Origin of the sequence: Gordonia sp. IEGM753, from assembly GCF_050321825.1 — a bacterium.
Lineage (GTDB): Bacteria > Pseudomonadota > Gammaproteobacteria > Pseudomonadales > Pseudomonadaceae > Aquipseudomonas.
In genome coordinates, this window is sequence record NZ_JBNQGB010000004.1 from 76521 (window position 1) to 307206 (window position 230686).

The following is a 230686-nucleotide window of genomic DNA, read 5'->3' on the forward strand; positions in this document are numbered from 1 at the left end:
GTAGGAAACCGGCTTGCCGGTGATGGCGTTCTCCAAATCGCCATCGCTGGCAAGCCAGACTCCTACGGATTGGTGGTGATGTCTGGGTTGATGCCCGAACACAAACCCGTAGGAAACCGGCTTGCCGGTGATGGCGATTCCGAAATCGCCATCGCTGGCAAGCCAGACTCCTACGGATCGGTGGTGATGTCTGGGTTGATGCCCGAATACAAACCTGTAGGAAACCGGCTGGCCGGTGATGGCGCTCTCCAAATCGCCATCGCTGGCAAGCCAGACTCCTACGGATCGGTGGTGATGTCTGGGTTGATGCCCGAATAAAACCTGTAGGAAACCGGCTTGCCGGTGATGGCGTTCTCGAAATCGCCTTCGTTGGCACGCCGGAGTTTCTAGAGGTTAGGGTCACCCACGCATCGGTCAGTTCAGCTGCAACGTCGAGTTGAACTGACTGATCGCGTCTACCACATGCCGTGATCCTTGTTGGATCTCCAGGATGACCTCGCCCGCCTCGTTCGCCAGTTCAACGCCCAGACCGGTTCGACTCAAACTCGACTGCATGCTCGACACCGCGCTCAACGACAAATCGTGGTTCTTGCGCACCACTTCAACAATCTCCAGCGTCGCCTGACTGGTACGCGCCGCAAGGCTGCGCACCTCATCGGCCACCACTGCGAATCCGCGCCCGTGCTCCCCGGCCCGCGCCGCTTCAATTGCCGCATTAAGGGCCAGCAAATTGGTTTGATCCGCGATGCCGCGAATGGTCTGGACGATGGTGCCGATGATGTCGGACTGCTTGCTGACCGCATCGATGCTCAGCGCCGCTTCGTTCAGGTCTTTGGAAATGTCCTGGATGATCTGCACGGTTTGCTGAACCACTTGCGAGCCTTTCTGAGCGCAGGCGTCATTTTGCACTGAAGTACTGTGCGCCGACTCCGCAGCGGACTGCAGCGTGGTGACTTGTTGGGTGATGTCGCTGGCAAACTTCACCACTTTGTACAGCCGCCCTTTGGCATCGAACAAGGGGTTGTAGGACGCTTCCAGAAATACCGTATGCCCGTATTTGTCTTTGCGTTCGAAGCGATGAGAGTGATATTCGCCGCGATTAAGTGAGGCCCAGAACGCTCTGTATTCTTGCGAATCAGCTTCGGCACGGTGACAAAACATGCTGTGGTGCTGGCCAACGATTTCGTTGAGCGAGTAGTGCATGGTTTTCAGGAAGTTCTCGTTGGCGGTAATCACTTTGCCGTCAGGAGTGAACTCGATCACCGCCATCGAGCGGCCGATTGCTGCCAACAGGCTTTCGTTTTCATGTTCCTTGTACATGCGACAAGACACATCGGAGGCGACCTTGATCACACTTTTTACCTGGCGATCGGCGCTGTACACCGGCATGTAACTGGCTTCGAGCCAGATCTCCTTGCCGCTTTTGTTCAAGCGTAAAAATGTTCCACTGAGCGGTTCACCGCGGGCCAGGTCCCGCCACAAACGGGCGTAATCTTCGCTGCGGTAATACGACTCTTCGCAGAAGATCCGGTGATGTTTGCCACGCACCTCTTCGGCGGTGTAGCCCATGGTGCTGCAAAAATTTTCGTTGGCATCGATAACGGTGCCGTCAGGCGTGAACTCGATCATTGCCATCGAACGGCTGACAGCCGCCAACTTGGCATTGGCTTCGGTCAACGCACAGCTGAATCGTTCGATTTCCAGCAAGTCAGCCTTGTGATGTAGGTTAAACATGTTTGTATCACCCTAAGCGCGGTCATTTGATTGATGAAAGCTCTGTGTTCTTTCAACGTATCCACCACAACGTTCCATGGAACAGGCACACGCAGCCCTTCACAAGAAGGGATTAGTCAGGTGATAAATGATGTTTAATCGGAGAGTCCATGTAGCAACGCTCTTATCAAGACATCCTTCTCTTGATAGCCCGGGACCGGGCCAACCCTGATGTATCCATAAGTAATTCCTTTTACCGTACAGCTCCATGTTGTTTGGCATCGGCGCCTTGGTTTGCGCACTCTTGCTGTTCTAACTTCACATTGCGTCCGACATAGTTAGTTACAGAGCAGCATAGCCAGCCGTAATAGGTAAGCAAGGCCACTAGTCGGCCAGTAGTCAGTACAAAATCGGTTCAGCTATCACGTTGAACAACGCTTTAACGGGGCCTGACAATTCTTTGTCCGCATTGGCAACCCAGACACACTCACGGTTGATTTGAGTGATTGGCCGGCATTGGCACGGTTTCAGGCGAGGATGGCGTTACGCCCGGCCGTGAAGGCGGCGTTGGCAGGAGAGTTGGCGTAAGCCTGAAGAACATCGCGAGCAGGCTCGCTCCCACAGGATTTGGTGTTTTTGGCAAAGAACCAATGTGGGGGCGAGCCGGCTCGCGATGACTATGTTGATGCGGGCATCAATGACCGAACACATCCACCTTCTTGGCCTTCTTGTCCGCGCGTTTCTCATCGGCAGTTTTCGCCGGTTTTTTCTTCGCTGCTTTCTTTGAATCCATGCCTTTGGCCATGATACGTACTCCACTCATACGGGATGTGAGATCAGGTATACACCTATCGCCGCGCGCGTGTTCTTTTATAATCGAGTGCTTTGCACACCGACAGTCGATGACCATGCCCCACACTCAATACACGTTGCTTGCCGAGCCTTTGTGGCCGTTGATGAACAAGTTTTATCGCGCCCATAAATCGTCGATGAAAGCGGTGCGCGACGCCCAATTGTGGGTCGCGCGACGCGATGAAATCGTCGCTGCGTTGTGCCTGCGCCCGGTAGCGGACGGGCACTGGCTGACGGGTTTGTTTGTCGATCCCGATTGCCGCGAACAGGGAATTGCCGCCACGTTGATCGCACAATCGGTGAAAGACCTTCCAGGCCCGGTATGGTTGTTTTGCCATCCGGACTTGCGTGAGTTTTACGAACGACGCGGGTTCACTTTCGACCCGGCGCTGCCCTATTCGATGGCTGAACGCCTGGCTCGTTATGCACGCAGCAAACCGATGATCGCCATGGGCTTAGAACCGTTTGCGAGGTCGTCCAACGATAAAGTGTGATCGAGCGATGATTGCTGCGTGCTAGCCTCGGGATCGACTTCGACTCTGCTCAGGACGTTCCATGAAACCCGCCCTTCTCGCTTTGACGCTTGCCGCCCTGCTTGTTCCCGCGGTGAGCCAGGCCGCCGAGCCCTCCCCTGTAACTGCAGAACAATACGCCAACGTGCTCAAAGGCACTTGGCGCGCGCCGGAAAATGCGGCACGCGATGGCTATCGTCATCCGCAACAAAGCTTGCAGTTCTTTGGCTTGAACCCAAAGCAGACGGTGATTGAAATCACTCCCGGCAACGGCTGGTACAGCGAGTTGCTGGCGCCGTTGCTCAAGGAGCACGGGCAATACATTGCCGCTGTTCAAGCACCGACCGTCAGCGACTCTGCGCGCAAGAGTGAGGAAAAGCTCAAGGGCAAATTCAGCGCTGCCCCTGCCCAATATGCCAAGGCGCATGTGCTGGAGTTTGACCCTAAAGCCCCCTCATTCGGCGCACCCGGATCGGCGGACACGGTGCTGACCTTTCGTAATGTTCACAATTGGGTAATGGCCGATACCGCTCCGCGGATGTTCGAAGCGTTTTTCAGCGTGCTGAAACCGGGCGGCGTGTTGGGTGTAGTTGATCATCGGGCCAAGGACGGCGCTTCGCTGGAAGACATCAAGCACAGCGGCTACCTGACCACCGATTACGTGATCAAACTGGCCACCGATGCCGGGTTCAAGCTTGAGGGGCAGAGCGAGATCAATGCGAACCCCAAAGACACCAAAGACTATGCCGAAGGTGTCTGGACCTTGCCGCCGACACTGACGTTGGGCGACAAGGACAAGGCGAAATACCTGGCGATTGGCGAGTCCGACCGAATGACGCTGCGGTTTGTTAAACCGGCCAAGTAAACAGCCAGGTTCAGTCGTCGGCGTTTGGGTCAAGGTCCGGGAACATGACTTCGGTAAAACCAAATTTACTGAAGTCAGTGATGCGCGAAGGGTACAACCGGCCGATCAAGTGATCGCATTCATGCTGCACCACCCGGGCGTGAAACCCTGAAGCGATGCGCACGATCGGCTGTCCCTTGGGATCGATGCCCTCGTAGCGTATCTGTTGGTAGCGATCCACCGCACCACGCAAACCGGGCACCGACAGGCACCCCTCGAAGCCTTCCTCGAGGATCGGACTCAACGGCGTAATCAAGGGATTGATCAAAATTGTCTGCGGCACCGCTTCGGCGTCTGGATAGCGCTCGCTGTGTTCAAAGCCGAAGATCACCAACTGCAGGTCAACACCGATCTGCGGCGCTGCCAGGCCTACGCCACCGACGCTTTCCATGGTCTGGAACATATCGTCTATCAGTTGCCACAGCTCAGGGCTGTCAAACATTTCTGCCGGTACCGGCGGGGCAATGCGCAGTAGGCGCTCATCACCCATTTTCAGAATTTCACGGATCATGTTCAAACTTCGTCAGCGTTCGGTTTGAGCGAATGATCCCTGCCCAATCCCGAAACATTATGGTTGTGGTCCTGTTCGTGCTCGCCCGGGACTTTCTCGCCGGGGTCTTTGCCTTCGCTCGACATGTGCTCGATTACCGCATTCATTTCGGCCCCGAGCAACAGCACGGCCGAGGAAATATAAAAATACAACAACAGCACAATGATCGCGCCGATGCTGCCATACATCGCGTTGTAATTGGCGAAGGTCTTGACGTAAAACGCGAAGCCCAATGACGCGATAATCCACACCACGACGGCCAGCACCGAGCCCGGCGTGATGAAACGAAATTCCTGTTTGACGTCCGGCATCACGTAATAAATCAGTGCCACGGCCACCATCATCAAAATCACGATGACCGGCCACCGCGCGATGGTCCAGACCGTGACGATAAAGTCTTCAAGACCCACCTGCGCCGCGATCCAGCCCATGACCTGCGGCCCCAAAACCATCAACGCTGCCGCGACCAGCAACATCCCGGCGATACCAATCGTGTAGAAAATCGACAACGGAAAGCGCTTCCACAGCGGCCGGCCTTCTACCACGTCATACGCCGCGTTCATCGCGCTCATCATCAAGCGCACGCCAGCCGAGGCGGTATACAGCGCGATAACGATACCGATGGAAAGCAACCCGCCCTTCGACTGCTGCAGCTGATCAATCACCGGGTTCACCTGCTCCAGCGCCTGTGGCGGCAACACCAGTTCCGATTGCAGACGCAACCAGGAAAAGAAGTCCGGCAGGTGCAGGAAACCGATCAGTGCGATCAGAAACAGAATGAAAGGAAACAGTGAGAACAGCATCTGATAGGCGAGTGCCGATGCATAAGTCGACATCTCATCGTCGACGAATTCGGTCACGGTGCGCACCATCACGCGATGGATGGGCAAACCTTTCATGTCCGGGAAAATCATTAGCGTCTCCTTTCGCCGCAAAATGGGTTGATGTCGAGGCGACTCAGGGGCCGTATTTCTAGATCAAAGTAGCCTACTTGGCGACTTTGAAACAAATTCCTTGCTCAAGTTCAGACTGACACAAAAACGGCCATCCGCGGATGGCCGTTCTTTAAACACCTCAAAGGCCCAATCAAGCCTTATCGACGCCTTTCTTGACTGCGTCCTTGGCTTTGCCCACTGCTTGCTGAGCTTCGCCTTTCTTTTCCTGAATTTTGCCTTCAGCTTGCAGCTTGGTGTTGTCAGTTGCTTTGCCAACACCTTGCTTGACGTTGCCGACAGCTTCGTTTGCCATGCCTTTTACTTTATCGCCAGTGCTGCTCATGGTGTTTCTCCGGTGAACAAATCAATGAGTAAAGTCGTTACACAAAGATTGACCGGAGACATTTGCGTGGAGTTTCATTTATTTTCAGTGGGGCATTTCATTGATCGCAGCAGGTTGGGCTTTATGTTTGTCGGCCAACCCACGAGAATGCGCAACGTATTCAGGCCGTGGCGCTGAAGATCCAATCCCGTAGGAATGTTATGAAACTCGATAAAAAGCAGGCCATTGCCCGCAGAAACCAGGAACTCGGCGGTGCTGTGCTTGGCGTCAACAACTGCCATTTCACCGAATTGAACCGTAACCGCAATATTTGGTGGTTCGATATTCCGGTGGCGCGTTTGGCCATTGGTCAGTACGAGTGGGTTCACCTGCTGATGCACACACCGGACACCGACGAACTGCTGCACCTGAAAGTGCCGACAGTGTTTCTGCGCGAGAAGCTCGAAGGGCTGGTGGTGCGCAACGAAGGCAAGCGCAAAGCGGCGCTGAGCCTGGAGCTGAGCGCGGACAAGGATTCGTATTTGCAAGACATGCGCCCGGCGGGCACCAACGTTAACTTCGCGCAGTTCCGCCTGTAGACCCCCAAAAAAAACTTCGTAAACAGGCTCGCCCCCACAACGGAATGTATTTCATTGTGGGGGCGAGCCTGTTTGCGATGGTCTCAAGAGCGCGGCGTTTGTTCAGGAAACAATCGTTATCGTTAGCGTCCATCGCGAGCAAGCTCGCGCCTACAGTGGCAGGCGCTTTTTGGCCGGTTAGGCGCTGACTTTTTTTGCGGCTAACTTCTTCAGCTCTTCGTCGCGCAGTTCGCGGCGCAGGATCTTGCCGACGTTGGTGGTCGGCAGCGCATCACGGAACTCAACGGAACGCGGCACTTTGTAGCCCGTAACGTTTGCACGCATGTGCTCCATCACCTGCTCCTTGGTCAGCGTTACGCCAGGCTTTGCGACGATGAAGATCTTGATTGCTTCCCCCGACTTCTCGTCCGGTACGCCAATGGCGGCGCATTGCAGCACACCCGGCAGGGCCGCGAGCACGTCTTCCAGTTCATTCGGGTAAACGTTGAAACCGGACACCAGAATCATGTCTTTCTTGCGATCAACGATGCGCATGTAGCCATCGGGCTGGATCAGCGCGATGTCACCGGTTTTCAACCAGCCTTCGCTGTCGAGCATTTCATCGGTCGCTTCCTGACGCTGCCAGTAGCCCTTCATCACTTGAGGGCCCTTGACGCACAATTCGCCGATTTCGCCCAACGGTTGTTCAACGCCAGCGTCATCGATGACTTTGCACAACGTCGACGGCACCGGAATGCCAATGGTCCCGAGCTGGATGTTCTGGATCGGATTCACCGTTGCCACGGGGCTGGTTTCGGTCATGCCGTAGCCTTCGCAGATGGAACAGCCGGTAACCGCTTTCCAGCGTTCGGCAGCTGCCAGTTGCAGGGCCATGCCGCCCGACAAGGTGACTTTGAGGCCTGAGAAGTCCAGTTTGCGGAAGCCTTCGTTGTTGCAGAGCGCGACAAACAAAGTGTTCAGGCCGACAAAACCGCTGAACTTCCACTTCGACAGTTCCTTGACCATCGCCGGCAAGTCGCGCGGGTTGCTGATCAGGATGTTGTGGTTGCCGATCAACATCATCGCCATGCAATGAAAGGTGAACGCATAGATGTGGTACAGCGGCAGCGGCGTGATCAGGATCTCGCAGCCTTCGTTGAGATTGGAGCCCATCAATGCCTTGCACTGCAGCATGTTGGCCACGAGGTTGCGATGGGTCAGCATCGCGCCCTTGGCCACGCCAGTGGTACCACCGGTGTACTGCAAAACAGCAACGTCGCCGCTGGCCGGGCAGGCTTCAGCCACTGGCTGGCCGTGACCTTTGCTCAGCACGTCATTGAACTTGACGGCTTTGGGCAAGTGATACGCCGGCACCATTTTCTTCACGTACTTGATAACGCTGTTGATCAACAGGCGCTTGAGCGGTGGCAGCAGGTCGGCCACTTCAGTGACGATCACGTGCCGGACGCCGGTTTTTGGCACGACGGCTTCAGCCAGATGCGCCATGTTGGCCAGGCACACAAGGGCTTTGGCGCCGGAGTCGTTGAATTGGTGTTCCATCTCCCGCGCGGTGTACAGCGGGTTGGTGTTGACCACGATCAGGCCGGCGCGGATAGCCCCGAACACGGCGACCGGGTACTGCAACACGTTGGGCAATTGCACGGCAATTCGATCGCCCGGCTGCAAGTCGGTATGCTGTTGCAGGTAAGCTGCAAAGGCGCCGGACAATTCATACAGCTCACCGTAGGTGATTGTCTTGCCCAGGTTGCTGAATGCCGGTTTGTCGGCAAAGCGTTGGCAGGACTGCTTCAACACCGCCTGAATATTCGGATACTCGTCAGGATTGATGTCGGCAGCAATCCCAGCTGGGTACTTATCCTTCCAAAAGTCTTCAATCATGGAAGCCCACTCCTCAGCAACGCGAATTCATCACCGCATTTGATGCGATTATTATTGGTGTATGTTTTTAGGTGAATCTGGCTGTTTTACCCAAGCCTAGAAGTCACAAAGCGCGCCGAGAGTAGCAGCTTTGCCAAGGGCCGACTAGAGCCAAAAGCGGCCTCTACGGTCACATTTATGACTCAAGAACGTTAAATAGTCAGTTTTAGAGCAAAAAATCTATAACGTCGTTAGAGCCCCTGAATGCGGGGGTTTGATGCAAAAAAAATCGCGAGCAAGCTTTGTTCCCCAAGGCCATCGGTGACGCTGGGGAGCACAAAGCTTGCCCGCGAACGAGCGAAGCGTCACTTATTGATCGTTACGCGATATCTCGCAGCTCCCGGCGTAGTATTTTGCCCACCGGCGTCATCGGCAACGACTCGCGCAGGACAATGTGCTTGGGGACTTTGTAAGCCGTGAAATTTTCCTTGCAGTAGGCCTTCAACTCTTCAAGGCTGACGCCCGATTCGCGAGCCACCACAAACAGCTTCACCGCCTCTCCCGAACGCTCGTCCGGCACGCCGATCACCGCACAATTGGCGACTTTTGGATGCGCCATCACCACGTCTTCGATTTCGTTCGGGTACACGTTGAAACCCGAAACGATGATCATGTCTTTCTTGCGATCGACGATCCGAACAAAGCCGTCCGGGTCGATCACGGCGATGTCACCGGACTTGAACCAGCCATCGGCGTCCAGCACATCGGCAGTTGCCTCGGGCTGCTGCCAATAACCCTTCATGATCTGCGGACCCTTGATGCACAGTTCGCCACGCTCACCCATCGGTTGCTCTACGCCTTCATCGTTGATGATTTTGAGCGTAGTGCCCGGAACAGGCAGGCCGACGGTGCCGATACGCGACTTGTCACCGTATGGATTGGAGCACGCCACCGGCGAGGTTTCGGTCAGGCCGTAGCCTTCGGTGATGCGACAACCGGTGAGCGTCTCCCAGCGCTCGGCAGTGGCTTTCACCAGCGCGGTACCCCCTGAATTGGTGAGCTTGAGGCTGGAGAAATCCAGGGTCTTGAAATCCGGGTGGTCCATCAGTGCGACAAATAATGTGTTCAACCCCAACAAGGCCGAAAACCGCCAGTTTTTCAGCTCCTTGATGAAGCCTTTGATGTCCCGCGGATTGGTGATCAGCACGTTATGGTTGCCCGTGACCATCATGCACATGCAGTTCGCGGTGAAAGCATAGATATGATAAAGCGGCAGCGGAGCAATCATGACCTCCTGCCCTTCGCGCAGCAGCGGCTGGCCGTCATCAGCAAATTGGCCCAGGCAAGCGCGCGCCTGCTGCATGTTCGCCACCAGGTTACCGTGGGTCAGCATTGCACCTTTGGCCAGGCCTGTAGTGCCGCCGGTGTATTGCAGCACGGCGACATCACCGAGGGTGACACTCAGCGGTTTGATGCCCAGGCCACGCCCCAGACGCAGCGCACTTTTGAAAGAAATAGCCTGCGGCAGAGAATAGGTCGGGACCATTTTCTTGACCTTGTCCACCACCGTATTGATCAACCAGCCTTTGGCGGTGGGCATCATGTCGCCCATCTTCGCTTCGATCAGGTACTGGATATCGGTGTCGGGCAGCACTTCCTGCACTTTCTGGCCGAACATATTCAGGTAAACCAGCGCCCGCGCCCCGGAGTCCTTGAACTGATGGCGCATCTCGCGCGCGGTGTAGAGCGGATTGGTGTTGACCACGATCAGCCCAGCGCGCAAGGCGCCGAACACGGCAATCGGGTAATGCAGAATGTTGGGCATTTGTACCGCGATGCGATCACCCGGCACCAGGTCAGTGTGCGCTTGCAGGTAGCCGGCGAAGGCTGCGCTGTATCGTTCCAGTTCGGCATAGGTCAGGGTGACGCCCATATTGCTGAAGGCGGGGCGGTCGGCAAACTTTTTACAAGAACGCTCGAACACCTCTATCACCGACTTGTAAGCCCCAAGTTCGATGTCCGGTGGCACTCCGGCCGGGCGCTTGTCATTCCAGAAATCAGGTTGCATTGTTCTTATCCTCTTTACCTGAACCTATCCGGGGCCGCTTCCCTGTCGTTTTTAAAAACAAAAAGCGAAAAGCGGAGCTTCACGGACACTAGCAGTAATGGCGAATCAGGCAAATACAGGCAATACCGTCATTGATCGTGTGAATCTTCCCGCCGTGGCGTGGGCTGATCAGACGGCGAGTGTGGGATGCGCTATACAATGCAGCAACGACGCCCATGCCACATGCAGCCCATGCAAAGGAATCGCCATGACCCACGACTCATTCTGGCTGACCGCGAGTGACCGCAGCCGCCTCTTCGTCAACCAGTGGCTGCCGCCTGTGCCTTTAAGAGGCGTGATTTTGCTCGCGCACGGCATGGCAGAACACAGTGGTCGGTATACCCGCCTGGCGCAAAAGTTCTGCGAACAGGGTTACGGCGTTTACGCACCCGACCTGCGCGGACATGGCAAAACTGCTGAAAACGGCACCCTCGGCCATTTCGCCGATGATGACGGTTGGTGCAAAGTCGTGGGCGACCTGGCGAGCCTCAACCAGCACATCGGACAGCAGCATCCCGATGTACCGATTGTGCTGCTGGGCCACAGCATGGGCAGCTACATTGCGCAGGCTTACTTACTGCACCACAGCGCCAGCCTTCATGGCGCAGTGCTCAGCGGTTCGAACTTCCAGCCAGTGGCGCTTTACCGCGCGGCGCGGCAGATAGCCCGCCTCGAACGATTACGCCAAGGCCCGAAGGGGCGCAGCGCACTGATCGAGTGGCTGTCGTTCGGCTCATTCAATAAACAGTTCAAACCGGCGCGCACACGCTTCGACTGGCTAAGCCGCGACCCGGCGGAGGTCGACCTGTACGTCAACGACCCGCTGTGCGGCTTTCGCTGCACCAATCAGCTATGGATCGATTTACTGGGCGGCTTGCAGCAAATCAGCAAAGCGTCCAATCTCGCCCAGATCGATCCGGGCCTGCCGTTGCTGGTAATGGGTGGTGAATGTGATCCGGTGAGCCAGGGCAAACGTCTGAAAGAACTGGCCAATGCACTGCGCGAGGCCGGGTGCCAGAACCTGCAACTGAGTATCTACCCGCAGGCACGGCACGAATTGTTTAACGAGAGCAATCGCGATGAAGTGACCACCGATCTGCTGCACTGGATCGATCAGGCGCTTAGCCATCGCCGGCCACACCGCTCAGAATAGTTTTTTTGTGAATTTTATCGTTCGTCACAGGAATTGAGACACATGACCCAGGTTACCAACACCCCTTACGAAGCCCTCGAAGTCGGCCAGACGGCCAGCTACAGCAAGACAGTCGAAGAGCGCGACATTCAGCTGTTCGCCGCCATGTCGGGGGACCACAACCCGGTGCACCTGGACGCCGAGTTCGCAGCCGGAACCATGTTCAAGGAACGCATCGCACACGGTATGTTCAGTGGCGCGCTGATCAGTGCCGCCGTTGCCTGCGAATTGCCTGGGCCGGGCACTATTTATATCGGCCAGCAAATGAGCTTTCAGAAACCGGTAAAGATTGGCGACACCTTGACCGTACGCCTGGAAATTCTCGAGAAGCTGCCGAAGTTTCGCGTGCGCATCGCCACCCGCGTGTTCAACCAGCGTGATGAATTAGTAGTCGATGGCGAGGCCGAGATTCTTGCGCCACGTAAACAGCAGACTGTCACCCTGCCAACATTGCCGGCCATCAGCATCGGTTGAATTGCGGCCATAAAAAAACGCCAGACTGGCTGGCGTTTTTTTTACAGGCTAAGCGCGCTTACGAGCGTGCACGAGCCTGGTTGCGCAGGGCTTTGACCTGATCGTGATTGCGTTGTACGCCGTGATACTGACGCTCAACCAGGTCACGAATGCCGACCAGGTTATGTTTGTTGATTTTTTCGATGGCTTCTTTATAAGCCTTCAATGCGTGGTCTTCACCGCGCTCGGCTTCGTTCAATACCGCTTCTTCATCCTTGCCGGTGAACATCGCCTTCACGTCTACCCAGCGACGGTGCAAGTCACCGCTGACGCTGGTTGATGTTTCCGGATCGCCGCCCATCGAACGTACAGCGCTCTGCAGTTCAGCAGCTGCAGTGGCGCAGTCAGCGGAACGGGTAACGAACAGCGACTTCAATTCAGGATGCTTGATGTCTTCAGCGCAAGTCTTGAACCCTTCCTGACCGTCTTTGCAAGTTTCAATCAGGTCGTTGAGTACAGAGATCGCTTCTTTATTCATGTCGGTCATTTTTCAATTCCTTGCGGGGTTGATGAAAGATGTAATAGCTATTGCACCCGTCATGCCAGCTTTGAACCGATAACTTATTCCTTATATTTCAAACACTTACTATTTACTGAAAAATCTGTATCCGCTTTTTTTGCATGAACTGTCATTTGGCCTGCATGCAGAATGCCTGTATTTTCCAAACTGACTGAATCAAGACGACTGACTGATGAACCCTGAAAAACTGGAATTGCTGATAACTCGCGAAATGCCTTTCGGCAAGTACAAGGGTCGAATCATTGCCGACCTGCCCGGCCAGTACCTGAACTGGTTCGCTCGAGAGGGTTTTCCGCATGGCGAACTTGGCGGCTTGCTGGCGCTGATGCAGGAAATAGATCACAACGGTTTGTCCGAACTGCTCGACCCGTTACGCGCCAAACACGGCAAACCCGCCCCGCGCCATTGAAATCCCCAAACCTGACAGACTTCTGAATCGAGTAGACCCATGCCAGACAACACCCGCCGTGCCCGTGATGAAGCATTCTGGCAAACGTTTGCCGATCGCTATGCCGTAGAGCCCGGCCCGATCAATTTGGAAAATGGATATTTCGGGCGCATGTCGCGCACGGTGGTCGAGGAATATCAGCACAACATCGAACTGATAAACCGGAGTAACTCGGTGCATGTGCGTCAGCGTTTCGAACAGGGTCAGAGCGTGGAAATACGTGCGCAACTCGCTGATCTGGTCGGTGTGCCTGCTGAATCGGTAGCATTCACCCGCAACGCGACTGAAGGTTTGCAGTCGCTGATTCGCAACTACAATCGGCTTCAGCCGGGCGACCAAATACTGATCTGCGACCTGGAGTACGACACGGTAAAAGGCGCAATGCGTTGGCTGGCCGGCGTTCGTGGTGTAGAGGTGATAGAGATCGATCACCAACACCCCGCCACTTTCGAAGGCTTGCTGAGCACTTATCGCGAGGCGTTCGAGCGTTATCCAAAACTCAAATTGATGGCGCTGACCCACGTTACACATCGCACGGGTCTGGTCATGCCAGTACAAGCCATCGCTGCGGCAGCCAGGGAATATGGGATTGACGTGATCCTGGACGGTGCCCACGCGCTAGGCCAGATCGAATTTGATCTGGAGGAACTGGGCATTGCCTTCGCCGGATTCAATTTGCACAAATGGATCGGCGCGCCACTGACACTTGGTTTCATCTACATCGCCCCCGAGCGCTTGACTGACATCGACCCGGACATGGGTGAGATGCACTTTCCGATCACCGATATCCGCGCGCGTACTTCCTATAGCACCCCCAATATTCCCGCGTTACTGACATTGCCATTGGTGTTCAAGGAACATCAGGACATGGGCGGTGCCGCCGCCAAGGGCAGCCGACTTAACTATTTGCGCAACCTGTGGGTTAAAGCAGCCCGCGATTTACCGGGCATTGACGTCATGACACCGGATGATCCGCGACTGTATTGCGGCATCACCTCAATGCGGTTTACCCGTCACGCCGATCAGCAAGTCATGGTTGAACGCCTGCTCAACGAGTACAACCTGTTCACTGTGATTCGCAGCGGCGCCGCAAGTGGCCCCTCTATTCGCATAACGCCCGGGCTGACAACGACTGCGGCGCAAATAGCGTTGTTGAGCCGAGCCCTCAACGAATTACGCTGAGGTCACACGGTATATTTGTCGAAGTCCTCGGGTTTGATCTGCGATGAAACCGCGAACGTGTCGACGCCGATGGTCATGTGCCCGAAAAAGCCATCTTCTTTCGAATGTCGACCGAGGGTATAGACACTCAATGTCGAGGCATCGCCGCCCTTGTGCGTGCAGTGGACGTCTTCTTTGTTGCTCAATGGCAATACCGAGCGGCCGCTGTAGCAGGAGTCGTTGAGCCTCGACCTCGACGCAACTGGCGGCAAGTAGAGTTGGCCAACCCAGGCAACATGCCGTTCGAGGAGGTAGTTGTTGCCCGCCGCGATACGTACGGCAACATGAATGTGCGACGCCCGCCCGGCGTAGTACTCAGGGTAAAGAGTGGTGAAGCGCACAATGCCCTGTTTGTCGGTGAATTGTCCGCCGCGTAGATAGGTGTCGTCATCGGTGCGGGGTATTGCTTTGATATCGGCCGATTCCGCTTCTTTGTCGGGGTTGATGTTGCTGCAGGCTGAATAAGCACCGTGCGAATAGCGGTGCCAGATATCGACAATCGCATCGGTGACTGGCTGACCGGTCATGGCATCGACAATCGACAACCGCAGCACCAAGGGCAGGCCATCGAGGCCTTCGCTGATATTGCGCCTGATCAGTTTAGGGTTTCGACAATAGGGGCCGGCAACCTGCTCAGGTGTCAGCAGGTAAGTTGCCGGGGCTGATGTAACCGAAGTATTGGCGTCCATGACGTTCTCGCATCCATAAGAAGAACCGAGGTTAGGACTGGCTGCTGGCGAAAGTGCGGTAGATAGTTATCGTTTTACAAGCTTTCTTTCAGGCAAAAAAAAACGGTGCACCGACCAAGCGCACCGTAAAGCCGTAGAACACACAACGACGTGTCTGGTAAGTCGGTCAGTCCAGCAGCGCCAATGCCTCGGCGGTGCATTCCTGAATGCGGGCCCAGTCGCCGTTCTTGATCCACTCAGGATCAAGCATCCAGCTACCGCCCACGCACATCACGTTTTTCAACGCCATGTAACTCTTGATATTGGCCGGGCTGACGCCGCCAGTCGGGCAGAATTTGACTTCGCCGAACGGGCCGCCCAAGGCTTTGATCGCCGCGACGCCACCACTCACTTCGGCCGGGAACAGCTTGAAGCGGCGATAGCCCAAGCCATAGCCTTCCATGATGCCCGATGCGTTGCTGATGCCTGGCAACAGCGGAATCGGGCTGTCGACGCTGGCTTCGAGCAAGTCACGGGTAATGCCCGGTGTGACGATGAACTGCGAACCAGCGGCTTCGGCTGCGGCCAGCATGTTGCGGTCCAGGACGGTGCCCGCACCGGTTACCAGCTCTGGGCGTTGCTCGCGCAGAATCTGGATAGCCTTGAGACCAAACTGCGAGCGCAGTGTCACTTCGAGAGCGGTCAGACCACCGGCCGCGAGCGCATCGGCCAACGGCAGCACATCTTGCTCACGAGCGATGGTGATCACCGGCAGAATCCGCGCCTTGGCGCAGAGGCTGTCGATCAGGGCAACTTTATCCGCCATGGAAACGGTCGGGGATGTATTTTTCATAGCGGCTGATCCTTGGCTCATGGGCACCAGTAAATCTCTAACGTAGGTTGCAGAAACGCACGAATCGGCATTGCGGCGACATCGTCACCGGCCAGTGCGGCACTCAGGGTGGTCAGTTTGGACTGACCGGATATGGATAAAACGGTAGTTTTCGCAGAGGCCAGCAACGCGCGACTCATGGTCAGACGCTGATGCGGAACCGTCGGCGCCAGCATTGGCCAGCAGCGACGGCTGCCGTCGACCTTCAAGGCATCGGCCAGGTTCGGGCTGTTCGCAAACAGCGACGCCGTGTGACCGTCGTCGCCCATGCCCAACACCAGCACATCGATAGCAGGCAATTCAGCGAGCAACTGATCAGCGTTCTGCGCGGCCTCTTCGAGGGTGGCCGAGGCGCTATAAAGGCTTAAGAATTTTGCCTTCGCCGCCGGACCTTGCAGCAGGTAACGCTTGAGCAAACCGGCGTTGCTGTCGGCGTGCTCCACTGGAACCCAGCGTTCGTCAGCCAGCGTGACAACCACCTTGGACCAGTCCAGGGGTTGTTTGGCCAAGTGCTGGAAAAACGCCACCGGGCTGCGTCCGCCGGAAACCACCAGCGTTGCAGTACCCGAGGCCTTGATCGCATTGCTGAGTTGCTCAGCGACATTCAGCGCCAGGCCCTCAGCGAGCAGCGCCGGACTTTTGAACGCATGAGTGTTAACGCCCTGAGGCAGTTTCAAATCAGATATCGCCATACCACGACCTCCCGTCCCGCGTGATCAGTGCAATGGAACTCATGGGGCCCCAGGACCCGGCCGCGTACGGCTTGGGCGCATCACCGGATTTTTTCCACCCGGCAATCAACTGGTCACACCACTTCCACGCGGCTTCGATTTCATCTTTACGGACAAACAGGTTCTGATTGCCACGCATCACTTCCAGCAACAACCGCTCGTAGGCATCGGGAATCCGTGCGCTGCGATAGGTGTCGGAAAAATTCAGCTGCAACGGACCGCTACGCAATTGCATGCCTTTATCCAGGCCTTGCTCTTTGGTCATCACGCGCAAGGAAATACCTTCATCCGGTTGCAGGCGAATAATCAGCTTGTTGCTGATTTGCAGACGCTGCTCGGGGGCGAAGATGTAGTGGGACGGTTCCTTGAAGTGAATAACGATTTGCGACAGCTTTTGCGGCATGCGTTTGCCGGTGCGCAGGTAAAACGGTACGCCGGCCCACCGCCAGTTACGAATATCGGCGCGCAGTGCAACAAAAGTCTCGGTGTCGCTTTGAGTATTGGAATTAGGTTCTTCGAGGTAACCGGGAACGGATTTACCTTCGCTGTAACCCGCGATGTATTGGCCGCGTACCACTTGAGTCGTCAGGCCTTCCGGGCTGATAGGCGCCAGAGCCTTGAGCACCTTCACCTTCTCGTCTCGAATACTGTCGGCGGATAAATCCGCAGGAGGATCCATGGCGATCAAGCAAAGCAGTTGCAAAAGGTGATTCTGGATCATGTCGCGCAACTGACCCGCCTTGTCGAAGTAGCCCCAACGGCCTTCGATGCCGACCTTCTCGGCCACGGTAATTTCCACGTGCGAGATGTAGTTCTGGTTCCACTGGGTTTCGAACAGGCTGTTGGCAAACCGCAGGGCGATCAGGTTTTGAACGGTTTCCTTGCCCAGGTAATGGTCGATGCGGTAAGTGCGGTTCTCCGGGAAGAACTGCGCCACGGCGTCGTTTACCTTGCGCGAAGATTCAAGGTCCGAGCCGATTGGTTTTTCCAGGACGACGCGCGTGTTTTCGGCCAGGCCCACCTTCGACAGGTTCTCGCAGATCGCGCCGTAAACAGCGGCCGGCGTCGCAAAATAGGCAATTACACGTTGCGCAGTGCCAGCCTTTTCGGCCAGCGCCACATAGTCTTCGGACTTAAGAAAGTCGACGTGCAGATAGCTCAGGCGCGCCAGGAAACGTTCGAGCACCGCTTCGTCCAGCTCTTTGGCCCCGACGTAGCGGCGCAGCTCGGATGTGATTAAGGCCAGGTGTTCTTGCTCGCTGCCCGGCTCACGAGCCAGCGCGATGACCCGCGTGTCGTCGTGCAGCAGGCCTGCGCCATCGAGTTGATAAAGGGCAGGAAACAGCTTGCGCAAGGCCAGATCGCCGAGGGCGCCGAACAAGGCAAAGGTGCACGGTTCAACCGTAATCGAAGGCATGATGTTTGTTCTTTTATCAAGTTAAGCTACAAATACCTTTTTTCAAGGCATCGCTCAAGAGAAAATGTAGTAATAACCACAACATTTTCGCAAAATACACATTGCAAGTGGTGGTCAATCAGAGCCATCAGTAGGATAGGCCACCGTTATGGGCCGCATCAAAGGCCCTTTTGGCATAGCCAAACTCTAATTTGCGCTGCTGACCCAAGGAACCTATATGGACCGCGTGCGAAATTTACTGGAACAGATCCAGAATCGCCTTGAAGACCTGAACAAGGCAGAACGCAAAGTTGCCGAGGTGATCCTGCTCAATCCACAGCAGGCCACCCGTTTCAGTATCGCTGCCCTCGCCCAGGCCTCAAAAGTCAGCGAGCCGACAGTGAACCGTTTTTGCCGCTCGTTTGGCGTCAGCGGCTACCCGGAACTCAAGCTTCAACTGGCTCAGAGCCTGGCCAGCGGCGCAGCTTACGTCAGCCGCGCCGTTGAGGCTGACGACAATCCAGAGGCCTACACCAAGAAGATTTTCGGCAGCGCTATCGCATCGCTGGACAGTGCTTTGCAGGCGCTGGACCCGAACCTGATCAGCCGTGCCGTCGACCTGTTGATACAAGCGCGGCAGATTCACTTTTTTGGCCTCGGCGCTTCGGCACCGGTGGCGCTGGATGCGCAGCACAAGTTCTTCCGTTTCAACCTGGCCGTCACTGCCCATGCGGACGTGCTGATGCAGCGGATGATTGCTTCGGTGGCGCACACCGGAGAGCTGTTCGTGATCATTTCCTACACCGGCCGCACCCGGGAACTGGTGGAAGTGGCGCGCATCGCTCGCGAAAATGGCGCTTCGGTATTAGGACTGACAGCCGAAGGTTCGCCATTGGCCAAGGCCAGCACGTTGAGCCTGAACATCCCGCTGCCGGAAGACACCGACATCTATATGCCAATGACCTCGCGAATTATTCAGCTGACGGTATTGGACGTACTGGCGACCGGCATGACATTGCGTCGAGGCGTGGATTTCCAGCCACATTTGCGCAAGATCAAGGAAAGCTTGAACGCCAGCCGGTATCCGGTGGGGGATGAGTTTAATTAGATCTCTAATGCCTGATCGGCCCCATCGCGAGCAGGCTCGCTCCCACAGTGGATCTCTATCGGTCGCACTATTTGTGATCAACACAAACCCACTGTGGGAGATCTCTAATGCCTGATCGGCCCCATCGCGAGCAGGCTCGCTCCCACCGTGGATCTCTATTGATCGCACTATTTGTGATTAACACAAACCCACTGTGGGAGATCTCTAACGCCTGATCGGCCCCATCGCGAGCAGGCTCGCTCCCACAGTGGATCTCTATCGGTCGCACTATTTGTGATCAACACAAACCCACTGTGGGAGCGAGCCTGCTCGCGATGGGGCCAGCCGCAGCACCGCAAGCCTTCAACTAAAGCCCAACTCGCGCCTGTAAACTCAAATGAGCTTTCTGCCCCGGCGCCAAACTTAGGCTATCGGTGCCACCGCTCGCCGCTTCAACGCAGACAAACGCCAGCACCTCGTCCCAACTCACACCCAACAATGGCCGGGATCCCGGGTGCCAGACCACCGTGTCGGCATCGTCACCGGTATCGATGCACAGCTCGCGCTGCCAGGCGTGATCCTTGAGCTGCAATTCGCCCTCGTGCTGGAACACCCGCTGACAACCGCCCTCAACCCGCAACTCACCTTCCTGCTGGCAAACCTGGCGATTCAACTGGTCGTAACCGTGCGCCCCATCGAGGCCAGACAGCGCTACCTCACCGACGTCACCGATACGCCAATAGGCGTGCAACGCTTGACTCAACTGGCACGGCAGGCTGTCCTGATGCTCGGTGCTCAGGCGCAGATCCATGCGTTCGCCAAGGTGAGCATGAAGGTCCACTTGCCAGTCACATAACTGAAGCTGCCAGTGCAAGCGCACGCCTTCCTCGTCATGACTGCTGTCGAGCAACTTCCAGTCGATCAGCCGTGCCCAACCATGCGATGGCCATGCGTTTTCGCTCGGATGACGGCCGTACCACGGCCAACAAACCGGCACGCCACCGCGAATAGCACCAACCTGCGGCCACTTCGCCGCACACCAAAGCCAAGGCTTCTGACCTTTCGGCTGGAAGTGCAACAACTGCGCGCCCTGACGACTGAAAACTGCCTGGCACAGCGGATGGTCAATCACCAGCACGTCGCGCATCTGATAGCGCTCCCACGCAAACACCGGGCGTTCGCGCAAGGATTTGAAGAAGCGTTGTAGCGGATGCTCATGCATGTGCCACTGTCCTGAAAATCATGGGGTGCACTCATATCTCTGTGTTCATGGAGCCATTGTGGCGAGGGGATTTATCCCCGATAGGCTGTGAAGCAGCCCCCAAGTCTTGACACAACGGTGTGCCATGCACACCGCATGCAATGGTTTACGCCTGCTGCGCAGCCGAACGGGGATAAATCCCCTCGCCACAGTTGTGCTTTCGCCTACCACACAAAAAAAAGCGGACAGCCTTGGCTGTCCGCGAAATGCGCACATAGAGAGGAGCTTATCGCAACAGCGTTAGAACACCGACTGAATTTTCAGGCCGGCAACCAGCGCGTTATCAACTTCATCAACACCACCCGGGTGAGTGATGTACTGCAGGTTGGGACGCACGGTGAGCCAGTTTGTAACGTGGAAACCGTAGTTGATTTCGTAGTTGTATTCGGTGCTGCGCAGTGGCGCGTACAGTGGATTGTCGTAGTCGGTAACGCCGTTAGAGGCGTTGACCAACTCGGCGTTGTTTTTCACGTCATCGTTAACGTGGATACGGGCGAAACCGATACCGACGTCGTCTTTTGGACGTGCATCAAACGGACCTTTGTAGACAAACATCAGCGACTGGTAATTGTCGACGACGTTGGTGTCCTTGTCGTGGAAGGTGGCGTTGGCTGCAACGTTCAGACCGCGAGAAGCGTCGCCGTTGTGGGTGGTCAGTTGCTGCTGAATAACGCCCCAGTAGCCGTGCTTGCTGTCGTGAACCCGATAGGCATCACCGGTGGTCGCAGCGTCATTGCCGTTGATGTCTTCGCGAACGTCATTGGCGCTGGCCGTGCTCTTGTAGTAACCCACACGGTATTCGCCCGGCAGGCCGTTGACCTTCGGCGACCAGACCAGTTCGACCGGCAACACGGTGCCCTGGGTACCACTGCCGCTGAGTTTGAAGCCGTTACCGTGCTCAAGCTGCGATGGGTTTTGGTTGTAGGCGCCGATCTGTGCGTACAACTCAGGCGTGATGTTGTATTTCACGCGCAGTGCGGCCTGGCTGACGGGCCAGTTGTACCAGATGTTGGTGGCCCAGTTACCCACTTGGGAACCGCAGAACGCCAGGTTCTGGAACTCGCAAGGGAAGGTGTTGAAATCTTCGCCTTCACCGAAGTAACCGGCCTTGACGTCCAGTTTGCCGTCGAGGAACTGGTGCTGAACCCACAACTGGGTCAGACGAACCATGTGGCCACGACCGTACACTTCCTGCGAGGAGCTCAAGGTGCCGGCACGCGGATCGCCGACGCGGTCGTTGGAGATGTTTTGACCGTTACGATTGGTGAGCTGGATCTTGGCTTGGGTGTTATCCCAGCCCAGTAATTTTTGCAGGTCGAACGCAACGCCCAAACCGAACTGGTCGGAGTAACGCGCGGTCTTGTCGTTGTTGTAGCCGCCGTGGAGGTTGCCACCGACTTCACCGACATAATCGGCCTTGATGTCGATACCTTGCTCAATCAGCTTGGTTCGCTCGCCACCCCAGTCACCAGTCATCCATTTCGAGTCCTGGCTGAACGCGTCAGCCGCGTGCACGTTAGCTGCCATCGTCATGACCGCAATCGCTGACAATTGGCAGATAAGCTGAGCGTTGTTCTTCATCTTCATCCCTACATCCTCGTTTTATTGTTATTAACTGTTATCTAACGCGGTTACATCACGTGCGTTGGATGTCCCCATCCACCGCGGATTTCCCCTTGTGGGAGCGGACTTGCTCGCGAAGAGGCCGGCACATCCGGCAACTAAGCTGACTGACACCCCGCTTTTGCGAGCACGCCCGCTCCCACACTTGATCTTCATCGACCTTTGAATTGCGCGACATTGCCAACCGGCGCCTCGGCTGTTGGCACGCCGGCCACGCCCAGGCGCTCACCGGTCTTGGCATCGAACAGCAGCACTTTCGAGGGGTCGAATTGCAGTGTCAGCGTCTCGCCAACATTCGGCGCGACGTCCGGTGCCAGGCGGCAGCAAACCTTGGTCTCGTTCAATTGCACGAACACCAGCGTGTCGGGGCCGGTCGGTTCAGTGACCTGCACCTCGGCACGGATGGTCGGCAAACCGTTCGCTTCGCTGGCCGCCAGCACGATCTGCTCCGGGCGCATGCCAAGAATCACTTCGCGATCCTCAAGCCCCGCATCCTGCATGCCCAGCGGCAACTCGCAACGCGCCTGACCGCTGTCGAGCAACGCCAGCAGACGACCGTCCTTGCGCTGCAGGCGCAATGGAATGAAGTTCATCGGCGGCGAACCGATGAAGCTCGCGACAAACAGGTTGGCCGGGTTGTTGTAGATATCTTTTGGCGTACCGAACTGCTGGATGATTCCATCCTTCATGACCGCAACCTTGTCGCCCAGTGTCATCGCTTCGATCTGGTCGTGGGTCACGTAGACCGTGGTGGTCTTCAGGCGTTGGTGCATCAGTTTCATTTCGGTACGCATCTCGACCCGCAGCTTGGCGTCGAGGTTGGACAGCGGTTCGTCGAACAGGTAGATCTTCGGCCGACGAGCCAGCGCACGCCCCATCGCCACACGCTGTTGCTGACCACCCGAGAGCTGGCCGGGTTTGCGATTAAGCAGGTGTTCGATCTGCAGCAGCTTGGCCACACGCGCCACTTCCGCTTCAATATCGGCAGCGGGCATCTTGCGGATCTTCAAGCCGAAGGCGATGTTCTCGCGCACGCTCATGGTCGGATACAGCGCGTAGGACTGGAACACCATAGCGATGTCACGATCCTTGGGGCTCATACCGCTGACGTCTTGATCACCAATCATGATCGCGCCGCCGGTGATGGTTTCAAGACCGGCGATGCAGTTCATCAGGGTCGACTTGCCGCAACCCGAAGGTCCGACCAGGATCAGGAACTCACCGTCTTTGATCGACAGTTCGATGTTCTTGAGGGTATCCGGCAGGCCGGGACCGTAAGTCTTGTTTACATTGCGAAGTTCGAGCGTTGCCATGATTACCCCTTGACTGCGCCGGCCGTCAGCCCGCGCACGAAATACTTGCCTGCTACCACATAGACCAGCAGGGTCGGCAGCCCGGCGATCATCGCGGCGGCCATATCAACGTTGTATTCCTTGGCCCCGGTACTGGTGTTGACCAAGTTGTTGAGCGCTACCGTGATCGGTTGCGAATCGCCGCTGGAGAACACCACGCCGAACAGAAAGTCGTTCCAGATCTGAGTGAACTGCCAGATCAGGCAGACCATGATGATCGGGGTGGACATCGGCAGGATGATCAAGCGGAAAATGGTGAAGAAACCCGCGCCATCGAGGCGCGCCGCCTTCACCAGCGCATCAGGAATGCTGACGTAGTAGTTACGGAAAAACAGCGTGGTGAACGCCAGGCCGTAGACCACGTGCACGAACACCAAACCTGTGGTGGTACTGGCCAGGCCCATTTTGCCCAGCGTGAAAGAGGCCGGCAGCAGAACAGTCTGGAACGGCAGGAAGCAACCGAACAACAACAGGCCGAAGAACAATTGCGAGCCACGAAACCGCCACATCGACAGCACATAGCCGTTCAATGCACCGATGGCCGTGGAGATCAGCACCGCCGGGACGGTGATCTTGATCGAGTTCCAGAAGTACCCGTCGACCGTGCCCCAGGCCTTGATCCAGCCGATGCCGGTGACCACGGTCGGCCAGCTCAGCAAGTTGCCGGTATTGATGTCTTCCGGCGTCTTGAAACTGGTCAACAGCATGACCACCAGCGGTATCAGGTACAGGAACACCGCGAGAATCAGCACGGCATAGATAGCGATGCGGCTCAGGCTGATGGAAGGTTTGGCTGCGAAACTAGTCATGACGCTTGGTCCTCAGCTCGGAGTACAGGTAAGGCACGATGATTGCGAGAATCGCACCGAGCATCAGAATCGCACTGGCCGAGCCCATGCCCATCTGGCCGCGACTGAACGTGAAGGAGTACATGAACATGGCAGGCAAGTCGGAGGAGTAACCCGGGCCACCGGCGGTCATTGCCGCCACCAGGTCGAAACTCTTGATCGCAATGTGCGCCAGGATCATCACCGCACTGAAGAACACCGGACGCAGGCTCGGCAGCACCACTTTGAGGTAGATGCGCGGCATGCTCGCGCCATCGATCTGGGCGGCACGGATGATCGATTGATCAACCCCACGCAGACCCGCGAGGAACATCGCCATGATAAAACCCGATGCTTGCCAGACCGCGGCGATTACCAGGCAATAGACCACGCGATCCGGGTCAATCAGCCAGTCCAGGCGAAAGCCTTCCCAACCCCAGTCGCGCAACAATTTGTCCAGGCCCATGCCCGGGTTGAGCAGCCACTTCCACGCCGTACCGGTGACGATCATCGAGAGCGCCATCGGGTACAGGTAAATAGTGCGGATGAAACCTTCGCGACGAATGCGCTGGTCAAGAAATACCGCCAGCAGCACGCCAATCACCAAGGTGATACCGATGAACATGCCGCCGAATACCGCCAGGTTTTTGCTCGCAACCCACCAACGATCGTTATCGAACAGCCGCTGATATTGCGCCAGGCCCGCCCACTTGTACGTCGGCAGAAAAGTCGACGTGGTGAACGACAGGACAAATGTCCACAGGATATAGCCATAAAAGCCCACCAGGACGATGAACATGCTGGGCGCCAGCACCAGTTTGGGGAGCCAGCGCTGCAGAGCATCGAACGGTGAGGCCTTGCTGAACACAGCAACAGAACTCATGGGAAAATCCAGTACGTAGAAAAAATTACAGTGACATCCCTTGTGGGAGCGAGCCTGCTCGCGAAGGCGTTGTGTCAGGTATTACACCTGTGCCTGACACTCCGCTTTCGCGAGCAAGCTCGCTCCCACAGGGATTGCGTTGCTAAGGCTTACTTGGCCGACTTGATCGCGGTGCCGAGTTGCTTGGCGGTTGCCGCTGGATCAGCTTTCGGGTCGTTGATGAAGTTGGTCACGACATCAAAGAACGCGCCCTGCACTGCCAGCGTGGTCGCCATGTTGTGCGCCATGCTCGGCTGCAGGCCGCCGGTCTTGGCGTCTGCCAGGAAGTCCTTGGCCGCAGTCTGGGCACAGGAGTCAAAACCGTACTTGCCCATGTCGCTCAGCATGTCGATTCGAACCGGGATCGAGCCCTTGTTGATGCTGAAGACTTTCTGGAAGTTTTCACCCAGCACGATCTTGGCAATATCCTGCTGAGCGGCAGCAGTGCCTTTGTCTTTCTGTTTGAACACCGCCAGGGAGTCGATGTTGTAGGTGAACGCCTTGTCGGTGCCTGGGAACGCTACGCACTCGTAGTCTTTGCCGGCGATTTTCTTGGCCGCTGTCCATTCGCTCTTGGCCCAGTCACCCATGATCTGCATGCCGGCCTTGCCGTTGATGACTTTGGCCGCTTCCAGGTTCCAGTCCTGGCCTTTGCCGTCGACGTCCATGTAGGTCGCGACTTTCTTCAGCTCAGTCAGTGCCTTGACCATTTCCGGACCGGTCAGTGTCGCGTTGTCGAGGTCGACCAGGGCTTTCTTGTAGCCGTCGACGCCCATGACAGAAAGAACCACCGCTTCGAACACGGTGCTGTCCTGCCAAGGCTGGCCGCCGTGGGCAAGCGCAATGAAGCCTGCAGCCTTGAGCTTGTCGCCGGCTGCGTAGAATTCTTCGAGGGTGGTTGGCGCTTTTTCGATGCCGGCTTTCTTGAAGACTTCCGGGTTGATCCACAGCCAGTTGACGCGGTGAATGTTCACCGGCACTGCCACGTAATCACCGTTGTACTTCACGGTATCAGAGACTTTCTTGTCGAGCAGGCTGTCCCACTTCTCGGACTTGGCAACGTCTTTCAAGACGTCGGTGTCGAGCAGGCCGGTAGACGCCCACTCCTGGATGTCCGGACCTTTGATCTGTGCGACACCCGGCGGATTACCTGCCACGGCGCGGCTTTTCAGTACGGTCATGGCAGTAGCACCGCCGCCACCGGCAACTGCGCCGTCCTTCCAGGTGAAACCGTCTTTTTCGACTTGGGCCTTGAGTACATCGACAGCAGCTTTTTCGCCACCGGATGTCCACCAGTGAACGACTTCTACCGAACCTTTGGAATCGGCGGCAAGGGCACTCAGCGGGAACGCGGAAACAGGGAGCAAAGAGGCGAGAGAAATGACAGTAGCGAGGCGAGAAATCGCATTCATCTAGTAGTACCTTTCTTGTTGTTATGCATGCAAGTCTGGTGCTTGCGCTGCAGGGGATTTTAGACAGGAGTTATCCCTTCGCAGGTAACGAAGGGACGCGTGAATGTCACCACATGGTTACACAGGACTGCTCTGGGATAACTGCGCCAGAGCCGTCGCCATACTTGGCGCGAGCGGCAAGCGCGGAATCAATACTGCTTGCCAGGCGTGATAGAGGTCGGGTTTGCCCGCCCAGATATCGGCACTCGGGCGGTTTTGCGGATCTAGCTCGTGGTGCCAACTGCCATCGCAGCGGTCGATGAAATGGTTGTCACAAAATTCCCAGAACAGTCGATACCACTGTTCGTATTGCGCATCTGCGGTGCGTTTGAGCAATGCGCTGGCGGCGGCGCTGGCCTCGCAATGCGTCCAGTGCAAACGATGGCGTACCACCGCACGATTGTCCCAGTCGAGGGTGTAGACAATGCCCGGAACACCATCAACGTCCCAGCCGTGACGGCAGTTATGCTCGAACAGTTTTTGCGCATCGGTGGCCAGCCAGCCCGGCGTCAGCATGCCAGCCTGTACCCGCGCGGCTTCAAGGTGCAGCAACAGCCGCGCCCATTCGAAACCATGGCCAGGCGTGGTGCCGTAGGGGCGAAAACCATCGGCCGGGTTGTCCTGGTTGTAGTCACGCAACGGCTGCCACTTGCGGTCGAAATGCTCCACCACCAGGTAATCGTTGGCGGCGGCGTGCCCGTGAATCACCCGCTCGACAATGCGCTGGGCGCGGCATAACCAACGGTTTTCTTGCGTGACATCGGCCAAGGCGAGAAAGGCTTCGGTGGCGTGCATGTTGCTGTTGGCGCCACGATAAGCCTCTTCGTTGCTGAAGTCGCGATTGAAGGACTCGCGCATGGCGCCCTCCTCCTCGCTCCAGAAATACGTATCGATGATGCGCACCGCTTCCGTCAGTAACGCTTCAGCGCCGGGGCGTTGGGCGACTACCGCCGAACTCGCCGCCAAGGCAACAAAAGCGTGCAGATAAGCCGCTTTTCCGGTATTAGCGTCGCGGTGATCGGCCACGGCAAACCAACCGCCATGTTCGTGGTCGCGCAGTGGCCCGCTGAGCGCCTTAATGCCGTGATCGACCAGTTCGGCAAAACCCGGCAAGCCCTGAATGTGGGCCATGGCGAAGCTGTGCGTCATACGCGCGGTGTTCATGGTTTCGGCATGGGTGTTGGCCGGGAGGCGGCCCTTTTCATCGAGATTGCCAAAGCCATCGGCAAGCTTCGAAGCTTTGGCGAACGCCAGCAGACGCAGGCCCTCGGCCGCGAGCCATTGCTGGTGGGCAGGCGCGTTCAGCCAACTGCTGAATGCAGGCTGGAAGGTGTCCATTGCTGACCTTTTTGTTGTTATGACTGACAGGCAGTCTAAACAACGGTTGAGGCGCGACAGGTAACGAAAGGGGCGAGTTATGTCACTGACTTGTGACATTTACCCTGAACATTTGTTGAATGTCTGACGCCATCGCGAGCAGGCTCGCTCCCACATTGGATTTGCGAACGACACAGAACACCTGTGGGAGCGAGCCTGCTCGCGATGAACGATAACGCGGTTTCTATTCAGCACTGCGAGGCAACTGCAGCGTCACGCGCAACCCGCCCTCACGCAAGTTTTGCAGGCTGACTTCGCCGCCATGGCTGTGTGCAATGTTTCGCGCAATTCCCAGGCCCAGGCCATAACCCTGTTGCTGCCCGGCCAAACGGAAGTGCGGCTCGAACACTTGCTCCATGCGTTGCTGCGGAACACCCGGGCCCTCATCGTCGACGTGCAGAATGAATGCGCTGTCGTCATCATCGATGTGCAGATGAGCATTCTGGCCGTACTTCAAGGCGTTATCGATCAGGTTGCCGATGCAGCGTTTGAGCGCCAACGGTTTACCGGGATAAGCAGCCAGCGCCCGGCCTTGTTGGGTCACCCGACCATTACCGTTGGGGGCCAGATAAGGCTCCACCAGACAATCGAGCACGTGATTGAGGTCCACCGGTTCTATGTTTTCGTGGATATCGGTGTCTTTCACGCATTGCAACGCGCCTTTGACCAGCAGCTCCAGCTCATCCAGATCACGGCCGAACTTGGCTTGCAGCTTTTCGTCTTCCAGCAATTCCACGCGCAAACGCAATCGGGTAATTGGCGTGCGCAGGTCATGGGAAATCGCGCTGAACAGTTGGCTGCGTTCAGTCAGGTAGCGGCTGATGCGCTCGCGCATGGCGTTGAACGCACGGCCGACTTCGATGACTTCACTGCCGCCGCGCTCGGCCACAGGCAGCACGTCTGCCCCCAGCGACATATCGCGCGCCGCCCGGGCCAGGCGTTTGAGCGGGCGGCTCTGCCAGTGCACCAACAGGCCAATGAACAACAGCAAAAAACCGCTGGTGAGCACGATGAACCACACCTGTTGCGCCGGCAGGCCTTCTTCTTCAAGACTGGTGTAGGGCTCGGGCAGCAGCGATGCGATGTACAGCCATTCCCCTGGTGCCATCTGAATTTGCGTCACCAGTACTGGCGGGTTCACCGGTTCCAGAGTGAGCGCGTAATGGGCCCAGGAGCGTGGCAACTCATCGAGTTTCAGTCCGCTGTTGAAAATCCGCAGGTCCTCGGGGCTGACGAAGGTCACCGAAATATCGGTGTCACGGCCCAGGGAATCGCGCAAAACCTGGTCCACCGCCTTAAGCACCGCTTCTTTGCGCGGGGTAATCGGCAACACCGCCATGCCCAACGGCTTGTCATTGAGCGTCACCACGAAACGCGTGCCACCCATGCTGCGCAACTGGTCCAGCACCAGCGGTCGAAACGCTACCGGCAACGAGCGGAAGTAACTGACGCTGGCGGTCATCGAGTGAGCGAGGCTGCGCGCACTGGTGACCAGGCCTTCAAGTTGGGTGGCACGCAGTTGCGAAACCCAGATCACGCTCGACAGTGCCTGGGCAAACAACACCGCCAGCAGCGTCAGCAGTAGCATCCGGCCCAGCAATGAACGAGGCACCGGCACTCGCGAGGCAAGTTTGCGCAAAAACTCAGTGACCATTGCTGGCAACCACATTGGCTGCCAATTGGTAGCCACTGCCACGCACCGTACGAATCAGTCTTGGTGGTTTTTCGGTATCGCGCAGACGTTGGCGCAAGCGGCTGACGGCCATGTCGACGATTCGATCCAGCGGCATCAGATCACGGCCGCGGGTGGCATTGCCGATGGTGTCGCGGTCGAGGATTTCCTGAGGGTGATCGAGGAACAGCTTCAGCAGAGCGAAATCGGCGCCGGAGAGAATGACTTCTTCACCGTCGATGTGAAACAGCCGATGACTGACCATGTCCAACCGCCAGTCGTCGAATGCCAACACCTCACCGCCCGAACGGTCCTGGCCGAATTGCGCGCGGCGCAACAGGGCTTTGATCCTCGCCTGTAGCTCGCGTGGGCTGAAGGGTTTGCCAAGGTAATCGTCTGCGCCCAGTTCCAGACCGATAACCCGGTCGGCCTCGTCGGAGCTGGCAGTCAGCATGATAATCGGCACTTGAGACTGGCGTGGGTGTTGGCGAATCCAGCGGCAAAGACTGAAACCGTCTTCGTCAGGCAGCATGACATCAAGAATCACCAGGTCGCTGGGAGCGTTATTCATGGCGTGGCGGAAACCGGCGCCGTCGGGCGTGGTACGCACCTGAAAACCGGCCCGAGTCAGGTAGGTGTCCAGCAACTCGCGTATCTCTTGATCGTCATCGACCAACAAAATCGACTTGTTGACTGAGCTCACGGGGCGGCGTCCTTGTTGTTTGAATGGGCGGATTATGCCTTAAGCACCGATTTCACAAACACCACAGAAAAAACTGTGGGCAGACCAATGTGTGAGTGAGCCTCCTCGCGATAGCGGTTTTACATTCAACGCATTGGTTGACTGACACTTCGCTATCGCGAGCAGGCTCGCTCCCACGATTTGATCGCATTTCAGGCCAGGATGGATTGATCCAACGCCACACCCGCGCCCATCAATCCGGAATACGGTGCTGTGACCAGCCAGACTGGAATGCCTTTGAAGTAATCGCTCATGCAGCCCTTGTCGGCGAAGCACCGCGCAAAACCGCTTTCAACGAAGAAATCGGCGAACCGTGGAATCACACCGCCAACGATGTACACACCACCGCGTCCACCCGTGGTCAGCACGTTGTTGCCGGCCACACGTCCGAGCCAGCAGCAGAACTGTTCCAGCACTTCGAGGGCAATCGGATCGCCCGCCAAACCCGCCGCTGTAATCGATTCGGGGGTATCCAGTACCGGCTCATGGCCGTCCACTGCACAAATCGCCCGGTAAACGCGCGGCAAGCCACCACCACTCAGCGCCGTTTCCGCGCTGACATGCCCGATTTCACTGTAGATGTGCTGCCACAACTGAGTTTCACGCGGACTGCTCAATGGCAAATCGACGTGACCGCCCTCACCCGGCAATGCAGCAAAACGACCTTCGCCCAGATTCAGCAGTGTTCCCACCCCAAGGCCAGTGCCAGGGCCTATCACCACGGCTGGCCGCAACGGCTCCGGCGTGCCCTCGCACACCACGCGAAACTCATCCGGTTGCAAACGGGTCATGCCCAGTGCCATGGCGGAAAAATCGTTGACCAGCAACAGCTGATCGACCTGCAAGGCCTCGCAAAAGGCCTTGCGGCTGAGTCGCCAGTGGTTGTTGGTGAACTTGAACTCATCACCGCTCACGGGGCCTGCCACCGACAGGCATACCGAACCGACCGCTCCAGGCTTGAGCCCCAAACCGGTCATGTAAACGCCAATGGCTTCCTCCGGGCTGGTGTGCTCCGCTGTCGGCAGCACCTGGATCGATTCCAGCTTCTGATTCTTCCACAACGCAAAACGTGCGTTGGTCCCACCGATGTCACCGACTACAGCCAGTTTCAATTAAGCGTCTCCAGGGCAGAAGTAAAGGCGCTGGCGCCCTGCTCTGCCGAGCTGAAAGCCATGCGCATGAAACCAAACAGTTCGCGACCGCTGCCAATATTATTGCCCAGCAGGCCTTTGGCAGGTTCGCGCGCTGCAAACTCTTCAGGGTCTACCTTAAGCTGCAGAGTGCCTTTGACGCCATCGACGCGGATAATGTCGCCCTCTTGCACCCGCGCCAAAGCACCGCCAACAAACGCTTCGGGGCTGACATGAATCGCCGCCGGGATTTTGCCCGAAGCACCGGACATACGCCCATCGGTAACCAATGCCACCTTGAAACCACGGTCCTGCAGCACACCCAGGAACGGCGTCATCTTGTGCAGTTCCGGCATGCCATTGGAGCGCGGGCCCTGGAAGCGCATGACCGCGACAAAGTCCTTCTCCAGCAAACCGGCCTTGAATGCATCTGCCAGATCCTGCTGGTCCTGAAACACCATGGCCGGCGCTTCAACGATCTGGTTTTCCAACGCCACGGCAGACACTTTCATCACACCACGACCGAGGTTACCTTCCATCACCCGCAAACCGCCCTCTTGCGAGAAGGCGCGGGCGACGGGGCGCAAAATGGTTTCATCAAGACTTTCGATCGGACCTTCGCGCCACACCAGCTCACCGTTATCGAGGAAAGGTTCCACGGTATAACGGCTCAGGCCATGGCCGAGCACGGTGTTGACGTTCTCGTGCAACAACCCGGCCTCAAGCAATTCGCGGATCAGGAACGACATGCCGCCCGCCGCCTGGAAATGGTTGATGTCGGCCTTACCGTTTGGATAAACGTGACTCAGGGTCGGCACCACCTCGGAAAGGTCGGCCATGTCCTGCCAGGTCAACTGGATGCCTGCTGCCATCGCAATCGCAGGCATGTGCAAGGTGTGGTTAGTCGAGCCGCCGGTGGCGTGCAGGGCCACGATGGAGTTGACCAGCGAACGCTCGTCGACGATTTCGCCAATCGGCATGAAGTCGCCATTTTGCTTGGTCAGACGGGTGACCTGATGCGCCGCTTCGCGAGTGAGGGCATCACGCAACGGGGTGTTCGGGTTGACGAAAGAGGCGCCCGGCAAGTGCAGGCCCATGACTTCCATGAGCAATTGGTTGGTGTTGGCGGTGCCGTAAAAAGTGCAGGTGCCCGGACTGTGGTAGGAATTCATTTCTGATTCCAGCAACTCTTCACGGCTGGCCTTGCCTTCGGCATAGCGCTGACGCACGTCGGCTTTCTGCTTGTTGGAAATGCCCGACACCATCGGGCCGCCCGGTACGAAGATTGTCGGCAGATGACCGAAACGCAAAGCCCCCATCATCAAGCCCGGAACGATTTTGTCGCAAATGCCAAGCATCAGCGCGCCATCGAACATGTTGTGGGACAGCGCCACGGCTGTAGACATCGCGATCACTTCGCGGCTCGGCAAACTCAGTTCCATGCCTGGCTCGCCTTGCGTGACGCCATCACACATGGCCGGGGTGCCGCCGGCGAACTGGCCGACCGAGCCAATCTCGCGCAACGCCTTTTTGATTTGCTCTGGAAAGACTTCGTAAGGCTGATGCGCCGAGAGCATGTCGTTATAAGACGAAACAATCGCAATGTTGGCGGAGTTCATCATCCGCAGGCTGTTCTTGTCTTCAGTGCCGCAGCCGGCAACGCCGTGGGCAAAGTTGGCGCATTGCAGCTTGCCGCGCATCGGACCGTCGCTGGCAGCACCGCGAATGAGCGCAAGGTATGCCTCACGGGTTGCACGGCTGCGGGCGATAAGCCGTTCGGTGACCTCAAGGACGCGGGGATGCATGTGTAGAACTCCAGGCTAACGGATGTGGCGACCTGATTGTCTATGCTGAGCAAGCACCGTTGTTGTTGGGATGACAGACGGTTTCTTGATCAATTGGACCAGTTGATTCAGGTCACTCGTTGTAGATTGAACAAAATATTGCCACTAAAAAGGCTTGTTTTCTATTTTTATGCGAATAATCTTGTAATTCCAACAACAAATCGACGGCGGCCCAGTTAAATGACTCTTCGAATTGCAATCAATGGTTTTGGCCGTATCGGCCGCAACGTCCTGCGCGCACTGTATACCCAAGGCTATCGCCAGGATTTGCAGATCGTCGCCATCAACGACTTGGGTGATAGCTCGATAAACGCTCATTTACTGAAGTACGATACCGTTCACGGCATGTTCGACGCCGATGTTCAGCATGATGACGAGAGTCTGACTGTCAACGGTGATCGCATTGCCGTCAGCGCCATCCGCAACCCTGCCGAATTGCCTTGGGACGCAGAAAACATCGACGTTGTGTTCGAGTGCACCGGTTTGTTCACCGACCGGGCTAAAGCCGCGGCCCATATTACGGCCGGCGCACGCAAAGTCATTATCTCGGCGCCGGCCAAAGGCGCCGACGCGACGGTGGTTTATGGTGTAAACCACGACATTTTGCGCCAGTCGCACCAGATCATTTCCAACGCGTCGTGCACCACTAACTGCCTGGCGCCGGTGGCACAAGTGCTGCACCGTGAACTGGGGATCGAGAACGGCCTGATGACCACCATCCACGCCTACACCAACGATCAAAACCTGACCGACGTTTATCACACCGATCCCTACCGCGCCCGTTCGGCTACCCAGAATATGATCCCGAGCAAAACCGGGGCCGCAGAAGCGGTCGGCCTGGTACTGCCAGAACTGGCGGGCAAACTGACCGGCATGGCGGTGCGTGTCCCGGTGATCAACGTGTCGCTGGTCGACCTGACCGTTCAACTGAAACGCGAGGCGTCGGCCGATGAAGTCAACGCGCTGATGAAAGAAGCCAGCCTGCATTCGAAAATCCTCGGCTACAACACGCTGCCGCTGGTATCCAGTGACTTCAATCACAACCCGCTGTCGTCGATCTTCGACGCCAACCACACCAAATCCAGCGGCAAATTGCTGAAGGTTTTGGCCTGGTACGACAACGAATGGGGCTTCTCCAACCGCATGCTCGATAACTGCCTGGCGTTATGTAACGCAGAATAAATCGCCCCTCGCAGGGTAGAACGCAGTTCTTCACAATTGAGCACTTGACCACTCGAGCGGATGATAAGCATTATCATTCGCTCGAAATGGATCAGGTCTTCCCGTGAGTCAATCGCGCTTCAATCACGTCTTCATCGCTCAGCGAGTTTCGCTGCTGCGCACTTTGGAGCGGATGGTCAATAATCACAGCACCGCCGAAGACCTCTTGCAGGAAACCTACCTGCGAGTCACCCGAGCGCTCAGTGAGCGTGCCATCGATCACATCGAACCCTTCGTTTTCCAGACTGCGCGCAACCTGGCGCTGGACCACTTGCGTGCGCGACGCATCCAGTCCCGCACCATGCTCGATGACGTGCCGCTGGAGCTGGTGCATAGCATTGCCGCTCCCGCGAGCAGTGCAGAGGATGCCGCCCATGCCGAACAGTTGCTGGAGCGTCTGAACGTGAGCCTCAACCAACTCAGCGCCCGCCAGCAGCAGATTTTTATCCTCAGCCGGCTGCACGGCCACAGTTACCTGGAAATCGCGGAAAAACTCGACGTGTCGTTGAGCACCGTCCAGAAAGAGCTGAAATTGATCATGGCGATCTGCATCGGCGTCGCCGAGCGCTTAAATGGCGACTGAGCCAGCAGGGCTTTGCTACCCTTGCCACACTTTCTTCAAGCTGCACAAATAAAACAGCCGTGCACAGACACTGCCGAGGAAACACCGTGACGGACACCCACCGCTCCCCTTCGCCCTCCCAGGCGCAGGACGCCGCAAGCGCGATGGACCAGGCTTTGGACTGGTTGATTGTGTTGGGCAGTCCGAGCGAAGAACACACCCGACATTTCCACGAATGGTTGGCGGCCAGCCCTCTGCATGCCGAAGCCTTTGCCAAGGCCCAGGCGATATGGGATGGCCCGCAAATCGTGCAGTGCGCACAAAGCCTGGCCGCCGTACCGCCTAAGGTCAGCGTTCTAGCGCGCCTGCGCCCGCACTGGAAACCGTTGGCAACCGCCGCCGTGCTGATGCTCGGATTGTTCAGTTTCAGCAACCTGCCGATGCGCATTCAGGCCGATCACCTGACCGTGGTCGGCGAACGCCAGCGCCTGCAGCTGGAGGACGGTTCGAAGGTGCTGCTGAACACCAATTCTGCATTCTCCAGCACCATCAACGATCAACAGCGTGTGGCCCGTTTGTATCAGGGCGAGGCTTTTTTCGAGGTGCCGGCCAATCGCGGTCAGCCACTGGAAATCGACGCCGGCCCGGTCAAGGCCAGCGTCCGCGACACCGCGTTTGCCGTGCGGTACCTCGACGGCATTGCCCAGGTTCAGGTGCAGCGCGGCGATGTAGACCTCAGAGCAACACGTGACGATGCGCGGGTAAGATTGTCCGCTGGGGAAAGCATTCGCATCGGCCCCAACGGTTTTGATCGTCCAGCCAAGCTTGATGCGGCCACCGACCTGGCGTGGGTCCAGGGTCGACTGGTGTTCGAAAACTGCCCGCTGAGCGAGGTTTTGGCAGAGCTACGTCGCTATTACCCCGGGTGGATCATCAACAACAACGAGCAACTGGCCGATGTCGCAGTGACCGGAAATTATCGCCTCGATCAGCCGTTGGACGTTGTTCGCTCCCTGGCTCACATCACCTCCGCTCGACTCTCGGAATACCCGAAGCTGGTGATCCTGAACTAAATGAGAATTATTTTTACTCGATAGCCGAAGCTGGTACGTCTCGTTATAGCCAATGCAATTGATTCGCATCTCTACATGCAAATCAGCACCTATAAGATTCGTGCGACACGGAGCGCTATCGATGTCCTCTCGCCTTACCCGCCAGTCCTCTTCACCCTCTCGCGTACTGTCATTGCTGACCGCCGCCATTCTCATGGCAGGCGTTGCACCTTCAATGGCCGCTAATGCCCCCGAGCAACCCACACGCAACATGGGCGACTACGCATTCGCCATCCCCCAGCAATCTCTGGTTTCAGCACTCAATGCCTTCAGCGCGGTAACAGGCTGGCAAGTCGGCTTGCCGGCCGAACTCGCTCAGGGTGTTGCCTCGCCAGGCGTGCGGGGCTCGCTGCCACCGGAAAAAGCCCTTGATCGCCTGTTGGTGGGGACCAACCTGAGCTATCGCAAACTGGGCAATAACAACATCGTGCTGGAGAAGCGCATCAACGGCGGTGCACTCAACCTGCAACAGATGACCATCAGCGCTACTCGCCAGGAACAAAGCGTGGAAAGTGTGCCGGGTACAGTCACCGTTCATGCGCGCGAAGATCTGGACCGCAACAACGTCAACACCATCAAGGATCTGGTGCGCTACGAACCAGGCGTCTCAGTCGGCGGCACCGGCCAGCGTGGTGGGATCAGTGGCTATAACATCCGGGGCATCGACGGTGACCGGATTCTGACCCAGGTAGATGGCGTCGAAGTACCCAACGGTTTCTTCAACGGTCCTTACGCCAAAACCCAACGCAATTACGTCGACCCTGAAATCATCAAGCGCGTCGAAATTCTGCGGGGCCCGGCATCCGTCCTGTACGGCAGCAACGCGATTGGTGGCGCGGTGAGTTACTTTACCCTCGACCCGGACGACATCATCAAGCCTGGTCAGGACGTGGGGGCTCGGCTGAAAACCGGGTACAGCTCTGCCGACGATAGCTGGCTCAAATCCGCGACCGTCGCTGGTCGCGCCGACCAGTTCGACGGCTTGCTGCACTACAGCCAGCGCGACGGTCACGAAACACAATCCTATGGCAACAATAACGGCACCGGCCTGGCGCGCACCGCCGCCAACCCGGAGGACGCCCGCACCTACAATGTGCTGGCCAAGATCGGTTGGAACTACAACGAAGATTCGCGCCTCGGCCTGACCTATGAAAAATTCAAGGACGACCGTGACACCGATCAAAAAAGCGCCTATGGCGGACCTTACGATAAGGGCAAGCCGGCCATTCCAAACAGCATTTTGCCTGGCGGCATGTATCAGTGGCGAACCGGCAACGACACAATTACCCGAGAACGTTTCGGCGTAGAACACAGCTTCGCCCTCGACAGCCTGCTGGCTGACAACGTCAAGTGGAGCCTGAACCACCAGGTTGCAAAAACGGACCAGAGCACCGAAGAGTTCTACTTCCCGGTGACCCGCAAGGTTCTGCGCACCCGCGATACAATTTACGAAGAAAAACAATGGGTGCTGGACGCACAACTGGATAAAGCCTTCAGCATCGGTGATACCGAACATCTGCTGACTTACGGCACCACGATCAAGCAGCAGAAAGTCACCGGCTCGCGCAGCGGTAACGGCACGTGCCTGGCAGTCGGTCGCGGCTGCACTGCGATAGGCGCCATCAGCCCTGGTGATGTGCTGAAAAAATCCAGCGATTTCCCGGACCCGACCGTCAACACCTACAGCCTGTTCGTCCAGGATCAGATCAGTTGGGATAAGTGGACCTTCCTCCCGGGCCTGCGCTACGACTACACCCAACTCAAGCCGCACATCACCCAGGAATTCCTCAACACCGTAGCCGCAGATGGCAAAGGCACCGTCAGCGACGAGAACAAGACCTGGCACCGGGTGTCGCCAAAATTCGGGCTGACTTATGCCCTGACAGATCAATACACGTGGTACGGCCAGTACGCAGAAGGTTTCCGTACGCCGACTGCCAAAGCGTTGTACGGTCGCTTCGAAAACACCACCACCGGGTATCGTGTAGAGCCAAACCCGAATCTTGAGCCAGAAACCAGTAAAGGCATTGAAACCGGGCTACGCGGCAACTTCGAGTCCGGCTCATTCGATGTGGCAGTGTTCTACAACAAATACCGCGATTTTATCAACGAAGACGCAGTCAGCCCCGGTTACAATGAGCTGACCTTCCAGAGCGCAAACATCAAAAACGCCACCATCAAGGGCGCAGAGATCAAGGGTCGTCTTAATCTGGACGCGTTCGGCGCACCACAAGGTCTCTACACCCAAGGTTCGGTTGCTTACGCTTATGGTCGTAACAACGACAACGGTGAACCGCTGAACAGCGTCAACCCGCTGACCGGTGTGTTCGGCCTCGGTTATGACCAGAATAACTATGGTGGTTTGCTCAGCTGGACGCTGGTGAAGAAGAAGGATCGTGTTGACGACACCAACTTCAAATCCCCGGACGGCGTCAGCAGTCAGTTCAAGTCCCCGGGCTTTGGTGTGCTCGACCTGAGCGGCTTCTACAAGGTAACCGACGAGGTGACTGTCAGCGCGGGCCTTTACAACCTGACCGACAAAAAGTACTGGTTGTGGGATGACGTGCGAGGTTACGACGGTGTGGGTGAGGCCTCGGTTATCAGTCCGGCCAACCTTGACCGCCTGACTCAACCGGGCCGTAACTTTGCAATCAATCTGGTCTGGGACATCTGATCCTGCCCGCCTCATTGCGCTGCGGTGTCAACGCAGCGCAGTGAGAATTTTTACGCTTTGGCGCCTTTTCATTCGTCTAGTTACCAAGCGCCTCTCTTCTTCAAGGATTCTCATGACTACTCAGGAAACCACTGCACGTCCGGCCCTGCGTTCGCAACGCTTGAACCAGATCACCAACGAGCCGCACACCAAACTCGATGCGCTGGTCAAAGCCCACGCGCCGTTTGAAACCCAGGCCAACTTCGCGCGTTTCGTGGTGGCGCAATATTTGTTCCAGTCCGAACTGGTGTCGCTGTACAACGACGCCGAACTGACCGCCATCGTTACGGACTTACCCGCTCGCTGCAGGGCCGACGCTGCCAAAGCCGATCTGGCAGATCTTGAGACCGAAGTGCCAGAGCCATTTACAGGCGCTGTGCATAACCCCACCAAAGCCGAAGCGTTGGGCTGGCTGTTTGTGTCCGAAGGCTCGAAGCTGGGTGCGGCATTTCTGATCAAGCGTGCGGTAGGACTTGGACTGAGCGAAACCTTCGGGGCTCGCCATCTAGCTGAACCGGCCGGCGGCCGCGCAGATGGCTGGAAAAACTTCGTCAAAACACTTGATGGGCTTGAGCTCAACGCACAGGAAGAAACTGAACTGGATAAAGGCGCAATCAACGCGTTTAATCGCTTCACGGTTCTGTTGGAACAGGCCTACGCGACAGAACTCGCCTGATCACTTACCCCTGTAGGATCGCTGCACCGCTCGATCCTACAGGGTATGAATGTCGACCTTATGACCCGTAAACAACTCGCCTCATCCAAGATTTCACGAATCCTTTTCGGCTTACTGGCCTATGTCAGCCTCGGCATAGGCCTGATCGCCATCGTCGTGCCTGGTTTGCCGACCACAGAGTTCATTTTGCTGGCCGCATGGGCCGCCACCAAAAGCTCACCGCGCCTGAGTGCCTGGCTGGAGAACCACCGGCTGTTCGGCCCCATCCTGAGTAACTGGCGTAATGGCAGAATCATTGCGCGCCGGGCGAAAATCAGCGCCACTGTCAGCATGTTGCTCTGTGCCGGGCTGATGTTATTCATGCTGGATCACGGCTGGCCTGTTTACCTGGCTATTGCTGGCATGAGCCTGGGCAACCTATGGATCTGGTCGCGCCCCGAATCACTTACAGTCCCCTCCTGAACCCCGCAAACGTTTACGCCGACCGCTCATCGGCTTTTGCTCATGCAACCTTCACTCACGCCGATGGTTCAGGAATGACGCTGAATGGACTCGGCGAATTGGGTCGACGCCGACTCATAGCCAACACCTCATCCATTCGCGAGTTCGCCCTATGTTCGACTCTCTTTCTATTCGCCTGAAAATCGTCCTGTTGTCCGGTCTTTGCCTTTTGGGCGTGGTCGCGCTGATTGTTGGTATGAACCTTTACCAGACCAATCAAAACGACGAACTGGTTAGCGCCTCCAGCAGCAAAATGCTCACCAACAGTGTGCAAAACCTGCTTCAGGCCAAGGCCGCCGAGCAAGCCGTGCGAGTACAAAAGACCTTTGGCGAAACCCTGCTGGTGGTGACCGCTCTCGCTGATCAGATCAAGGACATGCGCAACATGGCGGCCAAGCGTTCACTGGACGCTGGCGCTGTGCGCGAAGAGTTGAATCAGAGTTTGAAAACCGCGTTCGAACGCAATAGCAAGGTGCTGGGCGTCTGGCTGGCGTTCGAGCCCAATGGGCTGGATGGCAAGGACAATGAATTCACCAACGACGCTGCCCGACAGTCTAACGAAGCAGGACGTTTCGCCAGCTATTGGAGTCGTGCCGGTGGTGAGGCATTGAATACGATCATGGTCGAAGACGACATGACCAAGACCACTCAAAATATCAGCGGTATTCCTTACAACAGTTGGTACACCTGCCCGCGCGACAGCAAACGCACCTGCTTGCTGGATCCGTACGCCGATACCGTCGGCGGTAAGGAAATGCTGATGACGACCATTTCCGTACCGTTGCTGGTGGACGGCAAATCGATTGGCGTGGTCGGCGTGGACATCGCCCTCGATGCGTTGCAAGCCGCCGCCGTCGACTCACAACGCGAGTTGTTCAACAGCGCCGGGCACATGCTGATTGTCTCCGGCAGCGGCGTTCTTGCCGGTTACAGTGTTGACGCCAGTAAAGTCGGCAAAAATATCGGCGACACCCTGGGCGCGGACGGCAAGGACGTTCTGCAATTGCTCAGCAGCGGCGCACCGAAAATCCTCGAGCAAGGTGATCTGATCCGCGCGGTATACCCGGTCAGTCCGATCAGCGATTCCAAACCCTGGGGCGTCGTCATCGACCTGCCGAAACAAGTGCTGCTCGCCGACTCTGTGAAGCTGCAAGCGGTGCTTGATGCAGCCCAAAGAAGCGGTACGCTTAAAGCCGTGCTGGTTGCAGCGATTGCCGGTCTTATCGGCTTGCTGCTGATATGGCTCACCGCTTCCGGCGTGACCCGTCCGATCAACAGCGTTGCGCAAATGCTCAAGGAAATTGCCAGTGGCGACGGCGACCTGACGCAGCGTTTGCACTACCACAAGAAAGACGAATTGGGTGAACTGGTGGGTTGGTTCAACCGCTTTCTCGACAAGTTGCAACCTACCATCGCGCAGATCAAACAAAGCATTACCGACGCTCGTGGCACAGCGGATCAGTCATCGGAAATCGCCCGGCAGACCAGCGAAGGCATGTTGGTGCAGTTCCGTGAAATCGACCAGGTGGCCACCGCCTCCAACGAAATGAGCGCCACTGCGCATGACGTTGCCAACAGCGCGTCAAACGCAGCCAATGCCGCCAAAGGGGCCGATCAATCGGCTCGCGATGGCATGTCCATCATCGAGCGCAGCACCCGCGATATTAATCAGCTTGCCGATGAAGTCAGCAAAGCCGTGACCGAAGTCGAAGCCCTGGCGGTGAACAGTGAGCAGATCGGTTCGGTGCTGGAAGTGATCCGCAGTATCGCCGAACAAACCAACCTGCTGGCCCTTAACGCCGCCATCGAAGCAGCCCGCGCCGGGGAAAGTGGTCGAGGCTTCGCGGTGGTCGCCGATGAAGTTCGCAACCTGGCCAAGCGCACCCAAGACTCGGTAGAGGAAATCCGCTTGGTGATCGAGCGCATCCAGACCGGCACTCGCGGCGTGGTCGCCACCATGCATTCGAGCCAGACCCAGGCGCATAGCAATGCCGGTCAGATCCAGCAAGCGGTGCAGGCCCTGAGCAAAATCAGTGACGCGGTCACCGTGATCAGCGACATGAACCTGCAAATCGCCAGCGCCGCCGAACAGCAAAGCGCCGTCGCCGAAGAGGTCAACCGCAACGTCTCGGCGATCCGTACCGTTACCGAAACCCTGACCGGCCAAGCCACCGAATCGGCGCAGATCAGCAACCAACTCAACAACCTGACCACCCACCAAATGAAATTGATGGATCAGTTCCGGGTGTAAGCCACTGATCGTTCCCCCATTCGGCGTGGGAACGATCATTCATCCAGCCTGACAATTTTTTGATCTATCATCGAACCCTCGTTCCGGAGGGCCTTCGATGACTGATTTACTCACGTCCATTCAAGCCGCACTCGGCTTGCCGCACACCCCGATCCCGTTTACGTCGAGCGGCGCCCTGCCCTCGGCGTTCGCTGTCACCGACCTGGCCAGCACCAGCATCGCCGCCGCTGGCCAGGCCGTCAGCGAATTGTTGCAGCAGCAAACCGGCCGTCTGCCCAGCCTTGAAGTCGACCGCCGCCTCGCCTCGTTCTGGTTCGCCACCTCGATTCGTCCCGTCGGCTGGAGCGTCCCGCCGTTATGGGATCCGGTCGCCGGCGACTACCCGACCCAGGACGGCTGGATTCGCCTGCACACCAACGCCCCTCATCACCGCGCCGCCGCGGAAAAGGTGCTGGGTGCCTGTACCGACCGAGCGGCAATGGCGAGCAAGGTTGCGCAGTGGCGTAAAACCGATCTGGAACACGCAGTGGTCGACGCCGGAGGCTGTGCAGCCGAAATGCGCAGCTGGGCGCAGTGGCAGGCCCATCCTCAAGGGCAAGCAGTCAACGCTGAACCACTGATTCATTTCGCACCGGGCAGCCATCTAGCAAAAACGTGGCAAGGTTCCGTTGCGCAACCCTTGGCAGGCATCAAGGTATTGGACCTGACCCGAGTACTGGCGGGCCCTGTTGCGAGTCGCTTCCTCGCGGGGCTCGGCGCCAATGTTCTGCGCATAGACCCGCCCACCTGGAATGAACCCGGCGTCGTACCGGAAGTTACTTTAGGCAAACGTTGCGCACGACTTGACCTGCACGACGCTGCGGATCGTGCAGTCTTCAAAAACCTGCTGAAGGACGCTGATGTTTTGCTCCACGGTTACCGCGCTGACGCACTTGAGCACTTGGGCTACGGCGTCGCCGAGCGAGAGCAATGGGCGCCTGGCCTGGTCGATGTCTGCCTCAATGCCTACGGCTGGAGCGGCCCGTTGCAAAACCGCCGCGGTTTCGACAGCTTGGTGCAGATGAGCAGCGGGATTGCTGAAGCGGGCATGCATTGGAAACATGCAGACAAACCAATCCCGCTACCCTTGCAAGCGCTCGATCACGCGACCGGTTACCTGATGGCGGCCAGTGCAATTTGCTTGCTGGGCCGAGGGGGTTCGGCACGTTTGTCACTGGCCAGAACCGCGAAGCTGTTGATCGAACAAGGCCCCGGCACCCACGAGCCACTACGCGCGGAGGATGTCAACGATCAGGGCCTGTTGCTGGAGCAGACGCCTTGGGGGCCGGCGCATCGGCTGCAGGTACCTCTGAAAATAACCGGCACACCGTTGCAGTGGGCGCTTCCAGCCGCAGAGTTGGGCTCGCACCGCGCGCAGTGGTAGTAATGCTCAGTCAGCCCGCGCCAGTGAGGCCCACAAATGCTGCGCCGCATGCCCTCGATGAGGGCGCCAGGCTTGCGCGCGCAGCAGCAACTGTGAAGACGTGACCGGCGCGCCTTCCAACGCCGCCAGCGCATTGATCAACCCTACATCGCCGGATGGAAAAGCGTCCGGATCGCGCAACTGCCGCAAGGCAATGTATTGCGCGGTCCAGTCGCCAATCCCGTGCAATGCCAACAGCCGTGCAACCCCACCCGCGCGTTGTGGATCAAACAACAACGGGTCATCGAGTAATGCCTGCGCTACACCTGATAACGTCCGGCCACGACTTTTTGGCATGCCCAGCGTCGCCAGTTCCGCCGCCGCCAATACCGCTGCTTCAGGAAACACGTGAGTCAGTCCTCGCTGCGCGCAATCGAGCGCCTCGCCATATTGCCCCACCAGTTTCCCCGCCAGTTTGATCGCCGCAACCACCGTTATCTGCTGCCCCAACACCGCACGAATCGCCAATTCCAACCCGTCCCACGCCCCCGGCACCCGCAGCCCCGGACGTTCGGCAATCAACCGCGCCATCAACGGATCCGTCGCCAGTTGCCGGTGAATACTGGCCAGGTCCGCGTCCAGATCAAACATTCGCCGCAGGCGTGCAACGATCTCGGGGACGGCGTCAGCGTCTGGAAAGTCCAGTGACAGCTCAAGAAAATTCGCGGCCGCCGGCCTTATCGAAAAAGTACCGTGAACGCCGTTCAGACTGATACTGCGCGAATAAGCCCCCTCAGCTACGACTTCCATCCCGACGATCGCCCGCGTCGACAAGAAGCTCAGCATCGCCGGCCAGTCGTAAGGCGCTTGATGCTCCAGCAACACGTTCATATCAGCTCCCGCTCACCCTGAGTCCATGACCACGCCACCTTTTGATTGGCGCCAGTGCAAAAGCAAACTAACGTCTGATGTCCATAATTGAAACGTTATTCAGGGCGCGGGGTCTGCCCTTATTCAAGACCTTTTTTAAAGGAGAGACGCCAATGGCTACGTTCGAGCCCGGTCATCTACACATTGAGCGCCACGCGTTGAACAAGGACGATTACAGCTACAACCTGTGTATCGACTATGAAGTCAGCCAGGACCCCAAGGAAGGCGAAGGCATGCTATTCAAAATGCATGGCACGGTTGAGGGCAAGGAATTGAACGAAACGTTTTTCCTGCCCAAGGACCAAGCCTTCGACTTTGCCCGCCATGCCACACGCATTGCGCAAAATTACGGCATGCCCAAGGAAGCCAGTATCGGTTCGGTACACAAGGAATATGACTTGATGTTTGAGGATGTAAGGGCGCAGTTGCACGTTAAATCCGGTGATCCGGTGAAGCCCGAACACCTTGAATAATTAACAGTTGCCTGTGCGTGCGGGCCTGCCCGCGCCTGCATGGGACCCGCGCCAGATTTCACCTAACCCCTCCACCAAGGCATACTTGCCACCCTTCGCACGCCAGAACCAAAATCGCCTCATGCGTATCCACGTCAGCTTCATCGACCGCGTCGGTATTACCCAGGAAGTCCTGGCCTTGCTCGGTGGGCGCAATCTCAACCTGGATGCGGTGGAAATGGTCCCGCCTAACGTCTATATCGACGCGCCAACGCTCAGCCCGCAGGTTCTCGATGAACTGCGCGATGCATTATTGAGCGTGCGCGGCGTGCAAGCGATGACCGTGGTCGACATTCTTCCTGGCCAGCGTCGGCACTTGCAACTGGATGCGTTGTTGGCGGCCATGACTGATCCGGTGCTGGCCCTCGACAGCGCCGGCAAAGTGTTGCTGGCCAACCCGGCACTGATCGCTCTGTATGGACGCGAACCTGCCGGCGAAAGCATCGCCGATCTGTTCGCGGACCCGGCATTGCTCGATGCCTTGCTGGAAAACGGTTTTCGCCTGCCCCTGCGCGAGATCACCGTCAACGGCCAGACCTTGCTACTGGACGCGACGCCGATCACTGACGCAGGTGCGTTGCTGACGCTGTATCAGCCAAACCGCATCGGCGAACGGCTCTCGGCACTGCACCACGACCATGCCGAGGGCTTTGATGCGTTGCTGGGTGAGTCACCGGCGATTCGGACGTTGAAGGCCCGCGCGCAACGCGTCGCAGCCCTCGATGCGCCGTTACTTATCCAGGGCGAGACGGGCACCGGTAAAGAGTTGGTCGCCCGAGCCTGTCACGCCATCAGTGCTCGGCACAGTTCACCCTTTCTGGCTTTGAATTGCGCGGCATTGCCGGAGAACCTCGCCGAAAGCGAACTGTTCGGCTATGCACCTGGCGCCTTCACCGGCGCGCAACGGGGCGGCAAGCCTGGGCTGATGGAACTGGCCAATCAGGGCACGGTGTTTCTCGATGAAATCGGCGAAATGTCGCCGTACTTGCAGGCCAAATTACTGCGCTTTCTCAACGACGGCAGCTTCCGTCGGGTCGGCGGTGATCGTGAGGTCAAGGTCAATGTGCGGATCCTCAGCGCAACCCACCGCGACCTGGAAAAAATGGTCAGCGAAGGCACCTTCCGCGAAGACCTGTTCTATCGCCTCAACGTGCTCAATGTCGAAGTTCCGCCACTGCGCGAACGTGGTCAGGATATTTTGTTGCTGGCGCGCTATTTCATGCAGCAAGCCTGTGCGCAAATTCAGCGACCGGTCTGTCGATTGGCGCCCGGCACCTACCCGGCGCTGCTCGGCAATCGCTGGCCGGGAAATGTGCGGCAATTACAGAACGTGATCTTCCGCGCTGCGGCGATATGTGAAAGCAGCCTGGTGGACATCGGCGACCTCGATATCGCCGGCACCTCGGTGGCGCGCCAGAACGACAATGATGTCGATAGCCTGGAACAAGCGATGGAAGCGTTCGAGAAAACCCTCCTGGAAAAACTCTACGCCAGCTATCCCTCCACCCGTCAACTGGCCAACCGATTGCAAACCTCGCACACCGCTATCGCCCATCGATTGCGAAAGTACGGCATTCCCAACAAGCCGTAAGTCCCCACACACCTCCTGTGTTCAAGGTCGTTGTTTAAAAACGACCTCCAACTGTACTGAAAGCGCTACAGCGGAACGATATCGATACACACGTCCTTTCACGCGATTCTGCAAGGCTTTGATCCGGCTGAGCTTTTTTAGCCGCCAACAGCTGTAGCGATTTCGTTACAGCCTTTTGTTATTCGACTATTCCAAAACTAGCTAACTCATTGTTTTATAACAATAAAACTACTTTGGCCGTGATCTTGCTTAGTAACCGATTATAAAACCGGGCACTGCCCGAATATTTAATCGCGTCCATCAGACGAGTCTGGCCCCTTTAGGAGTTTCCATGAGCGAGTTGCGTTTTACTGAAGATCACGAATGGCTGCGCACCGAAGCTGACGGCAGCGTCACGGTAGGTATTACCGCTTTCGCGCAGAACGCCTTGGGCGACGTGGTTTTCGTACAACTGCCAGAGCTGCAGTCCTACGACAAAGGTGCAGAAGCTGCCACCGTTGAATCGGTAAAAGCGGCGAGCAGCGTTTACATGCCGCTCGATGGCCAGGTGCTGGAAGTGAACCCGGCCCTCGACAGCAGCCCTGAGCTGGTCAACGAAGATCCGCTGGGCGCAGGCTGGTTCTTCCGCTTCCAGCCATCCGATGCTTCAGCGGTTGCCAGATTGCTGAATCAGGACGCTTACGACCGTCTGATCAAAGCCAACGCCGAAGCCTGAGGAGCGCCGACATGACCCAAGTAAACCTCACGACCGCCAACGAATTCATCGCCCGACACATCGGCCCGCGCGCAGGCGACGAGCAAGCGATGCTCAACAGCCTCGGTTTTGACTCCCTGGAAGCCTTGAGCGCCAGCGTTATCCCGGACAGCATCAAAGGCACCAGCGTCCTCGGCCTCGAAGATGGCCTGAGCGAAGCCGATGCGTTGGCGTTGATCAAAACCATCGCCAGCAAAAACCAGCTGTTCAAGACGTATATCGGCCAGGGCTACTACGGCACCCACACGCCGTCGCCGATTCTGCGCAACCTGTTGGAAAACCCGGCCTGGTACACCGCTTACACCCCGTACCAGCCGGAAATTTCCCAAGGTCGTCTGGAAGCGCTGTTGAACTTCCAAACGCTGATCAGCGACCTGACCGGCCTGCCAATTGCCAACGCTTCGCTGCTGGATGAAGCCACCGCTGCCGCCGAAGCCATGACCTTCTGCAAACGCCTGAGCAAGAACAAGGGCAGCCACGCTTTCTTCGCCTCGGTGCATTGCCACCCGCAAACCCTCGACGTGCTGCGCACCCGCGCCGAGCCGTTGGGCATCGACGTTATCGTCGGCGACGAGCTCGAACTGACCGATGTGACGCCGTTCTTCGGCGCGTTGCTGCAATACCCGGCCAGCAACGGTGACGTGTTCGATTACCGCGAACTGACCGAACGCTTCCACGCAGCTAACGCGTTGGTGGCCGTGGCCGCTGACCTGCTGGCCCTGACCGTGCTAACTCCACCGGGCGAATTCGGTGCCGACGTGGCCATCGGCAGCGCCCAACGCTTCGGCGTGCCGCTGGGCTTCGGTGGTCCGCACGCGGCATATTTCTCCACTAAAGATGCGTTCAAGCGCGACATGCCTGGCCGTCTGGTCGGTGTCTCCGTGGACCGTTTCGGCAAGCCGGCCCTGCGCCTGGCGATGCAGACCCGCGAGCAACATATCCGCCGCGAGAAAGCCACCAGCAACATCTGCACCGCACAGGTATTGTTGGCCAACATCGCCAGCATGTACGCCGTGTACCACGGCCCTAAAGGACTGACGCAGATTGCCAACCGCATTCACCACCTGACCGCGATTCTGGCCAAGGGCTTGAACGCTTTGGGTCTGAGCGTTGAGCAGGAAAGCTTCTTCGATACGCTGACGCTGAACACTGGCGCCAACACCGCCACGCTGCACGACAAGGCTCACGCCCAACAGATCAACCTGCGCGTCGTTGATGGCGAGCGCCTTGGCCTGTCCCTGGACGAAACGACCTCGCAAGCCGACATCGAAACCCTGTGGGCACTCTTGGCCGACGGTCAAGCGCTGCCAGATTTCGCGGCATTGGCTGCAAGCGTTCAAAGCACCCTCCCGGCCGCATTGGTTCGTCAATCGCCAATCCTCAGCCACCCGGTATTCAACCGTTACCATTCGGAAACCGAGCTGATGCGCTACCTGCGCAAGCTCGCCGACAAGGACCTGGCCCTGGATCGCACCATGATCCCGCTGGGTTCCTGCACCATGAAGCTCAACGCCGCCAGCGAAATGATCCCGGTCACCTGGGCCGAATTCGGTGCCCTGCACCCATTCGCTCCGGCCGAGCAAAGCGCCGGCTACCAGCGGTTGACCGACGAACTGGAAGCGATGCTCTGCGCCGCTACCGGTTACGACGCGATTTCGCTGCAACCGAACGCCGGTTCCCAGGGTGAATATGCCGGTTTGCTGGCCATTCGCGCCTACCACCAGAGCCGTGGCGATGACCGTCGCGACATCTGCCTGATCCCCTCATCCGCCCACGGCACGAACCCGGCCACCGCCAACATGGCCGGCATGCGCGTTGTCGTCACCGCGTGCGATGCCCGTGGCAACGTCGACATCGAAGACCTGCGCGCCAAAGCCATCGAGCACCGCGAACACCTCGCCGCGCTGATGATCACTTACCCGTCGACCCACGGTGTGTTCGAAGAAGGCATCCGCGAAATCTGCGGGATCATTCATGACCACGGCGGCCAGGTGTACATCGATGGCGCCAACATGAACGCGATGGTCGGCCTCTGCGCACCCGGCAAGTTCGGCGGCGACGTGTCTCACCTTAACTTGCACAAAACCTTCTGCATCCCCCACGGCGGTGGCGGCCCGGGCGTCGGCCCGATTGGCGTGAAGTCGCACCTCACGCCATTCCTGCCAGGGCACGGCACCATGGAGCGCAAGGAAGGTGCCGTTTGCGCAGCACCGTTCGGCAGCGCGAGCATCTTGCCGATCACCTGGATGTACATTCGGATGATGGGCGGCGCGGGCCTCAAGCGCGCGTCGCAACTGGCAATCTTGAACGCCAACTACATTTCCCGTCGCCTCGAAGAGCACTATCCGGTGCTGTACACCGGCAGCAACGGTTTGGTTGCGCACGAATGCATTCTTGATCTGCGCCCATTGAAAGACAGCAGCGGTATCAGCGTCGATGACGTGGCCAAGCGTCTGATCGATTTTGGCTTCCATGCGCCGACCATGTCGTTCCCGGTGGCCGGCACGTTGATGATCGAGCCGACAGAAAGTGAGTCCAAAGAAGAGCTGGACCGCTTCTGCGACGCCATGATCCGCATCCGCGAAGAGATTCGTGCAGTGGAAAACGGCACGCTGGACAAGGACGACAACCCGCTGAAAAACGCCCCGCACACGGCTCAGGAAATCGTTGGCGAGTGGACTCACCCGTATAGCCGTGAGCAAGCGGTGTATCCGGTTGCGTCGCTGATCGAAGGCAAGTACTGGCCACCGGTCGGTCGCGTCGACAACGTGTTTGGCGATCGCAACCTGGTCTGCGCCTGCCCGTCGATCGAAAGCTACGCTTAAACCTGCGTGGGGCGGTTAATCGCGCCCCACTCTCAAGAACACCACATAACCTTGTGGGAGCGAGCCTGCTCGCGATAGCGGACTGACATTCACCATAACGTCGACTGAAAGACTGCTATCGCGAGCCGGCTCGTTCCAACAGGGATTTGCGAGCTTCAGATTCCCCCACTCCTATAACAAGAAACCGGAGAACAACTATGTCGTTAAGCGTGTTCGACCTGTTCAAGATTGGCATCGGACCTTCCAGCTCCCACACCGTTGGCCCAATGCGCGCGGCGGCACGTTTCGTCGAAGGTCTGCGCCGTGAAGGACTACTGGCAGCAACCACCTGCGTCAAAATCGAGCTGTATGGATCTCTCGGCGCCACCGGCAAAGGACACGGCAGCGATAAAGCGGTGTTGCTTGGCCTGGAAGGCGAACACCCCGACACCGTGAACACCGAAACCGTCGCCACCCGACTGCAAGAGATTCGTGGCAACGGCCGATTGAACCTCCTCGGTGAGCACAGCATTGCGTTCAACGAAAAAGAACATTTGGCGATGATTCGAAAACCGTTGACTTATCACCCCAACGGCATGATTTTTCGCGCCTTCGATGCGGCAGGCCTGCAAATCCGTAGCCGCGAATATTATTCGGTAGGCGGCGGTTTTGTGGTCGATGAAGATGCGGCTGGCGCCGACCGTATTGTCGAAGACGCCACGCCACTGACTTTCCCCTTCAAAAGCGCGAAAGACCTGCTAGGGCACTGCGCCACCTACGGCTTGTCGATCAGCCAGGTGATGCTGACCAACGAAAGCGCCTGGCGCCCGGAAGCGGAAACCCGCGCCGGCCTGCTTAAAATCTGGCAAGTGATGCAGGACTGCGTCGACGCTGGCTGCCGTAACGAAGGCATTTTGCCGGGAGGCTTGAAGGTCAAGCGGCGTGCAGCAGCGCTGCATCGTCAATTGTGCAAACACCCGGAATCCGCATTGCGCGATCCATTGTCGGTGCTCGACTGGGTCAATCTCTACGCGTTGGCAGTCAACGAAGAAAACGCCAACGGTGGACGTGTGGTCACTGCGCCCACTAACGGTGCAGCCGGAATAGTGCCAGCGGTGTTGCACTACTACATGCGTTTCATACCCGGCGCCACCGAAGATGGCGTTGTGCGCTTTCTGCTGACGGCGGCTGCGATCGGCATTCTGTACAAAGAGAACGCCTCGATTTCCGGCGCCGAAGTCGGGTGTCAGGGCGAGGTCGGTGTTGCCTGCTCCATGGCCGCCGGGGCCCTGTGCGAGGTGCTTGGCGGCAGCGTCCAGCAAGTGGAAAACGCCGCCGAGATCGGCATGGAACACAACCTCGGCCTGACCTGCGACCCCATCGGCGGTCTGGTGCAGGTGCCTTGCATCGAGCGCAACGCCATGGGCTCGGTCAAGGCAATCAACGCAGTACGCATAGCGCTGCGCGGGGATGGCCAGCATTTTGTGTCGCTCGACAAGGTCATCCGCACCATGCGCCAAACCGGCGCCGACATGAAAAGCAAATACAAGGAAACCGCCCGCGGCGGTTTGGCGGTCAACATTATCGAGTGCTGATGTGCGCTCATCTGCATTCTTTCCAGGAGCTGAATATGTCCACTGAACACCTGTTGAAAACCCCGTTGCACGCACTGCACATCGAACTCGGCGCCCGTATGGTGCCCTTTGCCGGTTACGACATGCCGGTGCAATACCCATTGGGCGTGATGAAAGAACATCAACACACCCGTGATCAGGCCGGGTTATTCGATGTCTCGCACATGGGCCAGATCCGCCTCACGGGCGCCAATGCCGCAAAAGCGCTGGAAAGCCTGGTGCCAGTGGACATCATCGACCTGCCCGTGGGCATGCAGCGCTACGCGATGTTCACCAACGACACCGGCGGCATTCTCGATGACCTGATGGTTGCCAACCTCGGCAACGACGAACTGTTCCTGGTGGTCAACGCAGCGTGCAAGGACCAGGACCTGGCCCACCTGCGCCAGCACATCGGTGATCAATGCAGCATCGAACCGCTGTTTGAAGAACGCGCGCTGCTGGCATTGCAGGGTCCGGCCGCTGTCACCGTGCTCGCGCGCCTGGCGCCAGAAGTGGCAAAGATGACGTTCATGCAGTTCGCCCGCATCAAATTGCTGGGCGTCGACTGCTTTGTCAGCCGCTCGGGTTACACCGGCGAAGACGGCTTCGAAATCTCCGTGCCCACAGCGAATACTGAAACGCTGGCCCGCGCGCTGCTGGCCGAACCCGAAGTCGAAGCCATTGGCCTCGGCGCACGCGATTCGTTGCGCCTGGAAGCTGGGTTGTGCCTCTACGGCCATGACATGAACACGCAGACCACTCCGATTGAAGCGAGCCTGTTGTGGGCCATTTCCAAACCACGACGTGCCGATGGTGCGCGGGCCGGTGGGTTCCCTGGGGCTCAAACTGTCTTTGAGCAACAGCAGGCGGGCGTCAACCGTAAACGGGTAGGCCTGCTGCCCCAAGAGCGGACTCCAGTGCGTGAAGGCGCAGAAATCGTCAACGAAGCAGGTGAAATCATCGGCGCGGTTTGCAGCGGTGGCTTTGGCCCGACCTTGGGAGCTCCCTTGGCCATGGGTTATCTGGACAGCGCTTACAGTGCAATCGACACACCCGTATGGGCGATTGTTCGTGGCAAAAAGGTACCGTTGCTTGTAAGCAAAATGCCATTTGTTCCACAACGCTACTATCGTGGTTGATTGACTGTTTCTATACGTAACGCGGTTGCGTTAAGAGTGCACTAATCTGTAACGCAACCGCCATAAAACAGTGCATGTTTTCGATTATGAACTTGCCTTATAACGATCGAAAACAATTGAACACCTCTATCGTCTAAGCCGCTACTAGTGGACCGACTAACTGCCAAAACCTGAGCAAAACCGGGCCCCTGACAGGGGCTTGTTTTTTATCTGGTAGTTGGCGTAGAGTTTGTTCACTGTGTTTGCATGGGTCGCTTGGAATCGTGACCTGGGCAGTAGCCTACATGTTAGCTACATCCCGTTCGACGTCCTCTTACTTTCCTGCAACCAGCCCCAGTACTCTTTCATGAGAAGGAGACTGTCATTAATTATTGCGTCAAAGGAAATAAGAAATGTCCCAACGTCAGAGCGGTACCGTCAAGTGGTTTAACGACGAGAAAGGTTTTGGTTTTATCACTCCAGAAAGCGGTCCGGATCTGTTCGTGCATTTCCGCGCCATTCAGGGCAACGGCTTCAAAAGCCTGAAAGAAGGCCAAAAAGTGACCTTCATCGCAGTGCAGGGCCAAAAAGGCATGCAGGCTGACGAAGTTCAAGCAGAAGCTTAATCTTCTGTAACGAAAAAGCCCCTGATGCTGACATCAGGGGCTTTTTTGTGCGCGTAAATCCGTAAAATGGCTTCTTTTTTCGCCGAGAGCCCTGCCATGTCGAAACATCTGCTCAAACCTCAGGGCGACTTCCCCGCCGCGACCCTGGGTCGTCGTCTGGCAGCGATGTTTTATGATTTCCTGCTGTGTACCGCACTGTTGATCGTCACCGCAGGCATCTACAAGATGATTCAGATGGCAATCGTTGGCGAAGAGAGGATGCGCACGCTGACCGAAGCGGGGGCGCTCGACGGCGATCCACTGCTGTCCACCGTTCTATTTTTTGTGCTGTTTGGTTTCTTTGCCAAGTTCTGGACCTGGTCCGGGCAAACCCTTGGCATGCAGGTGTGGTGCATCCGGGTGCAAAACCCCGATGGATCATCGATCAGCCTGTGGCAGGCATTGTTGCGCTTTGTGGTGTCGATTGCCTCCTGGCTGTGCATGGGCCTGGGCTTTATCTGGCCGCTGTTCGACAAACAAAAACGCAGCTGGCATGACATGTACTCCAACACTCAGCTCGTTCGTATTCCAAAGAAGAGCAAGTAATTGCCGATTGCACAAATCAATGTGGGAGCGAGCCTGCTCGCGAAAGCGGTGTATCAAACAACATCAATGTCGGCTGATACACGGTCTTCGCGAGCAGGCTCGCTCCCACAGTTTTTGTGACTTATCTGACAGAACTCAGGCGTTACCCGCCAACTTCATCCGCGCAGCCTGAGTAAAATCGAGCATCCGCTTTAACGGCCTGATCGCCTGCGGAATCAACGCCGGATCAACGAAAATCTCGTTTGCGCCTTCCTTCAAGCTCTTCAGCGTGCGCTCCAGGGTGTTCATCGCCATCCACGGGCAATGTGCGCAACTACGGCACGCTGCGCCGTTACCGGCCGTAGGAGCTTCAATGAACACTTTATCCGGGCACAGCTGCTGCATCTTGTAGAAGATGCCTCGGTCTGTCGCGACGATAAACGTCTTGTTTGGCAGACTCTGCGCCGCAGCGATCAATTGACTGGTAGAACCGACGGCATCTGCCAGTTCGATCACCGAGGTGGGCGACTCCGGGTGCACCAGAATCGCCGCGTCCGGATACAGAGCCTTCATGTCTTCCAGCTGCTTGGACTTGAACTCCTCGTGAACGATGCAGGCACCGTCCCATAGCAGCATGTCGGCGCCGGTCTTGCGCTGGATGTAAGTGCCCAAATGCTTGTCCGGGCCCCAGATGATGGTTTCACCGTTGTCCATCAGGCTTTCGACGATCTCCAGTGCACAGCTGGAAGTCACCACCCAGTCCGCCCGGGCTTTAACCGCAGCAGAAGTGTTGGCATACACCACCACCGTGCGCTCGGGATGCTGATCGCAGAAAGCAGAGAACTCATCCACCGGGCAACCGAGGTCCAACGAGCAGGTCGCTTCCAGCGTCGGCATCAGCACACGCTTTTCAGGGTTGAGGATTTTGGCGGTTTCGCCCATGAACTTCACACCCGCGACCACCACAGTCTTGGCTGGGTGAGCGTTGCCAAAACGTGCCATCTCAAGCGAATCGGACACGCAACCACCGGTTTCTTCGGCCAAGGCCTGAATGACCGGATCACAATAGAAGTGGGCAACCAGCACCGCGTCTTGAGCTTTTAGCTCTGCTGCGATGGCGGCACGGTAATAAGCCTCTTCCTCAACCGTCAGCGGCTTGGGCTGTTTGGCGTCGAGGTGAGCTTGAACCAGAAGGCGTTCAGAAATCTGCGTCATGTTCGCAAGACCTGCAAGCGCTTAAGCGCGAAAGTCGAGTATACACCCGGCTCCGGACCCCTTCAGGGCACCGCCGGGAAAGTGAGTATTCATCAGGCACGGATAACATTGAAGCTGCGCAAGGCTACAGAATATCCAATGGATGCAAAAGATGATTCTGACCTGGGTTGTGCGCTGTAGCCCAGTGTGTGAGCCAGACCTAAATCGCGGGCAAAAAAAAATCCGGAAATCCTCACTTGCGTGGGCCTTCCAGACTTTTAAAACTGCTACAAAAATGGTGGGTCGTGTGGGATTCGAACCTACGACCAATTGGTTAAAAGCCAACTGCTCTACCAACTGAGCTAACGACCCGCTGTGTGGTGGCGCGTATAATACTGATTTCTAAGGACTATTCAACACTTAATTTGAAATAAATCAAAAATAAGGGGTTGGATCGGTTATTCCAGCGGCCGCGAAGCCTTCTGAACGCAGACGACAGCTGTCGCATTTGCCGCACGCAAAGCCTTTATCGTCGGCCTGGTAGCAGGAAACCGTCAGCCCATAATTAACGCCCAACTTCACACCAACCTCAATGATTTGTGCCTTGCTGAGGTTTTGCAGTGGCGCCTGAATGCGGAAGCCATTGCCTTCCACTCCGGCTTTCGTTGCCAGATTGGCCATGCGCTCGAAAGCCTCGATGAACTCAGGACGGCAGTCCGGGTAACCCGAATAGTCGACAGCGTTTACGCCGATAAAGATATCGCGCGCACCGAGCACCTCGGCCCAGCCGAGAGCAAGGGACAGGAACACGGTGTTACGTGCAGGCACGTAGGTCACCGGGATACCTTCGCCTGGCGTTTCCGGGACGTCGATACTGCTATCGGTCAGTGCCGACCCGCCCATGCCGTTCAGATCAAGGCCGATCACCTTGTGCTCGACCACGCCCAGGTCATGGGCAACACGTTTGGCAGCATGCAGCTCGGCAAGGGAACGCTGACCATAGTTGAAGCTCATGGTGTAGCAGCTATAGCCTTCAGCGCGCGCCATAGCCACGACCGTTGCCGAATCCAGGCCACCCGACAGCAGGATAACCGCACGTTTTTCAGCAGTGTTCAGTTGTTCAGTCATATCAGCGCCCCGGCTCGTCGTTCCAAAGATATTTATGCAGCTGCAATTGCAGGCGCACCGGCAGATTGTCCGCCACCACCCAATCCGCCAGGTCCCGAGCGTTCAGGTCATGGTGACTTGGCGAAAACAGCACTTCACCCGCACGCCGGTCCAGACCGTACTGGATGAGTTTGGAGACAGCCCAGTCATAGTCTTCGCGCGAGCAAATGACAAACTTCACTTGGTCGTTCGGCGTGAGCAGTTCGATGTTCTCGTAGCGATTGCGATGCGCCTCCTTCGAACCCGGGGTTTTCAGGTCGACCACACGACTGACGCGTGAATCCACTGCCGAGATATCGAGGGCACCACTGGTTTCCAGTGAGACTTCGTAACCGGCATCACACAACTGCTTGAGCAATGGGATGGCGTTGGGTTGCGCCAACGGCTCGCCGCCGGTGACGCAAACGTAGCGCGGACGGAAACCGGCTACTTGCTCGAGTATATCGTCGAGCTCGCGAACGGTACCGCCGCTGAACGCGTAGGCGCTGTCGCAGTATTGGCAACGCAAAGGGCAACCTGTCAGGCGCACAAAAACGGTGGGCAGCCCGGCGGTGCGCGTTTCACCCTGCAAAGAGTAAAAAACTTCGGTGATTCTCAATGTGTCTTGCATAGTCGCCACGGGCGTAACAGCTAAACAGGCTGTCCGCCTCCGTCAGGCACTTAAAGGAACCCCGCCAACGCGCAGATCCCAAAAAGCGGTGTTTCAGAAAAAGGGCGTGAATTCTAACGAAAAAACCCGCAACAAGTGCGGGTTTCTTCTAATTGGGTCAAACACGTTTACATGCGTTGCAAATCGCGTTGGGCCAACTGAGCTGCGGAAGTGCCAGGATATTGCGACACAACCTGTTGCAAAATGCCTTTCACCTTGTCGGTATGACCAAGGCGACGCTCTACATCAGCCAGCTTGTACAGCGAGTCAGGCACTTTGGCGTGCTTGGGGTACAACTGCGAAACCTTGGCAAAAGCCTGACCTGCACCCTGCAGATCGCCTTTGGCCAAATTGACTTCGCCCAACCAGTACTGGGCATTGCCCGCGTATTGGCTGTTCGGGTATTTGCGCAGGAAAGCGGTAAAAGCCTGGCTGGCTTTGTCGAAATCCTTGGCCTTGATCAGGTCGAAGGCTGCATCGTAGTACAGTTTTTCCTTCGCCGGATCAGCCGGTTCGCTACCCGCTGCGGGGGCTTGAGCAGCTGCTGCTCCCGCACCTGCTGCTGCACCGGGGGCGTTCAAATCGCCACCGGTGGAAGAATTATCAGGAGTCGCGGCTGGTGCAACGCCGGTTCCTATGCGCCGATCAAGATCCTGGTATCGCTCCAGGTTTTCCTGCTTCATGCGCGCAACATCATTTTGCAAAACTTCTATCACGCCTTGCTGGCGCGAGATCTGCTCTTGCATCGATTGCAGTTGGTTGAACAGCTCGCCCTGTGCCGAGACAGGGGCCGAAACCCCTCCCCCGGCATAGGCGCCGTTCGTACCGTAACCCGCAGGCGGATAACTGCTCCCGCTATTGTTATAGCCGGAGTCATTATCGACCACAGGAACCGCAGCCCACACCGCAAGCGGTGCGAGGCTGAGAGCCAAAACAGTTACAGCACGACGGCACGTTCGCATGACGAATTACTTACGCAGTTCGACGCGACGGTTTTGAGCCCAGGACTGCTCGTCGTTGCCGGTAGCAACTGGACGCTCTTCGCCGTAGGAAACCAGTTCCAGCTGAGCTGGGGAAACACCTTGCAGTACCAGGTAACGCTGAACGGCTTTCGCACGACGCTCGCCCAGTGCCATGTTGTACTCACGAGTACCACGTTCGTCGGTGTTGCCTTCCAGAACAACGCGAGCGCCGTTTGCTTTCAGGTCTTTAGCGTGAACATCCAGAGCGCGCATGGCTTCTGGCTTCAGGTCCGAGCTGTCGTATTCGAAGTAGAAGGTGGTGATTGCGCGCAGAGCAGCTTCTTCGCTCAGGGAGCCATCAACAGCACCAGTGTTAGCGCCGTAACCAGCGTTTGGATCGACAGCGCCTTCACCGGCATTGTCGCCGCCTTTGGACGAGCAACCTACAGCTACAGCCATGGCCAGAGCCAGCGCAGCAAATTTACCAAACTTCAGCATTTCCATCGTGAAACTCCTAATGAACCCCAGTGTGTTAAGTAAAACGTATAGCGCCGCGTCAGTTCAGGTAAGGGGACCAGGAAGGTTCTCTGACTTCGCCTTGTGCGGTAGGAAGCGGGAGCCTTACGCGTCCATTAATGGACACGAGCATCAAGACTCCCCGGCCCTGCTGGCGGGTGGCGTAGATTACCATGGTGCCGTTGGGCGCAACAGTAGGCGACTCGTCCAGAGTGCTATCAGTGAGGATTTTTACGCTTCCGCGCTGCAAATCCTGGGCCGCCACCTTGAAATTAGTGAAGCCATCCTGGCGGTGAATCATCACCAGGGTCTTTTCATCAGCCGAAAGTTTAGGGTTAGCGTTGTAGTTACCGATGAAGGTCACACGTTCCGCACCGCCACCACTGACGCTGGTTTTGTAGATTTGAGGCTTGCCGCCACGGTCCGAGGTGAAGTAGATGGTTGAACCATCCTTGCCCCAGAACGGTTCGGTGTTGATGCCAGGGCCATTGGTGACGCGAGAGATCTGGCGCGAACCAAGGTTCATGACATAGATATCAGGGTTACCGTCTTTCGACAGCACGAACGCCAGACGCTGACCATCCGGTGACCATGCAGGCGCGCCATTCAGGCCTTCGAAGTTGGTGATCTGCTCACGGCGACCGGTATCGATGTTCTGCATGAAAATGCGCGGACGCTTCTGCTCGAACGAAACGTAGGCAATGCGCTTGCCGTCCGGTGCGAAACGCGGCGAAAGAATCGGCTCACGCGACTGCAGCAGTGTGACAGCGCGGGCACCGTCATAGTCCGAACGTTGCAGCGTGTAACGAGTATTCTTCTCGGAGAATCGCTCGGCTGTCACGTACAGCAGACGAGTCGAGAACGCACCTTTGATGCCGGTGAGCTTTTCGAACGACTGATCGGAGATGTAGTGCGCCATGTCGCGCAGCTGATCGACGCTGCCCGATACGCTACCGGTCAGCACTTGCTGCTCGGTGGCGACATTGAACAGAGCGTACTGAACCTGCAGGCGGCCGCCCGCTGGCACAATGCTGCCGACCATGACGTACTGGGCACCCAGTGCCTTGAAGTCACGGTAGATGATTTCGCTGGCCTGGCTTGGCTGGCTGATCATGTTCTGTTTTGGAATCGGCGAGTAGTAACCCGAGTTGCGCAGGTCGTTACCGATGATTTCGGCCATATCATCCGGCAGCACGGTACCGCCCTGGAAACCGAACGGAACGACTGCGATCGGGGTAGCCCTATCGCTGCCGCTGGTGACCAGAATGTTTTTTTCGTCTGCTACCGCCATCCCTGCCAGGCAGCAGATAACGACAAGCATTCCTCGAAGAAGGTTTCTCACAAGGCTAGATCCTCAGGTGTGAATGTCATCTTGAATGAACGATACGGAGCAAAATCGCTCGGCTTCATTCCCTGCATTTCTGTCAAACGTCCAATATTCTTCACTGCCGCAACTGCCGACGCATCAAACGGCCCGTCACCACTGGACTTGGACACGTTGACCGAAGTCACCGTACCGTCCGGCAACATGCCGATTTGCAGCACGACCGTCATGCCTTTACGCGCCGAAGGTGGACGAGCCCAGCCTTCCGCTGCACGAGCACGAATCAGATCGTCGAAACTACCCGCGACTTCGTCACCCTGCTCATCCGCCAAGGCCTGCTGACGCTGCGGCGTATCGGAAAGCAAATCTGCCAAGGCCTGAGCCTTTTTATCTTCGGTAGATTTACGCGCCGCATCCTGCGATTTTTTCTTCGCAGCATCGGCAGCAGCTTTCTTCTTCGCATCTTCGGCGACTTTCTTCTTCGCCTCGTCCGCTTCAGCTTTCTTCTTGGCGTCGTCCGCGGCTTTCTTCTTCGCGTCTTCGACTATCTTTTTCTTGGCTTCTTCAGCGGCCGCTTTCTTGGCCTCTTCTTCAGCAGCCTTCTTGGCTTCTTCTTCAGATTTCTTCTTGGCTATATCAGCCAATTGTTTCTCTTCAGCCTTCTTGGCTTCGGCGGTCTTCTTCGCTTCGTCGGCTTTCTTGGCTTCATCAGCCTTTTTAGCCTCGTCTGCTTTCTTCGACTCGTCGGCCTTCTTGGCTTCCTCGGCCTTTTGAGCCGCTTCTTCTTTCTTTTGTTCCGCAGCCTTCACCGCTTCCTGCTCGACCTTCTTCTGTTCCATCTGTTCGACTTCGGTTTGACGCGCGGCAGACTTCACCGCTTCACCCGCAATCTTCTGATTGGTCTGGGTAGTCGCCCGACTTTTCGATTTCAGCTGGTACAAGGTTGCCTGGACAATCGGCTTGGCCGGCGGCAATTCCGGTGTGAAGGCGAAACTGACGAACAGCATGCCGAACACCAGCACGTGCAGGACAACCGCCCAGACACTAGGCCAGAAGTAGCTTTCCGAGGCTGTTGGCTCTCGCTGTTGCTGCATCAGGGCGCCTCGGTAATCAAGCCAACGTTACCGACTCCGGCTTTCTGCAGTCCGCCCATCGCACCCATCACGGCGCCGTAATCGACAGTCTTGTCGCCACGAATGAAGACCTGGGTATGCTTGCCACCTTCGTTGCCGGCACGAATGATCTTGGTCACCGCGTCAGTCATCTGCGGCAACGTCATCGCCTTGTCTTGCTGCTTTTCTGTATCGACTTCGCTGCCAAGGTTCCAGTAATAGGTCTTGTCAGCCTTGATCGAAATGGTCAGGACCTGGGTGTTGTTGTCCTGCGGCAAGGCTTCGCTGGAAACCTTGGGCAGATCAACTTTCACGCCCTGATTGAGCATCGGAGCGGTCACCATGAAAATGACCAGCAGCACCAACATCACGTCGATGTAAGGCACCACGTTCATCTCGGCGACCGGCTTGCGCTTTTTGCGAGCTCGAGCGATTAAAGCCATTGGAAATTACCTGCTTATTCTTCGCTGGTGTGCACTTTGCGGTGCAGGATCGCCTGGAATTCATCGGCGAAGGTGTAGTAACGGCTGATCAGCGTTTCGCTGCGAGCGGCAAAACGGTTGTAAGCGATAACGGCTGGAATGGCTGCGAACAGGCCGATTGCGGTAGCAACCAGTGCTTCTGCAATACCTGGCGCGACGGTCGCCAGTGTTGCTTGCTGGGCAGTTGCCAGGCCACGGAAGGAGTTCATGATGCCCCACACCGTGCCGAACAGACCGATATACGGGCTGACGGAACCGACAGTTGCGAGGAACGGCAAGCTCTGCTCGAGCTTCTCTTCTTCACGGGAAATAGCCACGCGCATCGCACGGGCCACGCCTTCCATGACCGCTTCCGGGTCAACGCCTGGCTGCTGGCGCAGACGGGAGAACTCCTTGAAGCCGGCACGGAAGATCTGCTCGACCCCGGAATCCGGGTCAGGATTGCTGCCAGCCTGACGGTAGAGTTTGGACAGGTCGATACCGGACCAGAAGCGCTCCTCAAAGCTCTCCAGGGCACGTCGACCGGCGCGCAGCAGGTTGCTGCGCTGAAAGATCATGATCCATGAGGTCACCGATGCGGCTACCAGAATCAGCATTACCAACTGAACCACGACGCTGGCATTGCTGACCAAGCTCCACATGGAGGAATGGTCGACGACGTTAGCTTCCACGCTTTATCTCCTGCTTTGAGTGTGTACCCGCGCCGCTCACGTCGGCAAAGGCCGCACGTAGAGCTTCGGGAATGGCCCGGGGTTTCAAACTGTTAGTGCGCACACAGGCCACCAAAAACTGCCCTTCGCAGAGCAGCGCGTTATCCGTAGCCCGCCTGACCTGCTGTTTAAAGCGCAGGCTGACACGGTTCAATTCGATTACTTCAGCGCTTACCAGCAATTCGTCGTCCAGTCGCGCCGGCGCGTGGTAACGCGCTTCGCTGGAATGCACGACGAACAACAAGTCCTCCCCTGCCAGCTGGGATTGGGCAAAGCCCAGCTCCCGTAGCCGCTCGGTTCGAGCCCGTTCCATAAACTTGAGGTAATTAACGTAATACACGATGCCGCCCGCATCGGTGTCCTCGTAATAAACGCGACAACGATGTGCGAAAGGCTCAAGCCCGTTTTGCGCGCGCATACTCTAGTGGTTACTCCTCAGGTTGCCAATCCGGCCAGGCAACTGTTTTTCATTGTTCTGCGGCTTTCTTGCAAAAGTACGGTCCTAGGACAGCACAATCCCCGAATAAATCAGCCCGCAAAAGTTATTTAATCGTCCACGGCATCGAGGAATTCGTCTACCACTGGCATTTCGCCCAATCGTGACGGGATGTTTAAACCGAAATGCAGATACGCATGCCGGGTCACCACTCGCCCACGCGGTGTACGCATGATGTAGCCCTGCTGGATAAGGTATGGCTCCAGCACATCCTCAATGGTGTGACGCTCTTCGCTGATTGCTGCTGCAAGACTGTCGACACCAACGGGGCCGCCATCGAACTTCTCGATCATGGTTAACAACAGACGCCGATCCTGGTGATCAAAACCACGTTCATCGACATCCAGCAGGTTCAATGCCAGGTCGGCAATTGGCTTGGTGATGTGCCCTTTGGCGCGAACTTCGGCGAAATCACGCACGCGGCGCAGCAGACGATTGGCGATTCGCGGAGTACCTCGGGCACGACGGGCGATTTCAAATGCGCCTTCCGGGTCCAGCGGCAAACCCAGAATGGCCGCCGAACGGCTGACAATCGTCGCCAGGTCGGCAGTGTTGTAGAACTCAAGGCGCTGGACGATCCCGAATCGGTCGCGCAACGGATTGGTGAGCATGCCGGCCCGCGTGGTCGCACCGACCAAGGTGAAGGGTGGCAGGTCAAGCTTGATCGAACGCGCAGCCGGACCTTCGCCGATCATGATGTCGAGCTGGAAATCTTCCATGGCCGGATACAGTACTTCTTCGACGATCGGCGACAGCCTGTGGATTTCGTCGATGAATAGCACATCGTGCGGTTCAAGGTTGGTCAGCAACGCAGCCAGATCGCCCGGCCGCTCAAGGACAGGCCCCGACGTGCTTTTGATCGACACGCCCATTTCCTGGGCAATGATGTTGGCCAGCGTGGTCTTGCCCAACCCCGGCGGACCGAAGATAAGCGTGTGGTCCAGGGACTCGTTACGCCCGCGAGCAGCCTGGATAAACAGCTCCATTTGTTCGCGAACGGTCGGCTGGCCGATGTATTCGGCCAAGCTGACGGGGCGAATTGCCCGGTCCTGAACCTCCTCGCGATCACGAGGGCCTGGCGCGGCGGTAATCAGACGATCAGCTTCAATCACTTAGATCATTCCCTTCAGGGCACGACGAATCATGTCTTCACTGCTCAAACCCTTCTCCTTGATCGAAGAAATTGCCTTGCTGGCTTCCTGAGGTTTGTAGCCCAGGGAAATCAGCGCGCTAACGGCATCATTTTCGGCCGTGGCCACCGGAGTTGACGCGTCCGGACCACCCGGCTGGTTGGGAACCAGGGCAAACATCGCCGGCACAGTTTCCCAGGCCTTGAAGCGATCCTTGAGCTCGACCAACAAACGCTCCGCGGTTTTTTTGCCGACACCCGGCACCTTGGTCAACGCCGAGGTGTCCTGGGACTGCACGCAACGCACCAGTTCATCTACCTCCAGACTCGACATCAGGGCCAGGGCCAATTTCGGCCCCACGCCATTGAGACGGATCAACTCCCTGAAAAAGTCTCGCTCACGCTTGCTGGCGAAACCATAGAGTAACTGCGCGTCTTCGCGTACGACCAAATGGGTGTGCAAGGTCAGCGGCTCACCGACCGACGGCAAGCGATAGAGCGTCGTCATGGGCACCTCCAGCTCATACCCCAGACCGTTTACATCCAGAATCAGGTGCGGCGGCTGTTTTTCAGCGAGGGTGCCGCGCAAGCGTCCAATCACGTTTCAGATCCTTGAGCGTTGGCCAGGTCAATGACCGGCGACTGACAGAACAAGGGTTTTGCGCCGGCAACACAGGCGCAAAACCCTCATTCACTAAAAATGTTTGCTGATGCTATCAGAGACGCAGGCGACCGCCACGACTGCGTGCAGTCCCAAGGCCATGAGGCAATAGGCTGGAACGGGTGTGAGCATGACAAATGGCAATGGCCAGGGCGTCAGAAGCGTCGATCTGCGGCTTGCTGGTGAGTTTTAGCATGTGCATGACCATCATCTGCACCTGCTCTTTATTGGCGGCACCTGTGCCCGTCACCGCTTGTTTGACTTGGGTTGCGGTGTACTCGGCAATTTCCAGGCTCTCTTCGGCACCGGCGACTATAGCGGCGCCCCTTGCTTGACCGAGTTTTAGCGCGGAGTCGGCGTTGCGCGCCATGAATACTTTTTCGATACCCATGGTCACCGGACCGTAGGTCTGGATGACCTCACGTACACCGCGATAAACAATTTGCAGACGCTCATGCAACTCGCCAGTCCCGGTACGAATACAACCGGAGGCCACGTAGACACAACCACGCCCGGTATCGCGAACCACGCCATAACCGGTAATACGCGAACCGGGGTCGATACCAAGAATTAAAGTCATAACGCCTGCGGATTAGGTAAGAGCACTATTTCAATACAACGATTAACACATGTGGGAGCTGGCTTGCCCGCGAAGGCGTGCGCAACATCAAGCACTGATGGCGCCTGACACGCCGCTTTGACAGGCAAGCCAGCACCCACATTGACTCTTGGCCCCTTAACCGAGCTGTTCGGCAACCGATTCCGGGATATCGGCATTGGAGTAGACGTTTTGTACGTCGTCCAGGTCTTCCAGCATATCGATCAACTTCAGCACCTTCTCGGCGCCTTCCAGATCCAGTTCCGCACTGGTCGTCGGCAGCATCACGATCTCGGCGTCATCACCTTTGAAACCGGCCGCCTCCAAAGCGTTGCGAACCGAGTAGAAGCCGGCAAACGAGGTAAACACATCGATTGAGCCGTCCTCGTGGGCGACCACGTCATCCGCATCGGCTTCCATGGCCGCTTCCATCAAGGCGTCTTCATCGACGCCCGGCGCGAAGGAAATCTGCCCCTTGCGTTCGAACAGATAAGCCACCGAACCGTCGGTGCCGAGGTTACCGCCACATTTGCTGAACGCGTGGCGAACAGCGGCTGCGGTGCGATTACGATTATCGGTCATGCACTCGACCATCACGGCGACGCCACCGGGACCGTAGCCTTCGTAGGTCAACTCGACCATGTCGTCGGTATCGGCAGCGCCAGCACCGCGCGCGACCGCGCGATCAATGATGTCGCGACTCATGTTCGCGCCGAGGGCTTTGTCCAGCGCCAGGCGCAAGCGCGGATTGGAACCCGGATCAGCGCCACCCTGGCGAGCCGCAACAGTCAGTTCACGGATCCACTTGGTGAAAATCTTGCCCTTTTTGGCATCTTGACGTTCTTTGCGGTGCTTGATGTTCGCCCACTTGGAATGACCCGCCATAACTCGCTCCGATTCACTTTGAAACATTGCCCGCCTTGCACGAATGCAGGCCAGCAAACAAAAAATCTCGACCTAAAAGAAAAGGCGCATCCCGGAAGGATGCGCCTTTGTGGCCAGCCTTACTCAGCCTTCGGCGTTTCGCGCAGACGAATGTGCAATTCGCGCAATGCCTTGGCATCTACAGCGCCAGGCGCTTGCGTCATGACGTCGGCAGCACTCTGGGTTTTCGGGAAGGCGATCACTTCACGGATCGACTGGGCACCGGTCATCAGCATTACCAGACGGTCAAGGCCGAAGGCCAGGCCACCGTGAGGCGGTGCACCGTATTTCAGGGCGTCGAGCAGGAAGCCGAATTTCTCTTCCTGTTCCGCTTCTTCAATACCCAACAGACGGAACACTGTCTGTTGCATTTCCTTGCGGTGAATACGGATCGAACCGCCACCCAGCTCGGTGCCGTTCAGCACCATGTCGTAGGCGCGCGACAGTGCGGTGGCCGGGTTGGCCTCCAGCTCTTGCGGGGTGCATTTGGGCGCGGTGAACGGGTGGTGCAAGGCGCTGAAGCTGCCGTCGTCGTTTTCTTCGAACATCGGGAAATCGACGACCCACATTGGCGCCCACTTGCAGGTCAGCAAGTTCAGGTCGTTGCCGACCTTGATCCGCAGCGCACCCAATGCTTCGCTCACGATCTTCGACTTATCGGCGCCGAAGAACACGATGTCACCATCAACCGCACCCACACGATCAAGGATCACGTTGAGGTTGGCTTCAGGGATGTTCTTGACGATAGGCGATTGCAGGCCTTCGACGCCTTTGGCGCGCTCGTTGACCTTGATGTACGCCAGGCCCTTGGCACCGTAGATGCTGACGAACTTGGTGTAGTCGTCGATCTGCTTGCGCGGCATGCTTGCGGCGCCAGGAACGCGCAACGCTGCAATGCGGCATTTCGGATCGTTGGCCGGGCCGCTGAACACCTTGAAATCAACTTCTTTCAGTTGGTCGGCAACGTCCACCAGTTCCAGCGGGTTACGCAGGTCTGGCTTGTCGGAACCGTAACGGCGCATGGCTTCTTCGAAGGTCATGTGCGGGAAATCACCGAACTCCAGGTCCAGCACTTCCTTGAACAGGGTGCGGATCATGCCTTCAGTGAGGCCCATGATGTCTTTTTCATCGAGGAAACTGGTCTCGATGTCGATCTGGGTGAATTCCGGCTGACGGTCGGCACGCAGGTCTTCGTCACGGAAGCACTTGGCGATCTGGTAGTAGCGATCGAAGCCGGCGACCATCAGCAGTTGCTTGAACAGCTGCGGCGATTGCGGCAGGGCAAAGAACGAACCGGCGTGAGTGCGGCTTGGCACCAGGTAATCGCGGGCACCTTCCGGGGTGGCGCGAGTAAGAATCGGCGTTTCGACGTCGAGGAAGCCGTTCTCGTCCAGGTAACGACGGATGCTGGTGGTCATGCGCGAACGCAGGCGCAGCTTCTCGAGCATTTCCGGACGACGCAGGTCAAGGAAGCGATAGCGCAGGCGGGTTTCTTCGCCCACGTCGGAGAACTCGTTGAGCGGGAACGGCGGGGTTTCCGACTCGTTCAGCACTTCCAGCTCATAGCCCAGCACTTCGATCATGCCCGACGCCATGTTGGCGTTAGTGGCACCGGCCGGACGCAGACGCACCTTGCCGGTGACCTTGACTACATACTCACTGCGCACACGATCGGCGGCGGCGAAGGTTTCAGCGCGATCCGGATCGAACACTACCTGAGCCAGGCCATCACGATCACGGATATCGAGGAAAATCACCCCACCGTGGTCACGGCGACGGTGGACCCATCCGCAAAGGGTAATTTCCTGGCCTTCCAGGCTTTCGTTCAGTTGGCCGCAATAATGGCTGCGCATCATGGTAGTAGTTTCACTTCTCGTCATTCGAAATTCGGTTGGAGGCCTTGCGCACATCCAGTGCCGGATGATGCAAGAGCTCGCACGTGTCGTTCAACCCGGTGGCTAAAACCTAGTCAGCTTTGTCGCCGCCGGCCAGATTCTTTTTGGAACCGGTCTTGAAGTCAGTTTCGTACCAGCCGGTGCCACTGAGGCGAAAGCCTGGCATGGACAGCATCTTTTTAAGCTCTGGCGCCTGGCAGGCAGGGCAGTCGACCAGCGGCGCTGCGCTGATCTTTTGAATGGCTTCCAACTGATGACCGCAGGAAGCACATTGATAGTCGTACATCGGCATGGGGGTTGTCTCGGCGATCAGATTGCTACCGCATAAGCAGGGTTTTGCGGCAAAGAGCGGGATTATATCCATTAAATGCAGCCTGTGCAGCCGTAACGCTGCACAGACCGACACTCTGCGGTTTGTGTTGCCGCGACTACCCCAATACGGCGCAGCCACTCTCCTTCTGACTGTGCACAACACAGACGACACGTACCAGCCCGCTGAAATTCTTGACCCCACCGTGGCGCAAATGTACTTCGCGATCAACGTGGGACAACAACGCGCTGACGGAGCAGCAGTTGACCTTGGCCATTTCGCCCAAAATATTCCAATACACCTGCTCTAGCCGCAGGCAGGTTGCAAATCCATTTAAACGGACAGATCGGGAAGTAGGCTGGGCCAGCCCCATGTCGAACTCACTGACAAACGGATCAAGCCTTATGTCCCTGAGTGAACCGCTTCGACCTTCATTACTTCTGCTGACATAATCCATACCGTTGACACTCCTTTGCCATCCCTGGTGCTTACAAGAGCAATGTTTCGCTCTTAATAAAAGCGCAGGGGCAAAGTTATATCCAGACGACTTTATGACCGCCAACGTAGGATAAGCCAACAACTCGGTGGCGATCATGGAGAGTGTCCTACACCGGACAACATCCTACGTATCCCGGTGCAAAATCAGCCAGCGAAAACGGCAATTGACGACAGCGCGCGAACAACACTTGATAGCGTCACCCGCGCACCGGAGTCGTTACTGGTCCAGCAATGAGCGCAGCATCCACGCCGTCTTTTCGTGAACCTGCATGCGCTGGGTCAGGAGGTCAGCCGTTGGCTCGTCGCTAACCTTTTCCAGCAACGGGAAGATCCCGCGAGCGGTGCGCGTGACCGCTTCCTGGCCGTCGACAAGTTGTTTGATCATTTCTTCGGCAGTGGGCACACCTGCCTCTTCCTTGATGGAAGACAACTTTGCATAAATGGAATAAGCACCCGGCGCCGGGAACCCGAGCGCACGAATTCGTTCGGCAATCGAGTCTACTGCCAGTGCCAACTCGTTATATTGCTCCTCGAACATCAAGTGCAAGGTCCGAAACATGGGACCGGTGACGTTCCAGTGAAAGTTATGGGTTTTCAAATAAAGAACATAAGTGTCCGACAGCAGGCGCGAGAGCCCGTCAACGATGGACTTGCGATCTTCTTCACTAATACCGATATCTATTGCCATGCTTTTCCCCTAAAGGTGATGAAATTCATCCAACAGGTGCAGGACCACTCTAGCAAGCCTGTTGCGATGTCGCAGCCCCGGATTGCCCCCGCACCTGCGACAAATCGCCCGCGACCCACCGCTGGACTGCCTGATTTGAGTAGCTACAAGCTTTGCTGTTAAATAGCAGCGTGTCGCTAGCGCTTATTTTTCCGGGCGCTGCGCATAGGCTGATACCGGACACGTGCCCAACGCCTCTTATTGTTCCGAAGCGAACCGTGCCCCATCAGCTCTTCCTTGTGATCCGTCTTAACGTGAGTTAATCAAAATGTTGAAAATCGTCCACCTGCTAATGGGCGCAGCGGCTCTGCTGCTGTCCTTCATCCCTAGCCTGCGATCCGAAGCGGTACCTTACCTGCAACAACCAGATGCACTGTACCTGGCCTTTTTCGGCCTTCTCAACCTCACTCTCGCGCCTGTTATCCCGTACTGGAACAAAGGCCCGCGTCATCAATTGCAAAACCTGGTCAGTGCCCTGCTGGTACTGGCTGTTGTCTTGCAAACCCTGACGCTGATCGCTCCGATGCCCGTCATCGCCGGTCAACCAGCCGTTCTGTTCAGTCTGGTTGCTGCACTGATAGCCGTTCTTCTGCACCTGGCCATCAGCTTCTACAGATCTTCACCGGCCGCTGCTTCGGCCAGCTACGACATGACCAACCGCGATACTGGCACCGTGAAGTGGTTTAACACCTCAAAAGGCTTCGGCTTCATATCCCGCGATTCCGGCGACGATATTTTCGTGCACTTCCGGGCCATCCGCGGCGAAGGTCACCGCGTTCTGGTCGAAGGCCAGCGCGTGGAGTTCTCGGTCATGAATCGTGACAAGGGCCTGCAAGCCGAAGACGTCATCGCTGCATTGCCGCGACGCTGATCCAAGGCTAAAAAAAACCGCGAGCAGCCAAGCTGTTCGCGGTTTTTTTATTGCCTGCTGCCTCAGTAGTGCGGCGGCGGGGCTTCTTCTTCGGAAGACTCGAACTGGCCGACCATCTCTTCCTGACGTCGCAGCAAGGCAGCCATCTGCAATTGCAAGCGCTCAACCACTTTCTGCTGAGCCACCAGCACGTCGTTCAACGCCTGAATAGTGTCGTCCTGAAACGCCTGACGGCTTTCCAGATCGTTAACGCGCTCTTCAAGGCTCATGTATCAACCCTCCAGAAACGTGAAGTCATCGGTCAATACCAGACGCAGACGCTCACGGATAGCGGCGATCTGATCGGCACTGTAAGGCTTGGCCGGGTGCTTGCCCCAGACCGGTGCCGGCCATGCGGCGTCTTCACGTTTGCGCACAATTACATGCATGTGCAACTGGCTGACAACGTTACCCAACGCAGCAACATTTAACTTGTCGGCGTCAAACGAGTCCTTGAGCATTTCGGCCAGTGCGGTTGTTTCCTGCCATAACTGCTGTTGTTCGGCGAAACCCAATTGAAATATCTCGCTGATATCCTCGCGGCGAGGCACAAGGATGAACCAGGGATAGTTTGAATCATTGGACAACAGCAAACGGCATAGCGGGAAATCCCCGATCGATAATGTGTCTTGTTGAAGTCGTGGATCTAAAGCGAACACGTTGCGCACTCCCGCCTGGTCATCAATTTTTTCAGCTTGGCGCTCATCTCAAGAGGCAACACCAAGCGACAGGTTGGCAGCATACCCGCGAATGGCACCTGCTTCACGACGGACCCTCCTCAAATCAGCCGAGAAAATCACCAACGGTCGACGGCGCGCCCCGACATGACACAATTTTCACAAAGACGCACCATTTCAGCACCCAATTCCTCACAATGATCACCGAAATGACTGATTACCAAGGATGTGTTCGAATTCACGACTTGTTCACACTGTGCTGCTTCAACCCAACGAATTATTTTTTTGCACCAAAATCGCACAGTGCGGCTACGCTGAATGCATCAGACAGGTGCCTTTTACTCAACCGAGGGGTGAACCGGTAACGTTTTTTGATGTCTCGCGTGCGAGCACAAGGCTGAGGCACGTCGCAAACCATGGCGTCAAGTCCGAACGGAGGCCGCTTGAACCCCCGATTCCATGGGGTTTTTATCGCGTTTTTCAGTGGCTGGAAAAAAAACCGTTACGAATTGATGATTTGAGCACGCTTGTTGCATTCACACCCACATCGCTTTTAAAGCGTTCGCTGGAAGCGGGGACTTTAAAAGCAAATAAAAACAGTGGCAGGGTTGCCCGACGGAGATTCAAGAGGTACACGAAGGACTCTTTTAACGATGATCAAGCCTCGACAAACAACGCTTAAGTTGTCCGTCCGCTTGCATCGAGGCTATAAATTTGCGACATCTACCACGCTATTTGCGACAGGGCCGTAAAGAACCTGAAAGGTTAGATTAGCAAGTATCGCCAACATGGTCGGCGTGATATAAGTTTGCGCCGACACAAAAAGAAAGAGCCGCCCAGATAATAAAACAGGTGGGACGGCAGTACTCTTCCTAAAAACCAAAGGAGCAAATCACGATGCGCGTGATGAAGTGGAGCATGATCGCACTGGCTGTTTCGGCAGTTACCTCGCAGTTCGCGATGGCGTCGTCCCAGGACGATTCGAAAGGCTTTCTGGAAGACCAGAGCCTGAAGCTGAAAACTCGTATGGAGTACATGAACCGCGATTACAAAAACGGTGCAGGTAACGTTGCGAAGAAAGACGGCTCCCCTGGTTTTGAAAGCGGCTATCGTCAAGATACCGGTATCAGCCAACTGCTGACCTACGAATCGGGCTTCACTCAGGGCACTGTTGGCGTTGGCGTTGACGCCATGGCAATGGGCTCGGTCAAACTGGACGGCGGTTCAGGTCGTCGCGGTAACGGCCTGTTCGCAATCGACAGCGACGGCAACGAAGAGAAATCCCAAGGCAAGGTTGGTGGTGCAGTCAAGTTCCGCATCTCTGACACTGTTCTGAAATACGGTCAGCAATTTGTTGCCAGCCCGGTATTCGCTACCGATGACAGCCGTATTCTGCCAGAAGTTGCTACCGGTACTTTGATCACCTCTAAAGAGATCAAAGGTCTGGAAGTGAGCGCAGGTCGCTTCACCGCACTGAGCAAACAAACCGGTATGGGTCGCGACAGCATCGGTGGTTTGGCTGACGAAGACGGCATGGGCGGTAAAGGCCTGAAAAGCATCGATATCTTTGGTGCCAGCTACGCCTTCACCGACAACTTCACCGCAGCTATCGCCGCGTCGAACGTTGAAGATGCATTCAAGAAGTACTACATCAACGCGAACTACACCCTGCCTATCAACGATAGCCAGTCGCTGAACTTCGACTTGAACGCGTACAAAACCAAAGGCGACAGCCGTGGTGATCTGGTTGACGCCATCGGCGACGGCCATCTGGGTGTGGACAACAACCTGTGGTCCCTGGCAGCTGCTTACAGCCTCGGCGCTCACAAGTTCACCCTTGCCTACCAGCAGTCGAGCGGCGATAACGCTTACTACTACGGCATCGACGGTAACAGCACCATCTTCGTTTCCAACTCCATTCAGATCTCTGACTTTGTGGGCCGCGAAGAGAAGTCCTACCAAGCTCGTTACGACCTGAACATGAAAGAGTACGGCGTACCTGGCCTGAGCTTCATGACCCGTTACGTAATGGGTAACAACATCGAGACCAACGGTCTGGGTGAAGGTAAGGAAAACGAGTGGAACGCCGAGTCCAAATACGTCTTCCAGGAAGGTCCAGCCAAAGACCTGTCCCTGCGTCTGCGTTATGCCATGTACCGCTCGAACGGCGCTTACAGCGGCTACTCGTCTGACAACAACGATCTGCGTCTGATCGTTGAGTACCCGCTGAGCATCCTGTAACTCGGATGTAAACCAGCCGTACTGTAGAGCCTCGCTCTAACAAACCGCTCACCTGCTTCAGGTGGGCGGTTTTTTTTGGACTGATTAATAGCAAGCTAACAACTTTCGACTCGACTTTATTGCGCGTAATAAAAAACCCAAGAGCATCCAATCTCTTGGGTTTGATACACAGCGACCTGACCCGTAAGCCAAGTAAGCAATATTTACTGTGGTGTCGTTTCCTGAACCAGACGAATAGTTCGTTGAGGGAACGGAATATCAATACCGGCTGTTTTCAAACGATCACGGGCTTGTTCATTGAACATGAACATCACATCCCAGTAATCCGCAGTCTTGACCCACACCCGCAGGGAAACGGTTATCGAACTGTCGCCCAAAATCGAAATGACAGCTTGGGGTGCAGGTTCAGCCAGGACCCGCTCATCCTTGGCCAGCTCCAGCAGCACTTCACGAGCCTTCTGCAGATCAGCCTGGTAATCCACGCCTACATCAAACACAACCTTGCGAGTAGGCTGCCGGTTGGTGTTGGTGATGATGCCATTCGACAGGTTACCGTTCGGCACAATAATGGTTTTGTTGTCGCCGGTACGCAGCACGGTGTGAAAGATCTGAATGCTGTCGACCGTACCGGAAACACCTTGGGCTTCGATCCAGTCACCGATACGGAACGGGCGGAACAACAGAATCAGCACGCCGCCAGCAAAATTCGCCAGGCTGCCTTGCAGCGCCAAACCGATTGCGAGGCCAGCGGCACCGATCGCGGCAACGAATGAAGTGGTTTCGACACCGATCATCGACGCGACACTGACGATCAGCAGCACTTTGAGAATGATGTTCGCCAAGCTGCTGATAAAACCCTGCAGCGCCAGGTCGGCATTGCGCAGCGCCAGCAGGCCGCCCAGTTTGTGCGTGACTTTATTGATCAGCCACCAGCCGATAGCCAGGGTGATGACCGCCAGCAGCACGCGGCTGCCGTATTCCATGATCATTGGAATCCAGGCTTGGGATGCCTTGACCAGGTTATCTACTTCGGTATTCAAATCCATCTACTTTCTCCTGATTTCAGCCACCCGGCACGCGAAAAAACAGCGGCAGATAATTCAGTGGGGTGAGCACAATCCAGTGTGGGAGCGGGCTTGCTCGCGAAGAGGCCATGCAGGCCCCTTCATTGCTGAATGACCCAGCGCTTTGGGGAGCACGCCCTTCTCCACGGGTTTTCGCGCCAGATTCAGTCGCGAAAGTTGTTGAACTGCAGCGGCATATCAAACGTCTTGGCGCGCAGGGCGGCGATAGCTTCCTGCAAATCATCACGTTTTTTGCCGGTAATGCGCACTTGCTCGCCCTGAATGGCGGCCTGCACTTTGAGCTTGGCATCCTTGATGTGCGCGACAATTTTCTTCGCCAGCTCTTTGTCGATACCTTCCTTGAGCACGGCTTCCTGCTTCATCAGTTTGCCCGACGCGTAAGAATCCTTGACCTCAAGGCACTGCACGTCGATCTTGCGCTTGACCAGCGAGAGCTTGAGGATCTCAATCATCGCTTCGAGCTGATAATCGGCTTCTGCGGTCAGGTTGACGGTCAGGTCCTTTTCCTTGAATTCGAAGGTACCTTTGCCTTTCAGGTCATAACGACGATCGAGTTCCTTGACGGCGTTCTCGACCGCGTTGGTGAGTTCGTGTTTGTCCAGTTCGGATACCACGTCGAACGACGGCATGTAATCTCTCCAATAAAGGGCGTGCTCGATACGATGGAGCACACCTGGCTTGCGGTTAAAATCCGCGCTGATTATAACGGGTCTTTCCTATCATTCACTGCGAGCCTCCCATGCGCGCCTCAAACAGAGCAAAAAGCTGATGTCCACCACCTGGCATGTACTGGGTGCTGGCAGCCTTGGCACTTTATGGGCGACACGCCTGGCACGCGCCGGGTTACCGGTACGCCTGATCCTGAGGGACGCTTCGCGTTTGCGCGAGTATGAAGCAGCCGGCGGATTGACACTTGTGGAGCATGGCGCCGCAACCACTTACGCCATCACCGGCGAAACAGTTGATAGCAGCGAGCCCATCCACCGTCTGCTGGTGGCGTGCAAGGCTTACGACGCGCAACAAGCTGTAGCCCGCCTGGCCTCGCGCTTGGCCCCGGGTGCCGAACTGATTCTGTTGCAGAACGGTCTTGGCAGTCAGGATGCGGTGGCTGCACAAGTGCCAATGGCGCGCTGTATTTGTGCATCAAGCACTGAAGGTGCGTTTCGTGAGGGTGACTGGCGCGTGATATTCGCCGGTCACGGCTACACCTGGCTCGGCGATGCCGGCCATCCAGTGGCACCGATCTGGCTGGACGACCTTAACGCGGCGGGTATTCCCCATGAATGGAACACCGACATTCTTACCCGGCTGTGGCGCAAACTGGCACTGAACTGCGCGATCAATCCGCTGACCGTGCTGCATGACTGTCGAAACGGCGGCCTGCAGGAACATCATTGCGAAGTCGCCACCCTCTGCGTCGAACTGACCGAATTGCTGGAACGCTGCGGCCAGCCCGCAGCAGCCGAAAACCTGCAACAGGAAGTCGAGCGGGTTATCCACGCGACCGCGGCCAATTACTCGTCTATGTTCCAGGACGTCAGCAACCGGCGCCGAACCGAAATCAGCTACCTCTTGGGCTACGCGTGCAAAGTGGCCGCTCGCCATCAATTAAACCTGCCACACCTCAATCAATTGCAGCAGCGGCTGATCAACCATCTGGATAGCCTTGGATTGCCCAGCGACTGAGCAGCGGCTACGCTGGCCACTTGTTCCTATTCAGCGACGAACCTGATGCCATTGCGCCAGCGCCTTGAAAACCTTCCGGTCGGCCAGAAACTACTGGCTGCCCTGCTGGTGCTGTTGACCACCGTTCTGCTGGTCGCCAACCTGACCTTTATCAGCGCCGCTTACTACATTTCCCAGGAAAGCATGGCGCCTCAGGCCCTGCAAACCATTGGCCGACTGGTGTCCAACCCAAGCCTGGTCTCCGAGGCATTGCAGTCGCCGGAAAGCGCCGAGCGTTTGTTGAAGGAACTCAACAGCTATTCGCCGCTGCGTGCCGCTGCCTTGTATAACGGCAAAGGCGAACGACTGGCACAGTTACAGCATGGCGACAAACTCAAGCTGCCCGAGCGCTATCGGCACATCGAAGCCTGGCAAGCCACCGAGTTTCGCAGCAATCAGATCATTACGCTGCCGCGCCCCGGTACCGATCCCGGCCACTTGTTACTGGTCGCCAGCAGCGAATTGCCAATGGCTTTCTACACCGGAACATTGACGGCCAGCCTGGGGATCCTGATTTTCTCGGTGCTGCTGTGGTTGGTCATCGCCCGGCAGATAAAACGACTGATTACCCGCCCCATTCATCAACTTGAAGAATTGTCCCGGCAAGTGACCCGAGAAGAGAACTACGCCCTGCGCGCCTCTCGCGGCAACCACGATGAAATCGGCAGTCTGGCTGAAGCCTTCAACACCATGCTCTCGCGCATCGAAGCCCGCGAGCAACAACTTAAACGGGCACGGGACGACTCTCAGGCAGCGTACGACCAGGCACAGGGTTTGGCTGAAGAAACACGCCATACCAACCGCAAGCTGGAGCTTGAAGTGCAAGTGCGCAGCAAGATCGAGAAGAAGCTCACCGGGTTCCAGAACTACCTGAACAGCATCATCGACTCCATGCCGTCGGCGCTGATTGCCCTGGATGAACAGTTGTACGTAACGCAGTGGAACCAGGAGGCCAGCGCCCTCTCCGGCACACGCCTGGACGAAGCGCTGAACCAGCCTATTTTCCTCGCCTTCGAACCGCTCAAGCCGTTTCTGCCGCAGCTCAAGCAGACTGTCGAGCAACACACGGTCGCGAAAATCGAACGCGTGACCTGGTTCAAGGACGAAGAACCCAAACATTACGCCCTGACCTTTTATCCATTGATGGGCGGTGCCGGACGCGGCGTGGTGATCCGGATCGATGACATTACCCAACGCCTTTCGCTTGAAGAAATGATGGTGCAGTCGGAGAAAATGCTGTCGGTTGGCGGCCTCGCCGCAGGCATGGCCCACGAGATCAATAATCCGCTGGGCGCCATCCTGCACAACGTGCAGAACATTCGCCGACGCCTGTCACCCGAGCTGCCAAAAAATCTTGAGCAAGCCGAGCACGTAGGCATAGAACTGGAAACGGTCAATTCCTACCTGCAAGCACGTGAAGTACCGCAGTTGCTGGACGGCATCCAGCAGGCTGGTGCCCGCGCCGCGAAAATCGTGACGCACATGCTCAGCTTCAGCCGTCGCAGCAATCGGCAAATGGCTCCCTGCGACTTGCCGGCATTAATCGATCAAGCAGTGGATATCGCCGGTAACGACTTCGACCTGGCGATTGGTTTCGACTTCAAAGGCCAGGCGATCATTCGTCAATTCGACCCTCAGCTCGGGCCTGTACCCGGCACTGCCAACGAACTGGAGCAGGTGTTGTTGAACCTGCTGAAAAACGCCGCTCAGGCCATTCACCAGCGTGAAGACGACCGCGAGCCCGGACGCATCATTTTGCGCACCCGGCTCAATCCGCCGTGGGCGGAAATACAGGTGGAAGACAACGGTATCGGCATGAGTGAGAACGTGCGAAAGCGAACGTTCGAACCGTTTTTTACCACCAAGGAAATCGGCCAGGGCACTGGCCTCGGCCTCTCGGTTTCGTATTTCATCATCACCAATAACCATAAGGGTCAGATGGAAGTGCAATCGACCCTGGGCCAAGGCACGTGCTTCACCTTGCGTCTGCCATTGACGAGCACCCCGCTCGTCTCTCAAGAACTCAATCTGCTATCGAGGTAACCCATGGGCTTTCGCTTGTCGAAGATTTACACCCGCACCGGCGACAAAGGCGAAACCGGACTGGGCGACGGCCGCCGTGTGCCCAAGGACCATCCGCGCATCGAGGCGATTGGCGAAGTCGATGCGTTAAACAGCCAGGTGGGCGTGCTGCTGGCCGGTTTGGCAGCGCAAAGCGTCGAATATCCGGGCCTCAATGAAGTGATCGACGTATTGGCACCGTGCCAGCATCGGCTGTTCGATTTAGGCGGTGAACTGGCGATGCCGGAGTATCAGGCGCTCAACACTGCGGAAATAGACAGGTTGGAAGCGGCGATTGACGTCTGGAATGAAGAGCTTGGGCCGCTGGAAAATTTCATTTTGCCGGGCGGCTCGGCATTGATTGCTCACGCCCACGTCTGTCGTTGCCTGGCCCGCAGCGCCGAGCGGCGTTGCCAGCACTTGAATGCAGTGGAGCCGTTGGCTGGGGTTGGCCTGGCGTACATCAACAGGTTGTCAGACCTGCTGTTTGTCGCGGCGCGGTTGATCGCCAAGCGCCAGAGGATTGCCGAGATTTTGTGGCAGCCGGCAGCTAAACCTGAGGTTTAGTCGGTGCTCGCGAAAACGCATTCGCGAGCAAGCGCGCTCCCACAGGGATCAACGCCGAACACAAAACTCGTGATCACCACTGAACCTGTGAGAGCCGGCCTGCTGATGGTGTGGTGATCGCTACACCGAAGCGTCCGGCCAGAACGCTCGAATCCCCGCCACGCCCTGCGCGCCTGCTTCCCAGGCTTTCTGCCGTTCGGCAGGACCGACGCCACCGAGCAGGAATACAGGTTTGCTGAACCCTTCGATCAAGGTCGATGCTTGCTCCCAACCCAAGGGTTGAGCGTCTGGATGCGTTTGCGTCGGTTGCACCGGTGACAAGGTCACAAAGTCCACCCCCATCTGCTCGGCCAGCGCCAGCTCTTCTGCGTTATGGCAGGAAGCCGCCAACCAACGTGATTCGGGCAACGGTCGTCCCGCTGCCGCGTACTTGCGCAGTTGGGCGGCCGTGATATGCCAGCCGGCCGACGGAAAGTCACCCAGCCACTCGAAGGGCCCTTTGATCATCAACTGCGCCTTGCCCGCGCACAGTCCCGCAGCGTCTACCGCCAGATCGCGATACTTCGGATCGTAGCCGTTGGGTGCTCGCAGTTGAATCAACTTGATGCCGCCGGCGATGGCTTTCTGGATGCCGCGAAGCAGTGCCGGCGTTTCCAGCTCATCGGGAGTAATCAGGTATTCAGCGGGCAAACGTGCGGCGGCAACGATCGGCTGATTGGCCGCCGGGAACTGGTAATTCAGCAGGTCCCGAGGAGCCACCCATTCCAGTGGTTGGCCTTCGGCACCGTGAGGCTCACCGGCAAAGTCCGATACCTCCCACACATCCAGCAGCACCTGTTTGTCCGGGTAATCGTGTTGCACCTTGATCAACGGACGCGCCGCATTGACCACTATGCCGAGTTCTTCGTGAAGTTCGCGCGCCAAGGCCGTTTCGACCGATTCGTCGGCTTCTACCTTGCCGCCGGGGAATTCCCAGAGCCCGCCCTGGTGCTGGGTGTCGGCACGGCGAGCGATGAGAATCTTGCCACTGGCATCACGAATGACGGCAGCCGCTACGTGTACTCGTTTCACTGCCCTATCTCCTCCAGACCAGCCTTTTGCCAGGCCTTGAACGCGGGCCATTGGTAGAGGGTTTCAATGTACGCCTCGTCCACCGCCGACAATTTCACTTGATAAGTGCGCAAGCGCACGGCAATCGGGGCAAAGAATGCATCCGCCAGGGTTACACCGCCAAACAGGAACGGACCGGTCTCGGTTGCAGCGGCACGGCACTCGGCCCACAACGCCGACATGCGCTCGATATCAGCCTGAACATCGGCTGGCAACGGCGACAACGGTGCGTCGCGACTCAGGTCGAACGGCATATTGCCGCGCATGGCGAAAAAACCGGCATGCATCTGTGCGCAGGCTGATCGCGCTTGAGCACGCGCCGCCACGTCTTTAGGCCAAAGGCCAGCGTCGGGAAACTGTTCGGCCAGGTACTCGGCAATTGCCAATGAGTCGGCGATGGTACCGTGCACGGTTTTCAGCAGCGGAACCTTGCCAGTCGGCGAGTGCTTGAGCAGACGCTCACGGGTGTCTGGCTGATTGAGCTTGATCAGTTCCTCGGTATAGGCAGCGCCGGCCAGTTCTAAGGCCAACATGCCGCGCAGCGACCAGGAAGAATAGAGTTTGTCGCCGATGATCAGGTGCAGGCTCATGTTCGGGACCTTTTGATGAGGAGGGACAGGCCAGGGCTTCTGGCGTCCGGACTTGCGTCATCGCAAGCAGGCTAGCTTCCACAATGGATCGGGCTACAGGTGGGAGCGGGCCTGCTGTCGATGGCGACTCGGTCTTACGTACGGTACTCAGCGTTGATTTTCACGTATTCGTGCGACAGGTCGGTGGTCCAGATGGTTTCACTGCAATCGCCGCGACCGAGTTCGATGCGGATGGTGATTTCTTCCTGCTGCATCACTGCCGAACCCTGGGCTTCGGTGTAAGTGGACGCGCGCGCGCCACGGCTGGCGATGCACACTTCGCCAAGGAATACGTCGATCTTGCTCACGTCCAGGTTCGGTACGCCGGCACGCCCCACAGCGGCCAGGATACGGCCCCAGTTCGGGTCCGAGGCAAACAGCGCGGTTTTGATCAGCGGTGAATGAGCCACGGTGTAACCAACGTCCAGGCATTCCTGATGATTGCCGCCGCCGTTGACTTCAACAGTCACAAACTTGGTCGCCCCTTCGCCATCGCGAACAATGGCCTGGGCGACGTCCATGCAGACTTCGAACACGGCTTGCTTCAGCTTGGAGAACAACTCACCGCTTGCTGAGGTGATTTCCGGCAATGCGGCCTGACCGGTGGCGATCAGCATGCAGCAGTCGTTGGTCGACGTATCACCATCAATGGTGATGCGGTTGAAGGACTTGTTGGCGCCATCGAGCAGCAGATTTTGCAGCACCTCGCGAGACACTTTGGCGTCGGTGGCAATGTAGCCGAGCATGGTCGCCATGTTCGGACGAATCATGCCGGCACCTTTACTGATGCCAGTGACGGTGATGGTCACGCCGTCATGCTGGAATTGGCGGCTGGCACCCTTTGGCAAGGTGTCGGTGGTCATGATGCCGGTGGCGGCAGCCTCCCAATTGTTCACAGACAGGTCATCGAGAGCGGCTTGCAGCGCGCCTTCGATTTTCTCGACCGGCAGCGGCTCGCCAATCACGCCGGTGGAGTACGGCAGCACCAGGCTCGCATCGACGCCCGTCAGCTGCGCAAGCTTCGCGCATGTACGCTCGGCGGCAGCAAGGCCGGGCTCACCGGTGCCGGCATTGGCGTTGCCGGTATTGGTCAGCAGATAACGCACCGGACCTTGCACGCGCTGCTTCGCCAGGATTACCGGCGCGGCGCAAAACGCATTCAACGTGAACACGCCCGCCACAGTGGAGCCTTCAGCACAGCGCATGACCACGACATCCTTGCGCCCCGGGCGCTTAATGCCGGCCGAGGCGATACCGAGTTCAAAACCGGCAACCGGGTGCAACGTTGGCAAAGGACCAAGACCAACAGCCATGAATGCGCTCCTTAAATAAAGATTGTCTGCACCGCTTGCAGGAAGAACGGTGGTTTAAATGGCAAAACGCCGCGACGGCTGATGCCGGTCGCGGCGCGGGTATTTCAGCGTATGTAACGGGTTTTACTGGATCTGCCCGTGGCAATGCTTGAATTTCTTGCCCGAACCGCAGTAGCACAGTTCGTTACGACCCAGCTTCTGCTCATTGCGAACCGGTGCGGTGGCGAGGGCAACATCAACCTCTTCACCGAGCAATTCCGGTTGTTCAAGACCAGGCGCTTCGTCGTGCTGGAACTGCATGCGAGCGGCCAGTGCTTCGGCTTCCTGGCGCAGGCGCTGCTCTTCTTCGATCGGATCTTCGCGGCGAACCTGAACGTGCGACAGCACACGAATCGAGTCGCGCTTGATCGAATCCAACAGCTCGGAGAACAGCGTGTACGATTCGCGCTTGTACTCTTGCTTCGGGTTCTTCTGCGCATAACCACGCAAGTGAATGCCGTGACGCAGGTGATCCATGGTCGACAGGTGGTCTTTCCACAGGTCGTCCAACACGCGCAGAACGATTTGCTTCTCGAAGGTGCGCAACGCCTCGGCGCTCGCCTGCTCTTCTTTTTCGTTGTACGCGGCCAGCAGCTCGGTCATGAGCTTCTCGCGCAGGGTTTCTTCGTACAGGTGATCGTCTTCGTCGAGCCATTTCTGGATCGGCAACGCCACGCCGAAATCGCTCTGCAAGGCCGCTTCCAGACCGGCTACGTCCCACTGCTCAGGCAGCGATTGCGGTGGAATGTGAGCACTGACCGTTGCGTTGAGCACGTCCTGGCGGAAGTCGGCGATGGTTTCGCCAATGTTGTCTGCGGCCAACAAACTGTTACGCATGTGATAAATCACTTTACGCTGTTCGTTGTTGACGTCATCGAACTCGAGCAATTGCTTACGAATGTCGAAGTTGCGGCCTTCAACCTTGCGCTGCGCCTTTTCGATGGCGTTGGTCACCATACGGTGCTCAATCGCTTCGCCTGGCTGCATGCCCAAGGCTTTCATGAAGTTCTTCACCCGGTCAGAGGCAAAGATACGCATCAGGCTGTCTTCCAGCGACAGGTAGAAACGGCTGGAACCAGCGTCACCCTGACGACCGGCACGACCACGCAACTGGTTGTCGATACGGCGTGATTCGTGACGCTCGGACGCGATCACCTGCAAACCGCCCGACTCGAGCACTTGCTGGTGACGCTTCTGCCAGTCGGCCTTGATCTGGGCAATTTGCTCAGGCGTCGGGTCTTCCAGCGAAGCCACTTCAACTTCCCAGTTACCGCCCAACAGGATGTCGGTACCACGACCGGCCATGTTGGTGGCGATGGTCAGCGCGCCCGGACGACCGGCCTGAGCAATGATTTCAGCTTCTTTTTCGTGGAACTTGGCGTTCAGAACCTTGTGCTCGATACCTTCCTTCACCAGCAAGCTGGACATGTGCTCGGAAGTTTCGATGGTGGCAGTACCCACCAACACTGGACGGCCCTGAGTCATGCATTCCTTGATATCGGCGACGATAGCCGCGTACTTCTCGTCGGCGGTCAGGAATACCAGGTCGTTGTAGTCCTTGCGCGCCAGCGGTTTGTTCGGCGGGATAACCATCACCGACAGACCGTAGATCTGGTGGAATTCGAACGCTTCGGTGTCCGCAGTACCGGTCATGCCGGACAGCTTGTTGTACAAACGGAAGTAGTTCTGGAACGTGGTCGACGCCAATGTCTGGCTTTCGGCCTGGATGTTCAGCTCTTCCTTGGCCTCGATGGCCTGGTGCAGGCCTTCGGACAAACGGCGACCCGGCATGGTACGACCGGTGTGTTCGTCGACCAGAACGACCTGACCGTCCTGCACGATGTATTCGATGTTGCGGTGGAACAATTTGTGCGCACGCAGACCGGCATAGACGTGAGTCAGCAGGCCCAGGTTGTGTGCCGAATAGAGGCTCTCGCCTTCGGCCAGCAAGCCGACGCGGGTGAGCATCTCTTCGATGAACTGGTGACCGGCTTCGTTGAGTTCGACCTGGCGGGTCTTCTCGTCGACCGTGTAGTGACCGGCCTTGGTGACTTCGCCTTCGACTTCTTCAACGTGCAATTCCAGCTGCGGGATCAGTTTGTTGATCTCGATGTACAGCTTGGAACTGTCCTCGGCCTGACCGGAAATGATCAGCGGGGTACGCGCTTCGTCGATGAGAATGGAGTCGACTTCGTCGATCACGGCAAAATTGAGTTCGCGCTGGAATTTTTCTTCCATGCTGAACGCCATGTTGTCGCGCAGGTAGTCGAAACCGAATTCGTTGTTGGTGCCGTAAGTAATGTCGGCAGCGTAAGCCAGGCGTTTCTCTTCCGGCGGCTGGAATGGCGTGACCACACCGACCGTCAGGCCGAGGAATTCGTAGAGCGGTCGCATCCAGTTGGCGTCACGACGGGCCAGGTAGTCGTTCACTGTAACAACGTGCACGCCCTTGCCGGACAGCGCGTTGAGGTAAACGCCCAGTGTTGCCACCAGGGTCTTGCCTTCACCGGTACGCATTTCCGCGATCATGCCTTCATGCAAGGTCATGCCGCCGATCAGCTGGACATCGAAGTGGCGCATACCCATGACACGTTTACCGGCTTCGCGGGCGACCGCGAAGGCTTCTGGCAACAGCTTGTCGAGGGTTTCCCCTTTGGCGATGCGGGCCTTGAACTCATCTGTCTTTGCACGCAATTGATCGTCCGAAAGGGCCACCATTTGCTCTTCGAAGGCATTGACGAATTGCACCGTCTTGAGCATGCGTTTGACTTCACGCTCGTTCTTGCTTCCAAAAAGTTTCTTTAACAAAGGCGCAAACATATCGGCAGGATCTTCCACACTAAAGGGATGGAGGGCGGCCCCGTGAGTCGCCCGAGCAGCCCTCATGGCCGCATGCGAACGAGCATTCTACCCGGAAACGATTGTGAGGAAAGTGGCGTTATTCCACGATGCTGGCACAGCGTTGTAACGGGGCTCACTTAAAATAAGGGCTTTTTACTGAACTTCAACCCATCGAGGGTACAAGTTACTTGTTGATTTAATGAGTAAAGCGCTCACAAAGCAATGGGTCGGGCGAATACGTTGCTTTCTGCTAACATGGCGGCTCTGTTACTTCAGGTGTCTGATCATGGCATTTCGCCCTCTTACGGCCAGAGCACCCGCCGTTCTGCTTCGCGAAGCCAAACCGCTGAAAGCCATTTTCGGCCACGCTCAACGCCTCGGCCATCTTCAACGTTTACTCGAAAGCCAGCTGCAGCCTGCAGCGCGTGAGCATTGCCACGTCGCATCATGGCGTGAAGGCTCTTTGCTGCTGATTGTCACCGATGGTCATTGGGCAACCCGGCTTCGCTACCAGCAAAAACGCCTGCAACGGCAATTGCAGCTTTTCGATGAGTTTGCCAGCCTGACGCGAATCATGTTCAAGGTTCAGCCACCCACCGTCCAGCAGGGCGCGGTGGGCCATACCATCAGTTTGTCGGTTGACGCCGGCGCGACCATTCAAGCCACGGCAGACGGCATCAGCGATCCTAACCTGCGCGCGGCGCTGGAACGTCTGGCAGCTCACGCCAAACCAAAAGCGTGAGCCAATTCAGCAGGTTGACCGCCCTGTGCTATTTGCGTTTGTTGCCACCCAGTAACGAGCCCATTAATCCGCGCACCAGTTGCCTGCCCAGTTGATTGGCAGCTTGGCGCATCGCTGATTTCAGGGCCTGCCCTGCCGCAGTGCCAAGGAATTCCCCGGCCTTGTCGGTGAAGCTTGGCGCTTCGGGGACCGCTTTACCCGGCACGGCTTCAGCCTCTGGCGCCAACCCTTTACGCCCCATGAGCACTTCATAAGCGGATTCGCGATCAACCGGTTGGTCGTAGCGACCCTTGAGCGGTGAACTGGCGATCAGCGCCGCTCGCTCCGTTTCACTGAGCGGCCCTATGCGCGATTGTGGCGGTGCAACCAGGACGCGCTGCACCATTTGCGGTGTGCCTTTGTCCTGCAATGTACCGACCAGCGCTTCACCGGTGCCCAACTCGGTCAGCACCGACAAGGCGTCGAACGCTGGGTTGGGGCGGAAACCGTCGGCCACCGCGCGCAGTGATCGTTGCTCTTTGGCGGTAAAAGCGCGCAGCCCATGCTGAACACGCAGGCCCAGTTGTGCGAGTACGGTATCCGGCAAATCGCCCGGTGATTGGGTAACGAAATACACGCCCACACCTTTCGACCGAATCAGACGCACCACTTGTTCCAGCCGATCCTGCAAGGCTTTTGGGGTGCCGGCGAACAACAAATGCGCCTCGTCGAAAAACAGCGCCAGCAATGGTTTTTCGGCATCGCCACGTTCTGGCAATTGCTCGAACAACTCGGCCAGCAGCCACAGCAAAAATGTTGCATAGACTTTCGGCGCTTCATGCACCAAGCGACTGGCGTCGAGCAAGTGAATACGGCCGCGGCCATCGGCGGCCGGTTGCAAAATGTCCTGGAGTTGCAGCGCAGGCTCACCAAACAATGCTTCGGCGCCCTGCTGCTCCAGCGTCGCCAGGCGTCGCAATAACGCCTGACTGGAACCGGTCGTCATCAACGCCGCGTCATCGCCCAGCAATTCGGGGTGATCACGCAGGTGATTGAGCAGTGCTTTCAGATCCTTGAGGTCAAGCAGCAACAGCCCTTCACGGTCTGCGACTTTAAAAGCGGCGTATAACGCAGACTGCTGGCTGTCGGTCAATTCCAGCAAACTGCCGATTAACAACGGCCCCATTTCACTCAGCGTGGTACGAAGGGGATGACCGGACTGCCCATGAATGTCCCACAACGTCACCGGGTAGGCCTGAGGCTTGTAATTGAGCCACGGCATCCCGGCGATTCGCTCCGCGACTTTGCCTTGCGGATCAGCGGCGGCGCCCAACCCACACAGATCACCCTTGATATCCGCTGCAAACACCGCCACTCCGGCATCGCTGAATGACTCAGCGAGGCGCTGCAGCGTGACGGTTTTGCCGGTACCCGTAGCGCCGGCAACCAGTCCGTGACGGTTCGCCAGACGCATGGCCTGGGCAATCGGCTGTCCGGCAAGGTCGGCGCCGATAACGAGTTGCGATGAGTCAGGCATTTTGTCACCCATGGTTGATCGTTAATCCTTCACGGCCGATAGGAATAAGCGAGAGGCACGATGGAAAGCAAGGTCAGGTTTATACACCATAGCTCTGAAACGGCTGTTTAACGGCGCCACGCCCCTAACTCCAAACGAACATCTATCCTTGATAAAGGTCAACCAAGGGAGAACAACGGACCGGAGGGATGCTCATCGTGCATATCGCTGACATAACCATGTTCTACGCCCCAGCCAGCGGTGGCGTGCGCACCTATCTTGACGCCAAACACCGGCGCTTGAGCGTCAAGTCCGGCATTCGTCATAGTCTTCTGATCCCAGGCTCACACTTTAGCGAAGAGGATGGTGTGTACACCGTTCCAGCCCCGGCGCTGCCCTTTGGCAGAGGTTATCGTTTCCCCGTTCGCCTCGCTCCCTGGCGAAATGTCCTGCAGGATTTACAGCCCGATCTGATTGAAGTCGGCGATCCATACCTCACCGCATGGGCGGCACTCGATGCGCGGCGACAACTCGATGTGCCGGTCATTGGCTTTTATCACTCGGACTTGCCGCTTCTGGTCAGCAATCGCATGGGCAACTGGGTAACCACCAACGTTGAAGCTTATGTCAGCAAGCTGTACGGCAACTTCGACCGTGTTCTGGCGCCGAGCCAGGTGATGGCCGACAAACTGATCGGCCTGGGTGTGAAGAATGTGTTTGTACAACCGCTGGGCGTCGATCTGCAGACGTTTAACCCTGCCGCACGTGATCCAGAGCTTCGGGCCGAGTTGGGCATCGATGAAAGCACTCACCTGCTGATTTTCGCCGGGCGCGGGTCCAAAGAGAAAAACCTGCCCGTGCTGCTCGAGTGCATGAAACGTCTGGGTCGTCGCTACCACCTGTTGCTGGTCGGTTCATCCATGCCGGCCCAAGTACCGGGCAACGTCACGGTGGTGGATGAATTCTGCTCGGCGCCCCATCTCGCGCGGTTGCTGGCCAGTGCCGATGCGCTGCTGCACGCAGGCGATCAGGAAACCTTCGGCCTGATCATTCTCGAAGCCATGGCCAGCGCCATTCCAGTAGTCGCTGTGGCCTCCGGTGCTTTTACCGAGATCGTCACCGACCAATGCGGCGTGCTCTGCGCACCGAATAATTCGCTGGCGATGGCCAATGCCGTCCGCGAGCTATTCAGCTCGGGCACCACCGAGTTGGGCCAGCGGGCGCGCAATCATGTTGAGCGGCATTATTCGTGGGATACCGTGGTGGACAGCCTGCTGGGCCACTATCACGCGGTACTCGGCAGCCAATGGCCGTTGATTGCCAATGGCTGAGCTTATGAATGTGCCGAGCCTGTTGCTGGTATTGCACGACGTTTCGCCGCAATCCTGGGCCGATTACCAGTCATTTGTCGAAGCCGTGGATGCCATGGGCCATGTGCCAATGACTTGGCTTGTGGTACCCGACTTTCATAAACACAACAACTTGCAGGACCATCCCGGGTTCCGCCGCTTGCTCACCGGCCGTGTCATGCGAGGTGACGAATTGGCGCTACACGGCTATTTTCATTGCGATGAAGGACCGATTCCCCGCACGCCACGAGACTGGTTCATGCGCAGGATTTACACACACGAAGGCGAATTCTATGGCCTGTCGCAACGCACGGCCCTCGCCCGCCTGCGCGCCGGCATTGAAATGTTTGATCGATACCACTGGCCACTGCACGGTTTCGTCGCGCCGGCCTGGTTGATGAGTGAGGGCACGCGGCAGGCCCTGCGTGACCTACCGCTGCATTACACCAGCGATCAGCAGCATTTGTATCGGCTGCCGGACTTCACTGCGGTCGATGCTCCGGGACTGGTATGGAGCGCGCGCAGCCCTTGGCGTCGCGGATTGTCGAAACTGATCAGCGACCAGCGCGAACAGCACTGGCGTCACGCCCGCGTCATCAGGCTGGGTGTGCACCCGGTCGACATGCGTCACGAATTCTCACGTCAATACTGGCTGCAAACCCTCAAGCGCCTGTTAAGCGAAGGTCGAGTGCCAATGACCAAGGCCGGATGGCTGGCCTCGCAACGCGATTCAGTTGGGTCTGCCGCGTGAGTCGAGGAATTCTGCTGCTGATTGCACTGCCGGTAGCAGTGACGATCCCGTTGTTGCTGGGCGGTAACCAGACGTGGTCACGCCTGCAAAGCTTCCCGCTGAGTTGGCTGCTGATCATGTTTGGCATGATCTTGCTGTGCTGGGTGGTGAACACCCTGCGCCTGCGCCTGTTGTTGGGTGACCAAATCGAAAAGGTCAGCCGCGTCAGAAGCCTCGGTGTGGTGATGGCAGCGGAGTTTGCGTACTGCGCCACGCCCGGCGGCAGCGGCGGCCCGCTGACCATCATGGCTCTGCTGGCACGTAACGGTGTGCGTCCGGCCAGAGGCAGCGCGGTATTCGCCATGGATCAACTGAGCGATCTGTTGTTTTTCCTCTGCGCCCTGAGCGGCATTCTGATCTATGCATTGTTCCAGCACCTCAGCCAACGCATGGAATGGCTGCTGACAGTCAGTGCAATTTCGATGTTCGGCGGCCTGATCAGTTGCGTAATCGTTGCCCGCTATCATCGTCTGTTGATTCGCCTGAGCGGCCGCCTGCTGGTTCGCCTCAATGTAAAAACCACCACTCGCCTGCGCTGGGCACGCAAACTCCTGCACTTTCTGGCGGCTTTTACCGACGCCTTGAAGTTACCCATTCAGACGTTGATCAAGGTCTTTGCCCTCACCTGCGTGCATTGGGTATTGCGTTACAGCGTGTTGTATCTGGCATTACGTGGCCTGGGTGCGGATTTGCAGTGGGCGTGGAGTTTTCTGATTCAGATGCTTTCGCTGAGTGCCGGGCAGTTCAGCCTGCTGCCGGGCGGTGCCGGGGCGGCCGAGCTGACATCGGCGGCGCTGCTGGCGCCGATGGTGGGTAAATCGACGGCGGCGGCAGCGATCCTGATCTGGCGAGCCGTTACTTACTACTTCTATCTGCTAGTGGGTGGCCCGGTGTTTTTACTGATGTTGGGACGCCCGCTGCTAAAAAAACTGATGAAGGTCAAACAGGCTTAGGCGTGTCGTCGGAATCTTGCTGCAACTGCTCCCACAACTGCGCAGCCTGCGCAAAGTCGGCGCCGTCTTCAGGGCTCATCTCTTGCGGATCGTAACGACTCAAGCAACCCTCACCTATTGTGGCGGGCGCTCTGGCGGTGGCTTTGTCGAGTGGATCGGCCATGGTCATGTCCTCTGTGCAGAAACGGCGAAGGGCCTGAAGCGATTGAACGCCCAGGCCCTTCGAATTTCAACTGTGTTGTGTCGGTGTCAGAACACCACAGTCTTGTTGCCGTGCACCAGCACCCGATCTTCCAGGTGATAACGCAGACCACGGGCCAGCACCATTTTTTCGACGTCGCGGCCGAAACGCACCATGTCTTCGATGCTGTCGCTGTGGCTGACACGCACCACGTCCTGCTCGATGATCGGACCGGCGTCCAGCTCTTCGGTGACGTAATGGCAGGTAGCGCCAATCAACTTCACGCCACGCAGGGAAGCCTGGTGGTAAGGCTTGGCGCCCACAAACGACGGCAGGAAGCTGTGGTGAATATTGATGACTTTATGTGCATACTCGCTGCACAACGCGGGCGGCAGGATTTGCATGTAACGGGCAAGTACCACCACTTCGGCGTCGTGCTGTTTGACCAGGCGCGAGACTTCAGCGAATGCAGGCTCTTTGTCCTGTGCATTGACCGGCACGTGGTAATAAGGAATACCGTGCCACTCAACCATGCTGCGCAAATCATCATGGTTGGAAATCACGCACGAAATTTCGCAATCCAGTTCATCGCTGTGCCAGCGGTGCAGCAAATCAGCCAGGCAGTGCGATTCGCGACTGGCCATCAACACCACACGCTTCTTCTGCGCGGTGTCGGTAATGCGCCAATTCATCGAAAACTCTTCGGCGATAGGCGCGAAAGCTTCGCGAAAGGCTTCTATACCGAACGGTAGCGAATCGGCACGAATTTCGTGACGCATGAAGAACCAGCCACTGAGATTGTCCGAGTGGTGGCTCGCTTCAGTGATCCAGCCGTTATGTGACGCCAGAAAGTTACTGACTTTAGCAACGATGCCGACGCGGTCCGGGCAAGCAATCACCAGCCGAAAAGTGCGCATGAGGGGGAAACTCCAGAACTTCGCAAAGGCCGCCATTCTAGCGATTACGCAGCAAAACTGCAGTATTGATGACGTATAACGTTGCACGTGGCCCCCGTGGACCGCTTTGACAGAGGTGGGCAAGTCGCGCGATGGTGCTGTTGAAGGCAATCTTCAAGTGCGCGATTGTGAATATCTGTGATGACTACCGACACTCTTTAACTTCACCGTCGATTTATGCCCAATTCATCGCAACTAATTTAAATAAAGCCCGGTTATATGTTTACTTGATGAAACACCCTGACTATTATTGCCGCACTGTAACCTGCCATCCAGCGCCCAACATAAGGTAGTCCTCATGTCCTTGATCAACGAATACCGCGCCACCGAAGAAGCTATCAAAGAGCTGCAAGCCCGTTTGAAGAATCTGTCCCAAGACGACAAACTGCAAACCGAGCTGGAATTCGAAGGTAAATTGCGCACCCTGATGGGTGAATACTCCAAATCCCTGCGTGACATCATCTCGCTGTTGGATCCGGAAGCCAAAACCAAAGCGCCACGTGGCGGCGCAGTAAAAACTACCGGCACCAAACGCGCTCGCAAAGTTAAACAATACAAAAACCCGCACAATGGTGAAGTCATCGAAACCAAAGGTGGCAACCACAAAACGCTGAAAGAGTGGAAAGCCAAGTGGGGCGGTGACGTCGTTGAAGGCTGGGCTACCCTGCTGGGCTAAGTCCTGCAGCGAGTCGCAGACTGAATTGCGATAAAAAAGAACGCCAGCAAACGCTGGCGTTTTTTTATGCCTGTGATTCAAGGACAGGCATTTTCGATTTCAAAGATTCATGCGCTGGCGCAATGACTCGACATAATTACGCCACTCATTGAGTACCTCCTGCTGAAAGGTTGTAGCACTTTCAGTCAATTGGGCAGCGGCCTCCAGGAAACTTTCAATGGTATTGGGAGCGCCCCACTCCGGTGCAGTCAAACGTTGCTGACAGAATAATTGCCAGCGTTCTTGCTCTTGGGCACTCAACGTCTCAGGGAAGTTACGTGCGCGATAACGAAACAATAATTCCGGTAGACGTTCATCATCGAAAGGCCATTGTTGCTGCGCTAATTGCGCCGGGTCGGCAGACCTGACTTGTTCGCACAGGCGCCTGTCCCGGTCACCTATAAAACCATCGTATAACTGCTGCTCGGGGTCTTGGCTCTGAGCAAAATCTTCACTGGCATATATAGCCTTAACTTTATCTTTCCAAACATCTTGTGCGTCACCAAGCCGCAGCGCACGTTCCTGATAAAGCGCCATATCCAACGCCAGACGCTGCTGGTCGTCAGGACGCAGAACCGATAACGGTGCCACAACCGGGCACTTGTTGATGTGGATCAGCTTGAGCGGTACCGGCAGTTCTCCGTCGGCAAGGTCATCACGGCGAGTGTACAACCGCTGACGCAACGTCTCAGCATCCAGGTCGAGCAAGCCCTGCGGATCCAGATGCAAGTCACACACAATCAGCGCGTTCTTGTTGCGCGGATGCCAGGCCAGAGGCAGCACCACGCCGACAAAGTTGCGCGCGGCGGAAAAACGCCCTGAGATGTGCACCATCGGCTGCAACAACCGGATCTGATCCATGACTTTTTGTTTGCCACGCAACTGAAACAGCCAGTCATACAACTTGGGCTGCTTTTGCCGGATCAGGCGTGCCAGCGCGATGGTGGCGCGCACATCCGACAGCGCTTCGTGGGCATTGCCGTGATCAATGCCATTAGCGGCGGTCAGGCGTTCGAGTTTAAGCGTGACCCGCCCCTCGTCGTCCTTTGGCCAAACCAGCCCATCGGGACGCAGGGCATAGGCCGCACGCACCACATCAATCAGGTCCCAACGGCTATTGCCGCCCTGCCACTCGCGCGCGTAGGGGTCGAAAAAATTACGGTACAGGCTGTAGCGGGTCATCTCGTCGTCGAATCGCAAGGTGTTATACCCAGCACCACAGGTGCCTGGCGCTGCGAGTTGCGCATGCACACGGGTCATGAAATCAGCTTCGCTCAGCCCCTGTTCGGCCAATTTACCCGGCGTAATACCGGTAATGGCGCACGCGGCCGGATGCGGCAGGATGTCCTCGCTGGGCTGGCAATACAGATTGACCGGTTCGTCTATTTCATTGAGTTCGAAGTCGGTACGAATGCCCGCGACTTGCAACGGACGGTCGCAACGGGGGTTGATGCCAGTGGTTTCATAGTCGTACCAGAAGATGGAGGTCACGGGCTATTCCTGAACTGAAGATCGGCAAAGTCTAGGCGCTCACATCCCGCCCAGGCCAGTATTCTTGTCATTCAATCAGTGATGGTCGTGTCTGGTGCGCTACATAGTTATGTCGTTTTCCCCCGAGAGACTGCTAGCATCGGACGTACGGAGAATCCCGATCAGGCCACATCAAGGTTGCCCATGCTCGAGAACACTGCACTGCCAAGGAAAGCAACGCTGGCCGCACCACTGGATACCCGTTATCAGGTCGAGACGCCGGAAGGCATCGACTTACCGCTGCGACCGGCCGGTTTAATGGTGCGTGCGCTGGCATTCACTCTTGATTTGGGACTGCGCGGGTTGATCCTCGGCCTGCTGTTCATGGTGTTGGCTTTTCTGGGAAAACTCGGTGCCGGGCTGGGCTCGATTCTGCTGTTCGCGGTGAGCTGGTGGTACATGGTGTTGTTCGAAGTGCTCAACCAGGGCCGTTCACCAGGCAAACAATGGATGGGCCTGCGCGTGGTACACGATGACGGCACCCCGGTTGGCTGGTCTGCCTCGCTGTTGCGCAACCTGCTGCGATTCGTCGACCTGTTACCGTTCGGCTATTTCCTGGGGGCCATCAGTTGCCTGCAACATCCGGGCTTCAAGCGTCTTGGCGATCTGGCTGCCGGCACGCTGGTGATCTACCGCGAACAACCGCTTGACCGCCCGCTCCTTCCCGATGCTCAACCGCGACGCCCACCCTTTGCCCTGACGCTGACAGAACAGCGCGCCATCCTCGGTTTCGCCGAACGCCAGGGTGAACTTTCAACAGCACGGGTTAATGAACTTGCCACCATCCTCGCTCAACCCTTGCAGGTATCAGCCCCTCTTGCCGTCGCGGAAATCAACGGCATCGCTCGCGGCTTGTTAGGCCCCGCATGAAGCAAAGTCTTTTCGAGAGTCGCCACAAGTCTGAGTGGGCACAGTTTGCGCTGACGCTTGAAAGGCTTGAAAGAAACAAGCAAACCTCCCACGCCCGCAGTTTCGCCAGCGACTACCGTCGCCTCTGCCATCACTTGGCGTTGGCGCAAGAACGTGGGTACAGCAGTTTTTTGATTGATTCATTGCAGCAGTACGTCCTGCGCGGCCATCAACAACTCTATCGGCATCGCAGCCAGTTGGGCGCCAACGTGCTGAGTTTCATCCTGGCGGACTTTCCGCGAGTGGTCCGCGAGCAGTGGCGCTTCGTGCTGGCGGCGAGCCTGTTGTTTTTCAGCAGCCTGATCGGTTTCGCGCTGTTGGTGTACCTGTTTCCGAACCTGATCTACAACCTGATTCCGGCCGAACAGGTCAGTCAGATGCAAAGCATGTACGACCCCATCGCCGGCCATCTCGGTCGGTCGGCAGAACGTGCGGCCAGCGAAGACTGGGTCATGTTCGGTTACTACATCATGCACAACATCGGCATCGCCTTTCAGACCTTTGCCAGCGGCGTGTTGATGGGTCTGGGCAGTGCCTTTTTCCTGTTCTACAACGGATTGATGATTGGTGCAGTGGCCGGGCACCTGACGCAAATTGGTTACGGGCAAACCTTCTGGTCCTTCGTGATCGGTCATGGCGCCTTCGAACTCAGCGCCATCGCCTTGGCCGGTGCGGCCGGTTTACAACTGGGTTGGGCATTGATCGCGCCGGGACGCCTGCCAAGGGCCGAAGCCCTGCGCCTGGCCGCGCGCAAGAGTGTGCTGCTGATTTGTGGGGTGATGATGTTTCTGCTGATTGCGGCGTTTATCGAAGCCTATTGGTCATCGATGACCAGCCCTCAGCCGCTAACCAAATACCTGGTCGGCGCAGCGCTATGGTTGCTGGTGGCGATGTATTTGTTGTTTGCCGGACGGGCTCGCCATGCGCCTGAGTGACGCTACGGTAGTGATTCGTCCGCGCAGCACCTGGGAAGCCATGGACCTCGGTGTGTTGCTGAGTCAGCGCCATCGACGACTGCTGATGACCAGTTGGGCAGTAGTGACGTTGCCGGTGTTCGCCTTACTTAGCCTGGTGTTCTGGCAATCACCGTCGACGGCGCTGTTCATTTTCTGGTGGCTTAAACCGGCGTTCGAACGCCTGCCGTTGTACATCCTGTCCAAAACCCTGTTCGGTGAAACGCCCACCGTGCAACAGGCGCTGCGCCAATGGCCGCGCCTGCTCAAGCCGCAACTTCTCGCCAGCCTGACCTGGCGACGTTTTAGCCTAAGCCGCAGTTTTTTGATGCCGGTCGTGCAACTCGAAGGCCTGCGCGGGCAAGCGCGACAACAACGTCTACAGGTGCTGCTGGCGCGCAATGCAGGGGCTGCGCAGTGGCTGACCATTATCGGCGTGCATCTGGAAAGCGCCTTGTGGATCGGCCTGCTGGTGCTGTTTTATATGCTTTTGCCACAACACGTGGAGCTGGACTGGAACTGGCAGAATTTGATTTCTGGTGCGCAAAAAGATTGGCTGTGGCTGGAGCATCTGACCAATGTTTTCTATGCCTTGGTACTGATTGTCTGGGAACCGATCTACGTGGCCTGCGGTTTCAGCCTTTACCTCAACCGGCGCACGGTGCTGGAAGCCTGGGACATCGAGCTGGCATTTCGCCGAATGCGCCAGCGCATCGGCAATGCGACCCTCGCGCTGTTGCTGGCGGTGTTTGTGCTGTTACCCGCGGCGCCAGACGTGTGGGCCACTGAACCGGCGAATTCCCCCGACAGCCCGCGCCTGCTGGACCAGCCGTTGACCAGTCAGGCGTCACGCGACAGCATCAAGGCCATCCTTGAACAACCACCGTTCAAGAATAAAGAAACAGTCACCCGGTATCGATTCGGTGACGACAAACCCGCTACCCACGAGGCAGACCACGGCGCTTTACCGGGATGGATGAAGGCGCTGCTCGAGCTGCTGAACGCTGAGCATTTCAGCGCCGTGGCCAGGTTACTTGAGGTGCTGCTGTGGGGTGCAGTAATCGGTGCCGCCGGGTGGTTGATCTGGCGCTACCGGAACGGATTGCAAGCCTTGGTCGGCCGTCGACCAGCGTTTAAAACCAGCCCCCAACGGTCATTGCCACAACAGGCATTCGGCCTGGATCTGACCCGCGAAACCTTGCCCGCCGACATCGCTGCCAGCGCAGAACACCTGTGGCAAAGCAATCCACGGGAGGCCTTGGGCTTGCTTTACCGCGCGCTGCTCAGCCACTTGCTACACGATTACAACCTGGCGCTGAAACCTGCCGATACCGAAGGCCAGGTCCTACAGCGCATCGCACATCTGCAGCAACCGTCGTTGCTGGCATTCAGCAAAACCCTGACCGCGCACTGGCAGAACATGGCGTACGGGCATCGCTTGCCGCCAGCGCACCTGCAACAGGAGCTGTGTAACGATTGGCGCGCCTTGTTCGGTCCGGGAGCTGCACATTGAACCGGCGCCTGTGGCTGACCATCAGCGTGTTGATCTCGGCGCTATTGGCCGCACTTACCCTGTACCTGTACTTGAAGGCCATACCGTATTCGGAAGAAATCGATCACGGCCCAGCGCCCGAAGCCCAGGCCGATCCGTACTTGGGCGCCGAACATTTCCTGCGCAAACAGGGGATGGACGTTAACCATGCCAACAGTCTCGACGTTCTGCCGTCCATCGAACCGCGTCAGCACAGCCTGCTGTTACTTGGCGACCGCAGCAACATGACCCCACGCCAGGTCGATCAGGTGCTGAACTGGACACGCACCGGTGGTCGCCTGCTGTTTGTCGCCGAGGCGCTATGGGATGAAAAGACCGGGCAAAGCAACGACCTGTTACTGGACCGGGTACAGCTGCACCAATCCTTGAGCAAAGACTTGAAGGACACGCCACCGGACACGGTCAACGACCCGTATCCGAACCTGACCAAGCTGTACATCGAGGACGAGGGCGCGCCGGCCTACGCCGGTTTCGATACCGCGTTTCACCTCGAAGACCCGAAGAATCTCGCCCAGGCCTGGGCTAACAGCGGCAAAGCCACGCACATGATGCAGCTGAATCACGGGCTCGGTTCGATCATCGTGGTCACGGATGCCGAGCTGTGGAAGAACCCGGTGATCGAGCAGTATGACAACGCCTGGCTGCTCTGGTACCTGACCGCAGACACCCACGTAACGCTGATGTACAACACCGATCACGACAGCCTGCTGACGTTGCTCCTGCGCTATTTCCCACAAGCGCTGGTCGCGCTGATTGCGTTGATCGGGCTTGGCTTGTGGCACGTCGGTGTGCGTCAGGGACCGCTATTGGAACCCGCGCCAAGGGCACGCCGACAACTTCAGGAGCACCTGCGCGCCAGCGCCGATTTCCTGCTGCGCCGCAGCGGCCAAAGCAGCTTGTTGCAAGCCTTGCAGCACGACATCCTGCGCCGTGTGCGACGCCGTCATCCCGGTTTCGAACAACTCGGCGTCGCCGAACAATGGCTGGTGCTCGCACGCCTGACCGGCCAACCCACACGCGCCATCAGCCAGGCAATGAGCCCACGACCGAAAAAACGCCTGACAAGCGTTGAATTCAGCCGCCAGGTGGCTCACCTGCAAACCTTGAGGAACGCCTTATGAGTGAACAGATCGAGCCCGGCGCGCCGTCTCACGCCAGCCAGCAACGCCAGCGCGCCAGTCAGCTGGCCCAAGCCGTCAGGACTGAATTGCAAAAAGCCGTGATCGGCCAGGACACGGTGATCGACGATGTGCTCACCGCCCTGATTGCCGGCGGCCATGTGTTGCTCGAAGGTGTGCCGGGGCTCGGCAAAACGCTGCTGGTGCGCGCTCTAGCTCGCTGTTTCGGTGGTGAGTTCGCGCGCATTCAGTTCACCCCGGACTTGATGCCCAGCGACGTCACCGGGCACGCGGTGTACGACCTGCAAACCGAGCAATTCAAACTGCGCAAGGGGCCGCTGTTCACCCACCTTTTATTAGCCGATGAGATCAATCGAGCGCCGGCAAAAACCCAGGCAGCACTGCTCGAAGCGATGCAGGAAAGGCAAGTCACCCTCGAAGGCAGAGCCCTGCCCATCGCGCAACCGTTCATGGTGCTGGCCACGCAAAACCCGATTGAACAGGAAGGCACTTACCCGCTGCCGGAAGCCGAGCTCGATCGCTTCATGCTCAAGGTGCGCATGGATTATCCCGACGCCGAACAAGAGCTGAACATGGTGCGCCAGGTCAGCCGCTCGACTCGCGCCGACATGCTTGATGTGCAACCGCTACGTACGGTATTGCAAGCTAAGGACGTGCAGGCCTTGCAACGCATTGCCAGCGATTTACCGCTGGACGATCAAGTGCTTGATTACGCCGTGCGCCTGGCCCGCACCACTCGCAGCTGGCCCGGACTGACCCTGGGCGCCGGGCCACGGGCCTCGATTGCATTGGTGCGTTGCGCTCGTGCACGCGCCTTGTTGCGCGGCGGTGAGTTTGTGCTCCCGGATGACATCAAGGGCTGTGCGCTGGCGGTGCTGCGCCATCGCGTGCGCATCGCACCGGAGCTGGACATCGAGGGCCTTGAGGTCGATCAAGTACTGCAGCAACTGCTCGACCAAGTACCGGCGCCACGTCTGTGAAACCCTCACGCCTGCTATTGATCTGGCTGGCCGTGCTGCTGGTTATCGGCATTGTGCTGGGCGCATTGCGGGCATTGGGCGTCGCAATCCCATCGAACCTTTTATCGATCAACTGGGGTTTACTGCTGGCGTTGCTGGCCTTGGCCCTGCTGGATGCCGTGCGTCTCAAGCGTTTGCCGTCGCCGCGTCTGAAACGACACATGCCCGGCAGCCTGGCGCTCGGTCGTTGGGGCGAGGTGCGGCTTGAGGTCGAGCATGACTTTGCCGAACCTCTGAAATTGCAAATCTTTGACCATGTACCCGACGGCCTGAGCTTTGAACACCTGCCCCTGACGGTCGAACTGCAGCCTGGCCTGCGCAGCCAGATCGGCTATCGCCTGCGCCCGCTGAGGCGTGGTCACTTCAGCTTCGAACACTGCGAAATCAGCCTGCCGAGTCCGTTGGGCCTGTGGTCGGATAAACGCCTGTTGGACGTGACTGACCCTACCCGTGTCTACCCTGACTTCGCCCATCTGTATGGCGGCCAACTGTTGGCGGTGGATAACTGGCTCAGCCAACTCGGCGTGCGTCAACGGCAACGACGCGGCTTGGGCCTGGAGTTTCATCAACTGCGTGAATTCCGCGAAGGCGACAGCCTGCGCCAGATCGACTGGAAAGCCACCGCCCGCCAGCGCACACCGATTGCACGTGAGTATCAGGACGAACGTGATCAACAGATCGTTTTCATGCTCGATTGCGGCAGACACATGCGCAGCCAGGACGGTGACCTGACGCATTTTGATCACGCGCTCAATGCGTGCCTGTTGCTGAGTTATGTTGCGTTGCGCCAGGGCGATGCCGTCGGGTTGGCCACGTTTGCCAGCGATAATCCGCGCTACCTCCCGCCGGTTAAAGGCGCGGCGCAGTTAAACGTCTTGCTCAACACCGTCTATGACCTGCACAGCACTCAACGCAGCGCCGATTATCAAGCGGCCACCACCCAGCTACTGGCCAGGCAAAAACGTCGGGCGTTAGTAATCCTGGTCACGAACCTGCGGGACGAGGTGGATGAAGAACTGCTGACGGTCGTCAAGCGGCTGAGTCAGCAGCACCGGGTGTTGGTAGCGAGCTTGCGTGAAGACGTGCTCGACACACTGCGCCAATCACCGGTGCAAACCATCAATGAAGCGCTGACTTACTGTGGCACCGTGGATTATCTGAACGCGAGGTCCGAACTCCATGAGCGGTTGAATGCGCATGGAGTACCGGTGGTGGATGCCCTGCCCGGTCAACTCGGCGCGCAATTGGTGACCCGCTATCTGGCATGGAAGAAAGCCGGGGTGTTCTAACGATTCAGGCAGAGGCCGGCAACGGCTGAAAACTGAAGTATTGCTTCAGCGCGTGAACCAGTTGCTGATACTCCGGCGGTACGCATTGCAAGCTGAACCCGGCGTCATAATGGTGAGGCGTCGCGTCTTCGTGGCACCACAGGCAACACGCCCGCAAATCAATGACCTGCAAGATGCCGTCGCTTGCGGGAATTTTCAGGCGCAAATCGAAAACGGCGCCGACCATGATGGGTAACTGGCTGATCAGCATCAGCCCGTCCCCGGAAACATTGCCCAAATAACCAATCGGCTTTTGGGTGACACTGTTGAATACTCTCAGAAAATACGGCAATTGATGCCGCTCGATCCGGCGTTCAGTGAACATGCGCAGTCTGCCCAGCAAGGCCCTTAAGCAGAGCCGCACTAATGCTTCGGAACGGGCCTGAATGCTTGAAAGGCGCGCTCTCCCCGTTCCTGGTGCGACCGTCTGCAAACGCAGTCGCTTACCTCTACCGATCACAGGTGTTACGTCGATTGGAGACTATGTTTCAAACCGACTTATTCGACTATAGCTCACCGCCGCCAGTGGGCCAGACATTAAATGACAGCTGTAATCAGAACTGCGTCGCACGCACGGCAGTGGCTGCTCGCGTCGGGTAATGGCCAAGACTCTGCAGGGTTTCCAGGCGAGCGCGGGCACGGTAGGCGTATTCGCTTTGCGGGTACGAAGCAATGATGAACTGGTAAGTCTGGGCCGCATCGATGAACATTTTCTGCCGCTCAAGGCACTGGCCGCGCATCATCGACACTTCCGGCCACACGTAAGGCCGCGCGCGGCTATCACGTTCGACTTTGGACAGTTCGAGCATCACTTGCTCGCAATTGCCACGATCGTACGCACTGTAGGCGTTGTTCAAATGATGGTTCATTGCAAAACGGGTGCAGCCCACAACACTGAGGGCAAGAATGGCTATGAGCGCGAATCGCATGGGGGTTCTCCTGTCTTGAGCTCTGTATCGACCCGTCGGCGAAAATCTTCAGGAATGTTCGTTTGAAAGATAAAAGCAAATAACAAAGCTCTTCACGAAAAGTAGTGCACATGAACAATGACTACACCCCAAGAGCATAGTAGCCTCACTCAGCGCTTGAACTCAGGAGTCTTTGCATGTCCGTCCGTCGTACCAAAATCGTCGCTACCCTTGGCCCGGCCAGTAACTCGCCGGAAGTTCTCGAACAGCTGATTCTGGCTGGCCTGGACGTCGCCCGCCTGAACTTCTCCCACGGCACCCCCGACGAGCACAAGGCTCGCGCGAAACTGGTGCGTGACCTGGCTGCCAAGCACGGGCGCTTCGTTGCCCTGCTGGGTGACCTGCAAGGCCCGAAAATTCGTATCGCCAAATTCGCCAACAAGAAGATCGAGCTGAAGATTGGTGATCAATTCACCTTCTCCACCAGCCATTCGTTGACCGAAGGCAACCAGCAAGTGGTCGGCATCGACTACCCGGACCTGGTCAAGGATTGCGGCGTAGGCGACGAGCTGCTGCTCGACGACGGTCGTGTGGTGATGCGCGTTGATACCGCCAACGCCACCGAATTGAATTGCACCGTGCTGATCGGCGGCCCGCTGTCCGACCATAAAGGTATCAACCGTCGCGGTGGCGGTCTGACTGCGCCGGCCCTGACCGAAAAAGACAAGGCCGACATCAAGCTCGCCGCCGAAATGGAAGTCGACTACCTCGCCGTGTCCTTCCCGCGCGACGCTGCCGACATGGAATATGCCCGTCAACTGCGCGACGAAGCCGGCGGTACTGCCTGGCTGGTAGCGAAAATTGAACGTGCCGAAGCCGTGGCTGACGACGACACACTCGACGCGCTGATCAAAGCCTCTGACGCGGTGATGGTTGCCCGTGGTGACCTGGGTGTGGAAATTGGCGATGCCGAGCTGGTGGGCATTCAGAAGAAGATCATTCTGCACGCACGCCGCCACAACAAGGCTGTGATCGTGGCGACCCAGATGATGGAGTCGATGATCCAGAACCCGATGCCGACCCGCGCTGAAGTGTCCGACGTAGCCAACGCGGTACTCGACTACACCGACGCCGTGATGCTTTCGGCCGAAAGTGCTGCCGGTCTGTATCCGCTGGAAGCTGTACAAGCCATGGCGCGCATCTGCGTCGGCGCTGAAAAGCACCCGACCAGCAAAACCTCCAGCCACCGTATCGGCAAGGTTTTCGAAAGCTGCGATCAAAGCATCGCGCTGGCCGCCATGTACACCGCCAACCACTTCCCGGGCGTGAAGGCGATTATCGCGCTGACCGAAAGTGGCTACACGCCGTTGATCATGTCGCGCATCCGTTCTTCGGTGCCGATCTACGCGTTCTCCCCGCACCGTGAAACGCAAGCCCGTGCGGCCATGTTCCGTGGCGTCTACACCGTACCGTTCGACCCGGCATCACTGCCGCCAGAGCAGGTGAGCCAAGCGGCTATCGACGAACTGCTGAAACGCGGTGTTGTGGAAAAAGGCGACTGGGTCATCCTGACCAAGGGCGACAGCTACCACACCATCGGCGGAACCAACGGCATGAAAATCCTGCACGTTGGCGACCCAATGGTCTGATTGACCGGTTGCTGAAAAATCAAAGCCCCGCCATGTGAATGGCGGGGCTTTTTGGTTTCTGACTACAAAGATGTTTCGCCTGCACTTAACCGCGCGGCAGGAAGACGTCGGCCAGCAATTGATTGCGCGGTAATCCCGACAGGTACAAGCGCCGCGCAAAGGCGTCGACGCTCTCGGGCGCCCCGCAAAGCAAGGCCTGGGTTTGCCGCGAAGCAAGTCGCAGTTGGGCCAATGCCGTGGGCAATTCGGCCGGGGTCCACAACTCCACACTCAAGTTGGGACGGCTGGCGGCAATCGCTTGCAGGGGTTTGGCCAGATAGTGCTCGCCGGCATCATGCGCGAGGTGGATCACCCGGATAGTGCCTTGATGATCTTGTCGCAAGGCTTCACGCAATACGCCAAACAACGGTCCTAAACCGGTGCCAGCAGCCATCAACCACAGCGGCCGCGTGTGCCAATCCGGGTCATATTGCAAGGCGCCGCCGCGTAATTCACCAAGGCGAAGCGTATCGCCGATCCTGAATAATCGAGCGGCATCGCTGAAGGCACCAGGCTGACGGCAATCGAGATGGAACTCCAGAAACCGGTCCTCCTCAGGCAGGCTGGCCAGCGAGTAAGGCCGTGCCACGTTGCCGGCCCAGAGCACCAGATGCTGACCGGCGCTATAGCGCAACGGGCGCTCGGGCGTTAACCGCAGGCGCAAGACGCTGGCGCTCAACCAGTCGACTGCTGCGACCTCGGCGGGGCGACCGTCCTGTTGCGGGTCGTAGGTGTGCACCTGCAAATCTTCGATGACCTGACATTGGCAAGCCAGACGCCAGCCTTGCGCCCGTTGTTCGGCGCTCAAGGCATCGGGGCGGCTGTCACTGGGCAGCCCTTGCACGCATTGCACCAGGCATGCATGGCAACTGCCGGCGCGACAGCTGTAAGGCACCGACACACCGTTGTGATTCAACGCATCCAGCAAATTACTGCCGGCAGCCACCGACCACCGGCGTTCACCCACCCGTATCTCAGGCACCGACGTTCTCCCACGCCGCCGCGCAACGATTGCGGCCATCGCGTTTGGCGCGATAGAGCGCCTGATCGGCACGCTGCAAGGCGTCATCCAGATCGTCACCCAATTCAAGCAGGGTCATGCCCGCGGACAGGCTGAGGTTCCCCACTTTCAGGCCGATCAACTCGACGTCGGTGAACGCCACGCGCAGGCGTTCGCAACAGGAGGTCAGGCGTTCAGCGTCACAATCGGGCAACAGCACCACAAATTCCTCACCGCCATAACGGGCCAGCACATCCCCATCGCGCAGACAGGCCGTTGCCACGCCAGCGAAGGCTTGCAACACCTGGTCACCCGCCGCATGGCCGTGCACATCGTTGATTCGTTTGAAGTGGTCCAGGTCAATCAACGCCAGGCCATGCACCACACCTGCGTCCATGGCATTCAATTCGCGCGAGGCCAGGCGCAGGAAGTGCCGACGGTTGAACAACCCGGTCAATTCATCGGTGGCAACCAGGTCTTCGAGCTGGCGCATCATGCCGCGCAAGGTGTCCTGATGCGCCTGCAAGGCAAAACGCCGCTGACGCATCCGTTGCCGGGAAACCTGGACGTAGCGCGCGTAAAGCACCAGCCACACCAGGACGATGAACAGCACGCACGCCTGCAATGCGGCCAGTGCCGGGTCGACTAACTGAAAGTGGTAGCCCTGCCACAGCGTGATAGCGCTGAAACTGCCGAACACCAACAATGCACAGCGCATGAACGATTGACGAGACAGGTGGAACAGGCCGAACAGCAGAATCAGCACATAAAACACCAGGAAGGCCCCGCGCGCCTCGCCCAGATGAGCCATCAGCCAGGTTTGCCAACCCAGCCCGATCAACACCTGCGCTTCAGTCAGGCTGGGATCGGGAAAACGCAGATTGATGCCGCTATAAAACAATACAAACAACACGACCTGGCTGAAAACCACCAGCACACTGCCAACGACCACGCTTGATAACGGCTGATCATAGTGCCCGGTGAAAAACGCCAGCCACAGCAACAACAAAGCCAGGGCATAGGTGCCGGCTGCGAGGGCAAAACGTTTAAGCAAAAGACGTTGGATAGCGTTATGGGTCAATCGTTGACTCACCATGCGAAAGGGGGCTGTTTGAGTATCCTACTCTACAGGCCGAATGCCACTTTAGTGGCGTGCCCGCTAAATGACCATTCAATTTTAAAGCGGTAAATTGACGTCAAAACCATGGCTGCCTGATCCCTGCGTGGTCATTGGCGCCGATAACCTGTGACGAGGGGTTTGATCCCCGTTCGGCTGCGATGCAGTCTTCAATCCGACGTTCGGTGAGCGCCCACTGCACCGGGGTGTATGTTCAAGGGAGGCTACGCCACCCAACGGGGATCAAACCCCTCGCCACAAGTTTGACCGTCGGCGCGTGTACCCGCCAGCGAGGCGCGCTATACTGCCGCGCCTTTTTAGCGTCGCGCCAGCATGCCCGGCGTGCCTTGAAAGGTGCTTGCAACCGACCGATACAACCAAGCTGCAAGCACCTTATTGAATGTTCCCGTCTTTTAGAGGAGCGCGACTCATGACCGTGATCAAGCAAGACGACCTGATACAGAGCGTTGCCGACGCCCTGCAGTTCATTTCCTATTACCACCCCGTTGACTTCATCCAGGCGATGCACGAGGCCTACCTGCGGGAAGAATCCCCGTCGGCCCGCGATTCGATCGCGCAAATTTTGATCAACTCGCGCATGTGCGCCACCGGCCATCGTCCGATTTGCCAGGACACCGGCATCGTTACCGTTTTTGTCCGTGTGGGCATGGACGTGCGCTGGGACGGCGCCACCATGAGCCTGGACGACATGATCAACCAAGGCGTGCGCCAGGCTTACAACCTGCCGGAAAACGTCCTGCGTGCCTCTATCCTCGCCGACCCGGCGGGCGCTCGTAAAAACACCAAGGACAACACCCCGGCCGTTATCCACTACTCCATCGTTCCAGGTAACACCGTGGAAGTGGACGTGGCGGCCAAGGGCGGCGGCTCCGAGAACAAATCGAAAATGGCCATGCTCAACCCGTCCGACTCCATCGTCGACTGGGTTCTGAAGACCGTTCCGACCATGGGCGCCGGCTGGTGCCCGCCGGGCATGCTCGGCATTGGCATCGGCGGCACCGCCGAGAAAGCGGCAGTGATGGCCAAGGAAGTGTTGATGGAATCCATCGACATTCACGAGCTTAAAAAGCGTGGCCCCTCCAACCGTATCGAAGAGATGCGCCTGGAGCTGTTCGAGAAGGTCAACCAATTGGGCATCGGTGCCCAAGGCCTCGGCGGCCTGACCACCGTGCTCGATGTGAAGATCATGGATTACCCGACTCACGCCGCTTCGTTGCCGGTGTGCATGATCCCCAACTGCGCCGCCACCCGTCACGCCCACTTCGTGCTTGACGGTTCCGGCCCGGCCTCGCTCGAGGCGCCACCGTTGGACGCTTACCCGGAAATCGTCTGGGAAGCAGGCCCATCGGCACGTCGCGTCAATCTCGACACGTTGACCCCGGAAGAAGTGCAGAGCTGGCAGCCAGGTGAAACCGTTCTGCTTAACGGCAAAATGCTCACCGGTCGCGACGCTGCGCACAAACGCATGGTCGAAATGCTGAACAAGGGTGAAACCTTGCCGGTGGACCTCAAGGGTCGCTTCATCTATTACGTGGGCCCGGTTGATCCGGTGCGCGAAGAAGTGGTTGGCCCTGCCGGCCCGACGACGGCCACGCGGATGGACAAGTTCACCCGTCAGATTCTCGAGCAAACCGGCCTGCTGGGCATGATCGGCAAATCCGAGCGCGGCCCGACCGCTATCGAAGCGATCAAGGACCACAAAGCCGTTTACCTGATGGCTGTCGGCGGCGCGGCTTACCTGGTGGCGCAAGCCATCAAGAAATCGCGCGTAGTGGCTTTCGCTGAACTGGGCATGGAAGCCATCTACGAATTCGACGTGAAAGACATGCCGGTGACTGTTGCGGTTGATAGCAAAGGTGAGTCGGTTCACATCACAGGTCCTGCTATCTGGCAGAAAAAGATCAGTGAAAGCCTGGCGGTAGAGGTGCAGTAAGCACTTCAACTGACCAGACCAAGGCGACAGAGGGTTATCCTCTGTCGCCTTTTTTATGGCTCATGCTATGGTGCGCGCCCCTGCACACCTGTGTACTGAAATGCTTCAATCCTCTCGAATCCTGCGTCTGACGCTCTACACCGTTTTTATCCTTGCCGGCGCAGCCCTCGCCGCCACGCTAGCCATGCGCCACGCAGAGCGTCAGGCCCTGGTGGAAGATGCTGCACGCGCAAATCAGCAATTGGCGCTGTACGCGACATCGCTGCACACCCTGATCGAACGTTACCGCGCCCTGCCCGCCGTGCTCGCGCTGGACCCGCAGCTGCGTTCGGCACTTGAGGGCTCGGTGAGTGGCGAGCAACAGGATGCGCTGAATCGCAAACTGGAAAAAATCAACGGTGCAGCGGCCTCCTCTACCCTGGAACTGCTTGATCGCACCGGCATGGCGGTGGCGGCGAGCAACTGGCGTTTGCCCAGCAGTTACGTCGGCCACAACTACGGTTTTCGTCCTTACTTCAGTCAGACACGCACCCAGGGCACCGGGCGTTTTTATGCGGTGGGCGTGACCAGCGGCATTCCTGGTTACTTCCTGTCCTGCGCGATTACCGATGACGACGGCCGGTTCCTGGGCGCGATGGTGGTGAAACTCGAGTTTCCGGAACTGGAGCGTGAATGGAGTCAGGGCAACGACACACTGCTGGTGAGCGACGCACGCGGGATTATTTTTATCGCCAACCAGCCAGGCTGGCGTTATCGACTGCTGAAACCACTGACCGAAAGCGATCACGCCGAACTCAAGGCCACTCGCCAATACGACAAACAACCGCTGACGCCACTGCTGTATCAATCACTTCGACGCTTTGATGAAAACAGCGATCTGTCGCGAGTTGACGGGCCTGACGGCCAGGCGGATTACCTGTGGGAATCGCTGCCGCTGCCCTCCGAAGGCTGGACGCTGCACCTGCTGCGCCGCCCGCAAGTGGCCTTCGAAGACCGGCGCAATGCAGCCCTGGCAGCGGCCGGACTGTGGCTGACACTGGTGTTCCTGTCGCTGTTTCTTTATCAACGCTGGCGCTTGGCGAAAATGCGTCAACGCAGCCGCGAAGAGCTTGAACAACTGGTAGAAGAACGCACCCGAGAACTGCGCACCGCTCAGGACGGCTTGGTGCAATCGGCCAAACTGGCAGCCTTGGGCCAGATGTCTGCCGCGCTGGCGCACGAAATCAATCAACCGCTGACCGCACAACGCATGCAGCTTGCTACGCTGCGGCTGTTGCTTGATCACGGCCGTGTCGACGATGCGTACAAGGCGCTCAAACCCGTCGACGATATGCTGACACGCATGGCGGCCCTCACCGGGCACCTGAAAACTTTCGCCCGTAAAAGCCCCAGCGGTTTGCGCGAACGTTTGGACCTGGCCTCTGTGGTCGATCAATCGCTAGCCTTGCTCGACACACGCCTGCGCGATGAACAGGTCAGCACGGTGCTGCACCTGACACGCCCGGCCTGGGTACGCGGCGATGCGATTCGTCTGGAGCAGGTGTTGATCAACCTGCTGCGCAATGCGCTGGATGCGATGCAGGACAAATCCTGCAAGCGTCTGGAAATTCGCCTCGACGCGGATGAACACCTGTGGCGCCTGACCGTGGCAGACAATGGCGGCGGTATCACCGAAGAAAACCTGCCGAAGGTCTTCGATCCGTTTTTTACCACCAAAGCGGTTGGTGATGGTTTGGGCATTGGCCTGGCCGTATCGTTTGCCATCGTTCATGAGTCGGGCGGCCGCTTGAGTGCTGCCAATCAGGAACACGGCGCGGTGTTCACCCTGACCTTGCCCATCGACCCACAGGTACAAAACCCATGCTGAATTCAGTGATTGTGGTCGACGACGAGAGCAGCATTCGCAGTGCGGTCGAACAGTGGTTGAGCCTGTCGGGGTTTGAGGTGCAGCTGTTCAGTCGTGCGGATGAATGCCTGGCGCAATTGCCCAGCCACTTTCCTGGGGTGATCCTTAGCGATGTGCGCATGCCCGGTATGACGGGCTTGGAATTGTTGGCCGAGGTTCGGCGTCGCGACCCTGATTTGCCGGTGATCCTGCTGACCGGCCACGGGGATGTACCCATGGCGGTCGATGCGATGCGCGAGGGTGCCTACGACTTCCTCGAAAAACCCTTCAGCCCTGAAACACTGCTGAGCAGCTTGCGTCGTGCGCTGGACAAGCGCGCACTGGTGCTGGAAAACCGTGCATTGCACGAACAGGCAGATAACCGCAGCAAGCTGGATGCGACGCTGTTGGGTGTGTCGCGAGGCCTGCAGACATTGCGCCGGCAAGTGCTGGATCTGGCGACATTGCCGGTTAACGTGGTAATTCGCGGCGAAACCGGCAGTGGCAAGGAGTTGGTTGCCAGGTGCCTGCACGACTTCGGGCCACGCGCCGGCAAGCCGTTTGTGGCATTGAACTGCGCGGCAATCCCCGAGCAGTTATTCGAAGCCGAGCTGTTCGGTCACGAGAGTGGCGCCTTTACCGGCGCCCAAGGCAAACGCATCGGCAAGCTTGAGTACGCCGATGGCGGCACGCTGTTTCTCGATGAAATCGAGAGCATGCCGCTGGCTCAGCAAGTGAAACTGCTGCGTGTGTTGCAAGAGCAGAAGCTCGAAAGGCTGGGCTCGAATCAGAGTATCCGCGTGGATTTGCGCATTATCGCCGCGACCAAACCGGATTTGCTGGACGAAGCGCGGGCCGGACGTTTTCGCGAGGACCTGGCCTATCGGCTTAATGTGGCCGAATTGCGCCTGCCGCCGCTGCGTGAGCGACGTGAAGACATCCCGTTACTGTTCGAGTCGTTCGCGCAAAGTGCTGCCGAGCGTTTGGGCCGCAGCTTTCCACCGCTGACCGGCCCACAGTTAAGTCACCTGTTGAGCCACGACTGGCCGGGCAATGTGCGAGAACTGGCCAATGTGGCCGAGCGCCAGGTATTGGGGCTGGATGAGCCTGCGCCGCTGGGAATTGATCCAGGGCAGTCATTGGCGGCGCAACAGGAAGCCTTCGAAGCGCATTGCCTGCGCGCGGCGTTGACTCGGCACAAGGGCGATGTGAAAGCGGTACTGGAAGAGTTGCAACTGCCACGCCGCACATTCAATGAAAAGATGCAGCGCCATGGCCTGACCCGCGAAATGTTCGTGCAAGGCAGTTGACTTCTGGCACGCCTGAACCGGCTTCATCGCGAGCAAGCGCGCTTCCACAGTTGATGGGTGTACACCGGACCGGTGTGGGAGCGAGCCTGCTCGCGATGAGGCCGGCACAAACAATGCTATTCCACCCGCCAATAAGCGATTTTCCGCTCACACCTGTGTCCAGATGAGCGGATTTCCGCTCACTCAAACTGTAAAACCCCTCTAAACCGGCCCTCCATTCATTGGCACAGCTCCTGCTATAGCCCCTGCAGGCTGCGTTTCCATGCGCTCCACAAAAACAATTAAACGAAGGATCCTTCAATGGATAACTCCAACGCCCTGCCCATTGGGTCGGCTGCCGCGCCCGTCACACCCAGAACCACTTCCAGTCGCATCAAGTCGATCTTCAGCGGCTCGGTCGGCAACATGGTCGAGTGGTACGACTGGTACGTCTACGCGGCTTTTTCGTTGTACTTCGCCAAGGCCTTTTTCCCTAAAGGCGATACCACCGCACAACTGCTGAACACTGCTGCGATCTTCGCGGTCGGCTTCCTGATGCGTCCGATCGGCGGCTGGCTGATGGGTCTGTACGCTGACAAGGTAGGCCGCAAGAAAGCACTGATGGCCTCGGTCTACCTGATGTGCTTCGGCTCGTTGCTGATTGCCCTGAGCCCGGGTTATGAAACCATCGGCATCGGTGCGCCGATCCTGCTGGTGTTCGCGCGTTTGCTGCAAGGCTTGTCGGTGGGCGGTGAATACGGCACTTCAGCGACGTACCTCAGCGAGATGGCGACCAAGGAGCGTCGCGGTTTCTTCTCCAGTTTCCAGTACGTGACCCTGATTTCCGGCCAGCTCATCGCCCTTGGCGTACTCATCGTGCTGCAAAACATGCTGACCACCGAGCAGTTGTACGCTTGGGGCTGGCGCATCCCGTTCGCCATCGGCGCGCTGTGTGCCGTGGTCGCGCTGTACCTGCGTCGCGGCATGGAAGAAACCGAGTCGTTCACCAAGAAAGAGAAGTCCAAGGAAAGCGCAATGCGCACCTTGATGCGCCATCCGAAGGAACTGATGACCGTGGTCGGCCTGACCATGGGCGGCACCTTGGCGTTCTACACCTACACCACCTACATGCAGAAATACCTGGTGAACACCGTCGGCATGAGCATCTCCGATTCCACCACGATTTCGGCCGCCACCTTGTTCCTCTTCATGTGCTTGCAACCGCTGGTGGGCGGGTTGTCGGATAAAGTCGGGCGCCGGCCGATCCTGATTGCCTTCGGCATTCTGGGTACGCTGTTTACCGTGCCGATCCTGACCACGCTGCACACCGTGCAGACCTGGTGGGGCGCGTTCTTCCTGATCATGGCCGCGCTGATCATCGTTAGCGGTTACACCTCGATCAACGCAGTGGTCAAAGCCGAATTGTTCCCCACCGAAATCCGCGCCCTGGGCGTTGGTTTGCCGTACGCATTGACCGTATCGATTTTCGGTGGCACCGCTGAATACATCGCGCTGTGGTTCAAGAGCATTGGCATGGAAACCGGCTACTACTGGTATGTCACGGCGTGTATTGCCGTGTCTCTCGCGGTCTACGCGACCATGAAAGATACCCGCAAGCATTCACGGATCGAAACGGACTAAATCTCCCGACGCGAACAAACGAAAGGGCAAACCCGGCATGGGTTTGCCCTTTTCCATTAGCGCCTCATGAAAAAACTGTCACCTACCCCAACCGCCGATTAATCACGCGTTAATGCCCGTGATCCATCCTGCAACTGTCTGATCGATTCATCCGTGTTGGCGCTTTCTGCCTCTGAAAAGCGAAAAGGCTGACGGCCTTAACATCTACTTAATCGATCTTTATTAACGTTTATTTGCGCTTTTTAATCGAATTAATTGGCGTCATATTAATTCCACACCCAAGGCAAAAAACGCCAACCGATCTGGAGCATCATCATGAAAAGCAAATTGATCCTCGCACTGGCCCTCTCTGTACTGGCTGCCAACACGTTCGCCGCTGATGGTTACGACCGCACGGGCTCCGCAATTGCCGCTGACGGTTACGATCGCACGGGTTCTGCAGTTGCCGCTGATGGCTACGACCGCACGGGTTCTGCAGTTGCCGCTGATGGCTACGACCGCACGGGTTCCGCCACTCTGGCTGAAGACGGCTACGACAAAACCGGTTCCGCCACATTCGCTGCTGACGGCTACGACCGCACTGGCTCCGCCACTCTGGCTGAAGATGGCTACGACAAAACCGGCTCCGCCACTTTCGCTGCTGATGGCTACGACCGCACTGGCTCCGCCACTCTGGCTGAAGACGGCTACGACAAAACCGGCTCCGCCACTTTCGCTGCTGACGGCTATGATCGCACTGGCTCGGCTGCCATCAGCTGATCCTCAAAACGTGGCATCACAGCCCGGCCTCGGCCGGGCTTAGTCGTTTTTATGGGCCGCTGATTTGCGCACTGGAAATAACTGCTCGGCCCTTGCACTATGGCCTTCTTCGCACTAAATCCCTTTTCAGGAACTGTACGCCATGGCTGATGACATCCATTTTTACGAACCTGCCAACGGCCACGGCCTGCCCCACGATCCGTTTAACGCCATCGTCGGCCCACGCCCCATCGGCTGGATTTCTTCGCAGGATGCCGAAGGCCACCTGAACCTCGCGCCCTACAGCTTTTTCAACGCGTTCAACTACATTCCGCCGATCATTGGTTTTGCCAGCGTGGGGCGTAAAGACAGCCTGAACAACATCGAGCAGACCGGTGAGTTCGCCTGGAACCTGGCAACACGGCCATTGGCCGAGCAAATGAACCAGAGCTGCGCAATGGTCGGGCCACAGGTCAATGAATTCGAGTTGTCGGGCCTCACGTCGGTCGCCTCGAAAATCATTCAGGTGCCGCGCGTCGCCGAAAGCCCGGTGTCGTTCGAGTGCAAGGTCACGCAGATTATTCAATTGCAGCGAGCTGACGGGAATGCAGTGCCGACCTGGCTGATTCTCGGCGAAGTGGTCGCCGTGCATATCGCCAAGTGGTTATTGAAGGACGGGGTATACGACACCGCCGCGGCAGAACCGATTCTGCGCGGCGGCGGCCCAGCGGATTATTTTCAGCTGGGGCCAGAGGCATTGTTCAAGATGTTCCGCCCAGGGGCGGTCAAGTGATTACCAGAGCAGGTCAGCGTTTTCTTTGACGTCTTTAAGGCGAGTCAGCTCTTTTGCAGCGGCCAGATCGGCCTCGTTGGCGGTTTTGAAGATTTGATCTTCAAGCACTTTGTGAAACCGTGGCGTCCCGGCGCCACCCAGCGCTTTGACGGCGATCGCGGCGTGGTAACCACCTTCGCCCGGTACTACAGCGGAAACAGCTTCGAAATGATCAAAGGCTTTGCGTGCCATGTCGCGGATCCTGGCTGAGTGAGAGTGGGGCCATTAAACCCTCAACCCGCCATTTTGTGTACCCACGACTGCGTGTTGCACTGTGCCTGATCGGCAGACACATCCTTGAAGGTATGAAAATCCAGGCTGTTGACGACCATTTCCTGCACCAGCTCGGCAAAAATCTGCATCGCCGGCGTGCTGAAATAAGCAGTCATGGCCTGTTGATTGATCCAGAAACCGGACACCAGCCACAACTCCGGGTCGCATTGAGAGTGCTGCAAGGCAAAGCTCAGGCAACCGGATGCATTGCGTGACGGCTCGATCAATGCGCTCAGGCGCGCGCCAAGCTCCACTGAGCGCCCGGCGCGGGCACGGACAAAAGCCATATGACTCACGGGGATCTGCGTAGACATGTTCAACTCTCCCAGGTACTCGAGTGGCAGCCGTGGGACGGGCTGCGACAGGATCAAAGGTTAAACGCGCAAATCACAGTGCGGTTAGTCGATTCCTGCTGGCTTGTTGCACAATCCTGCGACAGTGTGAAAAACCACTGTCGCTATCGTTATCCGCTGCCCTGCTCATAAAAAATCGCTTTCAAGCAAGTTTCACCTGGCCCTGACCGGTATAGAGCGACCGTTAACAAACCCCATGCAGAATCAGGCAAGCATGAGGCAGGATGTGTCTACCGCCCGCTCTTGCACAAACTTAAGCTTGGCTCATTACCAACGTCCCACCGAGGATGCCGTGCATGTCGTCACTCGATCACTTTCAAGCCCCGCTGGACGCCGACATGGAGAAACAGCGCGCGGAACTGGCGGCTATCATCCGTCGTAATACGACCGAAGATGGCACCTATGCCACAGCCATCGGCTCGCTGTGCATGTCGCGCCACAGCCAAAGCCACGACTTTGCACCGGTACTGGCGCAACCGGCGCTGTGCATCATGGCGCAGGGTCGAAAAGAGGTTCGATTGGCGGACGAGTACTTCAATTACGATCCGCTGAATTACCTGGTGGTGTCCGTCTCGATGCCACTGAGTGGGCGCGTGGTGAATGTCACCTCCGAGGAGCCCATTCTCGCGATACGGCTGGACATTGATCCGGCAGAAATAACTGCCCTGATTGCAGACGCCGGTCCGCTTGGCGTGCCCACGCGGCCCACCGGACGAGGCCTTTACGTGGAACGAATCGACACCGCGATGCTTGATGCGGTGTTGCGCCTGGCCCGCTTGCTGGACACCCCCAAAGACATCGCCATGCTCGCGCCGCTGATCCGCCGGGAGATTCTTTACCGGTTGTTGCGTAGCAAACAAGGGCATCGGCTGTATGAAATTGCCATCGCCAATAGCCAGAGCCATCGCATCAGTCAGGCGATCAAGTGGCTTAACGGCAACTATGAGCAGCCACTGCGTATTGACGATCTGGCGAAAGAAGTAAACCTCAGCGTGTCGACGCTGCATCACCGGTTCAAGGCGATGACAGCGATGAGCCCGCTGCAGTATCAGAAACAGTTGCGGTTGCAGGAGGCTCGGCGGTTGATGCTGGCCGAAGGGCTGGAGGCTTCGGCGGCTGGGTACCGCGTCGGCTATGAAAGCCCTTCGCAGTTCAGTCGCGAGTACAGCCGATTGTTTGGCGCACCGCCACTGCGAGATTTGGCGCGATTGCGGCTGACGGTTTAGTCCAACATTTGTTGTGTGGCTGATGACCCCATCGCTAGCAGGCTAGCTCCCACAGGGGTGGTGTTTGATTTGTTCCATTGGGGAGCAGTTGGCTCCCGCAGTGATTGCGTGTAATGCGATCCAATGTGGGAGGAGCTAGCGCCCACAGGGTGGTGTTTGATTGTTCCATTGGGGAGCAGTTGGCTCCCGCAGTGATTGCGTGTAATGCGATCCAATGTGGGAGGAGCTAGCTCCCACAGGGGTGGTGTTTGATTTGCTCCATTGTGGAGCTGCTGGCTCCCACAAAGGTTGCGTGTAATGCGATCCAATGTGGGAGGAGCTAGCGCCCACAGGGGTGGTGTTTGATTTGTTCCGTTGTGGAGCTGCTGGCTCCCACAAAGGTTGCGTGTAATGCGATCCAATGTGGGAGCTAGCCTGCTAGCGATTGATTCAGTCAGGCACCGAGTACCCGGCATGCCTCGGCCGGCAAGGTCACCGATACCGGGTTGCCGATGCTTAAACCAAACCCCTGACACGGTGTGCTCAGCGCCGTGAATGACACACCGGAACACTCCACCGTCGTTTCAATTGTCGCGCCGATATCGCGCACGAACGTCACTTTGCCCAACAACCGATTGCCTGCCGTAGCCTGCGGCTGCGAGAGTTGCAGGTCTTCCGGACGAATCAGCATCTTCACTTTTTCACCGACCACAATGCTGCTGCAGATCGGCACCTCCAACGCATCGCCGCCCGGCAAACCGACCTTGCCGTTGCCCAGCACGGTGGCCGGAAAAATGTTGCCCGAACCGATAAAGTCCGCAACAAACTCATTGGCTGGGTGCCGATAGATTTCAATCGGCGTGCCCACTTGCTGCACACGGTGCTCGCCCAGCACGACCACGATATCGGCCATGGTCATCGCCTCACGCTGATCGTGAGTCACCATGATGGTGGTGATGTTCAGGCGTTGTTGCAGTTGGCGGATTTCCACCTGCATCGATTCGCGCAGCTTGGCGTCCAGCGCCGACAACGGCTCATCCAGTAGCAGAATTTTCGGCCGTGCAGCAATTGCCCGGGCAATCGCCACGCGCTGGCGCTGACCACCCGAGAGCTTCGACACCGGGCGATCAATCATCTCCTGCAGTTGAATCAGTTGCAGCAACTCCACCACGCGCGCCTGTTGATCAGCCTTGCTGACGCCACGCAGTTTCAGTGGATAAGCGATGTTCTCGCCCACGGTCATGTGCGGGAACAACGCCAGCGACTGGAACACCATGCCGAAATTGCGTTGGTGCGCAGGCGTGTGGCCGATGTCTTCACCGTCCAGGCGGATCTCGCCGCCGGTCAGGGTTTCGAGGCCGGCGATCATCCGCAGCAAGGTGGTTTTACCGCAGCCCGAAGGACCGAGAAAACACACCAGTTTGCCCTCGGGCAAATGCAGGTTTACGTCTTTCACCGCACAGGCCGAGCCGTAAAATTTCTCGACGTTTTCCAGAATCAGACCAGACATGTTGCACCTCAAAAATAAGGTTCTGGCTGGAGGCCGCCGAGCGATAATCAAGCGAGGTAAACGTCTGCGAAGAAGCGAAGTTGACTGTCGTCAATGAGCATTCTGAGCAGACTTTTAACGCGGCATGATCGAGCGCAGGCCCCTCCAGGCAGAGCTAAAAGGAAACGCCACCCTCACCGACCAGCTTCTCCAACGCCCAGATCAGGACGAAGTCGATCAGCACGATCAGCACGGCAAACGAGAAAACGGTAGGGTCGAGTGAAGACACCGTACGGCTGTACATCCAGATCGGCACGGTCATGACGTCGATGGTGTAGAGGAAATAGGTCACGGTGAACTCGTTGAACGAGACGATGAACGCCAGCAGCATGCCCGCCAGAATCCCCGACTTCATCAGCGGCACCACCACATCGAAGATCGCCCGGGTCGGTGAAGCGCCGAGCATTTGCGCCGCCTCTTCCACTTCGCTGCCAATGGAAAGCATCGCCGCCGTGCAGTTCTTGACCACGAACGGCAAGGCCAGAATCACGTGAGCGATCACCAGTCTTGAAGTGGTTATCTGGAACGGCAAACTGTCGAACACCAACAGCAACGCCAGCCCCAACACCACCATCGGGAACACCAGCGGCAACGACATCAGTTGCATCGCCACGGCTTTGCCACGGAATTCGCAACGGGTCAGCACATAGGCCGCCGGCACCGCGATGATCGTCGCAAACACCATGGTCAGGCAGGCGACCATCAGGCTGGTGGTCATGGCTTTACCCAGGCTCAACACATCGCTGGAGTCGGGCGATGCAAACGTGTGCCAGGCGGCTTTGTACCATTGCAAGCTATAGCTGTTGGGCGGGAAGTCGAGGTTCGAGGCGCCGCTGAACGACATCACGATCATGGTCAGAATCGGCAACACCGCCAGCAACAGGATGAAGCCCGACACCACGCCGGCAAACTTGCCGGTTTCGCCCGGCAACAGCGAATGCCGCTTCTTGATCAGGGTGCTCATTGGGAAGCCTCCATCCTGCGCCGACGTCGGCCAGTAAAGTATTCGGACACGGTCATGATCGCGAGCGTGGTGACGATCAGCACCACACCGGCCGCCGATGCAGCGGGCCAGTTCATCAGTGGCGCGATCTGGTCATGAACCATCACTGCCAACATCGGCACGCGTCGGCCACCGAGCAACAGCGGCACGACAAAACTGCTGGCGTTGTAGGCAAACACCAACGTTGCACCGGTGATGATCCCCGGCAAACTCATCGGCAACACCACTTGGCGAAACACCTGGAAGCGGCTGGCGCCCAACGTGGCAGCGGCCTCTTCGTAAGTGCGCGCGACACCGCGCATGGCGCTGGCAATCGGCAGTACGGCCAATGGAAATGCGGTTTGCACCAAGCCCATCAATACGCCGTTCTGGTTGTAGAGCAGCATGATCGGACGCTTGATCAGGCCCAGGCCCATCAAGGCCTGGTTGAGCATGCCGCCCGGGCCCAGAATCACCAGCCAGCCGTAGCTTTGCAGCAGCAGGTTGACCAGCAACGGCAGCAGGACCGCGGCAAGGAAAATCCTTCGCACAAATGGCGACGTCAGGCGCGACATGGTGTAGGCCACCGGAATCGCCAGGACTACCGCAATCACCGCACTGATCAACGCCAGACGCAGGGTCAGCAACAGGGATTTGAGGTAGTACGGTTCCAGCAATTGAGCGTAACTGGCCAGGCTGAAACCGGTCCATTCCGCACCTTTGGTGCCCACGCTCATGCGCAGTACCAACAGGCTGGCGGCAATCAGCACGCCCAGAAACAACATCGACGGCGACAGGAAAAGCCAGGCCCGCGTCGTGGGCGAAACACCCCGCTTCGCGCGTGGCTCAGCGGGGCTGACCGAATGAGTTAAAGGTTGGTTTTCCATAGCAAAGGTCTCGTCAATGGAAAGCAGCTGACGAACACAGCCCTCAAAACCACCGCGCCCCCTGTGGGAGCGAGCCTGCTCGCGAAAGCGGTGTGTCAGCCACATAAATACCGAATGTGCCGACGCATTCGCGAGCAGGCTCGCTCCCACAGGGGATCTTCAGTGATTGAGGGACCTGTGCTCGTCACTCGATCAGGAAGAAAAGATTTCCGTGTAGCGACGAATCCATTGGTCATGCACGGTGGCCAGGAAGGCGTTGTCGTGCATGATCGCCTTCTCGGCAATTTGCTCCGGCGTGAGGATGTACGGGCTCTTGCGCGCTTCGGCAGAGATGATTGCCTTGGCATTGACCGGACCGTTGTAGATGTCCTCAGCCATCTTGCCCTGCACCAGCGGGTCCAGAGAATGGTTGATGAACGCGTACGCCAGATCGGTATCGCCCGGGCGATTCTTCGGCATCACCGACAGCATCAGGTCGGTGTAAAAACCTTCCTTCATGCCAAACGTAGCGCCCAAGCCGTATGCCGGGTCGCGAATCTGTTTCGGGAAAAACGCCGGCGCATAAAGGCCGCCCATGTCCAGCGAACCGGTACGGAACAGCTCCGCAATCTGGTTCGGGTTTTCGCCAAGGGTCACTACGCGGTCTTTCAGTTCGGCGAGTTTTTTGAAGCCCGGCTCGATGTTGTGTTCGTCGCCGCCGGCCAGTTTCGCGGCGATGATGATCAGGTCCATGGCCTCGGTCCAGTTCGGCGGCGGCAGGAAGATATTCGGCGACAGTTCCGCATCCCACAGCGCGGCATAGCTGTCCGGCGCCTCTTTGATGGTGCGGGTGCTGTAGACCAAGCTGTTGCACCACAACAGGTAACCAATGCCGTGGCCATTGGCACCGGTACGGTATTTTTCCGGCACATCGACCAGGTTCGGAATGCGGTTGAGGTCAGGTTTTTCCAGGAGATTGGCGGCGGCCAGACCTTCAGCGCCGACACCAGCCAAGGTGATGATGTCGTACTGTGCACGATCACCGCCGGCCTTGAGTTTGGCGACCATTTCCGAGGTGCTGCCGGTGCGGTCAGCGATGACCTTGACCCCGTATTTGTCCTCGAACGTCGCCGCAATATTGCGCAGTGCTGCAAGTCCGGTGTCATCCGACCAGGTCAACAGGCGCAGGGTCTTGCCCTGAAAACGTGTGTCGCTGGCGTTGGCCCGGATGAAGGGCATGCTCATGGCTGCCGCCGCTACCGACGCTACACCCACTGTTTTGATGAATTGACGCCTGTTCAGATCATGTTCGCCCATGAAGGACTCCCTTTGTTTTTGTAGGTATAAGGCAGGTCGAAAAGGTTGCATCCGCACAACTGGATAAGCGTTAGCCTCTCTATTTCCGGGGGCTTGGCTGAACCAGCGAGTTCATCCTGAGGTTGTGTAAAACCGCTGACTATCGATAAAAACTCATTGAAGCCATGACGCCAGTGCATGCCTCATCGCGAGGCATGCACTGACCCTTTTCGAGCCGTCAGAGCGCTCGAATCACGTGTTTGATTTCCTGGAAAGCCTGCAAACCCCACGGCCCCAACTCACGGCCAAGGCTGCTCTGCTTGTAGCCACCCCAAGCGGTCTGCGGGAAGATCACTTGCGGAGCGTTAATCCACACCAACCCCGCTTGCAACGCATTGGCGACCCGATCAGCGGCTTGCGCATCGCGGGTGACAACGCTGGCGACCAGGCCAAACTGGCTGTCGTTGGCCAAGGCAATAGCCTCGTCTTCGCTGGCAAACGTGCGCACACAAATCACCGGGCCAAAAATCTCATCGCGCCACAACGCACTGCCCTGGGGCACTTCGGTGAAGATCGTCGGCTGCAAATAATAACCGCGCGGCAGGTGCGCCGGGCGATTGCCGCCACAGATCAACTTGGCGCCGTCATTCAAACCGCGATCAATGTGGCCCAGCACTCGCTGGTATTGCGCTTGATTGACCAGCGCGCCCATTTCCACTTCCGGGTCAAACGGATCAGCCACCCGAATCGCCTCGGCCCGGGCCTTGAGGCGCACCAGGAACTCGTCCGCTAACGCTTGCGCAACCAACACACGGCTGGTGGCCGAACACATCTGGCCGGCGTTGAAAAACCCGCCACCACAGGCGACTTCAACGGCCAGTTCAATATCAGCGTCAGCCAACACCAGCAGCGAAGATTTGCCGCCCAGTTCCAGGCTTACACCCTTGACCGTTTCTGCCGCGCGCTGCATCACCTGCACACCCACCGCATTGCTGCCGGTAAACGAGATCTTGGCGATGCGCGGGTCGGCCGACATCGGCGCACCCACTGCCAGGCCCGTGCCGCAGACCAGGTTGAACACGCCTTTGGGCAAACCGGCGTCGGCAATGATGGCCGCCAGTTCCAGCTCTGGCAGTGGTGTCACCTCGGACGGTTTAAGCACCACGCAGCACCCCGCAGCCAAGGCTGGGGCAAGCTTCCAGGCGGTAGTGACCATCGGGAAATTCCACGGCACGATCAGGCCGACCACACCGCATGGCTCCCGGCGCAGGCGAGCGCTGAAGTCATCGGTCGGCAACTCGACGTTGCTGTCTTGCCGCGCATCGAGGCCTTCGGCCAAGCCTGCGTAATATTCGAACGTGGCAATCACGTCGTCGACGTCGATAGCCGCCTCGAACAGCGGCTTGCCATTGTTGCTCGACTGCACATGCATCAGTTGTTCGCGACCCGCCTGCACGCCCGCCGCGATCTTGCGCAGGATAGCGCCACGCTCGGCGCCGGTGGTTTGCGACCAGGCCTTGAACGCGTTAGAGGCAGCACTGATAGCGTGATCGACAGCCTGTTCATCACCCCCATTGACTGTCGTCAACAAGGCTTCGGTCGCGGGGTTGATCACGCGCAGGTGTTGTGTGCCGCCGGACCATTGGCCATCGATGTACAGCCCATCGAGTGTCGTCGGAAAACTCATTTCGACACCGCCTTCATCCACTCAGCCTGATCGATTTCAATCAGGGTCGGGCCCTGCCGGTCGGTGGCTGCACGCAATGCAATGCGCAAGGCATCGATGCCTGCGACCGCTTCGGCTGCACACCCCAGCGCCTTGGCGACGCCGATGAAATCCGGGGTATAGATGTCGACGCCAACCGGTTCGATGGCGCGGTTGACCATGTATTTCTTGATCTCTTCGTAGCCCTGGTTGTTCCACAACAGCACAATCACCGGCGTTCTTGCCTCAACGGCACTGGCCAGTTCCGGCAAGGTGAATTGCAGGCCACCGTCACCGATCAGACACACCACTGGCGGTCGCGTGCCATGCTCGGCGCTGCCGCCAAGCCAGGCGCCGATCGCTGCCGGCAAGGCGTAGCCGAGGGTGCCGTAACCGGTTGATGAATTGAACCAGCGACGCGGACGCTCCGGGTTGAACGTCAGGTTGCCGGTGTACACCGGCTGGGTCGAATCACCGACAAACACCGCGTTCGGTAATTCGTGCAACACGGTCTCCAGAAAACACGTCTGGGCCAGCGTCGGGGCATCCCAGGTGGCGGCGAGGTCTTCACGCAAACGTGCGGCGCGAACCTGCCCCCAATCGTTGCGGCGCTCGGCCAGCGTGTGATGGGACAATTGGTTCAACATGGCTCGGGCGGCATTGCGCGAATCGGACACCAACGCCACGTGTGGCGGGTAGTTGCGCACAGTTTGATCCGGGTCGATGTCGACACGCAGCAGCGCGCCAGGAATCTCGAAACCACCCGCGAAGGTAATGTCGTAGTCAGTCTCGGCAAGCTCAGTGCCGATCGCCAGTACCACGTCGGCCTCAGCCACCAAGGCACGGGTCGCGACCAGGCTTTGGGTGGAACCGATCAACAATGGGTGGCCGGATTCCAGCATGCCTTTGGCGTTGATGGTCAGGGCGACAGGCGCATCCAGCAGTTCCGCGAGTTCGGTCAATTCCGCCGCTGCGTCGATGGCGCCACCACCGGCGAGAATCAACGGACGTTTGGCACCGGCCAGCAGCGCGGTCATGCGGCTGACAGCCGTTGGCGAGGCACCGGCGCGATCAATATTGACCGGAACGCTGGATAGCAGCTCATCGGCGTCTTCGACCAATACGTCCAGCGGAATTTCGATATGAACAGGACGCGGACGACCCGCCTGGAACAACGCGAAAGCTCGCGCCAGTACGCCCGGCAACTCAGCGGCCGACATCAACGTGTGGGAGAACGCCGCCACGCCAGCGACCAAAGCGCTTTGGTTCGGCAGTTCATGCAGCTTGCCGCGACCGCCACCCAATTGGCTGCGCGATTGCACGCTGGAGATCACCAGCATCGGGATCGAGTCGGCGTACGCCTGGCCCATCGCCGTGGTGATGTTGGTCATGCCAGGGCCGGTGATAATGAAGCACACACCCGGTTTGCCGCTGGTGCGTGCATATCCGTCGGCCATGAAACCGGCACCCTGTTCGTGACGCGGTGTGACATGGTTGATGCTCGAACGGGCCAGGCCGCGATACAGCTCCACGGTGTGAACGCCGGGAATGCCGAACACCTGCTCAACCCCGTAATTTTCGAGTAACTTGACCAATACTTCGCCGCACGTCGCCATGTGTTTTGCCCTTCTTGTTCGTTTGAGACGCCGGGCCTGCGCCGTGTTTATGATGAGTGGGCAGGTCCAGGGATGGCCTCATTGGAACGGGCGACACGTAGCCGCAACAATGGATAAAAAGTCATACTAGCCATGTCCTCACGTCATACCTTGGATCTCCATGAAACGACTGCCTCCCTTGCCGGCGTTGCACACCTTTCTGATTACCGCGCAGTGCTGCAACTTCACGCGGGCCGCCGAACAGCTGCACATTACCCAAGGCGCGGTGAGTCGGCAGATTGCCGGGCTGGAAGATCATCTGGGTTATGAGCTGTTCATTCGCCAGGCCCGCGGCCTCGACCTGACCGCTGAGGGACGCGAGTGGCTTCCGCGCGTGCAGCAGATTTTCGGTTTGATCGACGAGGCGGTGGAGCAGATCGGCGAGAAGCGCGAAACCTTGCAGCTCAAGGCCCCGACGTGCGTCATGCGCTGGTTGCTGCCACGCCTGCTGCAGTGGCAAAGGGAACGCCCGGACGTGCCGGTAGAGCTGACCACCACGGTCAAGCACGGCGTGGATTTTCATCGAGAACAGTTCGATGCGGCGGTGATGTACGGCCCGCCACCAGACAGCGCACTCGCCTCTTTTCACCTGTTCGATGAACAACTGACGCCGGTCTGTTCCAGGCCGCTGCTTGAAGGTTCGGTACCGCTGTCGACGCCGGATGACTTGCAACAACATCTGCTGCTGCACCCGACCCGCGACGAACGTGACTGGAAGGCCTGGCTGAAAACCGCTGATGTGCGCTTGAGCAATGTGAGCAAGGGTCAGCATTTCGAAACGCTGGACCTGGCGATGTCGATGGCGTCCCAAGGGACAGGCGTGGCGATTGGGGACTGGTCGTTGATTGGCGATGATTTGAGCGCGGGACGACTGGTGATGCCGTTCGAATTGAAGGTGAAAACCGGATTGGGGTACTACCTTGTGTTGCCGGAAAAACCCGCGCCCTCGCCACGATTGCGTGAGCTGATGGGATGGCTGGTGCAGCAAGCCCAATCACGTTAAGCCTCAACGCTTTGCGCTACACCAGCACTCCCACAATTGCCCGGTGTGTTCAATACCCGACGGTAAACCGCTGCCGGGAGTGTGTCGGGGTTTCGACTTCATCAATCAGCGCGATTGCATAATCGGCGAATGTGATCCAGCTGCGCCCTTCACGGCTCACCAGCAAATCGTCCTTGCCGACCCGGAATGTGCCCGTGCGCTCACCTTCGACAAACTCGGCGGACGGCGACAAAAACGTCCAGTCCAGATCCTTTTCCTGACGCAGGTTTTCAAGAAACACAGCACCGGCACTCGCCTCGGCTTTGTAGGCCTCAGGAAAACCCGCGCTATCAATCACCCGAGTGCCGTCCGGCAGCAACAACGAACCGGCACCGCCCACGACGAGCAGACGTTTCACTCCAGCCTTTTTGACAGGACCGACAACGGCACTGGCCGGCAGGGTCGCGAAGTGTGCAGCGCTGATCACAACATCGTGACCCGCAACCGCCGTTTGCAGAGCATCGGCATCAAGGGCATCGACATTGCGCGTCACGACGCCGGCACGCTGGCCAATTTTCGATGTGTCGCGGGCGATGGCGGTAACGCTGTGACCGCGACGCAGGGCCTCTTCCAGCAGTTGGCTGCCAGCACGACCGGTGGCACCAATAATTGCAATCTTGCTCATGACGTTCTCCCGTGTGGATCAGTGTGAGTGGGTGAATCGGGTTACCACTTCATCTCGCCCTTGGCGACTTTCGCGCTCAACTCAAGGGAGCTTTCCTCACCCAGTGTCGGGTAGCGCTTTTTCATCGCGGCAATCAGCGCTGCCGAGTCCTTGGCCTTGGCGGTTTCTTCGTCGAAAGCCTTGATGTAATCGGCCGTGAACTTCACGGCCGCCATCGAGCGGGCGCTTTCACCCAGGTAGTGACCCGGCACGACCGTTTTCGGTTTCAGGGTTTCGATGGAATGCAGCGTAGCCAACCAATCGGCATGCGACTGCGAGGTTTGAGTGTCGGCCATCCAGACATGGATGTTTTCGGCGACGATCACACCACCGACTACCGCCTTGATCGAGGGGATCCACACGAAACTGCGGTCCGGCTGTTTGCCCTCAAGGCCCACCACCTGCAATTTCTGCCCTTCCAGCATCAGGCTGTCACCCTTGAGCACCTGCGGCACGATGGTTTTTGCAGGCACATCGGCACCCATTTTCGGGCCCCAGTACGCCAGTTTGCCGTCGACCGTTTGCTTGATGTGATCCACGGTCGGCTGCGAGGCCAACACTTTGGCGTTGGGGAATGCACGGGTCAGCGTGTCGAGGCCAAAGTAATAATCCGGGTCACCGTGGCTGATGTAGATGGTGGTCAATTGCTTGCCACTGTCGCGAATTTTCTTCACGACGTTTTCAGCCTGGGACTTGCCGAATTGCGCATCGATCAGAATCGCCTCTTTCTGGCCACTGACCAACACCGAACTCACAGGAAAAGTCGCCTGGTCCCCCGGGTTGTAAACGTCCAGGGTCAAGTTCGACGCCGCCGCTGCGTGGGCTGCGAAACCAAGCGCTGCGGTCGCCAGCAAAATACGTTTAAGCGAAGTGAAGCCGATCATCTATTGCTCCGTAATCCAAATGCCGCAATGGCGATGGCACACAGCTTAGTTGCGCGACTCAGTACAAAAAATGCGATGCTGGAACATAGTTTGTTTCTGAAATCGGGCAAATCATGGATCGTTTACAAGCAATGCGCGTCTTCGTAGCGGTGGTCGACCTGGGTAGCCAGTCCGCTGCGGCTGATCATCTGGACCTTTCGCGTCCCGTTGTTTCGCGTTATCTGGCGGAACTGGAAGACTGGGTCGGCGCCAGGTTGATGCACCGCACCACGCGTAAATTAAGCCTGACGGCTGCAGGCATGGAAGTATTGCCGCGTTGCCGGTCGATGCTCGACCTGGCCGGCGACATGCAAACCGCTGTCAGTGAGCCCGACGATGCACCGCGCGGCCTGCTGCGAATCAGTGTCAGTACGTCGTTCGGCCAGGCGCAACTGGCGGACGCCATTGCTGTTTATGTCAAACGCTACCCCGGCGTCACCATTGACCTGCAGATGCTCGACCGCACGGTAAATCTGGTGGATGAGCGTATCGATCTGGCCATCCGTACCAGCAACGATCTGGACCCGAACCTGATCGCTCGTCGGCTGACAGTCTGTCGTTCGGTGATCTGCGCGTCCCACGCCTATCTGGATGAGCACCCGGCGCCGCAGCGGGTAGAAGATCTGGCACAGCACAATTGCCTTACCCACTCCTACTTTGGCAAAAGTCTTTGGCATTTCGAGCAGGACGGCGAACAGGTGTCAGTGCCGGTGCAGGGCAATATCACTGCCAACGAAGCCAGTACGCTGCTGCGCGCAACCATGGCGGGGGCCGGGGTGGCGATGTTGCCGAGCTATCAGGCCGGCGTGCACATTCACAGCGGGGAGTTGGTGCGCCTGCTGCCGGACGCCGAGCCCCGGCAGATGAGTGTGTACGCGGTCTATGCCTCACGCAAACATATGCCGGCCACGTTGCGCAGCCTGCTGGATTTTTTGGTGCTGCGGTTTCCGCAAGAGCCGGACTGGGATAAAGGCCTGTAAACACCGCGCGCCTACCCAACTCTCCAACACTGACCTATGCTGAAGGTAATACCGAAGAGTATTCGTTCAGAGGTCAACGCCATGAACATCAAAACAAGAAGGTACCTCGCCATTTTCATCACCTGTGCAGCGACGATGGCGCTGTACGGCACTGCCGCCTGGCGTGTTGAACAATTGCGACAACTGCCCCGTGAATACGCGAGCTGTAACTTCGAGCGCTGCATGCCCCACAACGGAACACTCAACGCCCTTCGCTAACGCGCAGTCAGGCGTGGTGATCTTGATCGGCCTTCAAACGGTCGCGAAACGCCTTGGGCGAAATGCCTACCCGGCGCCGGAACAGGCGTGTGAAATTGGTCGGGTCTGAAAATCCCAGCATGTCGGACATTTCATAAATGGTCATGCTGGTGTAGGTCAGCAGTCGCTTGGCCTCCAGCAACTGACGCTCATGCATGATCTGCAATGCCGGTTGCCCTGCCAGTTCACGGCACGTGCCATTGAGGTGGGATACCGAGATCCCCAGGCGATGGGCCAGGTCTTCGACCTTCACATGCTGGCGATAGGTTTCCTCTACCAATTGAATAAAACCATTGAGGTATTCCCGCGCCCGCTGCGGACGCTGGCTGGCTGTGCGGCGTTGCAGCGCCTGTCGGCTGGTCCACACCATGATCACGCTGACCAGCGAATGCATCAGCATTTCCCGGGCAGGCTGATGGCCGGTGTACTCCTCCTGCAGCGCGCAAAACAGGCTGTTGAGGTATTCACCATCCTTGCCCGCCGGGTAGCTTTCGGCCTGAGCCAACGCATTCATCGCGCTGCCCAATTGAGCCTGCAGGTGAGCAACCAACGGCGCAGCCAATGTCACCACAAACCCTTCGATGTCTTCGGAAAACCGAAAACCGTGCACCGATAACGGCGGCAGGATCTGGATCGCCGGTTCAGTCAGTTGAGTTCGTTTGCCTTCGATTTCAAGCTCTGCCTGACCTTTGAATACGAAGAGCAACTGACACAGATCAGCGTGGCGATGGGGTTTGATTTCCCAATGATGCTCACGACTGCGTTTGGAAATGGTTTCACAGTGCAGCAAATCCGGAGTCGGCCAGTCCAGGCTTTCACCATAGAGTTTGAATACGGGTATCGAAGGCAGAGCAGGCTTGTTCATAACTTCAATCCAGGCCTCGGGGTGGTGACGGGCGATAATCGCACCGATTGGCAGAATGTACAGGTATCGGCTCAGTTTTCACCTTCAATTGACAGACCCGCAAGTGAAAAATGCAAGCACTCGATCCATAAAAATCATTCACCGGCGTGAGTCGCGTGAAGCTTGCGAGTCATAAAAACAATGAAAACGCTGAAAACCCAAGTCGCCATTATTGGTGCCGGTCCGTCCGGATTATTGCTCGGCCAATTGCTGCACAACGCCGGCATCGACACCCTCATCCTTGAACGCCAGACACCTGAGTATGTACTCGGGCGAATTCGTGCGGGCGTCCTTGAACAGGGCATGGTAGAGCTGCTGCGTCAGGCCGGGGCAGGTCAGCGGATGGATGCCGAAGGGCTGGTGCACGGCGGGTTCGAACTGGCCCTGGATGGGCGCCAGGTGCACATTGACCTGCAACAACTGACGGGCGGCAAAACCGTCATGATTTATGGTCAGACAGAAGTCACCCGAGACCTGATGGCCGCCCGTCGGGAGGCCGGTGCGCCCACCATTTACCAGGCCTGCAACGTTGCGCCCCACGGTATGAAAACCGATGAGGCCTGTGTCACGTTCGAAAAGGACGGTGAGCTGTATCGCCTGGACTGCGATTACATTGCCGGTTGCGACGGTTTTCATGGCGTGGCGCGACAGTCGATTCCCGCCGACTGTTTGAAGGTATTCGAACGGGTGTATCCGTTCGGTTGGCTCGGTATTCTCGCCGACACCCCACCCGTCCACGAAGAGCTGGTTTACGCCCGCCACGAACGTGGCTTTGCGCTGTGCAGCATGCGTTCGGCAACCCGCACCCGTTATTACCTGCAAGTGGCGGCCGACGAAAAAGTCGAGGAATGGTCTGATCTGCGTTTCTGGGATGAACTCAAAGCACGCCTGCCGTCGACACTGGCCGCCTCGCTGGTAACCGGGCCATCCATAGAGAAAAGCATCGCACCGCTGCGAAGTTTTGTGGTGGAGCCGATGCAATACGGGCGCATGTTTTTGGTCGGCGATGCCGCCCATATTGTGCCGCCCACCGGCGCCAAGGGTTTGAACCTGGCGGCCAGCGACGTCAGTACGCTATTCAATATCCTGCTGAAGGTTTACCGCGACGGGCGCATCGACCTACTGACTAAATACTCCGAAATCTGCCTGCGCCGCGTATGGAAAGCCGAGCGGTTTTCCTGGTGGATGACGTCGATGCTGCATCGTTTTGACGACCAGGACGCGTTCAGTCAGCGCATCACCGAATCAGAACTTGGGTACTTTGTCGACTCCGAGGCCGGTCGAAAAACTATTGCAGAAAATTACGTCGGACTCCCGTACGAGGCTATCGAATAGCCTGCTACCGACTTACACTGGCAAGCATCCCGCTGGCCCTGCCGCTTGCGGGCCCTTCATTGCCCGCAGGTTTTACTCGTGACCAATCTCAAGCAGCCTGAAACCCCCAAACCTGCGATTCGCAGCGTGTTACTCGCCTTGATGCTGGCGATTTTTCTGGGGGCACTCGACCAGACAATTGTCGCGGTATCGATGCCGGCTATCTCCGCCCAATTCAAAGACCTCAGCCTGCTGGCCTGGGTGATTTCCGGCTACATGGTAGCGATGACGGTAGCGGTGCCGATCTACGGAAAACTGGGCGATTTGTATGGTCGTCGCAAGTTGATGCTATTCGGCATGGGATTGTTCACGGCTGCCTCTTTATTTTGCGGCATGGCGCAAAACATGGAGCAATTGGTACTGGCGCGAATTCTTCAGGGCATTGGTGCCGGCGGCATGATTTCGGTCAGCCAGGCGATCATCGGCGACATCGTGCCGCCTCGCGAACGTGGTCGATATCAAGGCTATTTCAGCAGCATGTATGCGGTGGCCAGCGTCGCAGGCCCGGTGCTCGGCGGGTACATGACCGAATACCTGTCCTGGCGTTGGGTGTTCCTGATCAACCTGCCGTTGGGGCTGGGTGCGTGGCTGGTGGCCCATCACACGCTGGTAGGTCTGCCCGTGCCACAACGCAAACCGGTGATCGATTACCTCGGCACCGTGCTGATGATCATCGGTTTGACGGCTCTGCTGCTGGGCATCACCCAGGTCGGCCAAGGGCACGCCTGGCGCAGCGCGGAAGTGATGGGCCTGCTGGGTTGCTCCGTCGTGGTCCTGGGGATTTTCGTCTGGCATGAACACCGCTCGCGGGAACCTTTGCTGCCCATGCATTTGTTCGCCAACCGCAGCGCAATTTATTGCTGGTGCACGATTTTCTTTACCAGTTTCCAGGCCATCTCACTGATTGTGCTGATGCCTTTGCGCTTCCAGAGTGTTACCGGGGCCGGGGCCGACAGCGCTGCGTTGCACTTGTTGCCGCTGGCCATCGGTTTGCCGATCGGTGCTTATTTTGCCGGACGCCGGACGTCGGTGACCGGCCGCTATAAACCGATGATATTGACCGGCGCTGTGCTGATGCCAATCTCCATTCTGGGCATGGCCTTCAGTCCGCCTGAGGCGACAGTTTGGAGCGGCCTTTTCATGTTGCTCTCCGGCATCGCGGGCGGGATGCAGTTCCCGACGTCTTTGGTCGGTACACAGAACTCGGTACATCAGCGCGACATTGGCGTCGCAACCAGTACCACTAACCTGTTTCGCTCGCTGGGAGGCGCCGTGGGTGTGGCGTTGATGTCGGCGTTATTGTTGGCGTTGCTGCAGGATTCTAGTTTCGCCCACCTTGCCGATTCTTCGATGATCGCTGAGGGCAGTTCGGGGAATGTCTTGCTCGATGGCCTGAACGCCGCGCCGGGGGATGCACGCAATGCGTTACGCGCGGAGCTGTTGCTGACGTTCAGGCATCTGCTGCTGGTCAGTGCGGCAGTGTCGCTATTAGGGCTGGCCGCAGCGATAGCGATGCCGAACATGCTGCTGCGTGGGCGTGAGGACAAGGCTCAATAATCTTTTGCAGGAACCTGGCTTACCAGCGATGGCGAGATTGAAAACGTCATCGCCGGCAAGCCGTACGCCTACAGAGGTGGGCAGTCACTGCAACATCATGGGCTGTAATAACCCACAGCCACCAGGAAATGCCCGACCTTCTTCAAGTAGGCATGTTTGGATTCAACCTTGCCAGTCACCGGGTTTTTCCAGCGGTATTGGTATTCGCCGTGATCCTGTTTGGCGATCAACGCCAGGATCGGCTCACCCACCGGATTGCCTTCCGGGTCTTTTATCTTGCTGAAATCGGTGTTGATCAATCTGAGGTTGGTGCCGTGCGCAACGTATCGCTGGGTGTCCAGGTCGACGACAAACACATAAAGGTCATCCTGCAAGTACCCCCCCTTGAGCGAGTTGATCGCGGCCAGGGTGCCCTTCTCGTCCTTGGTCAAATCTTGTGCAGCTTTATTCAGCAAGGCCATCGCCTGTTCCGCTGAGGCTCGTGGCAAGTAGTAGCCGACTGCCAGAATCCGTTCGCCGATGCGTTGATAGAACACGTGTTTGCGTTCTTCCTTGCCATCGGCCCAGTTCTGCCAGCGGTACTCGGCTTGTTGAATACCGTTGCCTTCGGGCACTTTCAAGGCGTCCTTGAAGGCTTTTTGCAAGTCAGGCCCGAGCGTGTCGGAGACATCGCGACCAATCAACGCTGAGGACGGGCCGCCACTGGCGAGCATGACGCCTTTGGTGTCGACCACGAAGACGTAGCGATCCTTGTCGACAAATTCGCCTTGGCGGCTGAACGCAGCGAAGGCCTTGTCGCCGTTTTGGTGGTAGTAAGCCAGGGCTTTTTCCAGCAGGGCTTTGGCGGCCTGGCTGTCGTCTTTTTCTGTGGTGGCGGCTTGCGCTTGGCCTATGCAGAGTAGAAGCAGGGTGCCAAGCAGGGCTAATCGTTGCAGTAACGCCATTACGCATTCCTCGGTCTTTAGTGTTTTGAGAGCGTAGACGGGAATGCGTTGGTTTTGGGGCTGATTGCGTTGTGTTGGCGGCCTCCCAAACCTACTGCCGGGCGCTCAGTTGTTGTTGCAGGTTCTGGATCTGTGCTTGCAGGGTGTTGATGTTGCGAGTGACTTGGCCACGGAACGCGTCGAATTCGGCGGTGTTTCCGCCCTGAGCGGCTGTCGGGCGGTTGTCCTGCTGGCTTTTGAGCACGATCATGTCTTGCTCCAGGCGCTCGACAGCAGCACTCGGATTGCCTTGTTTTTTCAATGCCACGATGTCGGCGCCCAGGCTCTTGAGTTGTGCGTCGAACTTGCTGGTGTCCGATGAGGCGCTTTTCACTGTGGCCAATTCGCCGCTCAAGGCTTTGACTTGAGCCTGCAACTGGCTGTTGGCGCTTTGTTGCTCGGTTGCCTGCGCGGTGATTTGTGCCAGGCGTTTGTCCAGATCGGTAGTTTGCGCCGTCATCTGCGCCAGACGTTTATCCAGGTCGCTGGTTTGGCCTACCACGCCTTGCTGCTGTGCGCTTTGATCCTGCAGTTTGCTTTCCAGCTGCTTGATTTGCAGCTTCAAGGCCTCACTGTCGCTGTTGACGTTGGACTGGCTGGCGACGACCTTGCCGGAAATATCCTGCAAACGCCCCGCCGCTTCTTCGCTGATACGCGCAAAGCTTTCCTGGGTCGCGACCAATTGCTGCTCCATCAGCGATATCTGCTGGAAGCTCCACCATGCCAAGCCTGCGAACGCAAAAAACAACGCACCGACCAACGCCCAGAGCGGTCCGGTGCTGGCGCTTTTGACATTGACTACCGGGGCTGTCCGCGAATGCACAGAGGTGCGCGCAGTGGGCACAAAGTCATCGTGGTCGAGGCTGTCGGCACGCAGGCTTGGTACATCGTCGAAGTCATCGTTGGCATCGTTACGCATGGACATTGAGTCAACCTTTGTAGAACGGGGTGATGGCGTGATGCGGCGCAGTATAAACCCCACTGCCGCACCGATTGACCCTGAACCCTCAACTCGGTTCAGCGCCGGGGCCGCTGCTCGGGCAATCGTTACATATCCTGCGCCTTCCACCAGCCACAGAATTCATCGAGGGCCGTCCACAGACTGACCTTTGGATCGTAATCCAGATAATGCCGGGCGCGACTGATGTCCAGGGTGAAATTTTTGTTCATTACCTGCATGCCTAACCGCGACAGGGTCGGCTCCGGGCGGCCCGGCCACAATTTGCAAGCACCTTCATTGAGCGCGGCGACGGTGTAGGCCAAACCGTAGGAACGGTAGCGGGTTACCTGTGGGACTTCCATCTTGCGCATTACATAATTGACCACGTCCCACAATGGAACCGGCGCACCATTGCTGATGTTGTAAACCTTGCCCAGCGCCGACCCCGAGGCCAGCAAACTGCTGAGCAATGCCTCATTGAGGTTTTGCATGCTGGTGAAATCGACGGTGTTCAGGCCATTGCCGACAATCGCCAACCGTCCTTTGCGCTGCATTTTCAGCAGGCGCGGAAAAATGCTCATGTCACCGGCGCCCGTGACAAAACGTGGGCGCAGGGCCAAGGTTTCGAGACCGAACTCCTGGGCACCGAAGACCTTTTGCTCGGCCAGAAACTTGGTGGCGGCATAAGGGTGCCTGATGCGTTTGGGCACCTGTTCTTCAGTCAAACCCAAGTGATCGCGGCCATCGAAATAAACCGAAGGTGATGACAAGTGCACCAACCGCCGAACGCGCTGCTTCAGGCAGGCTTCGACGATGTTTTCGGTGACCTGGACATTGCCCTGATGAAAGTCCTGGTAACGTCCCCACAACCCGACCGCACCGGCGCAATGGACCACGGCTTCGACGTCTGAACACAGGTCGCGCGCCAGTTGCGCATCACTCAAATCGCCCTGAACGAACTTCGCGCCACGGCGCACAAGGTGTTCGACGCTTTCAGCCCGGCGACCGTTGACCCGCACATCCAGGCCTTGCTCCAGCGCAAAACGCGCAAAGCGTCCGCCGATGAAGCCGCTTGCGCCGGTAACCAGAATTTTCATTTAGAGCTCCGATGTCTTTCGTTTTGCGTAATGCGTGAGTCTTGACGCTGCCCATCAGTCCAACGGCACCAGCCATTGCCTGGACGAGCGCACCAATTGATCGGTCAGTAACCCCAGTAACTGACCGCCATTGCGCCAATGATGCCAGTACAGCGGCACATCGATCGGCTTATCTGGCAAAAGCTCGAGCAATATCCCGCGTTCCAGCTGCTCACGCACTTGCAGTTCCGGCACCAGGCCCCAACCAAGTCCCGCCTCGGTCAGACGAATAAAACCTTCAGACGATGGGCATAAATGATGTTCGAAACCGCCGTCGACGCCGAGGGATGCGAGGTAGCGATGCTGCAGGAAATCGTCCGGCCCGAACACCAGCGCCGGCGTTCGGGCCAACTGATCGGCACGCACGCCTTGCGGAAAATGTCGGGCAATAAACGCAGGGCTGGCCAATGCCCGATAACGCATCGCCCCAAGAAGCACACTCCGTGCGCCCGCGACCGGACGTTCACTGGCGCAGACACACGCAGCGACTTCGCCGGCACGCATGCGTTTGAGGCCGACTGTCTGGTCTTCAACCACCATATCCAGCAGCAAGTGTTGCTCTGCGCAGAAAGCGCCGACCGCCTCTGCCCACCAAGTGGCCAGGCTGTCGGCATTCAGCGCGATGCGCAGCCGTTCGGGCAGGCCCTCTTCGTCCAGCGCCGGCACTAGCGTTTGCAAATCCCGCTCAAGCAAACGCACTTGCTGCACATGGTTGAGCAGTCGCCGGCCAATTTCGGTCGGCGCCGGCGGCGTCACACGCACCAAAACCGGTTGCCCCACACGCGCTTCGAGCAATTTGATGCGCTGCGAAATCGCCGATTGCGACAAGCCCAGCACCTGTGCGGCGCGTTCGAAACCGGCCTGCTCGACGACAGCGGCCAAGGCAGACAGTAATTTATAGTCGAACATCAGTTTTCCTAATGAGCGATCAGCATGATTGGTTTTTCTTATACCGCTTCTGCACGGAGAATGGCCAGCAAGAACTCTTGAACAAGGAACACCGACATGGCTGGCGAAACCTCTTTGGCAACGTTGCTGCGCAGCATGAGCCCACAACTCAATGCGGGTGAATACGTATTTTGTACGCTGCGAGACGGCCAATTGCCTACGGCTGTCGACGTGATCGGCAGCATTCGCGAGCAGGAAGGGCTGACAGTCATTGTGGAACGCTCCCACGCCGAGAAGGCCGGTTTCAGCTTCGATTACGTCGCGGCCTGGATCACTTTGAACGTGCACTCCGCCCTCGAAGCCGTCGGCCTGACTGCAGCGTTTGCCAGCGCATTAGGCAAAGCAGGCATCAGTTGCAATGTGATCGCAGGTTATTACCACGACCATTTGTTCGTCGGCCAAGCCGATGCCGAACGCGCCATGCAAGTCCTGCGGGACCTGGCAGCCAACGCGGAGTAAACATCTTATGTGGCAAAGCTATGTAAATGGCTTGTTGGTGGCCGCCGGGCTGATCATGGCAATCGGTACCCAAAATGCGTTTGTGCTGGCGCAGAGCCTTCGCCGCGAACATCACCTGCCCGTGGCGGCACTCTGCGTCATCTGCGATGCATTACTGGTGGCCGCCGGTGTTTTCGGATTGGCAACTGTATTGGCGCAGAACCCGACATTACTCGCCATCGCTCGCTGGGGTGGCGCCGCATTTTTACTGTGGTACGGCAGTCTGGCATTGCGCCGGGCGTTTTCTGCGCAAAGCTTGCAACAGGGCGAAAATCAGACCGTACGCTCACTGCGAGCGGTCATGCTGAGCGCGTTGGCGGTGACGCTGCTTAACCCGCATGTTTACCTGGACACGGTGCTGCTGATCGGCTCCCTCGGTGCGCAGCAATCGGTTCCCGGGGCTTATGTCGTGGGCGCAGCCAGCGCATCATTGATATGGTTTTTCACGCTGGCGCTCGGCGCCGCATGGCTCGCACCCTGGCTGGCACGACCGAGCACCTGGCGAATCCTCGACCTGCTGGTCGCCGTGATGATGTTCACAGTTGCGTTCCAATTAATCATCGCGGCCTGATTATTCCAAAAGGCTCTGGAACCTCTATTCCACACAGTTGTTGCGTGGTTATGCCGCACCCCCGGTGCTATGATCCGATCCGATGCGCCGCAAAGAGTACAAACTCCCCGGCGCTTGTCTGGCCGCCCGTGATCGGCCTTGCGCTCACCGCAACTGACCTGATTAGGAGAATCATCATGGCTTTCGAATTGCCGCCGCTGCCTTACGCACACGATGCCCTGCAGCCGCACATTTCCAAGGAAACTCTGGAATTTCACCACGACAAGCACCACAACACTTATGTCGTGAACCTGAACAACCTGGTGCCTGGCACCGAGTTTGAAGGCAAGACTCTGGAAGAAATCGTTAAATCTTCCTCGGGCGGTATCTTCAACAACGCCGCTCAAGTCTGGAACCACACTTTTTACTGGAACTGCCTGGCGCCAAACGCCGGCGGTCAACCTACCGGCGCGCTGGCTGATGCCATCAACTCGTCCTTCGGTTCGTTCGACAAGTTCAAGGAAGAGTTCAGCAAGACGTCCATCGGCACCTTCGGTTCCGGTTGGGGCTGGCTGGTGAAAAAGGCTGACGGTTCCCTGGCATTGGCCAGCACCATCGGCGCCGGCAACCCGCTGACCAGCGGCGACACTCCGTTGCTGACCTGCGATGTGTGGGAACACGCTTACTACATCGATTACCGTAACGTTCGCCCTAAGTATGTCGAGGCGTTCTGGAATCTGGTGAACTGGAAGTTCGTGGCTGAGCAGTTTGAAGGTAAGACTTTTACTGCTTAAGTTTCGTTCTGTTCGAAAAACCCGGCCTCTGTGTCGGGTTTTTTGGTTTTGGGGGAGTGGGTTTGGGATTCACGATTGGCGTTTGGACGTTTGGCGTTTGGGCGGATATCAACGCAAACCTGTAGGAAACCGGCTTGCCGGTGATGGCGATTTCAAAGACGCCATCGCCAGCAAGTCAGCCTCCACAATTCGGTGGTGAATTCCCAAACTTAGGTATCACCCCAACAACGGATAGACACCCCCATTCTCCTACACCAAAACCAGCATTCCCCCCTTGCCGCAACGCCACACCCGACTACCATCAACTCATGACAAAATAACGCCCGACCCACCTCAAGTTGAAGGCCCGGACAACCGACACAGTACTCACTGACGAAACCACTCTACACACCAACATATCGGCCAAGCTCCAGGCAAATCCCCCTGTGGATGAATGTCCCTTTGACTGCCATCACGGGATTGCCAATACTCATGGCAACTTGACGCTACCCGCACGGAACAAGGAATAGCCTTTTGAAGCTGGAACTCAAGAACAGCTTGTCGGTAAAGTTGCTCCGGGTCGTGCTCCTGTCGGCATTGATCGTCGGCGTAGTCTTGAGCTGCGCGCAGATCGTTTTCGATGCCTACAAAACGCGCCAAGCCGTGGCCGGCGATGCTCAGCGCATACTCGATATGTTCCGCGACCCCTCCACCCAGGCCGTTTACAGCTTGGACAGGGAGATGGGCATGCAGGTGATCGAAGGCCTGTTCCAGGACGATGCCGTGCGCAAGGCATCCATCGGCCATCCCAACGAAGCCATGCTCGCGCAAAAAAACCGAGACCTGCAGCAATCCGACAGCCGCTGGCTGACCGACCTGATCCTCGGCAAGGAACGCACCTTCACCACCCAACTGGTGGGCCGTGGCCCTTACAGCGAGTATTACGGCGACCTGAGCATCACCCTCGACACCGCCACCTACGGGCAGGGATTTATTGTCAGCTCAGTGATCATCTTTGTTTCCGGCGTATTGCGCGCATTGGCCATGGGGCTGGTGCTGTACCTGGTGTATCACTGGCTGCTGACCAAACCGCTGTCGCGGATCATCGAGCACCTGACCGAAATCAATCCGGACCGGCCCAGCGAGCACAAGATTCCGCTGCTCAAGGGCCACGAAAAAAACGAACTGGGCATCTGGATCAATACCGCCAACCAGCTACTCGAATCCATCGAGCGCAATACTCATCTGCGCCATGAAGCAGAAAACAGTTTGCTGCGCATGTCCCAGTACGACTTCCTTACCGGTCTGCCAAACCGTCAGCAGCTTCAGCAGCAACTGGACAAGATCCTCGTCGACGCGGGCAAGTTGCAGCGCCGGGTTGCAGTGCTGTGTGTGGGTCTCGATGACTTCAAAGGCATCAACGAGCAGTTCAGCTACCAGACCGGTGACCAGTTGTTACTCGCGCTGGCTGATCGCCTACGCGGCCACAGTGGACGTCTCGGCGCCCTTGCGCGTCTTGGTGGCGATCAGTTCGCGCTGGTCCAAGCGGATATTGAACAACCCTACGAAGCCGCCGAACTGGCGCAAAGCATTCTCGATGACCTGGAAGCTGCATTCGCCCTCGATCACCAAGAAATCCGTTTGCGCGCCACTATCGGCATCACCCTGTTTCCCGAGGATGGCGACAGCACCGAAAAGCTGCTGCAGAAAGCCGAGCAGACCATGACGCTGGCCAAGACTCGCTCGCGCAATCGTTATCAGTTCTATATCGCCAGCGTCGACACCGAAATGCGCCGCCGACGCGAGCTGGAAAAAGACCTGCGCGACGCGTTGCTCCGTGATCAGTTTTATCTGGTTTACCAACCGCAAATCAGCTATCGCGATCATCGGGTCGTGGGCGTCGAGGCCTTGATTCGCTGGCAGCACCCGGAACACGGGCTGGTACCGCCGGACCTGTTTATTCCGTTGGCCGAGCAAAACGGCACCATCATTGCCATCGGTGAATGGGTACTGGATCAAGCCTGTAAACAATTGCGCGAGTGGCATGACCAAGGCTTCATCGACCTGCGCATGGCGGTCAACCTGTCCACCGTGCAACTGCACCACGCCGAACTGCCGCGCGTGGTAAATAACTTGTTACAAATGTATCGCCTGCCGCCGCGAAGCCTCGAACTGGAGGTGACTGAAACCGGCCTGATGGAAGACATCAGCACCGCGGCCCAGCATCTTCTGAGCCTGCGGCGCTCCGGTGCGCTGATTGCGATTGACGACTTCGGCACCGGTTACTCGTCATTGAGTTACCTGAAAAGCTTGCCGCTGGACAAGATCAAAATTGACAAGAGTTTCGTGCAAGACCTGCTGGATGACGACGACGATGCAACCATTGTCCGGGCGATCATCCAGTTGGGCAAAAGCCTGGGCATGCAGGTGATTGCCGAAGGTGTAGAGACCGCAGAACAAGAGGCCTACATCATTTCAGAAGGCTGTCACGAAGGTCAGGGCTACTTCTATAGCAAGCCACTGCCGGCGCGGGAACTGGGCGTTTACCTCAAGCAGGCGCAACGCAGCAACGCGGCCATTTTATAAAATCCAAAAGATCACAGCCTCGTTTCCTGCGGGAACGAGCGTGCTCGCGTGTGCAGAACAAAGTCTGAATAAGAAATATTTCCAGGTACAAGCCTTTACACATAATGCGAAAGATTTGCATTATGTCGCAGTTTTGCGCGCCCGCCGCGCCATTCCACCCCCCTTTCGAAGCAGGATGTTCGCCATGATTCGTATGCCTCTGGCTACCGCCAGTCTGTTGGCCATCGCTATTTCCCTCGCCGGTTGTGGCGAAGGCAAAGACAAAACCGCCGCAGCGCCAACACCGGCCGCCAGTACCACGGCAGCTGCTACCCCGGCCACTGCGCCTGCTGCCGCTGGCAAAGTCGATGACGCCGCTGCAAAAGCTGTTGTCGCGCATTACGCCGACATGGTTTTCGCCGTCTACAGCGATGCCGAATCCACCGCGAAAACCCTGCAAACCTCCGTTGACGCCTTCCTCGCCAAACCGAACGCCGACACACTCAAAGCGGCCCGGGATGCCTGGATCGCATCTCGCGTGCCTTACCTGCAGAGTGAAGTCTTCCGCTTCGGCAATACCATCATTGACGATTGGGAAGGTCAGGTGAATGCCTGGCCGCTGGACGAAGGCCTGATCGACTATGTCGACAAGTCGTACGAACACGCATTGGGTAACCCGGGCGCAAACGCCAACATCATCGCCAACACCGAAATTCAGGTCGGCGAAGACAAGGTCGACGTGAAAGAAATCACCCCGGAAAAACTCGCCAGCCTGAACGAGCTGGGCGGAGCCGAGGCTAACGTCGCCACCGGTTACCACGCCATCGAGTTCCTGCTGTGGGGCCAAGACCTGAACGGCACCGGCCCTGGCGCTGGCAACCGTCCGGCCTCCGACTACCTGGAAGGCGCTGGCGCCACTGGCGGTCACAATGATCGTCGTCGTGCCTACCTGAAAGCGGTCACCCAACTGCTGGTCAGCGACCTCGAAGAAATGGTCGGCAACTGGAAGCCAAACGTGGCCGACAACTACCGCGCCACCCTGGAAGCCGAACCGGGCGAATCCGGGCTGCGTAAAATCCTCTTCGGCATGGGCAGCTTGTCCCTGGGCGAATTGGCCGGTGAGCGGATGAAGGTTTCCCTGGAAGCCAACTCCCCAGAAGACGAACACGATTGCTTCAGCGACAACACGCATAACTCGCAATTCTACGATGCCAAAGGCATTCGTAACGTCTACCTGGGCGAGTACACCCGCACCGACGGCACCAAAATGACCGGCGCCAGCCTGTCGTCGCTGGTGGCTAAAGTCGATCCGGCTGCCGACACTGCGTTGAAAGCCGACCTGGCCGCCACCGAAGCCAAGATCCAGATCATGGTCGATCACGCCAACAAGGGTGAGCACTACGACCAACTGATTGCCGCCGGTAACACCGCTGGCAACCAGATCGTGCGCGACGCTATCGCATCCCTGGTCAAGCAGACCGGTTCGATCGAAGCCGCTGCCGGCAAGCTGGGCATCACTGACCTGAACCCGGACAACGCTGATCACGAGTTCTGATCAACGCTGACTGGATAAAAAAGCGACCTCAGGGTCGCTTTTTTTTCATGCCCGCCAACACTGTCCACGGGCGGATCGCGGTATTGCGATAAACCCTGCCCCACATCAACCAAACGATAATTCCTCTTATTCAAACTCCGCTGCCCTGTTAGACTTTGCGCCCTTGTTTTGCTCCTCTGCAGGATGTCTGATGCCCTCGCTGCCTCTTCGTTTGTCTGCACTGTTTCTGGCCTTGGGCCTGAGTGCCTGCGATGACGCCCCGAAGTTCACCCAATCCGAACCCGGCGAAGCCCGGTCCGGCGGCAGCACAACCGTGCGCAAAACAGACCAAAACTCGTTTTCCCTGCCTTCCGCCAACCTTGCGCCCACCCGGCGCCTGGACTTCAGCGTGGGCAACAGTTTCTTCCGCAACCCATGGGTCATTGCCCCGGCAACCACTACCGCGCGCGATGGCCTCGGGCCGTTGTTCAACACCAACGCCTGCCAGAACTGCCACATCAAGGACGGCCGCGGTCATCCGCCGCTGCCGGATGCGCCTAACGCGGTGTCAATGCTGGTACGGCTGTCGATTCCTGATACTGCGGCGTATGCCCGCGTGATCGAGCAACTAGGCGTGGTGCCAGAGCCCGTGTATGGCGGGCAACTACAGGACATGGCCGTGCCCGGCGTGGTGCCGGAAGGCAAGGTGCGGGTCGATTACACGCCAGTGCCGGTGCGTTTCAAGGACGGTACCGTGATCGAACTTCGCAAACCCCAGTTGCAGATCACTCAGCTCGGCTACGGCCCGATGCACCCGGATGTCCGCTTCTCGGCGCGGGTGGCGCCACCGATGATTGGCCTTGGCCTGCTCGAAGCCATTCCCGAGGAGGCGATCCTGGCCAATGCCCAAGCGCAGGCCAAGGACAACAACGGCATTACCGGGCGCCCGAACCAGGTCTGGGATGACGCACAGCAAAAAACAGTCATGGGGCGATTTGGCTGGAAAGCAGGCCAGCCGAACCTCAATCAACAGAATGTTCACGCGTTTTCTGGTGATATGGGCCTGACCACCCGTCTAAGACCGATTGATGACTGCACCGATGCGCAAACGGCCTGCAAGCAGGCGCCCAACGGCAATGGGCCGGATGGCGAGCCGGAAGTCAGCGATAACATCCTGCGTCTGGTGCTGTTTTATAGCCGTAACCTGGCGGTTCCGGCTCGGCGCAATGTCGGAGCGCCCGAGGTACTGGCCGGCAAGAATCTGTTCTACCAGGCAGGTTGCCAGTCGTGCCACACCCCTAAATACACCACCGCTGCCAACGCTGCGGAGCCTGAACTGGCCAATCAAGTGATTCGCCCGTACAGCGATCTGCTGCTGCACGACATGGGCGACGGTCTGGCCGATAACCGTACCGAGTTCCAGGCCAGCGGCCGCGAATGGCGCACACCGCCGTTGTGGGGCATAGGCCTGACGCAAGCGGTCAGTGGCCACACCCAGTTTTTACACGATGGCCGCGCCCGGAATCTGCTCGAGGCCGTGCTTTGGCATGGCGGGGAAGCAACCGCGGCGCAGCAAAAAGTTTTGTCTTTCAATGCCGAACAGCGCACTGCGTTGTTGGCATTCCTGAATTCCCTTTAATACCTATTCCATCAGCGGGAGCCCTACATGTTTCGTCCCAAACTGCTGTTTACCAGCCTAGCCGCACTCGCACTGGGCGCCTGTTCGCCTCAGGACCCGCAAGCAGTCACCTCGGCGGCGATCGCCAAGTCGGTGATCCTGCCGACCTACACGCGCTGGGTTGAAGCTGACCGCCAGTTGGCCGTGAGCGCCCTCGCCTATTGCGAAGGCAAAGAAAACCTCGACACCGCGCGCGCCGACTTCCTGCACGCACAAAAAGCCTGGGCCGAACTGCAACCCTTGCTGATCGGCCCGCTGGCCGAAGGCAATCGCGCCTGGCAAGTACAGTTCTGGCCAGACAAGAAAAACCTCGTCGGGCGTCAGGTCGAGCAGTTGATCATTGCCCAACCGCAGATCGATGCCGCCGCACTGGCCAAATCCAGCGTGGTAGTCCAAGGCCTTTCCGCCTATGAATACATCCTGTTCGACAGCAAGCCTGACGTGGCCAACGACGAGCAAAAAGCCAAATATTGCCCTCTGCTCAAGGCCATTGGCGAACGTCAGAAACTGCTCGCCGAAGACATCCTGAAAAGCTGGAACAACACCGACGGCATGCTCGCGCAGTTGAGCAAGTTCCCGAACCAGCGTTACGCCGACTCCCACGAAGCCATCGCCGATTTGTTGCGCGTGCAGGTCACAGCCCTCGACACCCTGAAGAAAAAACTGGGCACGCCGATGGGCCGCCAGAGCAAAGGCGTGCCGCAACCGTTCCAGGCCGATGCATGGCGCAGCCAGTCTTCGCTGATTGGCCTGGAGGCCAGCCTCGCCGCGGCTAAAACCGTGTGGGAAGGTGTTGACAACAAAGGCCTGCGCGGTCTGCTGCCGAGCGAGCAAAAGCCGTTGGCCGACAAGATCGACGCGGCCTACGCGGCCTCGCTCAAACTGTTCGCCAGCAACTCACGCTCGCTGACCGAAATGCTCAACGACGATGCGGGTCGCCAGCAACTCAACGACCTCTATGACAGCCTCAACGTCGTCCATCGCCTGCATGAAGGTGAACTGGCCAAGGCGCTGGGCATTCAACTCGGCTTCAACGCCAACGACGGTGACTGATGAGGGCGACTGCGATGCTGCGACGTCAGGCTCTGGCCTTAGGTAGCTTGCTGCTGGGAGCAGTGACACTGGGCGGCTGGACGCTGTCCAGGCAAAAAGACAAGAGCCCGCTGTTGCTGTCGGCGCGAGACGATGGCGATGGCAAGCATTACGCTGTCGGCTATCGGCTGGACGGCACCCGTGTGTTCGCCACTCAGGTTGGCCAGCGTTGCCACGACATCATCAATCACCCGACGCTTGCGATGGCGTTGTTCGTGGCCCGACGCCCCGGTACCGAGAGCTACCTGATCGACTTGCGCGACGGCACGCTGCTGCAAACCGTGGTCTCGAAACCAAACCGGCATTTCTACGGTCACGCGGTGATACACAGCAGCGGTAACTGGCTGTACGCGACCGAGAACGACACCACCGATCCCGGTCGTGGCTTGCTCGGCGTGTACACATTTGAAGGTGAGCGGCTGGTGCACAGTGGCGAGATGTCGACACACGGCATCGGCCCGCATCAGGTGTCGTGGATGCCCGACGGTGAAACCCTGGTGGTGGCCAACGGCGGCATTCGCACCGAGGCCGAGAGCCGGGTCGAGATGAACCTCAATGCGATGGAGCCAAGCCTGGTGCTGATGCAACGCGACGGCACACTGTTGAGCAAGGAAACCCTCGGCCAACAGATGAACAGCGTGCGTCACCTGGGCATCGCCAGCGACGGCACCATCGTCGCCGGCCAGCAATTCATGGGCGCGTCTCACGAATCGTCAGAGTTGCTGGCGATCAAGCGTCCCGGCCAACCGTTCGTGGCGTTCCCGGTACCTGAACATCAATTGCAGGCGATGGGGCATTACACCGCAAGCGTCGCGGTACACAGCGAATTGCGCCTGGTGGCGTTGACCGCGCCAAGGGGCAACCGCTTCTTCATCTGGGACCTGGACAGCGGCGAAGTGCGCCTCGATGCGCCACTTCCCGATTGCGCCGGGGTGGGCGCGGTGGCCGATGGTTTTGTCGTGACCTCGGGTCAGGGCCGATGCCGGTATTACGATTGTCGCCAGACAAATCTTGTTGCAAAACCACTGGAGTTACCGGCAGGCCTTTGGGATAACCACCTGCACCTGATCTGAGTAGAAAAACGGCCCATGGATTCGCCGCCATACTCAGAGTAATGTTCGCGCCTGTCTCACCTGATTTTCTCAAGGAAGTGGAAATATGCTGCGTCGCCGCATGCTGATCATGTTGGGTGCTGTTCTGCTGATTGTGCTGGTCCTGGCCGCTTATAAAGCCTTCTCCGTCTATACGATGATTCAAGGTTTTTCCGCACCTCGACCGCCGATCAGCGTCGCCGTGGCTACCGCCAACGAACAGCCGTGGCAGTTGCGCCTGCCCACTGTCGGCACGCTCAAGGCGCTGCAAGGCGTTGACCTGAGCCTGGAGGTATCCGGCACTGTCACGGACCTGCAGTTCGAATCCGGGCAGAAGGTCCAGGCCGGCCAGCCAATCGTACAACTCGACAGCGGCGTAGAAACCGCCCTGCTCGAAACCGCGCTCGCCGACCTGGGTCTGGCCCAGGTTGATTACACCCGTGGCAGTCAGCTGGTGGGCAGCCAAGCCATCTCCAAAGGCGAGTTCGATCGTCTTTCGGCAGTACTGAAAAAGAACAAAGCCACGGTCAACCAGCTCAAGGCATCACTGGCGAAAAAGCGCATCCTGGCGCCCTTCAGCGGGACCATCGGCATTCGACAGGTTGACGTTGGAGACTACCTCGCCAGCGGCACCAAGATCGCGACCCTTCAAGACCTCAGCAGCCTGTACGTCGATTTTTTTGTGCCCGAACAATCGGTGCCGAAAATCGCTGTCGGTCAATCGGTGCAACTCAATGTCTCGGCGTACCCGACACAAAGCTTCCCCGGCACCATCAGCGCGATCAACCCCAAGGTCGAAAACACCACGCGCAACGTCCAGGTTCGCGCGACGCTTGCCAACCCCGACGGCAAATTGCTGCCGGGCATGTTCGCCAGTTTGCAAGTGTTATTGCCTGATCCGCAGCCGCGCATTGTCGTGCCGGAAACAGCGATCACCTACACGCTCTACGGCAATTCGATCTACGTGGTAGCGCAGAAGAAAGCCGAAGACGGCAGCATTGAAAAGGATGACAAGGGCCAACCGATCCTGATCGCCGAGCGGCGTTTCATCGAAACCGGCGAGCGTCGCGAGGGGCTGGTGATGATCACCAAAGGCCTGCAAAAAGGCGACAAAGTGGTCACGGCCGGCCAGATCAAACTGGACAACGGCGCACACATTGCTATTAGCGACGACAAGACTTTAGCCGAGCAGAGCAGTCAGCCGCGCGCGGACTGATCAAGGAATCCCCATGGCTTTTACTGATCCGTTCATCCGTCGCCCGGTGCTCGCCACCGTGGTCAGCCTGTTGATTGTGCTGCTGGGCTTTCAAGCCTTCAGCAAGTTGCCGCTGCGCCAATACCCGCAAATGGAAAACGCCCTGATCACGGTGACCACCGCTTATCCCGGGGCCAACGCCGAAACCATTCAGGGCTACATCACCCAACCCATGCAGCAAAGCCTCGCCAGCGCGGAAGGTATCGACTACATGACGTCGGTCAGTCGCCAGAACTTCTCGGTGATTTCGATCTACGCACGTATCGGTTCCAACAGTGACCGCTTGTTCACTGAACTGCTGGCCAAGGCCAATGAAGTCAAGAACAAGCTGCCGCAGGACGCCGAAGACCCGGTGCTGAGCAAGGAAGCCGCCGACGCTTCGGCGTTGATGTACATCAGCTACTTCAGCAAGGAACTCAGCAACCCGCAGATTACCGACTACTTGTCGCGGGTGATCCAGCCAAAACTGGCGACCCTGCCGGGCATGGCTGAAGCCGAAATTCTCGGCAACCAGGTGTTCGCCATGCGCCTGTGGCTGGACCCGGTCAAACTCGCGGGTTTCGGCCTCAGCGCCAGCGACGTGACCAATGCCGTGCGCCAGTACAACTTTCTGTCCGCCGCTGGCGAGGTCAAAGGCGAATACGTGGTCACCAGTATCAACGCCAACACCGAGCTTAAATCTGCCGAAGCCTTCGCCGCGATTCCCCTCAAGGTCGACGGCGACAGCCGCGTGCTGCTCAGCGATGTCGCGCGGGTTGAGATGGGCGCGGAAAACTACGACACCATCAGCTCATTCGGCGGCACGCCTTCGGTGTACATCGGCATCAAGGCCACGCCCGGCGCCAACCCGCTGGATGTGATCAAGGAAGTGCGCAAGATCATGCCGGAACTGGACGCCCAGTTACCGCCCAACCTCAAAGGTGAAATTGCCTACGACGCCACGCTGTTCATTCAGGCTTCTATCGACGAAGTGGTGAAAACCCTGTTCGAAGCCGTGCTGATTGTGATCGTGGTGGTGTTCCTGTTTCTCGGCGCGCTGCGTTCGGTAGTGATTCCCGTCGTCACCATCCCGTTGTCGATGATCGGCGTGATGTTTTTCATGCAGATGATGGGCTACTCGATCAACCTGCTGACCCTGTTGGCGATGGTGTTGGCCATCGGTCTGGTGGTGGACGATGCCATCGTCGTGGTGGAAAACATCCACCGCCACATCGAGGAAGGCAAAACGCCGTTCGATGCCGCCATCGAAGGCGCGCGCGAAATCGCCATGCCAGTGGTTTCGATGACCATCACGCTGGCAGCGGTCTATGCACCGATCGGTTTCCTGACTGGACTGACCGGTGCGTTGTTCAAGGAGTTCGCGCTGACGCTGGCCGGTGCAGTGGTGATTTCCGGCATTGTTGCCCTGACGTTATCACCGATGATGTGCGCACTCTTACTGCGCCACGACGAAAATCCCAGCGGTCTGGCGCATCGTCTCGACCGGATTTTCGAGGGCCTGAAGCGGCGTTACCAGAGCGCGCTGCACGGTACGCTCAACACCCGGCCGGTGGTGCTGGTGTTTGCGGTGATCGTGTTGTGCCTGATTCCGGTGTTGCTCAAATTCACCAAAAACGAACTGGCACCGGACGAAGACCAAGGCATCATTTTCATGCTGGCCAACGCACCGCAACCCACCAACCTTGACTACCTCAATACCTACACCGACGACTTCATCAAGATCTTCAAGGAGTTCCCGGAGTATTACTCCTCGTTCCAGATCAACGGGTTCAACGGTGTGCAATCGGGCATCGGTGGCTTCCTGCTCAAACCCTGGAACGAACGCAGCAAGACTCAAATGGCAATTCTGCCGGAGGTGCAGGCCAAGCTTGGGCAAATCCCCGGCCTGCAGGTTTTCGGCTTTAACTTGCCTTCGCTACCGGGCACCGGCGAAGGGCTGCCCTTTCAGTTCGTGATCAACACGGCCAACGATTACGCCTCTTTGCTGCAAGTGATGGACCGGGTGAAAAAAAGGGCGATGGAGTCCGGCAAGTTTGCATTCGTCGACGTCGATCTGGCCTTCGACAAACCGGAAGTGGTGGTGGACATTGATCGCGCCAAAGCAGCGCAGATGGGCGTCTCGATGCAGGACCTGGGCGCAACCCTCGCGACCTTGCTGGGTGAGGCTGAAATCAACCGTTTCACCATTGAAGGACGTAGCTACAAAGTCATCGCGCAGGTCGAACGGCCCTACCGCGACAACCCGGATTGGCTGAACAACTACTACGTGAAAAACAACAAGGGCGAACTGCTGGCGTTGTCGACGCTGATTACCGTAAGCGACCGCGCACGGCCGCGACAGCTCAACCAGTTCCAGCAACTCAATTCGGCCATCCTGTCCGGGGTGCCGTTGGTCAGCATGGGTGAAGCCCTGGAAGCCGTGCGCCAGATTACGCTCGAAGAAGCGCCGGCCGGTTACGCCATCGACTATGCCGGCGCCTCAAGGCAATTCGTCCAGGAAGGCAGCGCGCTATGGGTCACCTTCGGGTTGGCATTGGCGATTATTTTCCTGGTGCTGGCTGCACAGTTTGAAAGCTTCCGCGATCCACTGGTGATTTTGGTGACCGTGCCGCTGTCGATTTGTGGCGCGCTGATCCCGTTATTCCTGGGTTGGTCGAGCATGAACATTTACACCCAGGTGGGTTTGGTGACCCTGATCGGTTTGATCAGCAAACACGGGATTCTGATTGTCGAGTTTGCCAATCAGCTACGTAAGGACAAGGGGCTGACACCGCGCGAGGCCGTGGAAGAAGCCGCAGCCATTCGTTTGCGTCCAGTGCTGATGACCACCGCTGCGATGGTATTCGGCATGGTGCCGCTGATCATTGCCACAGGGGCCGGGGCGGTCAGCCGATTCGACATCGGCATGGTGATCGCTACGGGCATGTCGATCGGCACCTTGTTTACATTGTTCGTGTTGCCGTGCGTGTACACGCTGTTGGCCAAAGCTGACAAAACCTGAATACAGGAAGGGCTAGCTACAAAATAAAAGGCCTCGCATTTGCGAGGCCTTTTATTTTGGCTTCAATCTGTTCAACTCTGCGGCCTCATTCCCTGGGACATGCCGAACATGAACAGCAGTAAATCATGGTCGGGTTGAGACGCCACGGCGGCTTTCGCAACCCGTGGCAATGGACAGTGAGCATCGCTGCTCACTGAACTGAGGACCTGTGTGCGAGGCTGCTCCCAGGCAGCCACCGCCAAAGAGGCAACTGCCAAGGCTCCGATTAAAAACACACCTCGTGCAATTTCGAGTTTCATTGCTATAAACCCTTGATAGCGCTGCCAAACGCCGTCTCATAAAAGTAGACGAGTTTTTGCCAATCTGCGGTACTGAACGACGAATGGCGGCGCAATTGCTTCATGTCATGAGACGCCGCCTGATAGGCCGTCAAACGCCGACGGCACTTCTCCAGATCGATCAATGCCACCTCGACCTGTGCCGCATCGCCGTCACCGCTCACCCGAACGAACACATGTTTGATGTAAATGCAGCTGTGCTGCCAACGTCCTTGGTGCATGCGTGCCAGATTGTCTGCCAAGTCCTTGAGCACGCGCTCATAGACCGCTTCGCCATGACGCTCGCGACCGCCACCGGCGATCCACTGCTCGATTTCCTGGAAACCGTCCAGCGACTTGGTCACCAGTAACGCGCGCCATTTGTGCACGGGATCGCGTTGTGCACCACAGAACACAATTTCGGGCACCCGAACGTTGATCTGGCGCAAACCGGTGAGTGCATCACGCTCGCGCAACACCGTCGGCCGACCCAACGGGTGCAGCCAGCTGCGGTAAATATGCCCGGTTTGACGTTTCGCGTAGAGCAGTTGCCCATCGCTGCCAAAAACACGCTGCACACCACTTTCACCGCCACGGCGGACGTTAGGTTCTTCTACCCATTCACCGCGCTGATTCCAGAAATAGTCGAAGCGGTCCTGAGGAGCGACTTCCGTTTCTGCTGCACATTGAACTGCCATCCTGTTACCTCTTGCGTAATACGTAAACCCGCCACATGGCGTAGAGCGGTATAAAGTCCAATTGTTCCTGTATACGAAAACCAGCCATTTCGAATTCTTTTTCAACCGTAGCAGCCGGTAACACAAACCTGTTTTGGTAACCCTCTTGCCCACGGGTTTTCTCGGCGCGCTTGCGTTTCCAGGCTTTGAAGTTGCCGTCCACCCACAGAGAAAGAATCACGCTGTCACGAGTGACACGCTGGAATTCTCGCAAAATAGCCAATCGATGCTGGGCTTCGCCGATGTGATGCAGCAAACGCATGCAAAAAATACTGTCGACGGCGTTATCAGGTAAGGCAATGTCGAATGCAGAAGTGTGCAAGGGTTGTACCCGTTTCACTGCGTCTGCGGGTTGTGCCTGCAGAGCGATCTTCAACATTGACTCGGAGTTGTCGGCTCCGATGATTGCGCGATTGGACTTCTCTGCCAGCAGAGGCCAGAAACGCCCTGCTCCACACGGTAAATCGAGGACCAGCCCCGGTTCTCCAGCGAGTTTCAGTGCCTTTCGCGCCAGTTGCTCGTCGCGTCGGTGAGACAGACGTCGAGCCAAGCCTTCCTGATGCTTGCGCAGGTATCGATTAGCGTGCTGGTCGTCGTATTTCTCGGAAAAATCAAGTTTGATCGGGCTGGTCATCATCAAGGTCTCTTAACTGCTGATGACGACCACGATAGGCAGCGCCGTGTCAGAGTCAGGTCATGACCTTGTGAAAAAATCGTCGTGTAAAACCCCGAAGTATTTCGAGGTTTTACAGGGCACCAGCAATGGCTCTGGGCCAGTACCGAGCAGAAATCCGATCAGCTCACACTCGATGGATCCAGCTCAACCTGAAAACGGCAACCGTTGGGCTCCATGGTTGTCAGGCTGACCGTCCAGCCCTGGTTCTCGCAAATACGCTGCACCAGCGACAACCCGAGCCCCAAGCCTTCGCCACGTTTTTCAGTACCCCGCACGAAGGGCTCGAACATCGCCTCGCGTTTTTCCTCGGGAATACCGACACCGCTGTCTTCCACCACGAAACCTGTGGCAGTCAACGTCAAACGGATGAACCCTTGCTCGGTGTAATGCAGCGCGTTACGCAAAAGGTTACCCATGACCGCGTGCAGCAGTGTTGCGTTGTAGCAAGTGTTTGCCGGATGGCCCGGTTCAAACATCAGCGCCAAGCCTTTTTCCTCAATGGGTTCACGCCATTGATTGAGCAAACCATCGGCCACCTGGGTCAGGCTCTGTTGCGGCGACATGCTGGCGTCTTCACGTTGTGCGCGGGCCAGCATCAAGAAGGTTTGTACCAGCTCACGCATCTCTTCACAGGCACGGGCAATTCGCTCGACCTGAGCACGACCCCGTTGATCGATGCCGGGGTTTTCCAGCAGCAGCTCACAGGAACTGGCAAGCACCATCAACGGTGTGCGCAGTTCGTGGCTGACATCACTGGTGAACAGGCGCTCGCGCGTTAGTGCCTGGCGCAAACGCCCCAACGTAGCGTCGAAGGCCACGGCCAACTCGCCCACTTCATCGGCGGCGTAGTCCGGAGCCAAGGGTGGCGCCAGTCCCAATAATTGATCACGGTGACGAACCTGACGAGCCAAGCGTACGACCGGGGCCATCACTTTGCGCGCCAGCACCCATCCGAGAAATACCGCCAGTGCCAGGCTCAGGACAAAGCCCACCAACACCACGGCGAACAAAACCCGCTCACGCTCCTCGAAATCGCTTTGATCCTGCAACAACACGTAACGCCGGCCATCAACGACTTCAACCATCGCGTGGTACGACAATTGTTCGCGAAACACTTCGTGAAAACCCGGCTCAAGATGCCGCAGATCCTTGGGCAGTTCGAAGTCGCCCGGGCCACCACTGAAATAGAACAGCTGATCCGGCTCCGGGCGGTGGCTCCAGTCCGACACACTGTCCATCAGCAACAAGCGCTGGAGATCGCCGCCCAAACCTGCCGAAATCAGTTTTTCTTCCACCAGGTGCACGGTCGCCACAATGCCCATGGCGAACGCGCCCGCCACCAGCGCGCTCATCAGCGCAAAGGCAATGATGATCCGCTGAGCAAGGCTCTGTTTAAACTCCATCCCGGCCCTCGGCCAAACGATAGCCAACACCGTGTACGGTTTGCAGCAAAGGCTTGGCGAACGGTTTGTCGATCACCTGGCGCAACTGATGAACGTGGCTGCGCAAGCTGTCGCTGTCCGGGCAATCATCGCCCCATAGCGCTTCTTCGAGAATTTCCCGACGTAGCACGTGCGGGCTCTTTTGCATCAGCACCGCCAGCAGTTTCAGGCCCACCGGGTTGAGTTTCAGCAACCGCCCCTCGCGCGTGACCTCCAGGGTATCCAGGTCGTAAGCCAGATCGCCGACCTGCAACGTGCGTCGACCGCCTCCTTGGGCCCGGCGCATGACGGCTTCGATGCGCGCAGCCAGTTCGGACAGGGCAAAGGGTTTGATCAGGTAATCATCGGCACCGGACTTGAAACCTTGCAGACGGTCGTCCAATTGATCACGCGCAGTGAGCATGATCACCGGGGTATCACGACGGGCGTCTTCGCGCAGGCGTTTGCACAGCGTGTAGCCATCAATACCCGGCAGCATGATGTCGAGCACGATCAGGTCGTAATGCTCGGTGGCCGCAAGGTGCAAGCCCGACAGACCGTCCTGCGCACAATCCACGGTGTAGCCCTTGAGTCCCAGGTAATCTGCCAGATTGGCCAGGATATCGCGGTTGTCTTCAACCAACAGAATTCGCATGGGTATCTCCTCCGCACGCAGTAACAGCCGTCTTGGCCCGCGCAGCTTAAGGCCAAGCGTGGCTCAGGGCTAGACCGGCGAACAGCAGAATCGGTATGTTCAACCGAATCAGCCAAATAACAAGTTTTTCACTATCGATTCACAAGCTGACTACAGCACGAGGGTGAAACTCCCGCGCCTAAGACCAAGGAATGTATACACAATGGATCATTTCAAGACCGCACCCCTGCGTTTTCTGTTGCTCGTCACCGGCGTCTGGCTGGTCATTTTCTTTCTGACCCGAACCATCCTGCTCCTCACTCATCTGGACGAGGCTGGCAGCGGCTCACTGTCGCTCTTCGGAATAGGCCTGCTGTACGACCTGGGTTTTATCGCCTACGCCGCGCTGCCCATGGGCCTTTATTTGCTGCTTTGCCCGAAAGCACTGTGGCAGCGTCGTGGTCACCGCTGGTTTCTTCAAGGCCTGTTGACCGTCAGCCTGTTCGCGATGTTGTTCGTCTCAGTGGCCGAGTGGCTGTTCTGGGATGAATTTGGCGTGCGCTTCAACTTTATCGCTGTCGATTACCTGGTGTATTCAGACGAAGTACTGAACAACCTGCTCGAGTCCTACCCTATCGGCGCATTGCTGAGCGCGCTCGCAGTGGTGGCTGTAGCCTTGAGTTTCGCTTTGCGTAAACCGTTCAATGCTGCGCTGGATGCACCGTTGCCGCCATTGCGCGGGCGCATGTTGAGCGCGCTGGGCCTGTTGCTGGTCGCTGGCCTGAGTGCGCAACTGCTCAATCAGGACGCGCCTCGGGCGCAGGGCGGCAATGCCTATCAGAACGAACTGGCAAGCAACGGCCCTTATCAATTTTTTGCCGCGTTCCGCAACAACGAACTCGATTACCCGCAGTTCTATAGCAGCCTGCCGCCCGCCGTCGTCGCACAGCAGATTCGAGCGGAATTGAGCGAACCCAATGCCCGTTTCATCGGCGAAGACCCGCAAGATATCCGCCGACAAATCGACAATCCGGGCGCTTTGCGCACACCCAATATCGTGCTGGTGACCATCGAAAGCTTCAGTGCCAAGTACATGGGCAGCAACGGCGACGAACGTAATCTCACCCCCAATCTGGACGCCCTGCGCAAGCAGAGCCTGTATTTCAACAACTTCTACGCCACTGGTACGCGTACCGATCGCGGCCTCGAAGCGATCACCCTGGCGATCCCGCCCACGCCTGGGCGTTCAATCGTGAAACGGGTCGGCCGTGAAAGCGGTTTTGCCAGCCTCGGGCAACAACTCGCCGCCATCGGCTACGACAGCGTCTTCGTCTATGGTGGGCGCGGTTACTTCGACAACATGAACGCTTTTTTCAGCGGTAATGGCTACCGCGTGGTCGATCAGAGCAGCGTTGATGAATCAGAGATCCACTTCAAAAATGCCTGGGGCATGGCCGATGAAGACCTTTATAAGCAGACCTTGAAGCTGGCCGACGCCGACTACGCCAAACAACAGCCTTTCCTGCTGCAACTGATGACAACCTCCAATCATCGTCCTTACACCTATCCCGATAACCGGATCGACATCAAATCCGGCAACGGTCGCGACGGCGCGGTGAAATATACCGACTACGCCATCGGTCAGTTCCTTGATCAGGCCCGCAAAAAGCCGTGGTTTGATAACACGATTTTCGTGTTCGTCGCCGATCACACGGCCGGTAGCGCCGGCCGTGAAGACTTGCCGATCAATAACTATCAGATTCCATTGTTCATTTATGCACCGAAACTGATCGACGCCCGGGAAACCGCGCAACTGGCCAGCCAGATCGACCTGGCGCCCACTTTGCTGGGCCTGTTGAACCTTGATTACCAGTCGACGTTTTTTGGTCGCAACCTGTTGCAGGACAATCCGCTGCCGCCACGTGTGGTAGTTGGCAATTATCAGCATCTGGGCTTGTTCGATGGCAAGGATCTGGCGATCCTGAGCCCGCGAAACGGGCTGCGTCGCCACGATGAAGCATTGACCGAGAGCCGGGAATCCCGGGTTGACTCCACCGACCCGTTAATTGCTCGCGCAATCACTTATTACCAAACGGCCAGTTATGGCTTCAAGCAACAGCTGCTTGGCTGGCGGACGCCCATGGAGGGCGCTGCTCAAGTCAGCGAACGTTAACCGAATTGCCCCGTGCCGATGCCTCGGGGCTTTTTCCTTTGTTCAGGATCCAACATGTCATCAACCGCTGTCCGCCCTGTCTCTCGCCCCCTCAACTTTTGGGTGTGCCTGGGTGTTCCCGCCATTGCGGCGATCATTCTGGTGCTGCTCGAATTGACGTCCGTGGACATGGACCTGGCCAAACTGTTTTACGATCCGGTCGCCGGTGACTTTATCGGACGCCACAGTTACTTCCTGGAAAACATCCTGCATGACCGCGCCAAGCAAGTGGTCATCGCTTTTTCCGTACTGGCAGTGATTGGCTTTATTGGCTCGTTTTTTGTGCCGAAGCTTAAGCCCTTCAAACGCGAACTCGGCTGCCTGGTGCTATCGCTGGGGCTGGCCACTTCGTTTGTCACGCCGGTTAAAGTGGTGACTTCCGTGCAATGCCCGTGGAGCCTCGAGCAATTCGGCGGCCATGAAACCTACAGCGAACTGCTCGCCCATCGTCCACAAACCGATAAGCCTGGCCGTTGCTGGCCCGGAGGCCATGCCGCGACTGGCTTCACCCTGTTTGCACTGTTCTTTGTCATGCGTGATCGTCGTCCGAAGCTGGCCCGTAAAGCGTTTGTCTTCGCCTTCGCGCTGGGCACGGTGTTTTCCATCAGCCGGATGATGCAGGGCGCACACTTCTTCTCGCATAACGTGTGGACCGCCATTTTCTGCTGGCTGATCTGCCTCGGGTCTTATTACTACATCTTGTATCGGCCAGCCTCCAAGGCCGAGCCTGTAGTGAAAGCGAAACCGGTCAGCGCCTGATACACAGATCGAAACATGGGCAATAAAAAACCCCGCCTGCTTAACGCAGGCGGGGTTTTTTTATACGGGTAAGGCTGGGTTACATCATGCCGCCCATGCCACCCATACCGCCCATGTCTGGCATGCCGCCGCCAGCTGGACCGTCTTCCTTGATCTCGGCGATCATCGCTTCGGTGGTGATCATCAGGCTGGCGATGGAAGCCGCTGCCTGAAGAGCCGAACGAGTCACTTTAGCCGGGTCGAGGATACCCATTTCGATCATGTCGCCGTATTCGCCGGTAGCAGCGTTGTAACCGTAGTTACCCGAACCCTGCTTGACCTTGTCGACAACAACGCTTGGCTCGTCGCCGGAGTTGGCAACGATCTGGCGCAGCGGCGCTTCAACAGCGCGACGCAGCAACTGGATACCAACGTCTTGATCAGCGTTGTCGCCTTTCAGTTCGGAGATAGCCTGCAGAGCGCGAACCAGTGCCACGCCACCGCCAGGTACCACGCCTTCTTCAACGGCTGCACGGGTTGCGTGCAGGGCGTCTTCAACGCGGGCTTTCTTCTCTTTCATTTCAACTTCGGAACCAGCGCCAACCTTGATCACTGCAACGCCGCCGGACAGCTTGGCCAGGCGCTCTTGCAGTTTTTCACGGTCGTAGTCGGACGAAGTGTCAGCCACTTGCTGACGGATCTGCAGAACGCGAGCCTGGATGTCAGCCTCAACGCCGGCACCGTCGATCACGGTGGTGTTTTCTTTCGACAGGATCACGCGCTTGGCATTACCCAGGTGTTCCAGGGTAGTGCTTTCCAGGCTCAGGCCGATCTCTTCGGAGATAACGGTACCGCCAGTCAGAACAGCGATGTCCTGCAGCATTGCCTTGCGACGGTCGCCGAAGCCTGGAGCCTTGACGGCTGCAACTTTAACGATGCCACGCATGTTGTTCACAACCAGAGTCGCCAGGGCTTCGCCTTCAACGTCTTCGGCCACGATCAGCAGTGGACGGCCCGCTTTGGCAACGGCTTCCAGTACTGGCAGCATTTCGCGGATGTTCGAGATTTTCTTGTCGACCAGCAGGATCAGCGGACCGTCCAGCTCGGCAGTCATGGTCTCTGGCTTGTTGACGAAGTACGGGGACAGGTAACCACGGTCGAACTGCATGCCTTCAACAACCGACAGTTCGTTTTCCAGGCCCGAGCCTTCTTCAACGGTGATCACGCCTTCTTTACCGACTTTTTCCATGGCTTCGGCAATGATGTCGCCGATGGAGCTGTCGGAGTTGGCCGAGATGGTGCCGACCTGAGCGATTGCCTTGGTGTCAGCGCAAGGCTTGGACAGGGCTTTCAGCTCTTTGACGATAGCGATGGTCGCTTTGTCGATGCCGCGTTTCAGGTCCATCGGGTTCATGCCGGCAGCGACGGCTTTGAGGCCTTCGTTGACGATCGATTGAGCCAGAACGGTGGCGGTGGTGGTGCCGTCGCCTGCGTCATCGTTGGCACGGGAGGCAACGTCTTTAACCAGCTGCGCGCCCATGTTTTCGAAGCGATCTTTCAGCTCGATTTCTTTGGCAACGGAAACGCCGTCCTTGGTGATGGTCGGAGCGCCGAAGCTCTTCTCGATGATCACGTTACGGCCTTTAGGGCCCAGGGTCGCTTTTACTGCGTCAGCCAGGACGTTGACACCGGCGAGCATTTTTTTACGGGCGGAATCGCCGAATTTAACTTCTTTAGCAGCCATGATCGATAATCCTTAAATACTTTTGTAGTAACGGGAAAATGAGCGGGGAATCAGCCTTCGATAACGGCGAGAATCTCGTTCTCAGCCATAACCAACAGGTCTTCGCCGTCGACTTTCACAGTGTTGCTGCCGGAGTACGGGCCGAACACAACCTTGTCACCCACTTTTACGGCCAGTGCACGCACTTCACCGTTTTCCAGCACGCGGCCAGTGCCGACAGCGAGGATTTCGCCGCTGTTGGCTTTTTCAGCAGCCGAGCCTGGCAGGACGATACCGCCAGCGGTTTTCTTTTCTTCTTCGCTGCGACGGATTACGACGCGGTCATGCAGAGGACGAAGCTTCATTGTCGATCTCTCCTAATTGTGGTTTTCATCGGCCGGTGTAGTCCCGGCGGGTTTAACAAATCCGGCGGTGCCGGGTGCGTCTCGACAAGCGAAACGCGGAAGTCTGTCTGGCGTAATTACCAGAAACCTTGCGGTGACCGTTACATAAGGGCGCATAAGGTTATTACAAGGGCGGGGATCGAAAATTTTTCATGTTGAGACCCCAAAAACAAACACGGCACCCGAAGGCGCCGTGCAGTGAAGTGGATTACTTGGGATCGCGGTGCTCGAACTCGCCTTCGATCACGTTGGGCTCGCGGCCCAGCGGTTGATGGGGAGCCGGGCCACCACGTGGTTGCAAGTCGTCGGCAAAAGCTCGCTGACGGATTGCCGCCTCTTCGGCACGCTGGCGCATTTTATTGGCCAACAGCTTGCGCGAAATCGGCAGCAGCATGATCAAACCCAGCACGTCGGTGACGAAGCCCGGGAGAATCAACAGGCCGCCGGCCAATGCCAACATCAAGCCTTCCAGCATGGTCTGGGCTGGCAGTTCGCCACGATTCAGGCTTTCACGAGCACGCAGCGCAGTGGCCAGGCCGGCGATGCGCAGTACGAATACGCCGAGCATCGAGCCGAGAATAATCAGCAGCAGGGCCGGGAAAAACCCGATAGCCCCTGCCACCTTGACGAATACGAACAGCTCCAACACCGGAAACAGTACAAAGAGCAATAAAAAAGGGCGCATCAAATGGTTCCTCAACGCAAGAATGCCTTGCCAGTAATCCTTAGATGACGTCGCCGTTTCGTGAATTCAAGCGTTGGTCACTTCATTTTTTGGCCAATGTTCGGCGTGAGCCAGAAAAACCAAGGCTTCCCGCACTTGTGTCGGCGTATTACAAGGCGCTTGAAACGGCAGCCAGTACAGCCCCTGACCAATACGCAGGTGCATGCCTTCGGTGTCTATACCCGCCAATTGCGCGGGCTCGGTTTTCGGCAACCCGGCCAGCTCGACGTAATGAGCAATGGCTTTGCTGTGATCGGCGTTCATGTGCTCGACCATGCTCACTTCTGCCTTGCCGGCAAACGGATTGGCCAGGGTCAAATGGTCGACCCAGTGAATCGCGCCGAAACCACCGATGTAGCGGTGACGCACGGGCTTGAGCACCCAGAAGTCGAAATCATGCGCCTTGTGGTAACTCTGCGAGTCCGGGAAATAGCGGTAGTAGCGCTCGGCGGCGGCTTCGATGGCCGTCTCGTCCCCCAGTTTTTCTGCCTCGGCCAGATAGGTCAAGCGACCGACGGCTTGTGCGTCCTCAGCCCCGCGCTCACCCACGAACAACGAGCACTTTGGGTCTTTTTGCAGGTTATGCGTGTGTTGAGCAATGCGACTGATCAGGATCAGCGGCCGACCCTGGTCGTCCAGGCAATACGGCACGACGGAGCCGAAAGGGAAACCGGGCATGGCTTTGGAGTGCGTCGACAGCACTCCACGGTATTCCTTGAGAAGCAATTCTCGGGCATTCTTGGCCGCTTCAACGCTCAATTTATGACTCCTTATATAGAATCCGTCGAAAAAACGGACAGGCATCTGGTGAAAGTTCCAGTACGCCATCGGGGCAGTTCTCATGTGCAGCCGGGCCACATCAGGTGCAGATAGAGAGGCCCTCTTAAAGGAAGACCACTGCGACCTACTACCAGGGCATGCGAATGCAACTCACTGACAAAGTAATCATTATCACTGGCGGTTGCCAGGGTTTAGGCCGCTCCATGGCCGAGTATTTCGCAGGCAAGGGCGCCAGGTTGGCGCTGGTAGACCTGAATCAGGAAAAGCTCGATGCCGCCGTCGCCGCTTGCAAGGCCCACGGCGTCGACGCCCGCGCTTACCTGTGCAACGTTGCCAATGAAGAACAAGTGACGCATATGGTGGCTCAGGTTGCCGAAGATTTCGGCGCTATCAATGGCCTGATCAACAACGCCGGCATCCTGCGCGATGGCCTGTTGTTGAAGGTCAAGGACGGCGAGATGACCAAGATGAGCCTGGCCCAATGGCAGGCAGTCATCGACGTTAACCTGACCGGCGTATTCCTGTGCACCCGTGAAGTCGCGGCGAAAATGGTCGAACTGAAAAACACTGGCGCGATCATCAATATCTCGTCGATTTCACGTGCGGGCAATGTCGGCCAGACCAACTACTCCGCCGCCAAGGCAGGTGTCGCCGCAGCAACCGTGACTTGGGCCAAGGAACTGGCACGCTACGGCATCCGCGTCGCAGGCATTGCGCCAGGTTTCATCGAAACCGAAATGACGCTGGGCATGAAGCCTGAAGCACTGGAGAAAATGACTTCCGGTATTCCACTGAAACGCATGGGCAAGCCTGAAGAAATCGCCCACTCGGCGGCGTACATTTTCGAGAACGACTACTACACCGGCCGGATTCTGGAAATGGATGGCGGGTTGCGCATCTAAAACCTGCACAAAACGACTGTGGGAGGGAGCCTGCTCGCGATAGCGGTGGTTCAGTCAACAAATCTGTTGAATGTAAATCCGTCATCGCGAGCAGGCTCGCTCCCACATTGCATCGGGTTTCTTCAGCGAATCAATCGTCGCTGACGGTGATGTTCGGCATCGCCTGCGATACCGCTTCCTGCAACACAATCCGCGCGCCGACGTGGCGTGCAAGCTCCTGGTACACCATGGCGATCTGGCTGTCCGGTTCGGCGATGACCGTTGGCTTGCCGCTGTCGGCCTGCTCGCGAATCACCAATGACAGCGGCAACGAGGCCAGTAGCTCGACCCCGTACTGATTGGCCAGTTTGACGCCGCCCCCCTCACCGAACAGATGCTCGGCATGTCCGCAGTTCGAACAAATGTGCACGGCCATATTCTCGACCACGCCCAATACCGGAATGTTGACCTTGCGGAACATTTCGACACCCTTGCGCGCATCCAGCAGTGCCAGGTCTTGCGGCGTGGTGACGATGACCGCGCCAGCGACCGGTACTTTTTGCGCCAGGGTGAGCTGAATGTCACCGGTGCCTGGCGGCATATCGATCACCAGGTAATCCAGGTCGCCCCAAGCGGTCTGGGTGACCAGTTGCAGCAGCGCCCCCGACACCATCGGCCCGCGCCAGACCATCGGGGTGTTGTCGTCGGTCAGAAATGCCATCGACATGACTTCGACGCCATGCGACTCGATCGGGATGAACCACTTTTGATCCTTGACCTTGGGTCGCGTACCTTCGGGGATACCAAACATGATGCCCTGGCTTGGGCCGTAAATATCGGCATCGAGAATCCCCACTTTGGCACCTTCGCGGGCCAGGGCCAATGCGAGGTTGGCCGCAGTGGTGGATTTACCCACGCCGCCCTTGCCAGAAGCCACGGCCACTACGTTCTTGACGTTAGCCAACCCCGGGATCTGCGCTTGAGCCTTGTGCGCTGCAATCACGCTGGTGATCTCGACACGGGCGATGGTCACGCCATCCAGCCCTTCAATCGCCATTTGCAGCAGTTGCGCCCAGCCACTTTTGAACAGGCCGGCGGCATAACCCAACTCCAGTTGCACGCTGACGCGATCGCCCTGAATCTCGATATTGCGCACGCACCCGGCGCTGACCGGGTCCTGGTTCAGGTAAGGGTCGGTGTATTGGCGAAGGACGGCTTCCACCGCTTCGCGATTGACGGCGCTCATGGGCAACTCCGATAACAAGACTGGAAAATCAGGCGGGTATCGTACGCCGGACACGGATGTGTGGCGAACAGATTACTGTGGCTCGCGCGCTTGACTGTGGCGAGGGGATTTATCCCCGTTGGGTGGCGAAGCCGCCCCAGAAACTTTGCTATCACGATCCATCCGGAACAGAACGCGACAGTTATAGGACTGCTGCGCAGTCGAACGAGGATAAATCCCCCTGCCACAGATAAATCCCCTCGCCACAAAAAGCGCCCTTGCAACAATAAGCCTTCAGGCCTCGGGGGTGAAAAATATGCGCCAGCGCTTTATAGTGGCCGACCTCCGTTTCATCAAGTAGCCGAGCCCCATGTCCGAGCCACGCAAGATCCTCGTCACCAGCGCCCTGCCCTATGCCAATGGTTCGATCCATCTTGGCCACATGCTGGAATACATCCAGACCGATATGTGGGTGCGCTTCCAGAAGCACCGCGGCAACCAATGCATTTATGTCTGCGCCGACGACGCCCACGGTTCGGCCATCATGCTGCGCGCAGAGAAGGAAGGCATCACCCCGGAACAACTGATCGCCAATGTCCAGGCTGAACATAGCGCCGACTTTGCCGAGTTCCTGGTGGACTTCGACAACTTCCACTCTACTCACGCCGAAGAAAACCGTGAGCTGTCGAGCCAGATCTACTTGAAGCTGCGCGACGCCGGGCACATCGCCCAGCGTTCGATCACTCAGTACTTCGACCCGGAAAAGAAAATGTTCCTGGCCGACCGCTTCATCAAGGGCACTTGCCCGAAATGCGGCACCGAAGACCAGTACGGCGACAACTGCGAAAAATGCGGCGCCACCTATGCACCGACCGACCTGAAGGATCCGAAGTCGGCGATTTCCGGTGCCACTCCGGTGCTCAAGGACTCGCAACACTTCTTCTTCAAGTTGCCGGACTTCCAGGAAATGCTGCAAACCTGGACCCGCAGCGGCACGTTGCAAGACGCCGTTGCCAACAAGATTGCCGAGTGGCTGGATGCCGGCCTGCAACAGTGGGACATTTCCCGCGATGCGCCGTACTTCGGGTTCGAGATTCCGGATGAGCCAGGCAAGTATTTCTACGTTTGGCTGGATGCGCCGATCGGCTACATGGCGAGCTTCAAGAACCTTTGCGCGCGTCGTCCGGAGCTGGATTTCGATGCGTTCTGGGGCAAGGATTCCACCGCAGAGCTGTACCACTTCATCGGCAAGGACATCGTCAATTTTCACGCCCTGTTCTGGCCGGCCATGCTCGAGGGCGCCGGTTTCCGTAAGCCGACGGGTATCAACGTGCACGGCTACCTGACCGTCAACGGTCAGAAAATGTCCAAGTCGCGTGGCACCTTCATCAAGGCCCGGACCTACCTCGATCACCTGTCGCCGGAATACCTGCGCTACTACTACGCGGCCAAACTGAGCCGTGGCGTCGACGACCTGGACCTGAACCTCGAAGACTTCGTGCAGAAGGTCAACTCTGACCTGGTGGGCAAGGTCGTCAACATCGCCAGCCGCTGCGCAGGCTTCATCCACAAAGGCAATGCCGGCGTGCTGGTGGCAGGTAATGCTGCGCCAGAACTGACCGAAGCGTTCCTCGCCGCCGCGCCAAGCATCGCCGAAGCCTATGAGGCTCGCGATTTTGCCCGCGCCATGCGTGAAATCATGGGCCTGGCCGACCGCGCCAACGCCTGGATCGCCGACAAGGCGCCGTGGTCGCTGAACAAGCAGGAAGGCAAGCAGGACGAAGTCCAGGCCATCTGTGCCCTGGGCATCAACCTGTTCCGCCAGTTGGTGATTTTCCTGAAACCGGTACTGCCGCTGCTCGCCGCCGATGCCGAGGCGTTCCTGAACGTCGCGCCGTTGACTTGGGACGATCACGCCACCTTGCTCAGCAATCATCAGTTGAACGAGTTCAAGCCGTTGATGACCCGCATCGACCCAGTAAAAGTGCAAGCCATGAGCGACGCATCCAAGGAAGACCTGACCGCCAGCCAGACTGACACCGGCGAAGCGGCACCTGCCGGTAACGGCGAGCTGGCCAAAGACCCGCTGTCGCCAGAGATCGACTTTGACGCGTTCGCCGCAATCGATCTGCGCGTTGCACTGATCATCAAGGCAGAAGCCGTGGAAGGCGCTGACAAACTGCTGCGCCTGACCCTGGACATCGGCGATGAGCAGCGCAATGTGTTCTCCGGGATCAAGAGCGCCTATCCGGACCCATCGAAGCTCGATGGTCGCCTGACGATGATGATCGCCAACCTGAAGCCACGCAAAATGAAATTCGGGATCTCCGAAGGCATGGTGATGGCCGCAGGCCCAGGCGGTGAAGAAATCTACCTGCTCAGCCCTGACAGCGGTGCCAAACCGGGTCAGCGCATCAAGTAAGCGCTTGCGGTAAATCGATCCCACAGCCGTGCTTCGCGCGACTGTGGGATTTTCATATCTGGCCCACCCTCCTTCCTTGCCGGATAATGCCTAATCTTCAGGTAAGCAGGTCTATTTTGCCGGCGCCGTCATGACCGAGATTATTCTTACGTTTATCAGCGCAGCCCTGATCAACAACGTGGTGTTGCACTGGCCGCTGGGCGTCGATCCGCTGCTGGGCACCGAGCGTCACCAGGTTCACGCGCTGGGCATTGCAACCACGTGCCTGATGCTGTTGGTGAGTACGCTCGGCCAAGCGCTCGATCATGGGGTGCTGGTTCCGCTGGGACTGACTTCGCTGCGAATGTTGGTGCTGCTGGCGCTGAGCGTGCTGTTGATCGGACCACTGCTCAAGCTGCTGTCACGGCTCTGCGCAACGCTCTCGTTCGATGGGCTATGGCCATTACTGTTCGGCAACGCCGGTGTGCTCGGCCTGGCACTGCTCAACCTTGAGTACGATCACGGTTTCGTTCACGCAGCGGCCACTGGTTTCGGTGCTGGCCTGGGATTCTGGCTGGTATTGAGCCTGTTCACCGACTTGCGCCAACGCACACTTGATAACGATGTTCCACAGCCCTTTCGCGGCCTGCCAATTGACTTGATCGGCGCCGGACTGATCGCAGTGGCTTTTCTCGGATTCAGCGGACTGATCAAAACATGAGTCTGATTCAACGCATCGACGCCCTCTTGCCACAGACTCAATGCGGCAAATGCGGCCATCCCGGATGCAAGCCGTACGCCGAAGGCATTGCCAACGGTGAGTCCATCAACAAGTGCCCGCCTGGCGGTGACGAAACTATTTCGGCACTCGCGCAATTGCTGAAAGTACCCGTGCTGGAGCTGGACGTGAGCCGTGGTTCGGCCCCTGCGCAAATTGCCTACATTCGCGAAGCCGAGTGCATTGGTTGTACCAAGTGCATACAGGCCTGCCCGATTGACGCCATCGTGGGTGCAGCAAAACTGATGCACACGGTAATCGTTGATGAATGCACCGGCTGCGATCTGTGCGTGGCGCCGTGCCCGGTAGACTGCATTGAGATGCGTCCGCTGCTGCAAACCAGTGTGTTGCCGATTATCGGCGGGCTGGCGTTCAGCATCGAAGAGCAACAGGCTCGCACCGCCAAGCGCAACCATGCCCGGCGTCGATTCGAACAACGCAATGCACGTCTGCAGCGTGAAGAACAACAGCGGCTCGCCGAACGTCAGGCCCGCGCCCATCGCGCAGTGCCGCAGCAAACAAGCGACGCGCTACCTGACCCGGTACAAACAGCACTTGAACGCGTCCGCACGCAGAAAGCGGCAAATGCCGATGCTGGGTTGAAAAAGGCCAAGGTCGATCTGGCGATGAGCCGCGCGCAGTTGAACAAATCGCTCAAGGCTTTTGGTCATCCACCGACCTTCGAACAGCAATCGCAATTAATCGTCCTGCAACAGCAGTTCGAAGCGGCAGAACGAGCATTGGCGAAACTGGACGATAACGCCGCCACTGCCTCGTCACCGTCACCGTCACCGTCATCGTCTGCTCCTGCGAAGAATGCCGAGTTGAATCGGGCGAAGATCCAACTCGCCATGCGCCGCGCCGAACTCAGCAAAGCCCAGGCTAACGCAGGTTTGCCAGCACAGATCGAAGCCTTGCAAGCAGCGGTGGCTGAAGCTGAGCGTCAGGTGCAAACCCATGCTGTTACCTGAACCGGTCGACGAGCGCCTTCAACACGCAATGAAACTGGTATTGCTGGCGACGCTACCGGGCATGTTGGTGTTGTTCGTGTTGTATGGCTGGGGTGTGTTGATCAACCTGATACTGGCAGTGACCACTGCGCTGGCTGTCGAGGCGGCGATGGTGAAACTGCGTCAGCGACCCGTGATGCCGAGCGTGCTCGATGGCAGTGCCTTGATCAGCGCGACGCTGCTGGCACTCGCGCTGCCGCCCTATTGCCCCTGGTGGCTGACGGTGAGTGCCGCGGCCTTCGCAATGACATTCGGCAAGCATTTGTACGGCGGCGTGGGCAAGAACCCGTTCAACCCGGCGATGCTCGGTTTCGCGATGGTGCTGTTGAGTTTTGCGCAGCAGATGACTCATTGGCCGTCCACTCACGGCATGGACTTGTTGATCGGCTTGCAGCACGTGTTCGGCTTCACCCTCGACCCGGCGCCAGACGCTTGGGTTCAGGCCACTGCGCTGGACAGTCTGCGAATAAACAAAAGCCTGACCATGGATGAACTGTTTGCCGGCAACCCGGCGTTCGGGCATTACGGTGGACGCGGTGTGGAGTGGGCCAATCTGGCCTTCCTGGCGGGCGGCCTATTTTTGCTGCAACGCCGCGTGTTCAGTTGGCATGCGCCGGTTGGCATGCTGGCAAGCCTGTTTGTCATCACTTTGTTCTGCTGGAATGGTTCGGGCTCCGACTCACACGGCTCGCCACTGTTTCACCTGTTGACCGGCGCGACCATGCTGGGAGCATTTTTCATTGTCACAGAACCCGTATCCGGAGCAAAAAGTCCCGGCGCTCGGCTGTTGTTTGGCGCAGGCGTGGGACTGTTGACGTACCTGATTCGAACCTGGGGCGGTTACCCGGACGGCGTGGCATTCGCGGTGCTATTGATGAACCTTTGCGTACCGGCGCTGGAGCGATTCGTGGCATCCAGGCAAGAGCGGGTTGTACCATGAATCGAATGTCGAGCGCTGTGATTGTGTTGCTGCTGACCGGCGCCGGAATTGGCGCGACTTACTGGGTTCAGCAAAGCAGTGCACCGCGTATTGCAGCCGAGCAGCGCTTGATCGACAGTCGCAACCTGCTGGATATGCTGCCCTCTGGCAGCTACGACAATCAGCCCTTGGATCAACCCATAAGCCTGCAAAACAGTGAACTGGCTAGCAGCAAGTTGCTCATGGGTTATCGAGCCACCAAGACCGGCCACGCAAGCGCAGTACTGCTGCGCAGCCAAATCCAAGGCTATGCAGGCAATATCGAATTACTGATCGCTATCGACGCTAACGGCAAATTGCTCGGGGTCAAAACCCTCAAGCAATCAGAAACCCCAGGCTTGGGCGCCCGTATTGCCGAATGGCCCAACAACTGGCTTCAACTATTCTCCGGCAAATCGCGCACCGACCCTGCCGACACCGGATGGGCGCTGAAAAAAGATCACGGGGAATTCGATCAAATTGCAGGTGCGACCATCACTTCAAGGGCAGTGATCAGCGCCATCCACGATGCGTTGCGTTATTTTGACGAGCACTCGCAACAGCTGCTCGGGAGCACATCGGATGAATAGTCGCGCGCCGTTGCAATATTCGCTGATGCTTGCGCCATTAATCGGCGCCACAGGCTCTGTGACCACTGCGCTTGGGCTGTGTCTGATGTTCTTTTTGGTGATCGGCGCGTTTGGCCTCGGCATGGCGGTTGTACGCCGGTGGCTGAACCCGGCGACACACACACTGGCGAGTATCGTGTTGGCCGCAACGCTGACCAGTTGTGCGCAATTTGCAGCGCAAGCCTGGTCGCTGCAATGGCATCAGAGCCTCGGGATTTACGCAGGATTGATCGCCTTGCAATGCATCGTCTTGAACCACACTGGTTTTTTCCAGCGCGCATGGCGCGATTGCCTGCGACTCTGCGCGCTGTTCGTCGTGTTGATGACAGGGCTGGGACTGCTGCGCGAAACGCTTGGTAACAGCGGCTTCCATCTGGCCGTCCTGGCACCGGGAGGATTTATCTTGCTGGGTTTGATGATCGCTACCTGGCAGGCCTGCACCCCTTTGACGAATAAACACTGACTGCTTTCGAGGAAACTCACCGCCCATGAATGCTGCAAAACGTCTGGAAATTTTCCGCAGGCTTCACGAAGACAACCCGGAACCCAAAACCGAACTGGCCTATTCCTCGCCATTCGAATTGCTGATTGCGGTGATTTTGTCGGCCCAGTCGACCGACGTCGGCGTCAATAAAGCCACCGCCAAGCTTTACCCGGTTGCCAATACTCCGGCAGCCATTTATGCACTCGGCGTTGAAGGGCTGTCGCAATACATCAAGACCATTGGCCTGTTCAACAGCAAAGCGAAAAATGTGATCGAGACCTGCCGCTTGTTGGTGGAGCGTCATGGGAGCGAGGTGCCGCAGACCCGCGAAGAGCTTGAGGCGCTGCCCGGTGTCGGTCGCAAAACAGCGAATGTGGTGCTCAATACTGCATTTCGCCAGCTCACCATGGCCGTCGACACTCATATTTTTCGGGTCAGTAACCGTACCGGCATTGCTCCCGGCAAGAATGTGGTCGAGGTGGAAAAGAAACTCATGAAATTGGTGCCCAAGGAATACCTGCTCGACTCCCATCATTGGCTGATTCTGCACGGTCGTTATGTGTGCCTCGCTCGCAAGCCGCGATGTGGCAGTTGCCGGATTGAAGATTTGTGCGAATACAAGCAAAAGACCTCGGACGATTGAGGCACTATTAGGATTAGTGATTTATCGATTGAAAAAATCTTTTTTACCCGCGTGGAGATTGTCGATATAAGGGGCGCCAAAGGCAGTCTTAGCCTGGAGTGACAAAATGAGCACTGGCAAAGAGCAATTGGACGTAGAAGAAGACTTCACCCCTGTTGAGGCCGATGACGCTGAACCGGTGGTTGAGGTGGCGAAGACCAACCTGAGCAAACGCCGCACTATCGACAACCTATTGGAGGAGCGCCGACTGCAGAAGCAATTGGCCGATTACGATTTTGACCTATGACACCTGAAAGCCTCCTGAAACGGAGGCTTTTTTTTGAGTGCTTCCTTGTCACTCTTAACCAACGCTGACGAAATCACACCAGACCATTGCGCTGAGCCAACTCGATCAGATCGACGAGGGAGCGTGCATTGAGTTTTAACAACAGGCGAGTCTTATAAGTACTGACAGTCTTGTTGCTGAGAAACATCCCATCGGCTATTTCCTTGTTAGTCTTGCCTCGGGCCAACTGCTGCAGCACCATCATCTCTCGTCCGGACAAGCGATCTACCATCTCGGCTTCACTGGCGTTTCCAAGACTTGAACGAACTGTGTGCAAGGCCTGATTCGGAAAGTAGCTATATCCGGATAGCACAGCCTTTATTGCACTCAACAACTCAGTAAGATCCTGCTGTTTACATACATACCCAGCGGCGCCTGACTGCATGCAACGCATGGAAAAATGTCCAGGCGCCTGGGAAGTCAATATCAATACTTTGATGGGCATTGCCGCCGATGTCAGTCGTGCAATGACTTCCAACCCATCGAGCTTCGGAATTCCAATATCCAGGATGACAATATCCGGCATATGTTCACGAGCCAGTTGTAATGCATCCACGCCATTATCAGTTTCTGCAATAACCTCGTAGCCATGACGCTCCATCAGCATACGTACCGCAAGACGAATGACGGGATGATCATCCACGATCAGCACTTTATTCATGGGCAAGTCCAATTTCGCTGTTCGAGTTTTTAGAGCCCGCACAATAGCCTAGTCGTTTCACCCGTGGCATGTCGCTCTAGCCGGCCAGCCTCAGCAAAAGACATTCCCTACATAAATTAAGGATTTGTCTTACAAAAAAACTGTAAATACAGTGCATCCGAAAATGTACCTGACTGTTGAAATTAAAACTTTCGACAATTTTTTGTATCGACTTAAAACTAAAAAAACAAGATTGCAAGACTGAACGGCAGAAATCCGGCACACGCTGACTATTAAGCTAAGCTGGAAGTAACTGATATTGTCCAAGTGGATACTCGTACAAAAACCGGCCGGAAAAATCAATTCACTTGCCATCACATAAAAACACACATCTTTATCGCAGCCGAAAATCAAAGAAGCCGCTGTTTAAACGATCTGGCAAATACAGAAAGCCAACCCAAACAACTTCCATTAACCCTTCGAGATAAGCAAAACTCAATGAGTATAAAACATGCGAAAACTACAGCAGAGAATTACCAACCCCCTGACAGTGATCGCTATATTCGCGACACTGTCTGAAACATCAGCAGCCATCTCACTTCCTTTTCTAGACGATGAGGACCGGGAAATCTATATCTGGTTTTTAATCAGTTTTCCTTTTTATTTGCTGTTCTTGTTCTTTGCCACCTTGAACTTCAACTACCGATCGCTTTACGCACCGTCCGACTTTGAAAACGGCAAGGACTTCATAAAAGTCATGCGCCCTGTGCATCGCTCTTCCAATGCACAGGACCCACCGGTAGACATTCGTTTAGGGGCAGCACCGAATCAACACCACGTTCGATTGCCGCAGCGATTGAAGGACCTGTACATCGTGGATGTGCGTGGCATGAACAAAAAAATTGAGCTCAATACGTCGGTGGGGAACATTCACAGCGAGCAGGGCAAACCCGCACACATGATTTTGTTCATCACCTGCACCGAATCGGAAAATTTTCTGAGAAAGAATGCGCCTACGGACTCAAAGGCCAGCGGCAAGCACAGCAGCACAGCGTTCTGCGTTGCCTACAATTTGAATTCGAACGACGTGAAGGTCTTGAATCAGGCGCACCTGGCGGTACACAACAATCAGTAGCGCTTGAAACGCTATGAGAGTGAAACCTCTTTCAAATTTGTGGCCCTGTCGACGACAGGGCCACAAACTCTAAGGCTCAAAGGCCTCAGAAAAGCTTACGACCTTTGTTTGCAGCAATGCGCATGCGCAAGGCGTTGAGCTTGATGAAGCCCGCCGCGTCGGCCTGGTTGTAAGCGCCGCCATCCTCCTCGAAGGTTGCGATGTTGGCATCGAACAACGACTCGTCAGATTTACGCCCGGTAACGATCACATTGCCTTTGTACAGCTTCAGGCGTACCACGCCGTTCACGTGGGCCTGGGAAGCGTCGATCATCTGCTGCAACATCAGACGCTCAGGGCTCCACCAGTAGCCGGTGTAGATCAGGCTGGCGTACTTAGGCATCAACTCGTCTTTGAGGTGAGCCACTTCACGGTCAAGGGTGATCGATTCGATCGCACGGTGAGCGCGCAGCATGATGGTGCCGCCAGGTGTTTCGTAGCAGCCACGGGACTTCATGCCCACATAGCGGTTTTCGACGATGTCGAGACGGCCGATACCGTGCTCGCCACCGATACGGTTCAGGGTCGCCAGCACGGTGGCCGGGGTCATTTCGACGCCGTCCAGTGCAACGATGTCGCCGTTGCGGTAGGTCAGTTCAAGGTACTGCGCCTTGTCAGGAGCCTTCTCCGGGGAGACGGTCCATTTCCACATGTCTTCTTCGTGCTCGGTCCAGGTGTCTTCCAGCACGCCGCCTTCATAGGAGATGTGCAGCAGGTTGGCGTCCATCGAGTACGGGGATTTTTTCTTGCCGTGACGCTCGATCGGGATGTTGTGCTTTTCAGCATAATCCATGAGCTTTTCACGAGAGAGCAGGTCCCACTCGCGCCATGGAGCGATCACTTTCACGCCTGGCTTCAAGGCGTAAGCGCCCAGCTCAAAACGAACCTGGTCGTTACCTTTACCGGTGGCGCCATGGGAAATGGCGTCTGCGCCGGTTTCGTTGGCAATTTCGATCAGGCGTTTGGCGATCAACGGACGAGCGATGGAAGTACCCAGCAGGTACTCGCCTTCGTAAACGGTGTTGGCGCGGAACATCGGGAAAACGAAATCGCGTACGAACTCTTCACGCAAGTCGTCGATGTAGATCTCTTTGACGCCCATGGCCTGAGCCTTGGCGCGTGCAGGTTCGACTTCTTCGCCCTGACCCAGGTCAGCGGTGAAAGTCACCACTTCGCAGTTATAAGTATCCTGCAGCCACTTGAGGATCACCGAAGTGTCCAGGCCGCCGGAATACGCCAGAACGACCTTGTTTACGTCCGCCATGCCATCACTCCACGGGGTTCTACGGAAAGCCGTCGAGTCTACCGGGCATGCAGAATAATTTACAGAGGCGCGACAGCTTATGACGACGAAGCGACAGGATCTGTCGAGAGCGCGACGATAACCGTAGGGTCAGGAAGTCGTCGCAGCGCTGCCCTGCGTTGTCGTTTGAGGTGCGACCTTCTCGGTTGGAGCCACCCGCTCAAGGCGTACCGCGACCCGGCGATTTTTCGCGCGGTTGGAAGCGTTGTTGTTCGGCGCGACGGGATAACGCTCCCCATGAAAACGCAGGGTGATTTGCGATTCCTGAATGCCATTGGCCTTGAAGTAGTCCATCACTGCCAGTGCCCGGCGGCGAGACAATTCGCGATTGGTCAGGCGATTGCCACTGTTATCGGAATGGCCGTCGAGTTCTATGTGGTTGACGGTCGGATCAGCCCGCATGAAATCCAGCATGACATTCAACTGTGCCTTCGCTTGAGCATTCAGATCGAAACCTTCGCCCGGAAAACCGATCTCGGATTGTTTGACCTGTTCGAAATTCTTCGGCAACAGTTTCGCCACGCAACCCTGGTAATCGTTGAAAGCCTTGTTGAACTTGACCGGCAACAAACGCACTTCGGAGACGCGACCATCGCCAGCGGAGTGCCGGATAACCGGGCTGCGCCCTTCCATCAAGCCGCTGATCAAACGCCCGGCCTGCACTTGGGACGTGTTGAACAGTACGTTGCCGCTGCCAATTCTGACGGAACCCAGGTTGATGTCGCCACGCCCGGGCTGCCACGGTGCAGCGGCCGCGAGCAGGGTCGCAGAGCCACCGCCGATCATCGAGTTGTAAGCCTTCAGACGAAAGGTCGCTTGCTCGCCCGCACGTCGCACGAACTCGCCCGAACCGAAATCGGTGATCGGTTGAGCCAGGCGGCATTCGAACTTGTCACCCTCGACCGTCCACTCGATGCTCTCCAGACGAGTCTGGAAAGTGAGCGCCATCGCAGGAAGGCTGGCAAACACACTGAGCAAGGCTAAATAACGCTGGCGCACGGGAGGCTCCACTGGCTTCTACAACAAAAAGACCGACACACACTTGTTTACGGCATACCTGTTGGATATCGGACGCTTGCTGCAAAACTTGATAGCGAGTGCCTGCAAGAGTCTTTTCCGGTAGCATTCCCCTCAGTTTGACCCGCCTGGAATCCCCTCATGTCCGACCGCCTGACCCTGCTGCGTCCCGACGACTGGCACATTCATCTTCGCGATGGTGCCGTGTTGACCAATACCGTCGCGGATGTCGCGCGTACCTTTGGTCGCGCCATCATCATGCCCAATCTGGTTCCTCCGGTGCGTAATGCCGCAGAAGCCGATGGCTATCGCCAGCGGATTCTCGCTGCACGCCCGGCCGGCAGCCAATTCGAACCCTTGATGGTTCTGTACCTGACCGACCGCACTCAACCCGAAGAAATTCGTGAGGCCAAGGCCAGCGGTTTCGTTCACGCCGCCAAGTTGTACCCGGCCGGCGCGACCACCAATTCGGATTCTGGCGTCACCAGCATCGACAAGATTTTCCCAGCGATCGAGGCCATGGCCGAAGTCGGGATGCCCTTGCTGATTCACGGTGAAGTCACCCGCGGTGATGTCGACGTGTTCGACCGCGAAAAAATCTTCATCGATGAACACATGCGTCGTGTGGTCGAGCGTTTCCCGACCCTCAAGGTCGTGTTCGAGCACATCACCACCGCAGACGCCGTGCAGTTCGTCAACGAGGCCTCGGCCAACGTTGGCGCGACCATCACCGCTCATCATCTGTTGTACAACCGTAACCACATGCTGGTTGGCGGGATTCGGCCGCACTTCTACTGCCTGCCGATTCTCAAGCGCAATACACACCAGGAAGCGCTGCTCGACGCCGCCACAAGCGGCAGCGAAAAGTTCTTCCTGGGAACCGACTCGGCGCCACACGCCCAGCACGCCAAGGAAGCTGCTTGCGGTTGCGCCGGTTGCTACACCGCTTATGCGGCAATCGAGATGTACGCCGAGGCGTTTGAACAACGCAATGCGCTGGATAAGCTCGAAGCCTTTGCCAGCCTCAATGGTCCGCGCTTCTACGGCCTGCCGGTGAACACCGATCGCATTACCCTGGTCCGCGACGAGTGGACCGCCCCAACCAGCCTGCCCTTTGGCGAGCTGACCGTAATTCCGCTGCGCGCCGGTGAAAAACTGCGCTGGCGCCTGCTGGAGGAACACGCGTGAGTGAAGACCATTTCGACGACGAACAGGAAGGTCAAGGTGGCGGAGGTGGTTCGCGCCACCCGATGGCTGCCCGCTTTCGTGGATACCTGCCCGTTGTTGTCGACGTTGAGACCGGTGGTTTCAACTCTGCCACTGACGCCTTGCTGGAAATAGCCGCCACCACCATTGGCATGGATGAGAAAGGGTTTGTTTACCCCGATCACACCTACTTCTTCCGTGTTGAGCCATTTGAAGGCGCGAACATTGAAGCCGCGGCACTGGAGTTCACCGGCATCAAACTGGACCATCCATTGCGGATGGCAGTCAGCGAGGAAGCAGCGCTGACCGACATCTTCCGTGGCATCCGCAAGGCGTTGAAAGCCAACGGCTGCAAACGGGCGATCCTGGTCGGGCACAACAGCAGTTTCGATCTGGGCTTTCTAAACGCAGCCGTTGCGCGCCTGGACATGAAGCGCAACCCGTTCCATCCGTTCTCAAGCTTCGACACCGCAACGCTTGCTGGCCTGGCCTATGGTCAGACCGTATTGGCCAAGGCCTGTCAGGCCGCCGACATCGACTTCGACGGTCGTGAGGCTCACTCAGCTCGCTACGACACAGAAAAGACGGCTGAGCTGTTCTGCGGCATCGTCAATCGCTGGAAACAAATGGGTGGCTGGGAAGACTTCAACGACTGATTGTTTCGCTCCCACAGAAATTGCAGTCTCGGGTTTATCGCCCCCATAAAAAAACCGGCCTCAACGGCCGGTTTTTTTATGCTTCAAACGGTGCCTTACAGCGCAGCAGCGTTTTCAGTCAGGTAAGCCGCAACGCCTTCTGGCGAAGCGTTCATGCCTTTGTCGCCTTTTTTCCAGTTGGCAGGGCAAACTTCGCCGTGCTCTTCGTGGAATTGCAGTGCGTCAACCAGACGAATCAGCTCTTCCATGTTACGGCCCAGCGGCAGGTCGTTGATGATCTGCGAGCGAACAACGCCTTTGTCGTCGATCAGGAACGCGCCACGGAAAGCCACGCCGCCTTCGGACTCAACGTCGTAGGCCTTGGCGATTTCGTGCTTCATGTCGGCAGCCATGGTGTAGCGAACCTGGCCAATACCGCCATTGTTCACCGGGGTGTTGCGCCATGCGTTGTGGGTGAAGTGCGAATCGATCGAAACCGCGATCACTTCAACGTTGCGTGCTTTGAAGTCGGACATGCGGTTATCCAGAGCGATCAGCTCGGATGGGCAAACGAAGGTGAAGTCCAGTGGGTAGAAGAACACCAGGCCGTATTTGCCTTTGATGGCCGACGACAGGGTGAAGCTGTCTACGATTTCGCCATTGCCGAGTACAGCCGGTACGGTGAAGTCAGGGGCTTGTTTGCCTACGAGTACGCTCATTGAATATCTCCTGGTGTATTAACGTGAAGAACTGGGCCCGTACCAGCCTGCCACTTTCAAGCGACAGCCCTGTGACACGAACCCGCTTTCGCAAGGACCGGCAATCATACACCGCGTTTTTAGCCTGTCCTTAACGGTTTTTTCGAGCGCGATAAAAAACACCTTCGTCAGGTTTGACTGATTCGGGCCCGTCGGCCTAACCGTTCGTCAGTGATCGCGCCAAGCTGTGCAAAGGCTATAGAAACCACTTTGACAATCATTCTCGTTAACATTAAGATCCATCGCAATTGAGTCACAACCAGCGACGGTTCTCACTTATGTATGTTTGTCTCTGCACTGGCGTCACCGATGGACAAATCCGCGATGCAATCTATGAAGGTTGCTGCAGCTACAAGGAAGTCCGTCAGGCCACCGGCGTGGCCAGCCAATGCGGTAAATGCGCTTGCCTTGCCAAGGATGTGGTGCGTGAAACCCTGACCAAACTGCAAACGGCCCAGGCTGCGATTCCTTTCCCGGTAGAATTTACTGCCGCGTAAATACCCTGTTTTAAAGAACCGGACTTAATGTCCGGTTTTTTTATGTCTGAAAATCAATCGCTTAGCCTCTAGACGCGGAACACAAACATTCTTATTCCGATTAATTTTCATATAACTTTCAATAACTTAGGTTTGACACTGTTAATAACGCAGCTCAAACTCTGCGTTATAGACAGCTATTAAGGGCAGGACCCCATCATGAAAGGCGACATTACAGTCATCCAGCATCTCAACAAGATCCTTGCCAATGAACTGGTCGCGATCAATCAATACTTCCTGCATGCACGCATGTATGAAGATTGGGGTCTGAATAAGCTCGGCAAACACGAGTACAAAGAATCCATCGACGAGATGAAGCATGCGGACAAGCTGATCAAGCGAATCCTGTTTCTTGAGGGCCTGCCTAACGTCCAGGACCTGGGCAAGCTGCACATCGGCGAGCACACCAAGGAAATGCTTGAGTGCGACCTGCGTATCGAGCGCACCGGCCATGCCGACCTCAAGGTCGCGATCGCTCATTGCGAGACCGTCGGCGACTTCGGTAGCCGTGAGCTGCTGGAAGATATTCTTGAGTCGGAAGAAGAACACATCGACTGGCTGGAAACCCAGCTCGGCCTGATTGACAAGGTCGGCCTTGAGAATTATCTGCAGTCGCAGATGGGCGAAGAATAAGTTAGTGCCCGCTTAATACTTGAAACAATAAAAAGCCCCACACTCTTTTAAAGAGGTGGGGCTTTTTTATGCCCGGGTTTCCGTGCCGGCGACGCGATAATTACAGGAAGACCCAATTATCGTTCATCGCTGGCAAGCCAGGCCCTACAAGGGCGCTACAGGCGTTAAAAAGTTTGGGCATGGTGCAAATTTGTTGGAGCCCGGCTTGCCGGCGATGGCGATTTGAAGGCGCATCGCTGGCAAGCCTGGCTCCTGAACAACCGAATCAGGCTTCGGTCTTGTTGACAGCAGCGGCTTCAACTGCCGCTTTGATGGCGGTTTGCAACGAACCATCAGCCGCCATTTCAGTCATGATGTCGCTGCCGCCGAGCAGCTCACCACCCACCCACAGTTGCGGGAAGGTTGGCCAGTTGGCGTATTTTGGCAGGTTGGCGCGGATTTCCGGGTTCTGCAGGATGTCCACGTACGCAAACTTTTCACCACATGCCATCACGGCCTGCGCGGCTTTCGCGGAGAAGCCACACTGCGGGGCATTCGGCGAACCTTTCATGTAAAGCAGAATGGTGTTGTTAGCAATCTGCTCTTTAATCGTTTCGATGATATCCATGGAGCACCTCGGCTGAACTTTCCGACTCAGAGGTCGGCACGGTGGCGCATTGTAACGGAAACCCGAGCGCCATGCTCGGTCTCCCCGACAGACACGATCACGCCGCCGCCACGGTCACCGGCACACCGTTCAACGCAGCATTACCCGATAACTCATCCAGCAGACACTCGTCCGTCAAGTCGTTAGCACTGGAGCCCGGCTGGCCGCTGGCAATGGCCATTTGCACACCCGGACGGGCATGACCCCAGCCGTGAGGCAGGCTGACCACACCTTTCATCATGTCCAGACTGGCAACCACTTCCACCTCGATCATGCCGACCCGTGAACTGACCTGCACGCGCTGACCGTCATTGAGCCCACGACTCGCCAGATCATCAGGGTGCATCAGCAATTGATGACGCGGCTTACCCTTCACCAAGCGGTGATAATTGTGCATCCAGGAGTTATTACTGCGCACATGGCGGCGGCCAATCATTAACAATTCGTCGGCGGCGGGTGCTTGCAAGGCAGCAAAACGCGCCAGGTCGGCAATGATCGCCGCGGGAGCAGCCTGAACGCGTTGGCCAGGCGTTTTCAGGCGCGCGGCAAGATTGGATTTGAGCGCTCCGAGGTCCACCCCGTGCGGATGTTCGAACAGGGTTGCCAGCGACAGTTTGTGCGCTGAAGCATCACCATAGCGCCCCATCCGCAAGCCACGGTCAATCATCAGCGCCGGCGCAATGGTGGGTTTCAGCTCTTTGCCGACCCTGCCGGCGAACGCCTTGGCCAACCCCACGAAGATTTCCCAGTCATGCAAAGCACCGTCAGGCTTGGCCAGAATGGCTCGATTGAAACGGCTGACATTTCGCACCGCAAACATATTAAACGTGGTGTCGTAGTGGTCGTTTTCGAGCGCCGAGGTGGACGGCAGGATCAGATCGGCATAACGCGTGGTTTCATTGATGTACAGGTCAATACTGACCATGAATTCCAGCCCTTCCAGCGCTTGCTCCAGTTGCCGGCCATTGGGCGTGGACAGCACCGGATTGCCGGCGACGGTGATTAACGCCCGCACCTGCCCTTCGCCCTCGGTGAGCATTTCCTCGGCCAGCGCCGACACCGGCAACTCGCCACCGTACTCCGGACGCCCGGATACCCGGCTCTGCCACAGGTTGAAATGTCCACCCGATGTTGACGCGACCAGGTCCACCGCAGGTTCAGTACACAACGCACCGCCTACGCGATCGAGGTTGCCGGTCACCAGGTTGATCAGCTGCACCAGCCAATGGCACAAGGTGCCGAAGGCCTGGGTCGAAACCCCCATGCGACCGTAGCAAACCGCTGTCGGGGCCGCCGCGAAGTCTCGGGCCAGTTGTCGGATCTGCGCGGCGGGCACTGCACACAGCGGGCTCATGGCTTCGGCGGTGAAGCGTGCGACCGCTGCTCGAACCTCCTCCAGGCCGTCTACCGGCAAATGACTGTCGCGGGCCAGGTTTTCTGCAAATAGGGTGTTAAGCAATCCGAACAACAAGGCTGCATCGCCACCGGGCCGCACGAACAGATGCTGATCGGCAATCGCCGCCGTTTCACTGCGGCGCGGATCAACCACCACCACTTTGCCGCCCCGGGACTGAATGGCTTTCAGCCGCTTCTCAACATCCGGCACGGTCATGATGCTGCCGTTGGATGCCAACGGATTACCACCCAGGATCAGCATGAAGTCGGTGTGATCAATGTCCGGAATCGGTAGAAGCAAACCGTGGCCGTACATCAAATGGCTGGTCAGGTGTTGAGGCAGTTGATCGACCGACGTCGCCGAAAAGCGGTTGCGGGTCTTCAGCAACCCCAAGAAATAATTGCTGTGGGTCATCAACCCATAGTTGTGCACGCTCGGATTGCCTTGGTAGACCGCCACCGCGTTTTGCCCATGACGCTCCTGAATCGCGGCCAAACGCTCGGCAACAAGGCTGAAGGCTTTTTCCCACTCGATAGGTTGCCATTCGCTGCCGACCCTCAACATGGGCTGATGCAGGCGATCCGGATCATTTTGAATATCTTGCAGGGCAACAGCTTTCGGGCAGATATGCCCTCGGCTGAACGTGTCTTGCGGGTCACCCTTGATCGAGGTGATCTGCACGCCGGCGCCTTCAACCTCGGTCGTTTCGATGGTCAGCCCGCAGATGGCTTCACAGAGGTGGCAGGCACGGTGATGGAGAGTCTTGGTCATGGCCAGTCTCTGTCTTGTTCTGTGCGGACAATAGTGGCCGCGGGAACAAAACTATGGCGCCAGACCTGCCGGTTCGCCAGCGACGTTCATCGTGTGAATCGGCACTCATCAGGCCAGCCGATGGTAGGTTGAAATCAGTTGGGCGGCAGCCTGGACGGCACCTGCAACTGGATCTCCTGCACCGTTTCGATTTGCTCGTGGGCAACATGCACCCCGGTGAGTTCGCCGATCAGTCGCCAATGCTCATCCAGACCTGCACTGATCGTCGCCATTCGATCAATCATGCGCCGCCCCGCGGCCCGGGTCACTTCGTCATCGCTGCGCAATAACTCGAAAGACATGGTCGTCATGGATGCGGTGAGGTGGGTCAATGAGCGGGCGGTGAGGCCAAGCAGTTCCATCAGCTGTCGTTCTTTCGATTCCATCCCAAAGCCTTCCTGCGTCGCTCGTGAGTTAGTTATAACCCAGCACTTTGCATAAGCAAATGTTTCAGGCTCGATACGTTGCCAATGTGTGCCGCCAATCACAGCGCATAAATTGAACAATCGGACCTTGCCCAATCCCTGTTTGATTGCAAAGCCCCGCAAGCCCGGTGTACAAATGTCGGGCTGCTGTCATTAAACAGGCTTCAAAAGCGCTACTGCGGTAACCCCGTAGCCCCTCTGAAATCCCCTAAAAACCGTAGCCCTATTGGTAAGACGCGACATTTAATTATAAGATCGCGCCTTCCCCTATTTCGTCGCCACGTGCGGCTTACGCCGCAGGTCTCGCCCGTTTTTCAATTAAACAAGGCTTTGAGTATCTGCGGTCTGTTGCAAAAAGGTAGTCAATGATGAGCGCAAGGCACTTTCTCTCCCTGATGGATTGCACGCCCGAAGAGCTGGTCAGCGTGATCCGTCGAGGCGTTGAGCTCAAAGACCTGCGTAACCGCGGCGTGCTGTTCGAGCCCTTGAAAAACCGTGTACTCGGGATGATTTTCGAGAAATCTTCGACGCGCACCCGTATTTCGTTCGAAGCCGGCATGATCCAACTCGGTGGCCAGGCAATTTTCCTCTCGCCGCGCGACACCCAACTGGGCCGTGGCGAGCCGATTGGCGATTGCGCGATTGTGATGTCGAGCATGCTCGATGCGGTGATGATCCGTACGTTTGCCCACAGCACCCTGACCGAATTCGCGGCCAACTCTCGCGTGCCGGTGATCAACGGTCTGTCGGATGACCTGCACCCGTGCCAGTTGCTGGCCGACATGCAAACCTTCCTCGAACACCGTGGCTCGATCCAGGGCAAAACGGTGGCGTGGGTCGGTGACGGCAACAACATGTGCAACAGCTATATAGAAGCGGCGATCCAGTTCGACTTCCAGTTACGCATTGCCTGCCCGGAAGGCTACGAGCCTAATCCTGAATTCATGGCCAACGCCGGTGATCGGGTCCATATTGTTCGCGATCCGAAAGAAGCCGTGCGCGGCGCTCATCTGGTCAGCACCGATGTCTGGACCTCCATGGGCCAAGAGGAAGAAACCGCCAAACGCCTGAAGCTGTTTGCCCCTTATCAGGTCAATCGCGCGCTCCTCGATCTTGCCGCCCCGGATGTACTGTTCATGCACTGCCTGCCCGCCCACCGTGGCGAAGAGATCAGCGTCGACTTGCTCGATGACACGCGCTCGGTCGCCTGGGATCAGGCCGAAAATCGTCTGCATGCCCAAAAGGCCCTGCTCGAATTCCTTGTCCCACCGTCGTACCACCACGCATGAGCCAGCCATTACTGCTTAACCTGCGCAATCTGGCCTGCGGCTACCAGGACCAGCGTGTCGTACAGAACCTCAACCTGCACTTGAACGCCGGTGATATTGGTTGCCTGCTCGGTTCATCCGGTTGTGGCAAAACCACTACGTTGCGCGCAATTGCAGGGTTCGAACCTGTGCACGAGGGAGAAATCCAGCTCGCTGGAGAGACCATTTCCAAGGCAGGTTTCACCCTCGCCCCGGAAAAACGCCGCATCGGCATGGTGTTCCAAGACTACGCACTGTTTCCGCATTTGAGCGTGGCCGAGAACATCGCATTCGGCATCCGCAAGCACCCGCAAAAAGATCGCATCACTGAAGAATTGCTGGAACTGGTCAACCTGAAAAACCTCGGCAAGCGCTTCCCGCATGAGCTTTCCGGTGGGCAGCAGCAACGTGTTGCGCTTGCTCGCGCCTTGGCACCGGAACCGCAATTGCTGCTTCTTGACGAACCGTTCTCCAACCTCGATGGCGAGTTGCGCCGCAAGCTCAGCCACGAAGTACGCGACATCCTTAAAGCACGTGGCACCAGCGCAATTCTGGTCACACACGACCAGGAAGAAGCGTTCGCGGTCAGCGATCATGTGGGTGTTTTCAAGGAAGGTCGACTCGAACAGTGGGACACGCCCTACAACCTGTATCACGAGCCGCTGACGCCTTTTGTGGCCAGTTTCATCGGCCAGGGTTATTTCATTCGCGGCCAGCTGAGCAGTCCGGAATCGGTGCAAACCGAGCTGGGTGAGCTGCGCGGCAATCGTGCCTACACTTGGCCGATTGGCGGCGCAGTGGATGTATTGCTGCGCCCCGACGATATCGTTTATGCACCGGACAGCCCTCTCAAGGCGCGAATCGTCGGCAAGACGTTCCTCGGTGCATCGACCCTGTACCGGATGCAACTGCCGACAGGTGCACAGCTGGAATCAATTTTCCCAAGCCATGCAGATCATCAGATCACCGCTGAAGTCGGCATTCGGGTGGCGGCGGAGCACCTGGTGTTGTTCCAGGCATCCGGCAGCACTGCGGCGCAGATCCCGTCAGTTGAATCAGGTGTAAGGCGTTACAGCGCCGCCCATTGATACCCGCATGCCAGATTCACGCGCGACCAATATCAGCGAACTTCGCCTGTGTGTGCTCAGCCAGCACCGCAGGCGCCAACTCCACCTCCAGCCCACGACGCCCGGCACTTACAAAAATGCTGGCGAAGGGTTGCGCCGAATTGTCGATGAACGTTCGCAAGCGCTTCTTTTGCCCCAGCGGACTGATCCCACCCAACAGGTAACCGGTCGATCGCTGGGCAGCCGCCGGATCGGCCATTTCAACTTTTTTCACCCCCGCGGCGTGAGCCAGCCCCTTCAAGTCGAGACTTCCGACGACCGGCACCACTGCGACTAACAATTCGCCTTTCTCACTCGCCGCCAGCAAGGTCTTGAACACCTGCGCCGGATCTAGCCCCAGTTTTTCTGCGGCCTCCAGCCCGTAGGACGCTGCCTTCGGATCATGTTCATAACTGTGCACGCGATGTTCGGCACGAACTTTTTTCAACAAATCCAATGCGGGGGTCATGACAGCTCCAAGCTTGGCGGCGGATGAAAAACACTGCGCCAGATTCTAGGTCATCGCCTGATAAAAGGCTCCTTTGCCGGGCGATTTCAAAGGCTTGTAAGAGCTGAGGAGGCTTTTTGGGCTGTAGGACAATCCTGTAAGACACATGATCATTCATGTGACTAATAGTTAAATTATGACTGATAGTTCACTTTCGACCTTTGACAGCAGCGTTTCTTGTCTATATTTTTTCGAATCTGAATACTGCACTGCCGTCACATCGCAACACCCGCAGTAAGCCAAGAACAGGATGGGGATCTTGCCTTGGTGAAAATCGCGCTTGGCCCATTGGGGGGATAAGTGCCAAAAAAAACAAAAATCGAGGTTTTCAATGGCTACTGCTTTACAACAACCGACACTCTCAAGCCAATGCATGGCCGAGTTTCTGGGTACTGCGCTGCTTATCTTTTTCGGCACCGGATGTGTCGCTGCGCTCAAGGTCGCGGGTGCCAGCTTTGGACTGTGGGAAATCAGCATCATCTGGGGCGTTGGCGTCAGTATGGCGATTTACCTGACTGCAGGGGTTTCGGGCGCACACCTCAACCCAGCCGTCAGCATTGCCTTAAGCATTTTCGCTGATTTCGAAAAGCGCAAATTGCCCTTCTACATTTTCTCCCAAATCGCCGGCGCTTTCTGCGGTGCCTTGTTGGTTTACACGCTTTACAGCAATCTTTTCTTCGATTACGAACAAACTCACCACATGGTACGCGGCACTCAGGCGAGCCTTGAGTTGGCCTCAGTGTTCTCGACCTTCCCGCACCCAGCCCTGTCCACGGCCCAAGCATTTCTGGTTGAAATGATCATCACCGCCATCCTGATGGGCGTGATCATGTCCCTTACCGACGACAACAACGGTTTGCCGAAGGGGCCGCTGGCGCCGTTGCTGATTGGTTTGTTGATTGCAGTCATAGGCAGTTCGATGGGCCCGCTGACCGGTTTCGCGATGAACCCTGCGCGTGATTTCGGTCCCAAGTTGATGACGTTCTTCGCTGGCTGGGGTGAAATATCCTTTACCGGTGGACGCGATATCCCGTACTTCCTGATTCCGATTTTTGCACCGATTGTCGGTGCCTGCCTCGGCGCTGCCGCTTATCGCGGGCTGATCGCCCGTCATCTGCCCATCGCCACACCTGCTACAACGGAAGAAGCACCGGCCATTGACGGCAAACCCAGAACTTCTTGATACCGTGGGCGCGTGATCCTGCCAATCTGATTGCGCGCCAGACCTTTTTCCCTTATTTCGTCCAAGGCAATCGACATGACCGACATTCAGAATAAGAACTACATCATTGCCCTCGACCAGGGTACGACCAGCTCGCGCGCGATCATTTTCGACCGTGACGCAAACGTGGTCTGCACCGCCCAACGCGAATTCGTGCAGCATTATCCGCAAGCCGGCTGGGTCGAACATGACCCAATGGAAATCTTCGCGACTCAAAGCGCCGTGATGGTAGAGGCCCTGGCTCAGGCTGGCCTGCATCACGACCAGGTCGCGGCTATCGGCATCACCAACCAGCGTGAAACCACGGTGGTCTGGGACAAGACCACCGGCCGCCCCATCTACAATGCGATTGTCTGGCAGTGCCGCCGCAGCACCGAAATCTGCCAGCAACTCAAGCGTGACGGTCACGAGCAATACATCAGCGACACCACCGGTCTGGTCACCGACCCGTATTTCTCCGGCACCAAACTCAAGTGGATCCTCGACAACGTCGAAGGCAGCCGCGAGCGTGCACGCAATGGCGAGTTGCTGTTCGGTACGGTCGACAGCTGGCTGATCTGGAAATTTACCGGCGGCAAGGTGCACGTCACCGACTACACCAACGCCTCGCGCACCATGCTCTTCAACATCCACACACTCGAGTGGGATACGAAGATGCTGGAGGTGCTGGATATTCCGCGCGAAATGCTGCCGGAAGTTAAATCCTCGTCCGAAATCTACGGCCACACCAAAAGCGGCATCGCCATCGGTGGTATTGCCGGCGACCAGCAAGCAGCTCTTTTCGGCCAGATGTGCGTCGAACCTGGCCAGGCGAAAAACACGTACGGCACCGGTTGCTTCCTGCTGATGAATACCGGCGACAAAGCGGTGAAGTCCAAGCACGGTATGTTGACCACCATCGCCTGCGGTCCGCGTGGCGAAGTGGCTTACGCTCTGGAAGGCGCCGTGTTCAACGGCGGTTCGACGGTGCAATGGCTGCGTGATGAACTGAAGATCATTGCCGACGCAACCGACACCGAATACTTCGCCAGCAAGGTAAAGGACAGTAATGGCGTGTACCTGGTACCAGCCTTCACCGGTCTCGGCGCTCCCTACTGGGACCCGTATGCCCGTGGCGCGCTGTTCGGCCTGACTCGCGGCGTGCGCGTGGATCACATCATCCGCGCAGCGCTGGAGTCGATTGCCTATCAAACGCGAGACGTGCTCGACGCCATGCAGCAGGATTCCGGCGAACGCCTGAAGTCTTTGCGCGTGGACGGTGGCGCTGTAGCGAACAACTTCCTGATGCAGTTCCAGGCCGACATCCTCGGAACTCAGGTTGAGCGCCCGCAAATGCGCGAAACCACCGCACTGGGCGCCGCTTACCTGGCAGGCCTGGCGTGCGGCTTCTGGAGCAGCCTCGACGAACTGCGTGGCAAGGCTGTCATCGAGCGCCAATTCGAACCTGCACTGGACGAGCCCGCCAAGGAAAAACTCTACGCAGGCTGGAAAAAAGCCGTCAGCCGCACCCGCGATTGGGAACCGCACGAAGGGGCTGAATAAGCCAAGCTCAGGACCCTGAAAGGGTTGTAACTGGTCGGGAGCGGATTCCTGCGGCATCATGGGCAAATTTTGCACGGCAGCCCAAAGGAAGCCCCATGAATCTGCCTCCCCGTCAGCAGCAAATTCTCGAACTGGTCCGCGAACGCGGCTACGTCAGCATCGAGGAAATGGCTACGCTGTTCGTCGTTACCCCGCAGACTATTCGCCGCGACATCAATCAGCTCGCGGAAGCTAATTTATTGCGTCGCTACCATGGCGGCGCAGCCTACGATTCCAGCGTCGAAAATACCGCCTACGCCATGCGCGCAGACCAGATGCGCGATGAGAAACAGCGTATCGGTGAAGCCATTGCCGCCCAGATCCCCGATCATGCCTCGCTGTTCATCAACATCGGCACCACCACCGAGTCCATTGCGCGGGCACTGCTTAATCACAGCCATCTGAAAATCATCACCAACAACCTGCACGTCGCGTCGATGCTCAGCGCCAAGGACGACTTCGACGTATTGTTGACCGGAGGGACTGTGCGGCGTGATGGCGGCGTGGTCGGACAGGCCAGCGTTGACTTCATCAATCAGTTCAAGGTCGACTTCGCGCTGGTGGGCATCAGCGGTATAGATGAGGACGGCAGCCTGCTGGATTTCGACTACCAGGAAGTGCGGGTGTCGCAAGCAATCATCGCCAATGCGCGGCAAGTGATATTGGCCGCCGACTCCAGCAAATTCGGGCGCAACGCCATGATTCGCCTGGGGCCGATCAGCCTGATCGATTGCCTGGTCACCGACCAGCAACCGGTGCCCGCGCTGGCGCAGCTGTTAAGCCAGCACAAGATTCGGCTGGAAGTGGTTTAACTCACGTTCAAAACCAACGTGCTCCCTCTGGCGAGGGAGCGTGCTCGCGCCGGTCGACTGCGAAGCAGACGCAAATCAGACCCGATACCCCTTCTGAAGTAGTTCACCTGCCGGTTTCCAGGCTGCTTCACAGTCCAGGCTGAGCAAGCTCCCGCGCCAAAAAAGCCAGCGCGACCTGCGCGCAAATGTTCGTAAATTTTCCTTTCTCGGCCCTTCGATGAGTTTTTTCAATCGAAGTGGACTGGCTGTGCGCGCCTTTATGGGCTAATATTTTCGCAAATGAACATTAATGTTCGAATTCCAATACAGAATTTCAAAATTCCGAGGCCAGCCGATGCCCACTTCTAACTTGCCTACGCCCCCACTCGCCGAGGTCTACGATATTGCCGTCATTGGCGGCGGGATCAATGGCGTCGGCATAGCAGCGGATGCCGCCGGTCGCGGTCTTTCGGTATTTCTTTGTGAAAAAGATGATCTGGCCAGCCACACCTCTTCGGCCAGCAGCAAATTGATCCACGGCGGCCTACGCTACCTCGAACATTACGAATTCCGCTTGGTACGTGAAGCCTTGGCCGAACGCGAAGTGCTGTTGGCCAAAGCTCCGCACATCGTCAAGCAGATGCGTTTTGTATTGCCGCATCGTCCGCATCTGCGTCCTGCCTGGATGATCCGCGCAGGATTGTTCCTGTATGACAACCTTGGCAAACGGGAAAAACTGGAAGGTTCGAAAAGCCTGAAGTTCGGCCCGGACAGCCCTCTGAAAAGCGAAATAACCAAAGGTTTTGAGTATTCGGATTGCTGGGTAGACGATGCACGACTGGTGGTATTGAACGCCATGGCGGCCCGCGAAAAGGGTGCCCACGTTCACACTCAAACTCGTTGTGTCAGCGCTCATCGAACCAAAGGTTTGTGGCATCTGCACCTTGAACGGGCCGATGGCAGCCTGTTTTCGATTCGCGCCAAAGCACTGGTCAACGCCGCCGGCCCGTGGGTCGCCAAATTCATTCGTGATGACCTGAAGATGGAATCGCCTTACGGCATCCGTCTGATCCAGGGCAGCCACTTGATCGTGCCAAAACTCTACGAAGGTGAGAACGCGCATATTCTTCAAAACGAAGATCAGCGTATCGTCTTCACCATTCCATACCTGAACCATTTCACCCTGATCGGCACCACCGACCGCGAGTACACCGGTGACCCGGCGGCCGTTGCGATCACCGAAGGCGAAACCGACTACCTGCTGAAAGTCGTGAACGCGCACTTCAAAAAACAGATCAGCCGCGACGATATCCTGCACAGCTATTCTGGCGTACGCCCCTTGTGCAACGACGAATCCGACAACCCGTCGGCCGTTACTCGCGATTACACGCTTGCGCTGTCGGGCAAGAAAGAAGAAGCCCCCCTGTTGTCGGTGTTCGGTGGCAAGCTGACCACCTACCGTAAACTGGCCGAGTCTGCCCTGGCGCAACTGGCACCGTATTTCACGCACATGAAGCCTGCCTGGACCGCTAGCGCCACGTTGCCTGGCGGTGAAGACATGACTACGCCGCAAGCCTTGTGTGCCCTGATCCGCGACCGGCATGACTGGGTACCGACCGAAATCGCTCGTCGCTGGGCCACCACGTATGGCAGCCGCACATGGCGCATGCTTGAAGGCGTGAATGACCTCGCCGACATGGGCGAACACATCGGTGGCGGACTCTACACCCGCGAAGTCGATTATCTGTGCCGCGAAGAATGGGCCACCGCCGGCCACGATATTCTGTGGCGTCGCAGCAAACTTGGGTTGTTCACCACAGCTCAAGAGCAGCTCAAGCTTGAGGATTACTTGAGCAAGGTCGAACACAATCGTCGCAAAACCGAAGCGGCCTGACAGGCAAAGCGGTTGAACAGAGCCTCTGAATTGAAAAATTCAGGGGCTTTTTTGCAGGTGGCTTGGCGTCAGATCGCTCTCCCGTTATTTCATTCGGTTTTCCGAACATCAACTACTATCCGATTCGGTAAACCGGATTATTCGCCATCCTCAAATACCCTTTTTATTTTTATTATTCTTATAAAACAATGGCTTGAACTATTCATTCTGGACTGGCACGACTCATGCTCTACACTCTTGGACGATTGCTTGCCCAGTCGAACTTTCAGGGCTTTCAGGTAATCGAAGCACAAAAGGGCCGGTGAACTGGCTCCATAAAAAAAACAATGTCGAGGAAAATTTGATGCGTATCGTTCCCCACATCCTGGGCGCAGCCATTGCTGCCGCTCTGATTACAACTCCAGTTTTTGCTGCCGAGCTCACCGGCACACTGAAGAAAATCAACGACTCCGGCACGATCACTCTTGCTCACCGCGACAGCTCCATTCCGTTTTCCTATATCGCGGATGGTTCGGGCAAACCGGTTGGCTACTCCCACGACATTCAGCTGGCTATCGTTGAAGCCCTGAAAAAAGACCTGAACAAACCCGATCTGAAGACCAAGTACAACCTGGTCACCTCGCAAACCCGTATTCCGCTGATCCAGAACGGCACCGCGGACATCGAGTGCGGTTCCACCACCAACAACACTGAACGCGCCCAGCAAGTCGACTTCACCGTCAACATCTTCGAAATCGGCACCCGTCTGCTGGTCAAGAAAGACAAGGATGGCAAGCCGTCCTACAGCGACTTCGCTGACCTGAAAGGCAAGAACGTCGTGACCACTGCCGGCACCACGTCCGAGCGCATCATCAAAGCGATGAACGCCGACAAGCAGATGGGCATGAACGTTATCTCCGCCAAGGACCACGGCGAATCCTTCCAGATGCTGGAAAGCGGCCGCGCCGTCGCCTTCATGATGGACGACGCCCTGCTGGCTGGCGAAGAAGCCAAGGCGAAGAAGCCGGATGACTGGGTGATCACCGGTACTCCACAGTCCTTTGAAGCCTACGCGTGCATGGTTCGTAAAGACGACCCGGCCTTCAAGAAAGCCGTGGATGACGCTATCGTCGGCCTGTACAAATCCGGCGAGATCAACAAGATCTACAGCAAGTGGTTTGAAAGCCCGATTCCACCTAAAGGCCTGAACCTGAACTTCCCGATGAGCGAGAAGGTAAAGGATCTGATCGCCACTCCGAGCGACAAGCCAGCGCCTGACGTAAAAATCTGATACCTGACTAAGCTTATGTCCTGAGGGAGCAAACGCCCCCTCAGGCGTCTGTTACTACCTGCTGGCTTTAATTTTGGAACACTCGACCTGGCGGTTTTCGAGCCGATTGCGTGTGCCTGACGTTCACCGTCAGGCGGGAAAGGACCTTTCCCAAGCGGGTGCTTGTACATCGATCGATCTCGAGGGGAGACCCTAATGAATTACAACTGGGACTGGGGCGTGTTCTTCAAGTCCACCGGCGTTGGCAGCGAGACTTATCTCGACTGGTACATCGCAGGTCTGGGCTGGACCATCGCCATCGCCGTCGTGGCATGGATTATCGCCTTGCTGCTGGGCTCCGTACTCGGCGTCATGCGCACCGTGCCAAACCGCATCGTATCGGGCATCGCGACCTGTTACGTGGAGCTGTTTCGTAACGTACCGCTGCTGGTGCAGCTGTTCATCTGGTATTTCCTGATACCCGACATGCTGCCGCAGAACCTGCAAGACTGGTACAAACAAGACCTCAACCCGACCACCTCGGCCTACCTGAGCGTTGTCGTGTGCCTGGGCTTGTTCACCGCCGCCCGCGTATGCGAACAAGTGCGCACCGGCATCCAGGCGCTGCCACGTGGCCAAGAAGCCGCTGCGCGCGCCATGGGCTTCAAGCTGCCGCAGATCTACTGGAACGTGCTGCTGCCCCAGGCTTATCGGATCATCATTCCGCCGCTTACCTCGGAATTCCTCAACGTCTTCAAGAACTCCTCAGTGGCGTCCCTGATCGGCTTGATGGAACTGCTGGCGCAAACCAAACAGACCGCCGAGTTCTCTGCCAACCTGTTTGAGGCCTTCACCTTGGCCACGCTGATCTACTTCACGCTGAACATGAGCCTGATGCTACTGATGCGTGTAGTCGAGAAGAAAGTCGCCGTGCCCGGCCTGATCTCCGTGGGGGGTAAATAATGGAATTCGATTTCAGCGGCATCATCCCCGCCATCCCGGGCCTGTGGAACGGCATGGTCATGACCTTGCAATTGATGGTCATGGGCGTGGTCGGCGGCATCGTGCTGGGTACGATCCTCGCGCTGATGCGCCTGTCGTCCAGCAAACTGCTGTCGCGTCTGGCCGGCGCTTATGTGAACTACTTCCGCTCGATCCCACTGCTGTTGGTGATTACCTGGTTCTACCTGGCAGTGCCGTTCGTGCTGCGCTGGATTACCGGCGAAGACACGCCTATTGGAGCGTTCACCTCCTGCGTCGTGGCCTTCATGATGTTCGAGGCCGCGTACTTCTGTGAAATCGTGCGGGCCGGTGTGCAGTCGATCCCTAAAGGGCAGATGGCCGCCGCACAAGCGATGGGCATGACATATGGCCAGACCATGCGCCTGATCATCCTGCCCCAGGCGTTCCGCAAGATGACCCCGTTGCTGCTGCAACAGTCGATCATCCTGTTCCAGGACACCTCGCTGGTGTACACCGTGGGCCTGGTGGACTTCCTCAACTCCGCCCGCTCCAACGGCGACATCATTGGCCGCTCCAATGAGTTCCTGATCTTCGCCGGTGTCGTCTACTTCATCATCAGCTTTTCCGCCTCGCTGCTGGTCAAGCGTCTGCAAAAAAGGTTTGCCGTATGATCTCTATCAAGAATATCAACAAGTGGTATGGCGACTTCCAGGTGCTGACCGATTGCAGCACCGAGGTTAAAAAAGGCGAAGTGATCGTGGTGTGCGGGCCCTCCGGCTCGGGCAAATCCACCCTGATCAAGTGCGTCAACGCCCTGGAACCGTTCCAGAAAGGTGACGTGGTAGTTGATGGCACCTCCATCGCCGACCCGAAGACCAACCTGCCGAAACTGCGCTCACGCGTGGGCATGGTGTTCCAGCATTTCGAGCTGTTCCCGCACCTGACCATCACCGAGAACCTGACCATCGCGCAGATCAAGGTGTTGGGCCGCAGCCAGGATGAAGCCACTAAAAAAGGCCTGCAATTGCTGGAGCGCGTGGGCCTTTCCGCTCACGCCCACAAGCATCCGGGTCAACTTTCCGGTGGTCAGCAACAACGCGTGGCGATTGCCCGTGCGCTGGCGATGGACCCGATCGTCATGCTGTTCGACGAACCGACCTCCGCGCTCGACCCGGAAATGGTTAACGAAGTACTCGACGTGATGGTGCAGTTGGCTCACGAAGGCATGACCATGATGTGCGTTACCCACGAAATGGGCTTCGCCCGCAAGGTGGCCGATCGGGTGATCTTCATGGACCAGGGCAAAATCATCGAAGACTGTCCGAAAGAAGAGTTCTTCGGCGACATCAGCGCCCGCTCCGAACGCGCGCAGCATTTCCTCGAGAAGATTCTGCAGCATTAATAGCACCACACCCGCTCCCCATCTGCGGGGGGCGGGTTGCCTGACAATGAGAGCCCACCTACAAACCAGCGGTGATTCACAAACAAGTGTTGTGGTTGACCCAAGGCATCTGTGATGAAATGCGACCCCACTCTTTATCGCGCCGCGCCGCCATCACTCGCCGTGAAACCCCGTCTGATTCGCCATCTGTTCCTGCCGCCGCTGGTCATCGCGCTGATGATCGGGTTGGGTTACATCGGCTATTGGGTCAGTGAGCACTACGGCATACGCAGCCTCAGCGAGAACGGCCAGCGTCAGCTCGAACTGCACGCCCGCGCCGTCGAAAGTGAGATCAACAAATACACCTACCTGCCCAGCTTGCTGGAACTCGAATCGAGTGTTTCCAAGCTGCTGGCCGACCCGTCGCCGGAGCATCGGCAAACGGTCAATGATTATCTTGAAGGCTTGAACCGGCGCAGCCGCAGTCGAGCCATTTATGTAATGGACACCACCGGCCGCGTCGTTGCTACCAGCAACTGGCGCGATGTCGACAGTTACCTCGGTGAAGACCTTTCGTTTCGCGCCTACTTTCAGAATGCCATTCGCGGACAGCCGGGACGCTTCTACGGCATCGGCAGTACAAGCGGCGAGCCCGGTTATTACCTCGCTCATGGCCTGGAAGAACGCGGCAAGATCATCGGCGTGGCGGTGGTCAAGGTGCGTCTCGAAGCCATGGAAGAGCGCTGGCAACGCGCCCGTCTGGAAGCATTCGTCAGCGATGAAAACGGCATCATCATCCTGTCCAGCGATCCCGCGCGCCGGTTGAAGTCGGTGGTGCCGCTGAGCGAAAAGACCAAGGAAAAACTCGCCCGCAGTCTTCAGTACTACTGGTTTCCACTCAACGAACTGCAACCTCTTGCACGCGAAACCCTGGCCGAAGGTGTGGAAAAACTGACCTTCCCCGCCAACAGCGAAGTCGAGTCGGACCAGGAAGACATCAGCTATCTGGCCCAAACCCGTCCTCTCAGTGACACACCGTGGAATTTCACCCTGTTGACGCCGCTACAGGACCTGCGCCGCGAAGCCATCAACCAGGGAATTCTGGTGGCCGTGGCTTTTGCCCTCGTGGCGTTTCTGTTGATCGCCTGGAATGAGCGGCGCAAGGTGATCGCCACCCGCCTCGCGGCCCGGGAAGCCTTGCAGGAAGCCAACAATCAGCTGGAGCGTCGGATTACCGAACGCACCACTGACCTGCGTGCCAGCAACGAACGCCTGAAAAGCCAGATTCGCGAGCGCCGCCAGGCCGAAGAAACCCTGCGCCGCGCTCAGGACGAATTGGTTCAGGCCGGAAAACTGGCTGCCATAGGCCAGATGTCCACCAGCATTGCCCACGAACTAAACCAGCCCCTGGCGGCGCTTCGGACCTTGTCCGGCAATACCGTGCGCTTTTTGGAACGTGGCCAGTTGGATGTCGCCAGCACCAACCTTAAAACCATTAATGAACTGATCGATCGCATGGGCCGGATCACCGCCAGCCTGCGCTCGTTCGCTCGTCGCGGCGACGACAAAGGTCAGGCCAGCCTGGGCAAAGCCGTTGACGCGGCGCTGCAACTGCTGGGCAGTCGTGTGGAAAGCGCACAACTGCAACTGCACCGCCACCATGCCGACGTTCAGGTGCAGATCGATCAAACCCGCCTGGAACAGATCCTGGTCAACCTGATCGGTAATGCACTGGATGCCATGCAAGCACAGCCGTCGCCGGAACTGTGGCTGGAAGGTGAAATACTCGATGACAAGTATCGGCTCCGGGTTCGCGATAACGGCCATGGCATCGACGATGAAGCGCGCAAACATCTTTTCGAACCGTTCTTTACCACCAAACCCGGTGAACAAGGCCTGGGCCTCGGTCTGACGTTGTCAGCGAGCCTGGCCGCTGCCACTGGCGGGAACCTGGGGGTCGAACACCCGGCCGGCGGTGGTACCACTTTCATCCTCAGTTTACCGTTGGTAAGCCCCTCTCTCGCCGAGCCAATATGAACAACGACCTAAGTGTGCTGATCGTCGAAGACGACCCTCATGTGTTGCTCGGCTGTCAGCAAGCGTTAACCCTGGAAGATATTCCCTGCGTTGGCGTTGGCAGTGCCGAAGAAGCGCTGGAACGCGTTGGCGACAACTTTGCCGGTATTGTCATCAGCGACATCCGCCTGCCGGGCATTGATGGCCTGGAACTGCTGACCCGGCTCAAGGCCCGTGACCGCAGCCTGCCGGTGGTGCTGATTACCGGCCACGGCGACATTTCGATGGCCGTTGGCGCGATGCAAAAAGGCGCTTACGACTTCATGGAAAAACCGTTTTCGCCCGAGCGCCTGGTAGACGTCGCCCGACGCGCGCTGGAACAACGCAGCCTCGCGCGGGAAGTGTCGTCTTTGCGTCGGCAACTGGCAGAGCGTGATTCGCTTGAAGGCCGGATCATTGGGCGTTCGCCGGCCATGCAAAACCTGCGCGAATTGATCGCCAACGTCGCGGACACCTCGGCCAACGTCTTGATCGAAGGCGAAACCGGCACCGGTAAAGAGTTGGTAGCGCGTTGCTTGCACGACTTCAGTCGCCGGCACACCAAGCAATTCGTTGCACTCAATTGCGGTGGTTTGCCAGAAAACCTGTTCGAAAGTGAAATCTTCGGCCACGAAGCCAATGCGTTCACCGGCGCCGGCAAACGACGCATCGGCAAAATCGAACACGCTGACGGCGGCACATTGTTCCTCGACGAAGTGGAAAGCATGCCGCTGCCCTTGCAGATCAAATTATTGCGCGTGTTGCAGGAACGAACCTTGGAACGCCTCGGCTCGAACCAGAGCGTGGCGGTGGATTGTCGGGTGATCGCGGCCACCAAATCCGATCTCGATGAATCGAGCAAGGCCGGCGAATTTCGTAGCGACCTGTATTACCGGCTGAACGTCGTGACCCTGGAATTACCGCCGCTGCGCGAACGTCGCGAAGACATCCTGCAATTGTTCGAACATTTTCTACAGCAGTCCGCTTTGCGTTTCGACCGTGAGGTACCGCAGCTGGACAATCAAACCTTGTCGAACCTGATGAGCCACGATTGGCCGGGCAACGTGCGCGAACTGCGTAACGTCGCCGAACGCTTTGCGCTCGGCCTGCCAGCCTTCAAGAAGTCCGGCACCAGCAGCAGTAATCAAGGGCTGGCATTCGCCGAAGCGGTAGAAGCATTCGAACGTAACTTGCTCGGCGACGCCTTGCAGCGCAGTGGCGGCAACCTGACCCAGGCCAGCCTGGAACTGGGCATGGCCAAGACCACACTGTTCGATAAAGTGAAGAAGTACGGGTTGAGCCACTGATGGACCTGATTCTGAAAGCAACGCTGGGCGCCGCAGTGGTGTTGATCCTTGCTGCGCTGGCGAAGACCAAAAACTACTACATCGCGGGCCTGGTGCCGTTGTTTCCAACCTTCGCACTGATCGCGCATTACATCGTCGGCAAGGGCCGCTCGGTGGATGATTTAAAGACCACTATCGTGTTTGGCATGTGGTCGATCATTCCGTATTTCATTTACCTGGCGACGTTGTATGTGATGGTCGACCGCCTGCGCCTGGAGGCCTCGCTGGCGGTGGCAGCAGTGGCCTGGTTGATCGCCGCGACGCTGCTGGTGATGGTCTGGCTGCGCTTTCAGGCCTGACAACTCCCTTACTCCGCACACACAAGCCCAAAGAAGCTCGCACACCTTTTGTAGGAAACTGGCTGCCGGTGATGGCGATTTCAAAGACGCCATCGCTGGCAAGCCAGGCTCCTACGGTTCGGCGGTGATGCCGAAATTGATGTCACCAACACCAATCCTGTAGGAAACCGGCTTGCCGATGATGGCGATTTCAAAAACGCCATCGCTGGCAAGCCAGGCTCCTACGGTTCAGTGGTGCCGCCGAAATTGATGTCACCAACACAAATTCTGTAGGAAACCGGCTGGCCGGTGATGGCGATTTCAAAGACGCCATCGCTGGCAAGCCAGGCTCCTACGGTTCGGCGGTGATGCCGAAATTGATGTCGCCAACACAAATCCTGTAGGAAACCGGCTGGCCGGTGACGGCGATTTCAAAGACGCCATCGCTGGCAAGCCAGGCTCCTACGGTTCGGCGGTGATGCCGAAATTGATGTCACCAACACAAATCCTGTAGGAAACCGGCTTGCCGGTGATGGCGATCACGAGGACGCCATCGCCGGTAGCTGGCCCGGCCCTTGCATTTACCCCTTCAAGCCCCTCGGCCGGTGCTCATGAGTGATGAACCCGGTGTCTGGGAGGTCTACCAAGGGTGAATCCTGACCTTGAACATATTAGATCTCGACCACAGCCTGACAGATCAGGCGTGCATCACACGCCTGCTCGACAGCGGCCGTGCCAAACGTCTGGACCTGCTGGATCTCGGTCCGAAACTGCGGCTTTGGTCCAGCGAGCGCACGTTTCGCCGTTTCACCGAGCGCCTGCAAAAACACCCCCGCGAGGATGATTCGAAACCGCAAATTTTCTTTGTCGGCTCTGGTGATTATCACCATTTGACCCCGGCATTCCTGGCCGACCTGCCAGAACCGACAAGCCTTATCCACTTTGACAATCACCCTGACTGGGTGCATCTGGCGCCCCGCAGACATTGTGGGTCATGGGTCAACCAGGCCCTGAAACTGCCGAACATCAAACGTATCGTCACGCTCGGCCCGTGCAGCGATGACCTGCAAAATCCGCAAATCAAAGGGGGCAATCTCGGCGCGCTCAAGCGTGGGGTATTGCAACTGTTCCCATGGCAACATCCGCCCTCGAAAGTCTGGGGCCGAGTCGGCGACGGCGCGGGCCACCAGCAGCAGGAAAACCTGCTGCACTGGCGCAACCTGGCCGATCTGGACTGGCCGGTGTTCCTGCAGCAGATGATTGCCAGCCTGCCCACCGAGGCGGTGTGGATCACCATCGACAAAGATGTACTGGCTAGCGAAGACGCCGCCACCAACTGGGATCAGGGCGGCATGCGTCTCACTCATTTGCTGCAAGCGATACGGCTGCTGGCGGCGAGTAAACGAATCCTTGGCATCGACATCTGCGGCGAGTTCGCAAGGCCTGCGTTCAGCAATGCCTTCAAGCGCTGGGAAGCCAAATCCGATCAACCGCCCGCGGAGCGCTGGAGCGACGCTGATCTGCTGCGTAATTCGGCGACCAATCAGGCGTTGATCGAACTGTTCGAGGAGCTGTTCCCATGACCTTCACCGTGATTGTGCTGGTGGCGTTTTCCATCGTGCTGGACGTCATCGGCCAGCTCTGTTTCAAACTCGGGCTGGATCGCTTGCCCGAACTCGAGGGCGGCTTTCGCCTGAATGCATTCTGGGGCCAGGTGTTTAACGCACCCCTGTTGTGGTGCGGCATCGGCGCCTACGTGATCGAGTTTTTCATATGGCTCGAAGCCTTGTCCCGCGCACCGTTGAGCCTGCTATTCCCTGCCGCTGCGCTGGCGTATTGCGGGGTGGTGCTGGCCGGAAAGCTGATTCTCAACGAGACCGTCAGCCGGCGTCGCTGGCTCGGAACAATGGTCATTACGGCGGGCGTGATGCTCGTGTGTGTCGGCTATGCATGACTCTCAATTGACCCTGCAAAGGAACCGCACGATGGATTGGCTACACGGACGTCTGGGCACAGTGGTGCTGTGGGCACTGCTGATCATTTTGGAAAGTGGCGGTCAGATTGCCACCAAAGTGGGCGGTGACCAGTTGGGGCAAATGGATTTCACCTGGCAATGGCTGCAAGCCGTGGCGGTGTCGCCCGGCGTGTTGGTTGCGATTGCCTGTTACTTCGGGGCGTTCTTCGTGTGGATGCTGATACTGCGCCGTAGCAGCTTGTCGCTGGCATTCCCGCTTAGCTCATTGGTGTTCGTCGGCGTACTGCTGGGGTCATGGCTGGGGCTGGGCGAGCACATCAGTTGGCTGCACTGGGCGGGCGTGGCAGTGATCATGGTCGGAATCGCGCTGCTGGCCGAGGGTAACGAAGCCTGAAGTTCAAGCAACCGCAGTAGCGGCCCGAGGCTCGGCCGCTACTGCATATACAGGGTTTAAGTGTTGTCTTTGCGGTGAGCCACCAGAAACCCCAACCCGTGCGCCAGTGGAATATCCTTTACCCCCGCCTCACGTTGCTGCCGAGCGATCTGCCGGTGGTACGCCTTGACCTGCGTCCAGTGCATTTTCGGCCGATAGTGATGCTCGGCGTGATACCCATTGTTCATCCACAGCAGGTTATACAGCGGGCTGTAGGCACTCACGCCCCAGGCAATAGGCAAGTTGGGGTTGCCGCCAAAGTGCTCGTAGTAACCATTGAGCGAAGACAGTGCCTGACCCAAATACCAGAACGGCAACAACACCAGCACCGCTTGCCAGTTGAAGCAGGCGAGTGCCAGGTAGAACGCCACCGTCACGTAGATTTCCACTTTCACCCAGCGTGCATCGTCGGGCCGCTTGCGCTGCATTTCCTGGTAGATCGGTTTCGGGTCGTCGCGAAAAAAACTGAGGAAGGTATACGCCCAAGGGTTCTCTGGCTGACCGTTTTTGCCGCGCAGGTAAATGGACAACGGATCGATGGTTTTGCCGTCCGCGTTCGGTAAATCCGAATTACCGCGGTGATGATGGTTGTGGATATCGCGGTACAGGGTTTGCGAAAAACCGATGGTGATCGACAGCAGCAGATCAAACGCGCGATTCATCCAGAGAGGGGTGAAATAGGCGTTATGAATCTGGTTGTGGGAAATGCTGTTGATGCTCCACGACAAGCTGATCGCATAGCACAGTGCCAACGGCACAAAGGCCCACCAGGACAGGTCGTGGAAGGCCGATACCAGCCAGACAACACACACGAAATGGGCGACGCCCAATGCGATGGGAATCAGGTCCCATAGCGAATGAGCCAGCAGACGGTAAGCAGGGCGAGCCATGAAGAACTTCCTGAAAGAGTGGGTTCTAAATGGCTATTGCAAACAGCAGACCAGTCTTCAAAAAATCATGAGCCAGCTCGCGTCTACCGTTTTTAATCGAACTTGTAGGCAACGGCCGCCTGCACTTCGCCTTGATGGGTGTCGCCGACGGCTTTGACGATGCTGCTGTCCGCCGCCGAACCGGTCAGGTGAGTCCAACTGGCGCTGGTCAACAACGACCATTGCCGCGACAAGGGAAACTCGAAACTCTGGGTCAGCGCCACCTTCTGCAAGCCGCCGCCGGCGTTGTACGGGCGAATTCCGGACGCCAGGGATTCATTGTCATCGACCCCGAAATACGTCTGGTTTTGCCGGGCATCGGCGAATTGTGCGGTCAGGTTACTGCTGCCAATCACCCCGCCACCCATTGGATAACCGAGTTCCCCACCGACCCGCCCCAGTGCTCCGCCCTGACCTCCCCGGCCGCCCACTGCCTGGCCGACAGAGGCAAACACGCGCCAGAAATCAGCCGGTGCGTACTGCACAAAACCGCCGATTTCACCCATGTCCGGCACATCACGCAAACCTTGCAGGTTGCCGTTGGAGGTGCGTCCCGGCAGGTAATTCACAAACGGGCCGGCGCTGAAGCCGTTCGACTTGAAAGCGTCCCAGGTCAGGCCGTCGTCAGTACTGAGGCTGACATCGCCCCAGTCCAGATCGAGGTAGGGCACCGGGCGGGTTTCATAACGGCTACCCGTCGGATCGTGAGGCTGATAGCTGATGCCAAGGCCCGCCTCACCGGTGATACCGTCCGCTAAAACACTGCCCGACAGACAGGCCAGTACGGCGAATAGAGCAATGTTGATCCTCGACATGAGGCGATTCCTTATCTAGACATGCGCGCATCAACTCGCAAACCCCGGCCAACGCGCAAGCACTCATGTTGTTTGTAGCAACCTACAAAAATTGTAGCTTGGTCGATACGTTTTGCCGAGAAACCTCCAGCAATACGGGGCCAAACACGATTGGCACAGTCCCTGCTCTACCCTTTGGCAAGCGCAAACAGCGCCTCCTGCCCAATAGGTACTAGAGATGAATGACTGGCATATCGTGTGTGATTTCGACGGGACCATTACCCGCACCGACGTGATCGACAGCATCCTCCAGCGTTTCGCCGACCCAAGCTGGGAGGCAATCGAAAACGAGTGGCTGGCCGGCAATATCGGTTCCCGTGAGTGCCTCAGTCGCCAGCTCTCGCTGGTCAAGGCCACACCGAACGAATTGCTCGGTTTCTTCGACACCATCGAAATCGACCCCGACTTCCCCGACTTCGTCGACCACGTGATCGGCCTCGGTGCATCGCTGGAAGTGGTCAGCGATGGCATCGAGCAAGGCATCGCACGAATTCTGGCGCGCAACTACGTCAGCCTGTTGCCGATCCTCGCCAACCGCCTGCGTCAGCTTGACCACAACAGCTGGCGCATCGACTTCCCGTATTCCAGCGACGCCTGCCGCGCCGCTTCCGGCAACTGCAAATGCAAATCCACACCCAGCACCAAACGTGTGTTGGTGATCGGTGATGGCCAGTCCGACATGTGCGTAGCCGCTACCGCCGATTTCGTGTTCGCCAAGGATCGCCTGGCCGAGCACTGCGAGCGCAACGGCATCGCCTTCGCTCGCTTCGACAGCTTCGCCGAACTCCCAGCCTTGCTGGCCAAACTGCCAAACGCAAGTGCCGCCAATGCCACCTCTTTCAACGTAGAAACACAGGAACTTTTCCATCATGTCTGATATTCGAATCGCTACCGCGGAAGACCAGGTTCTTCTGGAAAAAGAAGCCAAATATTGCTCCTACGGCGACACCGTTCACTACATCGACCCGCCACGTATCTTCAGCCGTTGCGAAGGCTCGTATGTTTGGGACACCGAAGACCAGGCTTACCTCGACCTGCAAATGTGGTACTCGGCCGTCAACTTCGGCTACGCCAATCCGCGCTTGAACAATGCACTGAAGCAGCAGATCGATACCCTGCCGCAAATTGCCAGCCAGTACCTGCATAAAGGCAAGATCGAGCTGTCGGAAATGATCGCCGTTGATGCGAAGAAAAAGTTCGGCCTCGACGGCCGGGTGCACTTCAACGTCGGCGGTTCGCAGTCCATCGAAGACTCGTTGAAAGTGGTGCGTAACGCCACCAATGGCAAAAGCCTGATGTTCGCCTTCGAGGGTGGTTATCACGGCCGTACCCTTGGCGCTTCGTCGATCACCTCCAGCTACCGCTATCGCCGCCGCTACGGTCACTTCGGCGAGCGTGCCAATTTCATTCCGTTCCCGTATCACTTCCGTGGCCCCAAAGGCATGACCAAAGAAGAATATGGCAGCCATTGCGTGCAGCAATTCGCTCGCCTGTTCGAGACTGAATACAACGGTGTCTGGGACCCGAAAGTCGGCCAGAGCGAATACGCAGCGTTCTACGTCGAGCCGATTCAGGGCACTGGCGGCTACGTGATTCCACCGATGAACTTCTACAGCGAACTCAAGCACGTGCTGGACCAGCACGGCATTCTGATGGTGGTCGACGAAATCCAGATGGGCTTCTGGCGCACCGGTAAGTTGTGGTCGATCGAACACTTTGACGTCAAACCCGACATCATCGTCTTCGGCAAGGCACTCACCAACGGCCTCAACCCATTGGGCGGCATCTGGGCCAAAGAAGAGCTGATCAACCCGAAAATCTTCCCGCCGGGTTCGACCCACTCCACCTTCGCCTCCAACCCGTTGGGCACTGCAGTCGGCCTTGAAATGTTCAAGATGACCAGCGAAGTCGACTACGGCGCGATGGTCATGGCCAAGGGCAAATACTTCCTTGAAGGCCTGAAAGACTTGCAGAAACGCTACCCGATCATCGGCGATGTCGACGGTCTGGGCCTGGCACTGCGTTGCGAAATCTGCGGCCCGGATGGCTTCACGCCAGACAAGGCAACCCTGGACTTCATGGTCGACGAAGGCATGAAAGGCGACATCGAAATCGACGGCAAACGCCTCGGTCTGATTCTCGACGTCGGCGGTTACTACAAGAACGTGATCACCTTGGCGCCGTCGCTGGAAATCAGCTACCCGGAAATCGACCTCGGTATCGCCCTCCTCGACCGTCTGCTGCACCGGGCCATGAAACGATGAGTGATCACGAGATCGACATGGGCGAAGGCAGCGCCGGTTTCGTTCTCGGCTCAGGCGAGGTCGCGGTGTTGTTGATCCACGGCCTCACCGGCACCCCGACGGAATTACGTCGGGTGGCCATGGGCCTGGCCAAGGCGGGGTGCACGGTCTACGTGCCAACCCTGGCCGGCCATTGCGGGAACAACGCCGACTTGCAAGCCACTGGCTGGCGAGACTGGTACGAAAGCGCGCGCAATACGTTTGTCGGTGTACGCCGCAAACACGAAAAAGCGTTCGTCGGTGGTTTGTCGATGGGCGCCGTGCTGTCGATGTACCTGGCTGCCGAGCACCCAGGGCAAATCGAAGGCTTGCTGCTGTATTCGACCACGTTGCGTTACGACGGCTGGAACATGCCGTGGGTGGCGAAGTTGAGCAGTCTGGTCATGTCGATTCCATTCGGCGTACACCTGTGCCGTTTCAACGAGAAGTCGCCATACGGCATCAAGGACCAGCGCTTGCGCGCCATCGTCGAACGGCAGATGAAGGCCGGCGAAAGCAGCAATGCCGGATTGCTGACAATGTCTGGGGTCAGCGTTCGGGAACTGCATCGACTGGTGGCGGCGGTGAAAAAGCGCATGCCGCAGATCACCACTCAAGCGCTGGTTCTGCATTCAAGCGAGGACGACATCACCAGCGTCTGGAACGCCGATTACGTGGAGCGCAAATTGGGTGGGCCAGTGGTGAAAATCCTGCTCGACGATTGCTATCACATGATCACCGTCGACCTGCAATACCGGCGGGTGGTGGAGTTGAGTACTGACTTCATTCAGCACCGCTTCATGCAACAGCCAACCGCCCCGCAACCCCTGCGCCAGGAATATCGGCAGCTGGCGTAAACAAGGAAACGACGTGATCACTGCCCTCGCCTTTTCGACGATAGAGGCCATCGACCGCGGTGCCTGGAATGACTGCTTCCCCACTGAGCTGGAGGACTGGGATTACTACCGCGCCGTGGAACAGGCAGGTATTGCAGACTTTCACTGGCGCTACCTGGCGCTCTACGAGAACGATGTACTGATTGCGGCGGCGGTGGCCTTCACAACTGCCTATTCGCTGGACACCACGGTTCAAGGCGTTGGGAAACGCATCACCGAAAAGCTACGTCGGTGGTGGCCCAAGCTGCTTGAAGTTCGTTTGTACGCCCTCGGTTCACCGGTGGCCGAGCAATGCCACGTCGGCACTTTGTGCCCGGTCGATAGCCCCCGACGCCCGCTGCTGCTTCGGCAAATACTCGACCTGGCCCGCGCCGACGCCAACCAATCGGGTATTGGCTTGTTGGCGGTCAAGGATGCTTCTCACCGTGACCCGCAGTGGCTGCAGGTGTGCCAGGACTACGGACTGCAAAGCATGCCAGGGCTGCCGAGTGCCGAATTACCGATCAGTTTCGGCACCGTGGATGCGTACCTCGGCACACTGGGCAAATCGACGCGCAAAGACCTGCGCCGTACATTGCGTGGGCAAGGTCCGCGAATTGAATGGCGACGTTCGGTCGACGATTTACTGCCGAGCATGATGCCGCTCTACGAAGCAACACTGGCGCGCAGTGACCTTGCGTTCGAATGTTTGCCTGCAGGGTATTTTCGAGAAGTGCTGGCCCACCTCGATGAACGCGCTGCGTGCGTGCTGTACTGGATCGGTGAAGAGTTGGTCGCCTTTAATCTGGTGCTGCTGGATGAGCAGCAACTGGTGGACAAGTTTTTTGCCCACGACCTGGCCAAAACGCGCCAGCACAATCTATACATGCGTAGCTGGCTGGCCAATGTCGACTACTGTATTGAACACGGTATCAAGAACTATGCGTGCGGCCAGGCCGGCTATGCCAGTAAGCTGCGGCTGGGTTGCTCATTTACCGGCAACACGTTGTTTTTCCGTCACCGCAATCGCATGCTCGACAGGCTGCTGCGCGTGGTGAAAATGTTTATCCGACCGGACCGTTCCGACCCTTCCATGGCTGCCGCGATCAGCGAGCTGCAATAAGCGAAGCATATGATCAAAGACTCACGCACCACCGCCCGACCCTTTGCCCTCTCGGGCTGGAGCTTGCAACGCAAACTGGTGCTGGCGTTCTGGATGGTCAGCGTGATCCCGACCATGATCGCTGCCGAATTGGCGGCCACGACGCTTTCGCAGATTTTCGACAGCAACGTGCGTATCTGGCTGCAGGAGTCGACCAAGATCGTCGAGGACGAAATCAGCGAAATCCTCCGCGACAACGCCCGGGTCGCGCAATTGTTCCTGCGCTACACGCGCCCTCCCACCGATCGCCTGTCCACCAAGCACGACAAACTGACCGCCGACATCGCCGACTCCATGGGCATCGATGTGGTGGCGCTGGTGCGCAGCAGCGATCACAAAGTGGTGTTCAGCACCGCGGCCGATGACGTCGTTCGCCAGATCAGCACCGAGCCGAAAGCCGTGTTGCAGACGCTGCAAGTGGGCGGAGTGGCCACCGGCACCGTGGTCTCGACTTTCGAAACCGAGCAAGCCGGCGTTGATTACAAAATGATCATCGCCACCTACCTCGACAGCAGCTTCCTCACCAGCGTCGCGGATGTGCACTCCCTTGATCTGCGCCTGTACCTGGCCAAGGCTGATGACTTCTCGGAGATTTTTTCCACACAACGCTTCGAGGATCACCCGTTGCAGGTGCCGGAAAGCATCGAGCGAACCTTGCGCCTGACCAAAGAGCCCATTGAACAGTTCACCAACCGCTACAGCGGTATCTATCGGCCAATTCTCAACGAAAATGGTGAGCTTCAAGGCGTGATTTTCAGCGGGCTGCTGCGCCACACCAGCCTGGTCGGCCTGGTGAATCAGAGCAACTTGTTCATCCTGATTTTCCTGCTCAGCTCGGCAGCATCACTGGCGGTTGGCTGGCTGGTATCGCAACGCTTGACCAAGCCATTGCGCGGCTTATCCAACGGTGTACAAGCGGTGATTGCCGGCGACTATCGCCAGCGCCTACCGGTGTCCGGCGGCGACGAACTGGCTGAACTCAGCAGCACGTTCAATCACATGAGCGAACGCCTTGGCGAGTTGCAACATCTTGAATCGCAGTTGCGTCGGCGTGACCGCTTGCACGCACTCGGCGAAGTGGCGATGGGCCTGGCCCATGAAATTCGCAACCCGCTGGGCATCATCAAAACCGCCACGCAATTGCTGCATCGACGCGCAGACCTGCCCGAAACCGACAAGCGTCATCTGGAATACGTGGTCAGCGAAGTCAGCCGCATCAACGACCTGATCACCGATTTCCTGGATTTCGCCAAACCCAGCGCCCCCATGCGCTCGACTCAGTTGGCCAGGCCGTTGGTGGATGACCTGGTCGGCTTTTGTGCGCCGGAACTGGCCAGCCATAACATTGATGTGCGCATCGACGATCAAGCGCCGGGTGCGACCTTTCACGCCGACGCCCGCCAATTGAAACAGGCCGGCCTGAACCTGATCGTCAACGCCATCGACGCCATGCCCGACGGCGGCCGATTGACCTTGGGCATCAGTAGCGACAAGCAATACACGGTGATCAGCATCGCTGATACCGGCCAAGGCATCGAGCCCGACATGCTGGAGCGCATATTTACCCCCTTCGTTACCACCAAGGCTTCGGGCACGGGCCTGGGCCTGGCGAAGGTGTTCTCGATCATGGAAAACCACGAAGGGCGCATCGAGTGCATCAGCGAAAAAGATGCCGGCGCCACCTTCAGCCTGTACATTCCGGCCAATGGCGATGACTTCGACGGAAACAGCGATGACGCATAACGTATTGGTGGTCGACGACGAACCCAAGCTCTGCGACCTGCTGACGTCGGCGCTGAGTCAAAATGGCATTCAGGTCTTTACGGCCGGCAATGGCTTGCATGCGTTGAAGGTGCTGGAGTCCGAAGACATTGACCTGGTCATCAGCGACTGGCGCATGCCGGGCATGGACGGCCCGCAATTGCTGGCAGAAATAAAAATCCGCTACCCGCAGTTGCCAGTGATCGTGATGACGGCCTACAGCACGGTGAAAAACGCCGTGCAATCAATGCGCAATGGCGCCTTCGACTACATTGCCAAGCCCTTTGACATCGACGAGCTGGACATCACCGTCAGCAAAGCCCTGCAGTTTCGCGACATCCTCAAAGACAACCAGCGCATGCGCGCCGAACTCGACGAGCATCAGCAGATAGAGAGCCTGATTGGCGACAGCCCGAATTTCCGGCGGGTGCTGCACGCCATCGACTCGGTACGCGAAAGCAACGCCACGATTCTGCTGACCGGCGAAAGCGGTACCGGCAAGGAAATGGTCGCACGTGCTATCCACAAACACGGCAACCGCGCCGACAAACCGTTTGTCGCGGTGAACTGTGCGGCGATCCCCGAAGGCTTGCTGGAAAGCGAAATGTTCGGCCACCGCAAAGGCGCGTTTACCGGCGCCGTCGCCGACCGCGTCGGGCGCTTCATGCAGGCAGACAAGGGCACGCTGTTTCTCGATGAAATCGGCGAAATGCCGCTGGCACTGCAAGCCAAGATTTTGCGCGCATTGCAGGAACGGGTGATCGAGCCCGTGGGTGACCCGCGCGAGCGCAAGGTCGATGTACGGGTTATCGCCGCGACCAACAAGAACTTGCTGGAAGCGGTGGCCAACAAGGAGTTTCGCGAGGATCTTTATTACCGCCTCAATGTATTCCCGATTCCGCTGCCCGCGCTGCGTGAACGCGTCGAAGACATCGCGCCGTTGGCCCGTCATTTCGCCCACACACTGGGCGCCACGGCCGGCAAACGTTTTACCGGTTTCAGTGCTGAAGCGCTCCAGGCCATGGCCGTGTATTCGTGGCCGGGCAACATTCGCGAACTGCAGAACTGCGTCGAACGCGCCACGATCGTCGCTTCGGGTTCAGTGATTGAAGAAGAAGACCTACCGGCCTATCTATTCGCTGCCACAAGCCAAACCAGCAGCGCCATGGTCACCGAAGGCAACGTGCCAGCCGACCTTGAAGCCGCCCTGGCCGAAGTCGAAAAGGCCTACATCCTCGCCGCCCTGGCACAGAGCAATGGCGTGCAGGCAGCAGCGGCGCAACTGATCGGAATCTCAGAGCGCAGCTTCTGGTATCGACTGAAAAAACTGGGAATTCATGTGGACAAGATCGTGCGCTAAAGACCTTTAGGAACGAGCACGCTCGTCCCTACGATTACTGCCCGTAAACCTTCTGCAACTGAGCCTGCGACAACGCGTCTTCAAACGGAACCGGCACTGATTTCACCGCACCGTAGAGATTGCGATACCGCCAGTAGTTACCGTTGTTGGCCAACTGATAACCGCGCTCGACCACTCGCTGGCCGTCCAGAACATAACGCAAGGTTTCCTGGGCGGCCTCGGGAGGTGCCGGCTGCATCAGGTCGGCGGCCAGCACGCGCATGGACTCCTCGATACACTCGTCGAGTACCGCCGTGACCTTCGCCAACTCCAGGCTGCCGTCGTCGATGCACTGTTTGCCACAGCGACGAATCGGCTGGCTGACCACTTCGATGCGCATGCGATACAGCGCCGTGCCGGCGATGTCCTGAACCTGCACCTGATTGACCAGCACAAAGCTGCCACGGTCCGGGGTGAGCATCAATTTGGGTTCGATCACCAATCGTGCGGTGACCTGCCCTTCACCCTGCTTGAGCCCTGCCGATTTCGATGCCTGCTGATAGCGATTTTGCAAACGCTCCTGCAACGGCACGCCCGACAGCAAGTCAGCCATCGGCTGGGAATCCTTCAACGCAGACTTTTCCGCATCGCGCTGCAAGCTGCCGCTGCCCATCTGAGTGTTGATCAGGCTGGCCACCAGCAAACCCGCAAGCCCTGCTGTGTTGCCGGAGTTTTGCATCAGGTTTTGACTCGACGACGCGGCTTTCAGCGCGTCCTTGGAATCGATCACGGTGCTGGCACCGACAAACGCTTGCGGCAACTGCAGGTCCACCTTAAGCCCATGCGCCTGGACATAAGGCAGCGCTTCCTGAGCTTTGAAACCAGCCTGCGGGGCTGGTTTCTGCGCACAACCGGCGAGCATCAGCACGACAAGCGTGCTGGCCACAACCCTCGGAGTTTTCATTGCTCGAACGGGGTGATCATTTGCTGACGGCTATTGTCCATTGCCTGGTAGAAGGCGTTGGACAAGTTGGCGTAGTTCGGCTCATCCCACTCGCCCTGCGCCGCTTGCACAGCGGTAAAAGGCTTGAACCACAGCAGTTTATTGTCGGCCAGATCAACCACCATGCCTTGGCCACTGATCTGCGCCATCGGCACGCTGGTGGGCACGATGCTGTAGTAGCTGCGGGTGGCGCCAGTGGTGAACACGTTCACCAGCAACAGACGATCAACACCGTAAGCACCTTTGATCGGTGTCAGGTCGCGGACCGTGTAACCTTCACGAAAACTGACTTCCTTGTAGGTTTTCAGATCGACTGGCTCGTTGATCCGCTTGGCCTTGAAGCCCTTAGCCTGCAACTTGGCCACGATCACATCCGGCAGGGTGTTGAGATCGCGCACTTGCCATTTTTCGACATTGTCAGTGAGTTTGCTGTTAACGCCCTTATTGATAGCGAAATCGAGCAGTCCCTGGTTGCCGGTCAACGCCAGCGTCGGCTCCGGAACCACGGTAATCGCCACGCCGATAGTCGGCTCCTTGGCATCCCAGAATTGAGCATCAAGCGGCACAGGAGGTTGGACGTGGGCACAGCCGGTGAGGGTAAGGCAGGCAAGCAGAGTGAGAGCGGCAAACGTACGTAGAGCGTGCAAAGACATGGATCAAATCCCTATGATTAAAAACGTCGCTGTCTGTATCGGCAGCGACGGCCTGAACCAATAGTGGCATATTGATATTTTTTTGACGACTGGAATTTGTCAGCTCACGGTGCCGCCCTTCGCCTCACTCATGATCTGCCGGATTGCCCCGACAAACGTTTCTACCGGCTGCCCGCCACTGATCGCGTACTGCCCGTTGAACACCACCGTGGGCACCGAGCTCACCCCGCGCGACAACCACAATTGCTCCTCTTCGCGAACCTCCTTGCCGAACTCATCCGACGCCAGAATCGCCCCGGCCCGCTGCCCGTCGAGCCCCACGCTTGTCGCGATCTCGATCAATTGAGCGTGGTCGGACGGATTGCCGCCCTCGGTGAAATACGCCCTGAACAGCGCCTCTTTCAGGTTGAACTGCAACCCCTCAAGCCCCGCCCAATAAAGCAAACGGTGGGCATCGAACGTGTTGTAGATACGGCTGTTGCCATCGGTACGAAAAGCAAACCCGACCTCGGCGCCGCGCGCACGAATCATCTCGCGATTCTTCTGCGACTGCTCAGCCGTCGAACCGTACTTCTCACTGATGTGCTCAGTAATATTCTGCCCCTCAGGGCCCATCTTCGGATTCAACTCGAAAGGCTGAAACCGAATCTCGGCCTGCACCTCATCACCTAACTGATCCAACGCACGGGTCAACCCATACAAACCAACCACACACCAAGGGCAAGACACATCACTGACGAAATCGATTTTCAACGGAGTACTCATCAAACACCTCGCAAACTGAAACACGCCGCAAAGAAAGCACGATACACCCGAAAAACCGAATGAGTGAAAGCCCCAGCCTATTGAGCAACCCGAAGGCCGCCATCGCGGGCAAGCCACGCTCCTACGGATCGGGGGTGATGCCGGGATTGATGCCCCGAACGCAAATTCCGTAGGAAACCGGCTCGCCGGTGATAGCGATTCCAATGACGCCATCGCTGGCAAGCCAGTCTCCTACGGATCGGGGGTGAATTCCCGGATTTATGCCGTTAACGCCACCCCGTAGGAAACCGGCTTGCCGGTGATGGCGATTCCGAAGACGCCATCGCTCGCAAGCCAGTCTCCTACGGATCGGGGTGAGTCACGGATTTATGCCGTTAACGCCACCCCGTAGGAAACCGGCTTGCCGGTGATGGCGATTCCGAAGACGCCATCGCTGGCAAGCCAGTCTCCTACGGATCGGGGTGAATTCCCGGCCTCAGGTATCAACACAACCCGTACAAAATCAAAAACAACCCTGATTCCAACCCACAAACCCGCGGTCGCTCTTGCCCTCAACCACTCAACAGGCCGAGCGTTAGCTCGCCTGCAAGCCCTTGAACTTGACCTTGATACACAGGCCCCTTCGGAGCGAGGGAGCACCGAGCGAAGCGACGTGCCGCACGCTGGGGCAAGCGTTTTTTTACTTACTTTTTATTGGCGCTTGTAAAAAAAGTGAGTCGCCGTAAGGGCGAAACCCCCATCAGCCATCACAGCAAAAACGGATATACACGCCAAATGACCCGACAATCAAAACCCCAAAAAAACCCAACCCATTAAAGGAGATTCGAATCCACCACAGGATCAATCTGCGCCCAACGCGAAGTCCCCTCCCGATGAGCCCGCAGATACGGCAACACCGCCGCCAGCAACGGCGCCTTGAACGCCTCCTGAAAACGATGCGCCAACCCCGGAATCAACCGCAACTGACTGCCCTGAATATGTGCCGCCAAATGCACCCCATGCATAACCGGCAATAAAGGATCCGCCGTCCCATGCACCACCAATGTCGGCACCCGCAACTGATTCAACAACGCCACCCGACTCGGCTCCGCAAGAATCGCCATGATCTGCCGCTTCACGCCCTCAGGATTAAACGCCCGGTCATAAGAAACCGCCGCCTGCTGCAACAACATCTGCCGATCATCGGTCACCGAAGGACTGCCCAACGCAGCCAGTAAATCCGCCTGCTGCTCCAATGCCACTTCACGATTGGGCGCCCCGCGACGCGACAACAACTGCACCAACGCCGCACTCGGCGCCGGCAAACCTTCGGCACCGGAACTGGTCATGATCAAGGTCAGGCTCTCGACCCGCTGCGGCGCCATGGCCGCCAAATGCTGGGCAATCATCCCGCCCATGCTCGCGCCCAGCACATGAAACTGCTCAACGTGCAACGCGTCCATCAAACCCAAGGCATCGTCGGCCATGTCGGTCAACGTGTAGGGCGCCGACACTGGCAACCCGAGCTTGTAGCGCAGCACTTCGAACGTCAGGTTGGCATCGGCCGGCGCCTGTCGCCAAGTGGACAGCCCGACATCGCGATTGTCGTAGCGAATAACCCGAAAGCCCTGCTGACACAACGCAACCACGACCTCGTCGGGCCAGTGAATCAACTGCCCGCCCAAGCCCATCACCAGCAGCAATGCCGGATCGGACGCACGACCAATGCTCTGATACGCCAGGCTCACCTGCGCCAGATCGACCCGTTGGGTCGCAACATTGACATCACATCGAGAAGCCGCAATGGCCGGCAAGCCGAACAACAACGCGGCCAGAAAAGCCACGGTGGATAAAAATCGTGCACGCATGAAAAACACCGAAACGCAGAACCCCAGTAGAGCGCGAGTCTGATGAACTTCATTCAAGCGCGCTGCCACAGTTGCGTGACAGTTTGATGAAGCGCGCTGAACGGTCATCCCCCGGCCCGAGCGCTTCAGTCTCGACAGCTCATCCAACATGAGACAAACTCAACCTTTGCTCGTTAATCACAAGTTTTACTCATGGAGCCCCCGGTGCTTGAAATTCGCCACCTGAAAACCCTGCACGCCTTACGTGAAGCCGACAGCCTGGTCGATGCCGCCGACCGCTTGCACCTGACCCAATCCGCGTTGTCCCACCAGTTCAAGGAACTGGAGGAACGGATGGGCATGCCGCTGTTCGTGCGCAAGACCAAACCCGTGCGATTCACCAGTGCCGGTTTACGGCTGCTGCAATTGGCCGACGCCACATTGCCGCTGCTGCGTGGCGCAGAACGCGATATCGCGCGCCTGGCCGGTGGCACCGCCGGGCGTTTGCACATGGCAATCGAATGCCACAGTTGTTTCCAATGGCTGATGCCGACCATCGATCAGTTCCGTGACGCCTGGCCGGAAGTCGAACTGGACCTGGCGTCGGGATTCTCCTTCGCCCCGCTGCCCGCCCTCGCCCGTGGCGATCTGGATCTGGTCGTCACCTCCGACCCGCTGGAACTGGCGGGCATCACCTACGTGCCGCTGTTTACTTATGAAGCGATGCTGGCGGTGGCCAATCAGCACAAATTGGCGAACAAGGCGTACATCGTGCCCGAAGACTTGATCAACGAAACACTGATCACCTATCCGGTGGAGCGTGATCGGCTGGACATTTTTACGCGTTTTCTGGAGCCGGCCGACATTGAGCCAGCGCAGGTTCGCACGTCTGAATTGACGGTCATGATGATGCAACTGGTGGCGAGCGGTCGCGGCGTGTGCGGCATGCCGCACTGGGCGCTGCATGAATACAGCTCACGCGGTTACGTGAAAGCCAAGCGGCTGGGTGAGAAAGGGCTTTTTGCGACGCTGTACGCCGGAATTCGTGCCGACATGCTCGACGCGCCATACATGCGCGATTTCCTGCTGACAGCCAAAGACACATCGTTCTCGACACTGGATGGGGTTAGCGCAGTTCGCTGATTCAATGGGCGGGCGGCGGACTCAGACTTCACGCCACATGTGGATTTTGTCGAAATAGTCCTCGCCGACCCGCACGGCCAAAGGCTCGAGGCCAAACTGAATGAAGCCGCAGCGTTGATAGAGCTTGAACGCGGCTTCATTGCCGGCAGTGACCGTCAACTGAATCAGGCGCAACCCCTGATGGTGCCGAGCCTCGGTCAACGCGGCCTGCACCAGTTGGTAACCCAAACCACGCTGGCGGACATTGCCGGACACGTACATGCCAAACAATGTCGCCTTGTGCCGGGCCTTCTCCCGAGGTTCGAAAGCGAGACCGACAATGCCTGCCAGTTTCCCCTCCTCAAATGCCCCGAGCACCACATCCAGTTTGCTGGTCAGGCGCGATTCCCACCACCCCAGCGGCATCGCGGCGCGCTCACGCACGGTGGAAGTGAACGCCTGCGGATGCAAGTCATAGGCTTCAAGCATCAACGCCCGATAGTTCAGCGCATGGCTTGCGTCCAGCCGTTCAATCCACATGCTCACGCTGCCCGTCGTTGCTCAAGCATCAGCCGCACCGCCAGTGCCGCCAGCACGAAGCCCATGAAATAACGCTGCACCGCGAGCCAGGTCGGATTGTTGACGAACCAGGAGGCGATGCCCGCAGCAAACACCGCGATCAGCAGGTTGACGCAAAAACTGACGCTGATCTGGGTCAGCCCCAAAATGATGCTTTGGGTGAACACCGAACCGTGCTCAGGCGTGATGAATTGTGGAAAAACCGACAGGTAAAACACCGCTATCTTCGGGTTGAGGGCGCTGGTCAAAAAACCCATGGTGATCAATTTTCGCGAGGAATCCGGTGACAATTGTTGCGCCTCGAACGGTGAGCGAGCCCCGGGTTTTACTGCCTGCCAGGCCAGCCACAACAGGTACAACGCGCCCGCCCACTTCAGCACTTCGTAGGCCATCGGCACGGCCAGGAACACCGCCGTCAACCCGGCAGCGGCGGCGAACAAATGCACAAAGAAACCCGCAACCACACCGACCAACGAGGTCACGCCAGCCTTGCGCCCCTGGCAGATGGAACGCGAGATCAGGTAAATCATGTTCGGCCCCGGCGTCAGCACCATCAGCAACGCGGCGGCGGCGAAAATCAGCAAGTCTTGAAGTGGAATCATGACAGTCCTTCGTCCAGAGCTTTTAAGTCAGTGAGGCCCGATAAAACGGCAGGATCAGGTCGCGTGTCAATGGCGCCAGAGTCACTCCGCCGTCGGTGGCAGGATCAATCCAGCGCACCTCTTCGATCTCTGCCGCGGGTGAAACGTCCGTCTCGACTGTCAGCTGAAAGATCTCGGCCTGTACGACACAACCTGGCTCGTTGGCGGCAGGTGCCGAGAATTGCCCGAGGTAGGTGGCTTGCGCGGGATCAATGATCAAACCCAGCTCTTCTTCCAGCTCGCGGGCCAGCGCATGCAGCGGCTGCTCATGCGCCTCGATCTTGCCGCCCGGCTGCATAAACGCCTGGGTACCGCGCTTGCGCACCAGCAATGTATTGCCATTAGGACCGATCAACAGCGCCGCGGCGATGCGAATTATGGCGCAATCGTTGAGCACAACACAGGTAGAAAAAGACATAACTGATCAAGGGTCCATTTTGAAATTGTGTAAAGAATCCCACGCTTGTTTGACGCGGCCAAGCGTGGATTCCAGGCAAGAAAAGGAACCATCCGCCTACAAGCCCGGAAACTTCCCACTGCCTATACGTTGACCGAACACCATTTCGAGATCCGCATGAACCGTGTCTTCTCGGTCCTTTTCACCTTTCTCCACATCAACTACTGCATCAACGCCCTTCCCCGGGCGAAGCAAAAACATGAAAAAAAGATTCGCCATCAGCGTCGACGTGATGAGGAAAAAGGTAGATCTGCGCGAAAGTCACCCGCGCTCGCCAGCGCTGAATGCCAAGGTGAGCGCACGGTGTGACGACGCTTAAGCTGCCAGTAAACACCGTTGATGTCGCTGATCCAGCCTTGGGCACCGCGCCTGTCCCGACAGCGTCGGTAATGGTTAATTGGCAGGTATAGCTGCAGGCCTCAGTGCGACACTCAAAGGTGCACAATGGGCCCATTCGGGAATTGCATATCGAGCGTTTGATGCTCAGCGGTTGCTCCAGTAAAGAAATTGCCCGTAAGCTGGAAAGTGGCTGACACACGCATTGGGCGGAACACCTTCCGCTGCAATCCCGCGCCCTCAGGGTCCAAGTGCCCCTGGTAACCGAGTCCGAACCCAAGGAAACCGTATGAGCCTGTCACTCCTGAGCCGCTACGCCTTCTTTGCCGCGTGTGTGATTTTCACCCTGGCCAGCCTGCCATTTCTGCAGCACGATTGGCTGTGGCCGATTACCGCCGTTACCGGCGTGCTTAGCCTGATCGGTATTTTCGACCTGTTGCAAAATCCACACGCCGTGCGTCGCAACTACCCGGTTCTGGGCAATATCCGCTACCTGGTAGAAGGCATTCGCCCGGAAATTCGCCAATACCTGCTGGAATCCGACAGTGATGCCCTGCCCTTTTCCCGGGCACAGCGTTCGCTGGTTTATTCACGCGCCAAGAATGAAAGCGCCGACAAGCCTTTCGGCACCCTGATTGACGTCTATCAGTCGGGTTTCGAATTCATCGGCCACTCGATGCGCCCTGCACCGTTGAGCGACCCGAGCGCTTTTCGCGTGATAGTCGGCGGCCCGCAATGCACTCAACCGTACTCGGCGTCGGTATTCAACATTTCGGCAATGAGCTTTGGCTCACTCAGTGCCAACGCTATTCGCGCGTTGAACCAGGGCGCCAAACTTGGCAACTTCGCCCACGATACCGGCGAAGGCAGCATCAGCGCCTATCACCGCGAAAACGGCGGCGACCTGACCTGGGAACTCGGCAGCGGCTACTTCGGTTGCCGCACCGCTGACGGGCGTTTCGACCCGGAACGCTTCGCCGCCCAAGCGCAGACTCCGCAGGTGCGGATGATCGAAATCAAAATGTCGCAAGGTGCCAAACCCGGCCACGGCGGAATTTTGCCCAAGCACAAAGTCACCAAGGAAATCGCCGAAACCCGCGGCATCCTGATGGGCGAAGACTGTGTCTCGCCGTCGCGGCACAGCGCGTTTTCCACACCCATCGAAATGATGCACTTCATCCAGACGTTGCGTGATTTGTCCGGCGGCAAACCGGTCGGTTTCAAATTCTGCCTCGGCCATCCATGGGAGTTCATGGGCATCGCCAAAGCCATGCTTGAAACCGGCATTCTCCCGGACTTCATCGTCGTCGATGGCAAGGAGGGCGGCACCGGCGCGGCACCGGTGGAGTTCACCGATCACATTGGCGTGCCGATGCGCGATGGTTTGTTGTTTGTGCACAACACGCTGGTGGGCCTGAACCTGCGGGACAAGATCAAACTTGGCGCCAGCGGCAAAATCGTCAGTGCTTTCGACATTGCCAGCGTATTGGCCATCGGTGCCGACTGGGCCAACTCGGCACGCGGCTTCATGTTTGCCATCGGCTGTATCCAGTCACAAAGCTGCCACACCAACAAATGCCCGACCGGGGTCGCCACCCAGGACACCTTGCGTCAACGTGCACTGGTGGTTCCGGACAAGGCTCAGCGGGTGTTCAACTTCCACCGCAACACGCTCAAGGCGCTGGCAGAAATGCTCGCCGCCGCTGGACTCGATCACCCTTCGCAGCTGTCTGCCAAGCACTTGGTGCGACGCATGTCGGCGACCGAAATCAAACTGTTCTCGCAGTTGCACGTGTTCTTGAAACCGGGCGAGTTGCTCACCGGTGAAGTGAATGGCGAGTTCTATTCGCGTATGTGGCAAATGGCGCGTGCCGACAGTTTCGAGCCCAATGAAGTGGTTGCTGCATAGACGTGACTGAGACATAAAGCAACATCCCAGCTTTGCAATTCCCTCCGATTCGCGCCAACCTGCGCGCCGCCGATGTGCGGCGCGCAACCTTTGTGCTGTTCGCCACTCCTATTCCTTACCCGTTTTAGAGCCCGTAGCCATGACGTCTGAACGCGATCAACGGATCGACTTTTTTCGAGGGCTGGCGCTGATCTTCATTTTCTGGGATCACGTGCCACATAACCCCCTCGGTCAAATCACCCTGCGTAACTTCGGCTTCAGCGATGCCGCGGAAATTTTCGTGTTCCTGGCGGGCTACGCGGCAGTGCTGGCGTACGGAAAAATCTACCGGCGAGACGGCTACCTGATTGCCTGCGTGAAGATAATGCGGCGCGCGTGGGTGCTGTATGTGGTGCATATTTTTCTGCTGGCGATGCTGATGGGTATCGTCTTCTTCGCCAACAGCCATGTAGAAACGCGCGACCTGGTCGAGGAAATGGGCCTGCATCACTTCATCACCAATCCCCAACAGGCGTTGACCGATGAATTGCTGTTGCGCTTCAAACCGAACCTGATGGACCCGCTACCGCTGTACATCGTGCTGTTGGCGGGTTTGCCGCTGGTGCTGCCGATGCTGGTGCACAAGGCGTGGGCGGTGGTGGCGGTATCGTTGACGGTGTACCTGCTGGCGCCACATTTCGGCTGGAATCTGTCGGCTATCAAGGATGGCGTGTGGTATTTCAACCCCGTGACCTGGCAATTGCTGTTTGTACTCGGGGGCGCGGCCGCCATTTACAGCCAGCGGCCGAAGTTGCCGGAAACCCGCCCTCTGCTGCGCCAGCCGTTGTTTGTCGGTGCAGCGCTTTACGTGCTGGCGGCCGGCGTGATTACCGTTTCGTGGCGCTGGCCTGAAATACACGACGCGGTGATGCCCGCCAGCCTGAGCAACCTGCTGTACCCGATCAGCAAGACCGATCTGTCACCGGTGCGGCTGCTGCACTTTCTGGCGCTGGCTTACGTCACCGCCAAGCTCTTGCCGAGCAGTGGCTGGACGCAAAACCGGCTGGCACAGGAATGCTGTCGGATGGGCCGTTACTCGCTGGAGGTGTTCTGTTTGGGCGTGCTGCTGGCGCCGCTGGCGGACATGGTCAACGCCATGACCGACGATGCGTTCGCCATGCAGATATTCACAGCATTGGTGGGCGCAGGTTTGATGGCATTGCTGGGCATCTGGCTCGATTTCAACAAACGCCTGACCCGGCCCGTTTCTACGGTAACGGCATAAAAACCAAACACTGAAAACACAAAAGCCCCGGCCAAATGGACCGGGGCTTTTGCGTTCAGGGCATCAAACCATCAAGAGACGGAACGCTGTGCATCCTGCGAAACGTTGGTCGGTTGCAGCTTGAACACGTAGAACAACACTGTCAGCAAGACCAGAAACGCCGGCCCTACATACAGTGCTACGCGGGTGTCAGGGAAATACGCCATCAGGCCGACCACCAGCACCAGGAACGCCAACGCCAGATAGGAGCTGACCGGGTACAGCCACATTTTGTACGTCAGGCCGGCACGTTCGCTGGCGCTCAGGCCCCTGCGGAATTTTAGCTGGGCCAGCAAAATCATTACCCAGGTCCAAATTGCGCCGAAGGTCGCAATGGCGGTTACCCAGACGAAGACTTTCTCGGGCACCAGGTAATTAAGCAGAACGCCCAGCAGCAACGCGCCAATCGACAACAGCAAGGCACGACGTGGCACACCGTTGCTGGAGGTTTTGGCGAAGCCGGCCGGAGCCTGACCGTTCTGTGCCAGGCTGTAGAGCATACGCCCGGTGCTGAAAATGCCACCGTTACAGGACGACAGCGCGGCGGTGATCACCACGAAGTTGATGATGCCTGCGGCAGTCTTGATGCCCAGACGCTCAAAAGTCATCACGAACGGACTGCCTTGGGTGCCGATTTCGTTCCACGGGTAGATCGACAGAATCACGAACAACGCGCCGACGTAGAACAGCAGAATCCGCCAGAATACCGAGCCGATTGCATTGGGGATGGTCTTTTGCGGGTTTTTGGCTTCACCTGCTGTCAGGCCGATCATCTCGACGCCGAGGTAGGCAAACATCACCATCTGCAGCGACATCAATATGCCTTGCACACCATTGGGCATGAAGCCGCCATGGGCCCAAAGATTGGAGATGCCCAGTGCTACGCCATCGTTACCGAAGCCGAACGCGATGACACCGATACCGCCGATGACCATCGCAATGATGGTGACGATTTTGATCAGGGCGAACCAGAATTCGAACTCACCGAACGCTTTTACCGCGATCAGGTTGATGGTGCCCATGCTGATCAATGCCGACAGTGCCCAGATCCAGCGTGGCACTTCGGGGAACCACACGCCCATGTACACGGCCACTGCAGTGATTTCCGCGACGCAGGTCACCAGCCACAGAAACCAGTAGTTCCAGCCTGTGAGAAAACCGGCCAATGGGCCCAGATAGTCTTGGGCATAACGGCTGAAGGAGCCGGCTACCGGGTTGTGCACGGCCATTTCGCCGAGGGCACGCATGATCACCAGGATCGCCAGACCACCGATAATGTAGGACAGCATGATTGCCGGGCCAGCCATCTCGATGGCCTTGGCCGAACCGAGAAACAGACCGACGCCGATACAGGCACCGAGCGCCATCAAGCGAATATGCCGTTCGCCGAGTTCGCGTTTAAGCGGGCCGCCCTGAGCGGTCTCGCCTTGGGGCAGATGATTGCCAACTGGCATAGAGATACAACCTCGTCTTGTTATTGGATATGACCACCGAGTGGTCAAGCGCTGGCCGATAAGCCATTGCTTGCCTGAAACCGACCCTGCTTCGTGGGCAGAACCGTCCTGCAGGACCAGGCCTCCAGGATCAGCGGGAGCGTGCATTACCTAACTTTGTAGGATTATTCCCAGCTAAAACGGCGCGGAGTATTGCACAGCATTGGTGCATCGTCATGCCCCTACCTAAGCCGCATTTACCCGAAGATGGCGCCACCGCTCATGGCAAATGAGCTGTTGTGGCGAGGGGATTTATCCCCGATGGGTGGCGCAGCCGCCCCAAAAAACTGACGACTGCTACGCAGCCGAACGGGGATAAATCCCCTCACCACACGTTCTTTTCCAAGCTGTTGGTCCTTCAACGAAACAGGAATTTTCGCTCAAACGTTTCAGACCCGGATAAAGCAGTTACCTCCTAGCCTTTAAGAGCCATCTGCCACTTATACAAGGATGTAATAGATTGAATAACCGACCAAATTCTCATCGCCTGCGATTGGGGCGACACTCCGAAATGGGTCGCGCTTATCTGATAACTGCCGTAATTCAGAATCGGCAGCCCATTTTTGCTGACTGGCGTTTGGGTCGCCTACTGGTCACAGAACTTCGACGAGCCCATGATTACGGGCAGGTGGATTCAATTGCCTGGGTGGTCATGCCGGACCATTTTCATTGGCTGATGCAATTGCAAAATAGCGACCTGGCGGGTGTTATCGGCGCAACCAAAGCCCGCTGTACCCAGGCGGTGAACAACATGACCCGCCGTAGCGGTCCGCTCTGGCAAACCGGCTACCACGACAAAGCAATCCGTGATGGCGAGGATCTACTGCCTTTTGCCCGGTACATCGTTGCCAACCCATTGCGTGCCAGGCTTGTGGAGAAAGTCGGTGATTACCCGCTCTGGGACGCCTGCTGGCTATAAAAACGAACATTGCCCTGCTCGCTATCGGCCTTCGTGGTGAGCGGATGAATACCCCTCATCACAAAATTTGTGTGTTCACAATTTTTTCACCAATGCCAACCACCGTCTAAGCTTCAGACAAGTCAGATCAATCTGCGTGAATGGATCAATCGACTATGGGCGTTTTGTGGCAGACCGACTCGAGTAAACCTGTGGTCCCGACTGAACGTGTGGATGAAGCGCCTATACCTGAAAAACCCCGTCGCAGCCGCATCAAGCACGGGTGGAAAGCTTTTTGGTTGTTGCTGGTGATTATCGTGATTGCTCTGGGGCTGGCCGCTACCCGAGAAATGCGCACCTCGAAGTTTCAATCACGTGAAGTCAGCAAATTCGCTGCGTCGCTCAAATATGACCTGCAGCCAGGCCCTAGTGACGCTATTCACTATCCCGGCGCAGGACCTTTCGATATGCGCCTGGGTTACAGCGCTATTGGCGAATTCCTGCCCAGGTTGCTCAAGCGCGACTACGTCATTGCCTCGCAGACACGCTTTTCCCCGGCACTGATGGACTACACCCGTAGAGGATTTTTCGTGCCCTACGCCGAAAAAATCCAGGCCGGCCTGTCGATCACCGATTGCAGCGCGTCGCCGCTGTACCAGTACAACTACCCACAACAGCTCTATTCAAGCTTCGACGCGATCCCGCCAGTGGTGGTGAACAGTCTGTTGTTCATCGAAAACCGCTTCCTGCTCGACCCAAAACAACCCCTTGCCAACCCGGCCGTGGATTGGCCGAGGTTCGGAATGGCGGCGTGGTCTCAGGTAGCAAAATTGCTGCACATGCCCGGCCAGTCAGCAGGCGGCAGCACGTTGGCAACGCAGCTTGAGAAGTACCGGCACTCGCCGGATGGCTTGACCGTCTCGGGTTCGGAAAAAATTCGGCAGATGATTTCAGCCAGTGTGCGGGCCTATCAGGATGGACCGGACACCCTTGAGTCCCGTAAAAACGTAGTGCGTGACTATCTCAACAGTGTGCCGCTGTCCGCGGTGCCGGGTCATGGTGAAGTGCATGGCATGGCCGAAGGGTTGCGTGTCTGGTACGGCGCCGATTTCAACAAGGCCAACGAACGGCTGGCAAGTACCGCAACCGACCCAAAAAGCCTGGCGGAAAAAGGCCTGGCACTGCGGGAGATGCTGTCCTTGATGATTGCCCAGCGCCGCCCTTCTCACTACCTGACCAAAGGTCATGACGAACTCGCCGACCTCACCGACAGCCACATTCGCCTGTTGGCGCAGAACAATGTTATCGATGCCCCACTGGCGACGGCGGCGCTGGCCAGCAAAGTCACCTATCGCGATTGGCAAACCCAACCGACCATCCAACCGATCGAAACCAATAAAGGCATCAGCGTGGCGCGCAGTCGGCTTGGCGGGCTGCTCAATCGACCGCTTTACGACCTTGACCGTCTGGACCTTTCCGCCACCAGCACCTTGCAAGGCGAGTTGCAAACGCAAGCCACCGAATACCTGAAAGAGCTGGCGGACCCGGCATTCGCTGCAAAAATCGGACTGATTGGCGAGCGTTTGCTGACGCCCACCAGTACCACCCAAGTGCGCTACAGCTTCACCCTGTTCGAGCTGACCCCGGACGGTTCGCGCGTGCGGGTCCAGACAGACAGCACTGATCAGCCGTTCGACATCAATGAAGGCAGTAAGCTGGAATTGGGCTCGACCGCCAAAATGCGCGTGCTCACTACTTACTTGCAGATCATCTCGGAACTGCACGATAAATACGCCGGCATGAGCATTCCCGAATTGAAGAAGGTCGAGGTGCCTGACCAGGATCGCTTGAGTCGTTGGGCCATCGATTACCTGATCCAGAACAAGGATCGCAATCTGCAGGCGATGCTCGGCGCCGCACTTGACCGCAAATACTCCGCCAGCCCCGGCGAAGCCTTTTTTACCGGTGGCGGGTTGCATGTGTTCCACAACTTTCGCAATGAAGACAATGGACGCATGCCAACCCTGCGTGATGCTTTGCGGGAGTCGATCAACCTGCCGTTTATTCGATTGATGCGCGACCTGGTGCGCTACACCACTTACTCCGGCCCCAACAACAGTGCCGAATTGCTCAAGGACGATCGCGATCCAAGGCGTCAGGAATACCTGGCCTCGTTTGCCGATCGCGAAGGCACTTCGTTTTTGCTGAGGTTCTGGAAAAAGTACAAAAACAAAGACACACAGGCACGCCTTGAAACATTCCTCGACAGCATGCGCCCGACACCGATTCGCATGGCGGCTGTGCACCGCTATCTGCTGCCACGTGCCGACCAGGAAACGTTCAACACCTTTGTCCGGTCGCACCTCAAAGGCGCCAAACTGACTGAAAAACTGACCGACGAGCGCCTGCAAAAACTCTACGAAAACTACAGCCCCGGCGCCTACGATTTGCCCGATCAGGGCTTTATCGCCAAGGTTCACCCATTGGATTTGTGGCTGATGGGCTACCTGCTCAACAACCCCGACGCCAAGTGGGGCCAGATCGTCAAAGCCAGCCAGTTTGAACGTCAGGAAGTCTACAGCTGGCTGTTCAAAAGCCGCCACAAGGGTGCACGCGACAGCCGAATCCGCACCATGCTCGAGATTGAAGCCTTCCTCGATATCCACCAGCGCTGGCAAAAAGTCGGTTACCCGTTCGACCACTTGGTGCCGTCGCTTGCCACCGCTATCGGCAGTTCCGGCGACCGACCTGCGGCGCTGGCGGAGCTGATCGGCACCATCCTCAATGACGGTGTGCGGATGCCCACATTACGTATCGACAGCCTGCACTTCGCGGCGAATACGCCGTACGAAACCAAACTGACCAATGACCCGGATGTCGGCAAACGCGTGATGCCTTCAGAGGTGGCCACAGCGATGCGTGAAGCGCTGTCACAAGTGGTGGATGCCGGCACCGCGAAACGTGTGTCCGGCAGCTTCAAACTACCGGATGGCACGCCGCTGGCGATGGGCGGCAAAACAGGTACTGGGGATAACCGCATTGAAGCGATCGGTTCCGGCGGGCGAATTCTCAGCTCCAAATCGATCAACCGCACGGCCACGTTCGTGTTTTACATCGGCGATCATCACTTCGGGACGCTGACCGCCTTCGTGCCCGGCCGATCAGCTGAAGCCTTCAAGTTCACCTCGGCGCTACCGGTGCAAGTACTCAAAGGCATGGCGCCGATTCTGACACCCTACCTGCAACCCGGAAGCCATACGCAATGCTTGCCTGCCTCGGTAGCACAGCGCTGAGCCGAACTGTGCTACTCAAGTATTTTAGACATTGATAGTCGCCCTGCAGAACAGCGTTCGAATGGACGTAATTCACGCTTTTACTTTAAGCAGTCGAGCACAGGCTGAAGCCCTCTCGGGACGTTAACCCGTGAGTCATTGAAGAGAGCTGAACAATAAATGATTGCCAGCGGTGGGCGCATTAGCCCACTTCCGAATCCCAGATAACCGTCACGGTTGCTGAATACTCTCGACGCTCCCCAGGGCTTATCATTTCGGCGACCTGGTCAGGTTCTATTTCAAAATGCAATGTTCCAGGTTTTCTATCCACATAGAAGCCGGGATGAAATACCTCCCCCTCCGTCACCTTTAATCGGCGCCGATTGACGGATTGACCGTCCGCATCGGTGAGGCCATTTGGCAACGTTACGCTAATATTCAACTTAGCCGACCGGGACGGATTTTCTACATTGCAAGTGTTATTCGACACATTGTAGCTACTGCAATCGAGCGTCATTTTGAAACGCGAACTCGCGGAGATATTAAAAGTCTGGTCTTTGAACAATCGTGTTGGCTTTCTACCGTGAGTCAACCACGATTGCCAGCCTCCTTGCGGCTCCAATTCAACGCGATTGCCACCCGGTGGCACGTCGACTTTCAAGGTGTGTTGAACGTCCAGCGTAAAATTGAATGTTATTCCGTCGTCCATTGACTTGATATTGTCTCCAAGGTCAATGTCCCCCGGCCCGAACATGTATTTTATATTACCTTTATAAATACCCGTCGCCATCGTCAAAGGGCTGGGCGTACGTAACTCGTAGCCAATGTCCATGGCTACGTATTGTAAAAATGGAATATCAAACCTTGCTTGCTTCGCACACACTTCATCACTGGGAGGAACATAGAATAAAAAACTGTAAATATATGATGTGACACCGCTGTAACTGGCAGGTTTGCATGCCCCTGCACCCTCTCCCCAAGCCTGCCCAACCCATAATGCATTCCATGCCGCCGACGCTTGATGGTCCGGCATGCCGACCAGGTCTTGCACCGCAGTACCGCCGAGTTGATGCGTTACCCCTATCGCTGCAATCCGCACTTCCAACTGTTCAATTTCGTTGGTTATAACATTAGTTACCGAGAAAGAACGCCATTGCCCTGGCACTCCCAGGAATGCTCCCTGCCGTGGGCTCGGATGATAGGCACTTATCGGAGACTGCGCTGCAAAATTCGAAGTGATACGAAAACCTACAATATTAAGATCTCCGCACTGTGTCGGATAATAGAAACAGTAACCACTTTGCAGCGTTGTGTTTACAACGTCTTTTTCATTGGGTTAGCGGGATCCGGCTTAAAGACTGCCGAAGCCTCAAGTTCGAACGCATTCGCTGTCATCGAGACAAACAGCGTCATCGAACAAAATAATAAAATCGTCATTCTAATCTGCTGGAGCAATAAACTGGTTTTCACCCTAAACCTCTTAATTAATACACGCGCACTTCAGAGCCCATGCAATGGTTACGGCTGCTGTGACACACCTATCTTTATCAACTATTAACTCGACTAAACGGCCGACCCTGTCGCTAGAAGCTCACGCACCCGGCATAACAGCTTCAAACATGATATTGACACTGCCGAAATAATTCCCCGGCTTGTAAACCCCATCCAAGGGCGGAAAGGGCAAAATCTCCAATAAAACGCGTTTTCCGTGGGCTGCTTCGCTTGATGAAACTACTGAGGTATTTTCTGCCTCGCTCAGCAACTGACCATTAAATGTTACCCGCAAACCAACATCATCCGCATCGTTGCCATTTGACAAGTAAGGTCGCGCCAGTAACCTCGCGTCGATAGAGCCAGCTTCATTCTTCACATCAAAAAATTTACGCAAACCGCCCAACGTCGACGTTGTCAGGCTCCACGTTAACCGCTGTTCCCGGTGAATCCAGTTCGGGTCCGCCGGGATGACATAAAAGGCTTGCGTCGGGATGGTCACGTACACTTCAAACGTATGCTTTTCTAGCGCGGCAAACGTCAACGTGTTTGCACAAAGCACAGCGCTAAATAACAGAACATGCATTAGCTTGTTGAGCATTCCGTTACCCCTTCACATTCATTTTTTTGCTTGTTTCACCTTCAACCAGGCTGAAGCTGTACTGTCGTCCAGCCTGTTTTTCAAATGAGAAGGACCGTCCTTCAAGGATGTGGCTTTTAGTGACAGGTTGACATTCATTTTCATTGCTGGCCGAACAATCACGAAATTCATCGATCACCACCACCGTATTGCCATTATTATTAATGCGATAGTTACCTGCCTGGTCCTCGATGACGCTGTTAAAAAGTGAATTCTTGGGCCTTACAAAAAATACCGCGCCATAACCCGCCAACACGGTTACCCCGGCAGATAACTGCTTTTTGTAGGCTTCACGCTCCTCAATGGAAACGGCAAACTCATCCTCTTTCTCCGGCACTACCGGGATGAAACGCACTCGAAAGTAGCGTTCTCGGTCACGTTCCCCCATAAATAAAAGACGTGTCCCTTGCATCGCATTAGCTGGAACGATCAAGCGTGCCGGGCTCGCCATCAAGCCGTCACGGGAATTGCCGTTATCTGCGGCTTTAACTGGCACTTCCTGCGAAGTGCCATCTGCCGCGTACAGTATTTCCAGGATATTGACTTTAACGAACGCAGTGCTGTCGCCACCGTTGAACACGCGTTTCAGGAAGGTACTTTTATCGCCGTCCATATAGTCATAAACAGTGCCTATATTGATATTGGGACCGGCATGAGCCAATTGAGCCGAAACACACAACAAACACAGCAGCAATACCCGTTTCATATTAAATAAACCCCATAAAATAATGCATCGACACACCGCCTGCTAAACATCAAAACCGCACACGATCGTCACCAAAAAAGGTAATGTCGTTCTCTCCGCAACTGCCCGCACACTGTTTTAGAACGCGTTCTCTTCACGACGCTGGCGCCGATTTAATATTCACGTCTGCCAACGTATCCGGCGTGCATCGCAAATCACCGATCATTAACACGTTGTTTTCCGTTTGCCCCTTGTCCGTATCCAGACGGAACTGGCACAGCAATTGGCTGCCATGCCGCACTTCCAGGGTCGGTGAGCTCGCGTTCATTTCCATTGAGAAAAATCCGTCCACTTCACTCACACCGCGACTGGCGTGATTGATGATGTGGTGCCCTTTAAGTGGATTGCCCTGGGGATCGACCAAGCGGCCAAGCACGGTGAGCGTTTTCATCACACGGATCTGGTGATATTCCACGCCGCCCTTGTTCAGGTGATAACTGGAACGGGCGGGACGGATCGTCGCGGCGGGGACGTGAGTGCCCTCGAAATCGAAACTGACGGAACTGCTCTTGTACGCGGTGATTGGCACAAAATTTCGCCCTGGCCGCAACATTGTGCTGCCGCCGCTCAAATCGTCAGCACGCAGCGCAATGCCCTCGATATCTGACTCGACATCGACAATCATGCCGGAGCCGTCACGGTGGTATTGGCTGGTCATGACTATCTTCTGGCCGCCGACAGCGACGGTGCTGTCCAGATTCAATCCGCCAGTGAGAGAGTTGTTATAGGACGACCGCTGGATGAACCCGTCGCCATTGACCAGATCGGAACTCATGCTCGCTATCGCACTCATCCCGACGCCATACGTATCAGTAGTTGCCGTCGCGGAAACGCTTTGCAGCAAATGGTTTTGAAGTGTTTTGCTGTAAGAGATGGATGCGTTGTTATCGCGGCTGCCATCACGTGCGGTGCGGGTGCCGACGCTGGCACTGAGCTGTTCGCCGGGACCGCCCAGCGCCAGGTTCAGATTTAAATCGATGCCACGATTGCGACTGTCGCCAGCACTGAAACTGCCCGGCCTGTCGAACACTGATAAACGCCAGTTGGCCTCGTTGCCAAACAGTTGAGAGCGTCGTGTCCATCCCAGGTCCAGCGAAATGCCTTCGGTATTGCCCTCGCTGTGTGAGACACGGGTGCTCACCGAATTTTTGCTGTCGAGCCGATGATTGACGGACAATGACGAGTTGCTGGTTTGCCCCACAAACACTTGGCGTTGCCGCACCCGCGTGCCATCCGGCAGGGTGTCATAGAGCTTGGTGGTGTCGAGCCAGCTGCGGTTGTGGCTGGCGACAATACTGCCACTGCCGTAGGAGTAAAGCCCCTGTAAGTCCAGGCCTGTGCCGTAGTCCCGGGTTTGATAAACGTTGGCGAAGACGCTTGCGTTATCGACGATTGCCCAGTCGGCAGAGGTACCGTATTGCAATGAGTCTTGCACCTGGCGGCCGGTCATACCGAGGATCAATCGCGGGTGCAGCAAATAATTGAACGCTGCACCCGCGGTCATTTCGTCAGAACCCTGCTCTTGCCAGTTGCTGAGTAATTTGCTCTCGCGCCCGGCGAACACGTTGTAGCGCCAGCGCTCGTCATGGTTGCCCCAATTACTGGGTTTATAGACCAGCTCCTGAGCACTGGAAGTGATCTGACCGTCTTCGATCAACCGCACTTCCACTTCGTAGATCCCACCGGGCAGCGAGCGCGTATCCAGTGTCTGTAACCCGGCGGGCATCGCCTGAGTATTGATCAACAAGCCGTTGCGGTAGATCTCCACCGAGGCCAGGCGATTGGCCGTGACATAAATCGGATAGATCGCCGGTTTCGGACTATTGATAGCCAAGCTGTCGGAACTGCCGTACATCAGGCCCAATGCCGTGTCGGGGCTGGCGCCGAATGTGCGAGGCTGACGGGCCAGCCCTTCCGAGGTTGGAGTGAAATAACCCAGGCGCAGAAAGTTGCCTTGCAACTCGCGCTGGGTATAGAGCTCGTGCACAGCGTGGTAGAGCTGGTTGTCCATACCGCCAATTCGCGACAGCTGCACATTGACCGCTTGGGTCCAGTTGCCCAGGCTGCTGCTGGCTTCCAGTCCGTAACGCCCACCAAGTTCCTGGTTCTGGCCGCCGTTGATGTTCAACTGGTTGCGCACAATGAGCCCCGTACTGCCACCCTCGGGCAACGTGTAGAAGCGTTGTTCCTGATCGTCGCGTTCGGCGTTTTCGGTAAGAATCGAGACCAGTGAGTTTTCGAGGCTGTAATGCACTGCCAACAGTTGCTGAGGGCATTTTGACTGGCAACTGCCAAGGGCAATGCCTTGTTTTAAATAATTCGCCCACACTTCGCGTTCACTGGGCAAGATTCTGCTGTCACCAACATCGTTGAAGCTCAAGAGTGAGAGGCGGTCATCGTGGGTTAATACAACCATTGCCTCACCCAGAAACTGCTGATCAAGTTCTACGCGTACAGCCAGCGGTACATCAAAAAAATGCTCCTCGAAATCCGCCGGCAAGCCTTTTGCCTGAGCCAGCAAACTTCGTGGCGTCGTGCCATTCTCCGCGGGAGCAGCCAAGGCATTAGCACAAAAAAATAAGGCAAGCGCCGTCGCGATGGGCGTCATCGGGAACATGAACGAAGTTCTCTAATAATAAATACTGTAAACCCGATCGATGGAAAAAATGCCCCATCAATCGGTGATCGTTAATAAATAAGGACTAACCGTTACTTATAACTTAATGGTGTGATCAAGGCGCAGTGCGAATCAGCGCATCAAACACTACAACCGGCGTCGCGGAATACAGACCGGTTTGTTCAAGACCAGGCTTGGTCGCGGTGATCACCAGGTCAGCTCGCATGCCGCCATTCGATTCAGCGTCGCCCACAACTTCTTGCGAAACGCCTGTCAACGTCGTGCCGTTAAAGGCGTAAGTCAACGTAATATTTTGAGTAACATTACCGTTAAACAATGGCGCGGGGCCGCCTTCGACGTAAGCGGCTACTGCGCCGGTAGTATTGCGAATATCAAAAGTGCCACGAACTTCCGACAACGTACCGTTCGCGATGCTGTACTGCATTTTTTCGGACTTACCGAACTCTTTGTCCACAGGCTGGGCATGGAATGCGGTAGTTGGGATATCAGCGGTGATATTGATGGAAGTGCTGGCGCTTTCCGCGAGCGCTGCCGAAGTGTTCAATGCCAGTAGAGCCATTGGAACGCCGATTACAAACTTCTTGAACATTTTGACTACCTGTCTATTTAGAAGGATCGAACGGAAGAAGCCATTAAAATGAGCCCCCATAAATAGTGGCCATTTAGCTCCCTCCAACGCCGACGCATCATCGGCCAATTCTTCGATAAAGTAAGTCCGAAAAGTCCTTAGGTAATGTAGTAAAAACAAACTACGAACTGTAGGAAAAATACCGAAAAACCATCACTAATGCTTCGAACCTTCAGAAAAATACTACACACAATCTTATATAAAAAAAGATACAGCCAGACCTCGACATTACTTATAAAGCAAAAAACTACGCCCTCTAGTAATTAGTTTAGAGACTCTAAAGTAGCAACGTCTTCGACTCGGCTCAGTGGTCAGGATTTTTCCTTACCGGCTGCCAGCGTGGCTTGCCATAGATGCTCAGCCTGACAGATGACCGTTCGTCCGGAGCCGTTGCCTTGTCGATAAGATATATCTTAAGTTGTATCTAACAACGACAGAGAGAAGGAAAAAAATGAGAGACCATCATTCCCACCCACACCACCGTGAACACGGCGACGGCCGCGACGGCTTTGAGAAACGTCCCGGTCGCGAGCGCGGCGGTCGAGGCCCTCGGGTCTTCGCCCCCGGCGACTTGAAGTTGCTGCTGCTGGCGTTGATCGCCGAGCAGCCCTGCCACGGTTATGACCTTATCCGCCAGATCGAAGGCATGTTCGACGGTGCTTACAGCCCAAGCCCCGGCGTGATCTACCCGACACTGACCTTTCTTGAAGAAAGCGAAATGATCCAGGGCGATGCTGAAGGCGGCAAAAAACGCTACAGCGTGACCGACGCCGGGCGTTCGTCCTTGAGCGAGCAGGCGATTGCGCTGGAGGGTGTGCGGATGCGCATCGACGTTAGCAAGCGCTCGCTACGCGGCCATGATCGTCCGGCCGAGATTCATGAGGCTGTGCATAACTTGCGTCACGCGTTGCAAATGCATCACGGTCGCTGGGGCCCGGAAGAAATCCTGCGCGTTGCCGCCCTGCTGAATAACACCGCCAAAGCCATCGTTGACGGCCCCGCCGTTCAACCTGCACAGGAGAAATCCGAATGACTGCAGTCGATACTCAAACCATTCACC

Annotated in this window: 213 protein-coding genes, 1 tRNA gene and 2 pseudogenes (1 of these 216 running past the window's edge); 111 read left to right on the forward strand and 105 right to left on the reverse strand. The window is 57.4% G+C overall.

The window, feature by feature from the left end:
• A partial coding sequence (locus ACQR3R_RS20050; RefSeq protein ID WP_428274592.1) for a hypothetical protein occupies positions 1 to 318 on the forward strand: 318 nt, incomplete at its 5' end.
• Positions 319 to 489: 171 nt separating this feature from the next.
• Here the strand turns inward: ACQR3R_RS20050 and ACQR3R_RS20055 are convergent.
• Positions 490 to 1626 (reverse strand): annotated as a pseudogene (locus ACQR3R_RS20055) (methyl-accepting chemotaxis protein); the annotation flags it as partial.
• 989 nt (positions 1627 to 2615) lie between these two features.
• Here ACQR3R_RS20055 and ACQR3R_RS20060 point away from each other — a divergent pair.
• Both ACQR3R_RS20060 and ACQR3R_RS20065 read left to right on the forward strand, forming a co-directional pair.
• A complete protein-coding gene (locus tag ACQR3R_RS20060) occupies positions 2616 to 3059 on the forward strand; it encodes a GNAT family N-acetyltransferase (RefSeq protein WP_428274594.1) in 444 nt (147 codons plus the stop codon).
• 61 nt (positions 3060 to 3120) lie between these two features.
• Complete coding sequence (locus ACQR3R_RS20065; RefSeq protein WP_428274596.1) at positions 3121 to 3942, forward strand: class I SAM-dependent methyltransferase; 822 nt, start codon at positions 3121 to 3123, stop codon at positions 3940 to 3942.
• Positions 3943 to 3952: 10 nt separating this feature from the next.
• On the opposite strand, the gene def is transcribed toward ACQR3R_RS20065, so the two are convergent.
• The 3 genes from def to ACQR3R_RS20080 form a co-directional block, all read right to left on the reverse strand.
• Positions 3953 to 4492, reverse strand: a complete 540-nt coding sequence (gene def / locus ACQR3R_RS20070; RefSeq protein WP_428274597.1) for a peptide deformylase — start codon at positions 4490 to 4492, stop codon at positions 3953 to 3955.
• A 2-nt stretch (positions 4493 to 4494) separates the two neighbouring features.
• Positions 4495 to 5445: a YhjD/YihY/BrkB family envelope integrity protein gene (locus ACQR3R_RS20075; protein ID WP_428274599.1), complete on the reverse strand. Its 951-nt coding sequence runs from the start codon at positions 5443 to 5445 to the stop codon at positions 4495 to 4497.
• Between the two features lie 172 nt (positions 5446 to 5617).
• A complete protein-coding gene (locus ACQR3R_RS20080) occupies positions 5618 to 5809 on the reverse strand; it encodes a CsbD family protein (protein WP_008082339.1) in 192 nt (63 codons plus the stop codon).
• 200 nt (positions 5810 to 6009) lie between these two features.
• Between ACQR3R_RS20080 and ACQR3R_RS20085 the strand changes: the two genes are divergently transcribed.
• The gene (locus ACQR3R_RS20085) at positions 6010 to 6387 is read left to right on the forward strand and encodes a hypothetical protein (protein WP_033056806.1); all 378 of its coding nucleotides are present in this window, start codon (positions 6010 to 6012) and stop codon (positions 6385 to 6387) included.
• A 177-nt stretch (positions 6388 to 6564) separates the two neighbouring features.
• Here ACQR3R_RS20085 and fadD1 read toward each other — a convergent pair whose 3' ends face one another.
• Together fadD1 and fadD2 are read right to left on the reverse strand one after the other, a co-directional pair.
• A complete protein-coding gene (gene fadD1, locus ACQR3R_RS20090; RefSeq protein ID WP_428274602.1) occupies positions 6565 to 8265 on the reverse strand; it encodes a long-chain-fatty-acid--CoA ligase FadD1 in 1701 nt (566 codons plus the stop codon).
• A gap of 358 nt (positions 8266 to 8623) precedes the next feature.
• Complete coding sequence (gene fadD2 / locus ACQR3R_RS20095) at positions 8624 to 10312, reverse strand: long-chain-fatty-acid--CoA ligase FadD2 (protein ID WP_428274604.1); 1689 nt, start codon at positions 10310 to 10312, stop codon at positions 8624 to 8626.
• Between the two features lie 247 nt (positions 10313 to 10559).
• Here fadD2 and ACQR3R_RS20100 point away from each other — a divergent pair, with 247 nt between their 5' ends.
• Positions 10560 to 11504, forward strand: coding sequence for an alpha/beta fold hydrolase (locus ACQR3R_RS20100; protein ID WP_428274606.1), 945 nt, complete (start codon positions 10560 to 10562; stop codon positions 11502 to 11504).
• A 42-nt stretch (positions 11505 to 11546) separates the two neighbouring features.
• Positions 11547 to 12017 (forward strand): MaoC family dehydratase, encoded by a 471-nt coding sequence (locus ACQR3R_RS20105; protein WP_008151121.1) that lies wholly within the window; start codon positions 11547 to 11549, stop codon positions 12015 to 12017.
• A gap of 58 nt (positions 12018 to 12075) precedes the next feature.
• Here the strand turns inward: ACQR3R_RS20105 and ACQR3R_RS20110 are convergent, their stop codons facing one another.
• A complete protein-coding gene (locus ACQR3R_RS20110) occupies positions 12076 to 12543 on the reverse strand; it encodes a PA2169 family four-helix-bundle protein (RefSeq protein ID WP_428274609.1) in 468 nt (155 codons plus the stop codon).
• 205 nt (positions 12544 to 12748) lie between these two features.
• Between ACQR3R_RS20110 and ACQR3R_RS20115 the strand changes: the two genes are divergently transcribed.
• Complete coding sequence (locus ACQR3R_RS20115) at positions 12749 to 12985, forward strand: DUF3820 family protein (RefSeq protein WP_092278897.1); 237 nt, start codon at positions 12749 to 12751, stop codon at positions 12983 to 12985.
• A 39-nt stretch (positions 12986 to 13024) separates the two neighbouring features.
• On the forward strand, positions 13025 to 14206 hold the full coding sequence (locus tag ACQR3R_RS20120) for an aminotransferase class V-fold PLP-dependent enzyme (protein WP_428274611.1): 1182 nt from the start codon (positions 13025 to 13027) through the stop codon (positions 14204 to 14206).
• Between the two features lie 2 nt (positions 14207 to 14208).
• Here ACQR3R_RS20120 and ACQR3R_RS20125 read toward each other — a convergent pair whose 3' ends face one another.
• The 4 genes from ACQR3R_RS20125 to zwf form a co-directional block, all read right to left on the reverse strand.
• Complete coding sequence (locus ACQR3R_RS20125; RefSeq protein ID WP_428274613.1) at positions 14209 to 14934, reverse strand: hypothetical protein; 726 nt, start codon at positions 14932 to 14934, stop codon at positions 14209 to 14211.
• A 166-nt stretch (positions 14935 to 15100) separates the two neighbouring features.
• Entirely contained in the window at positions 15101 to 15766 is a 666-nt protein-coding gene (locus ACQR3R_RS20130; RefSeq protein ID WP_401363946.1) for a bifunctional 4-hydroxy-2-oxoglutarate aldolase/2-dehydro-3-deoxy-phosphogluconate aldolase, read from the reverse strand.
• Between the two features lie 17 nt (positions 15767 to 15783).
• Positions 15784 to 16497 (reverse strand): 6-phosphogluconolactonase, encoded by a 714-nt coding sequence (pgl, locus tag ACQR3R_RS20135; protein WP_428274615.1) that lies wholly within the window; start codon positions 16495 to 16497, stop codon positions 15784 to 15786.
• Entirely contained in the window at positions 16484 to 17953 is a 1470-nt protein-coding gene (gene zwf / locus ACQR3R_RS20140; protein ID WP_428274617.1) for a glucose-6-phosphate dehydrogenase, read from the reverse strand. The genes pgl and zwf overlap by 14 nt, the downstream gene beginning before the upstream one ends.
• A 226-nt stretch (positions 17954 to 18179) precedes the next feature.
• Between zwf and ACQR3R_RS20145 the strand changes: the two genes are divergently transcribed.
• Complete coding sequence (locus ACQR3R_RS20145; RefSeq protein WP_175649041.1) at positions 18180 to 19040, forward strand: MurR/RpiR family transcriptional regulator; 861 nt, start codon at positions 18180 to 18182, stop codon at positions 19038 to 19040.
• A 346-nt stretch (positions 19041 to 19386) separates the two neighbouring features.
• Here the strand turns inward: ACQR3R_RS20145 and ACQR3R_RS20150 are convergent, their stop codons facing one another.
• From ACQR3R_RS20150 to edd, 11 genes are all read right to left on the reverse strand, one after another.
• A complete protein-coding gene (locus ACQR3R_RS20150; RefSeq protein ID WP_428274619.1) occupies positions 19387 to 20241 on the reverse strand; it encodes an aldose epimerase family protein in 855 nt (284 codons plus the stop codon).
• A 279-nt stretch (positions 20242 to 20520) separates the two neighbouring features.
• Positions 20521 to 21867, reverse strand: coding sequence for a carbohydrate porin (locus ACQR3R_RS20155; protein WP_428274621.1), 1347 nt, complete (start codon positions 21865 to 21867; stop codon positions 20521 to 20523).
• Positions 21868 to 22055: 188 nt separating this feature from the next.
• The gene (locus tag ACQR3R_RS20160; RefSeq protein WP_428274623.1) at positions 22056 to 23216 is read right to left on the reverse strand and encodes a sn-glycerol-3-phosphate ABC transporter ATP-binding protein UgpC; all 1161 of its coding nucleotides are present in this window, start codon (positions 23214 to 23216) and stop codon (positions 22056 to 22058) included.
• Between the two features lie 2 nt (positions 23217 to 23218).
• Positions 23219 to 24064, reverse strand: coding sequence for an ABC transporter permease subunit (locus ACQR3R_RS20165; protein WP_428274625.1), 846 nt, complete (start codon positions 24062 to 24064; stop codon positions 23219 to 23221).
• Complete coding sequence (locus tag ACQR3R_RS20170; RefSeq protein ID WP_054044927.1) at positions 24057 to 24965, reverse strand: carbohydrate ABC transporter permease; 909 nt, start codon at positions 24963 to 24965, stop codon at positions 24057 to 24059. The genes ACQR3R_RS20165 and ACQR3R_RS20170 overlap by 8 nt, the downstream gene beginning before the upstream one ends.
• A gap of 149 nt (positions 24966 to 25114) precedes the next feature.
• Complete coding sequence (locus ACQR3R_RS20175) at positions 25115 to 26416, reverse strand: ABC transporter substrate-binding protein (protein WP_428274628.1); 1302 nt, start codon at positions 26414 to 26416, stop codon at positions 25115 to 25117.
• 117 nt (positions 26417 to 26533) lie between these two features.
• A complete protein-coding gene (locus ACQR3R_RS20180) occupies positions 26534 to 27793 on the reverse strand; it encodes a D-mannose isomerase (protein WP_428274630.1) in 1260 nt (419 codons plus the stop codon).
• Positions 27794 to 28016: 223 nt separating this feature from the next.
• Positions 28017 to 29486 carry an ATP-binding protein gene (locus ACQR3R_RS20185; RefSeq protein WP_428274632.1) on the reverse strand — a complete coding sequence of 490 codons (1470 nt, stop codon included), beginning with the start codon at positions 29484 to 29486 and terminating at the stop codon, positions 28017 to 28019.
• On the reverse strand, positions 29476 to 30207 hold the full coding sequence (locus ACQR3R_RS20190; protein ID WP_428274634.1) for a response regulator: 732 nt from the start codon (positions 30205 to 30207) through the stop codon (positions 29476 to 29478). Before ACQR3R_RS20190 ends, ACQR3R_RS20185 begins: the two co-directional genes overlap by 11 nt.
• A 191-nt stretch (positions 30208 to 30398) precedes the next feature.
• Positions 30399 to 31358: a glucokinase gene (locus ACQR3R_RS20195; protein WP_428274636.1), complete on the reverse strand. Its 960-nt coding sequence runs from the start codon at positions 31356 to 31358 to the stop codon at positions 30399 to 30401.
• The gene (gene edd / locus ACQR3R_RS20200; RefSeq protein WP_428274638.1) at positions 31355 to 33181 is read right to left on the reverse strand and encodes a phosphogluconate dehydratase; all 1827 of its coding nucleotides are present in this window, start codon (positions 33179 to 33181) and stop codon (positions 31355 to 31357) included. Before edd ends, ACQR3R_RS20195 begins: the two co-directional genes overlap by 4 nt.
• Before the next feature lie 219 nt (positions 33182 to 33400).
• On the opposite strand from edd, the gene gap reads away from it, so the two are divergent.
• The 8 genes from gap (at position 33401) to ACQR3R_RS20240 (ending at position 43679) form a co-directional block, all read left to right on the forward strand.
• Positions 33401 to 34402: a type I glyceraldehyde-3-phosphate dehydrogenase gene (gene gap, locus ACQR3R_RS20205; protein WP_428274640.1), complete on the forward strand. Its 1002-nt coding sequence runs from the start codon at positions 33401 to 33403 to the stop codon at positions 34400 to 34402.
• 103 nt (positions 34403 to 34505) lie between these two features.
• Positions 34506 to 35024, forward strand: a complete 519-nt coding sequence (locus ACQR3R_RS20210) for a sigma-70 family RNA polymerase sigma factor (protein WP_428274641.1) — start codon at positions 34506 to 34508, stop codon at positions 35022 to 35024.
• An 86-nt stretch (positions 35025 to 35110) separates the two neighbouring features.
• Positions 35111 to 36076 (forward strand): FecR domain-containing protein, encoded by a 966-nt coding sequence (locus ACQR3R_RS20215; protein WP_428274643.1) that lies wholly within the window; start codon positions 35111 to 35113, stop codon positions 36074 to 36076.
• A gap of 121 nt (positions 36077 to 36197) precedes the next feature.
• The gene (locus ACQR3R_RS20220; protein WP_428274645.1) at positions 36198 to 38789 is read left to right on the forward strand and encodes a TonB-dependent hemoglobin/transferrin/lactoferrin family receptor; all 2592 of its coding nucleotides are present in this window, start codon (positions 36198 to 36200) and stop codon (positions 38787 to 38789) included.
• A gap of 112 nt (positions 38790 to 38901) precedes the next feature.
• The gene (locus tag ACQR3R_RS20225; RefSeq protein ID WP_428274647.1) at positions 38902 to 39504 is read left to right on the forward strand and encodes a biliverdin-producing heme oxygenase; all 603 of its coding nucleotides are present in this window, start codon (positions 38902 to 38904) and stop codon (positions 39502 to 39504) included.
• 60 nt (positions 39505 to 39564) lie between these two features.
• Positions 39565 to 39966 (forward strand): DUF454 family protein, encoded by a 402-nt coding sequence (locus ACQR3R_RS20230; protein WP_428274649.1) that lies wholly within the window; start codon positions 39565 to 39567, stop codon positions 39964 to 39966.
• A gap of 151 nt (positions 39967 to 40117) precedes the next feature.
• The gene (locus ACQR3R_RS20235) at positions 40118 to 42256 is read left to right on the forward strand and encodes a methyl-accepting chemotaxis protein (RefSeq protein ID WP_428274651.1); all 2139 of its coding nucleotides are present in this window, start codon (positions 40118 to 40120) and stop codon (positions 42254 to 42256) included.
• A gap of 97 nt (positions 42257 to 42353) precedes the next feature.
• A complete protein-coding gene (locus ACQR3R_RS20240; RefSeq protein ID WP_428274653.1) occupies positions 42354 to 43679 on the forward strand; it encodes a CoA transferase in 1326 nt (441 codons plus the stop codon).
• A gap of 6 nt (positions 43680 to 43685) precedes the next feature.
• Here ACQR3R_RS20240 and ACQR3R_RS20245 read toward each other — a convergent pair whose 3' ends face one another.
• Positions 43686 to 44549, reverse strand: coding sequence for an AlkA N-terminal domain-containing protein (locus ACQR3R_RS20245; protein ID WP_428274655.1), 864 nt, complete (start codon positions 44547 to 44549; stop codon positions 43686 to 43688).
• Between the two features lie 152 nt (positions 44550 to 44701).
• On the opposite strand from ACQR3R_RS20245, the gene ACQR3R_RS20250 reads away from it, so the two are divergent.
• The 8 genes from ACQR3R_RS20250 (at position 44702) to ACQR3R_RS20285 (ending at position 54194) form a co-directional block, all read left to right on the forward strand.
• Positions 44702 to 45061, forward strand: a complete 360-nt coding sequence (locus ACQR3R_RS20250) for a DUF5064 family protein (RefSeq protein ID WP_428274657.1) — start codon at positions 44702 to 44704, stop codon at positions 45059 to 45061.
• Between the two features lie 121 nt (positions 45062 to 45182).
• Complete coding sequence (locus tag ACQR3R_RS20255) at positions 45183 to 46691, forward strand: sigma 54-interacting transcriptional regulator (RefSeq protein WP_428274659.1); 1509 nt, start codon at positions 45183 to 45185, stop codon at positions 46689 to 46691.
• 331 nt (positions 46692 to 47022) lie between these two features.
• Positions 47023 to 47406, forward strand: coding sequence for a glycine cleavage system protein GcvH (gene gcvH, locus ACQR3R_RS20260; RefSeq protein ID WP_428274661.1), 384 nt, complete (start codon positions 47023 to 47025; stop codon positions 47404 to 47406).
• 11 nt (positions 47407 to 47417) lie between these two features.
• The gene (gcvP, locus tag ACQR3R_RS20265; protein ID WP_428274663.1) at positions 47418 to 50270 is read left to right on the forward strand and encodes an aminomethyl-transferring glycine dehydrogenase; all 2853 of its coding nucleotides are present in this window, start codon (positions 47418 to 47420) and stop codon (positions 50268 to 50270) included.
• Between the two features lie 197 nt (positions 50271 to 50467).
• Complete coding sequence (locus tag ACQR3R_RS20270; protein WP_428274665.1) at positions 50468 to 51844, forward strand: L-serine ammonia-lyase; 1377 nt, start codon at positions 50468 to 50470, stop codon at positions 51842 to 51844.
• 35 nt (positions 51845 to 51879) lie between these two features.
• Positions 51880 to 53004 (forward strand): glycine cleavage system aminomethyltransferase GcvT, encoded by a 1125-nt coding sequence (gcvT, locus tag ACQR3R_RS20275; RefSeq protein WP_428274667.1) that lies wholly within the window; start codon positions 51880 to 51882, stop codon positions 53002 to 53004.
• A gap of 392 nt (positions 53005 to 53396) precedes the next feature.
• Positions 53397 to 53609, forward strand: coding sequence for a cold-shock protein (locus tag ACQR3R_RS20280; RefSeq protein WP_007977299.1), 213 nt, complete (start codon positions 53397 to 53399; stop codon positions 53607 to 53609).
• A 96-nt stretch (positions 53610 to 53705) separates the two neighbouring features.
• Positions 53706 to 54194, forward strand: a complete 489-nt coding sequence (locus ACQR3R_RS20285) for an RDD family protein (protein ID WP_428274670.1) — start codon at positions 53706 to 53708, stop codon at positions 54192 to 54194.
• A gap of 135 nt (positions 54195 to 54329) precedes the next feature.
• Here the strand turns inward: ACQR3R_RS20285 and nadA are convergent, their stop codons facing one another.
• The 19 genes from nadA to ACQR3R_RS20380 all read right to left on the reverse strand — a co-directional run bounded on the left by nadA (position 54330) and on the right by ACQR3R_RS20380 (position 69488).
• A complete protein-coding gene (gene nadA / locus ACQR3R_RS20290) occupies positions 54330 to 55388 on the reverse strand; it encodes a quinolinate synthase NadA (protein ID WP_428274672.1) in 1059 nt (352 codons plus the stop codon).
• 275 nt (positions 55389 to 55663) lie between these two features.
• Positions 55664 to 55739, reverse strand: a tRNA-Lys gene (locus tag ACQR3R_RS20295).
• A 63-nt stretch (positions 55740 to 55802) separates the two neighbouring features.
• A complete protein-coding gene (gene queC, locus ACQR3R_RS20300) occupies positions 55803 to 56495 on the reverse strand; it encodes a 7-cyano-7-deazaguanine synthase QueC (RefSeq protein ID WP_428274674.1) in 693 nt (230 codons plus the stop codon).
• Position 56496: 1 nt separating this feature from the next.
• Positions 56497 to 57144 (reverse strand): 7-carboxy-7-deazaguanine synthase QueE, encoded by a 648-nt coding sequence (gene queE, locus ACQR3R_RS20305; protein WP_428274676.1) that lies wholly within the window; start codon positions 57142 to 57144, stop codon positions 56497 to 56499.
• Positions 57145 to 57311: 167 nt separating this feature from the next.
• Positions 57312 to 58070, reverse strand: a complete 759-nt coding sequence (gene ybgF / locus ACQR3R_RS20310) for a tol-pal system protein YbgF (RefSeq protein WP_428274678.1) — start codon at positions 58068 to 58070, stop codon at positions 57312 to 57314.
• 81 nt (positions 58071 to 58151) lie between these two features.
• Complete coding sequence (gene pal / locus ACQR3R_RS20315) at positions 58152 to 58649, reverse strand: peptidoglycan-associated lipoprotein Pal (RefSeq protein ID WP_003178634.1); 498 nt, start codon at positions 58647 to 58649, stop codon at positions 58152 to 58154.
• 52 nt (positions 58650 to 58701) lie between these two features.
• Positions 58702 to 60003, reverse strand: coding sequence for a Tol-Pal system beta propeller repeat protein TolB (gene tolB, locus ACQR3R_RS20320; RefSeq protein ID WP_428274683.1), 1302 nt, complete (start codon positions 60001 to 60003; stop codon positions 58702 to 58704).
• Positions 60000 to 61079, reverse strand: a complete 1080-nt coding sequence (gene tolA, locus ACQR3R_RS20325) for a cell envelope integrity protein TolA (protein ID WP_428274685.1) — start codon at positions 61077 to 61079, stop codon at positions 60000 to 60002. Before tolA ends, tolB begins: the two co-directional genes overlap by 4 nt.
• Complete coding sequence (gene tolR / locus ACQR3R_RS20330; RefSeq protein WP_053155331.1) at positions 61079 to 61540, reverse strand: protein TolR; 462 nt, start codon at positions 61538 to 61540, stop codon at positions 61079 to 61081. Before tolR ends, tolA begins: the two co-directional genes overlap by 1 nt.
• A 14-nt stretch (positions 61541 to 61554) precedes the next feature.
• Complete coding sequence (tolQ, locus tag ACQR3R_RS20335) at positions 61555 to 62250, reverse strand: protein TolQ (RefSeq protein ID WP_178129366.1); 696 nt, start codon at positions 62248 to 62250, stop codon at positions 61555 to 61557.
• Entirely contained in the window at positions 62240 to 62707 is a 468-nt protein-coding gene (ybgC, locus tag ACQR3R_RS20340) for a tol-pal system-associated acyl-CoA thioesterase (RefSeq protein ID WP_054044992.1), read from the reverse strand. The genes tolQ and ybgC overlap by 11 nt, the downstream gene beginning before the upstream one ends.
• A 128-nt stretch (positions 62708 to 62835) precedes the next feature.
• Positions 62836 to 63897, reverse strand: coding sequence for a Holliday junction branch migration DNA helicase RuvB (ruvB, locus tag ACQR3R_RS20345; RefSeq protein ID WP_428274688.1), 1062 nt, complete (start codon positions 63895 to 63897; stop codon positions 62836 to 62838).
• Positions 63898 to 64515, reverse strand: a complete 618-nt coding sequence (gene ruvA, locus ACQR3R_RS20350; RefSeq protein WP_428274690.1) for a Holliday junction branch migration protein RuvA — start codon at positions 64513 to 64515, stop codon at positions 63898 to 63900. It lies immediately after the preceding gene.
• A 115-nt stretch (positions 64516 to 64630) separates the two neighbouring features.
• The gene (gene ruvC / locus ACQR3R_RS20355; protein WP_131059806.1) at positions 64631 to 65155 is read right to left on the reverse strand and encodes a crossover junction endodeoxyribonuclease RuvC; all 525 of its coding nucleotides are present in this window, start codon (positions 65153 to 65155) and stop codon (positions 64631 to 64633) included.
• Positions 65156 to 65311: 156 nt separating this feature from the next.
• The gene (locus tag ACQR3R_RS20360; protein ID WP_428274693.1) at positions 65312 to 66058 is read right to left on the reverse strand and encodes a YebC/PmpR family DNA-binding transcriptional regulator; all 747 of its coding nucleotides are present in this window, start codon (positions 66056 to 66058) and stop codon (positions 65312 to 65314) included.
• 119 nt (positions 66059 to 66177) lie between these two features.
• Positions 66178 to 67953, reverse strand: a complete 1776-nt coding sequence (gene aspS, locus ACQR3R_RS20365; RefSeq protein ID WP_428274695.1) for an aspartate--tRNA ligase — start codon at positions 67951 to 67953, stop codon at positions 66178 to 66180.
• Between the two features lie 109 nt (positions 67954 to 68062).
• Complete coding sequence (locus ACQR3R_RS20370; protein ID WP_010457489.1) at positions 68063 to 68284, reverse strand: FmdB family zinc ribbon protein; 222 nt, start codon at positions 68282 to 68284, stop codon at positions 68063 to 68065.
• Positions 68285 to 68420: 136 nt separating this feature from the next.
• On the reverse strand, positions 68421 to 68897 hold the full coding sequence (locus ACQR3R_RS20375) for a ribbon-helix-helix domain-containing protein (protein WP_428274698.1): 477 nt from the start codon (positions 68895 to 68897) through the stop codon (positions 68421 to 68423).
• A gap of 120 nt (positions 68898 to 69017) precedes the next feature.
• The gene (locus ACQR3R_RS20380; protein WP_428274700.1) at positions 69018 to 69488 is read right to left on the reverse strand and encodes a ferritin-like domain-containing protein; all 471 of its coding nucleotides are present in this window, start codon (positions 69486 to 69488) and stop codon (positions 69018 to 69020) included.
• A 307-nt stretch (positions 69489 to 69795) separates the two neighbouring features.
• On the opposite strand from ACQR3R_RS20380, the pseudogene ACQR3R_RS20385 reads away from it, so the two are divergent.
• Positions 69796 to 70119: pseudogene (locus ACQR3R_RS20385) on the forward strand (cold shock domain-containing protein membrane protein); the annotation flags it as partial.
• A 57-nt stretch (positions 70120 to 70176) separates the two neighbouring features.
• The gene (locus ACQR3R_RS20390) at positions 70177 to 70398 is read left to right on the forward strand and encodes a cold shock domain-containing protein (protein ID WP_015885617.1); all 222 of its coding nucleotides are present in this window, start codon (positions 70177 to 70179) and stop codon (positions 70396 to 70398) included.
• A gap of 62 nt (positions 70399 to 70460) precedes the next feature.
• Here the strand turns inward: ACQR3R_RS20390 and ACQR3R_RS20395 are convergent, their stop codons facing one another.
• A complete protein-coding gene (locus ACQR3R_RS20395; protein ID WP_428274702.1) occupies positions 70461 to 70667 on the reverse strand; it encodes a SlyX family protein in 207 nt (68 codons plus the stop codon).
• A 3-nt stretch (positions 70668 to 70670) separates the two neighbouring features.
• On the reverse strand, positions 70671 to 71105 hold the full coding sequence (locus ACQR3R_RS20400; protein WP_428274704.1) for an HIT domain-containing protein: 435 nt from the start codon (positions 71103 to 71105) through the stop codon (positions 70671 to 70673).
• A 906-nt stretch (positions 71106 to 72011) separates the two neighbouring features.
• Here ACQR3R_RS20400 and ACQR3R_RS20405 point away from each other — a divergent pair.
• Entirely contained in the window at positions 72012 to 73355 is a 1344-nt protein-coding gene (locus tag ACQR3R_RS20405) for an OprD family outer membrane porin (RefSeq protein ID WP_428274706.1), read from the forward strand.
• 203 nt (positions 73356 to 73558) lie between these two features.
• Here the strand turns inward: ACQR3R_RS20405 and ACQR3R_RS20410 are convergent, their stop codons facing one another.
• Both ACQR3R_RS20410 and ACQR3R_RS20415 read right to left on the reverse strand, forming a co-directional pair.
• On the reverse strand, positions 73559 to 74401 hold the full coding sequence (locus ACQR3R_RS20410) for a mechanosensitive ion channel domain-containing protein (protein ID WP_428274708.1): 843 nt from the start codon (positions 74399 to 74401) through the stop codon (positions 73559 to 73561).
• Positions 74402 to 74583: 182 nt separating this feature from the next.
• Positions 74584 to 75069, reverse strand: coding sequence for a YajQ family cyclic di-GMP-binding protein (locus ACQR3R_RS20415; protein ID WP_428274710.1), 486 nt, complete (start codon positions 75067 to 75069; stop codon positions 74584 to 74586).
• Positions 75070 to 75208: 139 nt separating this feature from the next.
• On the opposite strand from ACQR3R_RS20415, the gene ACQR3R_RS20420 reads away from it, so the two are divergent.
• The 3 genes from ACQR3R_RS20420 to ACQR3R_RS20430 are packed head-to-tail and all read left to right on the forward strand — an operon-like array spanning position 75209 to position 78793.
• Entirely contained in the window at positions 75209 to 76126 is a 918-nt protein-coding gene (locus ACQR3R_RS20420; protein WP_428274712.1) for a putative 2-dehydropantoate 2-reductase, read from the forward strand.
• Between the two features lie 45 nt (positions 76127 to 76171).
• Entirely contained in the window at positions 76172 to 78208 is a 2037-nt protein-coding gene (locus ACQR3R_RS20425; protein ID WP_428274714.1) for an ATP-binding protein, read from the forward strand.
• 3 nt (positions 78209 to 78211) lie between these two features.
• On the forward strand, positions 78212 to 78793 hold the full coding sequence (locus ACQR3R_RS20430; protein ID WP_428274716.1) for a cob(I)yrinic acid a,c-diamide adenosyltransferase: 582 nt from the start codon (positions 78212 to 78214) through the stop codon (positions 78791 to 78793).
• Positions 78794 to 78913: 120 nt separating this feature from the next.
• On the opposite strand, the gene ACQR3R_RS20435 is transcribed toward ACQR3R_RS20430, so the two are convergent.
• The 4 genes from ACQR3R_RS20435 to secA form a co-directional block, all read right to left on the reverse strand.
• The gene (locus ACQR3R_RS20435; RefSeq protein WP_428274718.1) at positions 78914 to 79864 is read right to left on the reverse strand and encodes a Nudix family hydrolase; all 951 of its coding nucleotides are present in this window, start codon (positions 79862 to 79864) and stop codon (positions 78914 to 78916) included.
• On the reverse strand, positions 79861 to 80493 hold the full coding sequence (locus ACQR3R_RS20440; RefSeq protein ID WP_428274720.1) for a glutathione S-transferase N-terminal domain-containing protein: 633 nt from the start codon (positions 80491 to 80493) through the stop codon (positions 79861 to 79863). The genes ACQR3R_RS20435 and ACQR3R_RS20440 overlap by 4 nt, the downstream gene beginning before the upstream one ends.
• Positions 80494 to 80627: 134 nt before the next feature.
• Complete coding sequence (gene argJ / locus ACQR3R_RS20445) at positions 80628 to 81845, reverse strand: bifunctional glutamate N-acetyltransferase/amino-acid acetyltransferase ArgJ (RefSeq protein WP_428274721.1); 1218 nt, start codon at positions 81843 to 81845, stop codon at positions 80628 to 80630.
• Between the two features lie 123 nt (positions 81846 to 81968).
• Positions 81969 to 84704, reverse strand: a complete 2736-nt coding sequence (gene secA, locus ACQR3R_RS20450) for a preprotein translocase subunit SecA (protein WP_428274723.1) — start codon at positions 84702 to 84704, stop codon at positions 81969 to 81971.
• A gap of 307 nt (positions 84705 to 85011) precedes the next feature.
• Between secA and ACQR3R_RS20455 the strand changes: the two genes are divergently transcribed.
• A complete protein-coding gene (locus ACQR3R_RS20455; RefSeq protein ID WP_428274725.1) occupies positions 85012 to 85467 on the forward strand; it encodes a DciA family protein in 456 nt (151 codons plus the stop codon).
• 28 nt (positions 85468 to 85495) lie between these two features.
• Here ACQR3R_RS20455 and ACQR3R_RS20460 read toward each other — a convergent pair whose 3' ends face one another.
• Positions 85496 to 86983, reverse strand: a complete 1488-nt coding sequence (locus ACQR3R_RS20460) for a helicase HerA-like domain-containing protein (protein WP_428274727.1) — start codon at positions 86981 to 86983, stop codon at positions 85496 to 85498.
• 188 nt (positions 86984 to 87171) lie between these two features.
• On the opposite strand from ACQR3R_RS20460, the gene ACQR3R_RS20465 reads away from it, so the two are divergent.
• Genes ACQR3R_RS20465 through ACQR3R_RS20475 form a run of 3 tightly spaced genes read left to right on the forward strand, consistent with a single transcriptional unit; the run spans position 87172 to position 90054 of the window.
• Complete coding sequence (locus ACQR3R_RS20465) at positions 87172 to 88293, forward strand: N-acetylglucosaminyl phosphatidylglycerol synthase (protein WP_428274729.1); 1122 nt, start codon at positions 87172 to 87174, stop codon at positions 88291 to 88293.
• Positions 88286 to 89062, forward strand: coding sequence for an N-acetylglucosaminyl phosphatidylglycerol deacetylase (locus ACQR3R_RS20470; protein WP_428274731.1), 777 nt, complete (start codon positions 88286 to 88288; stop codon positions 89060 to 89062). The genes ACQR3R_RS20465 and ACQR3R_RS20470 overlap by 8 nt, the downstream gene beginning before the upstream one ends.
• Positions 89059 to 90054 carry a glucosaminyl phosphatidylglycerol flippase gene (locus ACQR3R_RS20475; protein WP_428274733.1) on the forward strand — a complete coding sequence of 332 codons (996 nt, stop codon included), beginning with the start codon at positions 89059 to 89061 and terminating at the stop codon, positions 90052 to 90054. Before ACQR3R_RS20470 ends, ACQR3R_RS20475 begins: the two co-directional genes overlap by 4 nt.
• Here ACQR3R_RS20475 and ACQR3R_RS20480 read toward each other — a convergent pair.
• Together ACQR3R_RS20480 and purU are read right to left on the reverse strand one after the other, a co-directional pair.
• On the reverse strand, positions 90041 to 90217 hold the full coding sequence (locus ACQR3R_RS20480) for a hypothetical protein (protein WP_428274735.1): 177 nt from the start codon (positions 90215 to 90217) through the stop codon (positions 90041 to 90043). The two genes, ACQR3R_RS20475 and ACQR3R_RS20480, sit on opposite strands and share 14 nt — an antisense overlap.
• Positions 90218 to 90303: 86 nt before the next feature.
• The gene (gene purU, locus ACQR3R_RS20485) at positions 90304 to 91152 is read right to left on the reverse strand and encodes a formyltetrahydrofolate deformylase (RefSeq protein WP_138968932.1); all 849 of its coding nucleotides are present in this window, start codon (positions 91150 to 91152) and stop codon (positions 90304 to 90306) included.
• Between the two features lie 337 nt (positions 91153 to 91489).
• Between purU and mvaT the strand changes: the two genes are divergently transcribed.
• Positions 91490 to 91867 carry a histone-like nucleoid-structuring protein MvaT gene (gene mvaT, locus ACQR3R_RS20490; RefSeq protein ID WP_428274737.1) on the forward strand — a complete coding sequence of 126 codons (378 nt, stop codon included), beginning with the start codon at positions 91490 to 91492 and terminating at the stop codon, positions 91865 to 91867.
• Between the two features lie 99 nt (positions 91868 to 91966).
• On the opposite strand, the gene sbcB is transcribed toward mvaT, so the two are convergent.
• Positions 91967 to 93397 carry an exodeoxyribonuclease I gene (sbcB, locus tag ACQR3R_RS20495; protein WP_428274739.1) on the reverse strand — a complete coding sequence of 477 codons (1431 nt, stop codon included), beginning with the start codon at positions 93395 to 93397 and terminating at the stop codon, positions 91967 to 91969.
• 183 nt (positions 93398 to 93580) lie between these two features.
• Here sbcB and ACQR3R_RS20500 point away from each other — a divergent pair, with 183 nt between their 5' ends.
• Genes ACQR3R_RS20500 through ACQR3R_RS20525 form a run of 6 tightly spaced genes read left to right on the forward strand, consistent with a single transcriptional unit; the run spans position 93581 to position 100297 of the window.
• Entirely contained in the window at positions 93581 to 94306 is a 726-nt protein-coding gene (locus ACQR3R_RS20500; RefSeq protein WP_428274741.1) for an RDD family protein, read from the forward strand.
• The gene (locus ACQR3R_RS20505; RefSeq protein ID WP_428274743.1) at positions 94303 to 95280 is read left to right on the forward strand and encodes a stage II sporulation protein M; all 978 of its coding nucleotides are present in this window, start codon (positions 94303 to 94305) and stop codon (positions 95278 to 95280) included. Before ACQR3R_RS20500 ends, ACQR3R_RS20505 begins: the two co-directional genes overlap by 4 nt.
• Entirely contained in the window at positions 95267 to 96811 is a 1545-nt protein-coding gene (locus tag ACQR3R_RS20510; protein ID WP_428274744.1) for a DUF4129 domain-containing protein, read from the forward strand. The genes ACQR3R_RS20505 and ACQR3R_RS20510 overlap by 14 nt, the downstream gene beginning before the upstream one ends.
• A complete protein-coding gene (locus ACQR3R_RS20515; RefSeq protein ID WP_428274746.1) occupies positions 96808 to 97971 on the forward strand; it encodes a DUF4350 domain-containing protein in 1164 nt (387 codons plus the stop codon). The genes ACQR3R_RS20510 and ACQR3R_RS20515 overlap by 4 nt, the downstream gene beginning before the upstream one ends.
• Positions 97968 to 98969 carry an AAA family ATPase gene (locus tag ACQR3R_RS20520; RefSeq protein WP_428274748.1) on the forward strand — a complete coding sequence of 334 codons (1002 nt, stop codon included), beginning with the start codon at positions 97968 to 97970 and terminating at the stop codon, positions 98967 to 98969. The genes ACQR3R_RS20515 and ACQR3R_RS20520 overlap by 4 nt, the downstream gene beginning before the upstream one ends.
• The gene (locus ACQR3R_RS20525; RefSeq protein ID WP_428274750.1) at positions 98966 to 100297 is read left to right on the forward strand and encodes a DUF58 domain-containing protein; all 1332 of its coding nucleotides are present in this window, start codon (positions 98966 to 98968) and stop codon (positions 100295 to 100297) included. Before ACQR3R_RS20520 ends, ACQR3R_RS20525 begins: the two co-directional genes overlap by 4 nt.
• A 4-nt stretch (positions 100298 to 100301) precedes the next feature.
• On the opposite strand, the gene ACQR3R_RS20530 is transcribed toward ACQR3R_RS20525, so the two are convergent.
• Positions 100302 to 100661: a PilZ domain-containing protein gene (locus ACQR3R_RS20530; protein WP_428274752.1), complete on the reverse strand. Its 360-nt coding sequence runs from the start codon at positions 100659 to 100661 to the stop codon at positions 100302 to 100304.
• 229 nt (positions 100662 to 100890) lie between these two features.
• Positions 100891 to 101265 (reverse strand): tetratricopeptide repeat protein, encoded by a 375-nt coding sequence (locus ACQR3R_RS20535; protein WP_428274754.1) that lies wholly within the window; start codon positions 101263 to 101265, stop codon positions 100891 to 100893.
• A 176-nt stretch (positions 101266 to 101441) separates the two neighbouring features.
• Between ACQR3R_RS20535 and pyk the strand changes: the two genes are divergently transcribed.
• Positions 101442 to 102893, forward strand: coding sequence for a pyruvate kinase (pyk, locus tag ACQR3R_RS20540; RefSeq protein WP_428274756.1), 1452 nt, complete (start codon positions 101442 to 101444; stop codon positions 102891 to 102893).
• Positions 102894 to 102978: 85 nt separating this feature from the next.
• Here pyk and ACQR3R_RS20545 read toward each other — a convergent pair whose 3' ends face one another.
• Entirely contained in the window at positions 102979 to 103914 is a 936-nt protein-coding gene (locus ACQR3R_RS20545; RefSeq protein WP_428274758.1) for an iron-sulfur-binding ferredoxin reductase, read from the reverse strand.
• Entirely contained in the window at positions 103907 to 105013 is a 1107-nt protein-coding gene (locus tag ACQR3R_RS20550) for a diguanylate cyclase domain-containing protein (RefSeq protein WP_428274760.1), read from the reverse strand. Before ACQR3R_RS20550 ends, ACQR3R_RS20545 begins: the two co-directional genes overlap by 8 nt.
• A 466-nt stretch (positions 105014 to 105479) precedes the next feature.
• On the opposite strand from ACQR3R_RS20550, the gene ACQR3R_RS20555 reads away from it, so the two are divergent.
• The 6 genes from ACQR3R_RS20555 (at position 105480) to ACQR3R_RS20580 (ending at position 113349) form a co-directional block, all read left to right on the forward strand.
• Entirely contained in the window at positions 105480 to 107003 is a 1524-nt protein-coding gene (locus tag ACQR3R_RS20555) for a FumA C-terminus/TtdB family hydratase beta subunit (protein ID WP_428274762.1), read from the forward strand.
• Between the two features lie 100 nt (positions 107004 to 107103).
• On the forward strand, positions 107104 to 108870 hold the full coding sequence (locus tag ACQR3R_RS20560) for an ATP-binding protein (RefSeq protein ID WP_428274764.1): 1767 nt from the start codon (positions 107104 to 107106) through the stop codon (positions 108868 to 108870).
• Positions 108864 to 110198, forward strand: a complete 1335-nt coding sequence (locus ACQR3R_RS20565; RefSeq protein WP_428274766.1) for a sigma 54-interacting transcriptional regulator — start codon at positions 108864 to 108866, stop codon at positions 110196 to 110198. The genes ACQR3R_RS20560 and ACQR3R_RS20565 overlap by 7 nt, the downstream gene beginning before the upstream one ends.
• A 300-nt stretch (positions 110199 to 110498) precedes the next feature.
• On the forward strand, positions 110499 to 111818 hold the full coding sequence (locus ACQR3R_RS20570) for an MFS family transporter (RefSeq protein ID WP_428274768.1): 1320 nt from the start codon (positions 110499 to 110501) through the stop codon (positions 111816 to 111818).
• A gap of 315 nt (positions 111819 to 112133) precedes the next feature.
• A complete protein-coding gene (locus ACQR3R_RS20575) occupies positions 112134 to 112577 on the forward strand; it encodes a hypothetical protein (protein ID WP_428274770.1) in 444 nt (147 codons plus the stop codon).
• Between the two features lie 142 nt (positions 112578 to 112719).
• The gene (locus tag ACQR3R_RS20580; protein ID WP_428274772.1) at positions 112720 to 113349 is read left to right on the forward strand and encodes a flavin reductase; all 630 of its coding nucleotides are present in this window, start codon (positions 112720 to 112722) and stop codon (positions 113347 to 113349) included.
• On the opposite strand, the gene ACQR3R_RS20585 is transcribed toward ACQR3R_RS20580, so the two are convergent.
• A complete protein-coding gene (locus ACQR3R_RS20585) occupies positions 113350 to 113580 on the reverse strand; it encodes a hypothetical protein (protein ID WP_428274774.1) in 231 nt (76 codons plus the stop codon).
• Between the two features lie 41 nt (positions 113581 to 113621).
• Positions 113622 to 113975: an antibiotic biosynthesis monooxygenase gene (locus tag ACQR3R_RS20590; protein ID WP_428274776.1), complete on the reverse strand. Its 354-nt coding sequence runs from the start codon at positions 113973 to 113975 to the stop codon at positions 113622 to 113624.
• Positions 113976 to 114310: 335 nt separating this feature from the next.
• On the opposite strand from ACQR3R_RS20590, the gene ACQR3R_RS20595 reads away from it, so the two are divergent.
• The gene (locus ACQR3R_RS20595; protein ID WP_428274777.1) at positions 114311 to 115240 is read left to right on the forward strand and encodes an AraC family transcriptional regulator N-terminal domain-containing protein; all 930 of its coding nucleotides are present in this window, start codon (positions 114311 to 114313) and stop codon (positions 115238 to 115240) included.
• Between the two features lie 433 nt (positions 115241 to 115673).
• Here the strand turns inward: ACQR3R_RS20595 and ACQR3R_RS20600 are convergent, their stop codons facing one another.
• The 6 genes from ACQR3R_RS20600 to ACQR3R_RS20625 form a co-directional block, all read right to left on the reverse strand.
• Complete coding sequence (locus ACQR3R_RS20600; protein ID WP_428274779.1) at positions 115674 to 116729, reverse strand: ATP-binding cassette domain-containing protein; 1056 nt, start codon at positions 116727 to 116729, stop codon at positions 115674 to 115676.
• Positions 116730 to 116883: 154 nt separating this feature from the next.
• Positions 116884 to 117732 carry an ABC transporter permease subunit gene (locus ACQR3R_RS20605; protein WP_428274781.1) on the reverse strand — a complete coding sequence of 283 codons (849 nt, stop codon included), beginning with the start codon at positions 117730 to 117732 and terminating at the stop codon, positions 116884 to 116886.
• Complete coding sequence (locus tag ACQR3R_RS20610) at positions 117729 to 118637, reverse strand: ABC transporter permease subunit (protein WP_428274783.1); 909 nt, start codon at positions 118635 to 118637, stop codon at positions 117729 to 117731. The genes ACQR3R_RS20605 and ACQR3R_RS20610 overlap by 4 nt, the downstream gene beginning before the upstream one ends.
• A 192-nt stretch (positions 118638 to 118829) precedes the next feature.
• Positions 118830 to 119933: an extracellular solute-binding protein gene (locus ACQR3R_RS20615; protein ID WP_428274785.1), complete on the reverse strand. Its 1104-nt coding sequence runs from the start codon at positions 119931 to 119933 to the stop codon at positions 118830 to 118832.
• A gap of 217 nt (positions 119934 to 120150) precedes the next feature.
• Positions 120151 to 121599 carry an aldehyde dehydrogenase family protein gene (locus tag ACQR3R_RS20620; RefSeq protein WP_428274787.1) on the reverse strand — a complete coding sequence of 483 codons (1449 nt, stop codon included), beginning with the start codon at positions 121597 to 121599 and terminating at the stop codon, positions 120151 to 120153.
• Entirely contained in the window at positions 121596 to 123233 is a 1638-nt protein-coding gene (locus ACQR3R_RS20625; protein WP_428274789.1) for a 5-guanidino-2-oxopentanoate decarboxylase, read from the reverse strand. Before ACQR3R_RS20625 ends, ACQR3R_RS20620 begins: the two co-directional genes overlap by 4 nt.
• Positions 123234 to 123393: 160 nt before the next feature.
• Here ACQR3R_RS20625 and ACQR3R_RS20630 point away from each other — a divergent pair, with 160 nt between their 5' ends.
• Entirely contained in the window at positions 123394 to 124275 is an 882-nt protein-coding gene (locus tag ACQR3R_RS20630; RefSeq protein WP_428274791.1) for a LysR substrate-binding domain-containing protein, read from the forward strand.
• A 49-nt stretch (positions 124276 to 124324) separates the two neighbouring features.
• Here ACQR3R_RS20630 and ACQR3R_RS20635 read toward each other — a convergent pair whose 3' ends face one another.
• Complete coding sequence (locus tag ACQR3R_RS20635) at positions 124325 to 124939, reverse strand: NAD(P)H-binding protein (RefSeq protein WP_428274793.1); 615 nt, start codon at positions 124937 to 124939, stop codon at positions 124325 to 124327.
• A 41-nt stretch (positions 124940 to 124980) separates the two neighbouring features.
• A complete protein-coding gene (locus tag ACQR3R_RS20640; protein WP_428274795.1) occupies positions 124981 to 125862 on the reverse strand; it encodes an MBL fold metallo-hydrolase in 882 nt (293 codons plus the stop codon).
• A gap of 113 nt (positions 125863 to 125975) precedes the next feature.
• On the opposite strand from ACQR3R_RS20640, the gene ACQR3R_RS20645 reads away from it, so the two are divergent.
• Both ACQR3R_RS20645 and ACQR3R_RS20650 read left to right on the forward strand, forming a co-directional pair.
• The gene (locus ACQR3R_RS20645) at positions 125976 to 126881 is read left to right on the forward strand and encodes a LysR substrate-binding domain-containing protein (RefSeq protein WP_428274797.1); all 906 of its coding nucleotides are present in this window, start codon (positions 125976 to 125978) and stop codon (positions 126879 to 126881) included.
• Between the two features lie 81 nt (positions 126882 to 126962).
• Positions 126963 to 127139: a hypothetical protein gene (locus ACQR3R_RS20650; protein WP_428274799.1), complete on the forward strand. Its 177-nt coding sequence runs from the start codon at positions 126963 to 126965 to the stop codon at positions 127137 to 127139.
• Positions 127140 to 127146: 7 nt separating this feature from the next.
• Here ACQR3R_RS20650 and ACQR3R_RS20655 read toward each other — a convergent pair whose 3' ends face one another.
• Positions 127147 to 128043, reverse strand: a complete 897-nt coding sequence (locus ACQR3R_RS20655; protein ID WP_428274801.1) for a helix-turn-helix domain-containing protein — start codon at positions 128041 to 128043, stop codon at positions 127147 to 127149.
• 180 nt (positions 128044 to 128223) lie between these two features.
• Here ACQR3R_RS20655 and pobA point away from each other — a divergent pair, with 180 nt between their 5' ends.
• A complete protein-coding gene (pobA, locus tag ACQR3R_RS20660; RefSeq protein WP_428274803.1) occupies positions 128224 to 129417 on the forward strand; it encodes a 4-hydroxybenzoate 3-monooxygenase in 1194 nt (397 codons plus the stop codon).
• Between the two features lie 78 nt (positions 129418 to 129495).
• A complete protein-coding gene (locus ACQR3R_RS20665) occupies positions 129496 to 131013 on the forward strand; it encodes a DHA2 family efflux MFS transporter permease subunit (RefSeq protein WP_428274805.1) in 1518 nt (505 codons plus the stop codon).
• Between the two features lie 95 nt (positions 131014 to 131108).
• Here the strand turns inward: ACQR3R_RS20665 and ACQR3R_RS20670 are convergent, their stop codons facing one another.
• The 4 genes from ACQR3R_RS20670 to ACQR3R_RS20685 all read right to left on the reverse strand — a co-directional run bounded on the left by ACQR3R_RS20670 (position 131109) and on the right by ACQR3R_RS20685 (position 134981).
• Entirely contained in the window at positions 131109 to 131957 is an 849-nt protein-coding gene (locus ACQR3R_RS20670) for a cache domain-containing protein (protein ID WP_428274807.1), read from the reverse strand.
• A 91-nt stretch (positions 131958 to 132048) separates the two neighbouring features.
• Positions 132049 to 132921: a hypothetical protein gene (locus tag ACQR3R_RS20675; RefSeq protein WP_428274809.1), complete on the reverse strand. Its 873-nt coding sequence runs from the start codon at positions 132919 to 132921 to the stop codon at positions 132049 to 132051.
• Positions 132922 to 133043: 122 nt separating this feature from the next.
• Entirely contained in the window at positions 133044 to 134033 is a 990-nt protein-coding gene (locus ACQR3R_RS20680; protein ID WP_428274811.1) for an NAD-dependent epimerase/dehydratase family protein, read from the reverse strand.
• Between the two features lie 54 nt (positions 134034 to 134087).
• Positions 134088 to 134981, reverse strand: coding sequence for an ArgP/LysG family DNA-binding transcriptional regulator (locus tag ACQR3R_RS20685; protein WP_428274813.1), 894 nt, complete (start codon positions 134979 to 134981; stop codon positions 134088 to 134090).
• 96 nt (positions 134982 to 135077) lie between these two features.
• Here ACQR3R_RS20685 and ACQR3R_RS20690 point away from each other — a divergent pair, with 96 nt between their 5' ends.
• The 10 genes from ACQR3R_RS20690 (at position 135078) to ACQR3R_RS20735 (ending at position 149057) form a co-directional block, all read left to right on the forward strand.
• The gene (locus ACQR3R_RS20690) at positions 135078 to 135479 is read left to right on the forward strand and encodes an ACT domain-containing protein (protein ID WP_428274815.1); all 402 of its coding nucleotides are present in this window, start codon (positions 135078 to 135080) and stop codon (positions 135477 to 135479) included.
• 7 nt (positions 135480 to 135486) lie between these two features.
• Positions 135487 to 136089 (forward strand): LysE family transporter, encoded by a 603-nt coding sequence (locus ACQR3R_RS20695; protein WP_428274817.1) that lies wholly within the window; start codon positions 135487 to 135489, stop codon positions 136087 to 136089.
• Positions 136090 to 136265: 176 nt separating this feature from the next.
• Positions 136266 to 136862, forward strand: coding sequence for a Fe-Mn family superoxide dismutase (locus ACQR3R_RS20700; RefSeq protein WP_428274819.1), 597 nt, complete (start codon positions 136266 to 136268; stop codon positions 136860 to 136862).
• A 513-nt stretch (positions 136863 to 137375) separates the two neighbouring features.
• Positions 137376 to 139427 carry an EAL domain-containing protein gene (locus ACQR3R_RS20705; RefSeq protein WP_428274821.1) on the forward strand — a complete coding sequence of 684 codons (2052 nt, stop codon included), beginning with the start codon at positions 137376 to 137378 and terminating at the stop codon, positions 139425 to 139427.
• Positions 139428 to 139611: 184 nt separating this feature from the next.
• The gene (locus tag ACQR3R_RS20710; protein WP_428274823.1) at positions 139612 to 140961 is read left to right on the forward strand and encodes an imelysin family protein; all 1350 of its coding nucleotides are present in this window, start codon (positions 139612 to 139614) and stop codon (positions 140959 to 140961) included.
• Between the two features lie 190 nt (positions 140962 to 141151).
• Positions 141152 to 142579 carry a di-heme oxidoredictase family protein gene (locus tag ACQR3R_RS20715; protein ID WP_428274825.1) on the forward strand — a complete coding sequence of 476 codons (1428 nt, stop codon included), beginning with the start codon at positions 141152 to 141154 and terminating at the stop codon, positions 142577 to 142579.
• Between the two features lie 27 nt (positions 142580 to 142606).
• Positions 142607 to 143671, forward strand: a complete 1065-nt coding sequence (locus ACQR3R_RS20720; RefSeq protein ID WP_428274827.1) for an imelysin family protein — start codon at positions 142607 to 142609, stop codon at positions 143669 to 143671.
• Positions 143672 to 143685: 14 nt separating this feature from the next.
• A complete protein-coding gene (locus tag ACQR3R_RS20725; RefSeq protein ID WP_428274829.1) occupies positions 143686 to 144783 on the forward strand; it encodes a DUF1513 domain-containing protein in 1098 nt (365 codons plus the stop codon).
• An 85-nt stretch (positions 144784 to 144868) separates the two neighbouring features.
• Positions 144869 to 146017: an efflux RND transporter periplasmic adaptor subunit gene (locus ACQR3R_RS20730; RefSeq protein ID WP_428274831.1), complete on the forward strand. Its 1149-nt coding sequence runs from the start codon at positions 144869 to 144871 to the stop codon at positions 146015 to 146017.
• A gap of 13 nt (positions 146018 to 146030) precedes the next feature.
• Positions 146031 to 149057, forward strand: coding sequence for a multidrug efflux RND transporter permease subunit (locus ACQR3R_RS20735; RefSeq protein WP_428274833.1), 3027 nt, complete (start codon positions 146031 to 146033; stop codon positions 149055 to 149057).
• Positions 149058 to 149358: 301 nt separating this feature from the next.
• Here the strand turns inward: ACQR3R_RS20735 and ACQR3R_RS20740 are convergent, their stop codons facing one another.
• The 4 genes from ACQR3R_RS20740 to colR form a co-directional block, all read right to left on the reverse strand.
• Positions 149359 to 150072: a lipopolysaccharide kinase InaA family protein gene (locus tag ACQR3R_RS20740; RefSeq protein WP_428274835.1), complete on the reverse strand. Its 714-nt coding sequence runs from the start codon at positions 150070 to 150072 to the stop codon at positions 149359 to 149361.
• A gap of 4 nt (positions 150073 to 150076) precedes the next feature.
• Positions 150077 to 150748, reverse strand: coding sequence for a methyltransferase domain-containing protein (locus tag ACQR3R_RS20745; RefSeq protein ID WP_428274837.1), 672 nt, complete (start codon positions 150746 to 150748; stop codon positions 150077 to 150079).
• Between the two features lie 158 nt (positions 150749 to 150906).
• A complete protein-coding gene (locus tag ACQR3R_RS20750) occupies positions 150907 to 152190 on the reverse strand; it encodes an ATP-binding protein (RefSeq protein ID WP_428274839.1) in 1284 nt (427 codons plus the stop codon).
• Entirely contained in the window at positions 152180 to 152863 is a 684-nt protein-coding gene (gene colR, locus ACQR3R_RS20755) for a two-component system response regulator ColR (RefSeq protein ID WP_162439431.1), read from the reverse strand. The genes ACQR3R_RS20750 and colR overlap by 11 nt, the downstream gene beginning before the upstream one ends.
• 202 nt (positions 152864 to 153065) lie before the next feature.
• Here colR and ACQR3R_RS20760 point away from each other — a divergent pair, with 202 nt between their 5' ends.
• Together ACQR3R_RS20760 and ACQR3R_RS20765 are read left to right on the forward strand one after the other, a co-directional pair.
• Positions 153066 to 155015 carry a sulfatase-like hydrolase/transferase gene (locus tag ACQR3R_RS20760; RefSeq protein WP_428274841.1) on the forward strand — a complete coding sequence of 650 codons (1950 nt, stop codon included), beginning with the start codon at positions 153066 to 153068 and terminating at the stop codon, positions 155013 to 155015.
• A gap of 54 nt (positions 155016 to 155069) precedes the next feature.
• Entirely contained in the window at positions 155070 to 155813 is a 744-nt protein-coding gene (locus ACQR3R_RS20765) for a phosphatase PAP2 family protein (RefSeq protein ID WP_428274843.1), read from the forward strand.
• A gap of 79 nt (positions 155814 to 155892) precedes the next feature.
• Here ACQR3R_RS20765 and groL read toward each other — a convergent pair whose 3' ends face one another.
• The 4 genes from groL to ACQR3R_RS20785 all read right to left on the reverse strand — a co-directional run bounded on the left by groL (position 155893) and on the right by ACQR3R_RS20785 (position 159402).
• Positions 155893 to 157536, reverse strand: a complete 1644-nt coding sequence (gene groL, locus ACQR3R_RS20770) for a chaperonin GroEL (protein ID WP_162439429.1) — start codon at positions 157534 to 157536, stop codon at positions 155893 to 155895.
• 50 nt (positions 157537 to 157586) lie between these two features.
• Positions 157587 to 157880, reverse strand: a complete 294-nt coding sequence (locus ACQR3R_RS20775) for a co-chaperone GroES (protein WP_054045166.1) — start codon at positions 157878 to 157880, stop codon at positions 157587 to 157589.
• A 247-nt stretch (positions 157881 to 158127) separates the two neighbouring features.
• Entirely contained in the window at positions 158128 to 158604 is a 477-nt protein-coding gene (locus ACQR3R_RS20780) for an FxsA family protein (protein ID WP_428274846.1), read from the reverse strand.
• Positions 158605 to 158670: 66 nt separating this feature from the next.
• Positions 158671 to 159402, reverse strand: a complete 732-nt coding sequence (locus ACQR3R_RS20785; protein WP_428274848.1) for a DUF2470 domain-containing protein — start codon at positions 159400 to 159402, stop codon at positions 158671 to 158673.
• A gap of 164 nt (positions 159403 to 159566) precedes the next feature.
• On the opposite strand from ACQR3R_RS20785, the gene ACQR3R_RS20790 reads away from it, so the two are divergent.
• Positions 159567 to 160325, forward strand: a complete 759-nt coding sequence (locus ACQR3R_RS20790) for an SDR family oxidoreductase (RefSeq protein WP_428274850.1) — start codon at positions 159567 to 159569, stop codon at positions 160323 to 160325.
• Between the two features lie 130 nt (positions 160326 to 160455).
• Here ACQR3R_RS20790 and apbC read toward each other — a convergent pair whose 3' ends face one another.
• The gene (apbC, locus tag ACQR3R_RS20795) at positions 160456 to 161550 is read right to left on the reverse strand and encodes an iron-sulfur cluster carrier protein ApbC (RefSeq protein ID WP_428274852.1); all 1095 of its coding nucleotides are present in this window, start codon (positions 161548 to 161550) and stop codon (positions 160456 to 160458) included.
• A 349-nt stretch (positions 161551 to 161899) separates the two neighbouring features.
• Between apbC and metG the strand changes: the two genes are divergently transcribed.
• The 8 genes from metG to ACQR3R_RS20835 all read left to right on the forward strand — a co-directional run bounded on the left by metG (position 161900) and on the right by ACQR3R_RS20835 (position 168718).
• Positions 161900 to 163951, forward strand: a complete 2052-nt coding sequence (gene metG / locus ACQR3R_RS20800) for a methionine--tRNA ligase (protein ID WP_428274854.1) — start codon at positions 161900 to 161902, stop codon at positions 163949 to 163951.
• A 130-nt stretch (positions 163952 to 164081) separates the two neighbouring features.
• Positions 164082 to 164651, forward strand: a complete 570-nt coding sequence (locus ACQR3R_RS20805; RefSeq protein WP_428274856.1) for an Rnf-Nqr domain containing protein — start codon at positions 164082 to 164084, stop codon at positions 164649 to 164651.
• A complete protein-coding gene (gene rsxB / locus ACQR3R_RS20810; protein WP_428274858.1) occupies positions 164648 to 165679 on the forward strand; it encodes an electron transport complex subunit RsxB in 1032 nt (343 codons plus the stop codon). Before ACQR3R_RS20805 ends, rsxB begins: the two co-directional genes overlap by 4 nt.
• On the forward strand, positions 165666 to 166658 hold the full coding sequence (locus ACQR3R_RS20815) for an RnfABCDGE type electron transport complex subunit D (RefSeq protein WP_428274860.1): 993 nt from the start codon (positions 165666 to 165668) through the stop codon (positions 166656 to 166658). The genes rsxB and ACQR3R_RS20815 overlap by 14 nt, the downstream gene beginning before the upstream one ends.
• Positions 166655 to 167266 carry an RnfABCDGE type electron transport complex subunit G gene (locus ACQR3R_RS20820; protein WP_428274862.1) on the forward strand — a complete coding sequence of 204 codons (612 nt, stop codon included), beginning with the start codon at positions 166655 to 166657 and terminating at the stop codon, positions 167264 to 167266. Before ACQR3R_RS20815 ends, ACQR3R_RS20820 begins: the two co-directional genes overlap by 4 nt.
• Entirely contained in the window at positions 167259 to 167768 is a 510-nt protein-coding gene (locus ACQR3R_RS20825; RefSeq protein WP_428274864.1) for an Rnf-Nqr domain containing protein, read from the forward strand. Before ACQR3R_RS20820 ends, ACQR3R_RS20825 begins: the two co-directional genes overlap by 8 nt.
• A gap of 25 nt (positions 167769 to 167793) precedes the next feature.
• The gene (gene nth, locus ACQR3R_RS20830) at positions 167794 to 168432 is read left to right on the forward strand and encodes an endonuclease III (protein WP_428274866.1); all 639 of its coding nucleotides are present in this window, start codon (positions 167794 to 167796) and stop codon (positions 168430 to 168432) included.
• Positions 168433 to 168538: 106 nt separating this feature from the next.
• Entirely contained in the window at positions 168539 to 168718 is a 180-nt protein-coding gene (locus tag ACQR3R_RS20835) for a PA3496 family putative envelope integrity protein (RefSeq protein ID WP_084322711.1), read from the forward strand.
• A gap of 73 nt (positions 168719 to 168791) precedes the next feature.
• Here the strand turns inward: ACQR3R_RS20835 and ACQR3R_RS20840 are convergent, their stop codons facing one another.
• Positions 168792 to 169418 (reverse strand): response regulator, encoded by a 627-nt coding sequence (locus tag ACQR3R_RS20840; protein WP_428274868.1) that lies wholly within the window; start codon positions 169416 to 169418, stop codon positions 168792 to 168794.
• Between the two features lie 490 nt (positions 169419 to 169908).
• Here ACQR3R_RS20840 and ACQR3R_RS20845 point away from each other — a divergent pair, with 490 nt between their 5' ends.
• Positions 169909 to 170532, forward strand: coding sequence for a hypothetical protein (locus ACQR3R_RS20845; RefSeq protein ID WP_428274870.1), 624 nt, complete (start codon positions 169909 to 169911; stop codon positions 170530 to 170532).
• 85 nt (positions 170533 to 170617) lie between these two features.
• Here the strand turns inward: ACQR3R_RS20845 and ACQR3R_RS20850 are convergent, their stop codons facing one another.
• Together ACQR3R_RS20850 and ACQR3R_RS20855 are read right to left on the reverse strand one after the other, a co-directional pair.
• Positions 170618 to 171835 carry an argininosuccinate synthase gene (locus ACQR3R_RS20850; RefSeq protein ID WP_007898502.1) on the reverse strand — a complete coding sequence of 406 codons (1218 nt, stop codon included), beginning with the start codon at positions 171833 to 171835 and terminating at the stop codon, positions 170618 to 170620.
• A gap of 129 nt (positions 171836 to 171964) precedes the next feature.
• Complete coding sequence (locus tag ACQR3R_RS20855; protein ID WP_428274873.1) at positions 171965 to 172873, reverse strand: OmpA family protein; 909 nt, start codon at positions 172871 to 172873, stop codon at positions 171965 to 171967.
• 159 nt (positions 172874 to 173032) lie between these two features.
• On the opposite strand from ACQR3R_RS20855, the gene pyrC reads away from it, so the two are divergent.
• Together pyrC and rnt are read left to right on the forward strand one after the other, a co-directional pair.
• Positions 173033 to 174079, forward strand: coding sequence for a dihydroorotase (gene pyrC, locus ACQR3R_RS20860; protein WP_428274875.1), 1047 nt, complete (start codon positions 173033 to 173035; stop codon positions 174077 to 174079).
• Positions 174076 to 174753, forward strand: coding sequence for a ribonuclease T (gene rnt, locus ACQR3R_RS20865; protein ID WP_428274877.1), 678 nt, complete (start codon positions 174076 to 174078; stop codon positions 174751 to 174753). The genes pyrC and rnt overlap by 4 nt, the downstream gene beginning before the upstream one ends.
• A 95-nt stretch (positions 174754 to 174848) precedes the next feature.
• On the opposite strand, the gene ACQR3R_RS20870 is transcribed toward rnt, so the two are convergent.
• On the reverse strand, positions 174849 to 175451 hold the full coding sequence (locus tag ACQR3R_RS20870; RefSeq protein ID WP_428274879.1) for a peroxiredoxin C: 603 nt from the start codon (positions 175449 to 175451) through the stop codon (positions 174849 to 174851).
• 317 nt (positions 175452 to 175768) lie between these two features.
• Here ACQR3R_RS20870 and ACQR3R_RS20875 point away from each other — a divergent pair, with 317 nt between their 5' ends.
• Both ACQR3R_RS20875 and bfr read left to right on the forward strand, forming a co-directional pair.
• Entirely contained in the window at positions 175769 to 175987 is a 219-nt protein-coding gene (locus ACQR3R_RS20875) for a (2Fe-2S)-binding protein (protein ID WP_428274881.1), read from the forward strand.
• A gap of 198 nt (positions 175988 to 176185) precedes the next feature.
• A complete protein-coding gene (gene bfr, locus ACQR3R_RS20880) occupies positions 176186 to 176659 on the forward strand; it encodes a bacterioferritin (RefSeq protein WP_149657986.1) in 474 nt (157 codons plus the stop codon).
• 265 nt (positions 176660 to 176924) lie between these two features.
• On the opposite strand, the gene grxD is transcribed toward bfr, so the two are convergent.
• The 3 genes from grxD to ACQR3R_RS20895 all read right to left on the reverse strand — a co-directional run bounded on the left by grxD (position 176925) and on the right by ACQR3R_RS20895 (position 179897).
• Positions 176925 to 177266: a Grx4 family monothiol glutaredoxin gene (gene grxD / locus ACQR3R_RS20885; protein ID WP_428274883.1), complete on the reverse strand. Its 342-nt coding sequence runs from the start codon at positions 177264 to 177266 to the stop codon at positions 176925 to 176927.
• A gap of 97 nt (positions 177267 to 177363) precedes the next feature.
• Positions 177364 to 179472, reverse strand: a complete 2109-nt coding sequence (locus tag ACQR3R_RS20890; protein ID WP_428274885.1) for a molybdopterin-dependent oxidoreductase — start codon at positions 179470 to 179472, stop codon at positions 177364 to 177366.
• Between the two features lie 134 nt (positions 179473 to 179606).
• Positions 179607 to 179897, reverse strand: coding sequence for a hypothetical protein (locus ACQR3R_RS20895; RefSeq protein ID WP_428274887.1), 291 nt, complete (start codon positions 179895 to 179897; stop codon positions 179607 to 179609).
• A gap of 407 nt (positions 179898 to 180304) precedes the next feature.
• On the opposite strand from ACQR3R_RS20895, the gene argF reads away from it, so the two are divergent.
• Together argF and ACQR3R_RS20905 are read left to right on the forward strand one after the other, a co-directional pair.
• Positions 180305 to 181225, forward strand: a complete 921-nt coding sequence (argF, locus tag ACQR3R_RS20900) for an ornithine carbamoyltransferase (RefSeq protein WP_428274889.1) — start codon at positions 180305 to 180307, stop codon at positions 181223 to 181225.
• A complete protein-coding gene (locus ACQR3R_RS20905; protein WP_428274891.1) occupies positions 181222 to 182331 on the forward strand; it encodes an ATP-binding cassette domain-containing protein in 1110 nt (369 codons plus the stop codon). The genes argF and ACQR3R_RS20905 overlap by 4 nt, the downstream gene beginning before the upstream one ends.
• A 16-nt stretch (positions 182332 to 182347) precedes the next feature.
• Here the strand turns inward: ACQR3R_RS20905 and ybaK are convergent, their stop codons facing one another.
• Complete coding sequence (gene ybaK / locus ACQR3R_RS20910) at positions 182348 to 182818, reverse strand: Cys-tRNA(Pro) deacylase (protein ID WP_007971306.1); 471 nt, start codon at positions 182816 to 182818, stop codon at positions 182348 to 182350.
• Positions 182819 to 183188: 370 nt separating this feature from the next.
• Here ybaK and ACQR3R_RS20915 point away from each other — a divergent pair, with 370 nt between their 5' ends.
• The 14 genes from ACQR3R_RS20915 to ACQR3R_RS20980 all read left to right on the forward strand — a co-directional run bounded on the left by ACQR3R_RS20915 (position 183189) and on the right by ACQR3R_RS20980 (position 197986).
• Positions 183189 to 184040, forward strand: coding sequence for an MIP family channel protein (locus tag ACQR3R_RS20915; RefSeq protein ID WP_428274894.1), 852 nt, complete (start codon positions 183189 to 183191; stop codon positions 184038 to 184040).
• Between the two features lie 75 nt (positions 184041 to 184115).
• Positions 184116 to 185621 (forward strand): glycerol kinase GlpK, encoded by a 1506-nt coding sequence (glpK, locus tag ACQR3R_RS20920; RefSeq protein WP_428274896.1) that lies wholly within the window; start codon positions 184116 to 184118, stop codon positions 185619 to 185621.
• Positions 185622 to 185716: 95 nt separating this feature from the next.
• A complete protein-coding gene (locus ACQR3R_RS20925; protein ID WP_428274898.1) occupies positions 185717 to 186472 on the forward strand; it encodes a DeoR/GlpR family transcriptional regulator in 756 nt (251 codons plus the stop codon).
• 334 nt (positions 186473 to 186806) lie between these two features.
• Positions 186807 to 188345 carry a glycerol-3-phosphate dehydrogenase gene (gene glpD, locus ACQR3R_RS20930; protein ID WP_428274900.1) on the forward strand — a complete coding sequence of 513 codons (1539 nt, stop codon included), beginning with the start codon at positions 186807 to 186809 and terminating at the stop codon, positions 188343 to 188345.
• Positions 188346 to 188688: 343 nt separating this feature from the next.
• Positions 188689 to 189615 carry a glutamate/aspartate ABC transporter substrate-binding protein gene (locus ACQR3R_RS20935; RefSeq protein WP_428274902.1) on the forward strand — a complete coding sequence of 309 codons (927 nt, stop codon included), beginning with the start codon at positions 188689 to 188691 and terminating at the stop codon, positions 189613 to 189615.
• A 195-nt stretch (positions 189616 to 189810) separates the two neighbouring features.
• Positions 189811 to 190557 (forward strand): ABC transporter permease subunit, encoded by a 747-nt coding sequence (locus ACQR3R_RS20940; RefSeq protein ID WP_428274904.1) that lies wholly within the window; start codon positions 189811 to 189813, stop codon positions 190555 to 190557.
• Positions 190557 to 191228, forward strand: a complete 672-nt coding sequence (locus ACQR3R_RS20945) for an amino acid ABC transporter permease (RefSeq protein ID WP_046384547.1) — start codon at positions 190557 to 190559, stop codon at positions 191226 to 191228. The genes ACQR3R_RS20940 and ACQR3R_RS20945 overlap by 1 nt, the downstream gene beginning before the upstream one ends.
• Complete coding sequence (locus ACQR3R_RS20950; protein ID WP_428274906.1) at positions 191225 to 191959, forward strand: ATP-binding cassette domain-containing protein; 735 nt, start codon at positions 191225 to 191227, stop codon at positions 191957 to 191959. Before ACQR3R_RS20945 ends, ACQR3R_RS20950 begins: the two co-directional genes overlap by 4 nt.
• A 114-nt stretch (positions 191960 to 192073) precedes the next feature.
• Positions 192074 to 193975, forward strand: coding sequence for a two-component sensor histidine kinase AauS (locus tag ACQR3R_RS20955; RefSeq protein ID WP_428274908.1), 1902 nt, complete (start codon positions 192074 to 192076; stop codon positions 193973 to 193975).
• On the forward strand, positions 193972 to 195300 hold the full coding sequence (locus ACQR3R_RS20960) for a two-component response regulator AauR (protein WP_428274910.1): 1329 nt from the start codon (positions 193972 to 193974) through the stop codon (positions 195298 to 195300). Before ACQR3R_RS20955 ends, ACQR3R_RS20960 begins: the two co-directional genes overlap by 4 nt.
• Complete coding sequence (locus ACQR3R_RS20965; RefSeq protein WP_428274912.1) at positions 195300 to 195638, forward strand: GlpM family protein; 339 nt, start codon at positions 195300 to 195302, stop codon at positions 195636 to 195638. The genes ACQR3R_RS20960 and ACQR3R_RS20965 overlap by 1 nt, the downstream gene beginning before the upstream one ends.
• A 641-nt stretch (positions 195639 to 196279) precedes the next feature.
• Entirely contained in the window at positions 196280 to 197200 is a 921-nt protein-coding gene (locus ACQR3R_RS20970; protein ID WP_428274914.1) for a hypothetical protein, read from the forward strand.
• Positions 197197 to 197571, forward strand: a complete 375-nt coding sequence (locus ACQR3R_RS20975; RefSeq protein WP_428274916.1) for an EamA family transporter — start codon at positions 197197 to 197199, stop codon at positions 197569 to 197571. Before ACQR3R_RS20970 ends, ACQR3R_RS20975 begins: the two co-directional genes overlap by 4 nt.
• 31 nt (positions 197572 to 197602) lie before the next feature.
• Positions 197603 to 197986 carry an EamA family transporter gene (locus ACQR3R_RS20980; RefSeq protein ID WP_428274918.1) on the forward strand — a complete coding sequence of 128 codons (384 nt, stop codon included), beginning with the start codon at positions 197603 to 197605 and terminating at the stop codon, positions 197984 to 197986.
• A 56-nt stretch (positions 197987 to 198042) separates the two neighbouring features.
• On the opposite strand, the gene ACQR3R_RS20985 is transcribed toward ACQR3R_RS20980, so the two are convergent.
• Positions 198043 to 198915: a fatty acid desaturase gene (locus ACQR3R_RS20985; protein WP_428274920.1), complete on the reverse strand. Its 873-nt coding sequence runs from the start codon at positions 198913 to 198915 to the stop codon at positions 198043 to 198045.
• Between the two features lie 92 nt (positions 198916 to 199007).
• The gene (locus tag ACQR3R_RS20990) at positions 199008 to 199769 is read right to left on the reverse strand and encodes a MipA/OmpV family protein (RefSeq protein WP_428274922.1); all 762 of its coding nucleotides are present in this window, start codon (positions 199767 to 199769) and stop codon (positions 199008 to 199010) included.
• A 217-nt stretch (positions 199770 to 199986) separates the two neighbouring features.
• Between ACQR3R_RS20990 and ACQR3R_RS20995 the strand changes: the two genes are divergently transcribed.
• From ACQR3R_RS20995 to ACQR3R_RS21020, 6 genes are read left to right on the forward strand one after another with little or no spacing between them, the layout of a single operon-like run.
• A complete protein-coding gene (locus ACQR3R_RS20995; protein WP_428274924.1) occupies positions 199987 to 200685 on the forward strand; it encodes an HAD-IB family phosphatase in 699 nt (232 codons plus the stop codon).
• Positions 200678 to 202072, forward strand: coding sequence for an aminotransferase class III-fold pyridoxal phosphate-dependent enzyme (locus ACQR3R_RS21000; protein ID WP_428274926.1), 1395 nt, complete (start codon positions 200678 to 200680; stop codon positions 202070 to 202072). Before ACQR3R_RS20995 ends, ACQR3R_RS21000 begins: the two co-directional genes overlap by 8 nt.
• Entirely contained in the window at positions 202069 to 202947 is an 879-nt protein-coding gene (locus tag ACQR3R_RS21005; protein WP_428274928.1) for an alpha/beta fold hydrolase, read from the forward strand. The genes ACQR3R_RS21000 and ACQR3R_RS21005 overlap by 4 nt, the downstream gene beginning before the upstream one ends.
• A 13-nt stretch (positions 202948 to 202960) precedes the next feature.
• Positions 202961 to 204088, forward strand: a complete 1128-nt coding sequence (locus ACQR3R_RS21010; protein ID WP_428274930.1) for a GNAT family N-acetyltransferase — start codon at positions 202961 to 202963, stop codon at positions 204086 to 204088.
• A 9-nt stretch (positions 204089 to 204097) separates the two neighbouring features.
• On the forward strand, positions 204098 to 205870 hold the full coding sequence (locus tag ACQR3R_RS21015; protein ID WP_428274932.1) for an ATP-binding protein: 1773 nt from the start codon (positions 204098 to 204100) through the stop codon (positions 205868 to 205870).
• Positions 205860 to 207248 (forward strand): sigma 54-interacting transcriptional regulator, encoded by a 1389-nt coding sequence (locus ACQR3R_RS21020; protein ID WP_428274934.1) that lies wholly within the window; start codon positions 205860 to 205862, stop codon positions 207246 to 207248. Before ACQR3R_RS21015 ends, ACQR3R_RS21020 begins: the two co-directional genes overlap by 11 nt.
• Positions 207249 to 207282: 34 nt before the next feature.
• On the opposite strand, the gene ACQR3R_RS21025 is transcribed toward ACQR3R_RS21020, so the two are convergent.
• The 4 genes from ACQR3R_RS21025 to ACQR3R_RS21040 form a co-directional block, all read right to left on the reverse strand.
• Complete coding sequence (locus ACQR3R_RS21025; protein ID WP_428274936.1) at positions 207283 to 208191, reverse strand: hypothetical protein; 909 nt, start codon at positions 208189 to 208191, stop codon at positions 207283 to 207285.
• Positions 208188 to 208883, reverse strand: coding sequence for a hypothetical protein (locus tag ACQR3R_RS21030; protein ID WP_428274938.1), 696 nt, complete (start codon positions 208881 to 208883; stop codon positions 208188 to 208190). Before ACQR3R_RS21030 ends, ACQR3R_RS21025 begins: the two co-directional genes overlap by 4 nt.
• 99 nt (positions 208884 to 208982) lie before the next feature.
• Positions 208983 to 209648: a DsbA family protein gene (locus ACQR3R_RS21035; RefSeq protein WP_428274940.1), complete on the reverse strand. Its 666-nt coding sequence runs from the start codon at positions 209646 to 209648 to the stop codon at positions 208983 to 208985.
• Positions 209649 to 210460: 812 nt separating this feature from the next.
• A complete protein-coding gene (locus tag ACQR3R_RS21040) occupies positions 210461 to 211495 on the reverse strand; it encodes an alpha/beta fold hydrolase (RefSeq protein ID WP_428274942.1) in 1035 nt (344 codons plus the stop codon).
• A gap of 204 nt (positions 211496 to 211699) precedes the next feature.
• On the opposite strand from ACQR3R_RS21040, the gene metR reads away from it, so the two are divergent.
• Entirely contained in the window at positions 211700 to 212617 is a 918-nt protein-coding gene (gene metR / locus ACQR3R_RS21045) for a transcriptional regulator MetR (protein ID WP_428274944.1), read from the forward strand.
• Between the two features lie 21 nt (positions 212618 to 212638).
• On the opposite strand, the gene ACQR3R_RS21050 is transcribed toward metR, so the two are convergent.
• The 3 genes from ACQR3R_RS21050 to ACQR3R_RS21060 are packed head-to-tail and all read right to left on the reverse strand — an operon-like array spanning position 212639 to position 214234.
• Positions 212639 to 213136 carry a GNAT family N-acetyltransferase gene (locus ACQR3R_RS21050; protein WP_428275382.1) on the reverse strand — a complete coding sequence of 166 codons (498 nt, stop codon included), beginning with the start codon at positions 213134 to 213136 and terminating at the stop codon, positions 212639 to 212641.
• 2 nt (positions 213137 to 213138) lie between these two features.
• On the reverse strand, positions 213139 to 213777 hold the full coding sequence (locus tag ACQR3R_RS21055) for a LysE family transporter (RefSeq protein ID WP_428274946.1): 639 nt from the start codon (positions 213775 to 213777) through the stop codon (positions 213139 to 213141).
• A gap of 22 nt (positions 213778 to 213799) precedes the next feature.
• On the reverse strand, positions 213800 to 214234 hold the full coding sequence (locus ACQR3R_RS21060) for an NUDIX domain-containing protein (protein ID WP_428274948.1): 435 nt from the start codon (positions 214232 to 214234) through the stop codon (positions 213800 to 213802).
• Positions 214235 to 214279: 45 nt separating this feature from the next.
• On the opposite strand from ACQR3R_RS21060, the gene ACQR3R_RS21065 reads away from it, so the two are divergent.
• From ACQR3R_RS21065 to ACQR3R_RS21075, 3 genes are all read left to right on the forward strand, one after another.
• Complete coding sequence (locus ACQR3R_RS21065) at positions 214280 to 214582, forward strand: hypothetical protein (protein WP_428274950.1); 303 nt, start codon at positions 214280 to 214282, stop codon at positions 214580 to 214582.
• A 316-nt stretch (positions 214583 to 214898) separates the two neighbouring features.
• A complete protein-coding gene (locus ACQR3R_RS21070) occupies positions 214899 to 216518 on the forward strand; it encodes a glutamate synthase-related protein (protein ID WP_428274952.1) in 1620 nt (539 codons plus the stop codon).
• Between the two features lie 139 nt (positions 216519 to 216657).
• The gene (locus tag ACQR3R_RS21075) at positions 216658 to 217782 is read left to right on the forward strand and encodes an OpgC domain-containing protein (protein ID WP_428274954.1); all 1125 of its coding nucleotides are present in this window, start codon (positions 216658 to 216660) and stop codon (positions 217780 to 217782) included.
• Positions 217783 to 217853: 71 nt separating this feature from the next.
• Here the strand turns inward: ACQR3R_RS21075 and ACQR3R_RS21080 are convergent, their stop codons facing one another.
• On the reverse strand, positions 217854 to 219275 hold the full coding sequence (locus ACQR3R_RS21080) for an amino acid permease (RefSeq protein WP_428274956.1): 1422 nt from the start codon (positions 219273 to 219275) through the stop codon (positions 217854 to 217856).
• Between the two features lie 532 nt (positions 219276 to 219807).
• Between ACQR3R_RS21080 and ACQR3R_RS21085 the strand changes: the two genes are divergently transcribed.
• Together ACQR3R_RS21085 and ACQR3R_RS21090 are read left to right on the forward strand one after the other, a co-directional pair.
• Positions 219808 to 220233, forward strand: a complete 426-nt coding sequence (locus tag ACQR3R_RS21085; RefSeq protein WP_428275384.1) for an REP-associated tyrosine transposase — start codon at positions 219808 to 219810, stop codon at positions 220231 to 220233.
• 155 nt (positions 220234 to 220388) lie between these two features.
• On the forward strand, positions 220389 to 223505 hold the full coding sequence (locus tag ACQR3R_RS21090; protein WP_428274958.1) for a transglycosylase domain-containing protein: 3117 nt from the start codon (positions 220389 to 220391) through the stop codon (positions 223503 to 223505).
• A 181-nt stretch (positions 223506 to 223686) separates the two neighbouring features.
• Here the strand turns inward: ACQR3R_RS21090 and ACQR3R_RS21095 are convergent, their stop codons facing one another.
• From ACQR3R_RS21095 to ACQR3R_RS21115, 5 genes are all read right to left on the reverse strand, one after another.
• Positions 223687 to 224649, reverse strand: a complete 963-nt coding sequence (locus ACQR3R_RS21095; RefSeq protein ID WP_428274960.1) for a hypothetical protein — start codon at positions 224647 to 224649, stop codon at positions 223687 to 223689.
• 426 nt (positions 224650 to 225075) lie between these two features.
• On the reverse strand, positions 225076 to 225576 hold the full coding sequence (locus tag ACQR3R_RS21100; protein WP_428274962.1) for a CS1 type fimbrial major subunit: 501 nt from the start codon (positions 225574 to 225576) through the stop codon (positions 225076 to 225078).
• Positions 225577 to 225580: 4 nt separating this feature from the next.
• Complete coding sequence (locus tag ACQR3R_RS21105) at positions 225581 to 226321, reverse strand: hypothetical protein (RefSeq protein WP_428274964.1); 741 nt, start codon at positions 226319 to 226321, stop codon at positions 225581 to 225583.
• 133 nt (positions 226322 to 226454) lie between these two features.
• Entirely contained in the window at positions 226455 to 228920 is a 2466-nt protein-coding gene (locus ACQR3R_RS21110; RefSeq protein WP_428274966.1) for a CS1-pili formation C-terminal domain-containing protein, read from the reverse strand.
• A 172-nt stretch (positions 228921 to 229092) separates the two neighbouring features.
• Positions 229093 to 229587, reverse strand: a complete 495-nt coding sequence (locus tag ACQR3R_RS21115; protein WP_428274968.1) for a CS1 type fimbrial major subunit — start codon at positions 229585 to 229587, stop codon at positions 229093 to 229095.
• Between the two features lie 490 nt (positions 229588 to 230077).
• On the opposite strand from ACQR3R_RS21115, the gene ACQR3R_RS21120 reads away from it, so the two are divergent.
• Together ACQR3R_RS21120 and ACQR3R_RS21125 are read left to right on the forward strand one after the other, a co-directional pair.
• On the forward strand, positions 230078 to 230659 hold the full coding sequence (locus tag ACQR3R_RS21120) for a helix-turn-helix transcriptional regulator (RefSeq protein ID WP_428274970.1): 582 nt from the start codon (positions 230078 to 230080) through the stop codon (positions 230657 to 230659).
• Positions 230656 to 230686: the 5' portion of an SIP domain-containing protein gene (locus tag ACQR3R_RS21125; protein ID WP_428274972.1), read on the forward strand. It continues 755 nt past the right edge of the window; 31 of the gene's 786 nt are visible here — the first part of the coding sequence; its start codon is at positions 230656 to 230658; the stop codon falls past the right edge of the window. Before ACQR3R_RS21120 ends, ACQR3R_RS21125 begins: the two co-directional genes overlap by 4 nt.

Excerpts from the sequence above, each read along its gene's own strand:
- colR (WP_162439431.1), bottom strand. The coding sequence starts at position 152,863 with ATGCGAATTCTGTTGGTTGAAGACAACCGCGATATCCTGGCCAATCTG.
- ACQR3R_RS20285 (WP_428274670.1), top strand. The coding sequence starts at position 53,706 with ATGTCGAAACATCTGCTCAAACCTCAGGGCGACTTCCCCGCCGCGACC.
- ACQR3R_RS20605 (WP_428274781.1), bottom strand. The coding sequence starts at position 117,732 with ATGAGCACCCTGATCAAGAAGCGGCATTCGCTGTTGCCGGGCGAAACC.
- ACQR3R_RS21040 (WP_428274942.1), bottom strand. The coding sequence starts at position 211,495 with ATGCGTGCACGATTTTTATCCACCGTGGCTTTTCTGGCCGCGTTGTTG.
- ACQR3R_RS20440 (WP_428274720.1), bottom strand. The coding sequence starts at position 80,493 with ATGAGCCTGCACCTGATCATCGGCGACAAACTCTATTCTTCCTGGTCG.
- ACQR3R_RS20695 (WP_428274817.1), top strand. The coding sequence starts at position 135,487 with ATGTGGCAAAGCTATGTAAATGGCTTGTTGGTGGCCGCCGGGCTGATC.
- ACQR3R_RS20790 (WP_428274850.1), top strand. The coding sequence starts at position 159,567 with ATGCAACTCACTGACAAAGTAATCATTATCACTGGCGGTTGCCAGGGT.
- ACQR3R_RS20775 (WP_054045166.1), bottom strand. The coding sequence starts at position 157,880 with ATGAAGCTTCGTCCTCTGCATGACCGCGTCGTAATCCGTCGCAGCGAA.
- pal (WP_003178634.1), bottom strand. The coding sequence starts at position 58,649 with ATGGAAATGCTGAAGTTTGGTAAATTTGCTGCGCTGGCTCTGGCCATG.
- nadA (WP_428274672.1), bottom strand. The coding sequence starts at position 55,388 with ATGACGCAGATTTCTGAACGCCTTCTGGTTCAAGCTCACCTCGACGCC.
- fadD1 (WP_428274602.1), bottom strand. The coding sequence starts at position 8,265 with ATGATTGAAGACTTTTGGAAGGATAAGTACCCAGCTGGGATTGCTGCC.
- ybaK (WP_007971306.1), bottom strand. The coding sequence starts at position 182,818 with ATGACCCCCGCATTGGATTTGTTGAAAAAAGTTCGTGCCGAACATCGC.
- ACQR3R_RS20935 (WP_428274902.1), top strand. The coding sequence starts at position 188,689 with ATGCGTATCGTTCCCCACATCCTGGGCGCAGCCATTGCTGCCGCTCTG.
- ACQR3R_RS20895 (WP_428274887.1), bottom strand. The coding sequence starts at position 179,897 with ATGGAATCGAAAGAACGACAGCTGATGGAACTGCTTGGCCTCACCGCC.
- ACQR3R_RS20590 (WP_428274776.1), bottom strand. The coding sequence starts at position 113,975 with ATGTCTACGCAGATCCCCGTGAGTCATATGGCTTTTGTCCGTGCCCGC.
- ACQR3R_RS20960 (WP_428274910.1), top strand. The coding sequence starts at position 193,972 with ATGAACAACGACCTAAGTGTGCTGATCGTCGAAGACGACCCTCATGTG.
- ACQR3R_RS20840 (WP_428274868.1), bottom strand. The coding sequence starts at position 169,418 with ATGAATAAAGTGCTGATCGTGGATGATCATCCCGTCATTCGTCTTGCG.
- ACQR3R_RS20805 (WP_428274856.1), top strand. The coding sequence starts at position 164,082 with ATGACCGAGATTATTCTTACGTTTATCAGCGCAGCCCTGATCAACAAC.
- ACQR3R_RS20520 (WP_428274748.1), top strand. The coding sequence starts at position 97,968 with ATGAGTGAACAGATCGAGCCCGGCGCGCCGTCTCACGCCAGCCAGCAA.
- argF (WP_428274889.1), top strand. The coding sequence starts at position 180,305 with ATGAGCGCAAGGCACTTTCTCTCCCTGATGGATTGCACGCCCGAAGAG.
- rsxB (WP_428274858.1), top strand. The coding sequence starts at position 164,648 with ATGAGTCTGATTCAACGCATCGACGCCCTCTTGCCACAGACTCAATGC.
- ACQR3R_RS20820 (WP_428274862.1), top strand. The coding sequence starts at position 166,655 with ATGAATCGAATGTCGAGCGCTGTGATTGTGTTGCTGCTGACCGGCGCC.
- ACQR3R_RS20255 (WP_428274659.1), top strand. The coding sequence starts at position 45,183 with ATGCGTATCCACGTCAGCTTCATCGACCGCGTCGGTATTACCCAGGAA.
- ACQR3R_RS20115 (WP_092278897.1), top strand. The coding sequence starts at position 12,749 with ATGAACCCTGAAAAACTGGAATTGCTGATAACTCGCGAAATGCCTTTC.
- ACQR3R_RS20185 (WP_428274632.1), bottom strand. The coding sequence starts at position 29,486 with ATGGTCACTGAGTTTTTGCGCAAACTTGCCTCGCGAGTGCCGGTGCCT.
- ACQR3R_RS20845 (WP_428274870.1), top strand. The coding sequence starts at position 169,909 with ATGCGAAAACTACAGCAGAGAATTACCAACCCCCTGACAGTGATCGCT.
- queC (WP_428274674.1), bottom strand. The coding sequence starts at position 56,495 with ATGACTGAACAACTGAACACTGCTGAAAAACGTGCGGTTATCCTGCTG.
- ACQR3R_RS21035 (WP_428274940.1), bottom strand. The coding sequence starts at position 209,648 with ATGAGTACTCCGTTGAAAATCGATTTCGTCAGTGATGTGTCTTGCCCT.
- ACQR3R_RS20245 (WP_428274655.1), bottom strand. The coding sequence starts at position 44,549 with ATGAACGTGTTGCTGGAGCATCAAGCGCCTTACGACTGGCCGGCGATG.
- tolR (WP_053155331.1), bottom strand. The coding sequence starts at position 61,540 with ATGGCTTTAATCGCTCGAGCTCGCAAAAAGCGCAAGCCGGTCGCCGAG.
- ACQR3R_RS20650 (WP_428274799.1), top strand. The coding sequence starts at position 126,963 with ATGAACATCAAAACAAGAAGGTACCTCGCCATTTTCATCACCTGTGCA.
- ACQR3R_RS20945 (WP_046384547.1), top strand. The coding sequence starts at position 190,557 with ATGGAATTCGATTTCAGCGGCATCATCCCCGCCATCCCGGGCCTGTGG.
- ACQR3R_RS20615 (WP_428274785.1), bottom strand. The coding sequence starts at position 119,933 with ATGGGCGAACATGATCTGAACAGGCGTCAATTCATCAAAACAGTGGGT.
- ACQR3R_RS20720 (WP_428274827.1), top strand. The coding sequence starts at position 142,607 with ATGTTTCGTCCCAAACTGCTGTTTACCAGCCTAGCCGCACTCGCACTG.
- ACQR3R_RS20890 (WP_428274885.1), bottom strand. The coding sequence starts at position 179,472 with ATGACCAAGACTCTCCATCACCGTGCCTGCCACCTCTGTGAAGCCATC.
- def (WP_428274597.1), bottom strand. The coding sequence starts at position 4,492 with ATGATCCGTGAAATTCTGAAAATGGGTGATGAGCGCCTACTGCGCATT.
- ACQR3R_RS20580 (WP_428274772.1), top strand. The coding sequence starts at position 112,720 with ATGGCTGATGACATCCATTTTTACGAACCTGCCAACGGCCACGGCCTG.
- argJ (WP_428274721.1), bottom strand. The coding sequence starts at position 81,845 with ATGGCTGTTGGTCTTGGTCCTTTGCCAACGTTGCACCCGGTTGCCGGT.
- ACQR3R_RS20390 (WP_015885617.1), top strand. The coding sequence starts at position 70,177 with ATGACCAACCGCGATACTGGCACCGTGAAGTGGTTTAACACCTCAAAA.
- ACQR3R_RS21005 (WP_428274928.1), top strand. The coding sequence starts at position 202,069 with ATGAGTGATCACGAGATCGACATGGGCGAAGGCAGCGCCGGTTTCGTT.
- ACQR3R_RS20640 (WP_428274795.1), bottom strand. The coding sequence starts at position 125,862 with ATGATCGGCTTCACTTCGCTTAAACGTATTTTGCTGGCGACCGCAGCG.
- ACQR3R_RS20220 (WP_428274645.1), top strand. The coding sequence starts at position 36,198 with ATGTCCTCTCGCCTTACCCGCCAGTCCTCTTCACCCTCTCGCGTACTG.
- ACQR3R_RS20715 (WP_428274825.1), top strand. The coding sequence starts at position 141,152 with ATGCCCTCGCTGCCTCTTCGTTTGTCTGCACTGTTTCTGGCCTTGGGC.
- ACQR3R_RS20455 (WP_428274725.1), top strand. The coding sequence starts at position 85,012 with ATGGCATTTCGCCCTCTTACGGCCAGAGCACCCGCCGTTCTGCTTCGC.
- ACQR3R_RS20460 (WP_428274727.1), bottom strand. The coding sequence starts at position 86,983 with ATGCCTGACTCATCGCAACTCGTTATCGGCGCCGACCTTGCCGGACAG.
- metG (WP_428274854.1), top strand. The coding sequence starts at position 161,900 with ATGTCCGAGCCACGCAAGATCCTCGTCACCAGCGCCCTGCCCTATGCC.
- ACQR3R_RS20870 (WP_428274879.1), bottom strand. The coding sequence starts at position 175,451 with ATGAGCGTACTCGTAGGCAAACAAGCCCCTGACTTCACCGTACCGGCT.
- queE (WP_428274676.1), bottom strand. The coding sequence starts at position 57,144 with ATGCAAGACACATTGAGAATCACCGAAGTTTTTTACTCTTTGCAGGGT.
- ACQR3R_RS20530 (WP_428274752.1), bottom strand. The coding sequence starts at position 100,661 with ATGTTCACTGAACGCCGGATCGAGCGGCATCAATTGCCGTATTTTCTG.
- gcvH (WP_428274661.1), top strand. The coding sequence starts at position 47,023 with ATGAGCGAGTTGCGTTTTACTGAAGATCACGAATGGCTGCGCACCGAA.
- purU (WP_138968932.1), bottom strand. The coding sequence starts at position 91,152 with ATGCGCACTTTTCGGCTGGTGATTGCTTGCCCGGACCGCGTCGGCATC.
- ACQR3R_RS21060 (WP_428274948.1), bottom strand. The coding sequence starts at position 214,234 with ATGTCTTTTTCTACCTGTGTTGTGCTCAACGATTGCGCCATAATTCGC.
- aspS (WP_428274695.1), bottom strand. The coding sequence starts at position 67,953 with ATGATGCGCAGCCATTATTGCGGCCAACTGAACGAAAGCCTGGAAGGC.
- ACQR3R_RS21100 (WP_428274962.1), bottom strand. The coding sequence starts at position 225,576 with ATGCTCAACAAGCTAATGCATGTTCTGTTATTTAGCGCTGTGCTTTGT.
- ACQR3R_RS20730 (WP_428274831.1), top strand. The coding sequence starts at position 144,869 with ATGCTGCGTCGCCGCATGCTGATCATGTTGGGTGCTGTTCTGCTGATT.
- ACQR3R_RS21115 (WP_428274968.1), bottom strand. The coding sequence starts at position 229,587 with ATGTTCAAGAAGTTTGTAATCGGCGTTCCAATGGCTCTACTGGCATTG.
- ACQR3R_RS20975 (WP_428274916.1), top strand. The coding sequence starts at position 197,197 with ATGACCTTCACCGTGATTGTGCTGGTGGCGTTTTCCATCGTGCTGGAC.
- ACQR3R_RS20280 (WP_007977299.1), top strand. The coding sequence starts at position 53,397 with ATGTCCCAACGTCAGAGCGGTACCGTCAAGTGGTTTAACGACGAGAAA.
- ACQR3R_RS20240 (WP_428274653.1), top strand. The coding sequence starts at position 42,354 with ATGACTGATTTACTCACGTCCATTCAAGCCGCACTCGGCTTGCCGCAC.
- ACQR3R_RS20950 (WP_428274906.1), top strand. The coding sequence starts at position 191,225 with ATGATCTCTATCAAGAATATCAACAAGTGGTATGGCGACTTCCAGGTG.
- ACQR3R_RS20080 (WP_008082339.1), bottom strand. The coding sequence starts at position 5,809 with ATGAGCAGCACTGGCGATAAAGTAAAAGGCATGGCAAACGAAGCTGTC.
- ACQR3R_RS20420 (WP_428274712.1), top strand. The coding sequence starts at position 75,209 with ATGTCCACCACCTGGCATGTACTGGGTGCTGGCAGCCTTGGCACTTTA.
- ACQR3R_RS20395 (WP_428274702.1), bottom strand. The coding sequence starts at position 70,667 with ATGAGCCTTGAAGAGCGCGTTAACGATCTGGAAAGCCGTCAGGCGTTT.
- glpD (WP_428274900.1), top strand. The coding sequence starts at position 186,807 with ATGCCCACTTCTAACTTGCCTACGCCCCCACTCGCCGAGGTCTACGAT.
- ACQR3R_RS20110 (WP_428274609.1), bottom strand. The coding sequence starts at position 12,543 with ATGACCGACATGAATAAAGAAGCGATCTCTGTACTCAACGACCTGATT.
- ACQR3R_RS20235 (WP_428274651.1), top strand. The coding sequence starts at position 40,118 with ATGTTCGACTCTCTTTCTATTCGCCTGAAAATCGTCCTGTTGTCCGGT.
- edd (WP_428274638.1), bottom strand. The coding sequence starts at position 33,181 with ATGCATCCCCGCGTCCTTGAGGTCACCGAACGGCTTATCGCCCGCAGC.
- ACQR3R_RS20655 (WP_428274801.1), bottom strand. The coding sequence starts at position 128,043 with ATGAACAAGCCTGCTCTGCCTTCGATACCCGTATTCAAACTCTATGGT.
- ACQR3R_RS20570 (WP_428274768.1), top strand. The coding sequence starts at position 110,499 with ATGGATAACTCCAACGCCCTGCCCATTGGGTCGGCTGCCGCGCCCGTC.
- gcvP (WP_428274663.1), top strand. The coding sequence starts at position 47,418 with ATGACCCAAGTAAACCTCACGACCGCCAACGAATTCATCGCCCGACAC.
- ACQR3R_RS20915 (WP_428274894.1), top strand. The coding sequence starts at position 183,189 with ATGGCTACTGCTTTACAACAACCGACACTCTCAAGCCAATGCATGGCC.
- ACQR3R_RS20635 (WP_428274793.1), bottom strand. The coding sequence starts at position 124,939 with ATGAGCAAGATTGCAATTATTGGTGCCACCGGTCGTGCTGGCAGCCAA.
- ACQR3R_RS21050 (WP_428275382.1), bottom strand. The coding sequence starts at position 213,136 with ATGTGGATTGAACGGCTGGACGCAAGCCATGCGCTGAACTATCGGGCG.
- ACQR3R_RS20765 (WP_428274843.1), top strand. The coding sequence starts at position 155,070 with ATGTCATCAACCGCTGTCCGCCCTGTCTCTCGCCCCCTCAACTTTTGG.
- ACQR3R_RS20670 (WP_428274807.1), bottom strand. The coding sequence starts at position 131,957 with ATGGCGTTACTGCAACGATTAGCCCTGCTTGGCACCCTGCTTCTACTC.
- zwf (WP_428274617.1), bottom strand. The coding sequence starts at position 17,953 with ATGCCTTCGATTACGGTTGAACCGTGCACCTTTGCCTTGTTCGGCGCC.
- ACQR3R_RS20505 (WP_428274743.1), top strand. The coding sequence starts at position 94,303 with ATGAAGCAAAGTCTTTTCGAGAGTCGCCACAAGTCTGAGTGGGCACAG.
- ACQR3R_RS21080 (WP_428274956.1), bottom strand. The coding sequence starts at position 219,275 with ATGCCAGTTGGCAATCATCTGCCCCAAGGCGAGACCGCTCAGGGCGGC.
- mvaT (WP_428274737.1), top strand. The coding sequence starts at position 91,490 with ATGTCCTTGATCAACGAATACCGCGCCACCGAAGAAGCTATCAAAGAG.
- ACQR3R_RS20225 (WP_428274647.1), top strand. The coding sequence starts at position 38,902 with ATGACTACTCAGGAAACCACTGCACGTCCGGCCCTGCGTTCGCAACGC.
- ACQR3R_RS20250 (WP_428274657.1), top strand. The coding sequence starts at position 44,702 with ATGGCTACGTTCGAGCCCGGTCATCTACACATTGAGCGCCACGCGTTG.
- ACQR3R_RS20125 (WP_428274613.1), bottom strand. The coding sequence starts at position 14,934 with ATGGACGCCAATACTTCGGTTACATCAGCCCCGGCAACTTACCTGCTG.
- ACQR3R_RS20610 (WP_428274783.1), bottom strand. The coding sequence starts at position 118,637 with ATGGAAAACCAACCTTTAACTCATTCGGTCAGCCCCGCTGAGCCACGC.
- ACQR3R_RS20690 (WP_428274815.1), top strand. The coding sequence starts at position 135,078 with ATGGCTGGCGAAACCTCTTTGGCAACGTTGCTGCGCAGCATGAGCCCA.
- ACQR3R_RS20905 (WP_428274891.1), top strand. The coding sequence starts at position 181,222 with ATGAGCCAGCCATTACTGCTTAACCTGCGCAATCTGGCCTGCGGCTAC.
- ACQR3R_RS20825 (WP_428274864.1), top strand. The coding sequence starts at position 167,259 with ATGAATAGTCGCGCGCCGTTGCAATATTCGCTGATGCTTGCGCCATTA.
- ACQR3R_RS20175 (WP_428274628.1), bottom strand. The coding sequence starts at position 26,416 with ATGAATGCGATTTCTCGCCTCGCTACTGTCATTTCTCTCGCCTCTTTG.
- ACQR3R_RS20535 (WP_428274754.1), bottom strand. The coding sequence starts at position 101,265 with ATGCGATTCGCGCTCATAGCCATTCTTGCCCTCAGTGTTGTGGGCTGC.
- ACQR3R_RS20575 (WP_428274770.1), top strand. The coding sequence starts at position 112,134 with ATGAAAAGCAAATTGATCCTCGCACTGGCCCTCTCTGTACTGGCTGCC.
- ruvC (WP_131059806.1), bottom strand. The coding sequence starts at position 65,155 with ATGACTTTAATTCTTGGTATCGACCCCGGTTCGCGTATTACCGGTTAT.
- ACQR3R_RS20750 (WP_428274839.1), bottom strand. The coding sequence starts at position 152,190 with ATGGAGTTTAAACAGAGCCTTGCTCAGCGGATCATCATTGCCTTTGCG.
- ACQR3R_RS20630 (WP_428274791.1), top strand. The coding sequence starts at position 123,394 with ATGAAACGACTGCCTCCCTTGCCGGCGTTGCACACCTTTCTGATTACC.
- ACQR3R_RS20465 (WP_428274729.1), top strand. The coding sequence starts at position 87,172 with ATGCTCATCGTGCATATCGCTGACATAACCATGTTCTACGCCCCAGCC.
- ACQR3R_RS20740 (WP_428274835.1), bottom strand. The coding sequence starts at position 150,072 with ATGGCAGTTCAATGTGCAGCAGAAACGGAAGTCGCTCCTCAGGACCGC.
- ACQR3R_RS20850 (WP_007898502.1), bottom strand. The coding sequence starts at position 171,835 with ATGGCGGACGTAAACAAGGTCGTTCTGGCGTATTCCGGCGGCCTGGAC.
- nth (WP_428274866.1), top strand. The coding sequence starts at position 167,794 with ATGAATGCTGCAAAACGTCTGGAAATTTTCCGCAGGCTTCACGAAGAC.
- ACQR3R_RS20555 (WP_428274762.1), top strand. The coding sequence starts at position 105,480 with ATGACCGTGATCAAGCAAGACGACCTGATACAGAGCGTTGCCGACGCC.
- ACQR3R_RS21025 (WP_428274936.1), bottom strand. The coding sequence starts at position 208,191 with ATGAAAACTCCGAGGGTTGTGGCCAGCACGCTTGTCGTGCTGATGCTC.
- ACQR3R_RS20565 (WP_428274766.1), top strand. The coding sequence starts at position 108,864 with ATGCTGAATTCAGTGATTGTGGTCGACGACGAGAGCAGCATTCGCAGT.
- ACQR3R_RS21020 (WP_428274934.1), top strand. The coding sequence starts at position 205,860 with ATGACGCATAACGTATTGGTGGTCGACGACGAACCCAAGCTCTGCGAC.
- ACQR3R_RS20100 (WP_428274606.1), top strand. The coding sequence starts at position 10,560 with ATGACCCACGACTCATTCTGGCTGACCGCGAGTGACCGCAGCCGCCTC.
- ACQR3R_RS20835 (WP_084322711.1), top strand. The coding sequence starts at position 168,539 with ATGAGCACTGGCAAAGAGCAATTGGACGTAGAAGAAGACTTCACCCCT.
- ACQR3R_RS21075 (WP_428274954.1), top strand. The coding sequence starts at position 216,658 with ATGACGTCTGAACGCGATCAACGGATCGACTTTTTTCGAGGGCTGGCG.
- ACQR3R_RS20735 (WP_428274833.1), top strand. The coding sequence starts at position 146,031 with ATGGCTTTTACTGATCCGTTCATCCGTCGCCCGGTGCTCGCCACCGTG.
- ACQR3R_RS20170 (WP_054044927.1), bottom strand. The coding sequence starts at position 24,965 with ATGAGTTCTGTTGCTGTGTTCAGCAAGGCCTCACCGTTCGATGCTCTG.
- ACQR3R_RS20415 (WP_428274710.1), bottom strand. The coding sequence starts at position 75,069 with ATGCCGTCGTTCGACGTGGTATCCGAACTGGACAAACACGAACTCACC.
- ACQR3R_RS20745 (WP_428274837.1), bottom strand. The coding sequence starts at position 150,748 with ATGATGACCAGCCCGATCAAACTTGATTTTTCCGAGAAATACGACGAC.
- ACQR3R_RS20130 (WP_401363946.1), bottom strand. The coding sequence starts at position 15,766 with ATGAAAAATACATCCCCGACCGTTTCCATGGCGGATAAAGTTGCCCTG.
- ACQR3R_RS20230 (WP_428274649.1), top strand. The coding sequence starts at position 39,565 with ATGACCCGTAAACAACTCGCCTCATCCAAGATTTCACGAATCCTTTTC.
- pgl (WP_428274615.1), bottom strand. The coding sequence starts at position 16,497 with ATGGCGATATCTGATTTGAAACTGCCTCAGGGCGTTAACACTCATGCG.
- ACQR3R_RS20990 (WP_428274922.1), bottom strand. The coding sequence starts at position 199,769 with ATGTCGAGGATCAACATTGCTCTATTCGCCGTACTGGCCTGTCTGTCG.
- pobA (WP_428274803.1), top strand. The coding sequence starts at position 128,224 with ATGAAAACGCTGAAAACCCAAGTCGCCATTATTGGTGCCGGTCCGTCC.
- ACQR3R_RS20160 (WP_428274623.1), bottom strand. The coding sequence starts at position 23,216 with ATGGCAACGCTCGAACTTCGCAATGTAAACAAGACTTACGGTCCCGGC.
- ACQR3R_RS20480 (WP_428274735.1), bottom strand. The coding sequence starts at position 90,217 with ATGGCCGATCCACTCGACAAAGCCACCGCCAGAGCGCCCGCCACAATA.
- ACQR3R_RS20165 (WP_428274625.1), bottom strand. The coding sequence starts at position 24,064 with ATGACTAGTTTCGCAGCCAAACCTTCCATCAGCCTGAGCCGCATCGCT.
- glpK (WP_428274896.1), top strand. The coding sequence starts at position 184,116 with ATGACCGACATTCAGAATAAGAACTACATCATTGCCCTCGACCAGGGT.
- ACQR3R_RS20510 (WP_428274744.1), top strand. The coding sequence starts at position 95,267 with ATGCGCCTGAGTGACGCTACGGTAGTGATTCGTCCGCGCAGCACCTGG.
- ACQR3R_RS20725 (WP_428274829.1), top strand. The coding sequence starts at position 143,686 with ATGCTGCGACGTCAGGCTCTGGCCTTAGGTAGCTTGCTGCTGGGAGCA.
- pyrC (WP_428274875.1), top strand. The coding sequence starts at position 173,033 with ATGTCCGACCGCCTGACCCTGCTGCGTCCCGACGACTGGCACATTCAT.
- ACQR3R_RS20685 (WP_428274813.1), bottom strand. The coding sequence starts at position 134,981 with ATGTTCGACTATAAATTACTGTCTGCCTTGGCCGCTGTCGTCGAGCAG.
- ACQR3R_RS20875 (WP_428274881.1), top strand. The coding sequence starts at position 175,769 with ATGTATGTTTGTCTCTGCACTGGCGTCACCGATGGACAAATCCGCGAT.
- gcvT (WP_428274667.1), top strand. The coding sequence starts at position 51,880 with ATGTCCACTGAACACCTGTTGAAAACCCCGTTGCACGCACTGCACATC.
- ACQR3R_RS20180 (WP_428274630.1), bottom strand. The coding sequence starts at position 27,793 with ATGGACACCTTCCAGCCTGCATTCAGCAGTTGGCTGAACGCGCCTGCC.
- ACQR3R_RS20980 (WP_428274918.1), top strand. The coding sequence starts at position 197,603 with ATGGATTGGCTACACGGACGTCTGGGCACAGTGGTGCTGTGGGCACTG.
- ACQR3R_RS20370 (WP_010457489.1), bottom strand. The coding sequence starts at position 68,284 with ATGCCGATGTACGACTATCAATGTGCTTCCTGCGGTCATCAGTTGGAA.
- ACQR3R_RS21015 (WP_428274932.1), top strand. The coding sequence starts at position 204,098 with ATGATCAAAGACTCACGCACCACCGCCCGACCCTTTGCCCTCTCGGGC.
- ACQR3R_RS20085 (WP_033056806.1), top strand. The coding sequence starts at position 6,010 with ATGAAACTCGATAAAAAGCAGGCCATTGCCCGCAGAAACCAGGAACTC.
- groL (WP_162439429.1), bottom strand. The coding sequence starts at position 157,536 with ATGGCTGCTAAAGAAGTTAAATTCGGCGATTCCGCCCGTAAAAAAATG.
- grxD (WP_428274883.1), bottom strand. The coding sequence starts at position 177,266 with ATGGATATCATCGAAACGATTAAAGAGCAGATTGCTAACAACACCATT.
- ACQR3R_RS20425 (WP_428274714.1), top strand. The coding sequence starts at position 76,172 with ATGCCATTGCGCCAGCGCCTTGAAAACCTTCCGGTCGGCCAGAAACTA.
- ACQR3R_RS20560 (WP_428274764.1), top strand. The coding sequence starts at position 107,104 with ATGCTTCAATCCTCTCGAATCCTGCGTCTGACGCTCTACACCGTTTTT.
- ACQR3R_RS20410 (WP_428274708.1), bottom strand. The coding sequence starts at position 74,401 with ATGGATTTGAATACCGAAGTAGATAACCTGGTCAAGGCATCCCAAGCC.
- ACQR3R_RS20060 (WP_428274594.1), top strand. The coding sequence starts at position 2,616 with ATGACCATGCCCCACACTCAATACACGTTGCTTGCCGAGCCTTTGTGG.
- ACQR3R_RS20270 (WP_428274665.1), top strand. The coding sequence starts at position 50,468 with ATGTCGTTAAGCGTGTTCGACCTGTTCAAGATTGGCATCGGACCTTCC.
- ACQR3R_RS20700 (WP_428274819.1), top strand. The coding sequence starts at position 136,266 with ATGGCTTTCGAATTGCCGCCGCTGCCTTACGCACACGATGCCCTGCAG.
- tolA (WP_428274685.1), bottom strand. The coding sequence starts at position 61,079 with ATGCAGCAACAGCGAGAGCCAACAGCCTCGGAAAGCTACTTCTGGCCT.
- ACQR3R_RS20600 (WP_428274779.1), bottom strand. The coding sequence starts at position 116,729 with ATGTCTGGTCTGATTCTGGAAAACGTCGAGAAATTTTACGGCTCGGCC.
- secA (WP_428274723.1), bottom strand. The coding sequence starts at position 84,704 with ATGTTTGCGCCTTTGTTAAAGAAACTTTTTGGAAGCAAGAACGAGCGT.
- ACQR3R_RS20965 (WP_428274912.1), top strand. The coding sequence starts at position 195,300 with ATGGACCTGATTCTGAAAGCAACGCTGGGCGCCGCAGTGGTGTTGATC.
- ACQR3R_RS20430 (WP_428274716.1), top strand. The coding sequence starts at position 78,212 with ATGGGCTTTCGCTTGTCGAAGATTTACACCCGCACCGGCGACAAAGGC.
- ACQR3R_RS20405 (WP_428274706.1), top strand. The coding sequence starts at position 72,012 with ATGCGCGTGATGAAGTGGAGCATGATCGCACTGGCTGTTTCGGCAGTT.
- ACQR3R_RS21055 (WP_428274946.1), bottom strand. The coding sequence starts at position 213,777 with ATGATTCCACTTCAAGACTTGCTGATTTTCGCCGCCGCCGCGTTGCTG.
- ACQR3R_RS20680 (WP_428274811.1), bottom strand. The coding sequence starts at position 134,033 with ATGAAAATTCTGGTTACCGGCGCAAGCGGCTTCATCGGCGGACGCTTT.
- ACQR3R_RS20065 (WP_428274596.1), top strand. The coding sequence starts at position 3,121 with ATGAAACCCGCCCTTCTCGCTTTGACGCTTGCCGCCCTGCTTGTTCCC.
- ACQR3R_RS20075 (WP_428274599.1), bottom strand. The coding sequence starts at position 5,445 with ATGATTTTCCCGGACATGAAAGGTTTGCCCATCCATCGCGTGATGGTG.
- ACQR3R_RS20155 (WP_428274621.1), bottom strand. The coding sequence starts at position 21,867 with ATGAAGATGAAGAACAACGCTCAGCTTATCTGCCAATTGTCAGCGATT.
- ACQR3R_RS21090 (WP_428274958.1), top strand. The coding sequence starts at position 220,389 with ATGGGCGTTTTGTGGCAGACCGACTCGAGTAAACCTGTGGTCCCGACT.
- ybgC (WP_054044992.1), bottom strand. The coding sequence starts at position 62,707 with ATGCGCGCGCAAAACGGGCTTGAGCCTTTCGCACATCGTTGTCGCGTT.
- ACQR3R_RS20625 (WP_428274789.1), bottom strand. The coding sequence starts at position 123,233 with ATGGCGACGTGCGGCGAAGTATTGGTCAAGTTACTCGAAAATTACGGG.
- fadD2 (WP_428274604.1), bottom strand. The coding sequence starts at position 10,312 with ATGCAACCTGATTTCTGGAATGACAAGCGCCCGGCCGGAGTGCCACCG.
- ACQR3R_RS20595 (WP_428274777.1), top strand. The coding sequence starts at position 114,311 with ATGTCGTCACTCGATCACTTTCAAGCCCCGCTGGACGCCGACATGGAG.
- ACQR3R_RS20710 (WP_428274823.1), top strand. The coding sequence starts at position 139,612 with ATGATTCGTATGCCTCTGGCTACCGCCAGTCTGTTGGCCATCGCTATT.
- ACQR3R_RS20150 (WP_428274619.1), bottom strand. The coding sequence starts at position 20,241 with ATGCATGAGCATCCGCTACAACGCTTCTTCAAATCCTTGCGCGAACGC.
- ACQR3R_RS20500 (WP_428274741.1), top strand. The coding sequence starts at position 93,581 with ATGCTCGAGAACACTGCACTGCCAAGGAAAGCAACGCTGGCCGCACCA.
- ACQR3R_RS20585 (WP_428274774.1), bottom strand. The coding sequence starts at position 113,580 with ATGGCACGCAAAGCCTTTGATCATTTCGAAGCTGTTTCCGCTGTAGTA.
- ACQR3R_RS20620 (WP_428274787.1), bottom strand. The coding sequence starts at position 121,599 with ATGAGTTTTCCGACGACACTCGATGGGCTGTACATCGATGGCCAATGG.
- ACQR3R_RS20760 (WP_428274841.1), top strand. The coding sequence starts at position 153,066 with ATGGATCATTTCAAGACCGCACCCCTGCGTTTTCTGTTGCTCGTCACC.
- ACQR3R_RS20360 (WP_428274693.1), bottom strand. The coding sequence starts at position 66,058 with ATGGCGGGTCATTCCAAGTGGGCGAACATCAAGCACCGCAAAGAACGT.
- ACQR3R_RS20105 (WP_008151121.1), top strand. The coding sequence starts at position 11,547 with ATGACCCAGGTTACCAACACCCCTTACGAAGCCCTCGAAGTCGGCCAG.
- ACQR3R_RS20675 (WP_428274809.1), bottom strand. The coding sequence starts at position 132,921 with ATGTCCATGCGTAACGATGCCAACGATGACTTCGACGATGTACCAAGC.
- ACQR3R_RS20120 (WP_428274611.1), top strand. The coding sequence starts at position 13,025 with ATGCCAGACAACACCCGCCGTGCCCGTGATGAAGCATTCTGGCAAACG.
- ACQR3R_RS20780 (WP_428274846.1), bottom strand. The coding sequence starts at position 158,604 with ATGCGCCCTTTTTTATTGCTCTTTGTACTGTTTCCGGTGTTGGAGCTG.
- bfr (WP_149657986.1), top strand. The coding sequence starts at position 176,186 with ATGAAAGGCGACATTACAGTCATCCAGCATCTCAACAAGATCCTTGCC.
- ACQR3R_RS20645 (WP_428274797.1), top strand. The coding sequence starts at position 125,976 with ATGGATCGTTTACAAGCAATGCGCGTCTTCGTAGCGGTGGTCGACCTG.
- gap (WP_428274640.1), top strand. The coding sequence starts at position 33,401 with ATGACTCTTCGAATTGCAATCAATGGTTTTGGCCGTATCGGCCGCAAC.
- pyk (WP_428274756.1), top strand. The coding sequence starts at position 101,442 with ATGTCCGTCCGTCGTACCAAAATCGTCGCTACCCTTGGCCCGGCCAGT.
- ACQR3R_RS20940 (WP_428274904.1), top strand. The coding sequence starts at position 189,811 with ATGAATTACAACTGGGACTGGGGCGTGTTCTTCAAGTCCACCGGCGTT.
- ACQR3R_RS20925 (WP_428274898.1), top strand. The coding sequence starts at position 185,717 with ATGAATCTGCCTCCCCGTCAGCAGCAAATTCTCGAACTGGTCCGCGAA.
- ACQR3R_RS21070 (WP_428274952.1), top strand. The coding sequence starts at position 214,899 with ATGAGCCTGTCACTCCTGAGCCGCTACGCCTTCTTTGCCGCGTGTGTG.
- ACQR3R_RS20955 (WP_428274908.1), top strand. The coding sequence starts at position 192,074 with ATGAAATGCGACCCCACTCTTTATCGCGCCGCGCCGCCATCACTCGCC.
- ACQR3R_RS21105 (WP_428274964.1), bottom strand. The coding sequence starts at position 226,321 with ATGAAACGGGTATTGCTGCTGTGTTTGTTGTGTGTTTCGGCTCAATTG.
- ACQR3R_RS21030 (WP_428274938.1), bottom strand. The coding sequence starts at position 208,883 with ATGTCTTTGCACGCTCTACGTACGTTTGCCGCTCTCACTCTGCTTGCC.
- ACQR3R_RS21120 (WP_428274970.1), top strand. The coding sequence starts at position 230,078 with ATGAGAGACCATCATTCCCACCCACACCACCGTGAACACGGCGACGGC.
- apbC (WP_428274852.1), bottom strand. The coding sequence starts at position 161,550 with ATGAGCGCCGTCAATCGCGAAGCGGTGGAAGCCGTCCTTCGCCAATAC.
- ACQR3R_RS20995 (WP_428274924.1), top strand. The coding sequence starts at position 199,987 with ATGAATGACTGGCATATCGTGTGTGATTTCGACGGGACCATTACCCGC.
- ACQR3R_RS20815 (WP_428274860.1), top strand. The coding sequence starts at position 165,666 with ATGCTGTTACCTGAACCGGTCGACGAGCGCCTTCAACACGCAATGAAA.
- ACQR3R_RS20375 (WP_428274698.1), bottom strand. The coding sequence starts at position 68,897 with ATGATCGCCACCGAGTTGTTGGCTTATCCTACGTTGGCGGTCATAAAG.
- ACQR3R_RS20470 (WP_428274731.1), top strand. The coding sequence starts at position 88,286 with ATGGCTGAGCTTATGAATGTGCCGAGCCTGTTGCTGGTATTGCACGAC.
- ACQR3R_RS20985 (WP_428274920.1), bottom strand. The coding sequence starts at position 198,915 with ATGGCTCGCCCTGCTTACCGTCTGCTGGCTCATTCGCTATGGGACCTG.
- ACQR3R_RS20380 (WP_428274700.1), bottom strand. The coding sequence starts at position 69,488 with ATGGCAATAGATATCGGTATTAGTGAAGAAGATCGCAAGTCCATCGTT.
- ACQR3R_RS21000 (WP_428274926.1), top strand. The coding sequence starts at position 200,678 with ATGTCTGATATTCGAATCGCTACCGCGGAAGACCAGGTTCTTCTGGAA.